This window comes from Rhodococcus sp. Z13 (genome assembly GCF_025837095.1).
Taxonomy (GTDB): Bacteria; Actinomycetota; Actinomycetes; order Mycobacteriales; family Mycobacteriaceae; genus Rhodococcus; species Rhodococcus sacchari.
Genome location: NZ_CP107551.1, coordinates 344,702 through 575,387 on the forward strand (window position 1 = coordinate 344,702; position 230,686 = coordinate 575,387).

Consider the following 230,686-nt stretch of genomic DNA (forward strand, 5'->3'; position numbering starts at 1 on the left):
GCCCGGCGAGGTCGGCGAGATCGTCTACCGCGGCCCGACCATGATGCGCGAGTACTGGAACAACCCCACCGCGACCTCCGAGGCGTTCCACGGGGGCTGGTTCCACTCGGGCGACCTGGTGCGCGTCGACGAGGAGGGCTTCGTCTACGTCGTCGACCGCAAGAAGGACATGATCATCTCCGGCGGCGAGAACATCTACTGCGCCGAGGTCGAGAACGTCCTGTTCGGTCATCCGAAGATCCTCGAGGCGGCCGTGATCGGCCGTCCCGACGCCAAGTGGGGCGAGGTCCCGGTCGCGGTCGTCGCCCTCAAACCGGGCAACGACGACCTCACGCTCGAGGAGCTCCAGCCGTTCCTCAACGAGCACCTCGCCCGCTACAAGCACCCGAAGGAGATCGTCATCGTCGACGCTCTGCCGCGCAACGCGAGCGGCAAGGTCGTCAAGGGTGAGCTCCGCGGCGGTCTGCCCGCCGTCACTCAGGGCTGATCCACCGGTCCGGCGGCGAGAGCCGAACCGGGACCGGACCGCTCGACGTCGTGCCTGGGGTTCATCGGGGGATGGCAGCACGACCGCGGTGCCGGTTCCGGTTCGGCTCTCGTTGTTCTTCGAGACGAGAACTGGTCCGTTCACATGAATTCCACCGACATTCCTGCCGAGCAGACATCCGGGAGCACGACGGCCCGGAACGAGTCCGACATCTCGGGTTCCGCGCGTGGGCGCGGCATCCTGATCGTGCTGCTCGTACTCGCGGTCGCCGCGGCGACCTTCTTCGGGTTCCGCTGGTGGCAGGCCGAACAGGACGCCTCACTGCGCGACGACGCCGTCGCCCGGGCCCGCGAGTACGCCGTCGCCCTCGGCACCTACGACTACCGCACCTTCGACGACAACATCGCCGCGGTCACCGCGAACTCCACCGAGGAGTTCGCGGCCGAATACGACGGTATCGCCGCCGATCTGCGCGGACTCGTCGAGAGCGGTGAGGGCACGTCGACGGCGCGGGCCGAGCACGCCGGGCTCGAGACCTTCGACGGCGAGACCGCGACGGTTCTGGTCTTCCTCGACCAGGACGTGAAGAACGTCGTCGCCCCGGAGGGGCGCACCGACGCGACACGCTTCGTCGTCACGTTGAAGCGCGACGGCGACCGGTGGCTGCTCGACGGAGCCGAGGCTCGGTAGGGTCCGCTGGGACACCGGCCTCGGGGGGGACATCACCGCCGAGCAGCCTCGGCTCACGCGTCCGCGAGGGACTTCGCGGCGGTCTCCTCGGTTCCCGTGGATTCCCCACGGGGGATGGTGAACGTCGCTGCCACACAGGCGATCGCGACGACGAAGCACGCGATCGTGTACCAGAGGCTACCGATCGGATCCCCGTTGCCGGTGATCCCGTCGGTCGCCGCGAACCAGTCGGGCAGCGCGAAGCCCCACAGCACCGCCATCACCGCGAGATACGCGGAGGCGTACCAGCGCACGAGATCGTTCGAATAGCCCGGTGTCCCGGATTCCCGCAGCCGCCGCCACTGCCGGGCGAGCACGTACACGGCCACGATCGACAGGATCACGAGTTCGGCGGTGTAGATCGTCGCGCGGACCGTGGTGCTGTTCATGCCGATGACGGTCGCCGGGGCGGGCAGGAGCACCACACCCACCGAGGCCAGCAGACCCACCACCACTGTGCGCCAGGCGAGTTCGAGACCGCCGAAGGTGCGGCCGGCGTCGGCGTAGCGGCCGACGAAGAACTGCGCACAGAAGGCCAGGGACATCGGCCACAGGGCGGCGAAGACCACCACGCTCGGCAGCGGAACCGAGTCGAAGAACGGCTGGTTGACCGGATTGTCGAGCGACCACTCCCACCACCGCAACTGCGGGCCGAGGTGGTCGAAGATCTCGTAGAAGGCGTGGTGGACGAATCCCACGCAGACGGCACCGACGAGCGTGCCGTACTGCCGGAACACCCCGAGCATGCGGACGATCTCGAACGCGATCGTCGCCATCACCGGATAGATCGCGACGATGTACAGCGGCAGCCGCCCCCACAGGAATTCGACGGTGAACACGTTGTGGGCGAACATCGTGTCGAGATGCTCCTCGACTCCGAAGGCGTCGGGGAAGTACAGCAGCGGCTCGATGATGAACAGGAACGCGAGCGTGCCGAGCCAGACCACGAGGTTCGTGGGATCTCCCGTACGCCGCAGCCGCACGATCGCGTAGACCAGGGTCAGGACGGCACCCAGGACGATCGTCGCCTCGAGGACGGGCAGCGTCCAGTTCTCCAGCGCGAGGGGGCTGCGCAGTTCGAACGGCCCACCCGCCTCGTCGCACGAGAACCCGAGCCGGGTGGCGAGGTCGTCGAAGGTCGGTCGGCACAGATCCTGCATCAGTCCGCCTTTCCGGCAACGGTTTCGGCGGTGTACCAGCGGGTGACGTCGTAGCCCTCGTCGTAGCGGCGGAACCACACGTCGGCCAGTGCCGGCAGCTTCTCGTGCTCCGGATTGTGCTTGGGCAGCTGGCTACGGACGATGCCGACGAGGGCGACGAGCTGCTCGGACAGCGGCAGGACGTCGAAGGCCCGCGGCATGGGACCGTGATCCTCGTAGGACAGGAAGGGCAGCAGCTGCCGCAGTTTCTGCTTGCGGCGGTACGACGCGAACATCGACATCGAGTCGATCTTCCGTTCCTCGAGGGGCACGTGCTTGTTGAAGCCCTCGCACGCGATGGCGATGACGTCGAGCACGTGCCGGAACACCGAGGGGGCCTGCCGCATGCGGTAGACGTCGCTGCCGACGACGGAGTCGAAGATGATGAGCGCCGAACTGCGGTGCTCCACCTCCTCGACGAAGTGCCAGATGAACAGTGAGGCCACGCGGTCGTCGCCGGGACGGAACAGGGCCGCCTCGTTGTCGAGCATGAGCTTGAAGACCGGGGTGAAAGTGGCCTCGAGGTCGGCGGTGTAGGCGAGCCGGTACTCGGGGGAGGTCTCGGCGGTGAGCTTGTCGAAGGCACCGATAACGTCGTCGAGGGTCTCCTGGAGGCCGGGATAGCTCTTGATCAGGCCCTTGACGTGCTGGCGGTGCGCGGTGGAGTGCTGGCCCTCCTGGTACATGAAGGCGTTGGCCTCTTCCAGGACCTCCGGGTCGGTGATCCGCGGGGTGATCTCGCGGATCATGTTCACGATCATCTTCTCGAAGCCGATCGCGAGGAACGAGACGGCGTTGGCCATGCTCGAGAAGGCGGGGTTCTCTTCGTTCCACAGGAACGGCACGTGGTAATCCGCGAATGCGAAGCGCATCTTGCGGACCTGCAGGTTCGTCATCGGAGTACTACCTCTCGTGGAGACGGGCCGGATTGCGCCTCGGGTGAGCTGTCGAGGTGTCGGTCGGCGTGACCATACACGAAAGCGTCTCTGTGTATGATAGGAGTCGCATCGGCTGTGTGCAGGCGTTTCGAAGGCTCTTCCGGTGCCCGTCCGTGCTACTTTCGGCTTCCGTTCGACCGAGCTCTCGAGGAAGCGCAAGTGGCACGCAGACGTGGGTGGGGTGGGAGTCCTCCCGCCGACGACGAAGAGGCGGCCCGCCGCATCCTGGCGGCGGCGGTCGAACTGGTCGACCGGACCGGAGCAGAGATCAGCATCGCCGACGTCGCCCAGTCCCTCGGCGTCATCCGTCAGACCGTCTACCGGTACTTCCCGAGCGCCGACGCCCTCATGCGGGCGGCTGCCGTCGCCTCGGTGGAGGGCTTCCTGGACCGGCTCGCCGCGCACGTCGCCGGTCTCACCGACGCGGCGGAGGCCATGACCGAGGGGGTCGTCTTCACCCTCGCCGAGGTACGGCGCACCCCGCATCTCGGCATCCTGTTGTCGAGCAGCTACTCGAGCCCGCACCTCGAGGCTCTCGCCTCCGAGGAGGCCCGTGCCTTCGGTATGACGATGATCCGGCGCTTCGAGGTGGACTGGGAGAGTTACGGCTACGACGACGACTCGCTCGCCGAACTCGTCGAGTTCGTGCTGCGCACGATGCAGTCGTTCTTCGTCTCCCCGGGCAATCCGCCGCGCAGCGACGACGAACTGCGCCGATATCTGCGCCGCTGGATGGGGGCGGCCATCCTCGCGCAGCGGGACGTCGCGATCACGGCCGAAAGGCCTCGACCGTAGCCGGGGGAAAAATTCCGTGACGGGGGTTGCAGTCCGAGTGTGATGTAGATAACATCGAAAGTGCGAATCGAGCTTATGAGACGTCCGCGGACGACAGAGAGAAGCTCGTGAAGCAGAGATCCGGCCCGGAGAACGCGTAAAGCGAATCACCGGGCCGAACCCCTGTTCAAGGGAGGATTGCACCCGCACCGATCGTCTCGACTGCGAGGAAATCCCGCAGGATTCACGCTCCTGGGCTGCGCCGGCGTCGACGCGACCCGCCGCTACGTCTCCGGCCCCTATCGGATGGAGACACTCGCGGGTGTGAGCCACTGGATTCCCGACGAGGAACCCGAGGTGCTCGCGCGGCTGATCCTCGAGCACGCGACCGAGCACGGCCGGGAGGCTAGACGCGCAGGCGTTCCCGGCGCAGCTGCTCGACCTCCGGCAGATCCAGCGGCGGCAGCGAGTCGACGCCCAGGGCCCGCGCCAGCAGGTGGTCGGCGAGTTCGGGATTGCGGGCCAGGACCGGACCGTGCAGGTAGGTGCCGATCACCGAACCCTGCACGGCACCCTCGAGTCCATCGCCCACACCGTTGCCGTCGCCGCGCTCGACGCGGCCGAGACCCGCGGCATCCGGCCCCAGAGTCGTTCCGCCACGGTGGTTCTCGAATCCCGTCAACGGCTGCGTGAGACCGGGGACGATCGGGCGGGTGACGATCTCGCCGATCGAGCGGGTCTGCTGCGGCGAGGTGGTGACGTCGAGCAGACCCACCCCGTCGACGCGTTCGCCCGCCGACGTCTCGTACCAGTGGCCCAGCACCTGGATGGCGGCGCAGATGGCGAGGACGGGCGCGCCGCGTCCGGCGGCCTTCTGCAGCCCCGGATAGCGCAGCAGATGCCGCGTGGCCAGTCGCTGCGCGAAGTCCTCCGCCCCACCGAGGGTGTACAGGTCGAGGGACTCGGGCACCGGATCGCTCAGGCCGATCTCGACGATCTCGGCGTCGTGACCGCGCATACGCAGCCGCTGCCGCAGCACCAGGGCATTGCCGCCGTCGCCGTAGGTGCCCATGACGTCGGGGAGCACCAGGCCGATGCGGACGGTCGAATCAGACATGCGCAGCTCCCTTGGAGATGGCGGTGTTGAGATCGCGGAAGGCGGTGTAGTTTGCGAGCACTTCCACGCGGCCCGGCGGGCACGAGGCGATCGCTTTCAGCGGATCCGCCACGAGGGTGTGCTCCACACCCGCGTAGGTCAGCCGGACCCCGAGGTCGGTACCGCGTTCACCGGACGCCACCACCTGCACGCCCTCGAAGTGCTCGAAGCGCACGTCCCACAGCCACGACAGGTCCTCGCCGTCGGGCACCTGCCCGTTGACCGCGATCACCAGGCCGTCGACCGTCGGATCGATCATCGACAGGGCCTCCTGCCAGCCGGCGGGGTTCTTCGCCAGCAGCATGTGCACGGAGTGCGGGCCCACCTGCACCGTCTTGTAACGGCCGGCGACCTCCTCGACCACCGATGCCGCCGCAGCGGCCTTCGCGGGGTCGGCGCCGAGTGCCACGGCCGCCGCCACCGCCTGCGCGGCGTTGCCGCGGTTCGCGCGGCCCGGCAGTGTGAGCTTCAGCGGCAGGACCAGGCCGTTCGGACCGTAGAGGTTCTCGTCGTCGACCCACCAGTCGGGCTTCGGCCGCGCGAAGTCGCCGCCGGTGCTGTACCAGTGGTCGCCCTCGCGGACGATGGGTTCGCCGGTGCGGGGGCAGCTCACCGAGTCGTTGGCCCAGCCCGCCCCGGCCGCGACCCACACGACGTTCGGGTTGTCGTAGGCGGCGGAGGTGACGAGGACGTCGTCGCAGTTGGCGACGATCACCGCGTCGGGATGCCGCTTCAGGCCCTCGCGCAGCTTCCGCTCGATCATGTTGATCTCGCCGACCCGGTCGAGCTGGTCGCGGGAGAGATTGAGCAGCACGATCGCGCGCGGCTCGAGGGCGTCGGCGACGTGCGGGGTGTGCAGTTCGTCGACCTCGATCGCGGCGAGCGGCGCCTGCAGGTCGGTGGCGAGTGCGGCGACGATCCCGGCGTCCATGTTGGCGCCGTCGGCCTGCGTGACGACCGAGTCGATGGTCTCGAGCGCGGCGGCGGTCATGCGGGTCGTCGTGGACTTGCCGTTCGTGCCGGTGACGAGCACGGTCCGGCGACCGTGTCCGAGCTGCTTCATCAGCGTCGGCTCGATCTTCAGGGCGATGAGCCCACCGATCATCGAGCCCTTACCGCGTCCGGCCTTCTGGGACGCCCACGCGGCGGCCTTCGCGGCGCGCAGCGCGAGCCGTCCGCGTGCGGTGATTCCTGTGCTGGTTCCCACGTCGGCGAGTGTTCCACAGGCTCGCGACGGGTGTGTCGCCGGAGGAGCGTCCTGCTCGTCACACTGCCGAGTCCGCCCTGGGCGGCGAGGGCCCCGAGGACGACGATCACACCGCCGAGCAGGTCGGACGGGGCCGGACGTTCACCGAGGGTGATCCAGGCGACGCTGAAACCCACGACGGGGACCATCAGTGAGAGCGGTGCGACGGTGCCGGCGGGATAGCGCGACAGCAGGGAGGCGTAGATGCCGGTGCCGGCGATCGTGCCGGCCAGGACGACGTAGGCGAGCCCGGCCAGCGCCAGGCCGCCGTCCACGGTGGTGACGGCGGTCCCGAGGGTGGACCAAGCGTGCGGGCCCTCGACGAGCCAGGAGATCCCGAAGAAGGGGAGGACGGGCACGACGCACATCCACAGCATCAGGCGCATGGGGTCGGTGGCATCCGCCCTGCGGGTCGCGATGTTGCCGACGGCCCAGGACAGACCGGCGAGCACGGCCAGTGCCAAGGGGAACAGGCTCGCGTCCGCGGCGCCCCGGCCCAGCGCCACGATCGTCATGCCGATCACTGCGACGACCAGACCTGCGAGGCGGACGGCGTCGAGTCGTTCCCGGAGGAACAGGGCGGCGAGCAGGACGGTGAAGGGAGCGGACGACTGCAGCACGAGCGATGCCAGGCCGGTGGGAAGCCCGGCCTCCATCGCCCAGAACAGGAAGCCGAACTGGGCGAATCCGAATCCGGCGCCGTAGAGCAGGAGCCAGCGCAGCGGCACCTGCGGTCGCGGTACGAACATCACCACGGGGACGGCGATCACCGCGAAGCGGAGCCCGGCGAAGAAGAAGGGCGGGAAGTGGTCGAGACCGAACCGGATGGCGAGGAAGTTGCATCCCCACAGCACCACGACGGTGAGCGCGAGCAGACGGTCCCGAAACGACATGCGTCAATTCTTCGCGAAGGAAACAATCAGAACAAGCGAATGTTGCTGAAGCAATTGTGTAGTTTATCTACATGGATGTGATGCGGTTGCGGATTCTCCGTGAGCTCGCCGATCGCGGAACCGTGGCCGCGACGGCAGCGGCCCTGTCCATGACGCCGTCGGCCGTGTCGCAGCAGTTGAAGGTCCTCGCGCGGGAGGCCGGAGTGCCCCTGCTCGAACCCGACGGCCGGCGCCTGCGGTTCACAGACGCCGGTCGCGCGCTCGTGGTGCGCGCCGACGAGGTGCTCGACGCCCTCGACCGGGCGGCCGACGAGATGACCTCCTACGCCCGGTCGCCGCGTGGCCGGGTGCGTGTCGCTTCCTTCCCCTCAGGGGCGGCCCTGCTGCTCCCGGCCGTGCTCGAAGCGGCGGACGCGATCGGCGTCGAGGTCGATGCGAGCGACGAGGACGTCCCGGCCTCCGCCGTGCCGGCCCTGCTCGCCGACTACGACGTGGTGCTCACCCACCGGGACGAGCGGTCGGCGCCGCTGACCGACCCCCGCGTCCGCGTCGACACGCTCATGCGCGAACCGATCGATCTCGTCCTCCCGTCCGGGCATCGGCTCGCGTCGCAGGAGAAGGTACGGATCGACGAGCTGGCGGGGGAGGACTGGATCAGCGTGCGGGGTGGCTTCCCCGTCGACGACGTGCTGCTCTCCGTCGCCGCGGTGACCGCCATCCGTCCGCGAGTCGTGCACCGGATCAACGACTTCCGTGTCATCGAGGAACTTGTGGCGGCAGGTCGCGGGGTGGCTCTGCTGCCGCGCCATTCGGTGCTGCATCCGCACCTCGTGCGGGTACCTCTGGCCGGGGTGCGCGCGGCGCGGATCTACGAGCTCGCCACCCGGCCGGGCGCCGCCCGGCGACCGGCCGTGGCCGCAGTGCTCGACAGCTTCCGTGCCGCGGCGGCACGGAAGCTGTCGAGGTGAGAACGGTATGCAGGTGACGAGCCGGAGGTCAGGGCCGGCCGGAGGCCAGGACGACCGGTGTCAGGACGGCCGGTGTCAGGACGGCCGGTGTCAGGACAGGGCCTTGGCCTTGAGGGCCTCGAACTCGGCCTGGTCGATGACACCCTCGTCGAGCAGCTTCTTCGCGTCGGCGATGTGCTCGGCCGGCGACTTCCCGGCGACCGAACGGATGTAGTCGTCCTGCGCGGCCTTGAACTGGGCGGCCTCCTTCGCGGACCGCTCGGCCATGCCGCTGCCGTGGACGATGAGATAGATCAGGCCCGTCAGCCACGGGAAGATGAACAGGAAGACGATCCAGATCGCCTTGACCCAGCCGGACTGCTCCCGGTTCCGGAACAGGTCGCCGATGATCATCCAGAGCATGATCAGGTACGCGATGAAGGCGAAGCAGACGACGATGTACCAGATGATGTCCATGAATTCCATGCGCACACTCCGGGTTCGAGCAGAATTTCTTCTGCGAGACGAGAATCGGGGGGAATTCGACGGATTTCACACAGGGTGCATTTGCCGTCGTCAAACCCCTCGAACTATATCTTCCGACAAAGCGTGACAATCGGACGAAATGCTAGCGAATGGATGAATTCCACGGGTGAAAATTCGTGAAACGACGAATGCGGTGGACCCCGACGGGGTCCACCGCATTCGTGCGAGAGGGATCAGCGGTGGGCGCGGTTCACCGCGGAGACCACTGCGCGCAGCGACGCCGTGGTGATCGACGGGGCGATACCCACACCCCACACCAGGACGGTCTTGCCGTCGGGGCGGGTGACGTCGGCCTCGACGTAGGCGGCCGCGTTGGCGTCGTCGCCGGCGGACATCGCGTGCTCGGCGTAGCCGCGGATCGACACCCGGTAGTCCAGGCTCTCCAGCGCCTCGACAAAGGCGGCCAGCGGGCCGTTGCCGGTCCCGGTGATCTCCTTCTCGACGCCCTCGACCTTCAGCACCGCGGTGATGGTGTCCTCACCGTCGTCGGTCTCGGAGGCCGTGACCTTCTGGCGGATGCGCTCGAGCGGCGTGATCGGGGCCAGGTACTCCTCGTGGAAGATGTCCCACATCTCCTTGGGGCTGACCTCGCCGCCCTCGCCGTCGGTGACCTTCTGGACGGCCTGGGAGAACTCGATCTGCAGACGACGCGGCAGGTTCAGGCCGTGGTCGTGCTTCATGATGTAGGCGATGCCGCCCTTGCCGGACTGCGAGTTCACGCGGATGACGGCCTCGTAGGTGCGGCCGACGTCCTTCGGGTCGATGGGCAGGTACGGCACGGCCCACGTGTGGTCGTCGATGTCGACACCGGCGGCGTCGGCATCGGCCTTCATCATGTCCATGCCCTTGTTGATGGCGTCCTGGTGGCTGCCGGAGAAGGCGGTGTAGACCAGGTCGCCGCCGTACGGATGACGCTCGTGGACGGGCAGCTGGTTGCAGTACTCGACCGTGCGGCGGATCTCGTCGATGTTCGAGAAGTCGATCTGCGGGTCGACACCACGGCTGAACATGTTCATGCCCAGGGTGACCAGGCAGACGTTGCCGGTGCGCTCACCGTTGCCGAACAGGCAGCCCTCGATGCGGTCGGCGCCGGCCTGGTAGCCCAGCTCGGCGGCGGCGACACCGGTGCCGCGGTCGTTGTGCGGGTGCAGCGACAGGATGATCGAGTCGCGCTTCGCCAGGTTGCGGTGCATCCACTCGATCGAGTCGGCGTAGACGTTGGGGGTGGCCATCTCGACCGTCGCCGGCAGGTTGATGATCACCGGGTTCTCGGGAGTCGCGCCCAGGGTCTCGACGACCGCGTCGCAGACCTCCTTGGCGTAGGTCAGCTCGGTTCCGGTGTACGACTCGGGGGAGTACTCCCAGCGCCAGTTGGTGTCGGGGTGCTTCTTCGCCTCCTCGAGCACCAGCTCGGCGGCGTCGGTCGCGATCTTCTTGACCGTCTCCTTGTCGGCCTTGAAGACGACGCGGCGCTGCAGGATCGAGGTGGAGTTGTAGAAGTGCACGATCACGTTCTGCGCGCCGGCGCAGGCCTCGAAGGTGCGCTTGATCAGCTCGGGACGCGACTGCGTCAGCACCTGGATGGTGACGTCGTCGGGGATCGCGTTGTCCTCGATGATCTCGCGGACGAAGTCGAAGTCCGTCTGACTCGCGGACGGGAAGCCGACCTCGATCTCCTTGTAACCCATGCGTACGAGCAGGTCGAACATGCGCCGCTTGCGGGCGGGGCTCATCGGATCGATCAGGGCCTGGTTACCGTCGCGCAGGTCCACGGCGCACCAGGCGGGGGCGCGGTCGATGACCTTGTCGGGCCAGGTGCGGTCGGGCAGCGAGATCGCCTCGACCTCCTCCGCGAACGGCCGGTACCGGTAGGTCGGCATCGAGGAGTTCTTCTGCTTGTTCCACGACGGCTGGTCGGCCGGAGCGGGCTTGCTCGGAGGGGTGATGGTGCGCGAGCCGGAGGTGAAAGCGTCGGCGGGTGACATGACGTACTCCATTGAAGAAAAGGGGACCTGTGAGTCCAGATCGAATATCGACCGGCGCGTCGAAACCCCGCGACGGGAAGCCGGTCTGGTCAGATCCCGCCGCGGCGGCCGAGGAGAAGGGCGCGCTGCATGTCCAGCAGTGTATCGCGCCGTGCCGGGGGTCGACCAAGTGGCATCTCGCACATCTCTCCGGCAACGATCGGAACGGATCGTTGCGCGAGTTCACCGGGCGTCCGTTCTGTTCGTGATCCGATCGATATCTCCTCGACCCGCGCGTGATCCGGTGGTCACCTAGCGTCGCTCGAGTAACTGCAGCAACAAAAGAAACATCTGTCACAACTGTGCGGTGGAGAGGTGCGTCCATGACGTTGCGAAGGGGTCTGGCCGGATCGTGTGCGGTGCTCCTGGGCCTGGCCGTCCTGGTCGCGACGGCTCCCACTGCCGGGGCCGAGCCCTGCGGCTCCCCCGGGGTCATCGGCTCCGGTCCGCTCGGGAGCCTGGGATCGGGTTCGGGTGGCAGCGGCTCGAGCGGCGGTCTGCCGGCCCAGGGGCCGCAGGGACCACTGCCGACCCTCGATTCGGGCCCGACCCGCACCGTGGCCTGGGTGACGGGCCCGCGCAGCATCAACGACACCTACGAGCGGTTCACCATCTCGGGCACCGACCTCGGGATCATGTGGGACAACGGTGGTGAGGGCGAGGACCGGCAGCTCCTCATGGCCTTCGGCGACACCTTCGGGAACTGTTCGGTGCCCGGTCAGCAGTGGCGGCACAACGTCCTCATGCGCAGCACGGACACCGGCCTGGAGGACGGTATCGACGTGCCCGATCCGGTGCCGGGCGACCTGAGGGCGGGTTCGCCGGTCCTGCTCGAGGACCCGGACTTCTCCCGCGAGCTGGTGGGCAGCCTCGGACTCGAGGGCGTCGAGGTCACCGTCATCCCCACCGCGGGTATCGCCGTCGACGGCGTCCAGTACCTCAATCTCATGTCGGTGCGTGCCTGGGGCGAGCACGGCGAGTGGTGGACCAACGCCTCGATGATCGCCACCTCGGGGAACAACGGTGAGACCTGGACGATCCAGCCGTCCACCGTCCGGCTGAACCTGCCCGTCGACGTACCCGGCCTGCGGCAGGTGTCGCAGGGCAACGAGAATTTTCAGCAGCACGCCTACGTCCGCCACGAGGAGTACGTCTACGACTTCGGCACTCCCCAGGGCCGCTTCGGTGCGGCCCACCTGTCCCGCGTGCCGGCCGATGCGCTGCTCGATCTCGCGGCCTACGAGTACTGGAACGGACAGGAGTGGGTGCCCGACGATCCCTCCGCCGCGGTGCCCGTGCTGCCGGCGGCGGTGGGGGAGATGTCGGTCGCCCACCTGGGCGGGAAGTTCGTCGTGCTCTACGGCAACGAGATGCTCGGCCGTATCGAGATGCGGACCGCGGAGCGGCCCGAGGGGCCGTGGAGCGAGCCGAGGGTGCTGGTGACGGCGCAGCAGATAGGCGGGCTCTACGCCCCCTACATCCATCCCTGGTCGTCCGGGAACGACCTCTACTTCACCGCATCGAGCTGGGGTGACTACAACGTCATGCTGTTGCGCACGACACTTTCCTGACGCGACCTCTTCACGAACTGCCGCGATCGGTAAGCTTGGCCTCTGGACTTGTTTCCCCAGACCCGGAGGTTGGCCAGCGTGGCACTCGTCGTCCAGAAGTACGGAGGATCCTCGGTCGCGACGGCCGAGCGGATCCGGCGCGTCGCTGAAAGGATCGTCGAGACCAAGAAGGCGGGCAACGACGTCGTCGTGGTCGTCTCGGCGATGGGGGATACGACCGACGAGCTCCTCGATCTCGCCCAGCAGGTGTGCCCCGCACCGCCGGCCCGTGAGATGGACATGCTCCTCACCTCGGGTGAGCGCATCTCGAACGCGCTGGTCGCGATGGCTATCCACTCGCTCGGCGCCGAGGCCCGGTCGTTCACCGGCTCGCAGGCCGGTGTGATCACCACCGGCAGCCACGGCAAGGCGAAGATCATCGACGTCACGCCGGGCCGCGTGCGGGCCGCCCTCGACGAGGGCAGCATCGTGCTCGTCGCGGGCTTCCAGGGCGTGAGCCAGGACAGCAAGGACATCACCACCCTCGGTCGTGGTGGTTCGGACACGACCGCCGTCGCTCTCGCAGCCGCCCTGAACGCGGACGTCTGCGAGATCTACACCGACGTCGACGGTGTGTTCACCGCGGACCCGCGCATCGTCAAGGACGCGCAGCGCCTCGAGACGGTCTCCTTCGAGGAGATGCTCGAGCTCGCCGCGTGCGGTGCGAAGGTCCTCATGCTGCGGTGCGTGGAGTACGCCCGCCGCTACAACGTGCCCGTGCACGTTCGTTCGTCGTACACCACCAAGCCCGGCACCATCGTGTCCGGATCGATGGAGGACATCCCTGTGGAAGAGGCCCTGATCACCGGCGTTGCGCACGATCGCAGCGAAGCCAAGATCACCGTCGTCGGTATCCCGGACACCCCCGGCTACGCCGCCAAGGTGTTCCGCGCCGTCGCCGACGCCGAGATCAACATCGACATGGTGCTCCAGAACATCTCGAAGGTGGAGACCGGCAAGACCGACATCACCTTCACCCTGCCGAAGAGCGAGGGCCCGCGCGCCGTCGAGCTCCTCACCAAGCAGCAGGGCGACATCGGCTTCACCCAGGTGCTGTTCGACGACCACATCGGCAAGGTCTCGCTCGTCGGCGCCGGCATGAAGAGCCACCCCGGTGTCACGGCCAAGTTCTGCGAGGCCCTCGCCGACGCCGGCATCAACATCGACCTCATCTCCACCTCGGAGATCCGCATCTCGGTGCTCGTCGACGACACCGAACTCGACGACGCCGTGCGTGCCCTCCACGCCGCCTTCGACCTCGGTGGCGAGGAAGAGGCCGTCGTCCACGCAGGAACGGGACGGTAATTTCTCATGACTACTCTCGCAGTCGTCGGTGCGACCGGTCAGGTCGGCATCGTCATGCGCACCCTCCTCGAGCAGCGCAACTTCCCCGCCGACAAGGTGCGGTTCTTCGCCTCGGCCCGCTCGGCCGGCAAGAAGCTGCCCTTCCGCGGTGAGGAGATCGTCGTCGAGGACGTCGCTGCGACCTCGGACGAGGACCTGAAGGGCATCGACATCGCGCTGTTCTCGGCCGGTGGCACCCTCTCGAAGGAGCAGGCCCCGCGCTTCGCGGCGGCCGGCGCGATCGTCGTCGACAACTCGTCGGCGTGGCGCAAGGACCCCGAGGTCCCGCTCGTCGTGAGCGAGGTGAACCCGGACGAGGTCAAGAACCCGCCCAAGGGCATCATCGCCAACCCGAACTGCACCACGATGGCCGCGATGCCGGTGCTGAAGGTGCTGCACGACGAGGCCGGTCTGCGTCGCCTCATCGTCTCCAGCTACCAGGCGGTCTCCGGCAGCGGCCTGGCCGGTGTCCAGGAGCTCGTGGGGCAGGTGCGCGCCGTCGCCGACGAGGCCGACAAGCTCGTCCACGCCGGTGACGCCGTCGACTTCCCGGCTCCGGACAAGTACGTCGCGCCGATCGCCTTCAACGTCGTCCCGCTGGCCGGATCGCTGGTCGACGACGGCACGGGCGAGACCGACGAGGACCAGAAGCTGCGCAACGAGTCGCGCAAGATCCTCGGCATCCCCGACCTGCTCGTCTCGGGCACGTGTGTGCGCGTCCCTGTCGTGACCGGGCACTCGCTGTCGATCAACGCCGAGTTCGAGCGCCCGCTGTCGGTGGAGCGCGCCAAGGAACTGCTGGCCGACGCGCCGGGCGTCAAGCTCGTCGACGTGCCGACGCCGCTCGCCGCCGCCGGCGACGACGTGTCGCTGGTGGGCCGCATCCGCCAGGATCCGGGTGTGCCGGACGGCCGCGGCCTCGCCCTGTTCGTGTCGGGCGACAACCTGCGCAAGGGTGCCGCGCTCAACACGATCCAGATCGCGGAGCTGCTGGTCTAGGAACCCTCCGCACCACCTCTTCGAGCGGGTGGATCACCTTCGGGTGGTCCACCCGCTCGCGTTTTCGCTGGTAGAGGCTTTTCCGAAAAAACTTACAATCAGTCTGGACTGTTTGTTGTTTTGCCGTTACGATTCGTAGCGTGATCCAGGACACTGCGCCGAACGGAAGTCGCACCCAGGCGCAACGCACGGCCGCCACCCGGGCCAAGCTGCTCGACGCGGCGATCGACTCCCTCGTCGAACACGGTTACGCCGGCACCAGCACGCAGGGCATCGCCAAGCGCGCCGGCGTCTCCCGCGGCGCCCAGCTGCACCACTTCCCGACGAAGGAGAGCCTCGTCGTCGCGGCCGTCGAACACCTCGTGGACAAGCGTCTGCAGGAGATCCTCGAGGTCCGTCCGGATCCCGAATACGGCTTCGACACGCTCATGGACGCGTTCTCCGGCCCTCTCTTCCACGCGGCACTGGAACTGTGGGTCGCGGCACGGACCGATCCGTCGCTGCACGAGGCCATGATCCCGCTGGAACGCAAGGTCTCCGACGCCCTCCGGACGGGCTGCCTGGAGATCATGGGCGACCGGGTCTCGCCCGACCACATCGACCTCAGCATCGAACTGGCACGGGGCTTCGCCGTCTCTGCCCTGATGCGCACCCCGGAATCCGATCGAGAGTTCCGGGAGCGCCTGCTCCCGGTCTGGAAGGCGTTGGTGATGAAATGAGTCTCGCAGTGCTTCCCGATCACGTGCACACGCTCGTCGTCGGCGCCGGCTTCGGCGGCATCGGCATGGTGGCGACGCTGCTGCGCGAGAATCCCCGTGCGGACGTCCTCGTGATCGAACGCGGGGACGACGTCGGCGGAACCTGGCGCGTGAACGACTATCCGGGCGCCGCGTGCGACGTGCCGAGTGCGCTGTACTCGTTCTCCTTCGCCCCCGAACCCGACTGGTCGCGAGCGCACGGCACCCAGGAGGAGATCTACGCCTACCTGCGCCGCGTCGCCCGCGAACAGGGCGTGACCGAGCGGACGATGTTCGGATGCGAACTGCGTGAGGCCCAGTGGGATCCGGAGCGTTCCGTGTGGTCGATCTCGACCTCGCGCGGCGACCTCACCGCCGACGTGCTCGTCTCCGCGACCGGTGCGCTGTCGACCCCCACCTACCCGAAGGTGCCTGGGCTGGAGCTGTTCCGCGGCAAGAAGTTCCACTCCGCCGAGTGGGACCACGACTACGACCTCACCGGCAAGCGCGTCGCCGTGATCGGCACCGGCGCCTCGGCCATCCAGTTCGTGCCCGCGATCGTGGACCGGGTCGAGCACCTCACCCTCTTCCAGCGCACCGCCTCGTGGGTGATGCCCAAGCACGACCACGTCATCGCCGAGCCGGTGCGCAAGCTCTACCGCCGGTTCCCCCTCGCGCAGAAGCTCATGCGCGGTGCGGTCTACGGGCAGAAGGAGATCTACGTCGTCGGCATGACGAAGCCCTTCGCCCGCAAGTACCTGCTGCCGCTGTTCGAGGTCCGGGCGCGCCAGGTGCTGCGCAAGAACGTGCGCGATCCCGAGCTGCGCAAGCGTCTCACCCCGGACTTCGCGATCACCTGCAAGCGGATCCTGCTGTCCAACGACTGGTTCCCCGCCATCACCCGGCCGAACGTGACCGTGGTGTCCTCGGGTCTGACCGCCGTCACCGAGAACGGCGTCGTCGACGACAAGGGCAACGAGTACGCGGTCGACGCGATCATCTTCGGCACCGGATTCACCCCCACGGAACCGCCTGTCGCACACCATATCCGCGGAACGGACGGGCGGACCCTGGCCGAGACGTGGGACGGCAGCCCCGCGGCCTATCTCGGCATCACCGTGCCGGGCTTCCCGAACCTGTTCCTCATGTACGGTCCCAACACCAATCTCGGCCACAGCTCGATCGTGTACATGCTCGAGTCGCAGGCCAACTACATCGCCGACGCGCTGCGCACCATGCGCCGGCGTGGCGTGCAGGCCGTGGAGGTCCGCAAGGACGCGGTGAGCCGCTACAACGCCGACCTGGATCCCGCGCTGAACGAAACCGTCTGGAACCAGGGCGGTTGCAGCAGCTGGTACATCGACCAGAAGGGCCGCAACTCCGTGATGTGGCCGACCTTCACCTGGCAGTACCGGGCGCGTACCAAGCAGTTCGACGCGGAGAACTACACGGAGCACCGAGCGACGGCAGGAGCGAACGCATGACCCACTACGACGTCCTCGTCATCGGATCGGGGTTCGGCGGCAGTGTCGCCGCCCTCCGCGCCACCGAGAAGGGCTACAGCGTCGGTGTTCTCGAAGCGGGCCGCCGGTTCGAGGACGACGATCTGCCCAAGACCAGCTGGCGGCTGCGCAAGTACCTGTGGGCCCCGCAGCTGGGCTGCTACGGCGTGCAGCGCATGCACCTGCTGCCGAACGTCCTCGTCATGGCCGGCGCCGGGGTGGGCGGTGGTTCGCTGAACTACGCCAACACCCTCTACAAGCCGCCCACCCCCTTCTTCCGCGACCCGCAGTGGGGCCACATCACCGACTGGGAGGCCGAACTCACGCCGTACTACGACCAGGCGGCGCGGATGCTCGGTGTGCGGCCCAACCCCACCGTCACCCCGGCCGACGAGGTGATGCGTCAGGTCGCCGAGGAGATGGGAGTCGGCGACACCTTCACGACCACCCCCGTCGGTGTGTTCTTCGACGAGCCCGGAAAGACCGTGTCCGACCCGTTCTTCGGCGGTGTCGGCCCGGAGCGCACCGGCTGCACCGAGTGCGGCAGCTGCATGACCGGTTGCCGGGTGGGCGCGAAGAACACCCTGGTGAAAAACTATCTGTACCTGGCGGAGAAGGCCGGTGCGCGGATCCATCCGCTGACCACCGTGACCCGCGTCGTGCCCCGCCCCGGCGGCGGCTACGAGGTGCACACCCGCAGCACCAACGGAATCCGCAAGCGGCGCAAGGTCTACACCGCGGACCAGGTGGTCGTGGCGGCCGGCACCTACGGCACCGCGCGACTGCTGCTGGCGAGCAAGGAGACCGGCGACCTGCCGAACCTGTCGCCGCGTCTCGGCACCGTGGTGCGCACCAACTCCGAGGCCGTCCTCGCCGCGACCGCGCAGGACCGCGTCGTCGACTACACACAGGGCGTGGCGATCACCTCGTCGTTCCATCCCGACGACCACACCCACATCGAACCCGTGCGATACGGCAAGGGCAGCAACCTGATCGGCCTGCTGCAGGCACTGCTCGTGGACGGCGGGACGCGGATGCCGCGACTGCTGAAGTTCTTCGGCGTCGCCGCGAAGAACCCCGGGGCCTTCCTGCGGTCGCTGTCGGTGCGGAACTGGTCGGAACGCACCGTCATCGCACTCGTCATGCAGACCGACGACAACTCCCTCGAACTGGCCACCCGCCGGACGCCGTTCGGCCGCGGTCTCACCAGCAAGCAGGGCCCCGGCACGCCGCCGCCCGAGTGGATCCCGGTGGGGCACGAGGCGGTCCGGCGGGTCGCCGACAAGATCGACGGCGACGCCGGCGGTTCGATCGCCGACCTGTTCAACATCCCGATGACCGCGCACTTCCTCGGCGGGTGCGCGATCGGCGACTCCCCGCGCACCGGCGTCGTCGACCCCTACCTGCGGGTCTACGGCCACGAGGGGCTGCACGTCGTGGACGGTTCGGCGGTGAGCGCCAATCTCGGTGTCAATCCGTCGCTGACCATCGCGGCGCAGGCCGAGCGCGCCCTGGCGCTGTGGCCGAACAAGGGGGAGAAGGACAACCGGCCGCCGCTCGGGTCGTCCTACGAACCCGTGACGCCGGTCCGGCCCGTGCGGCCGATCGTGCCGGCCGACGCTCCGGCCGCGCTGCGCCTGCCCCTCACCCCCGTCCGGAAGGAGGGCCAGCGTGCTCTGGACAGTGCCTGAGAGCGAGGACGACCGCACCGACTGGCCGGTCTCCCCGCCGCCGCCCTGGCCCGCCACGGTGCGGGCCACCCTGTGGTGGCACCGCAGCACCCCGGAGGCCGCGCAGTACGGTCCGAGCGGACCCACGCTGCCGATCACCCTGGCGATGATGGTCGACTACCTCGACTCACCGGTCGGACCCTATCGGGAGGTGCTCGCGAGTCCGGTGCTGCGCAGGGGTCCGATACCGGCCATGGCGGTGCCGTTCATCGCCGTCGACTCCGAGCCGTCGGTGCACGGCGGACGTCAGCACTGGAAGCTGCCCAAGGTGCTCGCCGACTTCGACGGCGACGTGCTCGGCGACTTCTCGGCGACCGGGGCCCGGTGGAAGGTCCACACCTCCGCGGCACCGAAGGGCCCGGAACTGCCGATCGTCGGCGGGCTGACCTTCGCGCAGCCGACCCCCTCCGGTGCGGTGGAACGGGCGTCGGCGCGGCTGAAGGGCTGGTGCCGCTACGCGCGGGTGACCGTCGACGCGGAGGGCCCGACGCTGAGCCGCTGGCTGCGGCCGGGTACCCACCACGGTCTGGTCATCACGTCGGGGCGGATGGCGACAGGCCCGTCGAAGATCGTCGGATAGGCCCTCAGCGAGAGTCGCCGCGGGACGGCGCCGGTTGCGCCCACGCGGCCAGCAGGTTCATCGCGTCCCGCGACGACGAGTCGGGCGCGGTGGTGTAGACGAACAAGGTCTGGTTCCGGTCGCCGGGCAGGGTGAGCGATTCGAAGTCGACGGTGAGCTCCCCGACGACGGGGTGGTGGAGGCGCTTGGAACCGTGGGTCCGCTGGTGGACCTGGTGTTCGGCCCACCAGCGGCGGAATTCGCTGCTTGCCAGGGACAGTTCGCCGACGAGTTGCTGGGCGAGAGGATCGTCCGGGGTCGTGCCCACCTCGAGGCGCAGGCTCTCCACCGCGGTCCGCGCCTGGTCCTCCCAGTCCACGAACAACTCCCGGGCCTCCGGGCTCAGCAGCATCCACCGCGCGTAGTTGCGTTCCCGCGGCGGCATGGCGTCGAAATCGGAGAACAGTGCGCGGGCCATCCGATTCGAGGCGAGCACGTCGGTGCGGCGTCCGAGGATCAGGGCGGGATGGGATTCGAGGGTGTCGAGCAGCTGGTACAGGCCCGGCCGAACCCGCTGCACCGCGCCGCGGCTGCTGCGGGCCGGCCGGGTCGCAGCGCCGATCAGATCGTCGAGATGCCGGCGACCGGCCTCGTCGAGACCGAGGGCGCGCGCGATCGCGTCGAGGACCTGGCGGGACGGGACGATGCGGCGCCCCTGCTCGAGGCGGGTGTAGTAGTCGGTCGACACCCCGGCCAGCAGCGCGACCTCCTCGCGCCGGAGCCCACGGACCCGGCGGATACGCCCGTCGAGGGGGAGTCCCGCCGCGTCGGGATCGCGCGCGGCGCGGGCGCGGCGCAGGAAGTCCGCGAGTTCACGGTTCCGGGAGGGTTCCACCCGTCGATTGTCCCTCCGGCGGCACGGATGTGCCTGGCCCTCGCAGTCCCAGGTTGCAGGGGCCCAGGTTGCGGGGACCCGGGACGGACAGGGCCGGATATGCGTCCCCACGGGTGGTGATCCGGCGGGACTCTGGAGTCACCGCGGCGGAACCGCTCCGCCCGGTCGCTCCGAAAGGAACCATCGTGTCCGAGAATTCCACAACCACAATCTGGTTCGTCACCGGCGCCTCCCGGGGCATCGGCCTGGAACTGGTCTCCCGGCTCCTGCGGCGCGGTGACGCCGTCGCGGCCACCACCCGGTCGGTCGACCGGCTGCTCACCGCCCTCGACGGGACCGACACCGGAAACCTCCTGCCACTCGAGGTCGACCTGACCGATCAGGAGCAGGTCACCGCGGCCGTGGCGGAGACGAGGCGCCGCTTCGGGGGCCTCGACGTCGTCGTCGACAACGCCGGTTACGGCTACCTCTCGGCGGTCGAGGAGATCGTCGACGCCGATGCCCGCGCCATGTTCGACGTGCAGGTCTTCGCGGTCCTCAACGTGCTGCGGGCGGCGCTACCGGTGTTCCGGGCGAACCGGCGCGGTCACATCGTCAACGTCTCCTCCATCCTGGGGCGCACCACCTTCGCGGGGTGGGGGCTGTACAGCGCCGGCAAGTACGCGCTCGAGGCCCTGACCGAGGCGCTCGCCGCCGAGGTCGCCGATCTCGGGATCCGGGTGAACCTGATCGAACCGGGCTACGTGCGCACCGACTTCCTGACGGAACGCTCTCTTGCCCTTCCGGATTCGACGATCGACGACTATCCGGAGGTGCGGGGGACGACGCAGGCGCATCAGGGGATGCACGGCACCCAGCTCGGGGACCCGGGGAAGGTCGCGGAGGCGATCCTCGCGGTCGTCGACTCCGGGAGCGCTCCGCTGCACCAGTTCCTCGGGTCCGACTCCGTCTCGTTCGCCGAGGCGCATCTCGAGGCTCTCCGGGCCGACGTGGAGGCCTCTCGCGTGCTGGCGGACACCGACATCGTCGAACCCGCCCCGGCGCGGGGGTGAGGGTCGCCGGCAGGTGACGAGGGGCGGTGTGACGGGGAGCGCACCGCCCCTTTTCTTGACTGGTTCCAGAAAAGGGGCATACTGGAGGCATGCAACAAGGACACGAGCATCGCTTCGAACCCAAGGAGCTCCTGCGCTCCGTGGGGCTGCGGGTGACTGCTCCCCGCGTTGCCGTACTGAGAACCGTTGCCGAACACCCGCATTCGGACGCCGACCGGATCGCCGCGCACGTACGCGATGAGCTCGGGTCGGTATCGACGCAGGCCGTCTACGACGTGCTCAAGGCCTGCGTGGGGAGTGGACTCCTCCGCCGGATCGAACCGGCGGGATCCCCCGCCCGGTACGAGACCCGCATCGGCGACAATCACCACCACCTCGTGTGCCGCAACTGCGGCGAGGTCGTCGACATCGACTGCGTGGTCGGTGCCGCCCCCTGCCTCACCCCGTCCGAGGACCACGGCTTCGTCATCGACGAAGCGGAGGTCACCTTCTGGGGCCTGTGCCCCGCCTGTCGCGAGAACTAGCCACCACTCTCACCCGTCACCCGTGCACCCGACAGGGGCACGGGCGGCCGACTCGTGTCCCGGGACCCGGAACACGCGCATTCGGAGGTCAACCATGACGAACACCCGTTACACCACCAACCACGTCGGCATCCCGGTCGCGAGCGACGACGAGTCGCTGACCGCGGGCACCCAGGGCCCCATCCTGCTGCACGACCACTACCTGGTGGAGAAGCTGGCGCACTTCAACCGCGAGCGGGTGCCCGAGCGTGTCGTGCACGCCAAGGGCGGCGGTGCGTTCGGCGAGTTCGTCGTCACCGAGGATGTCTCCGCCTACACCAAGGCCACGCTGTTCCAGCCCGGCGCGCGCACCGAGATGCTGGCCCGCTTCTCCACCGTCGCCGGTGAGCAGGGCAGCCCCGACACCTGGCGTGACCCGCGCGGATTCGCCCTGAAGTTCTACACCGAGGAGGGCAACTACGACCTCGTCGGCAACAACACCCCGATCTTCTTCATCAAGGACCCCATCAAGTTCCCCGACTTCATCCACTCGCAGAAGCGCCTGCCCGGCTCCGGCCTGCGCGACCACACCATGCAGTGGGACTTCTGGACCCTGCGTCCCGAGACCGCACACCAGGTGACCTGGCTGATGGGCGACCGCGGCATCCCCCGCACCTGGCGGCACATGGACGGCTTCGGCTCGCACACCTACCAGTGGATCAACGCCGCAGGTGAGCGCTTCTGGGTGAAGTACCACTTCAAGACCGACCAGGGCATCGAGTTCCTCACCCAGGCCGAGGCCGACCGCCTGGCCGGCTCCGCTCCCGACTTCCATCGCGCCGACCTCTACCAGGCGATCGAGTGCGGCGAGTTCCCGAGCTGGACGCTGCACGTGCAGATCATGCCGGTCGCGGAGGCGGAGACCTACCGGTTCAACCCCTTCGACCTGACCAAGGTGTGGTCGCAGAAGGACTACCCGCTGATCAAGGTGGGCACCATGACCCTGAACCGCAACCCGCGCAACTTCTTCGCGGAGATCGAGCAGGCCGCGTTCGCGCCGTCGAACGTCGTGCCGGGCATCGGGTTCTCGCCCGACAAGATGCTGCTCGGCCGCGTGTTCGCCTACGCCGACGCCCACCGCTACCGCATCGGGGTCAACCACGCCCAGCTGCCGGTCAACTCCGCGAAGGCCGCCCGGGTCGACTCCTACAGCAAGGAGGGCAACATGGCCTACTCCTTCAACGACCCGGAGACCCCCGTCTACGCGCCGAACAGCTTCGGCGGACCGCACGCCGATCCGCAGCGCGCCGGCGACGACGGACTGTGGGACTTCGGCACCGAGGCCGTGCGTGCCGGATACGTGCAGCATCCGGAGGACGACGACTTCGGTCAGGCGGGCACCCTGGTCCGCGAGGTGCTGGACGACGCGGCGCGGGAACGCCTGGTGAACAACATCGTCGGCCACATCCTCGGTGGTACCTCCGAGGCCCTGTACGAGCGGATCTTCGCGTACTGGCGCAACGTCGACGAGGAGCTCGGCAAGCGGATCGAGGCGGGCGTGCGGGCGGGAGCATGACCCGGCGCCGGGGGAGCGGCGGTCAGAGGAGACCCCACCAGTAGATCAGGGCCGCCAACGCCAGCACGATCAACGTGGTGGTGTCCATGTCGCTCTCCCTCCACCCGACTCCTACGACTCCATCTTCCTCGGAGGGGACGGATTCGGCACACGAAGCGGGGTCATCCACCGGCGAGGTGGGTGGCCCCGTCGCCGTCGCCGGAACATACCGGCTGTTCGAACATGCGTGTGACGGGTGTGTCGGTTGCGGTTGTTAGGTTGGAGTTCCGGGCCGACGGAACCGCCGACGGGCCGGGCCGCGCTCGCTCATCGAAAGGTGTTGTCCGACATGGTGATGGGTCCTACCCATGCGGTATCCGGGGCATTGGTGGGCCTCATCGTCGCCGATCTGCTGCCCCCCGACTGGGGTGCGCCGGCCTCCACCGCCGAGACCTTCGCGTTCGCGGCCGTGTGCTCGGGGGCGGCGCTGCTGCCGGACCTCGACACGGCGCAGTCGACCGTCGCCCGCTCCTTCGGGCCCGTCAGCCAGACCCTGGCCAACGGAATCGACGCGGTGTCCACCGGCTACTACTCGCTCACCAAGGGCAGCCGCGACCGCAAGCGCCGCGGCGGGCACCGCACCATGACGCACACCGCACTGTTCGCCGCGCTGCTCGGGGTGGGTGTCTCCGCGCTCGTCGCGCGCTTCGGCAGGGAAGCGATCATCGGCATCCTGTTCCTCACCCTGGGTCTCGCCCTGCGCGGCCTGTTCGGTTCGTGGGCGAAGAAACGCGGCTGGGTGGTCGTCACCCTCTGCGCGGCGGCACTCTCGATCCTGTCGTGGACCTGGTTCCCCAGCGAGGTCGCGTCGACGGGTCTGGGGGTCGCGGTGGCGCTGGGATGCGTCACCCACTGCCTGGGTGACGCCGTGACCAAGGAGGGTATCCCCTTCCTGGCCCCCTTCGTCCCGTGGCGCGGACAGCGGTGGTGGGAGATCAAGCTGCCCGACGCGCTGTCGATCCGGGCCGGTGGGCCGTTCGAGGTGGCCGTCCTCGGCCCGGCACTCACCGTCGCCGCGGTCGCGATGGGGATCTGGTCCATCGACGGCGCACCCGAACACATCCTGGGCACCCTGGAGGCGTCCGGGTTGTCGTTCTGGCAGGGATCCGTTCCGCAGCGGTAGTCCTGCGGAACGGTACGGGTACTGGCCCGAAGCAGGAACTTGTTCTATTTTTTCTTCGATCCGTGCCCGCCCTACAGAAACGGAGCGCGCCCTCGTGAGCGATCGTGCTTCAGGCCCCACCCTCAGCCGTCGTGGTCTGTTCGGAGCAGCAGCAGGCGCCGCAGTTCTCGCCGGGACCGGATGGTCCCTCGCCGGTGCCGTCCCCCTCGGCGACCCCGCGGCCACCATCCCCGCCCCGCCGGACTTCCCCGCCGACATCCCGCTCTCCCAGCAGCAGTTCGTCAACTGGGCGAAGACCATCCGTTTCGACGCGGTGTGGACCGCCACCGCCCGCAACGCCGACGACGTCGTGCGCCTCGCCAACTGGGCCCACCGCAACGGCTACCGGATCCGCCCGCGCGGCTCGATGCACAGCTGGAGCCCCCTCACCCTCGAGGCCGGCCAGGACGTCGCCCGCGTGGTGCTCATCGACACCATGTCGCACCTCAACGGCGTTGCCGTCGACGCCGCCGCCTCACCCGCACGGGTGACGGCCGGGGGAGGCGCGAGCATCGAGGCCATCCTCACCGCTCTCGAGGCCCACGGGCTCGGGTGGGCGAACTCCCCGGCGATCGGCGACATCTCCATCGCCGGCGCCCTGTCCATCGGCGCCCACGGCGCCACCTATCCCGCGGCGGGGGAGAAGGCGATCCCCGGCCAGTCGTTCGGGTCGCTGTCGAACCTCGTCCTCGCGCTCACCGCCGTCGTGTGGAATCCCGAGAAGGGCGAATACGAACTGCGCGAGTTCCGCCGCTCCGACCCCGAGATCGGACCCCTGCTCGCGCACCTCGGTCGCACCTTCGTCACCTCCGTGACCCTGCAGGCCGGCGCCAACTACCGGCTGCGCTGCCAGAGCTTCACCGACATCCCGTGGCGCGAACTGTTCGCCCCGCCCGGCGCCCCCGGCCGCACCTTCGAACGGTTCGTCGAGGAACACGGCCGCGTCGAGGCGATCTGGTTCCCCTTCACCGAGACCCCCTGGCTGAAGATCTGGTCGGTCGCACCCGAGAAGCCCGCCGAGTCCCGCGAGGTCGCCGGGCCCTACAACTACTTCTTCTCCGACAGCCTCCCCGAACCGCTCACCGACCTGCTGGCCCAGGTCGCCAGCGGTGCCCAGGCCGTCACCCCGGCGTTCGGTGCCTCCCAGTTCGGTGCCGTCGCCGCCGGTCTCGCCGCGACCGGCACCCACGACCTGTGGGGCTGGTCCAAGGACCTGCTGTTCTACCTCCGCGCCGCGACCCTGCGCGTGGTCGCCGGCGGCGGTGTCGTGGTCACCCGCCGCGACAACATCGCCCGCGTCATCCACGAGTTCACCACCTGGCTGAACGAACGCATGACCCACTACGCGTCGCTCGGGCAGTACCCGGTGAACATGCCGTTCGAGGTGCGCCTGTGCCGCGTCGACGACGCCGACGAGGTGCTCGTCGACGCCGCCGGCGTACCGAACCTGTCCGCGGTGCGGCCGCGCCCGGACCGCCCCGACTGGGACACCGCCATCTGGCTGAACGTCGTCTCCATCCCCGGCACCGCCGGGATGCCCGCCTTCTTCCGGGAGATGGAACAGTGGATGGCCGCCCACTACTCGGGCGACTACGCCACCTTCCGTTCCGAATGGTCGAAGGGCTGGGCGTTCGACGACCAGGGCGGCTACCGCGATCCGGGTTTCCTCGGGCAGACCGTGCCGGCGATGTACCGCACCGGCCTCGGCGCGAACGAAGGCTGGGACGCGGCCGTGGCGGCGTTCGAGAAGTACGACCCGCACCGGGTGTTCAGCAACGCCTTCCTCGACCGTCTGTTCCCCTGACCGAGGGGCTCGCCCGGGCCACGGGAGTATCGTCGATTCACGACGTGTGATCCCGGAAGCGCCCGGGCGAGCGCGTGCGGCGAAGGCGTACCCGTCGGGTGGGCCTCGGCGGGAGGAGTCGACATGGCTCGCACCGATGATGCCCGCAGCGGCGGACTCTTCCGCGCGAAGTCGGTGGAACAGTCTATCCGCGACACCGACGAACCGGACTCCAGACTGCGCCAGGACCTCACCGCGTGGGACCTTATCGTGTTCGGTGTCGCGGTCGTCATCGGCGCCGGCATCTTCACCCTCACCGCCCGCACCGCCGGCAACGTCGCAGGACCGTCGGTGTCGCTGGCGTTCGTCTTCGCGGCGATCGCGTGTGCCCTCGCGGCCCTCTGTTACGCGGAGTTCGCGTCGACGGTCCCGGTCGCGGGTAGCGCCTACACCTACTCGTTCGCGACCTTCGGCGAGTTCGTGGCGTGGATCATCGGCTGGGACCTGATCCTCGAATTCGCGTTGGCCTCCGCGGTGGTCGCGAAGGGCTGGTCGCTCTATCTGGGCGAAGTCATGGGTGTCCCTTCGACTTTCATGATCGGATCCGCGAAGGTCGACTGGGGCTCGGTGCTGATCGTCCTGGCCATCGGGGTGCTGCTCGCGACCGGCACGAAACTGTCGTCCCGGGTGTCGCTGGTCATCACGTCCATCAAGATCGCCGTGGTGCTGTTCGTCGTCGCGCTGGGTGCCTTCTACATCCGGACGGAGAACTATTCGCCCTACATCCCTCCCTCGCAGCCCGGGGACACCGGTGAAGGTCTGCACCAGTCGCTGTTCTCGTACCTCACCGGCGCCGGTGGCAGCACCTTCGGCTGGTACGGACTCCTCGCCGCCGCGAGCCTGGTGTTCTTCGCCTTCATCGGCTTCGACGTGGTCGCGACCACCGCCGAAGAGACCCGCAATCCGCAGAAGGCGGTGCCGATCGGCATCCTCGGCTCCCTCGCGATCGTGACGGTGCTGTATGTGGCCGTCAGCCTCGTGCTCACGGGGATGGTGAGCTACACGGAACTCGAGGGCGACGAGTCGAACCTGGCGACGGCGTTCGCCCTCAACGGGATGGGCTGGGCGAAGAACCTCATCGCGATCGGCGCCCTCGCGGGTCTGACCACCGTCGTGATGGTGCTGATGCTGGGGCAGACGCGTGTGCTGTTCGCGATGGCGCGCGACGGTCTGATCCCGCGCAGGCTCTCCCGCACGGGCCGGCGCGGGACGCCGGTGCGCACGACCGTGCTCGTGACCGTCGTCGTCGCCGTCCTGGCGGGCTTCGTCTCGCTCGGCACCCTCGAGGAGATGGTCAACATCGGCACGTTGTTCGCGTTCGTCCTCGTCTCGAGCGGGGTGATCGTGCTGCGCCGGAGCCGCCCCGACCTCGAGCGCGGTTTCCGGGTGCCGCTGGTGCCGTTCGTGCCGATCCTCTCGGTGGCCGCCTGCCTGTGGTTGATGGTGAACCTGTCCGTCGAGACGTGGCTGCGGTTCGTCGTGTGGATGCTCCTCGGGCTCGTCGTCTACTTCGCCTACAGCCGGAACCACTCGGTTCTGGCGCGGTCGCCGTGAAGAGGGTGGGTGCGCAGGAACGGAAAAACCCGCTCCGTCCTGCTTCCGCAGGTCAGAGCGGGTTTCCGCTGTCGGGGTGGCGGGATTCGAACCCACGACCTCTTCGTCCCGAACGAAGCGCGCTACCAAGCTGCGCCACACCCCGTGTTGAACCTCGGATAGCTTACAGCACGAAAACGGGGAAGGTTAAATCGCCTGGTCAGCGGCGTGAACCGGCGCTTTCCGCGGTGCTTCCGGCATCCTGCTGCGCATTGTCACGCGAGGCCGGAACGAGGGTCAGCAGGGTGGCCTCCGGGCGGCAGAAGAACCGGGCCGGAGCGAACGGCGACGTGCCGATGCCCGCGGACACGTGCAGCCGCATGTGCGAGCCCCACTTGGAGGCACCCTTCACCCGCGACCGGTCGATACCGCAGTTGGTCACCAGCGCCCCGACGAACGGCAGGCACAGCTGCCCCCCGTGCGTGTGGCCGGCCAGCACGAGGTCGTAGCCGTCCGCCGCGAAACGGTCGAGCACGCGCGGCTCGGGGGAGTGGGTCAGACCCAGACGCAGATCGGCCGACGGATCGGCGGGACCGGCGATGGTCTCGTAACGGTCGCGGTCGAGGTGTGGATCGTCGACACCGCCCACCGCGATGCGCACCCCACCGACCTCGACGGTGCGGCGCACGTGCGTCATGTCCTGCCAGCCGCGCTCGGTGAACGCCGCCCGCAGGTCGCCCCAGGGCAACGGAGGACCGTAGACGCGCTCGTGGTCGCGGTCGAAGTAGGCCAGCGGGTTCTTCAGCACCGGCGCGAAGTAGTCGTTGCTGCCGAAGACGAACAGGCCGGGACGGGCGAGCAGACCACCGAGTGCCTGGACGACGGCGGGCACCGCCTTGGGGTGCGACAGGTTGTCGCCGGTGTTGACGACGAGATCCGGCTCGAGCGCGTCCAGTTCGCGCAGCCAGTTCTGCTTGAGCTTCTGGCCGGGCGTCATGTGCAGATCGCTGATGTGGAGGACCCGAACCGTGGAGGCGCCGGGAGCCAGCACCGGAACGGTCACCTCGCGGAGTGTGAACGCGTTCCGCTCGATCAGCGTGGCGTAGCCGAGTCCGAGAACCGAGGCCCCGGCGACACCGAGGGCTGCGCGGCGAATTGCAGTCAGGTCAGGCACTTCTCCAGCGTACCGCCGTGTGTCGTCCGCGCACGGGCTTCGCGGCTCCCGCGTAGCGTCTACACGCATGACGGATACCACACCCTCGGTCAAATCCCGGCTGCGAACCGATCTGACGGCGGCGATGAAGGACAAGGACACGCTCCGCGTCGAGACGCTCCGCATGCTGCTCGCCTCCATCCAGAAGGAGGAGGTCGCAGGCAAGGAGGCCCGCGAACTCTCCGACGACGAGGTGCTGAAGGTCCTCGCGCGGGAGTCGAAGAAGCGCGGTGAGGCCGCCGAGATCTACACCGAGAACGGCCGCGGGGAACTCGCCGCGAAGGAACACGCCGAGGCCCGGATCATCGACGAGTACCTGCCCACACCACTCACCGACGCCGAACTCGTCGACGTCGTGGACTCGGCGATCGCGCAGGTCGCCGAGGAACTCGGGGCGCGGCCGGGCCCGAAGGACATGGGCCGGGTGATGAAGGTGGCGACGCAGATCGCCGCGGGCAAGGCGGACGGCAAACGGCTGTCGTCGGCGGTGCGCTCGCGCCTGTAGAACGGCGGTGCGCGCGCGCCCGTAGAACGGGCGGTGCGTTCGCGCCCGTAGAACGGGCGGTGCGTTCGCGCCCGTAGAACGGGCGATCGGGAGTGCGGTTCCCGTCGTTCCCCGGGGGTGGGGGCGACGAGAACCGCACTCCCGATGCGGTCGTGAGGGGTCAGTTGTCCCCGTCGGACGGCGTCTGCGACTCACTCTGCTCCGGTTCCTCGGCCGGGGTCGGCGACGGCGTCGGGCGGCGGGTCGTGTCGGGCACCTCCCGGTCGCGCGGACGCGCCGGGGTCGCGCTGGTCGTGGGCGCGGCGCGCACCGAACCGTCGCTGATGAAGATCGTCACCGTCGAGCCGGGCACGGCCGAACCGGTGGGGGACGTGCCGGTCACCGTGCCGGCGCGCTCCTCCCGGGCGACGGTGGCCTCGGAGACCTCGAAACCGGCGTCGCGGAGACGCTGGATCGCGCGGTCCTTCGACAGGCCGGTCACGTCGGGCACCTGGGCGTTGCCGGCGCCGCGGACGTAGCGCTCGTCGGGGGCGGGCAGCTCCACCGGACCGAACTTGGTGGCCACGGGCAGCAACGCCGAGAACCACGTCCGGGCGGGTTCGGTGCCGCCGTAGAGGTTGCCGTTGTAGCAGGGGCGCACCGGACCCGAGCAGATCTCGCCGGGCGTGGGGGAGTCGCCGTAGGTGTAGACGACACCGGCGTAGCGGTTCGTGAAGCCCAGGAACGCCGACGACATGTGCGACTCGGTGGTACCGGTCTTCGCCGCGACCGGCAGGTTCCAGCCCGTCATCCCCGCGGCGCCGGAGGCGGTACCGCCGGCCGCGGTGTCCTTGCTCATCGCCACGGCCAGGGTGTCGGCGAGACCGGGCTCGACGACCTGCTCGCAGGCCTGCTGGGTGATCGGGACGGGCTTGCCCTCCCGGTCGAAGACCCCCTCGATCGGCGACGGCGGGCACCACTTGCCGTGCGAGGCGAGGGTCGCCGCGACGTTCGACAGTTCGAGGGCGTTCACCCAGGTCGGGCCGAGCGTGTAGGAGCCGAGGTGCTGGTCCTTCTGCATGTCCGCCATCGACTGGTCACCGAAACCGGAGGTGCGCGGCTGCAGGTACGAGCGCAGGCCGAGCCGCACCGACATGTCGACGGCCGCGTCGACGCCGGTGGCCTCGATGAGCTTCACGAACGCGGTGTTGGGCGACTGGGCGAGAGCGTCGGACACCGACAGCTGTGCCGGATAGGGACCCGCGTTCTCGACGCAGTAGTAGTTGGCCGGGCAGCCGCGGGCACCGCCGTCACCGAGCCCGAGTGCGTTGTACCGGGAGGGCACGTCGAGCACCGCCGAGGTGCCGAGGCCCTTCTCCATCGCGGCCGCGACCGTGAAGATCTTGAAGATCGACCCGGCGCCGTGGCCGGCGAGCGAGTAGGGCTGCGGCTGGACGGTCTCCTTGGCCTCGGCGTCGAGGCCGAAGGTGCGGCTCGACCCCATCGCGAGGACCTTGTGCGAGTCCTGTCCTGGCTCGATGACGTTCATGACCGTGGCCACGTCGTCGACGGTGGGGCTGGTGTACTGGTCGAGCGAGGCCTTGACCGAGTCCTGCACCTCGGGGTCGAGGGTGGTGCGGATCAGGTAGCCGCCCTTGTCGATCTGCTCGCGGGACAGTCCCGAGTTCTCGAGGTACTGCAGCGCGTACTCGCAGAAGTAACCGCGGTTGCCGGCGGCGATGCAGCCGCGCGGCAGCGTGTTGGGCTCCGGCAGCACCCCGAGCGGCAGTTCCTTCGCGGCGCGGATCTCGTCGGCGCGTTCGGGGATGTTCTCGATCATGGTGTCGAGCACGGTGTTGCGGCGCTCGAGCACCCCGTCGGGATTGGTGTAGGGGTTCAGCGCCGAGCTGGACTGCACCATGCCGGCGAGCATCGCCGCCTGCGGGATGTTCAGGTCCTTGGCGTCGATGCCGAAGTAGGTCTGGGCGGCGTCCTGGATGCCGAACGAGCCGTTGCCGAAGGGGACGAGGTTCAGATAGCGGGTGAGGATCTCGTCCTTGGTGAGCTGCTCGTCGAGGGTGAGCGCCATCCGGATCTCGCGGATCTTGCGGGCTGGGGTGGTCTCGATCGCGGCGCGCCGCTCGGCGTCGGTCTTCGCGATGACGTGCAGCAGGTAGTTCTTCACGTACTGCTGGTCGATCGTGGAGGCGCCCTGCTCGACCTGCCCGCTCGTGGTGTTGGTCAGGAAGGCGCGCATGGTGCCCTGCCAGTCGACACCGCGGTGCTCGGGGAAGCGTTTGTCCTCGATGGAGACGATCGCGAGTTTCATCTCGTTGGAGATCTGGTCGCTGGGCACCTCGAAGCGGCGCTGCTCGTACAGCCACGCGATCGGGTTGCCGTCCCTGTCGACCATGGTGGTCACGGCGGGGACGACGCCTTCCACGAGTTCGGCGGAACTGTTGTCCACCGTGTCCGCGGCGCGGTTCGAGACGTACCCGAATCCGCCTGCGGCAGGGAAGAGCATCCCTGCTACGAGAACGCCGCCGAGGGCCGTGCAACCTGCGAGCTTCGCCACCGTTCTTCGGATCGACACGCCTACACAGTACGTGGAGAGGCGGCGATCGGATGTTTCCAGGGAGCGGGCGTCGTCGGGGCCTTATCGAAAAAACGCCTCCGACGTGCGGCTTTGTACGTACGTACCAGAAAAGGTTTCGTTCGTCTTGCGCGTGGGCATCAGTTTACCTAGATTGAGACATCAGTGTGATGCAGATAACACCTTGACGGGCAGGTTGCGTCGGCTGCGGGCACACGGACGGCGCGACCTCGAACACCGCGAACCGGCGTTCGGAAAGTAAAGGGGAACTGAATGCACATGACCACCCCGACGACCCGACTCGACTTCGACCAGGCCGAAGCTCGTATCGCGTGGGTCTCCAAGGCCCGCTGCCGCGAAGTCGATCCCGATGAACTGTTCGTACGCGGCGCCGCGCAGCGCAAGGCAGCGGTCATCTGCCGGCACTGCCCGGTGATGCTCGAATGCGGTGCAGACGCTCTGGACAATCGTGTCGAGTTCGGTGTGTGGGGAGGCATGACGGAACGGCAGCGTCGTGCCCTCCTCAAGCAGCACCCGGAGGTCGAGTCCTGGGCCGACTTCTTCAAGGCCCAGCGACAGCACCAGCACCAGAACGCGGTCTGATCCACCACGACGGTGTGGTCGTCAGGGGGTGACGACGGCACACCACGCAGGGGGTTGAACGGCGGCGCCGCCGCCCGGTCATCGGAACGGCGTCGCCACACCGACCGCGGAACCCGGACCCGCGAGACCGTCAGGCCTCGCGGGTCAATTGCTCGCCCACGGCCCGGAGCGCCTCGAGGTCCGAGACCTCGAACGGCAGGGACGGCACTCCCACCACGGGAACGGTCGGGTGCGCTGCGGTGAAGTTGCGCAGCAACCGCAGCTCCCGCTTGGCGGTCACCGCCCGATGGGCATGGATACGCAGCACGGCCTCGGCGGTTCTCGCGTCGAGGCCGTCCTCGTCCGCGAGCTGATCGGCGGCGGTGAGGGCGTGATCCGCGGGCAGCGACGACAGGGTCGGATGCGTCCGGTTGAGCACCAGCCCCGACAACGGCATCCGGTCCTCGCCGAGACGCTCGACGAAGAACGACGCCTCGCGCAGAGCATCGGGCTCGGGGGCCGCGACCACCACGAAGTGGGTACCGGGCTGCTGCAGCAGCCGGTAGGTGCGGTTGGCGCGTTCACGGAACCCACCGAACATCGAGTCCAGCGACTGCACGAACGCCGAGGCGTCCGACAGCATCTGGCTGCCCACAATGGTCGAGACCGCCTTCAGTGCGAGCCCCATCGCACCGGTCACGAGCCGGCCGAAGCCACGCCCGGGGGCCGTGAAGATGCGGATCATCCGGCCGTCGAGAAAGGCGCCGAGGCGCTGCGGGGCGTCGAGGAAATCCAGGGCGTTCCGGGACGGTGGGGTGTCGACGACGATCAGATCCCACTCGTCGCTCTGCGCGAGCTGACCGAGCTTCTCCATCGCCATGTACTCCTGCGTGCCGGAGAACGACGACGCCACCGTCTGGTAGAAGGGGTTCTCCAGGATCTGCTGGGCCTTCTCCGGCGTCGAGTGCTCGAGCACCATGTCGTCGAAGGTCCGGCGCATGTTGAGCATCATCGCGTGCAGCTCGCCCTTCGCCTCGGGACCGAGCTCCACCTTCTGCGGCGAGTTGTCGAGGGTCTCCACGCCGAGAGCCTGCGCGAGCCGCCGCGCCGGGTCGATCGTCAGCACCACGACGTTGCGGCCCCGCTCGGCCGCCCGCAACGCCAGCGACGCCGCGGTCGTCGTCTTGCCCACGCCACCGGAACCGCAGCACACGATCACCCGGGACGACCGGTCGTCGAGGATGCGCGCCACGTCGAGTTCGCGCCGGGTCTGCGTGCTCATCGGACTCCCTGCTCTGCGAGTGCCTCGGCGAGCTCGTACAGGCCACCGAGATCGACGCCGTCGGCGAGCGACGGCAAGGACATACGTGCCACCTTCACATCGTCGAGTTGGGCGGCGCTCACCTGCTGCGCCTGGAGAACCGAGGCGTGCTCCACGGTCTGGGTGAGCAGGCCGGCGAAGTCGTCGTCGGAGAGCTTCAGCCCCACCCGCTCGAAGGTCGCGCGGATCGGGGGACCGTCGATGCGCCCGGCCGCGGCCTCGTCGACGAGTTCGGCGGGCAGGTGCTCGGGGACGGTCTTGTTCACGATCACCGTGCCGAGCCTCAGATCGGCGGCCTGCAGTTCCTCGACCGCGTCGGCGGTCTCCTGCACCGGCAGCGCCTCGAGCAGCGTCACCAGATGCACCACGGTCTGGTCGGAGTGCAGCAGCCGCACCACACCCTCGCTCTGCGAGCGGATCGGGCCCGACTTGGCGAGATCGGCCATCGCCTTGGTGACGTCGAGGAAGCTCCCGATGCGGCCGGTGGGCGGCGAGTCGACCACCACCGCGTCGTAGACGGGCGCGCCGGACTTGTCGGTGCGCACCACCGTCTCCTTGATCTTGCCGGTGAGGATCACGTCGCGCAGACCCGGCGCGAGCGTGGTGACGAACTCGATGGCCCCGATCCGCCGCATCGCGCGCCCCGCGAAACCGAGGTTGTAGAACATGTCGAGGTATTCGAGGAAGGCCGTCTCGATGTCGATCGCGAGCGCCGACACGACGCCCCCGCCCTCGGCGGTGGCGATCTTCGTCTCGACCGGGGGCAGCGACGGCACGTCGAACAGTTGCGCGATGCCCTGCCGCCCCTCCGTCTCGACGAGCAGTACCTTGCGGCCGCCGGCGGCGAGCGCCAGGGCCAGGGCTGCGGCGACAGTGGATTTCCCGGTCCCACCCTTGCCGGAGACGAAGTGCAGTCGCGCCTGTGCGGCGCCGGCCGGCCACTCGCCGGAATGTGATGTCGGAGATGCCACGGGCACGAGCCTATAAGTCGTGGAGCCCGAGCGGTGCCGGATAGGGTTCACGACATGAGTGAAACGACAACATGGGAGTACGCGACCGTTCCGCTGCTCACACACGCCACCAAGCAGATCCTCGATCAGTGGGGCGCCGACGGGTGGGAACTCGTCACCGTTCTGCCCGGGCCGACCGGTGAGCAGCACGTCGCCTACCTGAAGCGTCCGAAGGGCTGATCGATGGCGGAGAAGACCTGGAGCGAACGTCTGAAGGAACTGGGCATCATCCTGCCGCCGGTGGCCAAGCCGGTCGCGGCCTACGTGCCCGCCGTCCGCAACGGTGACGTCGTCTACACCTCGGGGCAGCTGCCCCTGGTCGACGGCACCCTGACCCACACCGGCAAGGTCGGTGCGGAGGTCACCCCCGAGGACGCGAAGACCGCCGCCCGCACCGCGGCCCTCAACGCCCTCGCCGCCGTCGACGGCATCGTCGGGATCGACAACATCGCGAGCATCGTCAAGGTGGTCGGATTCGTCGCCTCCGCCGAGGGATTCACCGGTCAGCCGGGTGTCATCAACGGCGCCTCGGAACTGCTCGGTGAGATCTTCGGCGACGTCGGTGCGCACGCCCGCTCGGCCGTGGGTGTCGCGGAACTGCCGCTCGGCGCCCCCGTCGAGGTGGAACTGATGGTCGAGGTGCGCTGAGCACCGTCCTTCCTTCGACAACGAGAGGCGACGAGATGGCGCTGGTTCACCCCGCCTACGCACAATTGCGGCAGGTCACCGAGAACGCTGCGGTGGTCCTCGCCGAGAACCCCTCGATGATGTCGCTCGAGGGCACCAACACCTGGATCCTCCGCGCGCCGGGCAGCGACGAGTGCGTCGTGGTCGATCCGGGTCCGCTCGACGAGAAGCATCTCGAGCGGATCGCGCAGGTGCCGGTGGCAGCGACGCTCATCAGCCATCGGCACTTCGACCACACCGAAGGGGCCGAGCGCTTCTCGCAGCTGGCGGACTGTCCCGTGCACGCCGTCCTGCCGGAGCACCGGCACGGGGGCGGGGGAGAGCTGTCCGACGGCGACGTCGTGGAGGCGGCGGGGCTGCGCATCCGGGTCCTCGCGACCCCGGGGCACACGGCCGACTCGCTGTCGTTCGTGCTCGAGCAGGACCGCAGCGTGCTCACCGCCGACACCATCCTCGGCCGGGGCACCACCGTCCTCGACGACAGCGACGGCGACCTCGGCGACTACCTGCGGTCGCTGCGGGCGCTGATCGCGCTCGGCGACGGCTACACGGTGCTGCCCGGGCACGGCCCCGAGCTGCCGGATCTGGGGACGATCGCACGCCAGTACCTCGCGCACCGCGAGGAACGGCTCGAGCAGGTGCGCGGTGCGCTGCGCACCCTCGGCTCCGAGGCCACGGCCCGGGAGGTCGTCGAGCACGTCTACGCCGACGTCGACCGCTCACTGTGGGGAGCGGCCGAGAAGTCGGTCAACGTGCAGCTGGAGTACCTGCGCAGCTTCGGCTGAATCGGAACACCTGCAGCCGGAACACGCGAAGAGGCCGGGACGCGAGTGCGTCCCGGCCTCTTCGCGATGTCGGGGGGTGTCAGCGAGCGCGACGCGCCAGACGCTCCGAGTCGGAGATCAGAACGCTCTTGCCCTCGAGGCGCAGCCAGCCGCGGTGCGCGAAGTCGGCCAGGGCCTTGTTCACGGTCTCGCGGGAGGCGCCGACGAGCTGCGCGATCTCTTCCTGCGTCAGGTCGTGGGTGACGCGCAGGGCGCCGGCCTCCTGGGTGCCGAAACGCTGGGCCAGCTGCAGCAGCGCCTTGGCGACACGGCCGGGAACGTCCGTGAAGATCAGGTCGGCGAGGCTGTTGTTGGTGCGGCGCAGACGACGTGCGAGGACGCGCAGGAGCTGCTCGGCGATCTCGGGGCGCTGGTCGATCCACGCCTTGAGGGCGTCGCGGTCCATGCTCACGGCCCGCACCTCGGTGACGGTGGTGGCGGTGGAGGTACGCGGACCCGGGTCGAAGATGGACAGCTCACCGAACATGTCGGACGGGCCCATGATCGTCAGGAGGTTCTCACGGCCGTCGGGCGAACGACGTCCGAGCTTCACCTTGCCCGAAACGATGATGTACAGCCGATCGCCGGGCTCACCCTCGTTGAAGATGACATGGCCGCGCGGGAAATCGACCGGTTGCAGCTCTTTGATCAGCGCCGCAACCGCAGAGGGCTCGACTCCTTGGAAGATGCCTGCTCTGGCCAGGACCTCGTCCACGTGCGCTCCTTTTGGGAATGAAAATCTCGTCATCTACTGCCGGGTCTGCACGTCGACGGATATCCCGGGCAGGGCACCTGTCAGGCGTACGAGCGTCCAGTCTACTGTGCTCGCGGCGTGAGTGAGTGACCGATACCACGGAAACGGTCGACGGGAATCGCTCACCGGCCCCTCCAGGCTACCGGCAGGTAGTCGCTCAGCTGGCGCGACGTGCGCGCAGGTCGTCGTCGGAATCGTCGACCTCGTCGGTGTCGGCCCCGCGCCGGCGGCGACGGTGGAAACGGGCGAGGGCTCCGGGAAAGCCTTCCCGGGCGAGTGCCGCTACGTCGGCGTGGTTCGCCTTGTCGAGGAATTCCTCCACTTCCTGCTGGCGGACCGACAGTCGACTCAGGCGCGCCTCGACACGCTCCATGGACAGTGCGAACAGCATCAGCAGCACCGGGAAGAGCACGACAGCAAGAGCTTGCATAGGGGGAAGTAAACACGGGGAATGTCTCAGAAGAGACACGGGGCCGGATCGACGTCGGAAGCTTTACGTACAGTGGTTCAGGTGCGAGCGACCCCTTCCGAGAGCCTCCAGACGGCCCCGCGCCGAGCATCCGGAAAGGCTCGCGGGCCGGAGTCGCGTCTGGCCCTTGTCCGTCGCGCACGGCGGATGAACCGGCGTCTCGCCGAGGCCTTCCCCCACGTCTACTGCGAACTGGACTTCACGAATCCGCTCGAACTCGCGGTGGCCACGATCCTGTCCGCACAGTGCACGGACGTGCGGGTCAACCAGGTCACGCCCGCTTTGTTCGCGCGCTATCCGGACGCCCGCGCCTACGCCGAGGCCGACCGTGCCGAGCTCGAGGAGTACATCCGCTCGACCGGCTTCTACCGCAACAAGGCCAACTCGCTGATCGGTCTCGGCCAGGCGCTGCTCGAGCGTTTCGACGGCGAGGTGCCGGCCCGGATCGAGGACCTCGTCTCGCTGCCCGGCATCGGCCGCAAGACCGCCAACGTCATCCTCGGCAACGCCTTCGATGTGCCGGGAATCACCGTCGACACCCACTTCCAAAGGCTCGTGCGCCGCTGGGAATGGACCGACGAGACCGACCCGGTGAAGATCGAACACGCGGTGGGAGCGCTCATCGAGCGCAAGGAGTGGACCCTGCTGTCCCATCGCGTGATCTTCCACGGCCGCCGGGTGTGCCACGCACGGAAACCGGCCTGTGGGGTGTGCGTGCTCGCGAAGGACTGCCCCTCCTACGGGACGGGCCCGACCGACCCGCAGACCGCTGCCGCGCTGGTGAAGGGACCGGAGACCGAGCATCTGCTCGAGCTGGCCGGGCGGTGAACAGGTGCGACCCTCCTCAGCAGGCCGATGGAGCCTGGCAGTACTCGTCGTGATCGTGGCGCTGATCGTCGCGATCTGGCCGCGTGACCGCGCGGAGACCCCCACCACCGGATCCACCTCCGCCACGACGTCGGCGGCACCCGTCGACCGCCGGCCCCAGGACACCCCCGACGCACTGGCCCCACTGCGGGCGGAAGCCGCGTTGAATCCGTGTCCGCAGCCGGGCGTGTCGCCCCCGGATCCGCAGGCGCCGATCGCCGGACTGGTCCTCGAATGCGTCGGCGACGGCTCCACCGTGGATCTCGCCGCGGCCCTCGCCGGACGGCCTGCCGTCGTCAATCTCTGGGCGTGGTGGTGCGCCCCCTGCGCCGAGGAACTGCCGGTGCTGCAGGAGTACGCGGACCGCGCCGGCGATGCCGTCACGGTCCTGACCGTGCACACCGACCCCAACGAGAGCAACGCCCTCGGCCGGCTCGCCGACTACGGCGTGCGGCTGCCCGGCGTGCAGGACGGCTCCGGCCGCGTCCAGGCGGCGGTCGGCGCCCCGGCCGTGCTGCCGGTGACGGTGCTGCTGGAGGCCGACGGCACGGTCGCCGCCGTGCTGCCCCGCCCGTTCCGTTCCGCCGACGAGGTCGCCGAGGTCGTCCGCGAGCATCTGGGGGTGGCGGCATGATCCCCGCATGGCTGCGGCGCCTCGCCGCGTCGAACCCCGCCGACCCGCACGGCGACAACCCGATCCTCGACCGCCGCGCCCCCGACGGTGCGCGCGTGCGCCAGGCGTCGGTGCTGGTGCTGTTCGGCGGGTCCCCCGAACCCGATCCGCTGGCGCGCGGCGGACTGCCGCACGACGCCGACGTGCTGCTCACCCAGCGTGCGGCCACCCTCCGTCAGCACAGCGGGCAGGTCGCCTTCCCCGGTGGCGCCGCCGATCCGGGGGACTACGGCCCAATCCACACCGCCCTGCGCGAGGCGGAGGAGGAGACCGGCCTGGACCCCACCGGCATCCGCCCCCTCGCGGTGCTGCCCGAACTGTTCATTCCGCCCTCCGGTTTCGAGGTGACACCCGTGGTCGCCTACTGGGAGACCCCGAGTCCCGTCGGGGTCGTCGACCCGGGTGAGGCGACCCGCGTGGTGCGCGTGTCGCTGCACGAGCTGCTCGATCCGGAGAACCGCTTCCAGGTACGGCACCGGCTCGGCTATCGCGGCCCGGCCTTCCAGGTCGACGGAATGCTGGTCTGGGGTTTCACCGCGGGCGTGCTCGCGGGGCTGTTCGCGGCTTCGGGGTGGGAGATCGAATGGGATCACCACGACGTCCGTGATCTCGACGTGGTGCTGGCGGAGCTGGAGACGGGGGTGGTCGAGTCGTGACCGGATCGGGCTGGATCGATCTGATCATCGTGGTGGTCGTGCTGATCGCGGCGTCCTCGGGACTCCGGCAGGGCGCGGTGGCGTCGGCACTGGCGTTCTTCGGAGTGCTTCTCGGCGCGGTCGCCGGCATCCTCGTCGCGCCGCACGTCCTCGTGCACGTCGACGACGGCCGGCTGCGCATCCTCGCCGGGATCGCGCTGATCGTCGTGCTCGTCGTGGTCGGCGAGGTGGCCGGCATGGTCCTCGGACGTGCCGCGCGCAGCGGCATCCACAGTCCCGGCGCCCGTGCGGTGGACAGCGTCGTCGGTGCCGGGCTGCAGGCCACCGCGGTACTGGTTGCGGCGTGGCTGCTCGCCATCCCGCTGACCGCGACCACCCAGCCCGCGGTCTCCGCGGCGGTGCGCGGCTCGACGGTGCTCGGCACGGTCGACGACCTCGCCCCCGACTGGATGCGGGCGATCCCCAACGAGTTCTCGGCGCTGCTCGACACCTCGGGCCTGCCGGAGGTGATCGGCCCGTTCGGCCGCACCCCGATCGCCGAGGTCGCCGCCCCCGACGCCCGGCTCCTCGAGAGTTCGGTGCCGGCGCAGCTGCAGCCGAGCGTGCTGCGCATCAACGGTGTCGCGCCGAGCTGCCAGAAGGCCCTCGAGGGCTCCGGTTTCGTGGTGGCACCCGAACGTGTCATGACGAACGCCCACGTCGTCGCCGGCACGGCCGCGGTGACCGTCGACACCGCCGGCGGGCCGCTCGACGCGACGGTCGTACTGTTCGATCCGGAGGTGGACGTCGCGATCCTGGCGGTGCCGGGCCTGGTGTCCCAGCCGCTGACCTTCGCGCCGTCGCCCGCCGAGACGGGGGACGACGCCATCGTGCTCGGCTATCCGGGCGGTGGTCCGTACACGGCGAGCGCGGCCCGCATCCGCGAGACGCTCGATCTGCAGGGCCCGGACATCTACCGCGGTGGCACGGTCGAACGCGAGGTGTACACGGTGCGCGGCACGATCCGTCAGGGCAACTCGGGTGGCCCGCTGGTCGACCCGTACGGGCGGGTCCTCGGGATGGTCTTCGGTGCCGCGGTCGACGACTCCGACACCGGCTTCGTGCTCACCTCCGCCGAGGTGAGCCGGCAGCTGCAGATGGCGGGCGGGAACGTGCCCGTCGAGACGGGCGCCTGCATCGTCTGACCGGGCGGATCGCCGGTCAGTCGAGGCCGCGGACGAAGTCGGCGAGCAGCGCCGTCACCGTCTCGTGCTGCTCCTGGTGGGCGTAGTGCCCTGCGTCGTCGACGAACTTCAGGATGCGTCCCGGGGCGTGCCGCACGCAGCGCCGCAGCGTCGACGCGAGCACGTAGGGGTCGAGGGCGCCGTGGAGCTGCAGGATCGGCAGGTCGAGCCGGACGTCCATCGCCTTCATGAAGCGGCGACCGTCCGGCCGCCACTGGCTGCGGAACGCCCAGCGCTGGTATTCGAGGGTCAGGTGCGCGGTGCCGGGGATCCGGATGGCCGTGCGCAGACGGGAGACGACCTCGGTGAACTCGTCGGTGCGGCGCCACTGCGGACCGCACCGCAACCGCATGAGCCGCTCGATCTCCAGGCCGTCGTCGCGGACCAGTTTCCGTTCCGGGCGCCACGGCAGCTGGTACGCGAGGAAGGTGGGTAGCAGCGCCTTGCGCTGGGCCCGGTCGCGCAGCGTCGCGTCGCGCAGCGAGATGGGATGCGGGGAGTCGACGACGGCGATCGCCCGCACCAGCGTCGGGTGCAGCACCGCCGTCGCCCAGCACACGAGCCCACCGTCGGCGTGCCCGACGAGGATCGCCTCGGTGTGGCCGAGCGCCCGGATCAGCCCGGCGATGTCGTCGGAGAGGGTCCACCCGTCGTAACCGCGCGGCGGTTTGTCGGTGTCGCCGTAGCCGCGCAGGTCCACGGCGACGGCCCGGTAGCCGAGATCGGCGAAGGCCGTGAGCTGGTGACGCCACGACCACCACAGGTCGGCGAAGCCGTGCACGAACACCACGAGCGGGGTGTCGGGATCCTGCGGGCCCGCTTCGACGGCGTGGAACCGGATGCCGTTGGCGCGGATGTCTCGATGTGTCCACGGCCCGGGATATCGGACCGTGGACGGATCGGGAACGGACAAGTCGGCTCCGCGGTCAGCGACGTGAGACCGGGGCACCGGCTCCGGCAGCGTCCTGTCCGTCGTGGTGCGTCGGCAGGACGGTCGCGGTCGCCTTGAGCGAATCGATCGTCTTGTTCGGTGCGCGGAGCTTGCGCACCCGCAGATAGCCGATCAGGGCCAGCAGGCCGGTCACCACCAGCATGAGCAGGAAGACGATGAGGAAGGCGAGCCACCGCGCCACCCACACGTCGAGGAGTTCGGCGAGGAAGAAGAAGAAGAAGAACGAACTGAAGGCCAGGACGGTGAGCGCGAGAATGAAGAACAGGCTGCCCTGGATGCCCTTCTTGACCTCACCGGTCACCTCGGCCTTCGCGAGCTGCACCTCGGCCCGGAAGAGGGTCGACACCTGGGCCGCGGCGTCGCGGACGAGCTCACCGATGCTGGCGTCCCGTGGTGTCGGAGCGTCCACCTTCGACAACGGAATACCCGAGATGCTCGACGGGACTCCGTTCTCCGGACGATTCGCGTTCGTCACGCTCACTACTCGACCCCTTCGGTTGTTTCGTTCCGTTGGCGGTGGGCGCGCCCACGTCGTAACAGTAGCGTCGACCCCAGGACGGACGCGATCAAAGAGGTCACCAGTACGGCGGCCTTGGCGATCTCGGCGGGTTCGCCGCCGTGGATGTCGCCGAGCGAGAGTTCGGCGATGAGCAGGCTCACCGTGAAACCGATGCCGCCGATGACGGCGAGCGCGAGCACGTCGCCCCACATCAGACCCGTGGGGCGGGTCGCGAGACCGAGCCGGATCGCGACGAAGGTGGCACCGAAGATGCCGATCGTCTTACCGACGAGCAGGCCGAGGACGACGGACAGGCCCACCGGATCGGTGAACACCTTGCCGAGCATCTCGGCGCCGATGGGCACACCCGAGGCGAACAGGGCGAAGACCGGGACGCACAGACCCGCGGACCACGGCTGGATGCGGTGGGCCAGGCGCTCGGCGGGCGCGTAGTCCTCGCCGGGGTCGGGGTGGACGCGGGTGAGCAGGCCGAGGAGGACGCCGGCGACGGTCGCGTGGATGCCGGCCTGGTGCATGGCGTACCAGGTGAACACCGCGATCGGGATGTAGAGCAGGGGGGTGGTGATGCGGCGTTGCTGCGCGAACCAGTACACCGCGGCCGCGGCCACCGTGGCGAGCAGCCACACGACGGCGAGACCCGAGGTGAACAGGATCGCGATGAGGGCGATGCCGATGAGGTCGTCGACCACGGCCAGGCTCAGCAGGAACACCCGCGCGCTGGTGGGGATCCGCGAGCCGGTCAGGGCGAGCACGCCGAGCGCGAAGGCGATGTCGGTCGCGACGGGGATCGCCCAGCCGCGGTCCATGCCCGGGGCGCCCCAGCCGACGACGGCGGCGATGACCGCGGGCATGATCACGCCGCCGCACGCGGCGATGACGGGCAGGATCGCCTTCTTCCGTTCGGCGAGTTCACCGACGACGAGTTCGCGTTTGAGTTCGAGGCCGGCGACGAAGAAGAAGACGGCGAGCAGGGCGTCCTTGGCCCAGTCGCCGAGTGTCAGGTGCAGATGCAGGGATTCCGGTCCGACGGCGAAGTCCCGCAGCGCGACGTAGGAGTCGCCGAGAGGGGAGTTGATCCAGATCAGGGCTATCGCTGCGGCGATGAGCAGCAGTGCGCCCCCGACCGTCTCGGTGCGGAGGAAACGACCGAGCGGAGCGGTCCAGGTGGGCGTCGAGGTGTCGGACACGTGGGTCTTTCGGGTCGATGGATACGGGTACGGCCGAGCCGCCGCCGACCAGACTTCCCGGCACACCCCGGGAGGAGTCTAACGGTGTTCGGGGTGGGCACGTGAGGGTGTCCGATTTGCGGGGGGAGGAAACCGGGGTGTTCACTTTCCTATTAGTTGGGATTCTTTCTCACCATATGGTTCCTAGTCCTGGAGTTGGTTCAGTGAGTACATCCGTCGGGCTCGGCGACGACGACTCCTCCGTCGTCGCCGGAGTGCCGCGCAGTCGCATCGTCGTGGCGAGCATGGTCGGCACGTCCATCGAGTTCTACGACTTCTACATCTATGCGACGGCCGCCGTTTCCGTCTTCCCCCATCTGTTCTTCCCGAAGGGCAACGAGACCACCGCGCTGCTGGCCTCCCTTGCGACCTTCGGTATCGCCTTCGTGGCGCGGCCGGTCGGGTCGATCGTCTTCGGGCACTTCGGCGACCGCATCGGCCGCAAGGCCACGCTCGTCGGCTCCCTGCTGACGATGGGTATCGCGACCTTCCTCATCGGTCTGCTGCCCACCTACCACCAGGTCGGCCTCGTCGCGCCGGCGCTGCTCGCCCTCATGCGGTTCTGCCAGGGCCTCGGTCTCGGCGGGGAATGGTCCGGTGCGGCGCTGCTCGCCACCGAGACCGCCGAACCCGGCAAACGCGCCTGGGCGGCGATGTGGCCGCAGCTCGGCGCCCCCATCGGTTTCATCGGCGCCAACGGCTTGTTCCTGATCATGACGCTGCTGCTCGGGCACGACAATTCCGATCCGGACCTGTCCAGCGCGTTCCTGCAGTGGGGCTGGCGCATCCCGTTCCTGCTCAGCGCGATCATGGTGATCATCGGCCTGTACGTGCGTCTGAAGCTGGAGGAGACCCCGGTCTTCGCGAAGGCCGTCGCCGAGGGGAAGAAGGTCAAGACCCCGCTCGCCGAGGTGTTCAGGACCAGCTGGCGTCAGCTGATCATCGGCACGTTCGTCATGCTCGCGACGTACACGCTCTTCTACATCATGACCACCTGGGTGCTCAGCTTCGGCACCGGCAAGACCCCCGCCGAGGGCGGTCACGGCGCCGGCTTCCAGTACTCGGACTTCCTGGTGCTGCAGCTGATCGCGGTGCTGTTCTTCGCCGCGGCCGTGCCCCTCGCCGGCTGGCTCGCCGACCGCTACGGCCGCCGCTCCACGCTGCTGGTCGTCACTGCCGCGATCATGGTCTTCGGCCTGTGCTTCCAGCTCCTGCTGTCGGGTGACGGCATGGGCTCGGGTCGGATGCTGTTCTTCCTGATCGTCGGCATGCTGCTCATGGGCCTGACCTTCGGTCCGCAGAGCGCGATCCTGCCCGAGCTGTTCCCCACCAACGTCCGCTACACGGGCTCCGGCATCGCCTACAACGTGTCGAGCATCCTCGGCGCGGCCGTGGCCCCGTTCATCGCGACGTGGCTGGCCACGACCTACGGCGTCGGCTGGGTCGGCATCTACCTGCTGGTGGCGGCGTCGACGACCTTCGTGGCGCTGCTCGTGGTGAAGGAGACCCGCGACCGGGCGCTCGACGAGGTCTGATCCCCACACCCGCACGAGGCCTCCCGATCCGGACGGATCGGGAGGCCCCTGTCGTTGCTGTGGACTGTCGTTGCTGTGGACGTGCAGATCAGGTGAGCTTGTTCCCGCAGTTGGAGCAGAAGTTCTCGTTGCCGCGACGTTCGGTGCCGCAGGACGAACAGAACCGGCCTGCCTGCGGGGGCGTCGACGAGTTCTGGGCCGGCGCGCTCGGCGGGGTCTGCAGGTTCTGCAGGGTGATCGGCGGCGTGTACCCCGCCGGGAGCTGGGAGAAGGCCTTGATCTCCACATCCGGCGACTGCGCACCCGGCGTCTGCACTCCCGGCGTCTGGCCCCCGGGGGTCGGTGCACCCGGGGTGTGGACGCCGTGGACGGGCATGCCGTGCTGTGGCTGCTGTGCGCCGCCGACCGGCGGAACCGGGCCGGAACCGGGAGCACCGTGGAAACCGACGGCCGCAGGGGCCGGGGTGTTGCGGCGGTTGCGCATCATCAGGAAACCGCCGAGCGCGGCGACGACCACGACCGCGGCGCCGGTCCCGCCGAGCACCAGCGGCAGCGACGAGGAGGAGCCGGAGGACGCCGCGTCGCCGTACTGGTCGCGCAGGCGCACGGCGTCGGACTTGAGGTTCGAGATACCGGGGTAGCCGGGGGACATGGCGAGGACGGAATCGAAGCCCTCGATGGCCTCGGTGTAGCGGCCCTCGTAGTAGTCGGTGAGCGCCTCGCGGTAGCGCTCGTCGGCCGGGCCGAGCTGGGCGGTGATGCCGCGGGCGGCGAGCAGTTCCTCGAGACCGCTCGACGGGGCGATGAAGTTGAACGCCTGGCTCTCACCCGAGGGGCCGAAGCTGTTCAGGCCGATGACCCGGCCCTCGAGGTCGACGGTCGGGCCGCCGCTCATGCCGCCGGACAGGGCCGCGTCGGTCTCGTAGAACGGGACGGTGCCGGAGGTCTTCTTCGCGCTGACCTTGCCGCTCTTGTTGGTCGGTTCGAGGGTGGGATCGGTGACTCCCGCGGTGCTGCCGGGGAAGCCCACCGACAGCACGGGCGTCCCGATCGCGACGTCGTCGTCGCTCGCGAGCAGCGAGGAGGGCAGGTCGTCGCGCTGCACCTTGAGCAGGGCGACGTCGCCCTGCTGCAGCGGGCGGAACTCGATGACACTGGCGGGCAGGGTCTCCGCGACATTGCCTTCACCGAAGTACACGGAGATGTCGAGGGCCGGGTCGGATCCGCCCTTCTCGCCCTCGACGGTGAAGCTGCCGTCGACGAAGGCAGCGAGTTCGTCGGGGTCCCAGTCCATGTTGGCGGCGTAGATGTCGGCGAACGCCGTGTCGAGCAGCATGCTGCGGACGTCGTCCACGCAGTGGCCGGCCGTCGCGACCCATCCGTCGGGGTTCACGACGAAGCCGGTGCAGGTCCAGCTGGCCTGGTAGGGCGCGGTGTCGAAGAGCTCCCCGTCGGGCATGCGGAGCCAGCCGGTCGTGGTGGCCTCGATGTACACGGTGGCCGGACGGATCAGGGCGGCGGCGCGCTGCTCCGGGTTGACCGCGGGGCGGGTGGCGTTGTCCTCTGCCAGCGCGGTGCCCGGGGATGCGCTGAGCAGACCGAGTGCGAGTACCGCACCCGCAGCGAATCGGCGTGACGTACTGCGTCCTGATCCGGACATGGGTCCTCCGAACGAACAGTGAAGAAAGATGTGGACGGCGCGGCGTCACACATGACTTCGGCTTCGAATGATTCCTGCGAGGCAGCGCCGTTCGATTACCGGCCAAGAGTAGGCCCAAGAATCAGCAAGGCCAATGGGACAAATCGAATAGTGTTCCCGGTTCCAATGGGTCCGAAACGTACTTTGGGACAATTCATAAGTAACGCGACGTGAAGTAGGTATGAATACGCAGACGCGGCCCGCTCCTTCAGGAGCGGGCCGCGTCGGTGCGGAGGAAAGCGGTCCGGGCTACTTGCCGCGGATCGCGTCGAAGACCGCCGGATCGACCAGCGTCGAGGTGTCGCCGAGCTCGCGGCCCTCGGCGACGTCGCGCAGCAGACGCCGCATGATCTTGCCGGAGCGGGTCTTCGGCAGCTCCGGCACCACCGTGATCTGGCGCGGCTTGGCGATCGGGGAGATCTCCACTGCGACGTGATCGCGCAGTTCCTTGATCAGCTGCTCGCCCGTGTTCTCGACGTGCTCGCGCAGGATCACGAACGCCACGATGCCCTGACCGGTGGTCTCGTCGGAGGCGCCGACGACGGCGGCCTCGGCGATCGCCGGATGCGACACCAGCGCCGACTCGACCTCGGAGGTGGAGATGCGGTGACCGGAGACGTTCATGACGTCGTCCACGCGGCCGAGCACCCACAGCGCGCCGTCCTCGTCGTAGCGGGCACCGTCACCGGCGAAGTACCAGCCCTGCTCGGCGTAGCGCGACCAGTAGGTCTCGCGGTAACGCTCGCTGTCGCCCCAGATACCGCGCAGCATCGACGGCCACGGCTGGTCGAGCACCAGATAACCGTTGCCGCCCGCCCCGAGCGGATTGGCCTCGTCGTCGACGATCTTCGCGGAGATGCCGGGCAGCGGCGCCATCGCCGAACCGGGCTTGGTGGCCGTGATGCCGGGCAGCGGCGAGATCATGATCGCGCCGGTCTCGGTCTGCCACCAGGTGTCGACGATCGGGGCCTTGCCGGCGCCGATGACCTCGCGGTACCAGCGCCAGGCCTCCGGGTTGATCGGCTCGCCCACCGAGCCGAGCAGACGGATCGACGACAGGTCGTGTGCATCGGGGATCTCCCGGCCCCACTTCATGAACGTGCGGATCAGCGTCGGGGCGGTGTAGTAGATCGACACCCCGTACTTCTCGATGATCTCGAAGTGCCGGTGCTCGTTCGGCGAGTTCGGGGTGCCTTCGTAGACCACCTGCGTCACGCCGTTGCTCAGCGGGCCGTAGACGATGTAGGAGTGCCCGGTGACCCAGCCGATGTCGGCGGTGCACCAGTACACGTCCTGGCCAGGCTTGTGGTCGAAGACGTAGTGGTGGGTGTACGACGCCTGGGTCAGGTAACCACCCGAGGTGTGGATGATGCCCTTGGGCTTACCGGTGGTGCCCGAGGTGTACAGGATGAACAGCGGGTGCTCGGAATCGAACGGCTGCGCGGTGTGCTCCGGCGAGGCCTTCTCCACCGTCTCGTGCCACCACAGATCACGGCCCTCGGTCCAGGCGACGTCGATACCGGTGCGACGCACCACCAGCACGTGCTCGACCGACTCGGCGCCGGCGACGGCCTCGTCGGCGGCGGCCTTCAGCGGTGCGGCCTGGCCACGGCGCCACTGGCCGTCGACGGTGACCACGAGCTTGGCCTGTGCGTCGTCGATGCGTGAGCGCAGCGCGGAGGCGGAGAAGCCACCGAAGACGACCGAATGGGTCAGGCCCAGCCGCGCGCAGGCGAGCATCGTCACGATGGCCTCGGGGATCATCGGCATGTAGATCGCCACCCGGTCACCGGCGACGAGGCCGAGCTCGGTGAAGGCGTTCGCCGCGCGGGAGACCTCCGCGAGCAGGTCGTTGTAGGTCAGGGAACGGCTGTCGCCGGGCTCACCCTCGAAGTGGATGGCCACCCGGTCGCCGTTGCCGGCCTCGACGTGCCGGTCGACGCAGTTGTAGGCGACGTTGAGCTGCCCGCCGACGAACCACTTCGCGAACGGAGCGTCCGACCAATCGAGCACCTCGGTCCACGGCGTCGCCCAGTCCAGCCGCTTCGCCTGCTCGGCCCAGAACGCCAGCCGGTCGGCGTCCGCGGCAGCCTGCAGTTCGGGACCGGCATTGGCCGTGGCGGCGAACTCCGGGCTCGGCGGGTACGCCTTCGATTCGTGCTCCTGGGCTGCGCTCGTCATACTGCGGGCCTTTCCGGGTCGTTCGGTGTTTCTTGCGCTTGTGAGCGTAGTCACCTGTGACTCGGGCCGCACCGTTGCATCGGGCTGCAACCCCGTCACAGTCGCCGATCGGTTGCTTTCACGCGACGAACGGCCTGTGTGCACACCGGGGGAACCACTCGTCCGGAAGCCGGGGCCTCGACTGTACCGTCGTGCACGTGACCGACCCGCTTCAGCCCCTCGTCGACCTCCCGGGCGTACGCGACGCCGCCGACCGCGCCCGCGACGCCCTCGCGGAGGTGCACCGTCACCGCACCAACCGGCGCGGCTGGGCCAACACCGCGGCGGAGGCGTCGGTGCGCGCGGCGCGAGCGTCGGCGGCGATCGACGGCGGCTCGATGGAGTTGCCGCAGCCGGGGGAGAAGGGCGACCCGATCCTCGCCGGGGCACTGCGGGTCGCGCAGTCGCTCGACGGCGACGCACTCGCCAACTCGGTGGCGACCTGGCGCCGCGCACCTCTGCAGGCGCTGGCCCGGCTCCACGTCCTCGCGGCCGCCGACCTCGTCGACGATGCGGAACGGCTCGGCCGCCCACGCGTCGAGCCGGGTGTCGGGGAGCGTCTCGATGCCCTCGCCCAGCTCGTCACCGGGGGAACCGGCGCACCGGCCCCGGTGCTCGCCGCCGTGGTGCACGGTGAACTCGCCGTGCTGAAACCCTTCGGGGTGGCCGACGGGATCGTGGCCCGGGCCGCGGCCCGGCTGGTGTGTGTCGCGTCGGGGCTCGATCCCCGCAATCTCGGGGTCCCCGAGGTGCACTGGATGCGCCGCGTGCCGGCCTATCGCGACGGGCTGGAGGGCTTCGCGTCGGGCACGGCCGAGGGCGTCGGCGGCTGGGTGCTGTTCTGCTGCGGGTCGCTCGAGGCCGGTGCCCGGGAGGCCGGCTCCATCGCCGAGGCGTTCGCGGGCTGACCGACCGAAACCTCCTGCGGTTCAGCTCTTCTCGCGTATACGAAAGCGGGTGGCTCATCGATCGGAATCGATGTCGCCACCCGCTAGCACGGGCGGTCCGGGTTACCATGCGTGCTGAAATGGGTTGTGTTTCAACGGCCTCGGCGATCATCCGGTGTCGCCGATTCGGTCCTCGCAACGGGTGCGAGGTCTTCGTCGAGGACGGTCCGGAGTCGCAGGCCCACAAACCTCGTGCCCTTATAGTGGCATCGGCTTCGCGTGGGTACTCGGTGTCCGTGCTGGGAAGTCCGGTCGGGAGATCGAATCTTCTCTTCCGATTCGCTCTTGGCCTTCCGTCCTTCCGTAACTCCTTTGTACCCCGCTGTGGGAGTGTCGGCAAGCCCCAAAATCCGGTGTGTTGCAGATGCTCTCGCCGGCGCTCCGGGGAGGGGTCAGTGGGTCCGTCGCTGCGCGAGACGACGTGTGGCACCGAGGATCAGGACCGTCGCGCCGAGGGTGGCAGCGAGTGTCACCAGCGCGCGCAACGACGGCCGTGCGCGTCGGCCGAGCGGAACCGGCCGAGCGAAAATCAAGATCGGCCAGTCGTTTTCGACGGCCGCGCGGCGGAGGGGACGGTCGGGGTTCACGACGCGGGGATTGCCGACCTCCTGCAGCATCGGCAGGTCCGTGGCCGAATCCGAGTACGCGTAACTGCGTGAGAGGTCGTAACCGTACCGCTCGGCCATCTCGCGGATCGCCACCGCCTTCGCCTCGCCGAAGCAGTAGAACTCGACCTCGCCCGCGTACCGTCCGTCGACGATCCGCATCCGGCTGCCGGTACTGTGCTCGGCACCGAGTGTCCGGGCGATCGGCTCGACCACCTCCTGCCCCGAGGCCGACACGATGATCACGTCGTGTCCGCGGGCACGGTGGTCGGCGATGAGGTCCTGCGCCTCCGCGTACACGAGCGGGGTCACCACGTCCTGCAGGGTCTTGTCCACGATCGACCTGATCTGCTCGACGTCCCAGCCGTTGCACATCCGCGCGATGTGCTCGCGCATCCGGTCCACGCGCGCCTGGTCGGCGGCGGACAGCATGTACAGGAGTTGCGCGTACAGACTCTGCAGCACCGCCCGGCGGCTGAGCAGACCCTCCTCGAAGAACGGGCGGGTGAAGGCCAGCACGCTGGACTTCGCGACCACGGTCTTGTCGAGGTCGAAGAAGGCGGCGATGCGACCGGGACCCGGGGCACGTGCGGTCGACGGGGCCGTCGTGCTCGGGTCGGCGGGCGCATGAGTCACGTCCCCACAATAGGTGCGGGGCGTTCCCGCCGGGGCGCGAGACCGCGCGCCGCGTCGAAGTTGAGCTTGCAACCATCTGTGCTCGACGGTGTACTATCGCGAATGCCCGGATTCGGTTCGGGTTGTGTTCAGCCCGACCCCCCGGGGCTGAACGCAGACGGCCCTCGCCTCCTCCCCCCTGGCGAGGGCTGTCGTCTGTTCTGGGCACTTTCTCTTCTCCGTGCATCCTGCCTCGCTGCGCTGCCGGCGACCGTGCGCGCAGCCGAGTTGTCCACAGGGCGCCGATTCATCCACAGATCCGCCGGTCCGGGTGCTTTCCGGACCGGAATCGGCCCCGCAGGCGGCACGCTGTCCGCCATGAACGACATCCTCGGCCTGATCGACGACCCCGCGCTCGTCGCGGACCTGCGTCGCGTCGCCGCCGCGGCCGACCGCGCGCTCCACGAGGCGTCCCCGCCGGTACCACGGCGGATGTGGACCGACGCCGCGATCGTCGTCCTTGACCGGGCCGCGGCCACGGTGTGTGCCGCCGAGCATCCCCGCCGGCCCGGCGTCGTGCTGGTGTGTTCGGGACCGGCAGACCTGGACGAATGGCAGGCTGCCGCCACCGTGGGCGCCGAGCACGTCCTCGCGCTGCCGGACGACGAGGTGGAGCTGCTCGCGCTCGTCTCGGCGGCCGGTGAACCCGCCGCGGGCAGCGGCGTCGCCCTCACCGTCGTCGGCGGATGCGGCGGCGCCGGGGCCTCCACCTTCGCAGCCGCGCTCGCCTGGACCCCAGGTCACGACACCCTGCTCGTCGACGCCGATCCGTTCGGCGGTGGTCTCGACGTCCTCACCGGTCTCGAGGAACGCCCCGGCGTGCGATGGTCCGGCGTCACCGTGGACGGCGGACGCGTCTCCGCCCGGGCCCTGCGCGACGCCGCCCCGGCCTGGCGGCCCGGAGTCGGTGTGCTCTCCACCGACCGTGAGGCCGCCGACCGGCTCACTCCCGCCGCGGCCGGCGCGGTGGTGGAGGCCCTGAAGGGCGCCGGGACGACGGTCGTCTGCGATGTCGGCCGCTGCTTCGGCCCGGTGGCCGAGACCGTGCTCGCCCTGTCCGACCTCACGGTCGTCGTGACCCCCGCCCGCGTCGGAGCAGCACTGTCCGCGGCGCGGGTCGCGGGGCGTCTCCTCGAACGGGGAGATCCCGCCGGGCTGGTCGTGCGCGGCCCGGCACCCGGCGGTCTGCGTGCCGAGGACGTGGCCGACGTCGTGGGACTCGACCTGCTCGCCTCGATGCGCCCCGAGCCGGGACTCGCCGAGATGCTCGAACGCGGCGGACTGCGGCTGCGGTCGAGATCACCGCTGGCCGCAGCCGCCCGGGACGTGCTGGCCACCCTCTCCACCCGCCTCGTCCCGAGGCGGGTGGCATGAGCGACATCCTCGACGGCGACCTGCTCGGCCGGGTGCGCGACCGGCTCGCCGACGAAGCGGGTGAACTCACCCCGGCCCGGGTGGCCGCGGCGCTGCGCGCCGAGTCGGGCGGGGTTCTGGGCGACTCCGACCTGCTCGCGGCCCTGCGGCACCTGCAGACCGAGCTCAGCGGCGCCGGTCCGCTGGAGAGCCTGCTGGCCGACCCCGCCGTCACCGATGTGCTGGTCACCGCCCCCGACCGGGTGTGGGTGGACCGCGGCAGCGGCCTGCACCTGACCGACGTCGTGTTCCCCGACGAGGCCGCGGTCCGGCGTCTCGCCCAGCGCCTGGCGTTGTTCGCGGGCCGGCGCCTCGACGACGCCCAGATGTGGGTGGACGGCCGCCTGCCGGGGCACGGCGAGTTCGGGGTGCGGCTGCACGCCGTCCTCTCACCGGTCGCGCAGGGCGGCACGTGCCTGTCGCTGCGGGTGCTGCGTCCGGCCACGCAGGGACTCGAGGCGCTGCGCGATCGGGGCGCGGTGGACGAGGACGCCTACCGATTGCTGCGACGCATCGTGCGGGCGCGGCTCGCCTTCCTGATCGTCGGAGGCACCGGCGCGGGGAAGACGACTCTGCTCGCGGCGCTGCTGGGAGCGGTCGACGCGACCGAGCGCATCGTGTGCGTCGAGGACGCCGCCGAGCTGGTGCCGGCTCACCCGCACGTGGTGCGGCTCGTCGCGCGGGCCCCCAACGTGGAGGGCGTCGGGGAGGTCACCGTCCGTGATCTCGTCCGGCAGGCGCTGCGGATGCGTCCCGACCGCATCGTCATCGGGGAGGTACGGGGCGCGGAGGTCGTCGACCTGCTCACCGCGCTGAACACCGGGCACGACGGCGGGGCCGGAACCGTGCACGCCAACTCGCCCGACGAGGTCCCGGCCCGGCTCGAGGCGCTCGCCGCCCTCGGTGGGCTCGACCGCGTCGCGCTGCACAGCCAGCTCGTCGCGGCGGTGCAGGTGATCCTGCACGTCCACCGGGGCGCCGACGGGGTGCGGCGGCTGGCGCAGATCGGGGTGGTCGAACGCGACCCGGTGTCCGGAGTGATCGTCGCCCCGGCCTGGACCCACGCGCACGGTCCGGGGGACGGGATGGAGAGACTCGAGACCCTGCTGCGTCGTCGGGAGGCACCGTGACCGCGACCGTGCTCTGCCTGGCGGCAGCGCTGTGTCTCGTCCCGGACCGGCCCGCGGCCGAGCGGTTGCGACGCGACCGGCCTCGTCGGGGTGGATCTGCGCGACGGCGGCCGCCGCGACCCGCCCTCCTCGGCCTCGCCGCCGCGGCGGGCCTCGTCGCGGTGCTGTGGGTCGGTGTCGCCCCCGCGCTCGCCGCCACGATCGTGGCCGGCACGACCTGGCGACGCCTGCACGCCCGCCGCCGGGACACCGCCCTCGACGGTCACCGCCGCGCGCTGCTGTCGGGTCTGGACACCGTGATCGCCGACCTGAGGGTCGGCACCCATCCCGCCGAGGCGTGCGAGACCGCCGCCCGCGAGACGACCAGTCCCGCCGCCGACGCCTTCCGGATCGCGGCGGCCCGGGCGCGGCTCGGCGGGTCGGCGTCCGACGGACTGCGCGCTCCCACGGACGCGCACGGCCGGAGCGGGATCGCCGAGAGCCTCGACCGCATCGCGGACGTGTGGGCGGTGTCGGAGCGGCACGGTCTGGCCCTCGCCGAACTACTCACCGCCGCCCGGGCCGATCTCGCGGCCCGCATGCGGGTGCGCGCCCGCACCGAGGCCGGACTCGCCGGAGCGCGGGCCACCGCCTCCGTCCTCGCGGGACTGCCCGCGCTCGGCGTGGGGCTCGGGCAGCTCATGGGTGCCGCGCCGCTCGGCATCCTGCTCGCCGGGGGTCTCGGCGGCGCGATGCTCGTCGTGGGTACGGCCCTCGCCTGCGCGGGTCTGCTGTGGACCGACGCGATCGCCGCCCGGGTGGCGGCATGAGCGCCGTGTGGGCGGCGCTGCTCGGCGCGGGCGCGCTCACCGTCGTCCCCGTTCCGGACGCCGCGACGCGGCTCGTCTCGACGAGGGAGTCGGGGGATTCGCCGTCCGGTCCCGGCGCCGGCCCCGACCCGCACGCCCTGCCGGCCGCGTTCGACCTTTTCGCCGCGTGCCTGCGCGCGGGGATGCCGCCCGCCTCGGCGGCGCGCGTGGTCGCGGAGTCGGCGCCACCCGACCTCGCCGCGGCCCTGCGTCGCGGCGCCGACCGTCTGCAACTCGGCGCCGATCCCGCCGAGGCGTGGCAGGGCACCGGTGATTCCGGTGTTCTCGACGACTTCGCGCGGGCTGCACGGCGATCCGCGAAGTCCGGTGCCCCGCTGTCGGAGACCGTGGCCGAACTCGCGAGCCGGCACCGCCAGGAGGAGGAGGATCGGGTCGCGGCGCGGATCGACCGGGCCGGGGTGCTGGTGAGCGGTCCGCTCGGACTGTGTTTCCTGCCCGCCTTCGTCTGTCTCGGCATCGTGCCGGTGGTCGTGGGACTGGCGAGGGACGTGCTGGGGGCCGGGTTGATGTGAGCGTCGGCGCGGAGCGTCCGCGCCGTGGAATGAAGGGGGAGAACGATGTCGACACGGGAAACTGTTCTGCGCGAGGTGCGTTCGCGGACGATCGGTCTGTGGGGGCGCGAGGACGGCATGTCCACCGCGGAGTACGCGATCGGGACCATCGCGGCGGCGGCCTTCGGTGCGGTGCTCTACACCGTGGTCACCGGCGATTCGATCGTCTCGGCGCTCACGGGGATCGTCGAGCGTGCGCTCGAGACGTCGGTGTGACGGCAGGGCACAGGCTGCGGGGTCTCGCGGCCGAGGACGGGGCGGTCACCGTCGAGGCGGCCCTGGCGATCGCGAGCCTGGTGACCGTGCTGGTGCTGTGTCTCGGTGCGCTGCTGAGTATCTCGCATCAGGTGCGGTGCCAGGACGCCGCGCGGGAAGCTGCCCGCCTGGCCGCTCGCGGAGACCGGGACCGTGCGGTGGAGGTGGCGACGCGCGTCGCTCCTGCCGGTGCGCGGGTCTCGCTCACCGAGGAGGGCGACCTGCTCGTCGCCGGAATCGACGCGGACGCACCGCTGCTGCCGATGCTGACCCTCACCGCGGAGGCGGTGGCCGTGCGCGAACCCGAATCGGCGGAATGACTTCCGGCGACGACCGGGGCAGCGCCACCGTTTTCGGCTGCGCGATCGCCGCGGCACTGGTCGCGCTCACCGTGACGGCCGTGCACCTCGGGGGTGCGGTGGTCACCCGTCATCGGGTGCAGGCGGCGGCGGATCTGTCGGCGCTGGCCGTCGCTGCCGCGCTCGACCGGGGAGCGGACGCCGCGTGCGGGAGCGCGGACCCGATCGTCACCCGGATGCGGGTGCGCCTGCGCGGGTGCCGGATCGAGGGATGGGACGCCGTCGTGGAGGTCGCCGCACGGACGTCTCCGCTGTTCGGTGGGAGGGAAGCGGCCGCGGTGGCGCGGGCCGGACCGGCCGGGACGTGATCAGGCGGGCTCCGATCCTTCGATCGCGTCGAGGACCGCCCCGAGCACGGCGATCGCGCCGGCCTTGTCGAGCGGATCGTTGCCGTTGCCGCACTTGGGGGAGTACACGCAGGACGGGCATCCCGCCGCGCATTCGCAGGCGGCGACGGCGTCGCGGGTGGCGCGGAGCCACCGGGCGATCCGGTGGAAGCCGCGTTCGGCGAATCCCGCACCGCCGGGCTGCCCGTCGTAGACGAAGACGGTGGGCAGCCCGGTGTCGGGATGCAGATCGGTGGAGACACCGCCGATGTCCCAGCGATCGCAGGTCGCCACGAGCGGCAGCAGGCAGATCGCGGCGTGTTCGGCGGCGTGCAGCGCACCCGGGACGCGTTCGGCGGTGATGCCGATCCGGTCGAGCAGCTCCGGGTCGATCGTGTACATCACGGCGCGGGTCGGGAGGGTGTGCTCGGGCATGTCCAGGATGATCTGGTCGAGCACCTCGCCGGAGGGCAGCCGGCGCAGATACCCGACCACGCGGTGGCTCACCTCGACGCTCACCGACGCGACGGTGACCGCCCCGTGGTCGTGCATCTCGTCGACGGAGATGCAGCAGATGTCGGTGATCTCGCGTGCGCTGGTGGACCATTCGGGATCCTCGGCGTGCACGAGCGCGATGCCGTCCTCGAGGTGCAGTTCGTCGACGACGAAGGTCTCGCCCTGGTGCAGGTGCACGGCGCCGGGGTGTACGGTCGCGGGGGCGCGTCCCGCCTCCACGGTGCCGAGCATGCGCCCGGTGTCCGCTTCGACGATCGCCACCTGATGCCCGATGCCGCCGCGGATCTCGACGTCGCCGTGCGGTTCGACGCCGGGGGCGACGAACCAGCCGTGCGGGCGCCGGCGGATCAGGCCCTGGTCGGCGAGGTCGGTGAGGACCTCGCGGGCACCGAACTCGTCGACCTCGTCCTCGGACAGGGGGAGCTCCGATGCGGCACAGAGCAATTGCGGACCGAGGACGTAGGGGTTGCCCGGATCGGTGACGGTGGCCTCGACCGGCCGGTCGAGCAGCGCCTGCGGATGGTGCACCAGATAGGTGTCGAGCGGGTCGTCCCGCGCGACCAGCACGACCAGCGATCCCTGCCCGCGCCGCCCGGCGCGACCGCCCTGCTGCCAGAACGATGCGACGGTGCCGGGGAATCCGGCGACCACCACCGCGTCCAGCCCGGCGATGTCGACCCCGAGTTCGAGGGCGTTGGTGCTCGCGACACCGAGCAGTCGTCCCTCCGACAGCGCGGCTTCGAGTTCGCGTCGGTCCTCGGCCAGATAGCCCGCGCGGTACGCCGCGACCCGCTCGACGAGGTCGGGTGCCACTTCGGTGAGCAACCGGCGAGCTCCCATCGCGGCGAGTTCGGCGCCGTGCCGGGATCGGACGAACGCGAGGGTGCGGGCGCCTTCGACGACGAGATCGGCGAGCAGCCGCCCGGCTTCGGTGCCGGCCGCGCGCCGCACGGGTGCGCCGTGTTCGCCGGTGACGTCCTTCAGTAGCGGGGGTTCCCACATCGCGACGGTGCGCGGGCCGTGGGGTGAACCGTCCTCGGTGACCTCCCGGCACGGCGCCCCGATGAGCCGGGACGCGGCCGCTCCGGGTTCGGCGGTGGTGGCCGAGGCGAGGACGAAGACCGGATCGGCGCCGTACCGCCGGGCCACGCGGCGTACCCGCCGCAGGATCAACGCGACGTGCGATCCGAACACCCCGCGGTAGGCGTGGCATTCGTCGACGACGACGTACCGCAGCCGCCGCCACAGGTGCGCCCAGCGCGCGTGCGCGGGCAGCAGCGACAGGTGCAGCATGTCGGGATTTGTGAAGATCCACCGTGAATGCCGTCGTGCCCATTGCCGGATCTCGGGCGAGGTGTCCCCGTCGTAGGCGCACGCACACACCGTCGACAACGTGTCCGTCGCCGAGGTCAGTTCGGTGACGGCTTTCAGCTGATCGGCGCCGAGCGCTTTGGTGGGGGACAGGTACAGGGCGGTGGCGTGCGGATCCTCGGCGAGTGCACCGAGGACGGGCAGCTGGTACGCCAGGGACTTGCCGGAGGCGGTGCCGGTGGAGACGACGACGTGCTGCCCGCTCGCCGCGAGTTCGGCCGCTTCGGCCTGATGACTCCAGGGCCGGTCGACGCCGCGTTCCCGAAACGCCTGGACAAGGGGGTCGGGAGCCCACTGCGGCCAGTCGCCGTACCGGGCCTCGCGGGCGGGGATCTCGGCGACGTGCGTCAGCGGGGTCTCGCCCGAGGGGGTTCCGGCGAGCAGGTGATCGAGGAGGAGACGCCCGTAGGTGGGAGCGGTGCCGTCGCCGGTGTGGAGAGGGGGCGGGCCGGTCACGCGGAACTCCGAGACGGTCGGGCTGGATCGAGGTCCGGGGGAGCGCTCACGCCCCTCCCGTAACACGGCAGAAACAACTACCGGTCGGTAATGCTACCGACACATGAACAAGATCGAGGAATCGGCACGTTTGTGCCTATTCCTACTGTTGCACAGGCTCGGAACGTGGTTGACTGACACCCGGTCGCAGCTTCTGTGTTCGGTGCCTCGAGAAGGTTCACGCTCGCAGGATCGATGGTTGCGAGCGCGGTGCTTTGGCTCTTCCAGCGGGGGATTCGAGAAGTACAGCGGTCGGAATCGGGACCTGGCGGACCGCGTACCCGGCGGTTCGTCGAATCCGGTGTTAGAAAGAGAAGGAAAAGCATGGCACAGGGCACTGTGAAGTGGTTCAACGCGGAGAAGGGCTTCGGCTTCATCGCTCCTGAGGACGGCTCCGCCGACGTGTTCGTTCACTACTCCGAGATCCAGGGTTCCGGTTTCCGCACCCTCGAGGAGAACCAGCGAGTCGAGTTCGAGGTCGGCCAGGGCACCAAGGGCCCGCAGGCCACCGGTGTTCGCGCACTCTGATTCACCCGCTCGAACGAGCTGACGGGTGAGACCCTGCGTCTCATCCGAATCGTCCCCCATCACCTCGGGTGATGGGGGACGATGCTTTTCCGGGCATCCTGCGATCACTCCGCTGTGCTCGGTCACGAGGCCCGTCATGAGGTCGGCCACGAGGAGAGGAGGACCCGTGAGTCAACTGTCCTTCTTCGGTGCGGAGACCATGCCGCCCGCCCTGGCCGATCTGAGCGGCCTGCTCGCCGCGCACGGCCACGTGACCGTCACCGACGAGGGCGCATCGATCTCCGTCGAGGTCGAGGAGGAATGGCGCGCGGCGGCCGTCGCCCGGTTCGTGCGCGACACGGGGATCGACGCCGAGGTCGTCCGCGACGACGGGCTCTTCCTCGTCGGTACCGCCACCGACAGGCTCATCGGGACCCTCGCGGCGGAGTGGACGGGCGAGGAGGGCAAGACGGTGCCGACGGGATGGATGCCCACCGCCCGCGCGCAGCGGGTGTGGTTCCTGGCCGCGGGCCGGATGGAGGTCGAGGGCGCGCAGTACGTCCTGGGACTGGACCCGGTGGCGCCCGGTACGCACGGTCCGCTGGCGCAGGCGCTCCTGCACGCCGGGATCGCGCCCACTCTGATCGGAACGCACGGCACCGGCCGGCCGGGTCTGCGGATCTCCGGCCGCAAGCGGCTGACCAGGTTCGTCGAGAACATCGGGGCACCTCCCGACGCCGACGAGGCGCGGCGGATCTGGCCCCATGTGGAGCCCGCCGATCATCACTTGTGAAGAGTCGTCCGGTGAGGATGTGCGACCCTGTGTGTGGCCGCGTCGGGGGAACGGGTCGGTATACATGTCTTCGAACAGCGCGACATGTCGGCAATGAGGGAAGGTGCGGGCGGCACGGTGGCAGCACGGGAGAAGAGCACTGCGGGCGGTTCGTCGGGCACGCGTCGGCTCGTGATCGTCGAGTCCCCGACCAAGGCGAGGAAGATCGCCCCCTACCTGGGTCGCGACTACGTCGTCGAGGCCTCGGTCGGTCACATCCGCGACCTGCCGCGGGGCGCCGCCGACGTGCCCGCCAAGTACAAGGGCGAGTCGTGGGCCCGCCTCGGCGTCGACGTCGACCACGACTTCGAACCGCTCTACGTCGTCAGCTCCGACAAGAAGTCGAAGGTCGCCGAGCTCAAGAGCCTGCTGAAGGACGCCGACGAGCTGTACCTCGCCACCGACCCCGACCGCGAGGGCGAGGCCATCGCGTGGCACCTGCTCGAGACGCTCAAGCCCAAGGTGCCGGTCCGGCGTATGGTCTTCCACGAGATCACCGAGCCCGCGATCCGCGCCGCCGCCGAGAACACCCGTGACCTCGACAACGCGCTGGTCGACGCCCAGGAGACCCGCCGCATCCTCGACCGTCTGTACGGCTACGAGGTCAGCCCGGTGCTGTGGAAGAAGGTCATGCCGCGCCTGTCCGCGGGCCGCGTGCAGTCGGTGGCGACCCGAATCATCGTGCAGCGCGAACGCGAACGCATGGCGTTCCGCTCCGCGGAGTACTGGGACATCGCGGCCACCCTGGACGCCGGCGCCGCGGCGAGCCCGCGCTCGTTCGGTGCCCGTCTGGTCAACGTCGACGGTGCGCGCGTCGCGTCGGGCCGAGACTTCGGTCCCGACGGCAACCTGAAGACCGACGGTGTCGTGGTCCTCGACGAGGACCGGGCCCGTCGCCTCGCCGAGGCCCTCGCCGGTGTCGAGCTGACGGTCTCCTCGGCCGAGAGCAAGCCCTACACCCGCAAGCCCTACGCGCCGTTCATGACGTCGACGCTGCAGCAGGAGGCCGGCCGCAAGCTGCGTTTCTCGTCGGAGCGCACGATGCGCACCGCGCAGCGTCTGTACGAGAACGGCTACATCACCTACATGCGTACCGACTCCACGACGCTGTCGGAGTCGGCCATCGCCGCGGCCCGCGCCCAGGCCACGCAGCTGTACGGCGCCGAGTTCGTGCACCCGACGCCGCGGCAGTACACCCGCAAGGTCAAGAACGCGCAGGAGGCCCACGAGGCGATCCGCCCTGCCGGTGACGTCTTCGCCACCCCGGGTGAGCTGCACTCGCGTCTCGACGCCGACGAGTACAAGCTGTACGAGCTGATCTGGCAGCGCACCGTCGCCTCGCAGATGGCCGACGCGCGCGGCACGACCCTCACGCTGCGCATCACCGGCACCGCGGGCACCGGCGAGGAGTGCACCTTCTCGTCGTCGGGCCGCACCATCACCTTCCCCGGCTTCCTCAAGGCCTACGTCGAGAGCGTCGACGAGGAGGCCGGTGGCCAGTCGGACGACGCCGAGTCGCGGCTGCCGAACCTGTCCGAGGGCGCCGCGGTCACCGCGACGAAGCTCGACCCGGACGGTCACTCCACCAACCCGCCTGCCCGCTACACCGAGGCGAGCCTGATCAAGACGCTCGAAGAGCTCGGCATCGGCCGTCCCTCGACGTACGCGTCGATCATCAAGACGATCCTCGACCGCGGCTACGTCTACAAGCGGGGCAGTGCGCTCGTGCCGTCCTGGGTGGCGTTCGCCGTCATCGGCCTGCTCGAGGCGCACTTCGCGCAGCTCGTCGACTACGACTTCACCGCCGGGATGGAGGACGACCTCGACGAGATCGCCGCCGGGCACCGGCAGCGCACCGACTGGCTCACCCGCTTCTACTTCGGCAGCGAGGATGGCGACGAGGACACGGTCGCGCGCAAGGGTGGCCTGAAGAAGCTCGTGGGGGAGAACCTCGAGGACATCGACGCACGCGAGATCAACTCGATCCGCTTGTTCGACGACTCCGAGGGCCGCGAGATCCACGTGCGCGTCGGCCGCTTCGGCCCGTATCTCGAACGGATGGTCGCCGACCCCGACAACCCCGACGCCGAACCGACCTCGCAGCGCGCCAACCTGCCCGACGACCTGCCGCCGGACGAGCTCACCCTCGAATACGCGGAGAAGCTCTTCTCGACGCCGCAGGAAGGCCGTGTGCTCGGCGTCGACCCGGCCACCGGCTACGAGATCGTCGCGCGTGAGGGCCGCTTCGGCCCCTACGTGACCGAACTGATCCCCGATCCGGAACCCGAGCCCGAACCGGAGCCGGACGTCACGCCCATCCCCGTCGAGGAACTCGGCTCGGAGGGGGAGGGCGGTACGAAGACCGCCACCAAGAAGGCCGTCGCCAAGAAGGCGGCGAAGAAGGCACCGGCCAAGAAGGCCGGCCCGAAGCCGCGCACGGGTTCGTTGTTCAAGTCGATGGACCTGGCCACCGTCACCCTCGAGGACGCGCTGAAGCTGCTCTCGCTGCCGCGCGTCGTGGGGGTCGACCCGGAATCCGGCGAGGAGATCACCGCGCAGAACGGTCGCTACGGCCCGTACCTGAAGAAGGGCAGCGACTCGCGTTCGCTCGCCAACGAGGAGCAGATCTTCACGATCACGCTCGAGGACGCACTGAAGATCTACGCGGAGCCCAAGCGCCGCGGCCGGCAGGCAGCTGCCGCCCCGCCGCTGCGGGAACTCGGCACCGATCCGGTGAGCGGCAAGCAGATGGTGATCAAGGACGGCCGGTTCGGCCCGTACGTCACCGACGGCGAGACCAACGCCAGCCTGCGCAAGGGCGACGAGGTCGAGACGATCACCGACGAACGCGCCGCCGAACTGCTCGCCGATCGTCGTGCGCGCGGGCCGGCCAAGAAGGCTGCGAAGAAGACCGCCGCGAAGAACACGACGGCGAAGAAGACCGCGGCGAAGAAGACAACCGCCAAGAAGACCGCGGCGAAGAAGACGGCCGCGAAGAAGTCCGCGGCGAAGAAGACGGCCGCGAAGAAGTCCGCCGAATAACCGGCGGTCCGACCGCGCTGCCGGTCGCACGTGCCGTCGATCCGGCCGTGCGATCGGGAGCGGTCGGACCCGCTGGTTAGGCTGAGCGCATGCCCGGGGTATTCGATCGGCTCGTCGGTCAACGTGATGTCGAGGCCGAACTCGTCGCGGCCGCCCTCGCGGCACGTCGAGGAGACACCGGCTCGGCGATGACGCACTCCTGGCTGTTCACCGGGCCTCCCGGTTCCGGCCGATCGGTCGCGGCCCTGTGCTTCGCCGCCGCGTTGCAGTGCACCGACGAGGGCACCCCCGGTTGCGGTCGCTGCCAGGCCTGCACCACCACGATGGCTGGTACCCACGGCGACGTCCGGCGGGTCGTGCCCGAGGGCCTGACCATCAGCGTCAAGTCGATGCGCGACATCGTGCAGGTCGCGTCGCGGCGCCCGAGCACCGGCCGGTGGCAGGTCGTGGTGATCGAGGACGCCGACCGCCTCACCGAGGGAGCTGCGAACGCGCTGCTGAAGGTGGTCGAGGAACCTCCGCAGCGCACCGTCTTCCTGTTGTGCGCGCCGTCCGTCGATCCCGAGGACATCTCGGTGACGCTCCGCTCGCGGTGCCGCCACATCGGGCTGGTCACCCCCAGCGCCGACGCCATCGCCCGCGTTCTCGAGCAGACCGACGGCATCGACGCCGAGACGGCCCGCTGGGCCGCGTCCGTCAGTGCCGGTCACGTCGGCCGGGCCCGCCGGTTGGCGACCGACGCCGAGGCCCGCGACAACCGGTCGCGAGCACTGGCCCTCGCCACCGCGGTGCTGCGGCCGGCGACGACCTACTCCGCTGCCGAGGATCTGGGCCGGAGTGCGGAGGCCGAGGCCAAGGCGATCAGCGCCGAACGCGACGAACGCGAGACCGAGGAACTGAAGACCGCGCTCGGCGCCGGGGGCACCGGCAAGGGTGCCGCGGGGGCACTGCGCGGTTCGGCCGGGGTGCTCAAGGAACTCGAACGCACCCAGAAGTCACGGAAGACGCGCACCGAGCGCGACATCATGGATCGCGCCCTGATCGACCTCGCCGGTCTGTACCGGGACGCACTGGTCCACTCCTTCGGGTCGGCGGTCACCCCCAATCACCCCGACATGGCCGAACGCGCCGCCGACCTGGCTTCCCGGACCCGCCCCGAGGCGCTGCTGGACTGCATCGAAGCGATCCTCGACTGCCGCGAGGCCCTGGCCCAGAACGTCAAACCCCGGTTCGCGCTCGCCGCCCTCGCGGCCCGGTTGAGCGCAGCTTTCCGCTAGTCGACGTGCGCGTTTGCATCGGAGTGGGGGTAGTCGGCTAGACTTCGGACGCCGAAAGGCTCGCTGCCTTAGCTCAGTCGGTAGAGCATTTCACTCGTAATGAAAAGGTCGTCGGTTCGATTCCGACAGGCAGCTCCACGAAGGCCCCTCACCAGCAGGTGAGGGGCCTTCGGTGTTTCTGCTGCACCGTCGACCCGGGGCGGGATGATGGAGACATGTGGATGGAACTGTTCTCGCTGATCCTCATAGTGGGCGCGCTCGTCGTCGTCCTGCCGACGGCCATCCGGGTGTTCCGGAACCGCGACGACCACTGACGGGGTCCGCAGACACCGGAAGGGGAGCTGCGCCGGATTCATGTGGCGAAATCATTCCCGTCATCGGTCCCGGCGCCGCATGCTCTTGTCATGGGTGAGTCGTTGAAGGACCGGGTTCGAGAGAAGATTCTGCGGCAGCGGGCGGAGGACGGTGGCCGGCCGATCGGGGACGCGGAAGGCGACGATCCCCGGCTCATGGACATCCGCAGCGACCTCGCGATGCTCGAACAAGCGGAAGAGGACGATCCCGTGGTCCAGCACCTCGCCGCCAAGTACTGGGTGCCCTGACCCCGGATGCCTCCCCGAGAGGCCCGAAACATGTCCTGACCTGGCGATTTGGTTTTCTGCGTCATGTTCGCGTAACTTATTCCAGGTCAGAGCGACACGGACACCGACCCGGACCGCGAGGTACGGGACAACGAGGTTGGACGAAGGCGCCTGCGAATTTCACTGGTTCGAAACCTTCTGGTAAGGTTTTGAGCCGTGCCCGAGAGCCGCGAGGCCCTCGGATGAACAGTCACCCCGGAGTGAACGGGCCGAAAGGTTCGGGATCGATGGTGTGTGCGTGTTCTTTGAGAACTCAACAGTGTGCCGATGAATGTCAGTGCCAAATTTTTTTTGGTGCAGCCACTTCTAGCGGAGTGGTTGTTTGCTGGTCGTCTCGTTCTTCCGTCTGGGGCGATCGGTATTTGAGTTTTTACGCTAGTGATTTGGCTCTACGCTTATGGCTGATTACCCCTTCGGGGGGATCGAGAGTCTTTAACGGAGAGTTTGATCCTGGCTCAGGACGAACGCTGGCGGCGTGCTTAACACATGCAAGTCGAACGATGAAGCCCAGCTTGCTGGGTGGATTAGTGGCGAACGGGTGAGTAACACGTGGGTGATCTGCCCTGCACTCTGGGATAAGCCTGGGAAACTGGGTCTAATACCGGATACGACCTTCTGCTGCATGGCAGGGGGTGGAAAGTTTTTTCGGTGCAGGATGAGCCCGCGGCCTATCAGCTTGTTGGTGGGGTAATGGCCTACCAAGGCGACGACGGGTAGCCGGCCTGAGAGGGCGACCGGCCACACTGGGACTGAGACACGGCCCAGACTCCTACGGGAGGCAGCAGTGGGGAATATTGCACAATGGGCGAAAGCCTGATGCAGCGACGCCGCGTGAGGGATGACGGCCTTCGGGTTGTAAACCTCTTTCAGCAGGGACGAAGCGCAAGTGACGGTACCTGCAGAAGAAGCACCGGCCAACTACGTGCCAGCAGCCGCGGTAATACGTAGGGTGCGAGCGTTGTCCGGAATTACTGGGCGTAAAGAGCTCGTAGGCGGTTTGTCGCGTCGTCTGTGAAAACCCGCAGCTCAACTGCGGGCTTGCAGGCGATACGGGCAGACTTGAGTACTGCAGGGGAGACTGGAATTCCTGGTGTAGCGGTGAAATGCGCAGATATCAGGAGGAACACCGGTGGCGAAGGCGGGTCTCTGGGCAGTAACTGACGCTGAGGAGCGAAAGCGTGGGTAGCGAACAGGATTAGATACCCTGGTAGTCCACGCCGTAAACGGTGGGCGCTAGGTGTGGGTTTCCTTCCACGGGATCCGTGCCGTAGCTAACGCATTAAGCGCCCCGCCTGGGGAGTACGGCCGCAAGGCTAAAACTCAAAGGAATTGACGGGGGCCCGCACAAGCGGCGGAGCATGTGGATTAATTCGATGCAACGCGAAGAACCTTACCTGGGTTTGACATATACCGGATCGCCTCAGAGATGGGGTTTCCCTTGTGGTCGGTATACAGGTGGTGCATGGCTGTCGTCAGCTCGTGTCGTGAGATGTTGGGTTAAGTCCCGCAACGAGCGCAACCCTTGTCCTGTGTTGCCAGCACGTAATGGTGGGGACTCGCAGGAGACTGCCGGGGTCAACTCGGAGGAAGGTGGGGACGACGTCAAGTCATCATGCCCCTTATGTCCAGGGCTTCACACATGCTACAATGGTCGGTACAGAGGGCTGCGATACCGTGAGGTGGAGCGAATCCCTTAAAGCCGGTCTCAGTTCGGATCGGGGTCTGCAACTCGACCCCGTGAAGTCGGAGTCGCTAGTAATCGCAGATCAGCAACGCTGCGGTGAATACGTTCCCGGGCCTTGTACACACCGCCCGTCACGTCATGAAAGTCGGTAACACCCGAAGCCGGTGGCCTAACCCCTTGTGGGAGGGAGCCGTCGAAGGTGGGATCGGCGATTGGGACGAAGTCGTAACAAGGTAGCCGTACCGGAAGGTGCGGCTGGATCACCTCCTTTCTAAGGAGCATCTCCTGTCTCGGACCAGCACGCAGGTGGTGGGGGAGCAGGCAGAGGCCGATTGTCCCCGATCGTGGGACACGGTTGCTCATGGGTGGAACGCTGGCAATCATCACCGTGTATGCATCATCCAATAGTGGTGGTGTGCGGTGGTTATATCGGTGCACTGTTGGGTCCTGAGGGAACACGCGAGTGTTTTTTCAGCGACGATGATCCGCGAAACGAGGAGCTTCGGTTTCTTGCGGTAGGGGTTGTTGTGTGTTGTTTGAGAACTGCACAGTGGACGCGAGCATCTTTGTTGTAAGTGTTTATGAGCGTACGGTGGATGCCTTGGCACCAGGAGCCGATGAAGGACGTGGGAGGCTGCGATATGCCTCGGGGAGCTGTCAACCGAGCTGTGATCCGAGGATTTCCGAATGGGGAAACCCAGCACGAGTGATGTCGTGTTACCCGCACCTGAATATATAGGGTGTGTGGAGGGAACGTGGGGAAGTGAAACATCTCAGTACCCACAGGAAGAGAAAACAACAGTGATTCCGTGAGTAGTGGCGAGCGAAAGCGGATGAGGCTAAACCGGGCACATGTGATACCTGGCAGGGGTTGTGTGTTCGGGGTTGTGGGGTTCGATATGTCGACGCTGCCGAGTCGGTCGACAGTCAGAAATCGTTGTGTTAGTCGAAGTGGTCTGGAACGGCCTGTCGTAGAGGGTGAGAGCCCCGTAGACGAAAACATGGCGACTGTCGAATCGGATACCCGAGTAGCACCGGGCCCGTGAAATCCGGTGTGAATCTGTCGGGACCACCCGATAAGCCTGAATACTCCCTGGTGACCGATAGCGGACTAGTACCGTGAGGGAAAGGTGAAAAGTACCCCGGGAGGGGAGTGAAATAGTACCTGAAACCGTGCGCTTACAATCCGTCAGAGCTGGTGCATGATTTGGTTCATGGCTGGTGATGGCGTGCCTTTTGAAGAATGAGCCTGCGAGTTAGTGGCATGTCGCGAGGTTAACCCGTGTGGGGTAGTCGTAGCGAAAGCGAGTCCGAACAGGGCGGTTGAGTGGCATGTTCTAGACCCGAAGCGGAGTGATCTACCCATGGCCAGGGTGAAGCGATGGTAAGACGTCGTGGAGGCCCGAACCCACTTAGGTTGAAAACTGAGGGGATGAGTTGTGGGTAGGGGTGAAAGGCCAATCAAACTCCGTGATAGCTGGTTCTCCCCGAAATGCATTTAGGTGCAGCGTCACGTGTTTCTCACCGGAGGTAGAGCTACTGGATGGTCTAGGGGGCCCACAAGCTTACCGAAATCAGCCAAACTCCGAATGCCGGTGAGTGAGAGCGTGGCAGTGAGACTGCGGGGGATAAGCTTCGTAGTCGAGAGGGAAACAGCCCAGATCGCCGGCTAAGGCCCCTAAGCGTGTACTAAGTGGAAAAGGATGTGGGATCGCTGAGACAACCAGGAGGTTGGCTTAGAAGCAGCCACCCTTGAAAGAGTGCGTAATAGCTCACTGGTCAAGTGGTTCTGCGCCGACAATGTAGCGGGGCTCAAGTACACCGCCGAAGCCGCGGCATTCACACAACACCTCGGAGGGATTACGGTTTCTCCGGCAGTGGTGTGGATGGGTAGGGGAGCGTCGTGCAGCCGTGGAAGCAGCGGGGTGACCCAGTTGTGGAGGCTGCGCGAGTGAGAATGCAGGCATGAGTAGCGAAAGACGAGTGAGAAACTCGTCCGCCGGATGACCAAGGGTTCCTGGGCCAGGTTAATCCGCCCAGGGTGAGTCGGGACCTAAGGCGAGGCCGACAGGCGTAGTCGATGGACAACGGGTTGATATTCCCGTACCCGTGTATCCGCGCCCAATGGCGAGGCAGTTGTGCTAACCGTCCAAAAGTTCTCTTTGTCCCTTCGGGGGCTCTGGGGATGGCTGCACGGGACCCTGGCTGTAGTAGTCAAGCGATGGGGTGACGCAGGAAGGTAGCTGGGCCAGGTGGTGGAATACCTGGTGTAAGCCGGTAGGGCGAATGGTAGGCAAATCCGCCATTCATGGAGCCTGAGAGGTGATGCGTACCCGTTGAGGGGAATTCAGTGATCCTATGCTGCCGAGAAAAGCCTCTAGTGAGTTGGTACACGGCCCGTACCCCAAACCGACACAGGTGGTCAGGTAGAGAATACCGAGGCGATCGAGAGAACTGTGGTTAAGGAACTCGGCAAAATGCCCCCGTAACTTCGGGAGAAGGGGGACCAGCCCTGGTGATGAGTCTTGCACTCTGAGCTGGGGGTGGTCGCAGAGACCAGAGAGAAGCGACTGTTTACTAAAAACACAGGTCCGTGCGAAGTCGTAAGACGATGTATACGGACTGACGCCTGCCCGGTGCTGGAAGGTTAAGAGGACCGGTTAGCGGGGTTTACTCCGCGAAGCTGAGAATTTAAGCCCCAGTAAACGGCGGTGGTAACTATAACCATCCTAAGGTAGCGAAATTCCTTGTCGGGTAAGTTCCGACCTGCACGAATGGCGTAACGACTTCTCTGCTGTCTCGACCACAGACTCGGCGAAATTGCATTACGAGTAAAGATGCTCGTTACGCGCGGCAGGACGAAAAGACCCCGGGACCTTCACTATAGCTTGGTATTGGTGTTCGGTTCGGTTTGTGTAGGATAGGTGGGAGACTGTGAAGCGGTGACGCCAGTTGTCGTGGAGTCGTTGTTGAAATACCACTCTGATCGTATTGGACATCTAACCTCGGACCATGATCTGGTTCAGGGACAGTGCCTGGTGGGTAGTTTAACTGGGGCGGTTGCCTCCCAAAATGTAACGGAGGCGCCCAAAGGTTCCCTCAGCCTGGTTGGCAATCAGGTGTCGAGTGCAAGTGCACAAGGGAGCTTGACTGTGAGACTGACAGGTCGAGCAGGGACGAAAGTCGGGACTAGTGATCCGGCACCGGCATGTGGAAGCGGTGTCGCTCAACGGATAAAAGGTACCCCGGGGATAACAGGCTGATCTTCCCCAAGAGTCCATATCGACGGGATGGTTTGGCACCTCGATGTCGGCTCGTCGCATCCTGGGGCTGGAGTAGGTCCCAAGGGTTGGGCTGTTCGCCCATTAAAGCGGCACGCGAGCTGGGTTTAGAACGTCGTGAGACAGTTCGGTCTCTATCCGCCGCGCGCGTTAGAAACTTGAGGAAGGCTGTCCCTAGTACGAGAGGACCGGGACGGACGAACCTCTGGTGTGCCAGTTGTCCCGCCAGGGGCATGGCTGGTTGGCTACGTTCGGAAGGGATAACCGCTGAAAGCATCTAAGCGGGAAGCCTGTTCCAAGATGAGGTTTCTCACCCCCTCGAGGGGGTAAGGCCCCCGGCAGACCACCGGGTTGATAGGCCGGAACTGGAAGCGCAGTAATGTGTGGAGGTGACCGGTACTAATAGGCCGAGGACTTACCATGAAGGTGTTACGCGTCCACTGTGCGGTATCTGAAACAGCACACACATCAGATGTCGGGCCCGGCGGTGTTCGGGTGGTCGATTCTGGTGCGTGAAGTTTCATAGAGTTACGGCGGCCATAGCGACAGGGAAACGCCCGGTCCCATTCCGAACCCGGAAGCTAAGCCTGTCTGCGCCGATGGTACTGCACTCGACAGGGTGTGGGAGAGTAGGACACCGCCGAACACCCGTTACCGGAGACCCCCGACATCAGTCGGGGGTCTCCGTGTTTTCCGGGACCTTTTCGCCGCGGGAGTTCCGACGGCCCTAGGCTTTTCCGATATGGAGCGGACCTGGCCGGCCTCGGGTGCCCACGGTGATTTCGAGCTCACCATGGACGAGCTGCGTCTCGCGAAGGCCACCCAGGTCGGGCACATCCTGCGCGCCGCCGCGAGCGCCGCACGCATCGCCGAGCTCCGGGCCGGTGGTGATGAGACAGTGGGCGACGACGTGATCGAGCAGGTCCGGCGCCGCGCGAGTCCCGTGGTGGTCGATGTCCTCTCCCGGTACCCGCTCGCACCGTCCTCGAGGAGCCGGGTCGGCCGGCTGACGAGCGCGCTCGACCGCTCCCTTCGGGACCGGGCCGAAGCCGCGGTGAGCAGGGTGGCGGATCAGGGGGAGGGCAGCGGAGGAAGCTTCTTCGCGCTCAGCCACGCCTCCCACAGGGGGCGCAGCGAAGAGTCGGTGAAGCGCGCCGCAAGGTCCTTGAACTGCGTCGTCGTCACGTTGCCGTGCCGGTGCTCCGCGGTCCACGTGCGCAGCAGCGCGAAGAAGGCGTCGTCGCCGAGTTGCAGGCGCAGTGCGTGCAGTGTGAGCGCGCCGCGCTTGTAGATCCGGTCGTCGAACATGTCCTTCGGACCCGGATCCTCGAGGACGATGTCCTGTGGTTTGCGGGCGAGTCCGCGATGCGCGTCGGCGGCGTGGGCGTGCGCGGACCGGCCGCCGGAGTGCTCCGACCACAGCCATTCGGCGTAGCAGGCGAATCCCTCGTGGAGCCAGATGTCGCACCACTGGTACAGGGTGAGGCTGTTACCGAACCACTGGTGTGCGAGTTCGTGGGCAACGAGCCGTTCCTCTCGTCCGGTGCCATCGCAGAAGTTCGCGCCGAAGATCGACAGTCCCTGCGCCTCGACGGGGATCTCGAGTTCGTCGTCGGTGACGAGTGCGGTGTAGTGGGCGAAGGGATACGGCCCGAACAGGCGCGTGAAGACCTCGAGCATCTCGGTCTGCCGCGCGAAGTCCCGGTCGAACGCCTCCTGCAGCCGCGGCGGATGGATCCCGTACTGGGGAACGGGATCCGTTGCGAGAGTGCGTATCCGATAGTTACCCGTCTGCACGGTCGCGAGATAAGTCGCCATCGGTTCGGGTTGCTCGTACACCCAGGTGGTGCGGCTCGACTTCGTGGTCTTGTGCACGAGGGTGCCGTTGGCGACCGCGACGAACGGTGCGTCGGTGGTCACCGAGATGCGGTAGGTGGCCTTCGAGCCGGGATGGTCGTCGCAGGGGAACCAGGTCGGCGCCCCGTTGGGCTGGCTCGCGACCAGCGACCCCTCGTCGAGTTCCTCCCAGCCGACGTCCCCCCAGATCGTGCGCAACGGCGTCGGGGTGCCCGAGTACTGGACGGTGAACACCAGGACGGCGCCGGCGGGGAGCTTCTCGGTGGGCGTCACGGTGAGTTTGCCGTTGCGGTGGACGAACTTCGCGGGCCGGCGTCCGTTGACCGCGACCTTGGCGACCCGCATCGACGGCGCCAGATCGAGGGAGTACTTCCCGCGTACGTCCGTGGTGGTGGCGATGACCTTCGCCCGCCCGTCCAGCCGGTTGGAGACGACCTTGTAGGTCAGATCCAGTTCGTACCGCGACACGCGGTAGCCGCGGTTGCCGCTCTCCGGCAGATAGGGGTCGAGCGGGCGGTCGGCGGCGACGGGGGCGACGGGCTTGATCGGTTTCATCGCGGCGACCATTCGCTCGGCGTCGTCCACGGCGCGATGGGGTTGCCCTGCCAGCGAGTGGACGCCGGGACGACGTCGCCGCGCATCACCAGCGAGGCCGGGCCGACGGTGGCACCGTCGCCGATGCCCGAGGCCGGCAGCGCGACGCACTGCGGGCCGAGCGTCGCGCCGGTGCCGAGGGTCACGGTGTCCATGGACATGATCCGATCATGGAACAGGTGGGTCTGTACAACGCAGCCGCGTTCGACGGTCGCTCCGTCGCCGAGGGCTACCAGGTCGGCCTCGGGCAGCCAGTAGCTCTCGCACCACACACCACGGCCGATCCGTGAGCCCAGGGCCCGCAACCACAGGTTCATCACTGCGGTGCCGGTCGCGGCGCGGGCGAACCACGGGGCGGCCACGGTCTCGACGAAGGTGTCGGACACCTCGTTGCGCCACACGAACGAACTCCACAGCGGATGTTCCACCCGGGCGATCCGCCCGACCACGAGCCATTTCGCGGCGACGGTCACCGCGCACGCCACGGCCCCGGCCACCATGAGCACCAGCCCTGAGAGCAGCGCCGCGAGGGCGTATCCGACGTGGTCGGCGAGGGTGTTGAGGGCGAAGAGCACCCCGAGGCCGATGCCGAAGGTGACGATCATGGGCACGAGCCGGAACGTCTCGACGGCACCGCGCGCGACCCGCAGCCGCAGCGGCGGGGCGAAGGTGCGGCGCGCGTCCGCCTCGTTGCCCGTCCGGCGCAGCCGCACCGGGGGACTGCCCAGCCACGACGATCCGGACTTCGCCTTCTCCGGCGCGGCGGAGAGCACCGCCACCAGCCCGTGTTTCGGTACCCGACGCCCGGGCGCGGCCATCCCGGAGTTGCCGAGGAAGGCACGCTTGCCGACCTTCGCGTGCGAGATGTAGAGCCAGCCGCCGCCGAGTTCGTAGGAGGCGACCATCGTGTCGTCGGCGAGGAACGCGCCGTCGGCGACCTTCGTGAACTTGGGGACCATCAGCACGGTCGACGCCTCGACGTCCCGGCCGATGTCCGCCCCGAGCAGCCGCAACCAGATCGGGGTGAGCATCGAGGCGTAGAGGGGGAACAGGAAGGTGCGCGACGAGTCCATCAGCCTCTCGGTGCACCACACCTGCCAGCCGACACGGCTGCGCACGGGATGCCAACCCTCCGTCATGCCGACGGCGAGCAGACGCACCGCCAGGAGGGTGACGAGCGCGAAGACGAACATCGTCAGCAGCGCCGCGACGGGCAGCATCGCCAGCGACCGCACCACGGCGTCGGAGACGGTCGGGGTGTCGTGTACCCACCACACCAGCAGTGCGACCCCGGCCGCGATCGACACGACCGGCAGCCCGCCGATGAGGATCGACGACAGCGCGTAGGCCGGGACCCAGCGGGTGCCGCGCGGCGGCGGAACATCGGGCCAGGGCTGTTCCGTCCGACCGACCTTCCGGGCCGGGGAGCCCGCCCAGCGACGCCCCGATTTCACCCGGCCGAACACCGCCGATCCCGCTTCGACCTGCGCGTTCTTCCCGATCCGGGTGCCGGGTGCGAGGAACGAACGGGCCCCCACCGTGGCGCCGGCGTCGATGCGGATGCTGCCGATGTGGACGACGTCGCCGTCCACCCAGTGCCCGGACAGGTCCACCTCGGGTTCGATCGCGCAGCCGTCACCGAGTTCGAGCAGCCCGGTGACGGGCGGCAGGCTGTGGAGGTCCACACCGCGCCCGACCTTCGCTCCGAGCGCCCGCGCGTACTGGCGCATCCAGGGCGCGCTCGAGATGTTGGTGGCACCGGAGGCCTCGGACAGCCGCAGCGCCGTCCACAACCGGAGATGCACCGAACCCCCGCGGGGGTAACTGCCCGGCTCCACACCGCGCAGCAGCAACCGCGCTCCCGCCGCGGCGATGCCCATCCGGCCGACGGGGGTGAGGAACAGCAGGACGCCGAGGGCGACCCACCACCACGAGAGCGTCACGGTCCACGGCACGTCGACCAGCAGGGCGACGAGGTTGTTCAGGATCGCCAGCCAGGTGACCCACTGCAGGCCGGTGAGTGTGGTGAGCGGGATCGTCGCCGCGATCTGCGCGAGCTGCGCGTGCAGGGGGACGGGGGCGACCCGCCGCGGCTCCACCGCCTCCGTGGGGGCGAGTTCGTCGAGGTAGGTGGCGAGGGATCCCAGCCGGGGATGGTCGTACAGCTCGGCGACCGTCATCTCCGGGAACCGGGTGCGCAGCGCCGTCACCAGCTGTGCTGCCGCGAGGGAGCCGCCGCCGAGCTCGAAGAAGTCGTCGTCGGCCCCTTCGATGCGGCATCCGAGCAGGTCGGTCCACAGGCCGGCGATCCACTCGGCGGTGGGATCGAGCCCGAGCGCCTCCACCGACTCCGCGTCGGCGCCGGGCAACGGCCACGGCAGGGCGTTGCGGTCGACCTTGCCGGAGGTGCGGGTGGGCAACTCGTCGACGAGTGCGAGCCGGGGGACGAGCGCGGCCGGGAGCTGCTCCGACAGCAGGTCGTGCGCGGACGCGACGTCGAAGTCCGGATCGGCGGACGCGATGTAGCCCACGAGGATCGAATGCCCCGCCGCCGTTCTCCGTACCGCGCAGGCTCCTCCCGCCACACCGGGCAGGTTCTGCAGGGCGTTGTCGATCTCGCCGAGTTCGATCCGGCGGCCACCGATCTTGACCTGGTCGTCGGCACGTCCCTGGAACAGCAGTCCCCGGCGGTCGAGGGTCACGAGATCGCCGCTGCGGTAGGCACGTTCCCATCCGAGCGTGGGCATTGGGGCGTACTTCTCGGCGTCCTTCGCCGGGTCGAGATAGCGCGCGAGACCCACGCCGCCGATGACGAGTTCGCCGACCTGCCCCTCCGCGACCGGGTTCCCGTCGGCGTCCACGACCGCCAGATCCCAGCCGTCGAGCGGAAGACCGATGCGCACCGGACCGGTGCCGTCCATGAGTGACGCGCACGCCACCACGGTCGTCTCGGTGGGGCCGTAGGTGTTCCACACCTCGCGTCCCGGCACGGCGAGACGCGCGACGAGATCGGGTGGGCAGGCCTCGCCGCCGAAGATGAGCAACCGCACCGGTTCGAGCGCCTCCGTAGGCCACATCGCGGCGAGCGTCGGCACGGTCGAGACGACGTTGATGTCGCGGGAGACCAGCCACGGCCCCAGATCCGCACCGGACCGCACCAGCGCGCGCGGAGCCGGAACCAGGCACGCACCGTGCCGCCACGCGAGCCACATCTCCTCGCAGGAGGCGTCGAAGGCGACGGACAGTCCGGCGAGCACCCGGTCGCCGGGACCGAGGGGAGCGTCCCGGCAGAACAGGCGTGCCTCGGCGTCGACGAAGGCCGCGGCGTTGCGGTGGGTGACGGCCACGCCCTTCGGGGTGCCCGTCGACCCCGAGGTGAAGATGATCCACGCGTCGTCGTCGAGCCGCGGCCCGCGCATCTCGGGGGCGCCCGAGCGGGGCGCGGTCCCCGGTCCGATGCCGTCGTCGGTGACGATCGCGGCGACCCGGGCCTCGGAGAACACCAGTTCGGCGCGTTCCTCGGGGTCGTCGGCGTCCACCGGCACGTAGGCGGCGCCCGCGGCCAGAACGGAGAGAATCGTCACATACAGCTCGGCGCGGCCGGAGGTCATCCGCACCCCCACCCGGTCCCCGGCACCAACGCCGGCGTCGTTCAGGGCGTAGGCCCCGGCCACCACCTTCTCGACCAGTTCGGCGTAGTCGAGGACCGTGCTGCCGTCGTCGACGGCGGGGGCGCCGGGATGGGCCTCGGCGGTGCTCCGCAGCAGGTCGACGAGGGTTCTCGGAGTGGGCGCGTGCGAGCCGCGGAGGAACTCACCGGGGACGGGGAACCGGTCGGGGACGGCGGGAGGGAGGGCTGACAAGTCCGCGGATCCTTCTGCTCGGTGGATTCCAGTGGTTATCTCACGTCCGGATGTACTGCGGGTGAACATTCCGGCGCGCGGGCGATTCGGGTGGGGTTGACACGTCCGGGTCGGGCTGCCATCCTCTTCGGCAGGTCATGAGAACCAGCGTCAAGCCCCGGCTAGCTGGTCGGCAACCCTCCAACCGCGGTGGGGTGCTCCGGGTGACGACCTGGCCGTGATTCCAAGACCGGACACGGCAAGCGCGGACTCCGCCGGCGACAAGTCTCCATTGTCGTGGGCGTTCACCGGCGGGTCCCTGATACACCGAGGGATTTGTCATGACTGCTGCCACCATCACCGCCACCTGCGTCGCTCCGTTCGCCACCGTTTCGGGCTGCGACCTGCAGGTTCCGCTCGTCCAGGGCGGTTCCTGCACCTACGCGAACTTCGACTACGCCGCGAGCGCCCCAGCTCTCGCCGCCGTCACCGACCGCATCGCCGAGCTGCTGCCCTTCTACGCCAGTGTGCACCGCGGCGCCGGCTACGCCTCGCGGATCAGCACCTCCGCCTACGAGGAGTCGCGGACGTCGGTGTCGCGCTTCGTGAACGCCGCCGACGACCAGGTCGTCGTGTTCACCCGCAACACCACCGACTCGCTGAATCTGCTCGCGACCGCCGTGCCCGGCGACGTCGTCGTCCTGGACATCGAGCATCACGCGAACCTGTTGCCGTGGAAGAACTCTCGCGTCGTCGAGGCCGCCGATACCGTCACCGAGACCATCTGGCGTCTGTCCGTCGAGCTCGAGCGTGCCCCCGCTGCCCTGCTCGCGATCACCGGCGCCTCCAACGTCACCGGTGAGGTGCTGCCCATCGGCGAACTCGCCGAGCTCGCCCACGCCCACGGCGCGCGGATCCTCGTCGACGGTGCGCAGCTCGTGCCGCACCGCCGCGTCGACCTGACCGCTCTCGGCGTGGACTACCTCGCCTTCTCCGGCCACAAGCTGTACGCGCCGTTCGGTGCGGGTGTGCTCGTCGGTCGCCGCGATTGGCTCGACACCGCCGAGCCCTACCTCGCCGGTGGTGGCGCCGTGCGCGAGGTCAGCCTCGACTGCGTCGAATGGGCCTGCGCCCCTGCGCGTCACGAGGCCGGCAGCCCCAACGTGCTCGGTGTTGCGGCCATCGCCGCCGCGTGCGACGCGCTCGCCGGTTTCGACGCCGAGGCGGCCGCGCGCCACGAGGAGGCGCTGTGCACGCAGCTCGTCGACGGACTGCGCGACATCGACGGCATCGAACTGCTGCGTCTGTGGAACGACTCGACCGACAGCGTCGGCATCGTCACCTTCACCGTCGAGGGCTACGAGCCCGGCCAGGTCGCGTCGTACCTGTCCGCCGAGCACGGCATCGGCGTGCGCGACGGCCGTTTCTGCGCCCACCCGCTCCTCGCGCGGGTCGGCCGCCCCGGTGGCGCCGTGCGTGCGTCGCTGGGACTGGGCAGCTCCTCCGACGACGTCGCGCGTCTGCTCTCGGCGCTGCGGTCGCTCGTCGAGAACGGCCCGTCCTGGGTGCACGCGAAGACCGACGGCGGGTGGAGCCCCTCGCCGGAGACCCGGCCGGGCCTGGCGCAGAACGACGAGGGTGCGTCGCCCTGCGTGTAGCGGTCGACAATTCCCCACCTGCTGAGTAGGGTAATCGCCATGTACGGAGCGAGGACGAGCGCAGCGGCACGGTGGTGCCGTCGCCATGTCGACCTCTGCCGTACCGCCTCGGGTAGCTGTCCGGACTGACGTCCTTCCCCGCACGGTCTTCCCACACACCGCGGTCGCTCCCGTCGAGCGATTCCGCGGACGATGCCCGAGAGGTACCCATGTCCGACACCCGCACCCTGAACTCTTCCACCGCAAGCCTTCCGGTCGACCGCCCGCTGCGTGTGGCCGTCGAACTCGCCGGCCCCGCCGGTCCCGACTACTGGGCCGACCTCACCCTCGGCCGCGCGGGGGATCCGCCGCTGGATCTCACCTCGGCGTCCCCGAACGTCGTGCGTGTCCGCGCCTCGGATCTGCGTGAGGCGGGCAAGCTCCGCGACCGCGTCCGGGCCGAGGCCGCGGCGGAGGGCCGCGATCCCGATTCGGTGACCGTCCTCGTCGATCTCGAGGTCGTGCTGGCCTCCGACGCGCGTACCGCCCGCCGTCGCCCCGACGCAGTGCGCCGCGGGGGAGCGGGCACCCTGTCCTATGTCGGCACGCCGCACGGCCTGGCCGGGCTGATCGCCGACATCCACGCCGTGCGGGTCGCCGACGGTGTCACGCTGGTCCCGCTGGACGCCTCGTTCACCGTCGAACATCTCGTCGACGGCACGCTGCCCTGGCTCGAGTCGCGGGGGCTGATCGAGGTGTCGCCGACGGTCGTCGAGGTCCTGCGCCGGTTCGGCGAGGGTGCCCACCCCGCCGTGCGTGCGTCCTGACGGCCCTCTGCCGCAACACGTTCCACAATACGAAGGCGGGAAAGGAGTTCCGGCTCCTTCCCCGCCTTCGTCGTGTCGTCAGGCCGTGCGGCGGTCCAGTGCCTCCACGACGAACACCCGCGGATCGGGATCGTAGCGGTAACCCGAGCCGCGCACCGTGGTGATGATGTTGCCGAAACGCCCCAACTTGGAACGGATCCGGGAGACGTGGACGTCGACGCTGCGGTTGCCGCGGTCGGCGTCGAGAGGGTCGTTCCCGGAGTAGCCGGTGCCCAGTGGTCGCAGCGACGCGCGGGTCACCACCACCCGGGGCTGTCGGACCAGATAGGACAGGATCTCGAATTCCGTGTGGCTCAACTCGACTCGTGTTCCGTCGAGGACGAGACCGCGGGCCGGCAGGTCGATCACCAGCGATGCGGGTCCCGCGCTCAGGAGGGTGCGGGTCCGCGCGCCCGGCAGCATGTCGAGGGCGGTCTCGCGGAGTGCGTCGGCCAGAGCCGCGAGATCACCGGCCGATCCGGCATCGGTGTCCGAGACATGCACGATGAGAACGAGTTCGGGTGAATCGGTCGACCCACCGGTGACCGGGGGTGCGACAGGGGAGATGGTCATGACGAGAACTCCGCTGATCGGAAGGTGAGGAGAACGGCGCCGGATCGGTCGCGCACGCGCGGCGATGCCGGGAGAAGAACGGGGACGGTGTGGATCTCAGAACGCACACAGGCACGAGCGGGTGCGGCACAGGTCGACGTGCCTGCGGCTCCACACTCGTACGGTCACGTGGGCGAGTGTACCCGTACGGACAGGCGAACGGTACCGGCAGGTCTGCGATTTCAGTCCACGTCGATGTCGACGGCGGCGGTGATGCGCCGCAGTTCGGAGTAGACGGTGCGGAACAGGGTGTTCGGGCTCCCACCGGAGGCCCACAGTTCCGGATGCGCCTGCAGGGCACGGTCGATGTAGGTGGGCAGGTTCGTCGGGTGCCCCAGCGGAGCGACCCCGCCGAGCGGCTGCGCGGTCACCTCCGTGACCAGACCGGGGGAGGCGGGGACGAGGACGCCGCCGAGTCGCTCGCCGGTGGTCTCCACCGCGACGCGGTGCGCGCCGGAGACGAGCAGCAGGATGGGGTCGTCGTCGAGGAGGAAGACGAGCGACTTCACGATCGCACCCACCTCGACCCCCACCGCGGCGGCCGCCTGCTCGGCGGTGTGCACGGTGTCGGGTTGTTGCACGATCAGCCCGTGATGACCACGTGCGATGAGTGTGTCCGACACGCGGTGGGCGTTCGGATGCAGCGACCTGGTCATGGATCAAGAGTAGGAAAAACGCCGCGCGATGGGCGGGCTTCCGCGATCCCGGAACGGACGGTGCCGATGCGCTCCGGCGATCCGCAAGTTACTCTTCGGTAATGTCCGATCACTCGCCTTGGAAAGCGTTCACCGTCGAGCGCAGGGACCACGTCGCACAGGTCACGCTCATCGGCCCCGGCAAGGGCAACGCGATGGGCCCCGACTTCTGGGCGGAACTGCCCGTCCTCTTCGGGGAACTCGACGCCGACTCCGAGGTCCGTGCGATCGTGCTCGCCGGATCCGGGAAGAACTTCAGCTTCGGTCTCGACCTCGTCGCGATGGGCGGCAGCCTCAGCGCCGTCGTCGGAGGAAAGGCGCTGGCGAAGCCGCGCACCGACTTCCACAAGCTGATCAAGTCCATGCAGGCCGCCATCACCGCTGTCGCCGACTGCCGCAAGCCGGTCGTCGCCGCCGTCCAGGGCTGGTGCATCGGCGGTGGCGTCGACCTGATCACCGCCGCCGACATCCGCTACGCCAGCGCCGACGCCAAGTTCAGCGTCCGTGAGGTCAAGGTCGGCATGGTCGCCGACGTCGGCACCCTCGCGCGGCTGCCGCTCATCGTCGGCGACGGCCACGTCCGCGAACTCGCGCTCACCGGCAAGGACATCGACGCCGCCCGCGCCGAGAAGATCGGCCTGGTCAACGAGGTCTTCGCCGACGCCGACGCAGTGCTCGCCGCCGCCCACGCGACCGCCGCGGAGATCGCCGCCAACCCGCCGCTGGTGGTGCAGGGCATCAAGGACGTCCTCGACCACAGCCGGTCGGCGCGCATCGACGACAGCCTCCGCTACGTCGCGGCGTGGAACGCGGCGTTCCTGCCCTCGGAGGATCTCACCGAGGCGATCACCGCCGTCTTCGAGAAGCGCCCGCCGCAGTTCAAGGGCGAGTAGCCCCGTAATTCCCCCGTATACGACGGTTCCCCCGGACGATGTGATCGTCCGGGGGAACCGTCGCTGCAGGTGTCAGTGCCCGCCGTCGGCCTTCAGGCGCTCGATCGACGCGGTGACCTCGGCCTCGGCCTCGGCGCGGCCGACCCAGTCGGCGGCCTCGACGTGCTTGCCCGGCTCGAGATCCTTGTAGTGCACGAAGAAGTGCTTGATGGCGTCGAGCTCGAACTGCGAGACGTCGCTGATGTCCTGGACGTGGTCCCAGCGCGGATCGCCGGCCGGAACGGCCAGGATCTTGTCGTCGCCGCCGGCCTCGTCGACCATCTTGAACATGCCGACCGGGCGGGCCTCGACGATCACACCGGGGAAGACCGACTCGGGCAGCAGGACCATGCAGTCCAGCGGATCGCCGTCCTCACCGAGCGTGTTCTCGATGTAACCGTAGTCCGCCGGGTAGCCGAACGAGGTGTACAGGTAACGATCGAGCTTGACGCGTCCGGTCTCGTGATCGACCTCGTACTTGTTCCGCTGCCCCTTGGGGATCTCGATGGTGACCTCGAACTCCACGCGTTGCCTCACTTCGTCGGTTTTTACCTGCCGATACGACATCCGTATCTGCGGTGATGGTCCGCAGAGAGGATAACGGTCGCGGCGCTAGTCTGGAGGACGCAGGTACCGGGCCCCGAGTGCGTCACACCGGTGTGCGGTCGGCAGCGGGCATCACGGGTGGCCGGTCGACGAGTGTGCAGGATTGTGGCGGAGGCGTGTTGGCGGGGCAGGGCAAGAACAAGAAGCAGGGTGCGTTGGTCACCAAGCGGCGGCGGAACGTCCGGATCCTGTTCGGGATCTGGGGGGCCGGCATCCTCGCCCTCGTCGTCGGCGGGGCGTTCGCGATCCACGACGTGCGCACCTCCGAGACCGAGTCGGTGGTGCCCGCGCCCGCCCCGGTCGTCGCCACCCCGCAGGTCGCCCCCGTCCCGCCCGACGCTCCGGCACCGGACCCCGGCGCGCTCGCCGCGTCCCTCGGCGTCGCCGCGGACAACCCGGTCCTCGGCGACTTCACCGGGTCCGTCACCGACGCCGCCACCGGCACCGTGCTGTGGGAACGCGACGCCGCCCGCCCGCTGATCCCGGCGTCCACCACCAAGGTCCTCACCGCCGCGGCCGCGCTGCTCGTGCTGCCCTCGGACCACCGCGTCACCACGAAGGTCGTCACCGGTTCGAAGCCGGGCGAGATCGTCCTGGTCGCCGGCGGGGATCCCACCCTGTCCGCGCAGCCGCCGGGGGAGGAGAGCTTCTACGAGGGTGGGCCGCGCATCGCCGACCTCGCCGAGCAGATCCGCCGCGGCGGCACCGCCGTCGACACCGTGCTCGTCGACGCGAGCCTGTACCGCGGTGATCCAATGGCGCCCGGCTGGCTGCCCCAGGACGTCGGCGCGGGCTACATCGCTCCGCTCGAGGCGATCATGCTCGACGGCGGCCGCTCGCAGCCCCTCGTCGACGAGTCGCCCCGCAGCGCCACCCCGGCGCTCGACGCGGGACGTGCGCTGGCCGTCGCGCTCGGCGCCGACCCCGCCAAGGTGGCCTTCGGTTCCGCTCCCGAGGGTGCCGCTCCGATGGCCTCGGTGCAGTCCGCGCCGCTCGGCCAGCGGCTCGGGCAGATGATGCGCCGGTCCGACAACGTGCTCGCCGAGACCATCGGCCGGGAGGTCGCGCTCGCGGCGGGCAAGGAGGCGTCGTTCGCCGGTGCCGTCGAGGGCGTGCTCGGTACGCTGCAGCAAGCGGGGATCGACGTCGACGGAGTGAAGCTGAACGACACCAGCGGCCTGTCCGCCGACAACCGCATCCCGGCCCGCACGCTCGATCGTGTGCTCGCGGAAGCGGCCGGACCGAACAGGACGGAGTTGCGACCCATGCTCGACGATCTGCCCGTCGCCGGGGCGACCGGCACCCTCGCCGGCCGCTACGGGTCCACCACCCGCGCCGGTGCGGGATGGGTGCGCGCCAAGACCGGCAGCCTCGAGGGCGTCAACGGCCTGGCCGGATACGTCGTCGACGTCGACGGGCGGGTGCTGACCTTCTCACTGCTCTCCAACGGCAGCCCCGCCGGCGATGCGCGGCCCGCCCTCGACACCGTCGCGTCGGTCCTCCGAGAGTGCGGATGCCGATGACCGACAAGGAGCGGGGCCTCGGAGACGCGATCGACTGGTCGTTCGCGGCCGGGGTCGGCGTGCGCCTCACCCGCTCCGAACCGGCGATGTCGCGGTACACGCGCGACACCGTCCGGGACGAACTGTTCGCCGCCGCCGCCCGCGCGGAAGGACCCGTGCGGGAGCACACGCGGCTCGGTGACGGCTCCGAACCCCCACCGGCGCTGGTCGTCGACCGGCCCGGCTGGGTGCGGGCTGCCGCGGCGTCGATGGCCGACCTCACCGCGTCGCCCACCTCCGGCCCCGGCGGCGGACGCCCCTGGGTGGGCAAACCCGCCGGCGCGCAGGCCGGGGCGATGCTCGCCTATCTGTCCTCCGCGGTGCTCGGCCAGTACGATCCGTTCTCCCGGACGCTGCTGCTCGTCGCGCCCAACGTCGTCGCCGTCGAACGGGCCCTGCGGGTACCGACCTCCGATTTCCGGCTGTGGGTGTGCCTGCACGAGGTGACCCACCGGGTGCAGTTCGCGCAGGCCCCCTGGATGGCCGATCTGATGCGCGAGGCCGCCGCGGAGCTGGCGACCGCCGTCGACGAACCGGTCGGCGAGATGGCGGCGCGGTTGGTGTCCGCCGTCCGCGACCTCCGCGATCCCGACGGCAAGCCGATGTCGCAGCGCGGCGTGCTCGGGGTGGTGCGGGCCCTGCAGAGCGGGCCGCAACGCGAATCCTTCGACCGGATCCTCGCCCTCGGCACCCTGCTGGAGGGGCACGCCGACCACGTCATGGACGGCGTCGGACCGGCCGTGGTGCCCTCGGTCGCGCGGATCCGGCGTGCGTTCGACAGTCGGCGTCAGCGCAGCACCGGACCGATCCACCGGTTGATCCGGCTGGTCCTCGGCATGGACGCGAAGATGGCCCAGTACGTGCACGGCAAGAAGTTCGTCGACGCCGTCGTCGCCCGCGCCGGGATGGACGCCTTCAACACCGTCTGGTCCCGGCCCGAAGCCCTGCCGACCCTCGCCGAGATCGACGAACCCGACGCGTGGATCGCGCGGGTGCTGAACTGATGGTGCGCTGATGGCGGCTCCCTCCCCGCGTCCCCTGTTGCCCGAGGCCCCGGCGATCCACGAGGTGCGGCTCGCCGTGCGGGCCTGGCTGGCCGCCTACGCGGTGAGCGAGGTGACGGTCGCGCTCTCGGGCGGCGCCGACTCGGCCGCCCTGACCGCCGCCGCCGTCGCGGAGGCGGACGCCGTGCACGCCGTCGTCGTCGACCATCGCCTCCAGGAGGGGTCGGGGGACGTCGCGGCGCGGGCCGTGGAGTTCGCCCGGGCCCGCGGATGCACGAGCGCGCAGGTGGTGCCCGTCGACGTGGACGGTCCCGGAGGTATGGAGGCCGCCGCGCGCGTGGCGCGCTACCGGGCGCTGGACGAGCATCGCGCCGACCGTCCCGTGCTGCTCGGCCACACCCTCGACGACCAGGCCGAGACCGTGCTGCTCGGCCTCGGGCGCGGATCGGGACTGCGGTCCATCCGGGGCATGGCCTCCTTCGAACCACCCTGGGGCCGACCCCTGCTCGGGGTGCGGCGGGAGACCACCCGCCGCGCCTGCGCGGAACTCGGCTACCGCCCCTACGAGGACCCGCACAACGCCGACGGTCGCTTCACCCGGGTGCGGCTGCGGCACGAGGTGCTGCCGCTGCTCGAGGACGTCCTCGGCGGTGGTGTCGCCGAGGCGCTCGCCCGCACCGCCGGTCAGCTGCGGGAGGACGGGGACGCGCTCGACGAGGCCGCCGTGGAGCTGCTGGCCCGCGCCGTCGAGGACGACGGACTGGAGGTGGCCGAGCTCACGACGGCCCCCGCCGCGGTTCGCCGCCGGGCGATCCGGTCGTGGCTTCTCGATCACACCGTCACCCCCAACGAGGCGATGCTGCGGGCCGTGGACGACCTGGTCGGCGCGTGGAGAGGGCAGGGACCGGTCGCGGTCGGACGTGGTACGCGCGCCGGCACCAGGTTGGTGGTGTCGCGTCGGCGTGGCAGGCTTGGCGTGGAGTACGTCGACCGGCAGAACGGGCGGGCGACCGAGGAAGGTAGGTAGGACCCCGGTGTACGAGAACGACATAGCGTCGGTGCTGATCTCGGAAGAGCAGATCAAGCAGCGCACGGCGGAACTGGCGCAGTCGATCGCCGAGCGGTACCCGGTGGGCTCGCCCGAGGGCGATCTGCTGCTCATCGGTGTGCTCAAGGGCGCGATCTTCTTCATGACGGACTTCGCCCGCGCCATGCCGATCCCCACCCAGATGGAGTTCATGGCCGTCAGCTCGTACGGGTCGTCGACCTCGTCCTCGGGTGTCGTGCGCATCCTCAAGGACCTCGACAAGGACATCGCGGGCCGCAACGTGCTCATCGTCGAGGACATCATCGACTCGGGCCTGACCCTGTCGTGGCTCCTCAAGAACCTGTCGTCGCGCAACCCCGCCTCGCTCGAGGTCGTGACGCTGCTCCGCAAGCCGGAGGCCCAGAAGATCGACGTCGAGGTCAAGGACGTCGGTTTCGACATCCCCGACGAGTTCGTGGTCGGCTACGGCCTCGACTACGACGAGCGTTACCGCGACCTGCCCTACATCGGCACGCTCGACCCCAAGGTCTACAGCAGCTGATCCCCGAGCGAGCGGGGGCGGCGGGTTCCCGGTCGCGGGAACTCCGGGCCCGGCCCGGTCGTTGACCGTACGAAAGTCTCCTCGGCACCGGCCCGGACCGGTGGCGGGGCGGCTCCTCGTACCCACGCGGTAACCTTGCGGTGCCTGGTCGGTGGCCGGTGCGCGGTATCGCGGCCATGCCGGGTGCGAAGCGTCGCGACTGCGAGACCCCGACGAACTCGATCGAAAGGACCGGCCGGCCGGGCCGAACCTGTATGAACCGCAAGACAGTGTTCCGTAATCTGGCGATCGTCGCCGGCATCCTGCTGGTGATCTATGCCTTCAGTTACTTCGGCGACGACACGCGCGGTTTCACTCAGGTGGACACCTCCGTCGCGGTGTCCCAGCTCGAGGCGCAGAACGTCGGCCAGGCGCGTATCGACGACCGTGAGCAGCAGGTCCGCCTGTGGCTGGAGAACGGCAACGACGCCACCGAGGGTGCCACCGAGATCATCGCGAAGTACCCCGCCTCGGCGTCCGAGCAGATCTTCGACCTGGTCGCCGCGTCCGGTGCGGAGAAGTACGACACGAACGTCACCCAGGAGAACTGGCTGACGTCGATCCTCATCTTCGTGCTGCCGATGATCATCCTGCTCGGCGTCTTCTTCTTCGTGATGAGCCGCATGCAGGGCGGTGGCCGCGGCGGCATGATGGGCTTCGGCAAGTCCAAGGCCAAGCAGCTGTCGAAGGACATGCCGAAGACGACCTTCGCCGACGTCGCCGGCGCCAACGAGGCCGTCGAAGAGCTCTACGAGATCAAGGACTTCCTGCAGAATCCCGCCCGGTACCAGGCGCTCGGCGCCAAGATCCCCAAGGGCGTGCTGCTCTACGGCCCTCCCGGCACCGGTAAGACCCTGCTCGCGCGGGCCGTCGCCGGCGAGGCGGGTGTCCCGTTCTTCACCATCTCCGGTTCCGACTTCGTCGAGATGTTCGTCGGTGTCGGTGCCTCCCGCGTGCGCGACCTGTTCGAACAGGCCAAGCAGAGCGCCCCGTGCATCATCTTCGTCGACGAGATCGACGCCGTCGGCCGTCAGCGCGGTGCCGGTCTCGGCGGTGGCCACGACGAACGCGAGCAGACCCTCAACCAGTTGCTCGTCGAGATGGACGGCTTCGGCGACCGCTCCGGCATCATCGTGATGGCCGCGACGAACCGCCCCGACATCCTCGACCCGGCGCTGCTGCGTCCCGGCCGTTTCGACCGGCAGATCCCGGTCACGAATCCCGACCTCGCGGGTCGCCGCGCGATCCTCGCCGTGCATTCCAAGGGCAAGCCGATCGATCCGAACGCGGACCTCGACGCCCTGGCCAAGCGCACCGTGGGCATGTCCGGCGCCGACCTCGCGAACGTCATCAACGAGGCCGCGCTGCTCACCGCCCGAGAGAACGGCACGGTGATCACCGAGGCGATCCTCGAGGAGTCGGTCGACCGCGTCATCGGCGGTCCCCGCCGCAAGAGCCGCATCATCAGCGAGCACGAGAAGAAGATCACCGCCTACCACGAGGGTGGTCACACCCTCGCCGCGTGGGCGATGCCCGACATCGAGCCCGTCTACAAGGTCACCATTCTCGCGCGCGGCCGCACCGGCGGTCACGCCATGACGGTGCCCGAGGACGACAAGGGCCTGATGACACGGTCGGAGATGATCGCGCGCCTCGTCATGGCGATGGGTGGCCGCGCCGCGGAGGAACTCGTCTTCCGCGAGCCCACCACCGGCGCCTCGTCCGACATCGACCAGGCCACGAAGATCGCGCGGGCCATGGTCACCGAGTACGGCATGAGCGCGAAGCTCGGTGCCGTGCGCTACGGCCAGGAGCAGGGTGATCCCTTCCTCGGCCGGTCGATGGGCGTGCAGTCCGACTACTCGCACGAGGTGGCTCGCGAGATCGACGAGGAGGTCCGCAACCTCATCGAGGCCGCGCACACCGAGGCGTGGGCGATCCTCAACGAGTACCGCGACGCCCTCGACGTGCTCGCCGGCGAGCTGCTCGAACACGAGACGCTCACCCGCAAGGACCTCGAGCGGATCCTCGTCGACGTGAAGAAGCGTCCGCGGATCACGACGTTCAACGACTTCGGCGACCGGATCCCGTCCGACAAGCCGCCGATCAAGACGCCCGCCGAGCTGGCGGCCGAGCGCGGTGAGCCGTGGCCACCGGAGCAGCCCACGCTCGTCAAGCCCGCCCACCCGCACCCGCAGACGCCCGACCAGGGTGTTCCGCAGGGCGCCGGGGCCCACCCGACCGGTGCGCAGCCGCAGTACCAGCCCGCTGCTCCGGCCAACGGCTACCCGGCATCCCAGCCGCCGCAGCCGGTGCCGGCGTCCGAGCCGTTCCCGGGCTTCCGGCCCGCCGCGCCCTATCCGGGTGGACCGCGGCACGCAACGCGTCCCGACTACGGTGCTCCCGCCGGGTGGTCCGCTCCGGGCTGGCCTCCGCAGGATGCGGGTGCGGACGATGCGCGTTCCGCGCAGCCGGGACGGTACGGTTCGGAGGGGCAGCCGGGACAGTCGCAGTCCGGGGAACAACCGCGTGAGGGTCACGCGGCTCCGGAACCGCCTCCTACACAGCCGTGGGAAGGCCCGACGGGCCGGCACTGACCCCGTGTCGCCGGCGCAGGAGCCGGCAGGCGCGACAGGTGCCGCCGGCACCTCTGGAGACGAGCGATGGAGAGTGGAGGTCGAACGGGTGTCGGTGAACCACGTGAATGCCGGGACCGGTGCCGCACCGGGCCAGGACGATGTGACGACGCACGAGCTGAGTGTGGATGCCGGACGCACCTTCGACCAGGCTCGCGCCGAGGCCGCGGTCCGCGAACTGCTGATCGCCGTCGGTGAGGATCCCGACCGCGAGGGTCTGCGCGACACCCCTGCCCGGGTGGCCCGCGCCTACCGCGAGGTCTTCGCCGGGCTGTTCACCGACCCCGACGAGGTCCTCAACACCACCTTCGACGAGGGCCACCAGGAACTCGTGCTGGTGCGGGACATCCCGATGTACTCCACCTGCGAGCACCACCTGGTGTCCTTCCACGGCGTCGCCCACGTCGGCTACATCCCCGGCCCCACCGGCCGCGTCACCGGGCTGTCGAAGCTCGCGCGACTCGTCGACCTGTACGCCAAGCGGCCGCAGGTGCAGGAACGCCTGACCAGCCAGATCGCCGACGCGATGATGCGCAAGCTCGAGCCGCGCGGCGTGATCGTCGTGGTCGAGGCCGAGCACCTGTGCATGGCGATGCGCGGCATCCGCAAGCCGGGTGCGAGCACGACCACCTCGGCCGTGCGGGGCCTGTTCCAGACCAGTTCGGCGTCGCGCGCCGAGGCCCTGGACCTCATCCTCCGCCGGTGATCAGCGTCCCCGCCGATCAGTGGCCCGTCGTGATGGGCGTACTGAACGTCACCAGCGACTCCTTCTCCGACGGCGGCCGATATCTCGATCGTGACGCCGCGATCGCCCACGGTTTCGAGCTGCGTGAACTCGGCGTCGACATCGTCGACGTCGGGGGCGAGTCCACCCGGCCCGGCGCGGTCCGTGTCGACCCGGAGGTCGAGGTCGCGCGGGTGGTGCCGGTCATCGAGGAGCTGTCGAAGGCCGGGATCGCCACCAGCGTCGACACCATGCGCGCCTCCGTCGCCGCCGCCGCCATCGAGGCGGGGGTGTCGATGGTCAACGACGTCTCCGGGGGCCGCGCCGATCCGGACATGGCGTCGGTGGTCGCCGACGCGGACGTGCCGTGGATCCTCATGCACTGGCGTCCCGCCGGCGGCTTCGTGCACGCCGGTGGGTCCACGCACTACGACGACGTCGTGCGCGAGGTCCGTGAGGAACTGCTCGTGCAGGTCGACGTGGCCGTGTCGGCCGGGGTCGATCCGAGCCGGCTGATCCTCGATCCCGGACTCGGTTTCGTGAAGCAGCCCGACCACAACTGGCAGCTGCTCCACCGCCTGCCCGAGCTCACCGAACTCGGTTTCCCGGTGCTCATCGGCGCCTCGCGCAAGCGTTTCCTCGGGTCGTTGCTCGCGGCGCCCGACGGCACGATCCGTCCGCCCGACGAGCGGGAGGTCGCGACGGCGGTGATCTCCGCGCTGGCGGCGACCCACGGGGCGTGGGGTGTGCGCGTGCACGACGTGCAGTCCACCCGCGACGCCCTCGCGGTGGTGCACGCCTGGCAGCGCGGCAGTTCCGAAGGAGTACGAGCATGAGCGACCGGATCGAGCTGCGGGGCCTGACGGTCCGTGGCAACCACGGTGTCTTCGACCACGAGAAGCGCGACGGCCAGGACTTCGTCGTCGACATCGTCGCGTGGCTCGACCTCGCGCCGGCCGCCGCGAGCGACGACCTCACCGACACCCTGCACTACGGCGAACTCGCCGAGCGGGCCGCCGCGATCGTCGCCGGCCCGAGCCGCGACCTCATCGAGACGGTGGCGGGGGAGATCGCCGACGAGGTGCTCACCGATCCGCGGGTGTCGCGCGTGGAGGTCACCCTGCACAAGCCGTCGGCGCCCATCCCGCTGAACTTCGGTGACGTCGCCGTCGTGATCGACCGGTCGCGGAGCACCACATGAGCCGCGCGGTGCTGTCGATCGGATCGAACATCGGTGACCGGCTCGCCCATCTCCGCTCGGTGGTCGAGGCCCTCGGCTCCCGCACCGTCGCGGTGTCCGCGGTCTATTCGACGGCGCCCTGGGGCGGGGTCGAGCAGGAGGACTTCCTCAACGCCGTCGTCGTCGCCGAGGACCCGTCCTTCGGCCCCCGCGACTGGCTGCTCCTCGGGCAGGAACTCGAGGCGGCCGCCGAACGCGTCCGGATACAGCGGTGGGGGCCGCGCAGCCTCGACGTCGATGTGGTGAGCTGCACCGGCGCCGACGGCCACGACGTCTGCAGCACCGATCCGGAACTGACGCTGCCGCACCCGCGGGCCCACCTGCGGGCCTTCGTGCTCGTCCCGTGGCTCGACGTCGAACCCGACGCGGTGCTCACCGCCGACGGCGTCACCCGGCCGATCGCCGACTGGTGCGCCGGGCTCGACGCGGCCGAACGCGACGGGGTGCACCGCACCGACCACACGCTGACCGGGCCCACCGGGTGAGGCGGGTCTCGTGCTGAGTCAGACCCGGATCCGTGATCTCCTGGCCCTGGCCGCGCTGGCGGCCGCCGCCGCCTGGCTGCTCGTGCGCAGCATGTACGGCTCGCTGCCCCCGATCCCGGTCTACGCGGGGGCATCGCTGTATCCGGTCGCGGTGATCGAGGTGATCCTCGCGTTCCTGATCCGCTCGCGGGTCAGCAAGCACGAGATCGGGGACGGGCCGGGCCGGCTGCATCCCATCACTGCGGCCCGCGCAGTCGCCCTCGCGAAGGCGTCGGCTCTGGTGGGCGCGGCGAGCACCGGCATCTGGGTGGGATTCCTCGTGTATCTGGTGCCGCAGCGCGGGGTCGTGCAGGCCGCCACCGACGACACGTCGGGTGTGGTCGTCGGGGCCGTGGCCGGCATCGCCCTGACCGCCGCCGCCCTGTGGCTCGAATACTGTTGCAGGACACCGGAGGATCCCGACGAACCCAACGAACCGGCGGTCTGACCTGCGGAACACGGGTCCCCGCCGGGCGTGTCGTCCACGGTCCCGGATCGGGGTTCTGCCAGTACGCTGAAGTCATGGCTTCCTCGGTGCGAGTGGACAGGAATCGCCGCCCGTGGCGCAGTACCGGATCGACGATCGTGGCCGGCCTGCTCGCACTGGCGATGATCGCCTCGCTGCTCCTGGTCTTCAGTGAGAGCGTGCAGCTGCTGCGCGTGGGCGTGGTCGTCGCCCTGTGGGCCGCGACCGTGGGAGCCATCGCGATGAACAAGTACCGCCGCGAATCGGCGCTCGACAAGGCGAAGGCCGACGACCTGAAGATGGTCTACGAGCTGCAGCTCCAGCGCGAGATCGCGGCGCGCCGCGAGTACGAACTGACCGTCGAGGAGAAGGTCCGTGCCGATCTGCGGCTCGAGGCCGACGAGATGGCGGCTCTGCGTGCCGAGCTCGCCGGTCTGCGCCACACCCTCGAGGTGCTGCTCGACGGGCGGCTGCCCGACGACCTCGTCGCGCTGGAGGGGCAGGCGGAGCGGCTGCGTGAACTGGACGACGCCGAGCGCGTCACCGCACCCCGGCCGTCCGGCCCGGCCTTCGCGTCGCCGGACGACGAGCCGCTGACCGCGGAGACCGAGGCCGTCGACGCCGCCGCAGCACGGCAGACCGCCGAGGACGACGACGCCGAGACCGGGGACGTCGGGACCGAAGACGTCGCGGGTGTCGAGGACGAGCGGGAGACCGAGCCGGAACCCGAGGACACGGCGGAGCCCGGGAACGAGGTGGATCCCGAGGACACGGCGGAGTCCGGGAACGCCGCGGAGCAGGCCGACGAGGACGACGACGAACCCGCCGGCCGGCGCTCCCGCCGTCGCCGCGCCGACGGCGCCCACGAGGAGGGCCGTACTGTCGCCGAGATCCTCGCCGCCCTGTCCTCCGAACGCTGAGACCGCACGCCCGAGCGCGCCGGACCCGAGTCCCGTCCGTCACCCGGGGCCCTCTGCGTAACGCTCTCACCTGCCCGGATGTCGGTGGTGAGGCGTAGATCACTCGACCGGGCCGTGGCGGCCCGTCGAACGCGCGCGCTATTGTCGAGCGGAACGTCTGGTACCCGCCGAGCGGGACTGGAACGAACGAGAGGACTCCCGTGACCTCCTTCGGGATCACCAATGCGCCGACCCCTGCGCGACTGTCGGTGGGCATCGTGTCCGCCGGGCGGGTGGGTACCGCACTCGGTGTCGCACTCGAACGTGTCGGCCATGTCGTCGTGGCCTGCGCCGCCGTCTCCGACGCCTCGCGTCACCGCGCCGCCACGCGCCTGCCCGACTCGCGGATCCTGCCCGTCGACGAGGTCGCCGGCCGCTGCAACCTGCTGCTCCTCGCCGTTCCCGACTCCGAACTGTCCTCCCTGATCCAGGGCCTGGCCGCCACCGGTGCCGTCGCGCCCGGCACGATCGTCGCGCACGTCTCCGGTGCCCACGGCATCGGCATCCTCGCCCCGCTCACCGAGCAGGGGACCGTGCCGCTGGCCATCCACCCCGCGATGACCTTCACCGGCCACGACGAGGACATCGACCGGTTGTCCTCGACCTGCTTCGGGATCACCGCCGCCGACGAGATCGGCTACGCCATCGCGCAGTCCCTCGTGCTCGAGATCGGCGGGGAGCCGGTCCGGGTGTCGGAGCAGATGCGCCCGCTCTACCACGCGGCGCTGGCCCACGGCAGCAACCACCTGGTCACCCTCGTCGCCGACGCCGTCGAAGCGCTGCGCGCCGCACTGCGCGGGGACGAACTGCTCGGGCAGCAACTCGTGGACGACGACCCCGGTGGTGTCGCCGAACGGGTCCTGCAGCCGCTGCTGACGGCGGCGCTGGACAACGTGCTGCGCCGCGGCGCCTCGGCCCTCACCGGCCCGGTCGCGCGCGGCGACGCCGAGGCGGTCGCCACGCACCTGCGGGTGCTCGACGAGGTCGACCCGAAGATCGCTGCGGGTTACCGCGCACTGTCGCTGCGATCGGCGCAGCGCACCGGCTCGAAGCCGGAACTGATGGCAATTCTCGAAGGGGCTGAATACGGTGAGTGATGCAGGACAGCGTGGATACGTGCGTGGTGAGCTGACCGTCCACCACGATCCCGCGGGCCTGACGAAGGTCACCAAGGCCCTGCGTGGTGTCGGCCGGACGGTGGCGCTGGTGCCGACCATGGGTGCCCTGCACGCCGGGCACCTCGAGCTGGTGCGGCAGGCGAAGCTCACCGGTGCGGTCGTGGTCGTGTCGATCTTCGTCAACCCGCTGCAGTTCGGGGCGAACGAGGATCTCGACGCCTACCCGCGCACCCTCGAGGCCGACCTGGAACTGCTCCGCGAGGCGGGTGTGGAGCTCGTCTTCGCGCCGTCGGTGACGGACATGTACCCGAACGGTCCCCGCACCACGATTCACCCCGGCCCCGTCGGCTCCGAACTCGAAGGTGCTTCGCGCCCCGGGCATTTCGCGGGGATGCTCACCGTGGTGGCGAAGCTGTTCAACATCGTCGCCCCCAACACCGCCTTCTTCGGCGAGAAGGACTACCAGCAGCTCGTCCTGATCCGCCAGATGGTCGCCGACCTCAACCTCGACATCCGCATCGTCGGGGTGCCCACCGTCCGTGAACAGGACGGGCTCGCCCTGTCGTCGCGGAACCGCTATCTCGATCCCGAGCAGCGGGAGATCGCCACGACCCTGTCGGCTGCTCTCGTCGCCGGCGCCCACGCCGCTGCCGGTGGCCCCGAGGCGATCCTGACCGCCGCCCGCGAGGTGCTCGGGCAGAACCCCCAGCTGGAGGTCGATTACCTCGAGGTGCGCGGCGCCGACCTCGGCCCGGCGCCCGAACGCGGCGACGGCCGGCTGCTCGTCGCGGCCCGGCTCGGCAGCACCCGCCTCATCGACAACGTCGGGGTGGCCGTCGGCACCGGCTTCCTCGAGCGCGCGACCGGGCCTGTGGACCCGGACGCCGAAGACGACCTCCTGAACCGCTGACCAGATTTCCCCACGAGAGAGAAACCGAGGACGAGCATGTTCCGCACCATGATGAAGTCGAAGATCCACCGCGCCACGGTCACGCACGCGGACCTGCACTACGTCGGTTCGGTGACCGTCGATCAGGATCTGATGGACGCCGCGGATCTGCTCGAGGGCGAGCAGGTCTGCATCGTCGACATCGACAACGGCGCCCGGCTCGAGACCTACGTCATCGCCGGTGAGCGCGGCTCGGGCATCATCGGGATCAACGGTGCCGCAGCGCGTCTCGTGAGCCCCGGCGATCTGGTCATCCTCATCGCCTACGGCGTGATGAACGAGCAGGAGTGCAAGGACTACAACCCGCGCGTGGTGTTCGTCGACGCCGACAACCGCCCCGTCGAGCTGGGCAGCGACCCGGCCCACGCCCCCGAGGGCTCCGGTCTGATCACCCCGCGGATGCTGTCCACCCTCGACTCGTCCGCCCTGGTGTAACACGTGCTCCTCACCGTCGACGTCCGGAACACCAACATCGTCCTGGGGGTGTTCACGGGCAGTGGCTCGCACGCGAGGTTGTTGCGGGACTGGCGCGTTCGCACCGATCCCCTCATGACCGCCGACGAGATCGCGCTGCTGTTCCGCGGACTGCTCGGCGACACGGCCGATCAGGTCACCGGGGTCGCCGCGCTGTCCACCGTGCCGTCGGTGCTGCGCGAACTTCGGGTCATGCTCGACCGCTACTGGGCGTCGGTGTCGCATGTCGTCGTCGAACCCGGCGTGCGCACGGGCGTCCCACTGCTCGTCGACAACCCCAAGGAGGTCGGGGCCGACCGCATCGTCAACAGTCTCGCCGCCTACCACTTCTACGGATCCCCGTGCATCGTGGTGGATTTCGGCACCTCCACGTGTGTGGACGTGGTGTCGGGCAAGGGGGAGTTCCTCGGCGGTTCCATCGCGCCCGGCGTGGAGATCTCGATGGATGCGCTCGCGTCGCGGTCCGCGGCGCTGCGGAAGGTCGAACTGGCCCGTCCCCGTGCGGTTCTCGGCAAGAACACGGTCGAGTGCATGCAGTCGGGTGCGGTCTTCGGTTTCGCCGGCATGGTCGACGGCATCGTGCGCCGGATCTGCGCCGAGGTTCCCGGTTTCGACGGCGACGACGTCGCGGTGATCTGCACCGGCGACAGCGCGCCGCTGATCATGCCGGAGTCGCGGACGCTCGAGCACCACGAACCCGATCTCACGCTCGAGGGACTGCGTCTGGTGTACGAGCGGAACCAGGTGAGACGAGCAGCACGCGGAGTTGCGGGTTCCGCTCCGCGCCATTCTGTGTAAAGATGTCTCCCATGACCCGTTGCATGAGCACCCAGGAGTGTTGTCGAGGCTGACGTTTCCGCCTCGACCGATGACACATTCCTGGGAGTTCCCTCATGCGCGCAGCGCTTCTTTCCGCTACCTCCGTTTCCTCCGCTCCGGTTTCCGTTGCCGCTCCGGTCTTCTACCCGCTGACCGTCGAGCGCACCTATCCCACCGAGCTCACCGCCGCGGTGGTCCGCGGCGCCGTGGTCGTCGACATCCGCACCCACGCCGAACGTGCCGAGCAGGGAACGCTTCCCGGCGCCCTGGCCATCCCGGCCGAACTCGTCGCCGAGCGGCTCGATCCGGTCAGCCCCGGCCGGCTCGCCGCGGCCGTCGACCACGACGTCGAGTGGATCCTCGTCTCGGCCGACGGCACCCGCTCGCACGGCGCGGTTGCCGCCCTGCTCGCACAGGGTCTGCGCCGGGTCACGCATCTTGTCGGTGGCTACGCCGCCATCCGCGCCGCACGCCTGGTCGACGCCATCTCCGTGGCGGAGCACGTCGCCGAGGACGTGGCCCGCGTCACCGCCCACTGACGGCACCGGTGTCCGCCCTCCCGGACAGGGCGATCTGCCTCCGGGCCGTCCCCGGGTTTCGGATAGTCTGGTAACCCGTGAGTGATGCCACCGTTCAGCAGCCCGACGACACCCCCGAACAGATGCGGGTCCGCCGCGACAAGCGCGAACGGCTCCTGGCACAGGGCTCGGAACCCTATCCCGTCATCGTTCCGCGGACGCACACCCTCGCGGAGATCCGCGCCGCGTACCCCGATCTGGAACCCGACACCGCCACCGGCACCATCGTCGGCATCGCGGGCCGGGTCATGTTCTCCCGGAACACCGGCAAACTGTGCTTCGCGACGCTGCAGGAGGGTGACGGCACCCAGCTGCAGGTCATGCTGAGCCTCGCCGGTGTCGGCGAGGAGGCACTCGCGCAGTGGAAGTCCGAGGTCGACCTCGGCGACATCGTGTACGTGCACGGCGAGGTCATCAGCTCCCGCCGCGGTGAGCTCAGCGTCATGGCCGACTCGTGGAACATGGCGTCGAAGGCCCTGCGGCCGCTGCCCGTCGCTCACAAGGAGATGAACGAGGAGACGCGCGTCCGGCAGCGCTACGTCGACCTCATCGTGCGTCCCGAGGCGCGCCGCAACGCCCGTATGCGTGTCGCGGTGGTGCGGGAGCTGCGCAACGCCCTCGAGCGGCGCGGTTTCCTCGAGGTCGAGACGCCGATGCTGCAGACCCTGCATGGTGGCGCGGCCGCCCGCCCGTTCGTCACGCACTCGAACGCGCTCGACATGGATCTGTACCTGCGTATCGCGCCGGAGCTCTTCCTCAAGCGCTGCGTGGTGGGCGGTATCGAGAAGGTCTTCGAGATCAACCGCAATTTCCGCAACGAGGGCGCCGACTCCACCCACTCGCCGGAATTCTCGATGCTCGAGACCTACGAGGCGTACGGCACCTACGACGATTCGGCGCGGATGATCCGCGAGATCATCCAGGAGATCGCGATGGCGGTCTTCGGCAGCCACGTGGTGACGCTGTCCGACGGCACCGAATACGACCTCGGTGGCGAATGGAAGACCCTGGAGATGTATCCCTCCCTGTCGGAGGCGATCGGCACCGAGGTGACCCCCGACACCACCCTGGAGGAGCTCACCGCGCTCGCCGACCGGGTGGGTCTGGAAATCCCCGAGGGCAAGGGCTGGGGCCACGGCAAACTCGTCGAGGAACTGTGGGAGCACATGTGTGGCGACCAGCTGTACGAGCCCACCTTCGTGCGTGACTTCCCGGTCGAGACCTCCCCGCTGACCCGCGACCACCGTTCCGTGCGCGGCGTCACCGAGAAGTGGGATCTCTACGTCCGCGGTTTCGAGCTCGCCACCGGCTACTCGGAACTCGTCGATCCGGTGATCCAGCGCGAGCGGTTCGTCGACCAGGCGCGCCTGGCGTCGGCCGGTGACGACGAAGCGATGGTCCTCGACGAGGATTTCCTCGCCGCCATGGAACAGGGAATGCCGCCCACCACGGGTACCGGAATGGGAATCGATCGCCTTCTCATGGCGCTCACCGGTCTGGGTATCCGGGAAACAATCCTGTTCCCGATTGTCCGGCCGAACGCCCGTTAATCAGAAAATAGGGTCGCGATATTGCGATGTGTTAATCCGCGGGTAGTGTAGTTCCCGTCCCACGGGGGGAACGCATGCGAGAGGATTTGCTGCACATGGCGAAGAAAGTGACCGTGACCCTGATCGACGACGTGGATCAGGAAACCGCGGCGGACGAATCGGTGGAGTTCGGTCTCGACGGTGTGACCTACGAGATCGATCTTTCCGAGGAGAATGCCGCGAAGTTGCGCGAGCAACTCGAATTCTGGATCGAGCACGCCCGCAAGGTCGGCGGCCGGAAGCGTGGCAAGGGGGCCGGCGCATCCGCCCCGGCGTCGCGGAAGGGCTCGTCGGGCGGTTCGAACCGGGAGCAGACGGCCGCCATCCGGGAATGGGCACGGGAGAACAACCTTCCCGTTTCCGCTCGGGGCCGTATCGCGGCCGAGATCGTCGAGGCCTACAACCGGGAGCACTGACCCACTCATGCACCGTCACGGGGCGCGGTTCGCAGCACGCGGATCGTGCCCCGTGGTCGTGTGCGGGACCGCCCCCTACGGGGGTGTGACGATTTCCGTATCCACGATATGTGGCGCGTCTCATATCCGCTCCACGCCGCCGAATGCAGGGAGTAATATCCGCGCATGGCCGAGACCGTGCTCGAACCGGGCAATACCTGCTGGCGTATCACCCGAGCGGAACGGTTGACCTGTATCGTCGACGCGGCCGATTATTTTCGTCACGCGAAGTCCGCGATGCTCCAGGCCGAAAAACGTATCATCCTCATCGGCTGGGACTTCGATACCCGCATCGAGTTCGAACCGGACGGTCCCACGCTCGACGGTCCGAACAAACTCGGCGATTTCCTGAAATGGCTGATCGACCGGAAGCCCGGTCTCGATATCTACCTTCTCAAGTGGAACATCGGTGCATTCAGCGCTCTCACGCGGGGAATGCTGCCGGTGTTCGTCCTCGACCGGCTCACCGACCGGCGTTTGCACATGGAGATCGACGGCGCGCACCCGATCGGGGCGGCCCATCATCAGAAGATCATCGTCGTCGACGACAGCATCGCCTTCTGCGGCGGCATCGACATGACCGTCGACCGGTGGGACACCTCCGACCATCCGGACCGCAGCCGCTACCGGCGGGAACCGACCGGGCGGCGCTACGGCCCCTGGCACGACGTGACGACCGCCGTCGACGGCGAAGCGGCACGCGCCCTCGGCGAGCAGGCCAGGGCACGCTGGAAGGCCGCGACCGGGGAGGAACTCGAACCGGTGGGGCAGGCCCGGCCGATCTGGCCCGACGGTCTCGCACCGACCCTGCGGGACGTCGACGTGGCGATCGCCCGCACCCTGCCCGACTACGGCGACCGGGAGGGCGTGCACGAGATCGAGGCGCTCTACCTGCGGATCATCGAACGCGCGCGGCACACCCTCTACCTGGAGAGCCAGTACCTCGCGTCCCGCCCGCTCGCGGAGGCGCTCGCCCGGCGCCTGCGGGAGCCGGACGGCCCGGAGGTCGTGCTGGTGCTGCCGCGCAACGCGGAGGGCTGGCTCGAACGCAAGGCGATGGACGGAGCCCGCCGCGCGCTGCTGCACCTGCTCTGGGACGCCGACCTGCACGGCCGTTTCGGCGCCTACTATCCCGTCACCGCCGGCGGGGACCCCGTCTACGTCCACGCCAAGGTCGTCGTCATGGACGAGCACCTGCTGCGGATCGGATCGTCGAATCTCAACAACCGGTCGATGGGGTTCGACACCGAATGCGACCTGGCCATCGAATCGGCCGGGCCCGGCGACGCCGTCGGCCGTGCTGCGGTGGAACTGCGGAACATCCTCGTCGCCGAACATCTCGGGGTGGAGCCGGAGACGATCGCCGAGCACACCCGCGACGGCGGGTCGCTGCTGGCGACGATCGAGCGCTTCCGCGGACCGGGTCGTTCGCTCCGGCCGTTCGAGCCGGGTACCGTGGCCGAGGAGGACAGTGTCCTCGCGGAAAGCGATCTGGCCGATCCCGAACGTGCCACGAGGGGCCTCGGGCGGCGGATCGAGCGGTTCTTCGCTCGGTGACCGTCCCGGAGCCCGACGGCGGACGGCGTGATGTTCGCTCGTGGCGTACATCTTGCGGAAACGTATGCGAAACGTGCAGCGTTAACCCTTGTGACCGGGTTTTCCCGCCGTCTTTCACGAGGCAGAGGGAAAGCGAGTCGGTAGCGCGCCCACTAGAGTGAGAAGTGGGAGCTTGGAACCTCCGTCGGTTCCGACGAACGACTCGAGTGCCGGAGCGAAGAGCGGCGGCAGGATTCGGAACGATCGGCGTACCGGATCTGCAGCCGGAGAGTGTGAGGGAGTGCGATGTTCGAAAGGTTCACCGATCGCGCGCGGCGCGTCGTTGTCCTGGCTCAGGAAGAGGCCAGGATGCTCAACCACAACTACATCGGCACGGAGCACATCCTCCTCGGCCTCATCCACGAGGGTGAGGGTGTGGCGGCGAAGTCGCTCGAGTCGTTGGGTATCTCGCTCGAAGGTGTGCGGAGCCAGGTCGAAGAGATCATCGGCCAGGGTCAGCAGGCACCCTCGGGACACATCCCCTTCACTCCCCGTGCCAAGAAGGTCCTCGAGCTCAGCCTCCGCGAGGCACTGCAGCTCGGACACAACTACATCGGCACGGAGCACATCCTCCTCGGCCTCATCCGCGAGGGCGAAGGCGTGGCCGCTCAGGTCCTCGTCAAGCTCGGCGCCGATCTCAACCGGGTGCGTCAGCAGGTCATCCAGCTGCTGTCCGGCTACCAGGGCAAGGAACCCGCAGAATCCGGCACCAGCCGTGGCGAGACCGGCACTCCGTCCACCTCGCTGGTCCTGGACCAGTTCGGTCGCAACCTCACCCAGGCGGCACTCGAGGGCAAGCTCGACCCGGTCATCGGCCGCGCCAAGGAGATCGAGCGGGTCATGCAGGTGCTGTCCCGCCGCACCAAGAACAACCCGGTGCTCATCGGCGAGCCGGGTGTCGGCAAGACCGCCGTCGTCGAGGGCCTCGCGCAGGCCATCGTCAACGGCGAGGTCCCCGAGACCCTCAAGGACAAGCAGCTCTACACGCTCGACCTGGGCTCGCTCGTCGCCGGCAGCCGCTACCGCGGTGACTTCGAGGAACGCCTGAAGAAGGTCCTCAAGGAGATCAACAGTCGCGGCGACATCATCCTGTTCATCGACGAGCTGCACACGCTCGTCGGTGCCGGCGCCGCCGAGGGCGCGATCGACGCCGCGTCGATCCTCAAGCCGAAGCTGGCCCGCGGTGAGCTGCAGACCATCGGTGCGACCACCCTCGACGAGTACCGCAAGTACATCGAGAAGGACGCCGCGCTCGAGCGTCGTTTCCAGCCGGTGCAGGTCGGGGAGCCGACGGTGGAGCACACCATCGAGATCCTCAAGGGCCTGCGCGACCGGTACGAGGCGCACCACCGTGTCTCCATCACCGACAAGGCGCTGGTCTCGGCCGCCACCCTCGCCGACCGCTACATCAACGATCGCTTCCTGCCGGACAAGGCGATCGACCTCATCGACGAGGCCGGTGCCCGCATGCGCATCCGCCGCATGACCGCGCCGCCGGACCTGCGCGAGTTCGACGACAAGATCGCCGACGCCCGTCGCGAGAAGGAGTCCGCGATCGACGCGCAGGACTTCGAGAAGGCCGCGGCCCTGCGCGACAAGGAGAAGCAGCTCGTCGCGCAGCGCGCCGAGCGGGAGAAGCAGTGGCGCGCGGGCGACCTCGACGTCATCGCCGAGGTCGACGAGGAGCAGATCGCCGAGGTCCTCGCGAACTGGACCGGTATCCCGGTGTTCAAGCTCACCGAGGAGGAGACCACGCGTCTGCTCCGCATGGAGGAGGAGCTGCACAAGCGGATCATCGGCCAGGAGGATGCCGTCAAGGCCGTCGCCAAGGCGATCCGTCGTACGCGGGCCGGCCTGAAGGACCCGAAGCGTCCGTCCGGTTCGTTCATCTTCGCCGGCCCGTCCGGTGTGGGTAAGACGGAGCTGTCGAAGGCGCTCGCGAACTTCCTGTTCGGCGAGGACGACGCGCTCATCCAGATCGACATGGGCGAGTTCCACGACCGCTTCACCGCGTCGCGTCTGTTCGGTGCTCCTCCCGGCTACGTCGGCTACGAGGAGGGGGGCCAGCTCACCGAGAAGGTGCGCCGCAAGCCGTTCTCGGTGGTGCTGTTCGACGAGATCGAGAAGGCACACCAGGAGATCTACAACACCCTCCTGCAGGTGCTCGAGGACGGCCGTCTCACCGACGGTCAGGGCCGCACGGTCGACTTCAAGAACACCGTGCTGATCTTCACCTCGAACCTCGGTACGTCCGACATCTCGAAGGCCGTCGGCCTCGGCTTCTCCGCCGATTCCGGCTCGCAGTCGAACTACGAGCGGATGAAGGCCAAGGTCCACGACGAGCTGAAGAAGCACTTCCGGCCCGAGTTCCTCAACCGCATCGACGACATCATCGTCTTCCACCAGCTGACGCAGGATCAGATCATCCAGATGGTCGACCTGATGATCGGCCGCGTGGAGAAGCAGCTGAAGAACAAGGACATGGGCATCGAGCTCACCGACAAGGCGAAGGCGCTGCTCGCCAAGCGCGGCTTCGACCCGGTGCTCGGCGCTCGCCCGCTGCGCCGCACGATCCAGCGCGAGATCGAGGATCAGCTCTCCGAGAAGATCCTGTTCGGCGAGATCGGCCCCGGCCACATCGTCCTGGTGGACGTCGAGGGCTGGGACGGCGAGGGCTCCGGCGAGAACGCCCGCTTCACGTTCACGCCGAGCGAGAAGCCGGCCGAGGTGCCCGACACCCCGGCGGTCGCGCTGGCCAAGTCCGCCGAGGGCGAGACCGACGCGAGCTGATTCCACGGATCCACGGAGGGCGGCACCCGCACGGGTGCCGCCCTCCGGCGTTCTCGGGTCAGGTGCGGTCCCGGCGCACCCACGGTTCGGAGGCACGCCCGACCCAGTTCGCCAGCCGCTCGGTCGGGCCGGCGTCCGGCGCGGGCGGCACCGGCGGGTAGAACGGGAAGCCCTCCCGCGGTGATTCGGGTAGCGCGATCCGCATGACCTCGAGTGCCGCCTCGGCGAGCGCCGGGTCGGCCTCCGCGTCCTGCCCGGTGGCGACGGCGAGGTCCCAGCCGTGCACGAGCAGCTCGTCGAGCTGCACGAACATCGCGACCCGGCCCGGGAAGGTGCCCCAGGGTGCGGTGACGGGACGGTCGAGCAGAGCGTCGTCGTCCCACACCTGCCAGTAGTGCTCGGCCGCGGTCTCCAGCACCGCCGGCCAGTCGTCGTCCGGGGCGGTGAGGGATTCCGGGACGGTGAGCGGGTCGCGCCCGGCGCCGATGGCGGCGCTGCGCTCGAGGGTCGAGGCGAGGTGTCCGGCCAGGGCACGGACATCGAAGCCGGGACAGGGTGTCGGTGCGGTCAGCTGGTCGGCGCGGACACCACCGACGATACGGCGGGCGCGATCGAGGGCGGCGCGGACGAGGGGACGTGGGTCCTGTTGCATCGCAGTCACGGATCCCATGCTGCGCCCGGCCGTGCCGGGCTGTCGGGACTTTCCCGGACTCACCGGCCGATGCGCGGCATGTGGGTGGTGAGCGTCGACAGTGTGCTCGCCACGATCTCGGTGAGTTCGTCGGGACGGATGTCGAGGGTGCCGTCGAGCCAGCCGCGCACGAGTTCGACGGCGCCGGCCATCACCACCATCGCGCACAGTTCCGCCTGACGGTGGTCGAGGCGGGTGCCGATCGCGTCGCTCTGCGCGACGAGTTCGTCCGCCGCGGCCCGGATGAAGGCGCTCTTGCGTTCGGCCAGCGGCGGGGCGTCGGAGATGAGGAAGCGGCCCTTGCGGGGGTCGCGTTCGACGGCCCCGACGATCGCGCCGACCGCAGCCCGCGCGCGGGCGTGCAGGTCGTCGGGGGCGGCCTCGATCGCCGCGACCGCGGCGGCCAGCAGTTCGGCGCCGAGCTCGTCGTAGGTGGTGGTGACGAGGTCGTTCATGTCGGTGAAGCTCTCGTAGAAGAATCGCGGTCCGACACCGGCGCTCGCCGCGACCCTGCGGACCGTCGTGCCCGCCCAGCCCTCCTGGGCGAGGACGTCGAGCACCGCGGCTTTGAGGCGTTCCCGTCGCTCGGTCCGGCGTTCGGTGGGGGAGACGCCGCGGTAGGCGCGGGTGTTCTCGGGCTCCGACACGGTTCGAGTCTGGCACAGCGCACGATCGGGAATCTATCAATTCCGGAATCAAGTGTTTACCAATTGGGGTGACGCGTGCCATAGTCGGGAGGACGAGATCCCGAGGAGGAGATGTGTCGCTCAGTTCCCTGCCGGTGCGCACCCCGTCGACCGCCCGCCTGCACGACCGCTCGGACCGCCTCACGCCGCAACCGATCCTGGGCGAGGGCGCTCCCCGTCTGGCGATGTCGTTCCTGGCCGGCGACTCCGTACGGCCCACCCTCGCGCAGGCCCTGTCCTTCGCCAAGTTCGCGAACATGTGCGATCCGGTGGCCGACGATCTCGTCGCGGCCATGCGCCGCGGCGACCGGCGTCGCATCCGGGCGCAGTTCGAGCAGGCCCTCGAACACGGCATCGAGACCGTCGACGATCCCGCCCCCGAGGTCGCGGCGTTCATCGCCGCCCTCGACGACGTCCCGTACTGGGTGGACTACGACAAGCTCGACCTCGCCGCGCGTGCGATCGCCCGCATGCCGCTGAGCACCCTCATGGCCTTCACCACCGCCCTCGCCTTCCCCGCGAGCTACGTCTCCCCGCGCGTCAACGACGTCCTGCTGCGCGGCGGCGACCTCGAGAAACGCGCCGCCGCCCGCATCGTGGAGACGGTCGCGTGGTCGATGGACTGCACCGCGCCGGGCGGGATGGAACGGTTCGGGGCGGGCACCAGGAACACCGCCCGGGTCCGGCTCGTCCACGCCTTCATCCGCGCCGGCATCGACCAGGTCGACGACTGGAACGTCGACACCCACGGCCGCCCGGTCAACCAGCTGCACTACTGCGTCACGATGATCCCCATCGCCGGGGTCGCCCTCGCGGTGATGGCCGCCGGGCACTGGTACTCGCGCCGCGAACGGGACGCCATCGTGCACCTGTACCGCTACGTCGCCCACACCATGGGGGTCACCGCCGAACTCCAGGTGACCTCCCTCGACGAACTCCTGCGCCTGATCTGGCTCGCCACCTGGTCGGAGGTCGATCCCGACGAGTCCTCCCGGATCCTCACCGACGCCGCCCTGAAGGCCGTGCCCCGCATCTACGGCGTCGACGGTCCCGGGTTCGCGAACCGTCTCCGGAGCTGGGGGTACTACCACTTCCACGCCGACCTCGCCCGGCTCGCGCTCGGCCCGGGTTATTCCGACGCCGTGGGCATTCCGCGCCTGAGCCCGATGGCGGCCCTGTATCCGCTGTGGTTCGCCCGCAATCTCGTCCGCGACCGGCTGAGTGTCGCCGTGCCGGGCGGCGCCCGCCGCGCGGCGCGACGCGGGCACACCGAACGGATGCGCGGCATCGCGGAGGTGAAGCGACGCCTGCAGACGCGGCCCTACGAACGCGACGAGGCGGTGCAGACCATCAAGGAACGCGACCGCGAACTGCGCACCCGCTCCGCCTGATCCGGACATCGGGAACGGTCTGCCGCGAACACCCGCGGCAGACCGCCGAGTCTGCGAACGTGGTCATGACGCTGCTGCCACAACGCAGAAGGAGAGGTCATGCCTACACGTACCGCGAGGACCGCCTGGAACGGGGATCTGCAGAAGGGATCCGGACAGGTGGAGCTCACCAGCTCGGGCCGGGGCACCTTCGACGTGTCCTTCCCGAAGCGCGCCGCCGACGACGCGGGCGGCACGACGAGCCCCGAGGAACTGATCGCAGCGGCCCACTCGTCGTGCTACGCGATGCAGCTGTCGGCCCTCATCGGCGAGGCCGGTGGCACCCCGCAGAGCCTCGAGGTCACCGCCGACGTCTCACTCGGACCCGACCCGGCGGGCGGCTTCCGGCTCACCGGAATCGCGCTGAAGGTGCGCGGTGAGGTCGAAGGGCTCGACGCGGACGGCTTCACCAAGGCCGCGCAGGACGCCAAGGCGAGCTGCCCGGTGAACAAGGCCCTCACCGGCGTGGAGATCACCCTCGACGCCGCTCTCGAGAGCTGAGAAGGCACTCCCACGAGGCGGGAGAAGGGAACAGGGTCGCGCGGGAGAGGGTTGGATCGGGGTATGAGCATGCCCGACGAACTTCTTCCCACCGCACACATCGAGGTCTGGTCCGACATCGCCTGCCCCTGGTGCTACATCGGCAAGCGCCGGTTCGCGGAGGCCCTCGACGCCTTCGACGACCGCGCGCGGGTGGAGGTGACCTGGAGGTCGTACCAGCTCTCGCCCGACACCCCGGCGGGGCGGCGCGTCCCCGAGATCGAAGCGCTCGTCGCGATGAAGGGCATGCCGGCCGAGCAGGTCCGGCAGATGTTCGCGCAGGTCTCCGACACCGCCGCCGCGGTCGGCATCGACATCGACTTCGACACCGTCGTCTCCGCCAACACCTTCGACGCGCACCGCCTGTCGCACCTGGCCGGCGACCGGCGCGACGCGGTCCTCGAGGCCCTGTTCCGCGCGCACTTCGTCGACGGGGAAGTCGTCGACGACCGCGACGTCCTGGTGCGGATCGCGTCCGAGGCGGGAATGGATCCGGAGTGGACGCGCGCGGCCCTCGAAGGGGACGATCCCGCCGGCGAGGCCGCGGCCGACGCCGTTGCCGCCGATCTGCTCGCGGCGCGGGAACTCGGCGTCCAGGGAGTGCCGTTCTTCGTGGCGAACCGGGCCGTCGCGGTATCCGGTGCGCAGACACCCGAGGTGTTCCTGCGCTTCCTCCGCCGCGCGGTCGACGACGTGACGGTCAGCGTCTGAGCGCGTCCAGATAGCGCCGCGCGATCCGGCGCTGCAGCAGGTGCCCGACAGGACCGGCGAGCCGGGTGTACCAGCGGGCCGGGCGGGAGAAGGCGATCACCGTGCCGGTCACCCGGCCGTCGCCGGCGTGTTCGACGAGGAAGGTCTCCTCGCCGCACTCGGGATGTCCCGGCAGTGTGCCGTAGGTGAAGCCGCGCCGGCCCTCGTCGTCGACGACCTCGAGCACCCGGCACCCCGCCGTCGCACGCACCGGGCCGATCCCGAAACCGAGCAGCACCTCGACGCCGGGGGCGGCGGAGGGAGTGGCGTCCGGTACCGCGATCCCCGCGGCGCGGTGCATCTGCCAGGAGAACAAGCGGGTCGCGGCGACCTCGAACACACGGTCGCCGCGTCCCAGCTCTTCCCGGATGTGCAGATGCCGGTATCCGGAGGGGAGCGGTGACCCGTCCAGACAGGCCCGCAGGCTCGCACCCACCTCCGGATAGGTGGGATCGCGTCCGGGACGACCGGACGCGGGCATCTCAGGACTTCTTGACGTCGAGGACGACCTCGAACTCGAGCAGCGACGCGCCGGTCGCGACGGGCTTCTTCGCCTCGCCCGCGTGGGCGGCGCGGGCATCGCCGTCTCGCCACGCGGCGAAGGCCTCCTCGGACTCCCACTGCGTCACGACGAAGTACCGGTTCTCACCGGCCGTGGGACGGAGCAGCTGGAAACCCAGGAAGCCGGGGGAGTTGTCGACGGTGTGCGCACGATTGGCGAACCGCTTCTCCAGCTCGGGGCCTGCGCCTTCGGGAACCTCGATTGCATTGATCTTCACGACTGCCATGCGCGAGAGACTACTCCGCTAACTTGATCCATTGTGTTGCACGACGAGGGCGGAACCGGGCGGCCCATCCTGCTGTTGCACGGCCTCATGGGCAGTGCCCGCACCTGGGGTCGACACGTGGGATGGCTACGCGGACACGGCCACGTGTACACCTTCGACGCGGCCGGTCACGGACGACCCGCCCCGGCCGAACTCACCACCGAGGCATTCGTCGCCGATCTCGCCGCGCACCTCGACCCGATCACCGAACCGCTCGTGGTGATCGGGCACTCGATGGGTGCCCTGCACGCCTGGTGCTTCGCCGCCGCACACCCCGATCGGGTCGCCGCGCTGGTCCTCGAGGACATGGCCCCCGACTTCCGGGGCCGCACGGCGGCGGACTGGGCCGCGATGGTCTCCCAGTGGCCGCAGCCGTTCCCCAGCGAGGACGCGGTGCTCGACTTCTTCGGTCTCGTCGCGGGCCGCTACTTCCTCGACTCGTTCACCCGCCGCGACGACGGCTGGTACCTGCACGGCGACGTCGCGACCTTCCGCGACATCTCCGAGGAGTGGGGGACGCGGCACTTCTGGGACGAGTGGAACGCCGTCCGGGTGCCGGCCCTGCTCATCGAGGGGGAGTTCACCATCACCCCGGAGGGGCAGATGCGGCGGATGGCGACGCGCCCCGGCACCGAGTACGCCCGCGTCGAGGGCGCCGGGCACCTCGTGCACGACGACCGGCCCGACGACTACCGCGTGCTGGTCGAGAAGTTCCTGACCGGCCTGGACCGCTGACCCACCCGCCGCCGATCCACCCGTTTCAGGAGGTCGAGCCCTCCCCGGCGAGGGCGAACCGGCCGTCGTCGGTCTGCTCGACGAGCCCGTCCACCAGCAGCGAGTGCAACGCGCGGTCGCGCTGACCCGGATCCGTCGTCCACACGCTGTCGAGGACGGGACGCTCCACCGGGGTGTCGCTCTCGCGCAGCACCGCCATCAACTTGCCCCGCACCTGCCGATCGGTGCCCGCGAACTTCTGCACCCGCCGCGGCGGCCCGTCGTGGGCCGGCCGGCCGGCCTCCACCCACGCACACTCGGGCAACGGACAACGCCCACAGTCGGGGGTGCGCGCGGTGCACACGGTCGCGCCGAGCTCCATCAACGCCGCCGAGAAGGTCGCCGCCCGCGCGCGGGGGCGGGGGAGGAGTTCCTCGACGTCGGCGAGATCGCGCTTGGTCGAAGGATTTCCGGGCTCGGCCCGGCCGTGCACGGCACGGGCGACGACCCGCCGCACATTCGTGTCCACCACCGGCACCCGCTGCCCGTACGCGAAACACGCCACCGCCCGCGCGGTGTACGCGCCGATGCCAGGCAGGGAGAGCAGCACGTCGACGTCCTCGGGCACCCGGTCGTCGTGCTCGGCGGCGAGGACACCGGCGCACTCGTGCAGGCGCAGCGCGCGGCGCGGATAGCCGAGCTTCCCCCACGCCCGCAGCACCTCGGCCTGGCTGGAGGCGGCCATCGCCGACGGGACCGGCCACCGGCGCACCCATTCCTCCCAGATCGGGGCGACCCGGGCCACCGGTGTCTGCTGCAGCATGACCTCGGACATGAGGATCTGCCAGCCGGTCACCCCGTCGCGTCGCCACGGCAGGTCGCGCGCCTCGGCGGCGTACCAGCGCAACAACGACGGTGCATCAACCGGCATGTCTCGTCTCTTTCCCTCGGGTCGTGTGAATCCGTACAAACTTCCCACCGGGAGATGCCGCTCGAACACCGGCATCCGTGCAGGTGAATAATGTACGCATGCCGAACTCGAATCCCATCAATGCCTGGAAAGCTCTCACCGAGGGTAACCAGCGCTTCGTCAGCGGTACCCCGCTGCATCCGAGCCAGGGGATCGACCGTCGCGCCGAACTGGTCAACGGTCAGCACCCCACTGCGGTCCTGTTCGGCTGCGGTGACTCCCGGGTGGCCGCAGAGATCATCTTCGATCAGGGCCTCGGCGACATGTTCGTCGTCCGAACCGCGGGTCACGTCATCGACAGCTCCGTGCTCGGTTCCATCGAGTACGCCGTCGACATTCTCAACGTCCCGCTCATCGTGATCCTCGGTCACGACAGCTGCGGCGCCGTCGCCTCGACGATCAGCGCTCTCGACAAGGGCGTCGTGCCGGGCGGGCACATCCGAAGCGTCGTCGAGCGCGTGGCGCCGTCGATCCTCCTCGGCCGCGCCGAGGGTCTGGCCACCGTCGACGAGCTCGAGGGCCGCCACGTCATCGAGACGGGCAAGCTGCTCACCGACCGCTCGCGCATCATCACCGACCGCATCGCCGCCGGCCGCTGCGCCATTGTGGGCGTGACCTACAAGCTCGAGGACGGCCGTGTGACCCTGCAGAGCCACATCGGTGACATCGGCATCGGTGAGGTCGGAGAGGTCACCGAGGTCGCCTAGTAGGGCGGTGTGAGCACCACCGACAGCGACACGCCGACGGTGGTGTGGCAGAGCACGCCCCACGCCACATACCGTGGGGGGCGTGCTTGAACCGACCGGCCCGCTGCCCCCCGAGATCTACTGGCGACGACGCGTTCTCGCGCTCGGCGTCGCCGTGGTCGTGCTGGCGTTGGTCATCTGGCTCGTCGTGTCGCTGACCGGCGGCGACGAGGCCGAGCCCGAGCCCACGGCCGCGGAGGTGAGCACCTCCGCGACGACCACGACCGCCGACGCCTCGGCCGACGCGGCGTCCGCGAGCAGCACCCGCGACGGGGGCGGCGCGTCGGGTGGGTCGCAGGGCTCCGGCGGCTCGTCGTCCTCGTCCGGGGCGAGCGCGTCCGGCGGCAGCTCGAGCGCGCCCGCGACCACCACGGCTGCGGCCCCCGCCCCGGTGCTGCCGGGGCAGTGCCCCGACCAGTCGCTCGCGGTGCGGGTGACCTCCGAGGAGCCGAACTACAAGGTCGGATCCGAGCCGGAGTTCACGATCGTCATCACCAACATCGGCACAACGCAGTGCGAGCGCGATCTCGGTGCCGGTCTGCAGCAGGTGCTCGTCTACACCCTCGACGGCAACCAGCGGCTGTGGGCGAACACCGACTGCTTCCCGGAGTCGACCGCCGATGTGCGTTCGCTCGCGCCCGGCGATCAGGCCGCGTACTCGGTGAAGTGGTCGGCGACGACCTCCGAGCCGGGCTGCGAGACGCCGCGCGAGCCGGTGGGGCCGGGCGCCTACACGGTGGTCGGGCAGCTCGGTGGTGTGCGCAGCGCCCCCGAGCCCTTCAACATCGTTCCCTGAGCGGTCACGGTTCCTCGACGAACGCCCATCCGGTTCCCCGGGTGGGCGTTCAGTCGTAGTGGTTGATTGCGGCCTCGGCCAGCCGCGACAGTCCCTCACGGATGTAGCGGGCCCACAACGCCCCGATCCCCTCCACTGCTTGCAGGTCGGCGGCGGTGGCCGCGAGCAGTCCCTGCAGGGTGCCGAACGCCGCGACCAGCCGATCGATCTGCCGGGTCTGCAGGCGCGGCACCCGGTGCAGCACGCGGTAGCCGCGGGGGCTCATCGAGGTGTCGAGGGCCTCGATGGTGCCGGAGTACCCGAAGGCACGGGCCAGGGCGGTCAGGTCGAGCAGGTCGACGTCCGTCAGTCCCGCCAACCGCTCCAGCGCCTGGTCGACGTCCTGGGCCGAGGGAGGCTGCTCGCCGGCGAGATAGTCGCGAACGATGAGCTGGCGGGCGAGCTGGTTGTCGCCTACCAGTTCCTCGAGTTGCAACGCCAGCTGACGTCCGTCGGTGCCGAGCTCGAGCACGTCCTGCTCGATCTCCACCGACAGCCGGTGCATCATCTCCAGCCGCTGCGCCACCGTCAGCGCGTCGCGCAGGGTGACGATGTCCTCGATCTCGACCACGGAGAGCTGGCGGGTCACCTCGTCGAGTCGCGCCTTGTAGCGCTCGAGGGTCGCCACGGCCTGGTTGGCGCGGGACAGGATCGTTGCTGAGTCGTTGATGACGTGCCGGCGGCCGTCCACGTACACGCTGACGATGCTCATCGACTGGCTCACCGACACCACCGGGTAGCCGGTCTGGATGGCGGTGCGTTCGGCGGCGCGGTGGCGGGTGCCGGACTCGACGGTGGGGATGCTCGGATCGGGCACGAGCTGCACGTTGGCCCGCACGATCCGGCTGCCGTCGGTGGACACCACGACGGCGCCGTCCATCTTCGACAGCTCGCGCAGCCGGGTGGGGGCGAACTCGACGTCCAGTTCGAAACCGCCGTCGCACAGTGCGGCGACCTTCTCGTCGAAACCGAGCACGATCAACCCGCCCGTGCGTCCGCGGAGGATCCGCTCGAGACCGTCGCGCAACGCGGTGCCGGGCGCCAGGCGAGCGATGGTCTCGCTCAGCGTCGAGGCCGGCGCCGACTCGGTCATCTGCGAAATCCCTTCCGTGTGCCGCCTGCGGTCGTCGTCACAAATGCACGGAGTCCGGAACGACGCCGCGGACCGCGCAACTACATTACTTGCTCATGAGCAGCACCTGGACCCTGCCCGACGACCTCGTCGTTCCCGAACTGCCGGCCGACCATCCAGGTCCGGGTGCGCCGATCCCGCAGCACTGGGGCCGGTGCTTCGGCTGCGGCGACGACCAGCCGTCGGGCCTGAAGATGGACTTCGTCATCGGGGAGGGGCTCGAGGTGATCGGCCGGCTCGAGGTCGCCAACCGGTTCCAGGGCGGCCCGGGCTTCATCCACGGCGGCATCCTCATGACCGCCTTCGACGAGGCCCAGGGCATGGCGTGTAGCGCGGCGCTGCGGGCCGCCGTGGTCACCGGCCACTTCGAGACCGACTTCGCCCGCCCGATCCCGCTCGGCTCGGTCCTCGAGATCCGCGCGCGCGTCGAGGGCACGGTCCGCCGCAAGGTCTACACCAGCGCCGACGCCCGCATCGTCGACGGCCCGCTCGCCGATCCGGAGGTCGTGGTGGCTTCCTCGTCCGGCCTGTTCGTCACGGTCGGTCACGAGCACTTCGAGAAGGGCCGCAGGTTCGCCGACGGCCTGCCCGGCCCCGATCGGGACGTCTCCGCCTTCTGACGGCAGGCACCTCGGCCCAGCCTTACGGCAGGCACCTCAGCTCAGCGTCGACAGGGCCTGGGCGAGGTTCGACACCTCGAAGGTCTTCATGCCCTTGGGGGCGCCGTCGACGTCGCGCGGCACCACACCCCGGTCGAAGCCGAGGCGGTGCGCCTCCGCCAGCCGCCGGCCCGCACCCGTGACGCGCCGGACCTCCCCGGCGAGACCGACCTCACCGAGCAGCACCGTGCCCGCCGGAACGGGCCGGTCGCGGACCGCCGACGCGACGGCCAGCGCCAGCGCGAGGTCGGCGGACGGGTCGGTGATCCGCATGCCCCCCACGGTGGAGGCGTAGACGTCGCAGTTGCCGAGGCGGCCGAGGCCACAGCGCCGCTCGAGCACCGCGAGGACCATCGCGACCCGCGCCGAGTCGAGGCCGCTCACCGCGCGTCGCGGTGACGGATTGTGGGTGGGCACGACCAGCGCCTGCAGTTCGCCGAGCAGGGGCCGCTTGCCGTCCATCGTGACGGTGACCGCGGTGCCGGGGACGGCCTCGTCGCGGTGCTGCAGGAACAGCCCCGACGGGTCGCTGACGCCGACGATGCCGTCCTCCACCAGCTCGAAACAGCCCACCTCGTCGGCCGCCCCGAAACGGTTCTTCACGCCGCGGATCATGCGCAGCGTGGAGTGCTTGTCGCCCTCGAAGTGCAGCACCACGTCGACGAGATGCTCGAGCGAACGCGGACCGGCGACCGCGCCGTCCTTGGTGACGTGGCCGACGAGCAGCACCGGGATTCCGCTCGACTTGGCGAGGGAGGTCAGGGCGCTGGTCACCGCCCGCACCTGGGTGACACCGCCGGTGACGCCCTCGACGTCGGCGGCGAGCATGGTCTGTACCGAGTCGACGACGAGCAGCGTCGGCTTCACCTGCTCGACGTGCCCGAAGATCGTCGCGAGGTCGTTCTCGGCGGCGAGATAGACCCGGTCGTGCACGGCGCCGGTGCGGTCGGCGCGCAGACGCACCTGCCCGGCCGACTCCTCACCCGTGACGTAGAGGGCGCGATCGGCCTCGCCGCGCAGCGCCCACCGGTGGACGACCTCGAGCAGCAGCGTCGACTTGCCGACGCCGGGTTCACCGGCCAGCAGGACCACGGAGCCGGGGACCACACCGCCGCCGAGCACCCGGTCGAGTTCCGAGATGCCCGTCGGCTTGGCGTGGGTGGCCTTGCCGTCGATCTGCGACAGGGGAGTGGCCGGGGTGCTCGGCAGCACGGCGGCGGCCCCGGCCCGCGCCAGCGACGTGCCGGCGCGAGAGGCGACGGCCACCGGCTGGACGGGGGCCTCGTCCATGGACCCCCAGGTCCCGCACTCGGGGCACCGCCCCACCCACTTGGCGACGGTGTGCGAGCAGTCGGAACAGCGGTAGAGGGTCTTGGTCTTGGCCACGGCCGGAGAATAGAGGCTCCCACCGACAGCAGCGGGGAACGACGGTGCAGAACGAACGAGAGACCCGGCCGAGCGATGCTCGGCCGGGTCTCTCACGTTCGATGTCCGGAATCCTCCGGATCGGTGACCCTCGATCCGGGTCGGATCAGTGACCTTCGATCCGGGTCGGTGACCTTCGATCCGGGTCGGTGACCTTCGATCCGGGTCGGATCAGTGACCCTCGCCCTCGACGAGGATGGAGGCCTCGCTGCGGGGCAGTTCCGGGCCGGCGTCGACCGGGACCTGGATGGTCACGTCGCCGGCTTCCTCGAAGGTGAAGGTGACGGGGATCGTGAGGCCGGGGCGGACACCCTCGGAGAGGTTCACGAGCTCGACGTTGTTGGCAACCGACGCGGGGACCGGCGTGGGGGTCTCCTCGGTGCTGTCGGAGCTCGGCTCCTCCTCGGCGTCCTCGATGAGGGCCGTGGTGGCCTCGTCGACACCGGCGACGACGGAGGACTGCGCGGGGATCTCGAGGCGCGCACCCGTGACCGAGGCGGCGAAGTCCGTGGAGATGCCGGTCAGCCGGTCGGCGACGTAGGGATCCTCGTTGACGATCGTGAAGCCGAGCTGGGCGGTGCCGCCGGGCTCGATGCGGTACTCCTCGGAGTTCGGGTAGAGGATCCGGACGTTGCGCAGCGAGAGGTTGCCGGCATCGGTGTTCATGCCGTTGATGGCCGCGACCTGCGTGGCCGTCTGGCTGATCTGCCCCGCGCCGCACGCGGACAGCATGAGCGATGCCCCCGCGGCCAGGGCGAGAGCAGACGCGACTCGGCGAGTCGGCGCTTTGAGAGCAGTCACGGGTTCCTCCACTCGAGTAAGGCTCGCAATCCACTAGGCAGAGTAGTAGTTCGGGTGGGCGCCGTGTGCGCCGGGGCCGGATATCGGGCCGATTCGTGTCTTCGGGCCCGGAACGGAAGTCCCTCGCAGAGGTTCTGTGTCGCACGTCACACGAAGCATGGAACAAGCTGCCTGTCAAGCCCTCCACTCAGCCGTCGATGCCCCTGACCTGCACCGTTGACGCGAGGCCGAGGTGATCACGTGTTAAACTGGGAGAATCGAAAGGGGCACGGGACACATGATTTTCAAGGTCGGAGACACCGTCGTATACCCCCATCACGGTGCGGCGCTGATCGAAGCTATCGAAACGCGCACCATCAAGGGTGAGCAGAAGGAATATCTGGTTCTGAAAGTCGCGCAGGGCGACCTGACGGTCCGGGTACCTGCAGAGAACGCGGAATACGTCGGAGTTCGCGACGTCGTGGGACAGGAAGGCCTCGACAAGGTTTTCCAGGTGCTGCGTGCACCGCATACGGAAGAACCCACCAACTGGTCGCGGCGGTACAAGGCCAACCTCGAGAAGCTGGCCTCCGGTGATGTGAACAAGGTCGCGGAGGTCGTCCGTGATCTGTGGCGCCGGGAACAGGACCGCGGCCTGTCCGCCGGTGAGAAGCGGATGCTCGCCAAGGCACGTCAGATTCTCGTCGGTGAGCTCGCGCTCGCCGAGGGCACGGACGACGTCAAGGCGGAGACCATGCTCGACGAGGTTCTCGCTGCCGCGTCCTGATCAGCGGCGCACGAGACACTCGGCAAACTGCACATGAACGATCGCAACGGGCCGGTCGTCGGAATCGTTCCGGCGGCCGGCCGTGGTGTTCGCCTGGGGGAACAGCTCCCCAAGGCATTCGTGGAACTCGACGGACGCACGATGCTCGACCGCTCGGTCGAGGCGATGCTCGACTCCGGTGTGGTCGACCGCGTCGTCGTGGTCGCCCCACCCGAACTGGCCTCCACCCCTCCCGCTCGCCTCGTCGGTCCCTCCCGGGTCGGGCGCGTCGTCGTGGTCGCGGGCGGAGCCGAACGCGCCGATTCGGTGCGGGCCGGGCTCGCCGCGGCGACCGGCGCCCGCTTCGTGCTCGTCCACGACGCGGCCCGCGCGCTCACCCCGCCGGGCCTGTTCGTCCGGGTGGTCGCGGCGCTGCGGGACGGCAGCGACGCCGTGATCCCCGTCCTCCCCGTCGCCGACACCATCAAGAGCGTCGACGCCGACGGCACCGTGACGGGCACGCCCGACCGCGCGAGCCTGCGGGCCGTGCAGACCCCGCAGGGTTTCGACGTCGACCTGCTGGCCCGGGCCAATCGGGACGCGGCCGACGCCACCGACGACGCCGGTCTCGTGGAGCGGCTCGGCGAGCGGGTGTCCACGGTGGCGGGCGACCCTCTCGCTTTCAAGATCACCACCCCGTTGGACCTGGTCCTGGCGCGTGCCCTGCTCGCGGCGGTCGACCGAAGCGAGAAGGAGGAGTGAGCGACGTGCGTGTCGGTATAGGAACGGACGTGCATCCGATCGAGGCCGGCCGGCCCTGCTGGATGGCCGGTCTGCTCTTCGAGGACGCCGACGGCTGTGCCGGGCACTCCGACGGCGACGTCGCCGCGCACGCCCTCTGCGACGCCGTCCTCTCGGCCGCCGGTCTCGGCGACCTCGGCGCCGTCTTCGGCACCGACCGCCCCGAGATGGCCGGTGCCTCCGGCGTCGCGATGCTCGAGGAGGTGCGGCGGCTGCTCGCCGAGGCCGGCTGGGTCGTCGGGAACGCTGCCGTGCAGGTGATCGGCAACCGGCCCAAGATCGGCCCGCGCCGCGCGGAGGCGCAGGCGGTGCTGTCCGAGGCGCTCGGCGGACCGGTCTCGGTCTCGGCGACCACCACGGACGGTCTCGGCCTCACCGGCCGCGGCGAAGGTGTCGCGGCGGTAGCGACCGCACTGGTCCTGGCCCGGAACGACGAGCGGTAGGATCGACGGTCGTGACCTTGCGCTTATACGACACCGAATCGCGGGCTGTGCGGGATTTCGAACCGCTCGTCCCCGGCCATGCATCGGTGTACCTGTGTGGGGCCACCGTTCAGGGCGAACCCCATATCGGACACGTCCGCAGCGGCGTCGCCTTCGACGTGCTCCGGCGCTGGCTCACCGCGAACGGCCTCGATGTCGCCTTTGTGAGAAACGTCACAGACATCGACGACAAGATCCTTCGCAAGGCAGGCGAGGCCGGGCGTCCCTGGTGGGAATGGGCCGCCACCTACGAACGGGCCTTCACCAGGGCATACGACGCTCTCGGCGTGCTCCCGCCGTCCGTGGAACCCCGCGCGACCGGCCACATCACCCAGATGGTCGAACTCATCCAGCGCCTCATCGACGCCGGCCACGCCTACGCCGCCGACGGCGACGTCTACTTCGACGTGCTGAGCTTCCCCGAGTACGGCGCCCTCTCCGGTCACCGGATCGAGGACGTCCACCAGGGCGAGAGCGCCGGGCGCGGCAAGCGCGACCCCCGCGACTTCACCCTGTGGAAGGCCGAGAAGCCCGGCGAGCCGTCCTGGCCCACGCCGTGGGGCCGCGGCCGTCCCGGCTGGCACCTCGAGTGCTCGGCGATGGCCGGGTTCTATCTCGGCGGCACCTTCGACATCCACTGCGGAGGCATGGACCTCGTCTTCCCGCACCACGAGAACGAGGTGGCCCAGTCCCGAGCGGCCGGCGACGGCTTCGCCCGCTACTGGCTGCACAACGGCTGGGTGACGATGGGCGGCGAGAAGATGTCGAAGTCGCTCGGCAACGTGCTGTCCATCCCCAACGTGCTCACCCGGGTGCGCCCGCAGGAACTGCGCTACTACCTGGGCAGCGCGCACTACCGCTCGATGCTCGAGTACTCCGACGCCGCCCTGCAGGAGGCGGCCGCCGCGTACCGGGGTCTCGAGCAGTTCGTCCTCAAGACCCGCGACCGCGCGGGGGAGGTTCCGGTCGGCACCTGGACGGACGCCTTCGCCGAAGCCCTCGACGACGACCTCGGCGTGCCGAAGGCGCTCGCCGAGATCCACCGGCTCCGCAGCGAGGGCAACAAGGCCCTCGACAACGGCGACCTCGACGAGGCGGTGCAGATCGCCTCCCGGATGCGCAGCATGCTGGGCATCCTGGGTGTGGACCCGCTCGACGAGCACTGGTGCGACTCCACGGGCACCGGCTCCGCGGCGCTCGAGGCCCTCGACGTGCTGGTCGCCGCCGACCTCGAACGCCGTGCGACCGCCCGCGCCGAGAAGAACTGGGCGGTGGCCGACGAGGTGCGTGACCGTCTGGCCGCCGCGGGCATCGAAGTGACCGACACGCCCAACGGACCCGAGTGGTCCTTGAAAGCAGGACAGTGATGGCAGGCAATTCTCAGCGTCGCGGCGCAGTACGCAAGGGCGGGACGAAGAAGGGGCAGGTCGTCGGTTCCGGCGGGCAGCGACGTCGCGGTCTCGAACCGCGCGGCGCCACCCCCAAGGCCGAGGACCGTCCGTACCACCCCGCGGCCCGGCGCGCCCGCGCCGCCGCGAAGGCCGCCGACCAGCGCAGCCGCCGTCCCGCCGGCCGTAAGGCCGAGGAGGGGCCGGAGATGGTGCTCGGCCGGAACCCGGTCGTCGAGTGCCTCCGGGCCGGGGTTCCCGCCACGGCCCTCTACGTCGCGCTCGGCGCCGAGGCCGACGAGCGGCTGAAGGAAGCGGTGCAGCGTGCCGCCGAGACGGGCATCTCGATCCTCGAGGTGTCGCGCGCCGAGCTCGACCGGCTCTCCGCCAACGGCATGCACCAGGGCATCGGCCTGCAGGTGCCGCCCTACCGCTACGCGCATCCCGACGACCTGCTCGCGCGGGCCGCGGAGAACCACGAGACGCCGCTGCTGGTGGCCCTCGACAACATCTCCGATCCGCGCAACCTCGGTGCCGTGATCCGCTCCGTCGCCGCCTTCGGCGGGCACGGCGTGGTGATCCCGCAGCGCCGGTCGGCGTCGGTGACGGCGGTGGCGTGGCGCACCAGCGCGGGTGCCGCGGCACGTCTGCCCGTCGCCCGGGCCACCAATCTCACCCGCACACTCAAGGAGTGGCAGAACCGCGGTGTCCGCGTCGTCGGCCTCGACGCCGGCGGCGACACGAGCCTCGACGACTTCGACGGCACCGATCCCGTGGTCGTGGTCGTGGGTTCGGAGGGCAAGGGTCTGTCGCGACTGGTGCGCGAGACCTGCGACGCGGTGCTGTCCATCCCGATGGCCGGCGACGTCGAGTCGCTCAACGCCTCGGTCGCGGCGGGTGTGGTCCTCGCGGACATCGCCCGGCAGCGCCGTATCTGACAACAGCGCCGTATCCGACAGCGCGATACAGCTGAGGAGCACGAATCCGGCCGACTCGACCGGATTTCCGGCCACGAGGACCTAGTCTGTCCTCGTGGCCGACTCATTGCCGTTCCGCACGAAGCTGTTCGCGCTGTTCGAGGGCTTCACGAACAAGCCGATCTCCGAGGTGCCCCCGGAGGAGATCCCCGCGCGCAGGCGGGCCCGCGCGCGGTTGTTGTCCTCGCCGGTGGGCCGGTTCGTCGCCGGCCGCCCGCATCCGGAGACGCGTATCGAGGACCGGTGGGTCGAGCTCGATCCCGTGGAGGTCGACGGGCTGGAGCCGGAGTCCGCACCGGTCACCCTGCGGCTGAGAATCTACCGGCCCGGCGGGGCGAGGGGCGGTCCGCTTCCGCTCGTGGTCCTGTTCCACGGTGGCGGATGGGTTCTCGGCGATCCCGAGCAGGACGAGTGGTGGGCGAGCCACATGGCGGTGCGCACCCCGTGCGTCGTCGTATCGGTGGACTACCGGCTCGCACCCGAACATCCCTATCCCGCAGCGGTTCTGGACTGCTGGTCGTCGCTGCGCTGGATCGTCGGCCACGCCGCCGGTCTCGGCGGTGATCCGTCCCGCGTGGTGGTGGCCGGCGACAGCGCCGGTGGGAATCTCGCGGCGGTGACGGCCGAACTGGCCGTGCGCTCCGGCGGTCCCGGCCTCGCCGGCCAGGTCCTGATCTACCCCGCGGTCGAGATGGTGGAGGAGTTCCCCTCCGAACGCGAGTTCGCGGAGGCACCGGTCCTGACCTCGCGGGGCATGCGGGCGTTCGTGCGCCTGTACATGGGCGACGCCGATCCGTACGCTCCCACCGCGGCGCCGCTGCGCGGTTCGCTCGCGGGCGCGGTCGTGCCCGCACTCGTGCAGACGGCCGGACACGACCCGTTGCGCGACAACGGGATCCGCTACATCGAGGCCCTGCGGAGCAAGGGTGGGGACGTCACCGCGACCGACTATCCCGACGCCGTCCACGGCTATCTGAGCCTGCCGGGGATCTCCCCGTCGGCGCCACGGGCCCTGGACGAGGTGATCACCTTCGTCCGGCGCGTCACCGCCGGGGATCCGGCCTCACCGCACCGCGACGAACCGGACCCGGTCGCCGGGTCGTAACTGCGCGGCGATCGGCAGATCGGCCTCGACGGCCACCGCGATCACCGGATACCCGCCCGTCACCGGGTGATCCGCGAGGAACAGCACCGGATGCCCCTCCGGCGGCACTTGCAGCGACCCGGCCACCATGCCCTCGCTCGGCAGTTCGCCGTGCCGGGCGCGGTGCAGCGGCCCCGGCCCCCGGAACCGGATGCCCACCCGGTCCAGTTGCGGGGTCACCGTCCACGGCACGTGGAACAGCGCCCGCACCGACGGCTCGGTGAACCAGTCGTCCCGCGGGCCGAGCCGCACCCGGATCTCCACGGGATCGTCCATCGGCGGCGGGGGTGGGATCTGCTCCTCGTCGGGCAGGCCGTCCGCGAGCCCCCCGACGAGCAACCGGTCGCCGGTCCGCACCGGCTCCGGCCCTGTGCCCGAGAGCGTGTCGGTGGACCGGCTGCCCAGCACCTCGGGCACGTCGAACCCGCCGCGCACCGCGACGTAGGTCCGCAGCCCCTCGGCGGGAACCCCGACCTTCAGCACCTCGCCGTTCGGCACGATCACCCGCGCCCAGTCCCCGGCGACCCGGCCCCCGACGGTGACCTCGACGCGGGCACCGGTCACTGCCACCAGCGTCTCTCCGACGCTGCGCAGCGCGAGACCGCCACCGGTCACCTCGAGGGTCGCGGCCTCGGGGATGTTGCCCACCAACCGGTTGGCGGCGTCGTGCGCCCGCCGGTCCGCGGCGCCGGACCGGGTGAGCCCGGACGCACCGTGACCGGGACGGCCCCGATCCTGCACCGTCGTCAGCATTCCGCCGGAGATCACCTCGAACCACGCCACGGCTTCATTCTCACCCACCGCGCTCACCCTCGTAGCCGGACTCGGCCGACGGACGCGGGATAGGTTGGAGGAGATCGAGGATGGAGGTGATGAGCGTGGATGATGCGAACACCCGGGCAGCGACGTCCCGTCTGATCGAGAGGGCGGTGGGAGAAGACGATCTCGCCACGGTCCACGATGCGATCGCCGATCTCGACGTCGAGCACATCGTCGACGTCCTGGAGCGGCTCGACCGCACCGATCGTGCGGTGCTCTACCGGCTGCTTCCCAAGGACTGCGCGATCGACGTCTTCGAGCGGCTCGATCCGAGCATGCAGAGCGAACTCGTCCGCGGCCTGCGCGACGACCAGGTCGCCGCGATCTTCGCCGACCTCGAACCCGACGACCGCGTCGAGCTGCTCGACGAACTGCCCGCCACCGTCGCGTCCTCGCTCATGCGGGGCCTGCCGGCCGCCGACCGGGAACTGACCGCCACCGTCCTCGGCTATCCGCAGCGCGCGATCGGCCGGCGCATGAGTCCCACCTTCGTCTCGCTGCGACCGGACATGACGGTCGAGCAGGCGATGGCGGCCGTGCACCGCCGACTCGACGACGCCGAGACCGTCTACACGCTGCCCGTGGTCGACGACGGCCGCGTCCTCGTCGGCGTGGTCGGGCTGCGCGCGGTGATGAACGCCGACTCCGGCACGCTCGTCGCCGAGGTCATGACGGAGCCCTACTGGGCGCGTGCCACCGACGACGCGGAGGAGGCCGCCCGCCGGTGCGCGGAACTCCGGCTGCTGGCCATGATGATCGTCGACAACGAGAAGCGGCTCGTGGGGATCCTGACCGTCGACGACGCACTGCGCATCCTCGAGATCGCCGACAGCGAGGACCAGGCGCGCATGAGCGGTACCGAGCCGCTGCGCAGTCCCTATCTGGCCACACCCATCGGGAGCCTGGTGCGCTCGCGCGTGGTGTGGCTGCTGGTCCTGGCCCTCGGCGCGACCCTCACCGTCCAGGTCCTCGAGGTCTTCGAGTCGACGCTCGACCAGGTCGTCACGCTCGCGTTGTTCGTGCCGCTGCTCATCGGCACCGGCGGCAACACCGGAAACCAGGCCGCCACCACCGTCACTCGCGCACTGGCCCTCGACGACATCTCACCCCGCGACATCGCCGCCGTCGTCGCGCGGGAATTCCGGGTCGGTCTGTCCCTCGGTCTACTGCTCGGCGGAGTGGCCTTCGTGCTCACCGCGCTGGTCTACGAGCCGTCGATCGGGGCGGTGATCGGCCTGACCCTCGTGAGCGTGTGCACGCTCGCGGCGACGGTCGGTGGTGCGATGCCGTTGGTGGCGAGAACCATTCGCGCCGATCCGGCGGTGTTCTCCAATCCCTTCATCACGACCTTCGTCGACGCGACCGGTCTGGTGATCTACTTCCTCATCGCGAAGGCGGTGCTGGGGATCTGACGCGGGGTCAGAGGGCCACGAACCTCACCGAGTGCCCCGGCCGGAGCAGGGCCGCCGGGGACCGCTGCGGATCCCACAGCGGCACATCGGTGGTGCCGATCAGCTGCCAGCCGCCCGGCGACCGGCGCGGGTAGACCCCGGAGAACTCACCGGCGAGCCCCACCGCACCGGCCGGGACCACGGTGCGCGGAGATTCGCGGCGCGGCACGTGGAGTCGCTCGTCCCCGCCGGTGAGATACGCGAAGCCGGGGGCGAACCCGCCGAACGCGACGGTCCACGCGGTGCTCGTGTGCGCGGCCACCACCTCGTCGGTGTCGAGCCCGGTCAGGCGCCCCACCTCCTCGAGATCCGGCCCGTCGTACCGGACCCCGATCTCCACCTCGGCGCTCGGTGCGGTGTCCGGCGGCAGCGGCGGGGTGTCGGCGATCCACCGCCGGACCTTCTCTGCGGTGGTCTCCACCGGGTCGAAGACGACGAGGATCGTGCGGGCGGCGGGCACGAGATCGACGACGCCGCGCAGCCGTGCCTCGTCGAGGGCGCGCCACTGCGCGAGTACCTCGTCGAGCGACTCGAATTCGGCGAGGAGGGCACTGTCGCCGGCACGGAGGATCCTCATCGCGAGTACCTCACACGAACGATCGGATGTCGATGTTCTCGGCGTCGAGCCGGGAACGCACGGCGACGGCCATCGCGGTCGCGCCGGGGGAGTCGCCGTGGATGCACACCGACTGCGCGTTCACCGGGACGACGCTGCCGTCGATCGCGATGACCGTGCCCTCGGTGACCATGCGCAGCACTCGTTCGGCCACCTCGTCCGGATCGTGCAGCACCGCACCGGGTTCGCGCCGGGAGACGAGGGTGCCCTCGGGGGTGTAGGCCCGGTCGGCGAATGCCTCGGTGACCACGACCAGCCCGGCGCGTTCGGCCTCCTCGAGCAGCGCCGAACCGGGCAGGCCGAGGAGGGGCAGCGAGGCGTCGTAGGAACGCACCGCGTCGACGACGGCGCGGGCCTGCTCGCGGTGGTGCACCACCGCGTTGTACAGCGCGCCGTGCGGTTTGACGTAGCGCACCGACGACCCGGCGACGCGGGCGAGACCGTCGAGCGCACCGATCTGGTAGATGATCTCGGCGGTGAGCTCGTCCGCGGGGATCTCGACGAAGCGGCGCCCGAATCCGGCGAGGTCGTTGTAGCCCACCTGCGCGCCGATCCGCACCTCCCGCTTCGCCGCACCCCGGCAGGTCTCGAGCAGCGTCGAGGGGTCGCCGGCGTGGAAACCGCAGGCGACGTTGGCGCTGGTGACGATGTCGAGCATGGTCTCGTCGTCGCCCAGACGCCACTGGCCGTAACTCTCGCCCAGGTCGCTGTTGAGGTCGATGCGGGTCACGACCCGAGTCTAGGCCCGATCAGAAGACCGTTCCGACGTCGCGGGTGACGATGTCGTCCATGGCCCGTTCGACGACCGCGGCGATCGTCATCGACGGGTTGCAGGCGGCGGTGTTGCCCGGCATGAGCGCACCGTCGAGCACGTACAGGCCGCGCTGGCCGAGCACGCGGCCCTCGAGATCGCAGACGGTGCCCATGCTCGCCCCGCCGAGCGGATGCCAGGTGGACGGGACGATCGCGTTGGTGTCGGTCAGGATGCTCGCCGGTCCCGCGATCCGGCGGACGGCCGGGTCGATGTGGCCGGTCTGGATGCCGGCGTCGCCCTCGTACGGCCAGCGCAGCACGGCGTCGTCACGGGCGGCGTCGTAGACGAAGTGACCGCGGCCGTCGCTGACCCCGTAGCCCACCAGGACGGTGCTGTGCATGTCGATGCCGTGGAAGCCCGGGATGGACGCCTGGACGACGGTGAACGCGGCGTGCGGGTCGCTCCAGTTCTTGCTGCCGTAGACCACCGGGCCGCCCTGCACGGCACCGAACTGCTCGGCGAGATTCGTCCACAGGTAGATGCGGTCGGCGTTGGACCCCCAGCCCTGGCCGACACCGTCGGGCAGGTCGGTGACGAGTCCCTTCGCCGCGGCCTTCACGAGCAGGCGGGTGGTGTTCATGGTGCCGGCGGACAGCACCAGCGCGTCGGTGGTGAGGATCTTGTTCTCGAGGACGTTGCCTGCGGTGTCGGTTCGGTTCACGTACACCGTCCACCGCCCGTCCCCGCGACGCTCGATGTCGGTGACCTCGTGCTGCGTCGCGACGGTCACCAGCCCGGTGGCCTCCGCCTGCGCGATGTAGGTGACGTCGACGGAGTGCTTGCCGCCGTTGTTGACGCCCATCGCGCCCGAGCCGTCGGTGTAGGCGGGCGTCATCTCCCCACGCAGTTCGGCGAGCGCGTAGTCCCAGTCGATGGGCATCGGGACCTTGTCGATCGGGAGCCCGGCCTCGCGGGCGCGGGCGGCGAAGGTGCGCGCCACCTGGTAGTTGGGGCTGTCGACCAGCTCATCCGGAGCCACTGCGAGCTGCAGCATCCGCGCCACCCGCGGGTAGTGGACGCGGTCCATGCGGGCCCAGTCGAGCTCGTCGGGGAAGTGCGTGTTGAACACCGCCTCGTCGGGTTGCAGCGACATGCCCTGGTAGACCAGCGACCCGCCGCCGACACCCGAGGCACACAGCGCCGTCATGTTCTCGCCGACGACGGCCTCGACGAGCCCGGTGTACGGCTCGAAGACCAGCTTGCGGCCGAACACCTCGGGATTGGACCGGTGCCACAGGAACCGCTTGTCGGGATTGTCGACACGCGGGAAGGTGTCGGCGTTCGGTCCCGTGGGCCAGCGGATCCCGCGTTCGAGCATGTGCACCCGCACCCCGGCCTGCGCCAGCCGCAGCGCGGTGACGCCGCCGCCGAAGCCCGTGCCGATCACCACGACGCGGTGCTCCTCGTGGGTGAGCGGCACTTTGTTCACGCGGGCCGGGATCCCCGGCACGGCCTGCGCGACGGTGCTTCCGGCGAGCGCCAGACCGGCGGCCGCCGCAGCCCCGGTCAGGAACGAACGACGTGTGATGTGCTGCAAGCTCGACCCCCGATGTCCGCTGTGAATTCCCGGGAATCTAGGCAGCGGGCGGGACGAGCGTCAAGATCACGTTCCGTTCCCTCGCAGGAAGGGTAGGTTCACGTCGAGGCGGGCACGGCGACGCGACCGGTGCCGCGCCGGTGGCGGATCGAGCCGATCACGCGGCACACCATGTAGACGACGAAGGCGATCGCGGTGATGAAGGCGGACACCGGCACACCCGGCGCGAGGGCGAGCAGGATGCCGCCGACCGCGGCGATCTCCGCGAAGACCACCGACAGCACGGTCGCGGCGAGCGGACCGCTCACCACGCGCGCGGCCGCGGCGGCCGGGGTGATGAGCAGGGCCATGACGAGCAGCGCGCCCACGATCTGCACGCCGAGGGCGGCAGTGACACCGACGAGGACGGCGAACACGATGGACAGTCCCCGCACCGGGACGCCGCGTGCGGCGGCGACCTCCGGGTCGGTGCTCGCGAACAGCAGCGGCCGGTAGATGACGAGCAGGGTGACGATCACCAGTGCCGCGCACCCGGCGAGCAGCGCGATGCCCGTTCCGCCGGGGGCGACGATCTGGCCGGTGAGCAGCGAGAAGGCGGCGCCGGTGCGTCCGTCGTAGGCCCACAGCAGCAGCACGGCCAGGCCGAGCCCGAACGCCATGACCACACCGATGACCGAATCCCGTTCGCGCACCTTGGTTCCCAGCAGGCCGAAGAGGATCGCGGCGACCACGGCCCCGGCGACCGCGCCGATCCCGACGGACACCCCGATGATCAGGGCGGCGGCGGCACCGGTGAGCGACAGTTCGGAGGTGCCGTGCACCGAGAACGCCATCTGGCGGCTGATGATCAGCGGACCGAGGAGCCCGGCGAGCAGGCCGAGGATGGCACCGGCGGCGAGTGCCTGCTGGACGAAGTCGTACTGCAGGAGTTCGACGGTCGCGTCGATGTCGAACATCCGTCCCATGGCGTCGGTGAACTTGCCGCTCATGCGTGATCCTCGTGATGGTCGTGGTGGACACCTTCGCCGGGTCGCAGACCGCCGGCGCTGCCGAGCGCGTCGATGGCGTCGCCGGTGCCGACGACCACCAGGCGGCCGCGCATCTCGAGGACCTCGACGTCGGTGCGGTAGAGCTCGGACAGCACCTCGGAGGTCATGACCTCGGCGGGGGTGCCGATGCGGAACTGGCCGTCGACGAGATAGAGCACCCGGTCGACGAGCGGCAGGATCGGGTTGATCTCGTGGGTGACGAACAGGACGGCCGTGTCGTGGTCGCGGCGCCGCCGGTCGATCAGCTGCGAGACCAGGTGCTGGTTCGCGAGGTCGAGGCTGAGCAGCGGTTCGTCGCACAGCAGGACCCGCGGGTCGCCGACGAGCGCCTGGGCGATGCGCAGGCGCTGTTGCTCACCGCCGGAGAGGGTTCCGATGGGGGCCCCGGCGTAGGACTCGGCACCGACCTGCGCGATGGCGGCCTCCACCGCGGCGAGGCGACGGCGGCGGGTGCGCAGTCCGATGCCCCACCGGTGACCGTCGATCCCGAGACCGACGAGATCGCGGCCCCGCAGCGGCACGCCCTCGTCGAGGGACTTCTGCTGCGGCACGTAGCCGACGTGGGAGTTGCCGGTGCGCACCGGTTGCCCGGCGATCCTCGCGGTGCCGGAGGTGAGGGGGAGCTGACCGAGCAGCACCTTGAGCAGCGACGACTTGCCGGCGCCGTTGGGGCCGAGGATCGCCACGAACTCGCCGGGTTGCACGGTGAGGTCGAGCCCTTCCCAGAGCACGCGGTCGCCGAAGGCCAGTCGGGCGCCGCGCAGTTCGACGACGGGGCTGTGGTCTGGGGTGGAGGATGTCACCGGGGTCCGGTTTCTCGAGCTGGTGGTCAGGAGGCTGAATCGAGCGCGGCAGCGAGGGACTCGGCGGTCGCGGACTGCCACTGAATGTAGTCGACGCCCTCGGGCAGGGTCTCGAAGACCTCGACCACCGGGATGCCCGACGATTCTGCCGCCGAACGGATCTCACGGCTGATCCGGTCCTCGGTCTGCGGGTTGTAGATCAGCACGCGGACCTGGTCGTCGAGCAGAAGCTGCCGGGTCGTCGCGATGGCCGCGGGGGAGGGGTCGGTGCCGTTCTCGATCGCGTTGGTGAAGTCCGTGGGGGTGCGGTCGTCGAGACCGGCGCCGAGGACGAGGTAGTAGCCGATGGTCTCGGTCTGGGCGATGGGCGCACCGCCGTGGTTCTTCGAGACGCCCTCGACGACGTCGGAGACGTAGTGCAGGTTCTCGTGGAAGGCTGCGGCGTTGCTCTCGTAGACGGCGGCGCCCTCGGGGTCGAGCTCGGACAGTTGCTCGGCGATCGCGTGGGCGACGGCGTCGGCGGTGGCGAGGTCGTACCAGACGTGCTCGTTGACCCCGCTGTGGTCGTGGCCCTCGTGGCCGTGTGCGTCCGGTGCGTCCGCGGAACGGTCGTGTTCCTCGGTGGTGTCGTGCTCGTCGGACCCGGTGGTGCCGTGATCGTGACCCGCGTGCAGGTCGGAGTGCTCCCCGGATTCGTGCAGCGCGAACGCCTCGACGACGGCGGGCCGGTCGTCGCCGGCGGAGTCGAGGATGTCGTCGACGAAGTGGTCGTACCCACCGCCGTTGTAGACGACGAGCGAGGCGTCGGAGATCGCGGCGGCGTCGAGGGGGCTCGCCTCGTAGGAGTGCGGATCTGCGGAGGGCTCGGTGATCAGGGAACGGACCTCGACGCGGTCGCCGGCGACGGCCTGGGCGATCGAACCCCACACGTTGGTGGATGCGACCACGCTGAGGGTGTCGTCGCCGGTGTCCGACATGCCGGATCCGCATGCGGCGAGGGTGGTCGCGCACGCCACCGCGGCGGCAGCGAGTGCAGTGCGGGAGGACAGTCGCACAGTTCCTTCTCCTGATGGTCGGCGCGGGCTTCGGCGAGCGCGGGCCCGGAGCGACCGACCCAAACGCTATTGGTAACCGTTACCGTTCCACTTTAGCGGACGGAAAACCCCGTTCGCGCCATCCCCGAGTGGTCGTGACCATGCACACAGGACTACGGTCCCCTCATGCCCAGGTCTCGTCAGCCCCGCCGACAGGCGACTCTGGCGTCGATCGCCGCCGAGCTGAAGATCTCCCGCACCACGGTCTCCAACGCCTACAACCGCCCGGACCAACTGTCCGCCGAGCTGCGCGAACGCATCCTCGACGTCGCCAAGCGCCGCGGCTACGCCGGTCCCGACCCGATGGCACGCTCGCTCCGCACCCGCAAGGCCGGGGCGGTCGGGGTGCTCCTCACCGAGGCCCTGAGCTATTCCTTCCGCGACCCCGCGGCGATGAACTTCCTGTCCGGCCTGTCCGAGGCGTGCGAGGCCGCCGGGCAGGGGCTGCTGCTCATCCCGGCCGGACCCGGCCGCACCGACACCGAGGCCGCCCAGGTCGTGCACCGCTCCTCCGTCGACGGCTTCGTCGTCTACTCGGTGCCGCCCGGGGACCCCTATCTCGAGGCCGTCTTCGAACGGCACCTGCCCGTCGTCGCCTGCGACCAGCCGCGCGGCTTCGAGCACACCCCCGTGGTGGGCATCGACGACCGGCGGGCCATGCGCGACCTCGCGGCGCACCTCATCGAACTCGGCCACCGCGAGATCGGCATGCTCACGATGCGGCTCGGCCTCGAACGGCACGACGGTGTCGTCGACCTGTCGACCCTCGATGCCGACACCTTCCACGTCCAGCGCGAGCGGATCTTCGGCGTCCAGGACGCGATGCGCGCGGCGGGGCTCGACCCCGCATCGCTCACGGTCGTCGAGCGCTACACGCACACCGCCGAGGACGGCATCTCCGCCGCCGCGCAGATCATGCGCGTCAACCCACGCATCACCGCGCTGGTGTGCACCACCGACGTCCTCGCGCTCGGCGCCCTGGGCTGGGCGAACCAGATGGGCCTCGACGTCCCCGGCCACCTGTCGATCACCGGTTTCGACGGCATCGACGAGGCGCTGCGCGAAGGCCTCACCACCGTGAAGCAGCCGCAGAAGGACAAGGGCCGCCGGGCCGGCGAACTGCTGCTCGCCGCGCCCTCGCACTCCGGCGTCCCTGCCGTCGAGACGCTCGGCACCCAGCTGTGGTTCGGCACGACCTCCGGCCGCGTCGAGAGCGAGTGGTACGCCGAATAGCCGGCTCTCCGGGTTTTCAGCGGCGCAGTGCGTTTCGGGCGTGCTCAGCGGCGCAGGCTCGCGGGCTCCGATCCGGACAGCAGCTGGGCGCAGCGCAGCAGGCCGATGTGGCTGTAGGCCTGCGGGTGGTTCCCCAGCGACCGCTCGGCCACCGGGTCGTACTCCTCGCTCAGCAGACCCGTCGGCCCGGCCGCCGCGACCAGCTGCGCGAACAGCGCCTCCGCGTCGTTGCGCTGCCCCACCAGCAGGTACGCCGCGACCAGCCAGGCGGCGCAGAGGTGGAAACCGCCCTCGGTGCCGGGCAGGCCGTCGTCGCTGCGGTAGCGGTAGACCGTCGAGCCGCTGCGCAGCTCCCGTTCGGTGGCCTGCACGGTCAGCCGGAACCGCTCGCTCTGCGGGTCGACGAGACCGGTCAGGCCGATGAACAGCGTCGCCGCGTCGAGGTCGGTGCCGTCGTAGGCCGAGGTGTACGACTGGACGTCGTCGTTCCAGCCCTTCTCCTTCACCTCTTCGGCGATCTCCTCGCGCAGCGCGGCCCAGCTCTCGCCGGCCGGGCGGCCGAACTTCTCCGCGAGCGTGAGCGCCCGGTCGACGGTCAGCCAGCCCATGACCTTCGAGTACACGTGGTGCCGCGGCGTGTGCCGGATCTCCCAGATGCCGTGGTCGGGCTCGAACCAGCGGCGCTCCACCGCCGTGACCATCGAGCACACGAGCTCCCAGTCGCGGTCGGTGAGGGCCTGGTCGTGCGGCACCCCGCGTTCCTCGCGCCGGTGTGCGAGATCGGAGATGAGGTCGACGATCGGGCCGAACACGTCGAGCTGCACCTGCTGGTTGGCGGCGTTGCCGACGCGCACCGGGCGCGATCCCGCGTAGCCGGGCAGGTTGTCGAGCACGGCCTCGGGTGGCAGGGCGCCCCCGGCGAGGGTGTACAGCGGGTGCAGACGCTCGGGTCCGGGCACGGTCTCGAGCACCCGGTGCACCCAGTCGAGGTAGTTCTCCGCCTCCTCGAGCGAGCCGACGCGCACCAGTGCCTGCGCGGTGAGCGCGGCGTCGCGCAGCCAGCAGTAGCGGTAGTCCCAGTTGCGGACGCCGCCGATCTCCTCGGGCAGCGAGGTCGTCGCCGCGGCGAGGATCGACCCGGTGGGTTCGTGGACCAGGCCGCGCAGGGTGAGCGCCGACCGCTTGACGAGATCGGGCTTGAGCGGCGGCAGTTCGAGGGTCGACGCCCACTGGTGCCAGTACGCCTCGGCGGCGGCCCGGCGGTCGACCTCCTCGACCGGATGTTCGCCGAGATCATCTGTGCCACAACGCAGTTCAAGAATCACGTCGCCCTCGGTCGGGTCGACGACGGCGTGCGCGGTCTGGTGCACACCGTCGGTGGTGATCTCCCAGCGGACACCGGGAGAGCGCAGGACGTAGGGCTCGTTGAAGCCCATCACCCGGAGGCCTTCGTCCTCCACCTCGAGGGTGACCTGCCCCTGCCCGAACTCCGGGCGCGGCGCGAAGGTCACCGCCGCGGTGGCGCGGCCGGTGATCACGCGGGTCAGGTCGGTGCGGCCCGGTTCGACGTCGTGCGGCAGGTAGTCGATCACCGCGAGCGATGCCCAACGGGTCACCACGGTCATCGTCGAATCCACGTAGCGCTGGCTCAGCGGCAGGGCCGCGCGGGTCGGGCCGATAGTGAAGTGACCGGCGGCGTCCCCACCGAGCAGGTGCGCGAAGACCGCGGCCGAGTCGGGTTCGGGATGGCACAGCCAGGTGATGGTGCCGTCGGGGGTCACCAGTGCCTTGGAGCGGGGGCTGGCGAGCATCGTCAGGCGCTCGATCGGCGCGACGTGCGCGCCGGACAGCCAGGTGCGGCGTTCCTCGAGGAGGAAGGCCAGTGCGGCAATGACCTCCTCGGTGGTGCGCACCCGGAACTCGGCGTCGGTCTCCCCGTCGCCGATCTTCACGCCGACGTCGGGGCCCTGCAGCGAGCGGAAGGCCTTCTCGTCGGTGACGTCGTCGCCGAAGAACACCGCCGCGGTGGCGGCCTCCTGGTGTCGGATGATGTCGAGCGCCTTGCCCTTGTCGGTGGGCACCACCGACAGCTCGATCACCGACTTGCCCTCGGTGACCTGCACGCCGGGGCGCAGGGCGAGATCGTTGCGGATCACGTCGAGGGCCGCGGCGGCGTCCTCGGCGCTCGCGTTGCGCACGTGCAGGGCGGCGCTGGCCGGCTTGACCTCCACGTGCACACCGGCGACACGCGCGGCCACGGACCGCATGGCGTCGACGATCTCCGTCAGCAGTTCCTTGGCGTCGGGGTCGATCTCGTGCACGAATCCGATGTCGAACTCGGAGCCGTGGCTGCCGACGAGTTTCACCTCGATCGGCAGGCGCGACAGCGCCGCGAGATCCTTCAGTGCGCGACCGGAGATGACGGCGGCCGAGGTCGAGGGGAGTACGGCGAGTCCACGCAGCGCCCGTACCGCCTCGTCGTGTGGATAGGCCTTCTCCGGGTCGGACACGAGGGGCGAGATGGTGCCGTCGTAATCGGTTGCCACGAGCAGCCGCGGCGTCCGTGCGACAGCCACCAGAGCACGTCGAAGTTCAATCGGAAGGTCGTGGGCACTCACTCGACCACGGTAAGCCAGACCGGCAGGGGATTCCCCCGGAGTGGGCCTACCCGTTACGTGTTTCCGGTAACAGGGGCTGTCGGTTGTCGACGGCGACGGTCTTCGCGCCCCGTGAACCCTCGCCGAGCAACAGGTCGACGGTCAGTTCGAGCCGGCGCGCGACGTCGGTGGCCGACGAGCGGCGGGTGAGCCAGGCGACGAGGTTCGACAGCCACACGTCGCTGATGACGCGGGCGATGGCGAGTTCCTCCTCGGTGGGTTCACCCTCGTTCATCGCCCGGGCGAACAGCCGGTCCATGAGGGTGCCGACCTGATCGACCTCGGCGGCGGCCGAGGCGTCCGCGAACATGAAGGCGCGGGTCATGGCCTCGGTGAGCAGTGGGTCGCGCTGCATGGCCTTGGTGATGAGGCCGAGGATGAGGTGCATGCGCTCGAGAGGGCTGCGGCCCGGCGGGATCTTGCCCTTGCTCTCGATACGGGCGAATTCACGGCCGAGGGCCGAGACGAGCAGGTGGACCTTCGACGGGAAGTACCGGTAGAGGGTTCCCACCGCCACATCGGCGCGCTCCGCGACGGCACGCATCTGCACGGCTTCGTAACCGCCCTTGGATGCGAGCGCCAGGGTGGCGTCGAGAATCCGCTTCCGGCGTTCCTTCTGGGCATTGGAACTGAGATCGTCCTCGGTGAGGGCGGTCAGTGTTCCGTGTCCGTTGGAACGTGAGCGGGACGGGGTGGCCATAAATTCGTTTCCTCACGCCTTGACTCTGAACCGGTGTCATATTAGAACACGTTCTAGCAATCGTGTCATTCGGAAGGGCGGAAACCGCTGTGAGTATCGCCACGACCGAGGAGCAGCGGGCCGTTCAGGCGTCCGTGCGGGCCTGGTCACGGGCCGTCGATCCCATCTCGACAATACGACGCACGTCGGAGGCGACGTGGCGCGACGGGTGGACGGCCCTCGCGGAACTGGGACTGTTCGGAGTCGCCGTGCCGGAGAGCTCGGGTGGACTCGGCGCGACCGCCGTGGACCTCGCCGTCATGCTCGAACAGGCCGCCCACGAACTCGCGCCCGGTCCCGTGCTGACCACGGCCGTCGCGGCCCTGGCCTTCGGCCGCGCCGGGGAGCCGGTCGCCAAGACGGCCGAACGTCTCGCCGAGGGAGCCGTGCCCACCGCGCTGGCCCTCGAGAGCGCGGTGTCCGCCGCGGCGGACGGGGAGGGGTACGTCCTCCGCGGCGACGCCGGCCTCGCGCTCGCGGCCGAACCCGGCGTCGCCGTGCTCGTCCGCCTGGACGACGACGGTGACGGGGAGCGCTGGGCGCTGGTCGAGGCCGACGATCCGGGGCTGCACCTCGAACCGCTCGAGAGCGTGGACCACTCGCGTGCCCTGGCCCGCGTGCGGCTCGACGGCGCGAACGTCACCGCCGAGCGCGTCGCCGCGCTCCCGGCCGGTCTCGTCCGCGATCTCACCGCGGGGCTGGCCGCCGCCGAACTCGCCGGCATCGCCGGTTGGGCGCTGACCACCGCCGTCGACTACGCCAGGATCCGCGAACAGTTCGGCAGACCCATCGGTTCGTTCCAGGCCGTCAAGCACCTGTGCGCCGAGATGCTGTGCCGCACAGAGAAGATCCGGGCCGTCGCCTGGGACGCCGCGGTCGCCGTCGACACCCAGCCCGACGAACTGCCGATCGCCGCTGCGGTCGCCGCCGTCGTGGCCCTCGACGCGGCGGTGCAGACCGCCAAGGACGCCATCCAGGTCCTCGGCGGGATCGGCTTCACCTGGGAACACGACGCGCACTTCTATCTCCGCCGCGCGGTCGCGACCCGGCAGGGACTCGGCGGTTCCGCCGCCTGGCGGGCGCGGGCCACGGCACTGGTCCGCGGCGGGGCGCGGCGGCATCTCGGCATCGACCTGTCGGACCGGGAGGACGAACGCGCCCGCATCCGCGCCGAGATCGCGGAGATCGCCGCCCGACCCGAATCGGAACGCCGTGTCGCCCTCGCGGAATCGGGATATCTCGCCCCGCACTGGCCGGCTCCCTACGGGCGTGGCGCCGGCGCCGCCGAGCAACTGATCGTCCAGGAGGAACTCGCCGCGGCCGGGATCGAACGCCCCGATCTGGTGATCGGCTGGTGGGCGGTGCCGACCATCCTCGAGCACGGAACCACCGAGCAGATCGAACGTTTCGTGATGCCCACCCTGCGCGGCGACGTGGTGTGGTGCCAGCTGTTCTCCGAGCCCGGTGCCGGTTCGGACCTCGCTTCGCTGCGCACCACCGCAGAGAAGGTCGACGGCGGCTGGGTCCTGAACGGGCAGAAGGTGTGGACCTCCCTGGCGCAGGAGGCCGACTGGGCGATCTGCCTGGCCCGCACCGACAAGGACGCACCCAAACACAAGGGCATCACCTACTTCCTCGTCGACATGAGGTCGGCGGGCATCACGGTCTCGCCGCTGCGGGAGATCACCGGCGACGCCCTGTTCAACGAGGTCTTCCTCGACTCGGTGTTCGTGCCCGACGACTGCGTGGTGGGCCCGCTCGGCGACGGATGGAAGCTCGCGCGCACCACCCTCGCCAACGAGCGCGTCGCGATGGGCGGTAAGTCCTCGCTCGGCCCGCGCATCGAGGAACTGCTCGAACTGTCGGCACCGGGCGATCCCGTCGCCGACGACCGCATCGCCGTCCAGATCGGTGAGGCGACCGTCGGGTCGCTGCTGGACCTACGGGCCACGCTGGCGCAGCTCCAGGGTCAGGATCCGGGTGCGGCGTCGAGCGTGCGCAAGCTGATCGGCGTCCGGCAGCGCCAGGACACCGCCGAGCTCGCGATGGACCTCGCGGGGGAGGCCGGTCGCGTGGAGGGGGCCCTCACGCGCGAGTTCCTCAACACCCGGTGCCTGACGATCGCCGGTGGCACCGAGCAGATCCTGCTCACTGTCGCGGCCGAGCGGCTGCTGGGCCTGCCCCGCGACTGACGGGTCCTTCCGCCCGGCCCCGGGGAATGCTACAACTAGAACACGTTCTATTCGAAGGTGGTAACGGTGGACTTCGCACGTGACGAAACGCAGGAGGAGGTCGCCGGCGTCGCTGCCGATCTCCTGGCGCGCGGCCTCGACGACGACGCCCTGTGGACGGCCCTCGCCGACGCCGACCTGCTGTCGCTCGCGTTGCCCGAACGGCTCGGCGGCTCCGGTCTCGGCATCGCAGAGGCGACCACCGTCCTCACCGAGATCGGCCGCGGCGGCGCACGGACCCCGGCACTCCCCACCATCGGCTTCGGCATCCTGCCGATCCTCGCGCTCGCCGACGACGCACAACAGGACGAGCTGCTCGCCGGGATCTCCGAGGGATCGGTCCTCACCGCCGCACTCGCCGAACCGGGGCGGGCCTTCCCTGCATCGCCCGGGGCCGTCGCGAAACCGGTCGACGGCGGGCACGCGGTCACCGGCTCCTTCGTCGCCGTCCCGTATGCCGACACCGCCCGGGCGATCCTCGTCCCCACCGACGCCGGCGTCGTCGCGCTCACGCCCACCACCGAGGGGGTGACCCTGCGCCCGAGCCCCACCTCCACCCACGCGCCCGAGTTCTCTCTGCGCGCGGACGGTGCGGTGGGCACCCTGCTCGGCGAGGGCGGCCCCGACGCCGTCGCCACCCTCTACCGTCTCGCGCTCGCCTCCATCGCGGCCTTCGCCGACGGGCTGCTCTCGGGGGCAACCGATCTCACCGCCAGGCATCTGAGCGAGCGGCACCAGTTCGGCAAGCCGCTGGCCACCTTCCAGGCCGTGGCCCAGCAGATCGCCGATGTCTACGTCACGTCCCGCACCCTGCACGTCGCGGCCCTCTCGTCGGTCTGGCGCGTCGCCGAAGGGCTCGACGCCGCAGACGATCTCGACGTCACGGCCTACTGGATCGCCGCGGAGCTGCCCCCGGCGATGCGCGTGCTGCACCACCTGCACGGCGGTATCGGTGTGGACGAGACCTATCCGCTGCACAAGTATTCGTCCGCCACCAAGGATCTCGCCCGCCTGCTCGGCGGTGCGTCCTACCGACTCGACCTCGTGGGGGCCCGGTGTTCATCGAACTGACCGACGAACAGCGCGCGCTGCAAGCCGAACTGCGCCGCTACTTCAGCACTCTGGTCTCCCCGGAGGAGGCCGCGATCATGCGCACGGAACGGCACGGCCCCACCTACCGGGAGGTCGTCCGCCGCATGGGCAAGGACGGCTGGCTCGGCGTCGGCTGGCCCGTCGAGTTCGGTGGCCGCGGCTTCGGCGACGTCGAACAGCAGATCTTCGCCAACGAGGCCGTCCGCGCCGACGTGCCGCTGCCGAGCGTCACCCTGCAGACCGTCGGCCCCACCCTCCAGGTGTACGGCACCGAGGAGCAGAAGCGGAAGTTCCTGCCGGGCATCCTCGCCGGCGAGATCCACTTCGCGATCGGCTATTCCGAACCCGAGGCCGGCACCGACCTCGCCGCCCTGCGCACCACCGCGGTCCGCGACGGCGACCACTACATCGTCAACGGCCAGAAGATCTTCACCACCGGCGGGCACGACGCCGACTACATCTGGCTCGCCGTCCGCACCGGCACCCCCGAGTCGCGGCACCGCGGCATCTCGGTGCTCATCGTCGACACGAAGGACCCCGGCTTCTCCTGGACGCCGATCATCACCTGCGACGGTGCGCACCACGTCAACGCCACCTACTACAGTGACGTGCGGGTGCCGGTGGAGATGCTCGTCGGCGAGGAGAACAAGGGCTGGAAGCTCATCACCACCCAGCTCAACCACGAACGCGTCATGCTCGGTCCCGCCGGCCGTGTGGCCGGCATCTACGACCGGCTCGTCGAATGGGTCCGCGCCCACGACCTGCAGGACCGCCCCGAGGTCCGTCGCGCTCTCGGTGAGATCCACGCGATCGAACGGCTCAACGAACTGCTGAACTGGCAGGTCGCCTCGAGCGGCAACGATGCCGTCGACATCGCCGACGCCTCGGCCACCAAGGTCTTCGCCACCGAACGCATCCAGCGCGTCGGGCGTCTCGCCGAGGAGATCGTCGGTGCCTTCGGTGATCCCGCGGACGAGGACACCGCCGACCTGCTGAGCTGGCTGGACATGATGGCCAAGCGCAACGTCGTCATCACCTTCGGTGGTGGTGTCAACGAGGTGATGCGCGAACTCATCGCGACGGCGGGTCTGGGCATGCCCCGGGTGCCGCGGTGACGGAGGAGAACGGGATGAGCACAGCAGATACCGGTGCGGCAGAACGGATCCTGCAGGCGGCGGAGCAGGTCCGCCGCGACGGACCCTCGTCCCCGCGCCCCGGACGCGACCCGGTGAACCTGCCGATGATCCGTAACTGGCTCGAGGCCATCGGCGACGACAACCCGATCTACACCGACGAATCCGCTGCTCTCGCAGCCGGACACGGAGGCCTCGTCGCACCCCCGGCCATGGCCCAGGTGTGGACGATGCGTGGTCTCGGCGCCGAGCGGGAGAAGGACGACCCGCTGGGCCGGATGACGAAGATCCTCGACGACGCCGGATACACCTCCGTCGTCGCCACCAACTGCGACCAGATCTACCACCGCTATCTGCGGCACGGTGAACAGGTGACCATCGAGTCCACCCTCGAGGACGTCGTGGGTCCCAAGAGGACCGGGCTGGGGGAGGGCTGGTTCTTCACCACCCGCAACATCTGGAAGGTGGGCGACGAGGTCGTCGCCGAGATGCTGTTCCGTATCCTCAAGTTCGCGCCCCCCACCGCAGCGGCGGAGCAGAAGAAGCCCGAGAAAGGTTCGGTCCCGGAGGATCTCGACCCCACCCGGATGCTGCGTCCGTCGGTCTCCCACGACACCCGGTTCTTCTGGGAGGGCGTCGCCGCGCACGAACTGCGCATCCAGCGCCGCCCCGACGGCAGCCTGCAGCACCCGCCCGTCCCGGCGCTGTGGCTCGACAAGACGGAGACGACCGATTACGTCGTGTCCTCCGGTCGCGGAACGGTCTTCAGCTATGTGGTGCACCACGCCCCGAAGGTGCCGGGACGGCAGGTGCCGTTCGTGGTCGCGCTCGTCGAACTCGAGGAGGGTGTGCGCATGCTCGGTGAACTCCGCGACGTCGACCTCTCCGATGTGCGAATCGGGATGCCGGTCCGCGCAACCTATCTCGATTTCCCCGGTGACGACGAGACCGGCGGGCAGCCGTGGACCCTGTACGCCTGGCAACCCCTCGAGGAGAACGCGTGAGCACACCCACCGTCGCCGCGGGCGACACGCTGCCACCGCTGACGATCCACGCCGATCCCACCTTCGTCGTCTCGACGGCGTTGGCCACCAGGGACTTCCAGGACGTCCACCACGACCGCGACAAGGCGCAGCAACGCGGTTCGAAGGACATCTTCGTCAACATCCTCACCGACACCGGTCTCGTGCAGCGTTACGTCACCGACTGGGCCGGTCCCCGAGCGGTCGTCCGCTCGATCTCCCTGCGGCTCGGTGTGCCGTGGTACGCCTACGACACCCTCACGCTGACGGGCACCGTCTCCTCGGTCGAGGACGGTCTCGTCACCGTCGATGTCACCGGAACCAACAGCCTGGGCAAGCACATCACCGCCGTGGCGACGTTCGTGATCGGAGGTGCCGCATGAGCGGACTGTCGGGCAGGGCCGCCATCGTCGGCATCGGTGCCACCGACTTCTCGAAGGATTCCGGCCGCAGTGAACTGCGCCTGGCCGCCGAGGCGGTACGGGACGCACTCGACGACGCCGGGCTGACCCCCGCCGACGTCGACGGCCTGGTCTCCTTCACGATGGACACCAACACCGAGGTTGCGGTGGCCCGCTCCGTCGGCATCCCGGAGATGACCTTCTTCTCGCGCATCCACTACGGCGGCGGCGCGGCCTGCGCGACCGTCCAGCAGGCGGCCATGGCCGTCGCGACCGGTGTGGCCGACGTGGTGGTCGCCTACCGCGCCTTCAACGAACGCTCCGGTGCCCGCTACGGGCAGGTCAACACCGCGCTGGCCCAGCAGGTGAACTCGTCGGGCACCGACAACGCCTTCTCGTATCCGCACGGGCTGAGCACCCCGGCCTCGTTCGTCGCGATGGTCGCGCAGCGCTACATGCACCTGTCGGGGGCCACGAGCGCCGACTTCGGTGCGGTCGCCGTCGCCGACCGGGCGCACGCCGCCACCAACCCGAAGGCCTTCTTCCACGGCAGGCCGATCACCCTCGAGGACCACCAGAACTCGCGCTGGATCGCCGAACCGCTGCATCTGCTGGACTGCTGCCAGGAATCGGACGGCGGGGTCGCGCTGGTGATCACCAGTGTCGAGCGCGCGAAGGACCTGAAGCAGACCCCTGCGGTGATCAGCGCGGCGGCGCAGGGCAGTGGGCCGGATCAGTACATCATGACCAGCTACTACCGCGACGAACTCGCGGGACTGCCCGAGATGGGCATCGTCGGTCGGCAGTTGTGGCAGCAGTCCGGGATCGGCCCCGAGGACGTCGCCACGGCGGTGCTCTACGACCATTTCACCCCCTACGTCCTCATGCAGCTCGAGGAACTCGGCTTCTGCGGGCGCGGGGAGGCCAAGGACTTCGTCGCCGAGGGCATCGAACTGGGTGGGCGGCTGCCGATCAACACACACGGTGGTCAGCTCGGTGAGGCCTACATCCACGGCATGAACGGCATCGCCGAGGGCGTCCGGCAGATCCGGGGCAGTGCGGTCAACCAGGTCGACGACGTCGAGCACGTCCTCGTCACCGCAGGCACCGGCGTGCCCACCTCCGGACTGGTGTTGTCGCGCTCCTGAGTTCGGTCCGCCGAGTTCGTTCCGCGCGCACCTCCGCGGATCCGCGCCTACCATGGGCCCCACCTGGCCGGTGACGAGATCCGCGGAGGGCACCCGTGACGGATACGAGCCCACGAGTCGTACATCCCACGCGTGAGCAGCGGATCCAGAACGGCCGGCTGGCGCGGCGCATCACGCCCGTCGCGTCGCTGGCCGACCTCGCTGAGTCCGACCGCGATCCGGTTGCCCTGCTCGAGAAACAGGCCGGGACCCGAGTCCCGCAACTCGTCCCCGTCCGGTACGGACGCATGGCGACGGCGTCGTTCGCCTTCCTGCGCGGCGCGGCCCTGGTGATGGCCGACGACCTGTCCCGCACACCGAACAGCGGGCTGCACACCCAGCTCTGCGGCGACGCGCATGCGAGCAACTTCGGTTTCTTCGCCACCCCCGAGCGCCGGACGGCGTTCGACGTCAACGACTTCGACGAGACCTATCCGGGTCCGTTCGAATGGGACGTCAAACGTCTCGTCGCGAGCCTCGAAGTGGCCGGACGCGACAACGGGTTCACCGCGAAGGAGCGCCGGAAGATCACCAGGGCGTGCGCGGCGGAGTACCGCGAGACCATGCGCAGGCAGGCCGAACTGGGCAACCTCGCGGTCTGGTACTCGCACGTCCAGCCGTCTGCCGGGAATCTCGGGCAACTCGGGCCGGTCGACACGGTCATGGAGAAGCGCACCCGGAAGGTCCTCGAGAAGGCTGCGCGACGCGACCACCTGCACGCCCTCGGCAAACTGACCATCGTCGTGGACGGGCAGCGCCGGATCATCAGCGCACCTCCGCTGCTGGTGCCGGTGGAGGAGGTGTTCGCCGACCTCGACGCCGACGGGGTCTACGACGAACTGCACCGCCGCCTGCGCTCCTATCGCGCCACGCTGCAATGGGATCGCCGGATCCTGCTCGAACAGTTCGAACTCGTGCAGGCGGCCCGCAAGGTCGTCGGGGTCGGCAGCGTGGGCACACGGGCCTGGATCATGCTCCTGCGCGGCGCGGACGACGACGATCCGCTCTTCCTGCAGGCGAAGGAGGCCCAGCGGTCGGTGCTCTCGTACTACGTCGACGGCCCCACCTACGCGAACGAGGGCGAACGCGTCGTGGACGGTCAGCGGCTCATGCAGTCCGCGAGCGACATCTTCCTCGGCTGGCAGCAGGGTCCAGGCGTTGACGGGGTGGTCCGGGACTTCTACATGCGTCAACTGCACGACGGCAAGGGATCGGTGGACATCGAGGAGATGGTGCCCAAGGGCATGAAGCTCTACGGCCGGTTGTGTGCCCGGGTCCTGGCCTTCGCCCACGCCCGGGGCGGCGACCGCGTGGCCCTCGCGACCTATCTCGGCGACGACGAGGAGTTCGACGAGGCCCTCGCGGCCTTCGCACGCGCCTACGCCGACCGGACCGAGCAGGACCTGCAGGCACTGCGCACCGCGATCGAACAGGGGCGCGTGAAGGCGAAAACCGGTCTGTAGAAGGACGAATCCCGCCGAAAACGCCGACGGAACCTCGCAGCCCGCCCATAATTCGGAGGTCATCACCTTCTCGAAAGGGATCGTCATGTCCGAAGATGTGCGTACGAGGCAAACGGGCAGCAGTGCAGAACGGGGAACCGTCGAACAGGGCAGTGTCAAACAGGGAATCGCGGCCGGTACGTCGCTCGGTGCCGCCGTCATCCTCGTCACCCTCGGTGTGATCACGCTGCTGCAGGGCATTTCGGCGGTGGCGAACGACGAGGTGTTCGTCGTCGGTATCGAGTACATCTACAAGTTCGACTTCACCACCTGGGGCTGGATCCACATCGTCATCGGTGCCCTCATGGTCCTCGTGGGCGCCGCACTCATCGCGGGCGCGACCTGGGCCCGCGTGACGGCGATCGTCCTCGCCGCGCTGTCGATCGTCGCCAACTTCCTGTGGCTGCCCTACTACCCGTGGTGGTCGATCCTCATCATCGCCCTCGACGTCGTCGTCATCTGGGCGATCGCGACCTGGAACCCGCGGGGCGTCGAGTCCTGATCCCGCACCACGCTGCGTCCTCACGGCTCGTCGTCGTGGGCGGGCCGATCGCCGGGTTCCTCGTCGTTCGTCGTGCCGTCGACCGGATGCCGGGGTAGTCGCCCGGTACCGAACAGTGCGGCGATCGCGAGGAGCCCGGTGACGGCGAAGCCCGCCTGCAGGGCCTGCAGGCGGGCCTCCGCGTTGACGTCGGTGATCGTCTGCACGGTGTCTCCGTCGACACCTGCCTCCTCGAGCGCACCCGCGAGCCGGGTGTCGGACAGGAAGGGGACCCCGTCGGCGAGTTCGGTGGTCGCCTGTTGCTGCACCGCTGCCGGTATCGAGGGATCCTCCTCGATACCGGCCTGAACGGACGACGTGAGTGCCGCGATGAGGATCGAGCCGATCAGCGCGGTACCCAGCGATGCCACGAGATCGGTGGTGGTGTTCTGCAGTCCACCGACCTCGGTGCTCCGGGAGTCGGGCACGGCCGACACCGTGATCGCCCCGAGCTGGGAGGCCGGCGCCCCCAGCCCGGCGCCCATCAGCAGCATCGGTATCGCCACGACGCGCGCGTCGGTACCTGGGTCCATCCCGCGGTGAGGATCAGGATTCCGGTGATCATCGCTCCGAGCCCGATCCGGACGGTACGACGCGGGTCCGCACCGGGACGCAGCTTCGGGAACCCCACCGCGACGGCCATCGCACCGGCGGCGGCCACGAGTCCGTAGGCCGCCGAACGACGTTCCGGTGGGAAGTTCGAGGCGACGAGCGAGACGATCGCGGGCATGATCAGGGCCGCGCCGACACCCTCCGGCAGCGACCAGCCCAGGAGCAGCGTCGCCAGGTTCGGGGCGAGTCCGGTGACGAAGGACCCGACACCGTAGACGATCAGGCCGAGGCCGAACGCCCTGGGGAACCGCCCGGACGCCGGCACCGCCGGAACGAGGGACGAACAGGTCCACGCGGCCGGTCCTGCGCGGTGATCGACGCTCATGGCTCGACTGCTTCCGCTTCACGGGTGGATGGCGGCACGGCTGGGTGCGGCATCTCCGAGTACAGAACCTCCCTGCGTGCCGTGTGGGGTGCACGCGGAAAAACCGGTCGAAATCTGTCGGTGCACGCGTGCACACTGACAGGACTCGACAAGCCGGACGTCACGCCGGAACCTGGGAGGACTCATGCCCGACGCAATAGTTGCCGAAGGACTGGTCAAGACCTACGGGCAGATCAAGGCCCTCGACGGAATCGATCTCCGCGTGCCGGAGGGCACGGTCACCGCGCTGCTCGGTCCCAACGGGGCAGGCAAGACCACCACGGTGCGTGTCCTCACGACACTGCTCGTCCCCGACGCCGGCCGTGCCCGGGTCGCGGGGTGCGACGTCGTCACCCAGGCCCGCGAGCTCCGGTCACGGATCGGGGCGTCGGGCCAGTACGCCGCCGTCGACGAATATCTCACCGGCTTCGAGAATCTCGAGATGGTGGGCAGGCTCTACCATCTCGGCGCGCGGAGGAGCCGCGAACGGGCGCGGGAACTGCTCGCCCAGTTCGACCTCGAAGCGGCCGGCGACCGCCCGGTCAAGGGCTATTCGGGCGGTATGCGCCGCCGGCTCGACCTCGCCGGGGCGATCGTCGCCGAACCTCCGGTGCTGTTCCTCGACGAACCCACCACGGGCCTCGATCCGCGAGCGCGGCTGGGGTTGTGGGAGGTCATCGAGACACTGGTCGAACGCGGCACGACCCTGCTGCTGACCACGCAGTACATGGAGGAGGCCGAGCGCCTCGCCGACAACATCGCCGTCATCGACCGCGGCACCGTCATCGCCCGCGGCACCGCCGACGAACTGAAGGGTCTCGTCGGCGGCGAACGTATCGAACTGCAGGTCCCCGACCCGCACCAGCGCTCCCGCGCGCTCGAGGAGCTCTCGCTCGTGGCGTCCGGCGAGATCCAGGTCGACTCCGGCAGCGGCCGCATCACCGTGCCGGTCAGCGAGGACGTATCCGGTTCCGGTTCCGCCCGCCTGGTCGCGGCGCTGGAGACGCTGTCCCGCGCCGGTGTCCGGGTCGGCGAGGTGGCGTTGCGCAAACCCACCCTGGACGACGTGTTCCTCACGCTCACGGGCCGTGCGGCCGACGAGGACGAGGAGAGAACCGAGGAGGTCGTGTCGTGAACACTCTCGAAACGGTCGCGTCCGACGGCCTGACCATCGCCAAGCGCAACATGATCAAGATCAAGCGGGTGCCGGACCTCATCGTCTTCACCACGCTGTCGCCGATCATGTTCGTGCTGCTGTTCGCCTACGTGTTCGGCAGCGCCATCGACGTTCCCGGGATGTCCTATCGGGAATTCCTCATCGCGGGCATCTTCACCCAGACCGTGATCTTCGGTTCCACGTGGACGGGTCTGGGCATGGTGGAGGATCTGCAGAAGGGCATCATCGACCGGTTCCGATCGCTGCCCATGGCCCCGTCGGCGGTGCTCATCGGCCGAACCACCACCGACGTGCTCATCAACGTGGTGAGTCTGGTCGTCATGTCCTTGACGGGTCTGGTGGTGGGGTGGCGGATCAACTCCTCACCACTGGAGGCGCTCGCCGGCTATCTGCTCCTGCTGCTGTTCGCCTACGCGCTGTCGTGGGTGATGGCCGTGATCGGCATGTGGATCCGCACACCGGAGGTGTTCAACAACGCCAGTTTCATGGTGATCTTCCCGCTGTCGTTCATCGCGAACACGTTCGTCGACCCGTCGTCGATGCCCACCCTGCTGCGGGTGATCGCCGAGTGGAATCCCATGTCGGCGTTGACCCAGGCGGTGCGCGAGCTGTTCGGCAACACGAACCCGATGGTGCCGCCGCCGGACGTGTGGCCGTTGCAGCACCCGATCCTGGCGTCGCTGATGTGGACCGCCCTGATGCTGATCGTGTTCGTGCCGTTCGCGATCCGTCGTTACCAGAAGGCCGTCAGCCGCTGACGGATCGGCGGGTGGGGGTCAGCCGCGGGCGGCTGCCCACCCGTCGATCGCGGCGGCGAACTCGGCCGAGACCGGGAACAGCGCGACCGTGTCGACCGGGCTCGACGGCAGCGGGCCGAGTTCCTCGAGTGCGTGGTTCGCGGTGCGGAAGTGCTCGAACCGCAGGTCGGTGTGCGCGAGTGCGGCGCGCAGCGGCTCGACCTGGTCGCAGGACACCTGGGTGTCCTTGTCGGAGCAGGTGAGCAGCACCTGCGTATCCACCGCCAGGCGTTGCGCGAGTTCCGGCGGATCGAGACGGTCGGCCTCGGACAGGAACTTCGCGTTGGCCGCGTTCAGGCCGAGCTGGGCGAGAACGGGATGCAGGTCGGTGGGGACGGTGCCCGAGGTGCGCAGCGACTCCACCGCGCGGGGCAGGTCGGCGCGGACCGCGTCGGCGTCCGGTCCGAGCTGCCCGGAGTCGGCGAGCGCGGTGAACTGGACGGTGAGCAGGTCGAGATAGCGCATGGGCAGCGGCTGCAGCAGCGCGAAACCGCCACCGATGCCGCGGTCGGCGAGGGCGAGGGTGGTCAGTGCGCCCTCGCTGTGGCCGAGCACGAGGATGTCGGCTGTACCGACACCGGTGCGTACGGCGAGCAGTTCGGCAGCGGCCGCGGCGTGGTCCACCTGTTCGGTGAAGCCGTAGTCGCCGATGGTCTCGGGAGTGTACGTACCGAGACCGGTCGCGCCGGCGCCGATCTTGTCGAAGCGCAGGCTCGCGACGCCGCGGGCGGCGAGTGCGTCCGCGGTGCGCAGCAGGGTGTCGGCGGCGACGCCGGTCTGGTTGCCGTTGCGGTCGGTGGGGCCGCTGCCCGGCAGCAGAAGCGCCGCACCGGTCGCGGGAACATCGGGGGTGCGCAGGCTGCCGTGGAAGACCGTGCCGCCGGATTCGAAGGTCACGGCCTCGTCGGTGCCCGCGGGCAGGATCACCGACCCGGTGTCGGGCAGTGCTGCGGCGGTACCGGTGAGGCCCACGCCTCCGGCCAGGACGACCACCGGTACCGCTGCAGCACACATCCACCGACGCACGTTTCGCATGAGCCGGACGCTACCAAAACGGGACGTATCCCTCCCGGAGCGTGATCAGGGGAGGAAGCGGTCCATGAAACTGTTGCTGAACACCCGGTGCGGGTCGAACCGGTTGTACGTCGCGAGAGCGGAATCCCAGTTCTCCCCGGCGGGAACGCCTTCCCGGTAGGTGTCGGGCAGACCCTGGTAGAGGATCTGCTCGTCGGTGTAGGGCAGGTCGGGGCCGAACGCCCAGCCCTTCGACCACTCGGGCCGGAAGGTCGAGTCGCTGCCGTTGTACCGCTGCCGCATCCACTGTTCCATCTCGCGGTAGAACGCGAACATGCCCGGGGTGCCCGGCACACCGAGCACGTTGAGCCAGATGGCGGTGTCCCACTCCGGATGGTCGGGGCGCGGGCGGGTCGCGGCGATGGTCGGGGATCCCGCCGACGGGACCAGCACCTCGTCGGGCTGATCCAGTCCGCAGCAACGGATCTCGACCGGGCCGTTGAGCGGGAACTGTCCGAGGCTGCGGTAGTGCTCGATGCGCTCGTGGAACCAGTGCGCGAAGTCGTGGATGACATTCGCGATGTTGGCGCGGTTGGTGAGCACCGCACCACCGCCCTCGGTCAGGCGCAGCGTCGTCGCCTTGATGTAGAACTGCAGGTCCTTCGACCAGCCCCAGATGTCCGACGATCCCGTCGCCGCCAGGCCCGCGACCGTCACCCCGTAGTAGGTCTGGCCGAAAGCCGGTGCGATGGCGGTGTTCCCGGCGGTCAGCGCGCCGAGCAGGTCGGTGATCGGTTCGGGCACGTTGTCGGAGAACGGGTAGTTGTACGGTCCGTGGACCTCGCGGGCGGTCGGCGGCTTCTCCGGTGCGAGCGACCAGACCTTCATCCACGGCTTGTCCGTGAACGGGTACCAGATCGCCTCGGCGCGACCGGCCGAGCCGATGAACGACTCGAAGGTGCGGCCCGGTGCCCCGGCGGGGGAGAACAGTTCCTGCCAGGTGATGTCGGTGAAACTCTGGCAGCGCAGCCGGAAGTCGGGCCCGGCCTGCAGGGTGACGGACGTGATGAAGGTGCGTCCGAGATGCGTCAGGAGCGGGGTGATGTCCGGATCGGCTCGATCGAAGGTGCGCAGCGTGTAGGCGTTGCCGTCCCACACGACCGCGGTGAGTTCGGTGACGAGATTGCTCAGCGAACCGAAGGTGTGGCCCGGCATCCGTGCCTCGCCGTCGGCCGGCAGGGCCGCACCGTGCGCATTGACCGCCAGTGCGCCGGCGATGGACAGCACACCCGGGGCGGGGAGGTTGGCGATGCCGAGGCCGTGCTGGTGCAGGGCGGTGGTGATCGCGTCGAGGGTCGCGCCGGCCCCGGCGCTCACCGTCGCGGGGGAGCCGTTCGGGTTCACGTGCACGTGGTTCAGATGCACCATCGTGTCGGCGAGGATCACCCGGTCGACCGGGGCACCGTTGACGATCGTCAAGGGCGTCCAGCCGTGCATCGCCCCGCGCGGGCGGATGGTGTAGCCGTGCTCGTGGGCCCAGTTCACCAGCCGGACCACGTCGTCGGGAGTGCGTGGCGCACACGTCCAGATCGCGTCCAGCATGATCTCCTTCGACCAGTTCTGGTACGCCTGCTGGTAGAGGTCGATCCCCTCGGGGAAGGCCGGCGGGGTGGGCAGGGTGGAGGCCGCGGATCCGGACGGGACGGCGTGGACGGGGGTCCAGCCGCCGAGAGCGGTGAGCGCGAGTGCTCCGGCGCCGGCCGCGATGAAGCCGCGCCGCGACAGTCGCGGCGACGAATCACGAAGTGTCATCTGTACTTGTTCCTTCGCAGGGGGAAAGGAGGGGAGGGGTCGCTGCGGATCAGGCGACGGTGAGGACCACGTCGGCGAGGGCGGGAGCGAGATCGCGTTCGACCACCGCAGCGGTGATCAGTTTGCGGTCGTCCTCGTCCCACACGCGCACCCGCAGCGTCTCGCCGGGGAAGACGACACCGGCGAACCGCGCCCGGAAGCCCTTCACGCGGGAGGCGTCGGCGTCGAGGAGGGCGTCGGTGACGGCCTTGCAGACGATGCCGTAGGTGCACAGCCCGTGCAGGATCGGTGCGGGGAAGCCCGCGGCGGCTGCGAACCCGGGGTCGGAGTGCAGGGGATTCCGGTCGCCGCACAGCCGGTACAGCAGGGCCTGTTGCGGGAGGGTGGGCACGTCGAGTTCGGTGTCGGGGGCCCGGTCGGGCAGCTCCACCGACTCCGACGGACCGCGTTCACCGCCGAAACCGCCCTCGCCACGGGCGAAGATCGACGAGCGCGAGGTCCACAGCGGGGTGCCGTCGAGATCCTCGGTGACCGACTCCTGCACGATCACCGCGGCCTTGCCCTTGTCCCAGACCTCCGCGATGCGGGTGACGGTGCGGCCCTTGCCCGACGGCGGGATCGGGCCGTGCACCGTCACCTCCTGGCTGCCGTGCACCACCTTCGCGAGGTCGATCTCGATGCCGGGAAAGGACACCCGCGGTGGCTCGACCTGATGGAAGGTCGCCGCGACCGTGGCGAAGGTCGGGAGGACCTGCGGCTCCTTGTCGTGGAGATAGCGCAGTTCACCGGGGTCGGTGGGACGGGCGCCGGCACCGAGCCCGAGGTGGTAGAGCTGGACGTCGGTGCTGCTCCAGGCGAACTCCTGGGCGGGTAGTTCGGCACCGATGGCGACGGAGGGATCGACGGGCACGGGCGGTTCCTTTCTACTGCTCGAACGCGCTTCGGTCGGACTCGGGCACTCGTAGTCGGAAGGTGCTGCGGATCAGCGGGTCTCGGCGGACTCGCGCACCGCGTCGTCGTGAGCATCCCGTGTGCGCTCGAGAATGTCGAGAGCTGCGAGATAACCGAAGGTCATCGCGGGGCCGATGGTCGCGCCCGGGCCGGCGTAGGTGTGGCCCATGACCGGGGAGCTGACGTTGCCGGTCGCGTACAGCCCGTCGATCACGCTGCCGTCCTCGCGCAGCACCCGGCCGGCGACGTCGGTGACCAGACCACCCTTGGTGCCCAGATCGCCGGGGACCACCTTGAAGGCGTAGAAGGGGGCCTTGTCGACGACGCCGAGACTCGGGTTGGGCTTGTTGCGCGGATCGCCGTAGTAGTGGTCGTAGTGGGATTCGCCGCGACCGAAGTCCTCGTCCTTGCCCTTGCGAGCGAAACCGTTGAAACGCTCGATGGTCCCGACGAGGGCGTCGGCGGGCACACCCAGCTTCTCGGCGAGTTCGGGGATCGTGTTCGCCTTGACCATGACGCCGGCCTCGAGCCAGCGACGGGGGAAGGGCGTGCGCGGGGTGATGCCCGCGAACGAGTAGCGGTCGCGGTAGCGCTGGTCGAGGATGAGCCAGCACGGGATGTTCTCGGCCGGGCCCTCGCCGCGGCCGTGCTCGCCGCCGTACATCGCGTGGGTGGCCTCGACGTAGGGGGCGGACTCGTTCACGAACCGCTCGCCGCGGGAGTTGACCATCAGGCAGCCCGGAAGGCTGCGTTCGGACAGTGCGAACCACGGTCCGCCGGTGAGGGTGAACGACGGTCCCCACCAGGCGTCGTCCATGAAGTCGACTGCGGCTCCCAGTTTCTGACCGGCGAGGATGCCGTCACCGGTGTTGGCCTTCGCACCGACCGTCCATTCGGTGCCGATGGGCTGACGCTGGTACTTCGCGCGCATCTCGGCGTTGTGCTCGAACCCGCCGCTGGCCAGGATCACGCCCTTGCGGGCGCGGATGATGCGCTTCTCACCGTTGGAGACGACCTCCACGCCGCGCACGACGCCGTTCTCGACCACGAGGTCGGTGAGGGCAGTGTCCAGCAGCAGCGGTACTCCCGCGTCGCGCAGGCCGATGCGCAGGCCGGCCATGAGCGCCTGGCCGCGCACGAGCAGGTGCTTCTTGGTGAGGTTCGCCCACACGAACCGGGCGCCGACCCGCATGGCGCGCAGGGGACCGCGGGGATTGCGGACGAGCAGGTTCAGCCACTTGTAGTCGGCCTGGGTGATGACGAAGTTCTTGGGAGCCCGGGCGTAGTCGGGTTCGAGGAGCGCGAGATCGTCGCCGAGCCGGCGGCCGTCGAAGGGGACCGGTTCGACCGAGCGTCCGCCGGCGCGTCCACCCGGGGCCTCGGGGTAGTAGTCGGAGTATCCGGGCACCCACTGCAGTTCGAGGGCGCTGTTCCTCAGGACGAACGAGAGCATCTCGGGGCCGCGATCGATGTAGGCGTCGATCTTCTCGGCCGGGACGTCGTCGCCGATGATGCTGTGCAGGTAGGTGCGGGCGGCCTCGGGCGAGTCGTCGACGCCCGCCGCCTTCAGTGCCTCGTTGTTCGGTATCCACACACCGCCGCCGGAGCGGGCGCTCGAACCGCCGTAGCGCGACGCCTTCTCGATCAGGACCACGTCGGCCCCCTTGCGGGCGGCGGTGATGGCAGCGGTCATTCCGCCGGCACCGCTGCCGACGACAACGATGTCGTACTCCTGCTCAGTCATGTAGAACACGTTATAGAAATGGGGGTGCCGAGTCCATCCCTGAAACCGAACTCGACTGGATGCGAAGCAGAAAGGAGCCGGCACCGCTCTGTGAGCGGTGCCGGCTCCCGGTGGACCTGTTCTCGATTCGGCCCCGTTGCCGATCGCGCCGGCGGATCAACCCTCCTCGGGCACCGGCAGGACGCCGTCGAGCACGGCCTGCCGGATGCTCGCGCGCAGCCGGGGGCACTCCCGGCGGGGTGTGATGGACCGTCCGCGTTCCTCCGCGGTGTCCCGGAAGACCGGGCACACCTCGTCGGGGTCGTCCTGCCACTGCACGCTGGTGTGGGCCAGGCTGTTCTTGCGCACCAGGACGCACGTGCCGCACTCGCGGCACTGCACCTCGTGCTGACCCGACTCCAGATAGTTGATCTTGTCGATGGCGGTCTGGGTGGCGACGGCCTCGGCCCGGCCGGGCCACTCGGAGAAGTCCGGGGACTTCGCCCACCTGCTCTGTCGGGTCGAGGCACTCATCGTCAGACCTCCGCTTCCTGCTTGCGCTGCTCCTCCTCGCGCCTCTTGCGCGCGAGGTTCTCGGCGACCTCCTTCTCCCAGGCCTCGTTGGCCTTGGTGGTGTCGACCTCGTACTCGAACCGGGCGGTCATCTTCTCGGTCACGTCGGCCACGTCGACGTAGAACTGCTCGTACCAGCGGCGCAGCTGGTAGACCGGGCCGTCCTCGTCGCACAGCAGCGGATTCTCGATCTTGGTCTTGTTCTTCCAGATCTCGACGTCCTGCAGGAAGCCCTCGCCGACACCCTCGGTGAGCTTGGCGGCGAGCATGTCCGACTGCTCGGGCGACATGCCCTGCGGCTTCTTGACGATGATGCCGTACTGCAGCATGAACGAATCGTGCGTGATCGGGTAGTGGCAATTGATCAGCACCGATTCGGTCTGGTACCCGCCGTAGCTGTTCTTGAGCGGGTTGATCATGTAGGACGGCCCGTAGTACGCCGCGTACGACTCGAGGGTCGACTCCAGGCCGTACTGCGTGGCCATCCCCTTGTCGGGCCGACCGCGCGTGTTCAGGTACTGCTCGGCGATGTGCCCCTCGAAGACGTTCTTGAAGTAGGTCGGGAAGGCGTAGTGGATGTAGAAGAAGTGCGCCATGTCGACGACGTTGTCGATGATCTCGCGACAGTTGGAGCCTTCGATCCGGATCTGGTTCCAGGTCCAGTCCGTCCACTCGTCCGAGCCGTACTGCTCGATCTCGGGGATGGTGACCTCCGGCGGCGGGGGATTGCCCTCGGGGTCGTTCCACACGAACAGCTGACCGTGCTTCTCCATCGTGATCCACGAGCGGGTGCGGGCCAGCGGGGGAACCCGCTTGGCGTACGGGATGTCCGTGCACTTCCCGTTGCCGCCCCACCGCCAGTCGTGGAACGGGCACGCAACCGAATCGCCCTTGATCTCGCCCTGCGACAGGTCGCCGCCCATGTGACGGCAGTACGCGTCGAGCACCTTCAGGTCGCCGTGGCTGTCGGCCCACACGACGAGCTTCGTGCCGAAGGCCTCGACGGCGTGGGGCTTGCCGTCCTTGAACGTGCGACTGAGGCCGAGGCAGTGCCAGCCTCGCGCGAAACGCGTCCGGACCTGTCCGACGTCGATCTCGCGAATCTGTGCCATGTCCGCTCACTTCCTTCCGGAAAACTTCCCTAGAACACGTTATAGAATTCGAGTCCGCAGGGGAAGCCTTCGGGGACTTTGGTCCCGCCGAACGGATTGTCTACCTGCGAGAGCTCGGAGTCTCGACACGAATAAGAACATGTTCTAGTCTCGATGCAAGCGATCAATTCCTGAACAGACGGGAGCGTCCAGTGGGTGACCACGACAGCCACGAGGTACTGCAGCGGATCGATGCACTGCTGCCCACGCTGCGCGAACGCGCGCAGGAGGCCGAGAACTTGCGCCGGGTGCCCGACGACTCGATCAAGGAACTTCAGGAAGCCGGTTTCTTCAAGCTTCTGCAACCGGCGCAGTGGGGTGGATACGAGGCCGATCCCGTCACCTTCTTCACCGCCGTCCGCAACATCGCGAGCGCGTGCGGTTCGACCGGATGGGTCTCCGGCATCATCGGTGTCCACAACTGGCATCTCGCTCTGTTCGCTCAGGAAGCCCAGGAGGAGGTCTGGGGCGACGATCCCGACGTCCGCATCTCCTCGTCCTACGCGCCCATGGGCGCCGGTGAGGTCGTCGACGGCGGCTACAAGGTCAACGGCGCCTGGGCGTGGTCGTCCGGATGCGACCACGCGAGCTGGGTCGTGGTGGGCGGCCCGGTCATCAAGGACGGACGCCCCGTCGACTTCGGCAGCTTCCTGATCCCGCGGTCGGAGTACGAGATCGACGACGTCTGGCACGTCGTGGGCCTGCGCGGCACCGGCTCCAACACCGTCAAGGTGAAGGACGTCTTCGTCCCGCGGCACCGCTTCCTCAGCTTCAAGACCATGAACGACCTCGCGTCGCCCGGTCTCGAGCGCAACACCGCACCCGTCTACCGGATGCCCTGGGGCACCATCCACCCCACGACCATCTCCACGCCCATCGTCGGCATGGCCTACGGCGCCTACGCGGCGCACGTCGAGCACCAGGGCAAGCGCGTCCGCGCCGCCTACGCCGGCGAGAAGGCCAAGGACGACCCGTTCGCCAAGGTGCGTATCGCCGAGGCGTCGAGCGACATCGACGCGGCGTGGCGGCAGCTGTCCGGCAACGTCGCCGACGAGTACGCGCACCTCGTGGCCGGTGAGGAGGTGCCGATGGAACTGCGGCTGCGCGCCCGCCGCGACCAGGTCCGGGCGACCGGCCGCGCCATCGCCTCGATCGACCGGCTCTTCGAGAACTCCGGCGCCACCGCCCTCGCGGACGGCACCCCGATCCAGCGGTTCTGGCGCGACGCGCACGCCGGTCGCGTGCACGCCGCCAACGACGCCGAACGCGCCTACGTGATGTTCGGGGCCGCCGAGTTCGGTCTGCCGATCACGGACACGATGGTCTAGGAGCTGCGAGTGACTGCGATCGACGAGATCACTTACGAGTCCACCTCCCGTTTCGCGCAGGTGCGCGACGACCTGCGGCTGCACTACCACGAGGCCGGCGTCGGCAACGACACCACGATCGTGCTGCTCCACGGTGGTGGCCCCGGCGCCTCGGGCTGGTCGAACTTCTCCCGCAACATCCCCGTCCTCGCCGAGCGGTTCCACGTGATCTGCGTGGACCAGCCCGGTTACGGGAAGTCCGACAAGCCCACCGAACACCCCCAGTACTTCGTGCACAGCGCCACGGCCCTGCGCGACCTGCTCGACCATCTCGGGATCGACAAGCGCGTGCACCTGCTCGGCAACTCCCTCGGTGGGGGAGCGGCCGTCCGGTTCGCGCTCGACTTCCCCGACCGCGCAGGCCGCCTCGTGCTCATGGGACCGGGTGGGCTGAGCGTCAACCTGTTCGCCCCCGACCCCACCGAGGGCGTGAAGAATCTCGGGAAGTTCGCCTTCGCGCCCACGCGCGAGAACCTCGAGGCGTTCCTGCGGATCATGGTCTTCGACCAGTCGCTGATCACCCCCGAGCTGGTCGAGGAGCGGTTCGCGTACGCGAGTACGCCGGAGTCCCTCGCGGCGGCGAAGGCGATGGGCAAGTCCTTCTCGGGGCCCGACTTCGAACTCGGGATGCTGTGGCGCGACGCGTACAGACTGCGTCAGCGTGTACTGCTGATCTGGGGGCGCGAGGACCGCGTGAACCCACTCGACGGGGCGCTCGTCGCCCTGAAGATGATCCCGCGCGCGCAGCTGCACGTCTTCGGTGGGTGCGGACACTGGGCGCAGCTCGAGAAGTTCGACGAATTCAACCGCCTCACCATCGATTTCCTCACGGATGGAGCCGAGTAGATGAGTATCCGGTCGCTGGCATATCTCCGCATCGGCGCCACCGACGTCCCGGCCTGGCGCGAGTACGGGCTCAAGGTGCTCGGGATGGTCGAGGGCAAGGGCACGAACCCCGATGCGCTGTACCTGCGGATGGACGATTTCCCCGCGCGGATCGTGATCGAACCGCACGAGGCCGACCGCCTGCTGGTCTCGGGCTGGGAGACCGCGAACGCCGCCGACCTCCAGGACGTGCGCGACCGGCTCTCCGCCGCGGGCGTGCCGTTCAAGGAGGGCACCGCCGAGCAGCTCGCCGACCGTCGCGTCGACGAACTGATCGTCTTCCAGGATCCCTCGGGCAACACCCTCGAGGCCTTCCACGGTGCCGCGCTCGAACACCGGCGCGTCGTCAGCCCCTACGGGCACCGGTTCGTCACCGGGGAACAGGGCCTCGGGCACGTGGTGCTGTCCACCCGCGACGACGAGGAGGCACTGCGCTTCTACCGCGACGTACTGGGTTTCCGGCTGCGCGACTCGATGCGGCTGCCCCCGCAGGCGGTGGGCCGGCCCGCCGACGCGAATCCGGCCTGGCTGCGGTTCTTCGGCTGCAATCCGCGTCATCACAGTCTCGCGTTCCTGCCCATGCCCACCCCGTCGGGCATCGTGCACCTGATGATCGAGGTCGAGAACTCCGACGACGTCGGACTCACCCTCGACCGCGCTCTGCGCCGGAAGGTCAAGATGTCGGCCACTCTCGGCCGGCACGTCAACGACAAGATGCTGTCGTTCTACATGAAGACCCCCGGTGGTTTCGACGTCGAATTCGGCTGCGAGGGACTGCAGGTCGAGGACGACGACTGGATCGCGCGGGAGTCCACCGCCGTGAGCCTGTGGGGTCACGACTTCTCGGTGGGACTGCAGTAATGACCGCGCCGGAGACCGGGCAGGACGGTGCGATCGACCCGCGGGCCTTCCGCACCGTCCTCGGGCAGTTCTGCACCGGCGTCACCATCATCACCACCACCGACGACGGTGCGCCGGTCGGCTTCGCCTGCCAGTCCTTCGCGGCACTGTCCCTCGATCCGCCGCTGGTGCTGTTCTGCCCCACCAAACAGTCCCGGTCGTGGGCGGCCATCGAGCGGTCGGGCCGGTTCTGCGTCAACGTCCTCGCCGAGGAACAGCAGGAGACCTGCGCCCGATTCGGGTCGCGGGAACCGGACAAGTTCGCGGGCATCGACTGGACCCCGTCCCCGCTCGGATCACCGATCCTGACGGGTTCGCTCGCCCACATCGACTGCACTGTCGAGAACGTGCACGACGGGGGCGACCACTGGGTGGTGTTCGGCCGTGTCTCGTCGCTCAGCGAGGTGCGCGACGAGAAGGAACGGCCTCTGCTGTTCTACCGGGGCCAGTACACCGGGATCGAACCCGACAAGACCACCCCGGCCCCGTGGCGGGACGATCTCGAGGCCTTCCTCACCTCCGTCACCGAGGACACCTGGCTGTAAAAGGAATCCGATCCCGGCGTGCCGCGGCTCTCACGAGTTGCACCCTCACGAGTTGCCCGGCGCGTCGGGATCCTCCTCGTAGTACTCGGTGGTGACGACCCGCTTGACGAGTCGCGGTCGGCGGCCCGTGCCCGACTCGCTCGATGCGGTCGAATCGCCCTCTTCTGCAGGAGTTTCCGCGACAGGTTCCGGTTCCGGCGGATGGGCGGGTCCGGTCGGCCCGGGGCCGATGATGTCGGAGTCGCCCGCTCCCGGCGTGTCGGCGGCGTGCCGCGCCGTGGTGTCGGACTGTGCCGAAGAGCTCGAGGATGCCGACGGGGCCGCCGCGGTCCGCCCGGGTACGGAACGGGCGAGCGCCTCGTCGCGCTGTCCCATCGCCGGCGGGCGGTAGTCACCGGCGATGCTCTCCTGTGCGACGTCGGGTGGCAGCGTGCCACCCTGGGCGGTCGGCTCCGGCGCGACCGGTGTCTGCGTGGGGGTGACGACGCCGGTCGGGGCGTTCGTGTCCGGGGTGTTCGTTCCCCCTGCGTCGATTCCTTCTGTGCCGATTCCCCGTGCCTCAATTCCCCCTGCCTCGATTCCCCCTGCCTCGATTCCCCCTGCGTCGAGTCCCGTGGCGCCGTGGTAGTAGCGGTACAGCTCGTCCTCCTCGAGCGGGGTGAGCTCCCCGTCCTCGTCGATGTTGGGAGCCCCGGTGATGGTGTCCTTGTCGTAGGGCAGGCGCACCCCGGTGCGGTCCAGCACGGCCTCGTCGAGGGGAGCGAAATGTCGTCGTGTACCGAACAGTCCGGTGACGACGGTGACCCACGCGGGCTTACCCGTGTCGTTGTCGAGATAGACTTCGCCGACCTTGCCCAGCTTCTCGCCGTCGGGTCCGTAGGCCGTGGCGCGAGCGAGGGTGTCGATGTCGTCGTTGCTGATCATGATGTCCTCATCCCTGGGGAATCCGCTTTCCGTCGGTGCTGAGCGGATGCCCTGCGGTGAGGATCCCGAAACGCCGCCGACCCTTGCCGGGCGCGGCCCCGCGTGTTATCCATATTGTTGACAATCCGACAATGGATCGCGTCTGCGGCCGGCGATCACCCGGAAGGAAGGCCGTCATGACCCGACTGTCTCCACGCCTCCTCCAAGCCACCCCCGTCACCGTCGACCACGCCGAGGGCTGTTACGTGCACGGCACCGACGGCCGCCGTTATCTCGACTTCACCGCCGGCATCGGTGTCACGAGCACCGGCCACTGCCACCGGCACGTGGTGGAAGCGGCCCGCCGCCAGATCGGTTCGCTCATCCACGGCCAGTACACGACCGTCATGCACCGGCCCCTGCTCGAACTCACCGAGAAACTGGGCACGGTGCTCCCCGACGGGCTGGACTCGGTGTTCTTCGCCAACTCCGGCAGCGAGGCCGTCGAAGCCGCCCTGCGACTCGTGCGCCAGGCCACCGGCCGCCCCAACGTCGTGGTCTTCCACGGCGGATTCCACGGCCGCACCGTCGCGGCCGCGACCATGACCACCTCGGGAACCCGCTTCTCGGCGGGTTTCTCGCCGCTGATGGGCGGGGTGCACATCGCGCCGTTCCCCACTGCCTACCGCTACGGCTGGACCGAGGAGGAGGCCACCGACTTCGCGCTGCGCGAACTCGACTACCTGTTCGCCACCGTCACCTCTCCCGCCGAGACCGCCGCCTTCCTCGTCGAACCGGTTCTCGGCGAGGGCGGCTACGTCCCGGGCAACACCCGGTTCTTCCGGGGTCTGCGGCAGCGCGCCGACGAGCACGGCATCCTGCTGGTCTTCGACGAGATCCAGACCGGCTTCGGCCGCACCGGAAAGTTCTTCGGGCACCAGCACTTCGACGTCCGACCCGATGTGATCACGATCGCCAAGGGGCTCGCCAGCGGGTTCCCGCTGTCGGGCATCGCCGCCTCCGAGGGCCTCATGGCCCGCGCCTGGCCCGGCTCGCAGGGCGGCACCTACGGCGCGAACGCCGTCTCCTGCGCGGCGGCCGTCGCGACCCTCGAGGTGATCGAGAAGGAAGGACTCGTCGACAACGCCGCCGTCCGCGGGCGCGAACTGCTCACGGGGGCACGCCACACCGCGACCGGCGCGATCGGCGACGTCCGCGGGCTCGGCCTCATGGTGGGCCTGGAGTTCACCACCGACGGCGCCCCCGACCGCGACCGGGCCACCGCCGCACAGCAACTTGCCGCGAAGAAGGGTCTGTTTCTGCTGACCTGCGGCGCCCACATGAACGTGGTGCGGATGATCCCACCGCTGATCGTCACCGCCGAGCAGATCGACGAGGCCCTGGGCATCTGGTCCGAGGTGCTCGCCGAGATCTGACCGACCCGAAGGAGATCGCGTGGCCCGTTACATCACCATCGCCCTCGACAAGCGCGGCATCATCTGCCGGGCACGGCTTCTCGACGACGAGGCGCCGCTGACCTGCGAGGCGGTGTGGAACGCGCTGCCGCAGAGCGGCGACGCCTACCACGCCAAGTACGCCCGCAACGAGGTGTACACCCTGGTGCCGCGCATCACCGCCGCGCCGCACCGCGAGAATCCCACCGTCACACCGATTCCCGGTGACGTGTGCCTGTTCGACTTCGAACCGTGGGAGATCGGGAATCCCGCCTACGGCTACGAACCCGGCTCCGAGGCCCACGCCGCCCAGGGCGCCACCGATCTCGCCCTGTTCTACGGCCGCAACAACCTGCTCCTCAACGGCGACGTGGGCTGGGTACCCGGCAACGTCTTCGCCACGATCGAGGAGGGGCTGCCGGACCTCGCGGCCGCGTGCAACGACCTGTGGATCCAGGGTGTGGCGGGGGAGACCCTGAGCTTCGCACGGGAATAGCACTTTTCACGACAGCGCGTACTCCGCGAACCGGGCCACCGCGAGCAGCAGGTCGTCGGAGTGCCGTGGCCCTACGATCTGCAGGCCCACCGGCAGTCCCGCCGCGGTGGTACCCACCGGGATGGTGATCGCCGGCTGCTGGGTGAGGTTGAACGGATAGGTGAACGGCGTCCACTGCGGCCAGCGCGTCGCCGACGACCCCGGCGGCACGTCGTGGCCGGCCTCGAACGCCGGGATCGGCACCGTGGGGGTGAGCAGCACGTTGTGGGTCTGGTGGAAGGTGCCCATCCGGATCCCGACCGCCGCGGCGACCGCCCGGGCCTCGAGGTACTCCACCGCGCTCAGCTGATCCCCGCGCTCCCACACGTGCGCCAGCCCCGGATCGACCTTGTCGCGGGCCCCCTCGGGGAAGGTGTTCAGCATCGCGGCGGCCCCGGCCGCCCACAGCGTCTCGAACGCATCGAGCGGATCGCCGAAGCCGGGATCGGTCTCGGTCACGCGCAGACCCGCCTCGGCCAGCACTCGCACGGCCCGGTCGACGATCTCGGCCACCTCGGGATCGACCTCCACGTATCCGAGGTCCCTCGAATAGGCGACGTCCATCCCCGCCACCTCCCGGTTCAACCCGCCGCGGAAGGTCGACAACGGCGGGGCGAGTGCCGTGGGGTCGCGGGGATCGGGCAGCGCGAGGATGTCGGTGAGCAGCGCCGCGTCCTCGACGGTGCGGGTGATCGGGCCGGCGTGCGCGAGCGGGCCGAAGGGGCTCGCGGGATAGAGCGGGATGCGCCCGTGGGTCGGTTTGAAGCCGACGACCCCGCAGAACGCGGCGGGGATCCGCACGCTCCCGCCGCCGTCGGTGCCCACCGAGCACGGGCCGAGGCCGGCCGCGACCGCCGCGGCGCTGCCCCCCGACGACCCGCCGGCCGTCCTCGTGGTGTCGTGCGGGTTGGTGGTGATCCCGCACAGCGCCGAATCCGTCACGGCCTTCCAGGCGATCTCGGGGGTGGTGGTCTTGCCGAGGAAGACCATGCCGTCCTCGCGGAGCCGGGCCGCGACGGGACTGTCGACGTCCCACGGCTGGCCGGGGTTCACGGCCTGCGAGCCGCGCAGGGTGGGCCAGCCTGCGGTGAGGAAGACGTCCTTGATGGAGACGGGCACGCCGTCGAGCAGTCCCTTGGCGTAGCCGGTGCGCCAGCGTTCCTCCGACCGCCGCGCCTGCGCGAGCGCCGACTCCTCGTCCACGAGGCAGAAGGCGTTGAGAGCGCGGTCCTCCCGGCCGATCTTCGCCAGCACCGTCTCGGTGACCTCGACGGGGGAGAGCTCACCAGAGGAGTACGCGGACACGAGTTCGACCGCGGTCATGTCGGTGGGGTCCATCGTGTCCTCCTTGCCGGCCGGTGGGTCCGGCCCTCACGTGCCGGGCACGTAACCGAGTTGCTTGTCCACCACGTTGCGCAGGGGTTCCCCGGCGAGGCGGCGGTGGAAGTTGTCCACGAACAGGTCGACCAGGGTGTCGCGCCACCCGATGAAATCGCCCGAATTGTGGGGCGTGATCACCACGTTCGGCATTTCCCAGAGGGGATGGTCGTCGGAGAGCGGTTCGGTCTCGAAGACGTCGAGTGCGGCCCCGGCGATCGTGCCCGAGCGCAGCGCCTCGACCAGGTCGGCGGTGTGCACGAGCTCGCCGCGTCCGACGTTGACGAAGCGGGCGTGCGGCGGCATGGCGGCGAAGATCCGGGCGTCGAACAGGTGCCGGGTCGCCTCGGTCAGCGGTGCGGCGGCGACGACGAAGTCTGCCTCGGCCACGGCGCGCGGCAGGTCCTCGGTGGCGGTGACGGTGCCGAAGTCGGGATCGTCCTCACGGGCCCGGCGGCCGGAACCGCGCACCGTCATCCCGACCGCGGTGAGGAGCCGGGCGATCGCGCGGCCGATCGGTCCGGTGCCCACCACGAGCACGGAGCGTCCGGTGATGCGTTCGGATTCGCGGTGCTTCCAGACGCGGTTGCGCTGGAGCCGCAGCGATTCGGGGAGGTCCTTGACGAACGAGAGGATCTGGGCCAGGACGTATTCGGCGATCGCGCCGTCGAAGACGCCGCGCGAGTTGGTCACCGTCACGTCGCTGTCGCGCAGTTCGGGGAACATCAGGGCGTCGACCCCGGCCGACGCGACGTGGATCCACTCGAGCGATCCGGCGGCGTGCCAGGCGTGCGGCAGGGCGTTGCTCAGGAAGTCGAAGGCGAACAACACGTGTGCGCCGTCGAGGGCGTCGGCGAGGCCGGCGGCGTCGGTGCAGCGCACGGTGGCGTGCTCGGTCACCGGGGCCATGCGCGCAGGATCCGGTACGGCCTCGGCATGAAGCACGGTTACGACCGTCTGGGCGTCCACGTTGACACCGTATGAGCGCATCGTATTATTGTCAACAATCCTCAAGGCTGAGGGAACTCATGACGAAGCCGAGGGACCGCATGGAACTGAACATTCCCGAATTCGAAGGTCCCCTGGCGCAGCGGGGCATCGGCGTGATCGCTCCTTTCGATCTCGCACTCGAACGCGAACTGTGGCGATGGGCGCCCCTCGAGGTCAGCCTGCACCTGGCCCGTACCCCCTACGAACCGGTGCCGGTCAGCCGGGTCATGGCCGAACTCGTCTCCGACCGCCGGCATCTGATGGTCGCGACCCGCGACGTGCTGTCGGTGGAACCGGAAGTCGTTGCCTACCTGTGTACCTCGGGAAGTTTCGTCAAGGGAGTGGCTTATGAGAAGGCCCTGTGCGACGCGATCTGCGAGGCGGGCGCACCCTGCGCGGTCACCACCTCGGGAGCGCTGCTCGAAGCCCTCCGGGCGCTGGATCTGACCCGCATCTCGATGATCACCCCCTACGACCGGGAACTCACCGACCTGCTGCGGGACTTCCTGAACGAGGCCGGAACCGAAGTCGTGCGGTCGGCGCATCTCGGTCTCGGCGGCGGCATCTGGAAGGTCAACTATCGCACCATCGCCGAGCACATCATCGGGGCCGACACCCCCGACGCGCAGGCGATCTTCGTCAGCTGCACCAACCTGCCCACCTACGACCTCATCGCCCCGCTCGAACAGGAACTCGGCAAACCGGTCCTCACGGCCAACCAGCTCACCATCTGGGCGTGCCTCGGCCGGATGGAACTGCCCATGACCGGACCGGGCAAGTGGCTGAGAGGAGTGTTCTGAATGCACCGTCGCCCCCGTCCCACCGTCGGGATCGTCTATCCGGATCATGCCGCGGAGGACGATTACCCGTTCGCCGCCGATCTACTCGGTGTGGACCTGCCCGTCGCCCACATCTACGGCACCGACCTGCACGCCGTGCCCGAACTGCTCGACCTGGGCAGCCCCGCCAAGCTCGCCGGGGGAGCCGCGCAGCTCGCCGGCGAACCGCTCGACGCGCTCGTGTGGGCCTGCACCTCCGGCAGCTTCGTGTACGGACCGGACGGCGCCCGCGATCAGGTCGAGCTGCTCTCCCGCGCCGCCGGGGGGGTACCCACGACCAGCACCAGCATTGCCTTCGTCGCCGCCCTGCGCGCACTCGGGATCGAGCGGGTCGCGGTCGCGGCGAGCTATCCCCGCGACGTCGCCGACCTGTTCGTCGCCTTCCTCACCGACGCCGGCATCGAGGTCGTCTCGCTCGCCGACGCCGGAATCGACACCGCTGCGGAGGTCGGCACCCTCACCGCCGAGCAGGTCGTCGGATTCGTACGGGACAACGACCATCCCGACGCGCAGGCCGTGGTGGTGCCCGACACCGCGATGCACACCCTGCGCATCCTGCGCGAACTCGAGAAGGAGGTCGGCAAACCGGTGCTGACCGCCAACCAGGTCACCGTCCGACACGGGCTCGAACTCGCCGGATATACAGTGGGTTGCCCGGAGCTGGGCACGTTGTTCGAGGAGGAAGTCGATCATGGCGCTCGGTGATCTGGGGGAGATACGTCCTGTCACCCGCCCGTCCACGGCGGAACTCATCGCCGAGGAACTCCGGTCGGCGATCGTGCGCGGCGCACTCGCGCCCGGCGCGCAACTCGGCGAGGCCGAACTCGCCGCACGCTTCGAGGTCTCCCGCGGTCCGCTGCGCGAGGCCATGCAGCGGCTGATCTCCGAAGGCCTGCTCTACAGCATCCGCAACCGCGGCATCTTCGTCACCGAACTCACCTTCGACGACGTCGTCGACATCTACCGCAGCCGCTGGGTCATCGAGGGCGGCGCCCTCGACATGGTGCTCGACGGCCGCCGCGAACAGACCTGGAAGGCACTCGGACCCGCGATCGAGGAGATGCGTGCCGCCGCAGAACGACAGGACGCGGCCGGGGTCTCCGACGGCGACCGCCGCTTCCACGAGATCCTCGTGGCCAGTGCCGAGAGCCCCCGCCTCGTGCGGGCCGCCCGCACCCTGCTCGTCGAGACCCGCATGTGCCTCGGCGCGCTGCAGACCACCTATCCCGACCTGCACGTGCAGGTCGACGAGCACGTGGTGCTGCGGGAGGCGATCCGCTCGGCTGACCGGAACGAGGCGCGCCGTCTGCTCGACGAACACCTGCACGACACCGTCGACCGGTTGCGCGACCTGAGCACCGACGACGGCACCGTGCCCGTGCCCGCCGCGAAGTGAGGGCGGTCAGATCTCGGCGGCGTCGCCGAAGGTCATCCGCAGCTCCGGGATCGACGACGACGCCAGGGCCCGCCGCGGCAGCCCCAGGCGCCGTAGTTCGTCGGCGATCGGGTGCGTGCCCAGCCGCAGGGTCGCGCCGCCGAGGCGGGTGCGGACCCCGCTCGGGTTCATCTCCCAGGTGGTGCGCCGCGTGACACCGTCGAGGTGCGAGTAGGCCGCGAGCGAAGCCGCGATCCCCTTGCCGGGAACGGGAATCCCGGGTGCGACGGTCAGCTCGGCGATCAGCGACCCGTCCGCGGAGACCGACCCCCGCTTGGTGGTGCCGTCGTGGTCGGCGTCGAAATCGGCCAGGGTCTTGGGGAATCCCCAGATCCCGCGGCCCGCGGCGAGGGTGAAGTCACCGTCGACGGGCAGGTGGTGGATGAGCGCACCCGCCTGCCCACCGAGCAGGCTGCGCCAGTCGCCGACGATGCCGCCGCCGCGGCTGCGGTGATCGCGCACCAGGAAACACACCCCGAACTCGTTGTACGGACCGAGATCCCCGTCCACGTAGTCGACGAAGACGAGCGTGCAGATTCCCCGCCCGGGGCGGTACTGCAGGATCTCGAGACCTGTGTGGGCGACGAGATCCTGCGCCGGACCGACGGGCACCGGGAACATCCCCATGAACGCCGTGGCGGCCCGGACCCGCACGGGCATCGTCACCGGTGTGCCCAGCACCAGATGCGTGGTCGTCTCGCTCATCGCTGCCTTCCGGAAGTCGGACGTGCGTACCCGACAATGAGAACACGTTCCAGTTCCGGAGGGAAGGGATCAGGCGGGGGCGCCGATGTTCATCTCGTCCGGATGCATCCCCACCCGGGTGCCGTCGTCGAGCGTGTCGAGTTCGCTGAGATCGAGCTCGTCCAGCTCGAAGTCGAAGACGTCGATGTTCTGGGAGATGCGCTGTTCGTGCACCGACTTCGGGATCACGATCAGCCCGTTCTGCAGGTGCCAGCGGATCAGCACCTGCGCCGCCGACTTGCTGTGCCGGTCGGCGATGCGCGTGACGATCGGGTCGACGAGCAGGGTGTTCGGCTTCGAGTTCGGGCCCCAGCCCGAATTGCTGGTACCGCCGAGCGGGCTCCACGACTCGACGGCGATGCCGTGCTCGGAGGCGAACCGGCGGATCTCCTGCTGCGGCAGGTGCGGATGCAGCTCCACCTGGTCCACCGCGGGCAGCATGCCGCCCCGATCGATGAGCAGCTGCAGATGGTGCGGCTCGAAGTTGCACACCCCGATCGCCTTCGCCCGCCCCGACCCGGCGATCTTCTCGAGCGCATCCCAGGTACGCAGCAGCCGGTCGCGGTCCTGCAGCGGCCAATGGATCAGGTACAGGTCGACGTAGTCGGTGCCCAGCTTCTCCAGGCTCGTGTCGAAGGCCTTCAGGGCCGGCTCGTAACCCTGGTCGGCGTTCCACAGCTTCGTGGTGACGAAGACGTCCTCGCGCGGCACCGACGACGCGGCCAGCGCGCGGCCCACACCCTCCTCGTTGCCGTAGGCCGCGGCCGTGTCGATGTGCCGGTAGCCGGCCTCGTCGATCGCGTACCGCACCGCGCGTTCGGTCTCGTCGTTCGTCGCCTGCCAGACTCCCAGGCCCAGCTGCGGGATGGTCGTTCCGGAGTTCAGCGTGATCGTGGGAGGTGTCATCCTTCCGACGTTAGCGAGCCGCCGCGGCGGGCGCGAGGAATCCCGGACCTTCGGGCGTTCCCCGGCCCACCGGCGACGGACGCACTACCGCAGCGTCGGGTCGGTGATGCGGTCGAGGTGCCCGGCGATGCGGGCCCCGAGGTCGGCGGCGTCGGCCCACGGGTCGGCGGGCAGGACGTCCACGACGCCGTCGTAGACGGTGCCGCCGTCGGGGCACCACACCAGGACCCGCTGGGGGCCGGAGGGGACGAAGTGCACGATCCTCGTCCGCGACGGATCCATCGGCAGGCTCCGGGTGTACGCGTCCGCATCTGGGTCGACCTTGCAGTTCTCCGCACCGACCGGCAGCCCGTACACGGTCACCATGATCCGGGCGCGCCCCGGGACGACCTCCGCGGTCGGTGCGGCCCCGGCCACACCCGGTGTGGCCAGGGCGATTGCAGCGGCGGAGAGGACGGCGGCGGCACCCGCGTATCGGATTCTCATGTGTCTCCTTCCGCAGGGTTCGCCGCCGACGATATTGCTCAGACGGACACCGCGCCCAGATATTCGTGAGGTTGCCCGAACAACCGTGCCGTGCCGTGCGCCCGCTTGAAGTACAGGTGGGCGTCGTGCTCCCAGGTGATCGCGATCCCGCCGTGGAGCTGGACGGTCTCCGCGGCGACCTGCTCGAACGCCTCCGAGCAGTAGATCTTCGCAGCGTAGGCGTCCTGCGGGTCCTGCGACAGCGCCGCCGCGTAGGACATCGACCGGGCGGTCTCCACCAGCGCGTACATGTCCGCCATGCGGTGCTTGAGTGCCTGGAACGAGCCGATCACGCGACCGAACTGCTTGCGGTTCTTCGCGTACTCCACCGTCAGGTCCAGCGCCGCCTGCGCGGCGCCGACCTGCTCGGCCGACACCGCGACGAACGCGAACGTCCGCAGTCTCTCGACCAGATCGTCCGGAGCCGAGAGCCGACGGCCGGCCACCGACGACAGCGACACCTCGGCGAGCGTGCGGGTCGGATCCATCGTCGGCACGCGACGCCGGGTGACCCCTTCGGTGTCCGGATCCACCTCGAACAGGGCCACATCCTCACCGTCCCGCGCGAGGACGAGCAGACCGACGGCCACGTCGCCGCCGAGCACGTAGTGTGCCGTGCCCGTCAGTGTGTCCCCGTCCGCGGTCACGCCCGGTGTCTCCCATCCGGACTCACCGGCCCAGCCCAGCGCGACGATCTCCCCGGCGGCGATGCGGGGCAGCCACCGGGCGCACGCGGCGGTGTCGCCGGACAGCAGCAGGGCCTGCGCCGCGAGCACCGCCGACCCGAGGAAGGGCGTCGGCGCCAGGGTGCGGCCGAGTTCCTCGAGTACGACATGACTCTCGACCGGGCTCGCCCCCACGCCGTCGTACTCCTCGGGGATCGCCAGCGCCGCCACACCCACCTGCTCGACGAGCAGGGTCCACAACTCGGGGTCGTAGCCGTGCTCCGTGGTGGTCGCGGCCCGGACCGCCGACGAATCGGCGTGCTTGGCCAGCAGGGTGTGCACCGACTCGCGCAGAGCGGCGCGTTCCTCGGTCTCGAACGTCACGATGCCTCGCTCTCGAGAGCTGCGACCACCCGGGCCCGGTGCTCGTCGGGGGTGCCCCACGCGGTGACGAGTGCGCGGACCTTGGTGATCCACAGCGACAGATCGCATTCCTGGGTGTAGCCGATGGCACCGTGCACCTGCAGTGCGGTGCGCGCGGCGAGATAGGCGGCGTCGCCGCACGCGACCTTCGCCGCCGAGACGTCCCGCGACGCCGTGGGCAGCCCGTCGCGGACCGCGATGGCGGCACCGTGCAGCAGAGGCCGGGCCATCTCCAGCGCGACCGCCACCTCCGCGAGGTGGTGCTTTACCGCCTGGAACGAGCCGATCGCCCGGCCGAACTGCTTGCGCTGCTGCGCGTACTCGACGGTGGTGTCGAGCAGTGTGCGGCCCAGACCCTGGAGCTGGGCGGCGGCCGCGAGGACACCGATGTCGAAAGCCGCTGCGGTGTCCACGGATCCGAGCGTCTCGCCCGGGGTCAGTGAGGTGAGCCTGCGTGACCGGTCCACCGACTCGCGGACCTCGCCGACGGTACCCAGCGAGACGGTGCCGTCGACGGCGTGCAGCACCAGATCGGCGACGTGTGCGTCGACCGCGTACGGCACGTGGGGGAGCAGCGCCACGGTCGCGAGTGATCCCGCCGCCACCGGACCGAGCCGCTCCGGTGCGACAGTGGCGAGCAGAACCGGTGCCACCGCGACGGTTTCGACCACCGGTCCGGGAACCGCGTGCCGGCCGAGCTGCTCGATGGCGACGACGAGGTCGACGGCGTCGGCACCGAGACCGTCGTGGTCCTCCGGGACGAGCAGACCGTTGACGCCGGTCTCGGCGAGCCGCTGCCACACCTGCACACCCGGTGCGGTGTCCCCGCCGTTCCAGGCGCGGATCACGGCGGGCATGTCCGCCTTCGTCAGCAGGGCGTCGATACTGGACGCGAAGTCCTCGTGGGACTCGTCGAGTGCGAATCTCATCGATCACCCCTCGGGAGGCCGAGCAGCCGCTCGGCGATGACGTTCTTCTGGATTTCGTTGGTACCGGCGTAGATCGGGCCCGACAGCGAGAACAGGTAGCCGTCGGTCCAGCGATCGGTCAGCTCGGCATCCGGACCCTGCAGGTCCAGCGCGGTCTCGTGGGCGGCGATGTCCCATTCCGACCAGAACACCTTGTTGATCGACGACTCGGCGCCCAGCTGCCCGCCGGCGGCCAGGCGGGTGACGGTCGCCCAGGTCGACAGCTCGTATGCGCGGGCGCCGATCCACGCGTCGGCGACGCGGTTGCGCACAGCGGTGTCGCCGTACCGGTCGGACTCGCGGTAGGCGCCGAGCAGTCGGTCGGCGGTGGCCAGGAAGCGGCCGGGGGAGCGCAGCGACAGACCGCGCTCGTTGGAGGCGGTGCTCATCGCGACCCGCCAGCCCTGGTTCACCGCACCGATCACGGCCGACTCACCCGGATTCCCGGGATCGTCGGGTACGAACACGTCCTCGAGGAAGATCTCCGCGAAGCCCGGTTCGCCGTCGAGCTGCGGGATGGGCCGCACGGTGACGCCTTCGGCCCGCAGGTCGAACATGAAGTAGGTGATGCCCTTGTGCCGCTCGGCCTCCGGATCGGAGCGGAACAGACCGAAGCCCATGTCGGCGTAGGACGCGCGCGAGCTCCACGTCTTCTGGCCGTTGAGCAGCCAGCCGCCGTCGACCTTCTTCGCGGTCGAGCGCAGCGACGCGAGGTCGGATCCGGACTCGGGTTCCGACCAGGCCTGCGCCCAGATGTCGTCGGCGCGGGCCATGCGCGGCATGATGCGGGCGAGCTGCTCCGGGTGGGCGTGCTCGAACAGGGTGGGGGCGAGCAGGAAGATGCCGTTCTGGCTCACCCGGCCGGGCGCACCGGCGCGGTAGTACTCCTCCTCGAAGACGACCCACTGCTCGAGGGTCGCGTTGCGGCCGCCGAACTCCTCGGGCCACGAGACCACCGACAGGCGGGCGTCGGCGAGGGTTCGTTCCCACTGACGGTGCTCCTCGAAGCCCTCGGGGGTGTCCATCGACTTCAGCGGGGTCCTCGGCACGTTCTCGGCGAGGAAGGCACGCACCTCGTCGCGGAACGCGAGGGTGGCGTCGTCGAGCTGCAGATCCACTACTTCGCTCCTTCCACCGGACGGGCGCTCGCAGCCATCGACTTGGCATTCATGCCGCCCAGCGAGTCGGTACCCACCTCGGCGTTGTGGGCGTGCGCGAAGTGGTGCAGACCGAACACCGAATCCATGCCGTTGCGCATGCCCATCTGGTCCTCGCACTGGTTCACGGCCCGCTTGGTGAGGGCGAGACCGAAGCGCGGCATCTCCGCGATGCGCGCGGCCAGCGACAGGGTCTCCTCCTCGAGCTTCTCGCGCGGCACCACCCGGTTGACCATGCCCACCTCGTAGGCGCGCTGCGCGGTGAAACGGTCACCGGTGTAGAGGATCTCCTTCGCGAAGCGCGTACCGAGAACCCACGGGTGTGCGAAGTACTCGACACCCGGAATGCCCATGCGCACCACGGGATCGGAGAAGAAGGCGTCCTCGGAGGCCACGATCAGGTCGCACACCCAGGCCAGCATCAGGCCGCCGGCGATGCAGGCTCCCTGCACCGACGCGATGGTGGGCTTGGGGATCTCGCGCCAGCGACGGCACATCCCCAGATACACCTCCATCTCACGGGCGTACCGCTGGTCGCCGCCCGGCTTGTCGATGTGGTCCCACCACATCACGGCCTTGTTCTCGTAGTGGACGTGGTGGTCGCGGCCGGGGGTGCCCAGATCGTGGCCCGCGGAGAAGTGCTTGCCGTTGCCGGCCAGCACGATCACCTTGACCTCGTCGTCCTCCACCGCCCGCTCGAAGGCCGCGTCGAGGGCGTAGGTCATGACCGAGTTCTGGGCGTTGCGGTAATCCGGTCGGTTGAGGGTGACGATCGCGACGCCGTCGCGCACCTCGTAGGTGACGACGTCGGGTTCGAACGGGACGGTCATGACTTCTCCTCACGCAGAACGTTCTTCAGTACCTTGCCGGACGGGTTTCGGGGCAGCGCGTCGACGAACCGGACCGAGCGCGGCACCTTGAAGTTGGCGAGTTTCTCCTTCGCGAACGTGATCACCTCGTCCTCGGTGAGCGGGTGGCCCTCGAGGGGGACGACGTAGGCGCGCCCCACCTCGCCCATGCGCTCGTCGGGGACACCGATCACCGCGACCTCGTGCACCCCCGGCAACCGCAGCAGGGCGGCCTCGATCTCGGCGGGATAGACGTTGAACCCACCGCTGATGTACATGTCCTTGAGCCGGTCGGTGATGTCGAGATAGCCGCGCTCGTCGAGGGTTCCGACGTCGCCGGTGTGCAGCCAGCCGTCCTCGTCGATCGCCTTGGCGGTGGCCTCGGGATCATCGAGATAGCCGAGCATGACGTTGGGGCCGCGCAGCAGGACCTCACCCCTGTCTCCGATCCGTACCTCGAAGTCGGCGGTGGCGCGACCGGACGAGGTGGACACGGTGACGGGATCGTCGTCGGTGCGGCACATCGTCGCGACGACCGCCTCGGTCTGCCCGTAGGCGGTGAGCACCGCGTCGAAGTCCAGTTCGTTCTGCATGCGCTCGACGAGGGAGACGGGCACGGGCGCGGCACCGGTGACGGCGATGCGCAGATTGCTCAGGTCGTAGTCGCCGCGGCGCGGGTGGTCGAGGATCGACTGGTAGATCGTCGGGGCGCCCGGCAGCACGCTGACGCGTTCGGCCGCGACCATCGCCATGACCTTCTCCACGTCGAAGGTCGCGAGCGGGACCACGGTGGCACCGAACAGGAACGCGGCGACGAAACCCGCCTTGTAGCCGAAGCTGTGGAAGAACGGGTTGATGATCAGATAGTTGTCGTCGGGGGTCAGTTCCGCGCACTCGCCCCACGCCTGCGCCACCCCGATGCACTGGCGGTGCGCGCTGAGCACGCCCTTGCTCCGCCCGGTGGTGCCGGAGGTGAACAGGATGTCGGAGACGTCGTCGGGTGCGACGGCGGCGGCCCGGGCGTCCGCTTCGGCGCGATCGGCGTCGCCGGCCGAGACCAGGAAGTCCGCCCAGTCGGTGACACCCTCGACGGCCGGGTCGTTCCCGCCCGCCGGGACCCGCACGACCGTCTTCACCGGCAGTTCCGGGGCCACCTTGCGCAGCTCGGCGTAGCGGTCGGCGCCGAGGAACTCACCGACCACGACGAGGGCGTCGGGGTGGACGCGCTCGACGACGTCGGCGGCCTCGCTGCCGGTGTAGCGGGTGTTGAGGGGGACGACGACGCCGCCGGCCCAGTGCGTGCCGAGGGCGGCGATCACCCAGTGGAAGGTGTTGGGCGACCAGACGACGACGCGTGCCCCACGGTCGAGACCGCGCGCGACGAGTGCCGCGGCGAAATCGCGGACGTGGTCGCGGAGTTGTGCGAAGGTCAGCCGGGTGTCGCCGTCGGCGATCGCGAGCAGGTCCGGCCAGGTGTCGGCGGCACGTGCGAGTGCGGCCGGTGTGGTTCTCGGTCGTGTGTTCACAGAGCTCCCTACCTAGCAATTGCTTGGTAGGTTATCGTACGGATGTGCACGAGAGCGAGAGCCTGAACGACACAGAGTTCGCAGCCACCGTCCGTCAGTGGTTGGAAGACAACCTGACCGGCGAATTCGCCGAGCTCAGAGGTAAGGGCGGCCCGGGGAGCGAACACGAGTTCTTCGAGCAGCGGCTCGCGTGGGACCGCCATCTGGCCGCCTCCGGCTGGACCTGCATCGGCTGGCCCACCGAATACGGCGGCCGCGGTGCCACCATGAGTCAGCGCATCATCTTCCACGAGGAGTACGCCAAGGCGAACGCGCCCGCGCGCGTCAACCACCTCGGCGAGGAACTGCTCGGCCCCACCCTCATCGCCTTCGGGACCGAGGAGCAGAAGAAGCGTTTCCTGCCGGGGATCCGCAACGTCACCGAGCTGTGGGCACAGGGCTACTCGGAGCCGGGCGCCGGTTCCGACCTCGCCAACGTCTCCACCACCGCCCGCCTCGTCGGCGACAAGTGGGTGATCAACGGCCAGAAGGTCTGGACGTCGCTCGCCCACGTCGCGCAGTGGGCGTTCGTGGTTGCTCGCACCGAACCGGGCTCCACCCGCCACCACGGACTGAGCTTCCTGCTCGTCCCGCTCGACCAGCCCGGCGTGACGGTGCGGCCCATCCAGCAGCTCACCGGCACCTCCGAGTTCAACGAGGTCTTCTTCGACGACGCCGTCACCGACGCCGACCTCGTCGTCGGAGCCCCCGGCGACGGCTGGAAGGTCGCCATGGGCCTGCTGACCTTCGAACGCGGCGTGTCCACCCTCGGTCAGCAGATCGGGTTCGCCCGCGAACTCGACGGCGTCGTCGACCTCGCTCGCAGCAACGGCGCGTTCGACGACCCGCACATCCGCGAACGCATCGCCCGCGCCCGGATCGGCCTGCGCGTCATGCGCGCCCACGCGCTGCGCACCCTCGGCGACGCCGACCCCGGCCAGGCCTCGGTCGCGAAACTGCTGTGGGCCAACTGGCACCGCGATCTCGGGCAGCTCGCCATGGAGGTCCAGGGCGCGGCCTCGCTCGTCGGGCCCGACCACGACCACGCCGGAAATCCCTCCGACATCACCGATCCCGAACACCTCGAACTCGCCGAATGGCAGCGGCTGTTCCTGTTCACCCGCGCCGACACCATCTACGGCGGATCCAACGAGATCCAACGCAACATCATTGCCGAGCGCGTGCTCGGCCTTCCCCGGGAGGCACGTCCGTGACCACTTCGACCCGCCCCGTTTCCCCGCTCGCGACCCCGCCGATCGAGACCCCCGGCCACGGCCTGCTCCGCGACAAGAAGGTCGTGGTCACCGCGGCGGCGGGGACCGGCATCGGTTTCTCCACCGCCCGCCGCGCCCTGCTCGAGGGCGCCGACGTGCTCGTCTCCGACTACCACGAACGCCGCCTCGGCGAGTCCGCGGAGAAGCTCGCCGCGGAGTTCCCGGAACAGAAGGTCGCGTCGATCGTGTGCGACGTGTCGTCCACCGAACAGGTCGACGCCCTCGTCGCCGGCGCCGCCGAGCAGCTCGGACGCATCGACGTGCTCGTCAACAACGCCGGCCTCGGCGGGGAGACCCCCGTGGTCGACATGACCGACGAGGAATGGGACCGCGTCCTCGACATCACGCTGAACAGCACCTTCCGCGCGACCCGCGCCGCGCTGCGCTACTTCCGCTCGGTCGAGCACAACGGCGTGATCGTCAACAACGCGTCGGTGCTCGGCTGGCGCGCCCAGCACTCGCAGGCCCACTACGCGGCCGCGAAGGCCGGCGTCATGGCGCTGACCCGCTGCTCGGCCATCGAGGCCGCGGAGTACGGAGTGCGCATCAACGCCGTCGCCCCGTCCATCGCCCGGCACCCCTTCCTCGCCAAGGTCACCAGCGAGGAACTGCTCGACAATCTCGCCGCCGGTGAGGCCTACGGCCGGGCCGCGGAGGTCTGGGAGGTCGCCGCGACCATCGCGATGCTCGCCAGCGACTACACCACCTACATGACCGGAGAGATCGTGTCGATCTCCTCCCAGCGGGCGTGACGGTGCCTCACGGCGCCTTGGAAGGATGTCAGCCATGACTCCATCTCGCGACGACACCACCAGTAAGTCCGGACGCCGCGCGGAACTGCTCGACATCGCAGCCGACCTGTTCGCGTCGCGCGGCGTGCGGGCCACGACCGTGCGCGACATCGCCGATGCGGCGGGCATCCTCTCCGGCAGCCTCTACCACCACTTCGACTCGAAGGAGTCGATGGTCGACGAGATCCTGCGCGGCTTCCTCGACGACCTGTTCGACCGCTACCGCAAGATCGTCGCGTCCGGGCTGCCGTCCCGCGACACCCTCGCGGCACTCGTCACCACCTCCTACGAGGCGATCGACCGGTCGCACGCCGCGGTGGCCATCTACCAGGCCGAGACCAAGCATCTATCCGGTGAACGCTTCGCGTACATCGGCGAACTCAACACCGAGTTCCGCGACCTGTGGGTGGGGGTGATCGAACGCGGCATCGCCGACGGTTCGTTCCGCTCCGACCTCGACGTCGAACTCGTCTTCCGTTTCCTGCGCGACACCGTGTGGGTCGCGGTGCGCTGGTACCGACCCGGGGGCCCGCTCGACATCGAACAGGTTGCGCAGCAGTACCTCTCCATCGTTCTCGACGGACTGTCGAACCAGAATTCCACCTAAGGAGCAGCAATGACCGAGGCCTACATCGTCGACGCGGTGCGCACCCCGATCGGCAAGAAGAACGGCGGCCTGTCCGGCGTGCACCCCGCCGATCTCGGCGCGCACGTCATCAAGGCCGTCGTCGAGCGCACGGGCATCGACCCCGCCGACGTCGACGACGTGGTCTTCGGCTGTGTCGACGCGATCGGCGGTCAGGCCGGCAACATCGCCCGCACGTCGTGGCTCGCCGCCGGTTACCCGCAGCACGTGCCCGGCGTGACCGTCGACCGGCAGTGCGGGTCGAGCCAGCAGGCCCTGCACTTCGGTGCCCAGGCGATCCTGAGCGACACGGCCGACCTGATCATCGCCGGCGGCGTGCAGAACATGTCGCAGATCCCGATCTCCGCGGCCATGATCGTCGGACAACAGTACGGTTTCGACACCCCCTTCGGTGGCTCGAAGGGGTGGACCGAGCGCTACGGTGACGACGAGGTCTCGCAGTTCAAGGGCGCCGAGATGATCGCCGAGAAGTGGGACCTCAGCCGCGAGGAACTCGAGAAGTGGGCGCTGCAGAGCCACGAGCGCGCCAAGGCGGCCATCGCCGAGGGTCGCTTCGACAACGAGATCGTCCCGCTCGGCGACTCCACCGTCGACGAGGGCCCGCGCGAGACCAGCCTCGAGAAGATGGCGTCGCTGCAGTCGCTCGTCGAGGGAGGTCGTCTCACCGCCGCCGTCGCCAGCCAGATCTCCGACGGTGCCTCCGCGGTGCTGCTCGCCTCGGACGAGGCCGTGAAGAAGTACGGCCTGAAGCCTCGCGCGCGCATCCACCACCTCAGCGCCCGCGGCGACGACCCGATCTACATGCTCACCGCCCCGATCCCGGCCACGCAGTACGCCCTCGAGAAGGCCGGTCTGACGATCGACGACATCGACCTCATCGAGATCAACGAGGCCTTCGCGCCCGTCGTGCTCGCCTGGATCAAGGAGATCGGCGCCGACCCGTCGAAGGTCAACGTCAACGGCGGCGCGATCGCCCTCGGTCACCCGCTCGGCGCGACCGGCACCAAGCTGATGGCGACGCTGCTCAACGAGCTCGAGCGCACCGGCGGCCGCTACGGTCTGCTCACCATCTGCGAGGGTGGCGGCACCGCGAACGTGACCATCATCGAACGCGTCTGAGCCTCGGGGCATCGGAGGTCCACAACCCGGAAGCAAGGTTCACAACCCCCAAGGACGACCGCAGGGGTTGTGAACCCGTAATCGGGGTTGTGGACCTTCTGCGTCGGCCTACCCTCGGGATATGTGCCGGAACATCACGGAGCTGCGCGGACTCGAACCGGCAGCGACCGACGAGGAGATCGAGGCGGCCGCCCGCCAGTACGTCCGCAAGGTCAGCGGGATCCACAAACTCTCCGACGCCACCCGGGAACCCTTCGAACAGGCCGTCGCCGAGGTCGCCGCGACGACCGCGAGACTGCTCGCGGCGCTTCCCGACCGCCGACAGCCACCGCCGACGGTGCCGCCGCTGCGCCGGCCCGAGGTGCAGGCCAGGATCGCAGCGCGCGGATGATCGATTCCGGTTCCTCCACCGACGCGCGCGGGTAGCGTGACGCTGGTCGAGATTCGAGCACGTTCGAGGCCCGTCGCGACCACCGCGGACCCGCGGCGAGCTGGTGAGGAGCCGAGATGGCCGTTGACCCGGCGCCGCAGAACAACGAGGTCGAGTACCTCCGGACCGATCCCGGCCTGCCGCCCGTCGGCGTCGTCGACCGGACCCCCATGTCGCCGACGGCGCGCATCGTCCTCGTGGTGCTCGCCGTCCTCGGCGCGGTCGCGTGGGCGATGATCGCGCTGGTGCGCGGCGAGGAGATCAACGCGGTCTGGTTCGTCATCGCCGCCGTGTGCACCTACCTCGTGGGTTATCGCCTCTACGCGAAATTCATCGAACGCAAGATCGTGCAGCCCCGCGACGACAGGGCGACCCCCGCGGAGGAACTCGAGAACGGCAAGGACTACATGCCGACGGACCGCCGCGTCCTGTTCGGCCACCACTTCGCCGCCATCGCGGGTGCCGGCCCACTCGTCGGCCCGGTCCTCGCCGCCCAGATGGGTTATCTGCCCGGCACGATCTGGATCGTCGTCGGCGTCGTCTTCGCCGGTGCGGTCCAGGACTTCCTCGTCCTGTGGATCTCCTCGCGCCGCCGCGGCCGCAGCCTGGGTCAGATGGCCCGCGAGGAACTCGGGCCCATCGGCGGTGTCGCCGCGATCATCGCGGTGCTCGTCATCATGATCATCCTCATCGCGGTGCTGGCGCTGGTGGTCGTGAACGCGCTCGCCGAGAGCCCGTGGGGCCTGTTCTCCATCGCGATGACGATCCCCATCGCCCTGTTCATGGGTGTCTATCTCCGGTACCTGCGTCCCGGCAAGGTCGCGGAGGTCTCGCTCATCGGTGTGGTCCTGCTGGTCACCGCGATCGTCGCCGGTGGATGGGTCGCCGAGACCGATTGGGGTGCCGACTGGTTCACGCTGTCGCCGGTGACGATCTCGTGGCTGATGATCGCCTACGGTTTCGCCGCGTCGGTGCTGCCGGTATGGCTGCTGCTCGCCCCGCGCGACTATCTGTCGACCTTCATGAAGGTCGGCACCATCGCGTTGCTGGCCATCGGCATCCTCGTCGCGCGTCCCGTCCTGGAGATGCCCGACGTCACCTCCTTCGCGATCGAGGGCAACGGCCCGGCCTTCGCCGGCTCGCTGTTCCCGTTCCTGTTCATCACCATCGCGTGCGGCGCCCTCTCCGGCTTTCACGCGCTGATCTCCTCGGGCACCACCCCGAAGCTGATCGAGAAGGAGAAGCAGATCCGGCTCATCGGCTACGGAGGCATGCTCACCGAGTCGTTCGTCGCGATCATGGCGCTGGTCACCGCGTGCATCATCGACCAGCACCTGTACTTCACGCTCAACGCACCGGCCGCCCTCACCGGCGGCACCCCCGAGACCGCCGCCGCCTACGTCAACGGACTCGGTCTCGGCTCACCGGACATCACGCCGGAACAGATCGCCGCCGCCGCGGAGGGGGTGGGGGAGGAGTCGATCATCTCCCGCACCGGTGGCGCCCCGACCCTGGCGTTCGGCATGTCACAGGTGCTCAGCGACCTGTTCGGTGGCGACAGTCTCAAGTCGTTCTGGTACCACTTCGCGATCATGTTCGAGGCGCTGTTCATCCTCACCACCGTCGACGCCGGCACGCGCGTCGCCCGGTTCATGCTCTCGGACTCGCTCGGCAACCTCGGCGGACCCGCGCAGCGCTTCAAGGATCCGTCCTGGCGCCCGGGTGCCTGGTTCTGCTCGCTCGTCGTGGTCGCCGCGTGGGGCGGGATCCTGCTGATGGGAGTGACCGATCCGCTGGGCGGCATCAACACCCTGTTCCCGCTGTTCGGCATCGCCAACCAGTTGCTCGCGGCGATCGCCCTGACCGTCGTGCTCACGATCGTCGTCAAGAAGGGACTGGTGAAGTGGGCCTGGATCCCCGGCGTGCCGCTGCTGTGGGATCTGACCGTCACGATGACGGCGTCCTGGCAGAAGATCTTCTCCGGCGACCGCGCGGTCGGTTACTGGGCGCAGCACCGTGCCTTCGTCGACGCGAAGAACTCCGGCGCGACGACCTTCGGGTCGGCGAAGACCCCCGACGAGATCGACGCCGTCATCCGCAACACCTTCATCCAGGGCACGCTGTCGATCGTGTTCGCCGGTCTCGTCCTGATCGTCTTCGTGACCGGGGTGATGGTGTGCATCAGATCGATCCGCGCCGGAGGCATGCCCACCACCGAGACCCCGGCGGTGCCGTCGAAGATCTTCGCTCCGGCCGGTTTCGTGCCCACCCCGGTGGAACGGGAACTGCAGCAGCAGTGGGACGAACTGATCGCGTCGGGCAAGGTCCGCGCACCGGGCGCCGCGCACGCCCTCGTCGAGCATCGGGAGGAGGACCTGTCGTGAAGGCGGTGCTGCGCCGCGCGTGGTGGTGGGTCGGGGCGCTGATGGGCGACCACGACTACGCGCGTTACGTCGAGGTGCACCGCCGGCTGCATCCCGACCACCCGCCGCTCAGCGAACGCGACTACTGGCGGGAGCGGCACGCCGCGGCGGAGACGAATCCCGGCAGCCGGTGTTGCTGACACCGGCCGCCGGTACCGAACCGAGAAGGAGATCCGGATGCACCGCCCGCAGGCTCGAGAGCTGCCCGCAGGACCTCGGCCGCATCGACCCCGCCCTGCCACCGCTGCGAGCAGGCGTGCCGGGAACTGCTCGCCGCGGATCGCGACGGGCCGCTCGTGGTAGAAGGGGACGATCGCGTCGTACCAGCCGATGGTCACCACGGTGCCGCCGATCACCCGGATGTCGTCTCCCAGGACACCGAACTTCGGTGCGGGCGCGGCCGACGCGACCCCGCCGAAGCGACGGTGACGGCTGCTACCGCACGACCGGCAGCGTCACGAAGCTCGGTGACGCCGGGTTCAGCTCGAGATGCTGCGGCCGCAGCCCGCTCTCGTTCAGCATCGGGCCGAGCGGCAGCGACCGCGGCACGCTCGCCGCGTAGACGTCCACCCGGAGGCGGTGCCCCGGCTGCAGCACGGCCTCGGTGGGCAGGGTGCTGATGTCCAGGGACACCGGCTGCCCGGGCACGACGGGCTGCCGGGACTCGAGCGTCAGGACCGGGTAGGCCTCCGCGTAGTCGCCGTCGGCGGTGAAGGTGCTCTTCGAATCGTCGATCGCGCGCAGCGACGCGACGAGCGACCCGGTCGTCAGGACGGTGGAGCGACCGTCCGGGGCGACGTCGTTCACCGAGACCGACCAGAAGCCGTCGGTGGCGTCGAGGACGGTCTCGAGGTGGATGTTGACCGGGCCCGACAACACCGTCGGTTCCGTGACCGGCGCACCGGTGAAGGTGAGGCCCTCGGCCTCGTTGAACCGGGCGTCCTTCGTGCACCCGGCACCGAGCAGCACCGTGATCCCTGCGGTGCCCTGCGCCGACTCCCGGGAGCACACTCCGCGCAGGCCCGGAGCGACGGTGAGGCGCTGCGCGGTGTCCGGCGCAGATGTGGCGAGCGTGCCGTCGTGGACCGCGTGCCCGGCCGTGCCGCTCGGAGCCGGCGACAGGAACAGCTTCTCGTGATCGACATTGCTGCGCGGGAACTCATCGGTGGTGACCCAGCCGCCCCCCTGCTGCAGCAGGGTCACCGGACCGTACTCGTCGATGCCGTTGTCGATGTCCTTGAGCCAGCGGTCGAACCAGGCGCGTTGCAGCGCCTCGAGGTTCGGCGGGTGCCCCGGTGTGCCGAAACCGGTGCCGAGGACCGCGTGGTAACCGTCGCCCATCAGCAGCTGTTTGCGGCCGGGTGCGACCGGGATGCGGTTGTAGATCTCGGGTTCGCTGTTGGCGAAGATGTCGTGCCAGCCCCCGAGCACGAAGGAGGGCACCTCGATCGACTCGAGGTCGGCCTGCCGCTCCTGGTAGAACGGCCCGTCCTGCGCGACCTCGAGGGCGTTCGGCGACACCCCGTCGACGGTCGGCGCGGTGAGGGCCTCGAACAGTTCGGGGAGCTTCGTGGCGGGGTCGGCGAACCGGTCGCGCAACCACTGAGCGTCGAAGCGCCCCTGGATCAGCGCCTCCACGTCGGGCACCCACTTGAGGCCGTTGACGAGTGCGAGCCAGGCGGGCATGAACCCCACCCCGAGCGCACCGCCGGTACCGACGATGTCGCGCAGCAGGTCGTTGCCGGGTTCGACGGCGAAGATCGCCTCGAGCGCGGGCGGCCGGTGCCCGGCGGCCTGGATCTGGTTGATCGCCGAATAGGACACGCCGGTCGTGCCGACGCGCCCGTTCGACCACGGCTGCTTCGACGCCCAGTCGATGACCTCCAGGGTGTCCTGTTGCTCGCGCGGGCCGAGGACGTCCCACTGCCCGTGGGAGAAACCGGTGCCGCGCACGTCGACGATCACCTGCGTGTAGCCGTTCTGCACGAGCTCGCGGCTCAGTCCGAAGGCACGGCCGAGTTGTGCCGCGGGTGCGGCGAGTTCGGTGATCCCGTCGAAGGGGGCGCCGAAGTTCAGGACGGATCCGAGATCGTCCACGAGCGGGGCGAACTGCGGATCCTCCATCGCGACGGACGCCAGCGTCGACAGCAGCTTGGTGTACGGGGTGAGGCCGAGGACGACCGGCGTGGGTTCGTCGATCGGGGTGCCGTCGGCGTGGGCAGGGCGGAAGACGTTGGCGCGGAGGACCGTGCCGTCGCTGAGGGTGATGGGAACGTCCCACTCCACCGCGGTGTTCGGATAGAGATCGGGCGCGTCGACGGTGTTCTCCCACGTGACGCCGGCGGCTCCACCGGTCGGATCGGCGACGGCAGGTCCGGTGGACGTGATGGTGCAGGCGGCCATTGCCGCCACGACGAATGCGACCGTGCGTGATCTCACCGGGCCCCCATGCCTGCGGTAACAGTTGTGCGCACGTTAACGCGAGGTCGACGGATCCGTCAACGACCGAAACCGGTCGACCCCGCACATCCGTTCGCCTCCTGTCCATCCGTTGCGGAAATCGCTGTAGCGGACGACGAATCGGTGAGCGGATGTGCGGGGTCGACGGAGCGGCCGGGATCAGGCGGCCGGGCGACCCTCCTGACGCAGGGCGGCGAGGGCGTCGAGACGCTCCACGGCCTCGGCCATGATGCGGTCGATCAGCTCCTGGCAGCTCGGCAGGTCGTCGAGCATGCCCACGACCTGGCCGGAGGCCAGCACCCCGGCCTCGGTGTTGCCCTCCACGAGACCGGCTTTGAGGAGCATCGGGGTGTTGGCGGCCATGATGATCTGCAGCCAGGTGCGGTCGCTCGCCTTCTTCATCGCGAGACCGTCCTTGATCAGCGTCGACCACTTCATGCCCGTCATGGACCGGAACTTCGCCGCGTTCCGCGCCGCCGCGATCAGCCCGGGGACGTAGCCGGACTTCTCCAGGCTGTTCACCAGATCGGTGTTGAGCACCCGGTGCGGCATGCCGTCGACCTTGAGTGACACCGTGGTGTCCTGCAGTCCCCGCGAAAGATACTGCTGTTTCACGGAATCCGGGACCGCACTGTCGCTGGTGAGCAGGAAACGCGTGCCCATCGCGATGCCGGCGGCACCGTAGGACAGCGCGGCGGCCAGACCCCGCCCGTCGAAGAAACCACCGGCGGCGACGACCGGGATGTCGACGGCGTCGAGAACGCTCGGCAGCAACAGGGTCGTCGCGACGGGACCGGTGTGGCCACCGCCCTCGCCGCCCTGCACGATCACCGCGTCGGCGCCCCACGAGGCGACCTTCACCGCGTGCTTCGCGGCCCCGATCGACGGGATCACGACGATGCCGTGGTCCTTGAGCTTCGCGATCAGTTCCTTCTTCGGTGCGAGCGCGAACGACGCGACTTTCACCTTCTCGCGGATCAGCAGGTCGATGCGCTCGCCGGCGTCGGAGGCATCGGCCCGGATGTTGACGCCGAACGGCTTGTCGGTGAGCGACTTCGTCTTCACGACCGCCGCTTCGAGTTCGGGATAGGTCATCGTCGCCGACGCGAGGATGCCCAGGCCACCGGCATTCGACGTCGCGGCGGTCAGGCGGGGTCCCGACACCCAGCCCATGCCTGTCTGGACGATGGGGTGCTCGATACCGACGAGATCGGTGAGGGCGGTGCGCAGGACCGTCACAGCGCGACCTCGCGATCGCGCAGGCCCTTCGGGTCGATCACCTCGCGGATCAGTCGCAGCTCCTCCGCGGTGGGCTCCCGGGTGACACCGGCCTCGTCGAGACCGGCGACCTCGAAGGAGGTGTTCTCCGCGACGGTCTCGGGTGCGACGCCCGGATGCAGGGTCAGCGCCCGGAAGGTGTGGCCGGGGCCGCCGAAGTCGAAGACACCGAGATTGGTGACCACCCGTGCGATGTGAAGGAACCGGAACGCCGGGTTGTCGGGGTCGACCTTGTCGTAGCCGACACCCGACACGACGTCGACCCGCTCGACGAACACGCGCGGGGAGTGCTTGCCGACCCAGTAGCTGGTCGCGTGGTTGATCGTGTTGCCGGGAGCGCCGCGCACGCCGAACATCTGCCGGGTCGGTTTCTGCAGCGGGCCGAAGGCCGAGAGGTTCTGGTTGCCGTGGCGGTCGATCTGGTTGGCGCCCATCACCACGTGGCGGCGCCCGGAGGCGACGACGTCGAAGACCTTGCGGAAGGGCATCCACCCTTCGATCGCACCCTTCGCGCCGATCGCGGGGGTGTCGGCGAGGATCAGGGCCTCGCCGTCGGTGATGAGCAGGTCGGGTTCGGTGGTGAGCCGGGCCAGGCGCGCGCCGATGAGCGGCAGCGTCGCCATCGGGCTGGCCATGATCTCGCCGGCGCCGGAGAAGATCTCCGCGCAGGCGATCGCGCAGTACTCGGCGCGGGTCACGGTGTCGGTGGTGGTCATGCCTGCTCCTGTGCGAACTTCCGGACCTCGGCCTGGTAGTCGTCCTCGCTGCCGGACAGGAAGCGATCGACGAATGCCTTCCAGGACTCGGGATCCTTGGCGGACTCGACGTAGTGGCGCTGGAACTTCTCGTCCCGCCCGTAGCTGTCGCCGGCGAGGGTGAAGTGGGCGCCGTTCGGGGCTTCGACCACACCGTCGACCACCATGCGGTTGAGCAGGAGCTGCTGCAGCGGAATCTCTTTCACGAGCTGCTCGGTCTCGACGATCTTCTCGACCGAGAGGTAGCGCCGCTCGGCGGCCATGCAGTACAGGTCGTCGAAGTACGGGTCGACACCCTGGTAACCGGCGTTGCCGTGCTTGTCGCCGATGTTGAGGTGCACGAACGCCGCGTCGAGGTTCAGGGCCGGCATCGCGATGAGGGTCTCGGTGCCGGCCGGGCCGGGATAGGGGGAGGTGACGGTCTTCAGCTCGCCCTCCCAGAAGTCGACCACGGCCGAACCCAGACCGGCCCGGATGGGCAGGAAGGGCAGGCGGGCGGCGGCGGCTTCGAGACCGCACTTGACCATGCCCTCGTCCATCTCGCGGGCGACGATCTCGCCGCCCGTGCGGGCCTTGGCGAACCAGGGATCGTAGAACGGTGCCGAGTCGAGGGAGACGAAGCCGTAGTAGGCCTTCTTCACCTTGCCGGCGGAGCACAGCAGGCCGAGATCGGGACCGCCGTAGGTGACGACGGTCAGATCCTTCAGGTCCGAGCGCAGGATGGCGCGGACGAAGGCCATGGGCTTGCGGCGCGACCCCCAGCCACCGAGACCGATGGTCATCCCGCTGCGCAGCTCGCCGACTACGTCATCGAGCGACATTCTCTTGTCACGCATGGTGTTTCGAACTCCTGTGGAGGTGGATGCGTCAGCGATTGCTGCGCGGTTTACCGGTCGCGACGAACTCGTCGCGGTGCTCGTCGGCGATGCCGGCGAGGTTCAGCTCGAAGGTGAAGCCCTGCTCGAGGCGGTAGCTCGTCTTCACGTCGACCGGATCGATGCGGTTGATGGCCTCCTTGGCGCGCCGGATCACCCGGGTGTCCTTGGCCGCGATCATCTCGGCGACCTCGCGTGCCGCCGCGTCCAGCCGGTCGCGCGGGACGACCTTGTAGACGGACCCGAAGCTCTCGAGCTGCTGGGCGGTGACGTTCTGCGCCGTGTAGTAGAGGGTGCGCATCATGTGCTGCGGCACGAGCCGCGCGAGATGCGTTGCGGCGCCGAGTGCCCCGCGGTCGACCTCGGGCAGACCGAAGACCGCGTCGTCGGAGGCGACGATGACGTCGGCGTTGCCGACGAGGCCGATGCCGCCGCCGACGCAGAAGCCGTTGACGGCCACGACGACGGGGACCTCGCAGTCGTAGACGGCGGAGAATGCGGCGGCGCAGCCGTGGTTGGCGGCGATGAGGGCGTCGAACCCTTCGGTGGCCTGCATTTCCTTGATGTCCACGCCCGCGTTGAAGCCGCGGCCCTCCGCTCGCAGGATCACCACGTGAGTCTCCATGTCGTGTCCGGCCGTGGTGATCGCCTCGGCGAGGTCGAACCAGGCCTGCGAGGGCAGGGCGTTCACGGGAGGGAAGTCGACGGTGACCGTGGTGATACCGGCGCTGTCGGAGGTCGAGGTGATGCCCATGGCATGTTCCTAACGTCTGTACCGAACCAAGCGATTGCTTGGTAAGTTAGCACAGGATCGTCGCCGGACCCAGGCCCGGCGACCGCGCGGATTCGCGCAGCACCCCCGACCCCCGAGGAGAAGACATGCCAGAAGCAGTGATCGTGTCCGCAGCGCGGTCCCCGATCGGCCGCGCCCGCAAGGGATCGCTCGCCTCCATCCGCCCCGACGACCTGGCGACGAAGATGGTCGCCGCGGCCCTGGCGAAGGTCCCCGAGCTCGACCCCACCGACATCGACGACCTGATGCTCGGCTGCGGCCAGCCCGCCGGACAGTCCGGCTTCAACATCGCCCGCGTCGTCGCCGTCCAGCTCGGCTACGACTTCCTGCCCGGCGTGACCGTCAACCGCTATTGCTCGTCGTCGCTGCAGACCACCCGCATGGCCCTCCACGCGATCAAGGCCGGCGAGGGCGACGTGTTCGTCTCCGCCGGCGTCGAGTCGGTCTCGAGCTTCGTCACCGGCAACGCCGACGGCCTGCCCGACACCAAGAACCCCCTGTTCGACGCCGCGCAGGCCCGCAGCGCGAAGCTCGCCGAGGGCGGCACCGCCTGGACCGACCCGCGCAGCGAGGGCCTGCTGCCCGACGTCTACGTCGCGATGGGGCAGACCGCCGAGAACGTCGCTTCCTACACCGGGATCTCCCGCGAGGACCAGGACCACTGGGGGGTGCGCTCGCACAACCGCGCCGAGGAAGCCATCGAGAGCGGGTTCTTCGAGCGGGAGATCAGCCCGGTGACCCTGCCGGACGGCACCGTCGTGTCCACCGACGACGGCCCCCGCCCGGGCACCACCTACGAGGCCGTCAGCCGGCTGAAGCCGGTCTTCCGGCCGGACGGCACCGTCACCGCCGGCAACGCCTGCCCGCTCAACGACGGCGCCGCCGCGCTGGTGATCATGTCGGACACGAAGGCGAAGGAACTGGGCCTGACCCCGCTCGCGCGCATCGTCTCCACCGGCGTGTCGGGGCTGTCGCCGGAGATCATGGGCCTGGGCCCGATCGAGGCCACCCGCAAGGCCCTGGCGAACGCGAACCTCGGCATCGACGACATCGACCTGTTCGAGATCAACGAGGCCTTCGCGGTGCAGGTGCTCGGTTCGGCACGGGAGCTGGGCATCGACGAGGACAAGCTCAACGTCTCCGGCGGTGCGATCGCCCTCGGTCATCCCTTCGGCATGACCGGCGCCCGCATCACCGCGACCCTGATCAACAACCTGCGCACCCACGACAAGCAGTTCGGTGTCGAGACGATGTGCGTCGGTGGCGGCCAGGGCATGGCGATGGTGATCGAACGCCTGAGCTGACCCGGACGACCCGCGGGCGGATCGGAACGGTTCGCCCGCGGGGGACCCGGCAGTGGACCACCGGTGGGTCCACCGGTGACCTCGCGTGTCGCGCCGGCCCCGTGCCCGGATACTGCTCGAGTTCCACGGCCGAGACCAACGCGATCGACGTGCTGCACTCGGCGATGGTGCAGCTGTCGACCATCGCGTGCGTGCCGAATGGAAGACGCTCGCGCAGGCGCTGTTCGACCTCCGTGGAGGACGGCTCCGACGAGAGGGCGAACCGCAGGACCCCGTACCCGAGAAAGGACCTCGATCCGAATGACCGTAACGACATCACCGTCGTCCGCGCAGTGGCGCGGCCGCGAGCTGGACACCCGCACGATCGGCTACGACGAACGCGACGCGATCCTGTACGCACTCGCCGTGGGGGCCGGGGCGACGGACCTCGACCTCGTGTTCGAGGACCGTTTGCGGGTGCTGCCGACCTTCGCCCTGACCCTGGCCCAGTGGGCGCCCGACGCGCTCGGCGCGCTCGGCGCATTCGACACGAGCACCGCGCTGCACGGCTCCCAGAGTCTCGAGGTGCTGAGACCCTTGCCGCGGTCCGGCGAGATCACCATGTCCGCGCGGGTCGGGGAGGTCTGGGACAAGGGGCGGGCGGCGGTCTTCGAGGTCGTCGTCGAGAGCGACTTCTTCGTGGCGACCTGGTCGTTGTTCGCCCCGGGCTCGGGAGGATTCGGCGGCGAGCGGGGGCCCTCGACGCCGGCTGCGCCGGAGGGGGAGGCCGATGCGGTCGGCACCCTCGTCACCCGCCCCGACCAGGCCGCGCTCTACCGTCTCACCGGCGATCGGCACCACATCCACATCGATCCCGCCGCAGCCGCCCGCATCGGGCAGCCCCGCCCCATTCTGCACGGGTTGTGCACGCTGGCGGCCACGACGTTGCCGCTCGCGGAGATGCTCGGAGCCCACCCTGCCGACCTGCGGAGACTGGAGGGACGCTTCGCGGCACCCGTCTTCCCCGGCGACACGGCGCAGGTGCGGGCGTGGGGGGACATGAGGGATGCCCGGTTCGACGTCGTCACGGAGGCCGGCGCCGTCCTGTCCGGTGGCCACGCCGCATTCGTCTGATCCGCACAACTGCCCGGAGGAAAGAGTTGGACACGTTCGCCGAAGTGGTGCGTGCCCGTCACGGCGATCCGAAGGCGGGGTTGCGTTTCGACGACCGGCAGTGGACCTGGGGAGAGGTGGTGCAGGAGAGCGCGGACCGTGCCGCCGCGATCGTGGCCACCGTGCCGGCCCCCGCCGACCGGCAGCGGCACGTCGGGGTGCTGCTCGAGAACGTCCCGGACTTCGTGTTCTGGATCGGTGCGGGTGCGCTCGCGGGAACCGCCGTCGTCGGGATCAACGCCAGCCGTAGCGGCCCGGAGGTCGCCCGGGACATCCGGCACACCGATATCGATCTGGTGATCACCGAATCCCGGCTCGCCCATCTTCTCGAGGGCACGGACCACGGTCTGCCCGCCGACCGCATCCTCGACATCGACGACCCGCGGTACGAGGAGTTTCTGGCACCGTTCCGCGGTGCGGCCCTGCCGGCGACGATCCCGTCCCCGGACGACATCGCGCTGCTGCTGTTCAGCTCGGGTTCCACCGGCGCCCCGAAGGCCGTGATCGTGAGCCAGGGACGCCTGGCGCGTCTGCTCGGTCCACTCACCGAACATGTTCGGATGCGCCAGGATTCGGTCACCTATCTGTGCATGCCGCTGTTCCACGGCAACGCCGTCATGCTCAACCTCGGCACGGCCGTGCGGGTGGGAGCGACCGTCTGCCTGACCCGCACGTTCTCCGCGAGCCGTTTCTCCGAGGACATCCACCGTCACGGTGCGACCTTCGTCAACTACGTCGGCCGGGCGCTCTCGTACGTCCTCGACAGGCCGGAGGATCCGCGCGACCGCACGAGCACCCTGGAGCTGGCGTTCGGCACCGAGGCCTCCGAGACCGATGTGGCCCGGTTCTCCGAACGCTTCGGCTGCACGGTCGTGGAAGGATACGGCATGAGCGAGGGCGTCTTCCGGATCAACCGCACCCCCGACACACCGCCCGGATCGCTGGGAGTCGCCGTCGGCGGCGTCGACGTCCGCATCCTCGACGAGGAGACGGGGCAGGAATGCCCCCGGGCCCGTTTCGACGAGTCGGGCCGTCTGATCGACAGTGCCGCCGTCGGCCAGATCGTCGCGTGCGGTGCCGCGCACACTTTCGAGGGCTACTACAAGAACCCCGAGGCGATGGCCGATCGCATCAAGGGGGAGGATTTCTGGTCGGGCGATCTCGGCTACCGCGACGGGAACGGCTTCTTCTACTTCGCGGGCAGGTCCGCCGACTGGCTCCGCGTGGACAGCGAGAACTTCTCCGCCACCGCCGTCGAACGCATCCTCCTCCGCATGCCCGGCATCCTGTCCGCCCCGGTCTTCGCGGTACCCGACCCGACGACCGGGGACCAGGTCATGTGCGCCCTCGAACTCGAGGACGGGGCGGAGTTCGATCTCGCGGCGTTCGGCGCGTTCCTCACCGAGCAACCCGACATGGGTGACAAGTGGTGGCCCCGTTTCGTCCGTCTCACCGAGCGGATCCCCCTGACGGGCAGCAACAAGGTGAACAAGGCGCCCCTGCGGGCGGTCGCGTGGAACACCACCGATCCCGTCTACGTGCGTGTCGGACGGACGCCGGAGTACGTCCTGCTCGACGACGAGACCCGGGCGCGCATCGAGCAGGAGTTCGTCGCCAACGACCGGACGGCGCTGCTGCCGGCCGCGGAATCCGCCCGGGTCGGGTGACCGCCCCGGAATGTCTCGGCCAGTGATCCGGCGGAACGAGATCCGCATCGACAACCCCTTCCCGTGCGAGGAGGACGGGCCCGTCTACCAGCTGCGTCGCTGGCACGAGCAGGTCTACGTCGATGTCGTGGACGCCCCGTCGGCGACGACGGACCGCTTCGAGTTCGATTCGAGAGGGACACGATCTCGGGTGTCCTCGATGCCTTCGACGACACTCCGATCCGCGCCCCCATCGTGCCGTGACCTCTTCCGTTTCCGACCACTTCCCGAAGGAACCAGACATGACCGAGCCCCTCGACCTGGATCGCTCGCAGTACGGACCGTGGGCCGTCATCGCCGGCGGCTCCGAAGGCGTCGGTGCAGCTTTCGCCGACGAACTGAGCCGCGCGGGTTTCGATCTCGTGCTCATCGCCCGTAAGCCCGGACCCCTCGAGGAGACGGCGGACAAGGCGCGGAGCAACGGTGTGCAGGTGCGCATCCTCGCACTGGATCTGCTCGCCGACGATGCCGTGGAGCAGATCCGCAGGGCGACGGAGGACATCGAGGTCGGCCTGTTCGTCTTCAACGCCGGTGCGAACAGCTACGGCCACGAGTTCGTCACCGGCGACCTCGACGGCTTCCGCGGGGTCATCGACCTCAACGTCCACCGGCAGATCGAACTGTCACATCTGTTCGGGGGACCGATGAAGGAACGCGGCCGCGGCGGCATCATGCTGCTCGGCTCCCTCTCCGGTTACATGGGCGCCGAACAGCAGAGCATCTACGCCGCGTCGAAGGCGTTCAGCCGTGTCTTCGCAGAGAGTCTCTGGCTCGAACTCGCTCCGCACGGAGTGCACGTCGTCGAACTCGTTCTCGGGGTCACCCGCACCCCGGCGATGGTGCGCGCGGGACTGAACTTCGACATCCCCGGCATACGTGTCGCCGAACCGGAGGACGTCGCACGTGAGGGCCTCGAACACCTCGCGGACGGCCCGGTGTGGGTCGCGGGGGGAAACTACGAGACCGCGATCAGGCGCAGCGGATTCCCGCGCGACGAACTCGTGCGCGGAGCCGCGGCGGCGATGCGGGCGCTGCTGAACCGCTGATCCACCGCCCACTCCTCCACGAACTCCACATGACCACCCGGAGGGTCGCGCACCTGCCCGTGCTCGACTGCGGCGACTGCGTGTACCTGGACAAGATCGACGGACGGCTCGCCACCCGCTCGGGCAACCGACCGCACCTCGGGTGGACAGGACGTCCCGGTGATCGGGAGCGCGTGCGGTCCGTGAGGTGGGTCACTGGAAGTCTGGTCCCATGGCGACGGAATCGACCTATGAGAACACGGCGAGGGAACTGACGACCGACCGCGGGACCCTCCGCTACCACGAGGCCGGCCGGGGCGAACCGCTCCTGCTGCTCCACGGATCGGGACCGGGCGTCACCGGCTGGCGGAACTACCGCGGCGTGCTCGCCGATCTCGCCGAGCACTACCGGTGCCTCGTCCTGGAGTTCCCCGGATTCGGCGTGAGCGACCCGTGCGAAGGACACCCGATGGCGATGGCGTCGGTCGCGGTGACCGACTTCCTCGACGGCCTCGGTCTCGACCGCGTGTCGATCATCGGCAACTCGATGGGCGGCATCGTCGGGATGCAGTTCGCGATCGCGCAGCCGGACCGGGTGAAGAAGCTCGTCACCATCGGCGGCGCCGGCCGGTCGGTCTTCGCACCGGCGCCGGGCGAAGGCATCCGGCTGCTCATGGAGTTCACGGACGACCCCACGCGCGACAAGCTCGTCCGCTGGCTGCGGTCGATGGTGTACGACCCCGCGATCGTCACCGAGGAACTCATCGAGGAGCGGTGGGCACTGGCCACCGAACCGAAGACCCTCGAGATCGCCCGACGCATGTACAGCACCGCCGCCTTCGCGGCGAACGCGAAGGCGGCTGCCGCATCCGATGCCACACCCTACTGGGCGCAGCTCCACAAGATCACCGCGCCGGTGCTGCTGACCTGGGGCCGCGACGACCGCGTCAGCCCTGTCGACATGGCGATGCTCCCCATGCGCGAACTGCGCCGCGGCGAGCTCCACGTGTTCCCCAACTGCGGTCACTGGACGATGATCGAGGCCCGGGAGGCCTGGTTGTCGGCGGTGCTCGCCTTCCTCGACCGGGACGACTCGTAACCACCGGTCCCGCCCGGGCCGGACATCCCGCGGGGTTCCCGCTCAGCGGAAAACCGGTGATACGAGATCCGTTCTCCTGAAACCTCGGATGCCGTAGAACCGACGCTCACCACGTCGCGTCGGGTGTCACCTCACAGAGCTGGAGAGATCATGGGACAGGTGCTCGACTCCGTTTCGGAGTTCGCAGACGAGATCCGTGCGGACGGTGCCGAAGGCGACAAGCTCATGCGTCTGACCGACCGCAGCGCCAAGAGGCTCCGCGACGCCGGTGTCATCCGGCTCCTCCAACCGAAGGAGTTCGGGGGCCTCGAGGCGCACCCCCGCGAATTCGCGGAGACCGCCATGGCCATCGGCGCGATGGACGGTGCGACCGGCTGGGTCAGCGGCATCGTCGGGGTACATCCTTGGGAGATGGCCTTCTTCGACCCGAAGGCCCAGGAGGAGGTGTGGGGGGAGGACCCCGACACGTGGATCGCCTCCCCGTACGCACCGATGGGTGTCGCCACCCCGGTCGACGGTGGTTACATCCTCAACGGCCGCTGGTCGTTCTCCTCCGGTACCGACCACTGCAACTGGGTGATGATCGGGGCGGCCGTCGGCGACGAGAAGGGGAACCGGCTCATCCCGCCGCAGAGTCTGCATGTGCTGTTGCCGCGCTCGGACTACCGCATCGATCACGACAGCTGGAACGTGGTCGGACTGCGTGGCACCGGTTCGAAGGACCTCATCGTCGAGAACGCCTTCATCCCCGCCTATCGAACGTTGAAGGCGGAGCGGGTCATGGGCGGTGTGGCCTGGCAGGACGCCGGACGCGACGAGACGCTCTACAGGTTCCCCTTCTCGTGCATCTTCCCGCTCGGTATCACCTCGTCGCTCATCGGCATCGCAGAGGGTGCGCTGAACTGCTACATCGAGTCCCAGCGCGAGCGGGTCACAGTGTCGGGCACCGCGATCAAGCAGGACCCGTACGTGCTGCCGAGCCTCGGTGACGCCGCGGCGGAGATCGCCGCCTCGCGTGCCGCTCTGCTCGAAACCGTCGACCGCTTCTGGGATCTGACCGAGCGGGGCATCGAGGTCACCTTCGAGCAACGCGCGATCGGACGCCGGACGCAGGTCGCCGCGGCATGGCGGGCCGTGCGCGCCGTCGACGAGATCTTCTCGCGGGCCGGTGGTGGCGCGTTGCAGCTGAGCAATCCGCTGCAGCGCTTCTGGCGCGACGCGCACGCCGGTCTGAGCCACGCCATCCACGTCCCCGGTTCGATCTTCCACGCCGCGACGCTCACCCAGCTCGGTGAAGAACCGCAGGGCATGATGCGATCGATGATCTGACATCACATCGATTACCGGTCGGGCCCTGGACCGGGTGAACGGGCTGGGCTTCTCGATCTCGTCTACGCTGGGCCGGCACACCGACGACAGGACGGTCTCCTTCTGTGTTCGGGCCCCGACGGCGGGGACCTCGAATCCGACGTCGTGGTGGCCGGATTCGGTATCGCCGGTAACCGGCCATGACCCAGGTGGAGATCATCGCCGGGAGCTCCCCCGGGATCGGGCGGAGACGGGGGTGAGAGCGGCGCGGGCGGCGGCGGGATCGTCGACGTGGAGTGCGATCCGCTGCACGTGGGCCCGTCGGCGCCGATGTTCGAGGAAGGCCGGGAGCAGCACCTCGATCGGTTGCGCGAGAACGAGATCGAGGACGGTACCGTCCGGCCCCGGCAGGAACAGTGTGTCGTCGTCCACCCCGGCCTCGGTGCGGTCGAAGCGGCGCCGCGGAATGCAGCGCTGCACGTCGCGCGGGTCGATGCGGGCGATCACCTGGTGCCCGGACCGCAGGACGAACTCGTCGGCCGTCACCAGGTGCGGGTGGACGATGCGGTCGGCCAGCAGTCCCGCCAGGGGCAGGAGCGAGTAGAGCGACACGATCAGCAGCGTCCACCGCAGCCACTCCCAGGGCACCAGCAGGTGCACCGCGGTCATCTCGACGAGCGACGCGACCAGCAATGCGATCGGCACGGCCAGCGTGCCGCGGGTGTGGCCGATGGCGGTGACGCCGGGGCCCTCGCCGACGCGCCGGCGCCGCGCGAGCCACCACAACGCCCGGTAGCTTCGCAGTTCCATCCGCAGCAGCGCGGCCGGTGTGCGGCCGGCGATCTCGTCGAGTACCTGCGACCAGGACGCGTCGGAGTGCCGCAGCGCGCGCACCCGCAGCACTCCGATCGCGAGCACGAGGAGTCCGAGCGGCAGTTCCACACACAGGTAGAGGGTCACGCCCTGCTGCACGTCGATCACCCCCCGCGCTGCCAGCACGGTGTTCGTGCCCACCAGCGCCAGGGTGAGGACGAGGGCGGCCCGGTGGACGAGGTGGACGGTGCGGCCGGTCATCGGTGGGTTCCTTCCCGGCCGGTCCGCTCGGCGACGCGGCGCACGAAGGCGACGGCCACGGCCTGCTGTGCGGGGTCGGGCAGGAACTCGGCGAGTATCTCGTGGTCCGTGTCGAGCGCCGTCGCGGCCTCGAGGGACCACGGCCCGAACAGGTCGGCGACGAGCGGGCTTTCGTCGAACAGCGCGGCCATGCCCTCGGCCACCGCATCGATCTCGTCGGCCGCTTCCTCGGGATCGCGGCCGGTGAGCGCCCCGAACCGGCGGTAGACGGTGACGAGCGCGTGACGCCGGTCCGGGTCGTCGAGCAGCGTCTCCAGCCCGTCGAGGTACTCGGGTGAGGCCTCACCCGACAGCGCCAGCATCTCCCAGCTGTCGCGCTCGCGTTCGAACAGCGCGCGGGTGTGCGGGTCGTCCTCGCTGTCGACGAGCTCGTCGAAGGCCTCCACGATCGGTTGCGGCAGCGGGGAGAGCCGTTCACCGTTGCGGTGGCGTTCGAGGATGGCGGCCAGGGCGTCCCGCTTCACCCGGAGGCTGCGGATCTGCTCGTCCGCCGACTCCAGCAGCGATTCGAGGTCGGCGGTCAGATCGTCCTCCGCGTCCCGGTCGCCGGCCTCGGTGAAGTGCCCGCCGAGAACCGTGGCCACCGAGCCGAGCGGGAGCCCGGACTGGGCCAGCCAGCGGATGCGCAGCAGCCGCACCAGGTCTGCGAGACCGTAGTCGCGGTAGCCGTTGGGGGTGCGGGCGGGTTCGGGCATGAGGCCGAGCCGGTGGTAGTGCCGGACGGCGCGGACGGTGGTGCCTGCGGCCTGTGCGAGTTCGCCGATTCTCATGGTTCCAAGCTTCGACCCTGACGCTACGTCAGGGTCAAGTCGCCGGACCCCGGGGGGAGTGCAGGTACCGAACCAAGCGATTGCTTGGTAAGTTGTCGTCGTGACATCCGGTGGCACGTTCGCTGCCCGAGACACGGAGGTATCAATGGATCTGGGACTCGACGGCGCGGTCGTGCTCGTCACCGGCGGTGTACGCGGTGTGGGCGCGGGCATCAGCAGGGTCTTCCTGCGCGCCGGCGCCACCGTCGTGACGTGCGCGCGACGCGAGCCCGAACAGCCGATCGCGGTGGACGGGCGCGAAGCCGAGTTCCTGCCCTGTGACGTGCGCGACCCCGAGCAGGTCGAGGCACTGGTCGACGCGATCGCCGAACGGCACGGCCGTCTCGACGTGGTGGTCAACAACGCGGGCGGCTCACCCCACGCCCTCGCCGCCGAGGCGAGCCCGAAGTTCCACGCGAAGATCGTCGAACTCAACCTGCTCGCACCTCTGCTGGTCGCACAGGCCGCCAACGCGGTGATGCAGACGCAGGACACCGGCGGCTCGATCGTCAACATCTCGAGCGTGAGCGGCTCGAGGCCCTCGCCCGGCACCGCCGCCTACGGCGCGGCGAAGGCCGGAATCGACAGCCTCGCAAAATCCCTCGCGGTGGAGTGGGCGCCCAAGGTGCGGGTGAACTCGGTCGTGGTGGGCATGGTCGACACCGAGCAGTCCCACCTGTTCTACGGCGACGAGGAGGGGGTGGCCGCCGTCGGCGCGACCGTCCCGATGGGACGCCTCGCGACCCCCGAGGACATCGGCCACTGCGCGGCATTTCTGGCATCCCCGCTGGCGTCCTACGTCAGCGGTTCGACACTGACCGTCCACGGCGGCGGCGAACGCCCTGCCTTCCTGGCAGCGGCCCGAACGAAGGAGACGAAGTGAGTGGACTGATGGACGGGCGCGTCGTCATCGTGACCGGCGCAGGACGCGGTCTCGGTCGCGCCCATGCCCTGGCCTTCGCGGCCGAGGGCGCGAAGGTCGTCGTCAACGACATCGGCGTGGGCAGCGACGGTTCCGCGACCGGCGAGTCGCCGGGGGAGCAGGTCGTCGAGGAGATCCGCGCCGCCGGCGGTGAGGCCGTGGTCAACGGCGACGACGTCGCCGACTGGGCCGGCGCCGAGAACCTGATCAGGACCGCGCTGGACAACTTCGGCCGCCTCGACGTGCTCGTCAACAACGCCGGATTCCTGCGGGACCGCATGCTCGCCAACATGAGCGAGGAGGAATGGGACGCCGTCATCCGCGTCCACCTCAAGGGCCACTTCGCCCCGATGCGTCACGCCATCTCCCACTGGCGCGCGGAAGCCAAGGCGGGCAACCCCGTCGACGCCCGCATCATCAACACCAGCTCCGGTGCCGGGCTCATGGGCAGCATCGGCCAGGGCAACTACGCCGCGGCCAAGGCCGGCATCGCGACGCTCACCGTCCAGGCCGCAGCCGAGTTCGCCCGCTACGGCGTGACCGTCAACGCCATCGCCCCGTCGGCACGCACCCGCATGACCGTCGGCGCGGGTGGCGAGATGGCCGAGCGGATGGCACCGCCGGAGGAGGGCTTCGACGAGATGGCGCCGGAGAACGTCTCGCCCCTGGTGGTGTGGCTCGGCAGCACCGAATCGAAGGACGTCACCGGCCGGGTGTTCGAGGTCGAGGGCGGTAAGGTCTCCGTCGCCGACGGCTGGCGGCACGGCGACGTGATCGACAAGGGCGACCGGTGGGATCCGAAGGAACTCGGCCCGGTCGTCGAGAAGCTGATCGCCGGTTCCCAGCCACCCACCCCGGTCTACGGGGCATAACCGTCCGGTGCGCGTTTCCGGCGGCGGCGACCACCGGAAACGCGCACCGGGGGTGGAGTCCTAGACCGGCGTACGCACGATCAGGGTCGAGCCGGGGAAGTAGGCCGCCAGCTCGCTGCGGGCCTGCTTGAGGGTCGCGGTGCCGTAGCCCTGCTTGCGCAGTTCCGGACGGATCCAGATGCGCACGTCCACTTCGTTGCCCGTCAGCTCACCGAACGCGAACCCGACCGGCTTCGGTTCGTCCCCGGACAGATCCTCGGCCACCAGCCACATCCCGGACTCGTCGTCCATCAGCTGCGCGCCGCGCTGCCGCTCGGCCTCGACCCGCTCGTCGCTGTCGTCTCCGAGCTGTTCGGCGCACCGCTGCTTGAACAGCGCCGTGTCGGTATCGCTGTGCGAGATCGGACGCAGGCGGAAGTGCGCGCCGGTCGCGAAGGGACGCGCCGCCGTCGTCCACTGCAGGACGGCGTCGAGATCGTCGAGTTCCTCCCGGATCTTCTTGCGCTCCGCGCGGGTGAGGCGGCGGAAGGGCAGGTTCAGCACGGCTTCGGCACAGAACTCCGTGGTGTCGAGCAACGAGGCCAGTTTCGCGACGGCCTCGGCCCGGTCGTGACTCTCGACGATCACGTCGAGCACCTCGTGACGTCGCTCCAGCGCCCGCAGAAGTGCGGCTGCGATCTCCCGCCGGTCGAGGACCTTGTCGTGATCCGTGGTTGCCATCGTGCGACATCCCTTCGTCGAAGCATGGAAGTACGGGACTCAGTATTCCCGTCCCCGACGGATCATGGGACCCGAGATCATTCGCACACGACGACGGGGATGACCCGGTCGGTCCACGACTGGTAGTTGTCGAAGTCCGGATACATCGCCGTCAGCCGCGGCCAGTAGACGGCCCGTTCCTCGTCGGTCGCGACCCGCGCCCGCATCGTCCGCACCCGCGACCTGATCTGCACCGTCACCTCGGGGTTCGCCTGGAGGTTGCGGAACCACAAGGGATGCTTGGGAAGTCCACCCTGCGAGGCGACCAGGACCACCTTGTCGCCGTCCTCGAGGAACAACAGCGGCGCCGTCCGCGGCCGACCGGTCTTCCGCCCGGTCGTGGTCAGCAGGCACACCGGGATCCCCCACGGGAACGCACTGCCGACCCGCCACTTCCCGCCGATACGACCGTTCGTGGCCTTGTACGCCGCGACGTTGAACCGCGACATCCACTTGATGATCGTGACGGTGGCCTTCGAATCGAGGCCCTTCGGCGCTGCTGTGGTCCCCACGTCAGATCCGCTCGATGATCGTGCCCGTGGCCAGTGCACCACCGGCACACATCGTGATCAGGGCCGTCGACGCGTCGCGCCGTTCGAGTTCGTGCAGCGCCGTGGTGATCAGCCGCGAGCCGGTGGACCCGACGGGGTGGCCGAGCGCGATCGCGCCGCCGTTGACGTTGACCTTGTCCATATCGGGATTGTGCACCGAGGCCCACGACAGCAGCACGGAGGCGAACGCCTCGTTGACCTCGAACAGGTCAGGATCGTCGATGGTCATGCCGGCCTTCTCGAGGACCTTCGCGGTGGCCTGCACCGGGCCGTCGAGGTGGAACTCGGGCTCACCGCCGACGAGGGCCTGCGCGACGATGCGGGCGCGCGGCTTCAGCCCGAGTGCCTTCGCCCGATCGGAGTCCATGAGCAGCACCGCGGCGGCACCGTCGGAGATCTGCGACGACGTGCCGGCGGTGTGGACACCGCCCTCGAGGACGGGCTTCAGCTTCGCCAGCGACTCCGCGGAGGTCTCGCGCAGACCCTGGTCGCGGGTGACGGTCTGCTTCTCGCCGGTGAGGTTGCCCTCCTTGTCGACGACGGGGGCGACGACGGGCAGCACCTCGCGGTCGAACCGGCCCTCGTCCCAGGCCTGCTTCGCGAGCTGCTGGGAGCGCACACCGAGAGCGTCGACGTCCTCGCGGGTGATGCCGCGGCGCCGCGCGATCCGCTCGGCGGCCTCGAACTGGTTGGGCATGTCGATGTTCCACGACTCCGGGCGGCGCGGACCGGCGTTCTCACCGACGTTGGCGCCCAACGGGACCTGGGTCATGGCCTCGATGCCGCAGGCGATGCCGACGTCGATGGCGCCGGTGGCGATCAGCCCCGCGATGAGGTGGTTGGCCTGCTGCGCCGACCCGCACTGGGCGTCGATCGTGGTGGCGCCGACCTGCCAGGGCAGGCCGGCGTGCAGCCAGGCGGTGCGGGTGATGTTGTTCGACTGGGCGCCGGCCTGGGTGACGCATCCGCCGATGACCTGTTCGACGAGGGAGGGGTCGATCCCGGCGCGCTCGACGAGTCCGGACTGCGCGGCGCCGAGGATTTCCGCAGCATGCAGGCCTGCGAGCCATCCACCTCGCTTGCCGATCGGGGTCCGGACGGCTTCGACGATGACTGGTGTGCCCACTGCGGGCTCCTTTCTACGGTCGGTCTTCGCAAAATAGAACAGGTTTCTCCGAGCGGCAAGAACCCGACTTATCCCGTTGGACGTGCTGATCCCTTCACCAATGCGCGTGGCTGTGTTTGAATGGTTTTAGAACGTGTTACACATCACGCGAGCGGTACCCGCCAGGGCAGGAGAGATATCAGTGGCGCAGCCGAACATCCCCGAGGACATCGATTTCACCGACCCCGATCTGTACGCAGACCGCATGCCGTTCGAAGAGTTCGCGGAACTGCGGAAGACGGCGCCGGTGTGGTGGAACAAGAAGTCTCCCGACGTCGGTGGTTTCCACGACGACGGGTTCTGGGTTGTCTCCCGGCACGAGGAGGTCCGGGAGGTCTCCCGTCGGAGCGACGTGTTCTCCAACTGGGAGAACACGGCAATTCCGCGGTTCAACGACGACATCCCCCGCGAGGCCATCGAGCTGCAGCGGCACGTCCTGCTCAACAAGGACGCCCCCGAGCACACCAAGCTGCGCAAGCTCGTCGCGCGCGGTTTCACCCCGCGCGCCATCAACAGCCTGCGCGAGGAGCTCGACCGCCGCGCCCGTCTCATCGTGTCGGACGCCTGCCAGGCCGGTAAGGGCGACTTCGTCACGCAGATCGCCGCGGAACTGCCGCTGCAGGCGATCGCCGACCTCATCGGCGTGCCGCAGGAGGACCGCGCCAAGATCTTCGAGTGGTCCAACCAGATGACGGGCTACGACGATCCGGACAACACCGCCGATCCGGCCGCGGCCTCGATGGAGGTGCTGGGCTACGCCTACCAGATGGCCGCCGCCCGCAAGGAGAACCCGGCCGACGACATCGTCACCACGCTCATCGAGGCCGACATCGACGGCGACGAGCTGGCTCCCGAGGAGTTCGGCTTCTTCTTCATCGTGCTCGCCGTGGCCGGCAACGAGACCACCCGCAATGCCATCACCCACGGTATGGCGGCGTTCCTCGACAATCCGGACCAGTGGGAGCTGTTCAAGCGGGAGCGCCCGAAGACCGCAGCCGACGAGATCATCCGCTGGGCCACCCCGGTCACGTCGTTCCAGCGCACCGCGCTCGAGGACGTCGAGCTCGGCGGGCAGCTCATCAAGAAGGGCGACCGCGTCGTCATGCTGTACGCCTCGGCGAACAACGACGAAGAGGTGTTCGAGAACCCGCGCCAGTTCGACATCCTCCGCGACCCGAACCCGCATCTCGCCTTCGGTGGCACCGGTGCGCACTACTGCCTCGGGGCGAACCTCGCGCGCATGGAGATCGATCTGATCTTCAACGCGATCGCCGATCACATCCCGGACATCACCAAGATCGGTGACCCGCACCGCCTGCGGTCGGGTTGGCTCAACGGCATCAAGGAGTTCCAGGTCGACTACAAGACGTCGGGAGGATGCCCGGTCAAGCACTGAGCCGAGGCGACGGTCGAGTACTGAGCCGAGGCGGCGGTCGAGCACCGAGCCGAGAGCAGGTGAGGTCCCCGGACACCACGAGGTGTCCGGGGACCTCGTCGTTCCGCGTCCTGCTCCTCCGGGTCCTTCACTCCTCCGGGGGAACGTCTCCGGGATCGCGGGCCGGCACGATGATCCGGCTGATCAACCGCCGGCGTCGGCCGGGCCCCGGGCCGAGTTCCGCGTAGCGCGCGAACAGCTGCGCCATCTCCGTCACGAGGGCCAGGGCCTCCTCGTCGGTCAGGTCGAGGGCGATCTGCCGGTAGCCCACGACGTCCTCGACCATGCGGCGCCGGCCCGGGTCATCGAGGTAGGCGTCGAAGTCGGCAAGCAGCTGAGCGGTGAAGGCGAGGAAGGCGCGCCGGTGGTCGTCGGCGCTCATCTCCTCGGCCTGGTCACCGGTCACGTGTGCGCGTTCGGTGACGAGACGGTAGGTGCGTTCGACGGTGCCGCGGACGCGGCGTTCGGAGACGACCTCGAGTACGCCGGCGTCGACGAGGGTCGCGATCTGCCGGTAGAGCGTGGCGGTCGAGACGTCCTCGAGCAGGGCGCGTAACTGGGCGGTGGTCGCGGTGCGGTCGCCCAGCAGTGCCTGGACGATGCGCAGCCGCACCGGGTGCAGCAGCAGTTCTGCGGTGGTCATGCCTCTCCTCCCCACCCTCCGACCTTCTCACAGTTGACATTGTTCTCAACAATGAGAATAATCGCTGTCATGACGACGATGAACATCGACAACGGAACCCTGCGAGTGCGCTTCACTCCCTTCGAGAAGATCGCCGGACTCATCGGCAACGTCGACGTGCCGCTCACGTCGATCCGCAACATCGAGGTGTTCGAGGACGGTCTGTCCGCGGTGCGCGGCATCCGCGCCCCCGGTCTCGGACTGCCGGGCGTGCGCAACATCGGCTCCTGGCGTGGACCCGGCCGCAACGACCTCGTCTCCGTGCGGCGCGGGGAGCCGGCACTGCGCATCGAACTGGAGGGGCACAAGCGCACCGCGCTCGTGCTGCGTGTGGCCGACGCAGGGCGGTGGGCCGAGAAGCTGCGTACCGCCGCGGCCCGCTGACGGGCCGCTTCGTGCCGGCCGACGCCGGTCAGGGGGGTCAGCGCAGCCGGCGCAGATCCTCGGAGGTGTCCACATCACCCGCGTCCGCCAGGGCGGTGCAGTCCACCCGCCGCACCCGGTCGCGGTTGCGGGCGAGGAACGAACGCGCCCCCTCGTCGCCGGTGGCCTCGCCGGCCGCGGTGCGCGCGTCGGCGAGATCGAACACCACCGGATGCCCCGGACGGTCCGCGAACACCGGCAGCGTCACCGTCCCGGGCCGGTGTGCTTCCAGCACGTGGCGCACGAGTCCGGTGGTGATGCCGGGGAAATCGACGACGGTGAGGACGACCCGGTCGTGGGCCCGCGCGGCCTCGACGCCGCGGCGCAGGGAGGTCGACATGCCTTCGGCCCAGTCGGGATTGCGCACCGCGACGGTGCCTTCCGGGCACGCGGCCGCGACCTCCTCACCGAAGGCGCCGACGACCACGACGACCTCGTCGCACCCGCCACCGAGCAACGCCTCGGCCACGGTGTGCAGAAGGGGACGGCCGCGATGGGGGAGCAGTGCTTTCGCACGTCCACCCAACCGCGAGCCGTCCCCTGCTGCGAGAACGATCCCGGCGGTCGACATACCGCCGATGCTACGAGACGGGCCTACGAGGCGGGCCGCAGTGTCTTCATCGCCCGCTCCACTTCCCAGAAGGCGCGCAGCGAGACGATCTTCCCGTCCTCGTCGACGCGATAGACGAACACACCCTCGGCATCGATGAGATTGCCCGCCATCGTGGTGCGGATGGTGCCGATGTTGACGCACTCGTCACCACACACCAGCACGTCGTCGACGAGGAACTCGAGCTTGTCGGTGTTGGCGATGGTCATGTCGTAGAACTTCGAGATCGCCTCACGACCGTGGTGCCCCTTGCCCTCCGGATCGAAGCCGGAGGGTCCCACGGGATCCTCGACGCACGCGTTCTCCGCGAACAACGCCAGCCACTCGTCCTTGCGCTTGCCGCTCGCCGCCGCCTGCGACGCCCGGGCGGCCACGCGTGCCGGATGTTCCTCGCTCATGCCGCATCCCTTCCGTGAATGTACTTGTCGGCGAACCTGCGCAGCGACTCCTGCTTCGCCTCGAGCGGTGAATCGAATCCGTGGCCGTCGAAGATCCACGGGACCACGATGATGTCGGTGACCCCGGCGTCGGCGAGTTCCGCGTAACCGGAACTGCCGAACCTGTCGACGCACACCGTCTGGATCTCGAACGGCTCGTCGCTGCGGCCGTACTCGGCGCGCAACTCGCGCAGTCGGGTGATGACCTGCACGAGATCGTCGAACTCGATCATCGCCGACGTCCACCCGTCCCCGACCCGCGCCGCGCGCCGCAGCGCCACGTCGGTGTGCCCACCGACGTAGAACGGCACCGGCTCGGTGGGGGCGGGGCTCATCTGCAGCCGGTCGAAATCGTAGAACTCGCCGTGGTGTTCGACCATGCCGCCGCCGAGGATCAGCTTCAGCACCTCGATCATCTCGTCCACGCGCTTGCCGCGCTTGGCGTAGGGCACCCCGCACCACTCGAACTCCTCCGGTGCCCAGCCGATCCCGACCCCGAGACCGAATCGGTTGCCGGTGAGGTTCGCGACCGACCCCACCTGCCGGGCCAGCAGCACCGGATTGCGGGAGCCGAGTTTGAGCACCTGCGTGTAGAACCGGATCCGCGAGGTCACCGCCGCCATCGACGCCGCGGCGATGAGCGGATCGACCCAGGGGGTCTCCGGCGTCCACATGCGCGAACCGTCCGGGGTGTACGGATAGTCGACGCTCTGCTTCTCCATGTAGAACAGCGAGTCGGGCAGTGCGATCGAGGCGTACCCGCACTCCTCGGCGGTCTGCGCGATGCCGTTGAGCTGGTCGAGCGGGGTCATCGCGACCCCCACGGTGAACGAGACCATGGCGCTGCTCCTTAGTTCGTGGGCCGGTCGGAGCCCACCACCCACATCGAGAAGTACTGCGACCCACCGCCGTAGGCATGTCCGAGGGCCTTGCGTGCACCCTCCACCTGGTGTTCACCGGCCTTGCCCATCACCTGGATCGCGGCCTCGGCGAAGCGGATCATGCCCGACGCGCCGATCGGGTTGGAGGAGAGCACACCACCGGACATGTTGACCGGCAGGTGGCCGCCGATGGCCGTCTCCCCGGCCTCGGTGAGCTTCCAGCCGGAACCCTCGGGGGCGAACCCGAGGTTCTCGAGCCACATCGGTTCGAACCACGAGAACGGCACGTAGATCTCGGCGCAGTCGATCTCCGCGTAGGGATCGGTGATACCGGCCTGCTTCCACAGCGCGGCCGCGGCGACGCGACCGGCCTCCGGGTTGACCTGGTCGCGCCCGGCGTAGGTCGTCGGTTCGGTGCGCATCGCGGTGGCGTGGATCCAGGCCACGGTGCGGCCCGCCTGCTCGGCCGCTTTCGCGGTGTCCTCGTCACCGAGCACGACCGCGCACGCACCGTCGGACGACGGGCACGTCTCGTCGTACCGGATCGGGTCCCACAGCATCTGCGAGGACTGCACCTTCTCCAGGGTGATGTCCGGCTGTTTGAGATGGGCGTAGGGGTTCTTCGCGCCGTTGAGCCGGTCCTTCACCGCGACCATCGCGCCGATGTGCTCGGGCGCACCGGAGCGGCGGATGTAGGAGCGGACGTGCGGGGCGAAGTAGCCGCCGGCGCCGGCGCCGACGGGCATGGTGAACGGCACCGGGGTGGACAGCGCCCACATCGCGTTCGACTCGGACTGCTTCTCCCAGGCCACAGCCAGCACCCGCTTGTGGATACCGGCCTGCACGAGGCTCGCCGCGACGTTCGCCGTGGACCCACCCACCGAGCCGGCGGTGTGCACACGCAGCATCGGTTTGCCGGTGGCGCCGATGGCGTCGACCATCGACAGTTCGGGCATCATGACACCCTCGAACAGGTCGGGGGCCTTGCCGATGACGACGGCGTCGATGTCGTCCCAGCCGACCTGGGCGTCGAGCATGGCGCGGTCGATCGCCTCGCGGACCAGGCCGGACATCGACACGTCGTGCCGCTTGGCGACGTAATGGGTCTGTCCAGTGCCGAGGACAGCTGCCGGTTGCTTGGCCATCAGTTGCGTCCCTCCAGAACGGCTACCAGATTCTGTTGCAGCACAGGGCCGCTCGTCGCGTGGGCCAGGGCACGTCCGGCCCGGCCGTCCATGATCGCCTGCGCCGCGTACCCGATGCGTTCGAGACCGGCCGCGAACATCGGGTTGCCGGTCAGCGGTCCGCCGGACGGGTTGATCACCGTCGAGTCGCCCAGACCCAGTTCCTCGCGCAGGATCAGTTCCTGGTGGGTGAACGGGGCGTGCAGTTCGGCGACGTCGAAAGCGGTGTCGCCGCCGGTGACGGCCTGTGCGGCGGCCCGGGCGGACGGTGCCGTCGTCAGGTCGACGGCACCGAGGTTCGGCGAGTCCGCGCGGTGCTCGATGCCGGTGATCCAGGCCGGGTTCTCGCACAGTTCCCGTGCCCGGTCGCCGGAGGCCAGGACGATCGCGGCGGCACCGTCGGTGATCGGGGCGCAGTCGTGCTTGCGCAGCGGATCGGCGACGTAGGGGTTGTCGAGGAGCGCGTCGACGTCGACGTCACCCGACCGCTGCGACTTGGCGTTGTCCTTCGCGGTGGCGTAGCTGCGGGCCGCGACCTCCGCCATGTCGCGGTCGGTCCACTTGCCGGCGTCGAGACCCATGCGGGCCTGTAGACCGGCGAGTGCGAGCGAGTCCACGCCGAGCGGCGCGACGAGATAGGGATCGAGCTGCAGCGAGAGGGTGCGCCGCAGGTTACCGGCCGACGACTTGCCGAAGCCGTACACCAGGGCGGTGTCGACCTCGCCGGTGACGAGCTTGACCCACGCCTCGTAGAGGGCCCAGGCAGCGTCCATCTCGACGTGCGATTCGTTGATCGGGGGTACGGCGCCGATGGCGTCGATCGCGGAGATGAACGAGAAGGCGCGCCCTGCAAGGTAGTCGGACGAACCCGAGCACCAGAAGCCGATGTCGGACTTGGTGATGCCGAGCTTGTCGTACAGCTCCTGGAAACACGGGACGAGCATCTCGACGCCGTTGGTGGTGCCGAAGGTCTCGCGCACGTGCGGAGCATGTGCGAAGCCGACGACTGCGATGTCTGTCATGGTGTCCGCTGCTCCTAGAGGTGGTGTTTGAAGGTCTCGTAGTCGGCGTCGGGTTCGCCGGTGGGGCGGAAGTACTCGATGTTGCGGAGGGTGTGGTCCCACTCCTCCCGCGGCCGCCACTTCGCCTCGACCCTCATGCCCATCCGCACCTCGGAGGCGTCGCATTCGAGGATCAGATGGAGGAAGGGGATGTCGGCGCCGTCGAGCAGCACGTAGGCCGCGACGTAGGGCGGCTTGATCTGCTGCCCGAGGAAGGGCACGTTCACGATGCAGAAGGTGGTGACGATGCCCTTGTCGGACAACTCGACGGGTTCCTTGGTCGGCACACCGTCGGTGGGGCTCGCGCCGCGCGGCGGCACGTAGACCTTGCCGCCGGGACCGGTACGGCCGCCGATGATCTTGCCCTCCTTGAGCCCGCGCAGGTACCAGGACTCCTCGGGGGAGGCGGAGTGCTGGTAGTGCAGGTCGATCGGGGTGGTGATCATGGTGACCGGCTCGCCCGTCGCGGTGGTGACCGTGACTGTGGCCTCGCCGGGTTCGAACGCCGCGATGTCGTGGATGCTGCCGGCACGCTCGTCGGCCCAGCGGACCCGCACGCGCATCCCGGTGCTCATGTCGTCGGGCGAGGCGACGTCCACCGCGTGCAGCAGTGCGGTGTCGGCGCCGTCGAGACGGATCAGCGCCCACGCGAACGGGCGGTCGAAGGGCTGGCCGGGAAGCGGATCCGCGTTCCATGTCCAGCTGACGACCGTGCCGGTCTGCCCGACTTCGACGAAGTCGGTGAGGGGCTCGTGGGTCACCGCGTCGTATTCCGGCGGCGGCACGAGGACGCGCCCGTCGGACCCGCGGGCTCCGAGGATGCGTCCGTCGCGCAGACCGGTGACGAACGCCCCGACGGTCGGCCCGGTGGATCGTGTGTAGTCGAACTTCAGGTTCAGCGGTGCGCTCAGTGGTGGTTCGGCGACCGCGCTCTTTCCCAGGCTCACAATTTCGAGTAGAACAGGTTCTAGTGTTGCTGGCAAGGGCGGCGCGTGAACTGCACCTCGCCGTCATCGGTGCGACAGGAAAGGCGTGCAATGCAACTGGGACTTCAGCTGGGCTACTGGGGAGCCCAGCCACCACCGAACGCACCGGAACTCGTTTCCGCCGCCGAGGCCGCGGGCTTCGACGCCGTGTTCGCCGCCGAATCGTGGGGATCGGACGCGTTCACGCCGCTGGCCTGGTGGGGCTCGGCCACCGAACGGGTCCGGCTCGGTACCTCCGTCGTCCAGATCTCGGCGCGCACCCCCACCAGCTGTGCGATGCACGCGCTGACCCTGGACCACCTGTCCGGCGGCCGGCACGTCCTCGGTCTCGGTGTCTCGGGGCCACAGGTCGTCGAGGGCTGGTACGGGCAGCCGTTCGCCAAACCGCTGGCCCGCACCCGCGAATACGTCGAGATCATCCGCAAGGTCCTCGCCCGCGAGGAACCGGTGACGAGCGACGGCCCGCACTACCCGCTGCCCTACGGCGGTCCGGGTGCCACCGGACTGGGCAAGCCGCTCAAGCCGATCACCCATCCGCTGCGCTCGGACATCCCCATCTGGCTCGGCGCGGAGGGACCGAAGAACGTCGCGCTCACCGCCGAGATCGCCGACGGCTGGCTGGCGATCTACTACACCCCGCGCCTGGCGTCGATGTACGACGAGTGGCTCGACGAGGGCTTCGCGCGGCCCGGTGCGCGCCGCACCCGGGAGGACTTCGAGATTGCCGCGACCTGCCAGGTGGTGGTGACCGACGACCGCGCCGGCACCATCGCGGCGATGAAACCCGTGACGGCGCTCTATGTCGGGGGAATGGGTGCACCCGAGCTGAACTTCCACGCACAGGTCTACCGCCGGATGGGTTACGGCGAGGTGGTCGACGAGGTGACGGCCCTGTTCCGCTCCGGCCGCAAGGACGAGGCGGCCGCGGCGATCCCGGACGAGATGGTCACCGAGACGATGATCGTCGGCAACGCCGACGAGGTCCGTGAGGGCGTCAAGCGCTGGGAGGAGGCCGGCGTGACGATGCTGCTCGTCGGCTGCCGCAGCGTCGAGCAGATCCGCACGGTCGCCGACGTCGTACTGCGCTGAAGGCGCCGCGCGCGGGCGGGACTCCTCTGTCGAGGGGACCCGCCCGCGGCGTGTCTCAGGAGGTGTAGGCCGCCTTCAGTTTTCCCTTGACCAGCTTCCCTGTGGGGGTGCGGGGCAATTCGTCGACGAAGTCCACCGAGCGGGGCACCTTGAAGTGCGCGACCCGCTCGCGCACGTAGGCGATCAGGTCCTCGGCCAACCCGGGCGTTCCCTCGGTACCGGGTGACGGCTGCACCACGGCCTTGACCTCCTCACCCATCTCCGGGTGCGGCACCCCGATGACGGCGACGTCCTCCACCGCCGGGTGCAGCGCCAGGACGTTCTCGATCTCCTGCGGATAGATGTTCACGCCGCCGGAGATGATCGTGAACGACTTGCGGTCGGTGAGATACAGATAGCCCTCGTCGTCGAGATAGCCGAGGTCGCCGACCGTGGTCCAGTTGGGATGCTCGGGATGCTGTGCCGCCGAGGTCTTCTCGGGGTCGTTGTGGTACTCGAACGGCACGTTCTCGGTCTCGAAGTAGATCGTCCCCACCTGCCCGGCCGGCAGTTCCCGGCCCTCCTCGTCACAGATGTGCGCGGGGCCGATCACGCTCTTGCCCACCGATCCCGGATGGTCGAGCCATTCCTGGCTGTTGATGAAGGTGATGCCGTTGGCCTCGGTGGAGCTGTAGTACTCGTAGACCACCGGTCCGAGCCAGTCGATCATCGCCCGCTTGACCTCGGGCGGGCACGGCGCGGCGGCGTGGATGAGTACGCGCAGGCTCGACAGGTCGTGCCGGGTGCGGAGCTCCTCGTCGAGCTTGAGCATCCGCACGAACATCGTCGGCACCATCTGTCCCGCCGTGATCCCGTACTGCTCGATGTGCCGGAGAGCATCGGCGGCGTCGAATCTCTCGGCCAGCACCACGGTTCCGCCCAGGGCGTGGATCGCGCCGCCCCAACGCAGAGGCGCGGCGTGGTAGATCGGTGCGGGGGAGTAGTAGACGTCGTCGGCGCCGATGCCGAACAGGAACTGCGCGACCGCGACGAGCGCCTCGCCGGGTTCGTCGACGCGACGCTCCGGCAGCGGTGGCCGGATGCCCTTGGGGAAACCGGTGGTCCCGGACGAGTAGAGCATGATCGCACCGCAGGGCTCCTCGCAGAGGCGGGGGCCGGCCGTGGCGAGAGCGTCCTCGTAGGAGTCGAATCCGGGCACCTCGCCGCCGAAGGCCAGCCGGGCCGCGTCGACGGAGACCTTCCCGCCCACCTCCGCGGCGAGGTCGCCGAGGGAGGCCGAGACGATCAGCGCCTTCGCGCCGCTGTCGTCGACGATGTAGGCGACCTCGCCGGGGGTGAGATGGCTGTTGACCGCGGTGATGTAGAGGCCGGAGCGCAGCGCCGCCCAGAACACCTCGAACGCCTCGACCCGGTTGTCGGTGAGCAGGGCGACGACGTCGCCGGTCCGCAGTCCGCGGTCGTGCAGGGCGCGGGCGAGGGCGGCCGACCGGTCGTCGAGTTCGCGGTAGGTCAGGCTGCGGTCGCTGTCGGCCAGGACGACGGCGAGCTTGTCGGGGTCGGTCCGAGCGTGCACTCCCGGGTACATGGGGGCTCCTTACTGCCGGCGCAGATCCCACGACATTGTGCCGTGGATCACAGCCGCAATGTAGCAGCAGAAGGCCCCGACAGGACGGTGGTGTCCCATCGGGGCGTCGTCGCTCGCTGCCGGGGTCAGGCCCCGCTGAATTTCGGCTTGCGCTTCTCCGCGAATGCGCGCGGACCCTCCTTGGCGTCGGCGCTCTTGAACACCGCGGCACCGAGTTCGGCGTCGATGCGGAACGCCTCCTCCTCGTGCAGGCCCTCGGAGTCGCGGATCGTCTTGAGGATCGCCTGCACGGCCAGCGGGCCGTTGTTCGCGATGGTCTCGGCGATCTCGAGGGCCTTGTCGAGGGCGGTGCCGTCCGGGACGACGTAGCCGATGAGCCCGATCTCCTTCGCCTCGGCGGCGGTGATGTGGCGACCGGTGAGCAGGATGTCGGCGGCGATCGTGTAGGGGATCTGGCGCACCAGCCGCACGGCCGAGCCGCCCAGCGGGAACAGTCCCCACTTGGCCTCGGAAACACCGAATTTCGCGCTCTCACCGGCCACACGGATGTCGGTGCCCTGCAGGATCTCGGTACCGCCGGCGATGGCGGGGCCCTCCACGGCCGCGATGAGCGGCTTGGTCAGCCGGCGTCCCTTCAGCAGGGCCGGAAGACGCGTGAGGTCCCAGCCCCCGCCTTCGAACTTGTCGCCGGGCGCGGCCTGGTTCATCGCCTTGAGGTCGGCGCCCGCGCAGAACGCGCCGCCGGCGCCGGTGAGGATCGCGACGCGGATCTCCGGGTCCTCGTCGACGCGGTCCCACGCCTCGTTCATGATCGACATCATTTCGCCGGACAACGCATTTCGTGCTTCCGGGCGGTTCATGGTCACGATCAGGACGTGGCCGCGCTGCTCGACGAGGCAGTGCGGTTCGCGGGTCGAGATGTCCGAATCGGCTGCGCCGGGGGCTTCGGTAGCGGACACTGATGGGACTCCTCAGCGGTGTTGTGAACTGGATCATATTCGGGTCTTGTCAGAAACGGTAACACGTTCTACTTTTATCGGCGTGGCCCTAAACATCGCAGACCTCGTCGAACACGCAATCGACCTCGTTCCCGAGCGCGTCGCGCTGGCCTCGGACGGGTGTGAGATCACCTATGCGCAGTTGGAGGAGAGAGCCAACAGACTTGCTCATTACCTGCTCGAACAGGGTGTGAAGCCGGGGGACAAGGTCGGGATCTACTCGCGGAACACCATCGAGGCCGCCGAGGCGATGATCGCGATCTTCAAGATCCGGGCGATCATGATCAACGTCAACTACCGCTATGTCGAGAACGAGTTGCAGTACATTTTCGACAACTCCGACATGGTCGCGCTCATCCACGAGCGCCGGTACTCCGACAAGGTGGCCAACGTCCTGCCGAAGACCCCGCTGGTGAAGACCGTGGTGGTCGTCGAGGACGGCTCCGATCTCGACTACTCGGCCTACGGCGGCGTGGAATACGAAGCGGCCCTGGCCCAGGGTTCCCCCGAACGCGACTTCGAGGAACGCAGCGCCGACGACATCTACATCCTCTACACCGGCGGCACCACCGGTCACCCCAAGGGCGTGATGTGGCGGCACGAGGACGTCTGGCGCGTGCTCGGCGGCGGCATCAACTTCATGACCGGCGAGTGGGTCAAGGACGAGTGGCAGCTGGCGAAGGAGGGCGCTCAGAACCCCGGTCTCGTGCGGTATCCCATCCCGCCGATGATCCACGGCGGTGCCCAGTGGGCGCTGTTCCAGTCGCTGTTCAGCGGCGGCAAGGTCATCATGCACCCCGAGTTCTCGGGCCACGAGGTGTGGCGCATCATCGACGAACACAAGGTCAACGTCATCTTCATCACGGGTGACGCCATGGCCCGCCCCATGCTCGACGCGCTCGAGGAGGGAAATCCGAAGACCGGCAAGCCCTACGACCTCTCCACACTGTTCGCCATCGCGTCGAGCGCGGCGCTGTTCTCCCCGTCCATCAAGGACCGCTACATCGACCTGCTGCCGGGCAAGGTCATCACCGACTCGATCGGCTCGTCCGAGACCGGCTTCGGCGGTATCGGCATCGTCGAGAAGGGCAAGACCCTCGGCGGCGGTCCCACCGTCAAGATCGACGAGTCCACCACCGTCCTCGACGACGACGGCAACCCGATCGAACCGGGTTCCGGCAAGGTCGGCTGGGTGGCCCGCACCGGCAACATCCCGCTGGGCTACTACAAGGACGAGGCGAAGACCAAGGCGACCTTCCGTGAGTACAACGGCGTCCGCTACTCGATCCCCGGCGACTACGCGCGGGTCGAGGCCGACGGCACCGTCACCATGCTCGGCCGCGGCTCGGTCTCGATCAACAGCGGTGGCGAGAAGGTCTACCCGGAGGAGGTCGAGGGCGCCCTCAAGCAGCATCCCGCCGTCTTCGACGCCCTCGTGGTCGGTGTCCCCGACGAGCGGTTCGGCGAACGGGTCTCCGCGGTCGTCGCGCTGCGGGAAGGACAGACGGCGACCCTCGACGAGCTCATGACGACGGCACGCGAACACATCGCCGGCTACAAGGTGCCGCGGGCGGTGTGGTTCGTCGACACGATCAAGCGGTCGCCGGCCGGAAAGCCCGACTACCGGTGGGCCAAGGACCAGACGCAGCTGCGCCCGGCCGACGAGGTCTACGACAACGGCAACGGCAACCGGGCCGCGACGGGATAGGCGGACGATGCAGACAGCTCTGAGCCGGAAGTTCGGCATCGAGTACCCGATCTTCGGATTCACCCCCTCCGAGCACGTCGCCGCGGCCATCAGCCGCGCCGGCGGGCTCGGGGTCCTCGGGTGCGTCCGGTTCAACGATCCGGAGGAACTCGACGCCGTCCTGACGTGGATGGACGAGAACACCGACGGCAAGCCCTACGGTGTCGACGTCGTGATGCCCGCCAAGGTGCCCACCGAGGGCACCGCGGTGGACCTCGACAAACTGATCCCGGCGGAACACCGGGCCTTCGTCGACCGGACCCTCGAGGAACTCGGGGTGCCGCCGTTGCCGGAGGACGCCGGTCAGGCGAGCGGGGTGCTCGGCTGGCTGCACTCGGTGGCGCGGTCGCACGTCGAGGTCGCGCTGAACCACCGGCCGGCGCTGATCGCCAACGCCCTCGGCTCCCCGCCGAAGGACGTCATCGACCTCGCCCACGAGAAGGGCGTGCCGGTGGCGGCCCTCGCCGGGTCGGTCGAGCACGCGAAGCGGCACGTGGAGAACGGTGTCGACATCGTCGTCGCCCAGGGATACGAGGCCGGCGGACACACCGGGGAGATCGCATCGCTGGTGCTGTGGCCCGAGATCGTCGACGCACTCGGCGATTCCGCGGCGGTCCTCGCCGCGGGCGGGGTCGGCTCCGGCCGTCAGGTCGCCGCGGCGCTCGCCCTCGGTGCGTCGGGTGTGTGGATGGGGTCGTACTGGCTCACCACCGCCGAGTACAAGCTCGGTGCGGCCGCGCACGGTCCGTCGTCGATCCAGCGGGCGCTGCTCGCCGCGTCCTCGTCCGACACGGTGCGCTCCCGGATCTACTCCGGCAAGCCGGCGCGACTGCTCAAGACCAAGTGGACCGAGGCGTGGGCGAAGCCCGATGCGCCCGAGCCGCTGCCCATGCCGCTGCAGAACATCCTGGTGAGCGAGGCTCACCAGCGCATGTCGGCAGCCGACGACCCCGAGGTCGTGGCCATGCCGGTCGGCCAGGTGGTGGGACGGATGAACGAGATCCGGCCCGTCGCCGACATCATGGCCGACCTGATCCGAGGCTACGAGGACGCGGTCGATCGGCTGAACGAAGCCCGCTAGGGGGTGGGGGACGTGCCCCGGGACGGATCTTCCGTTCCGGGGCACTTTCGTTCCCGGCCGCGGTGCCGCACGAGGAGCTCAGTGCCGCACCAGGATCGCGAGGAGCTTCTGGATCTGTTCGACGGTGGGGGTGGGCAGGTTGTCGCGTCCGTAGAGGAAACCGATGCCCGCGTAGACGAGGGTGCCCGCCCGGATCTCGGCCTCCTCGTCGTCGAAACCGAGTTCGCGGAAGCAGTTCTGCACCACCGCCATGATGCGCTGGTCCAGTGCGCGAACCGATTCGGCGACCTGCGGGTCGCTGCGCGCCCACTCGCGGACGGCCACCTCGGCCTCCCATGCGCGGGCGTCGACGAGCATCGCACCCATGTGGGCGAGCCGCTCGTCGACGGGCATCTCCTCGAGGCTCGTCAGGCCGCGGGCCGCGTCGTTGTCCTGCGAGGTGTAGCGGGTGGCGATGGCCTTCATCAGATCGTCGATGTCGGAGAAGTGCCAGTAGAAACTGCCTTTGGTGACCCCGAGCTCGTCGCACAGCCGCGAGATCTTCACCGCCCCGCGGCCTTCGGAGACGAGCAGGCGCAGGCCCGCCTCGGTCCAGTCGTCGAGGGACAGCCGTGGTCGCCGCCCGGACCGGCGGCCGCTCTTCGCCGGTTGTTCAGCCACGGATGGTCACCTCTCCTCGATCGTGTCGGAAAACGAGACTACAGGTCGCCCGCGGGCAGCGCCGCGACGACGGCAGCCCGTGCTGCGGGGTCGTGGGGCAGACGCCAATGGTCCACGCAGCCGGTCGAATCCGAGCCCGTCGGTACGCCCGCCAGTGTGACGACGGTGGAGCCCGGCAGGGCGCCGCGCTCGGGCGGGACCACGAGGAGGTCGCAGGTCGACACGATGTCGGTGTAGCGGACGCCGGGGGTCGGCACGCCGCGGGCGTGCAGGTCGCGAAGCAGGTTCGACCCGGCGACGATCTCGCGGCAGCCGGCGCAGACCGGGTCGACGATCGGCTTCTCGAGTCCGAGGACGAGGTCGTAGGTGCCCACATCGCGGCTGATCTGCTCGGCGGCGGCGAGCCCACCGATTTCGGTGCCGTGCCACAGCGCGCCGAGAGTGGTGAGGGAGCGAACCGGCCCGGGGCCGTGCTCCTGCAGGTAACGCTGCACCACCAGCGATCCCGCGCCGTGTGCGACCACGTCGACCGTGCAGGTGGGGTCGTCGCCGCACAACGCGTCCAGAGCCTCGGCGAGATCCCGAGCGCCGGCGTCGGTGCCGCGGAGTCCGGCGAGGGGGAGGGGGAGATCGCCGGCGGCGGGTTCGCCCCAGCTGACGGTGGTGGCGCAACGGCCGGCCGCGGCGAGATCGGCGGTGAAGGCGGTCCACGTCTCGGTGGTGCTCGCGAGGTCGTGCACGAGGACGGTGTCCGGGCGTGCTCCCGCGCACGGATCGGGAAGCGGTGCGGCGGTGGCCGGACCCGACGGAACGGTCCAGGCGGCGACGGCCAGCAGGGCCACCGACAGGGGGTGTGACCAGGACTTACCGAGCATCGAGGCTCCTTCGCGAGGGCTATTGACCAAACCATACCGTATGGTACTGTGGCGCCCATCACGAGCACCGGTCCTCCCGGTTCCGGGCCGGCGCGGACGACAGGAAAGACGCTCCATGCAGAGACTCAGCCGCAGAACCCTTCTCGCCGGACTCGCCGTCGGAACCGGCGCCGTCCTGCTCGGAGGGCGCGCACTCGCGGACGGCCCGGACATCACCCGGCCGCTGCTGTTCCACTCCCCGCGGCTCGAACCCTTCGTCGACGAACTGCCGATCATCCCGCGACCGGACAGCACCTCCTACCGGATCGACGCCGTCAGTGCCCGGCACAGCTTCCACCGCGACCTGCCGGCCGGACCGACCCTCGCCTACGGCGACAGCACCTACGGCGGCCCGACGCTCGTCGCACACAAGGGGCAGGAGACCTCGGTCGAGTACCGCAACGCCATCGACACGCACCCCTTCGCCGCCGACTTCGACACCACGCTGCACGGGCTGAGCGAACGCGACCGCACCGACGTCCCCACCTCGATGCACCTGCACGGCGGGGTGACCCCACCCGAGTTCGACGGCAACCCCGAACAGATCTCGCGTCCCGGCCAGGGATACACCTACCGGTTCCCGAACCGCCAGGACGCGACGACCATGTGGTACCACGACCACGCGATGGCGGTCACCCGCCTCAACGCCTACGCGGGCCTGGCCGGGATGTACCTGCTGCGCGACGAGTACGACACCGGCGACCGGCGGAATCCGCTGGGGTTGCCCAGCGGCGAGTTCGAACTCGAGCTGGTACTGCAGGAGAAGATCGTCAACAGCGACGGTTCGCAGAGCATCCGCTCGACTCCGATCGTGCCGCAGGGCCGGTGGGAGGGCGGCGCCGTCGGCGACGTCGGTGTCGTCAACGGCAAGATCTGGCCCGAGGCGCGCGTCGCCCGCGGCCTGTACCGGGTGCGGCTGCTCAACGCGGCGTCCTTCAGCGTTTGGGATCTGCACTTCTCCAACGGGATGCCGTTCTGGGTGATCGGCATGGAGGGCGGCCTGCTCGACGCGCCCGTCCACACCACCCGCGTACGCCTGTCGCCCGGCGAACGCGTCGACCTGCTCGTCGATTTCGGCGTGCTCGAACCCGGCGACACCGTGGAACTGCGCAACAGTGAGCCCGCCGCCCCGCAGGCCGCGCAGATCGGTGCCGTGCTCATGCCGCTGTTCATGCGTTTCCGCGCCGAATACGCCCGCGGGTTCACCGGCCCGGTCCCGGACCGGCTGCGCGGCGGCCCGGGGCTTCCGCCCGTGGTGGGGCCGATCCCGACGCCGCAGAACGTGCGGAACGTGTCGCTGAGCCAGCCCTCGGAGGTGCGGATCCCGCCGTCGATCATGTCGCTGAACAACCTGATGTACCACAGCACCGACATCGAGATGCCCCGCCAGGGCACCGTCGAACAGTGGAACATCGTCAACGCCACCCCGGACCCGCACCCGATCCACCTGCACCTGGTGCACTTCCGTGTCCTCGGCCGGCAGGCGATCAACACCCTCGCCATGTGCGCCCGACAGCCGCAGCCGCCCATCGGGCTCAAGTGGACCCCGGACGCCGACCCCTTCGTCGTCGAGCCGCTGCGCGGACCCGAACCCTGGGAGACGGGTTACAAGGACACCGTCATCTGCAACCCGAACTCGGTGACCCGCGTGATCGCCTACTTCCCGACCGCGGACGAGCTCGGCTTCGACCCCGACACGACGTTCTCGCGCGAGGTCCACACCTTCGACCCGCACCGGGCGGGTCACCACGCCGTCGGCCACGGCGACCACGGCCCAGACGGCCACGGCACCGAGCACGGAAGCCACGGCGACCTGCAGGGCTACGTCTGGCACTGCCACATCCTCGACCACGAAGACCACGACATGATGCTCAAATACCGGACGGTGACATGACTTCCACGAGCGATTCCCCGATTCTCGACCACTTCCAGCGCATCCCCTACGAGCCGGCCGATGACGGCCGCGTCGAGATGCACTCCGGTCTCAGCCGCCACTACCCGACGCTGCACGGCAACCTCGTCGCCCCGGCCGGCTACTCCAAGGAGGTGGGCGTGGTCATGTGCCATCCCGCCTCGAACTTCCTGACGCACTTCCTGCTCCGCGCGTTCGCGCAGGCGGGGATCCCGGCGATGGGACTCAACACCCGCTACTCGTCCAACGAACCGGCGCTGATCATGGAGCGCGCCGCGCTCGACCTCGGGACCGGGGTGCGGTGGATGGCCGACGAACTCGGTTTCGAGAAGGTCGTACTCCTCGGCTTCAGCGGCGGCGGTTCACTGGCCTCCTTCTACCAGTCGCAGGCCCAGAACCCCACGGTCACCGCCACTCCCGCGGGGGATCCCGCGCCGTTCGCCCGGGCGGACCTGCGACCGGCCGACGCGCTCATGCTCGTCGGTGCCCACCCGGGCCGCGCCCGCGTGCTGCGGCACTGGATCGACGGTGCCGTCGTCGACGAATCCGACCCCTACGCCACCGATCCCGAGCTGGACCTCTACGCGCCCGGCCGCACCGCCCCGCTCGACCCGGAGTGGGTGCAGCGTTACCGCGACGCCCAGCTCGCCCGGATGCGTCGCATCGACGCGTGGGCCCTCGAACAGCTCGCCGAACTCGAACGCACCGGCTCGTCGGACCGCGGATTCGTCGTGCACCGCACCGTCGCCGATCCTCGCTTCGTCGACCTGAGCATCGACCCGAGCGACCGCGAACTCGGCTCCATGTACGGAGATCCCAAGGCCGCCAACACCGCAGCCGGTGGCCTGGCGCGCTTCGTCACCGTGCGCAGCTGGCTGAGCACCTGGAGTGTCGACCACACCCACGCCGACGCCCTCACCGACCTGCGCAACGTCACCACCCCCACGATCGTGATGAGCCTGCTGGGCGACCAGGCGGCCTTCGCCGAGGACTCCCGCCTGATGTACGACGCGCTCGCGGGCACCGACAAGGAACTCGTCGAGATGCACGGGCTCAACCATTATCTCGTGGACCAGCCGGATGGTCTCGCCGACGTCGTCGGCCGTCTGACCGCGTGGATCCGCCGCACCGTGTTCGACGAACGGACCGAGGAGGCACTGGCATGACCGACATCGACACGCTCGAACAGTCGACGGACGCTCCGATCGATCGCTGCCCCACGGCATTCCCGTACTGGCAGGCCATCGAGAAGCCCGGCATCAAGCGGGCCCGGCGGATCGTCCGCAGGCTCACCGGATTCGACTTCCTGCCCACCGACGAGCAGGCCCGCGCCCTGTGCAACGACCTGTTCAGCGGCGACCCCACCGCGGAACGCTTCGTCGACGAGGTCTACCACGGCGAACTCGGCCCGAAGAAGACCCGCGAACTGCTCGACAAGGCACTGACCGACGGCATCGACTCCCTCGACGAGGTGCCCGACGCCATGAAGGCGCTGTTCGAGGAGTTCGAGACCGTCCCCGACTGGGTGCAGCCCGAACTCGTGGAGGAGGGCGCCGCCATCTGGCGCCGGTGGGGCACCATGCTGTTCAGCTTCGCCGGTGCGGAGACCCTCGAGATCTACACCGAGGCCGCGGTCGCGACCCCGCTGTCCCTCGCGGGCGGTTACGCCGGCGACAACGCCCTGCGCCGCTTCCTCGAGACCTGCCGGTTCTGGATCGACGTGTCCGAGCCCGGCGCGTTGCTCACCCCCGGCAGCAAGGGCCGAGCGACGGCGCTGAAGGTGCGGGTCATGCACGTCTCGGTCCGCTCCCGCGTCGCGAAGCACCCCGAATGGGACATCGCCAAGTGGGGCCTGCCGATCAGCCAGACCTACATGCTGCTGACCCTCATCGCCGGCAGCGTCACCCCGGGTCTGGCCCTGTGGGTGCTCGGCTACCACACCACCCCGCGGGAGATCCGGGCGCTCATCCACTTCCAGAAGTACATGGGCTACCTGCTCGGCGTGCGGATGCAGTGGTACCCGGAGACCCTCGGCGACAGCGTCCGCACCCTGATGACCACCGTCGTCTCGCGCTCCTACGACTCCGGGGAGCACGGCAAGGAACTCATCGAGTCCTACCCGCAGGCCTTCGCCCCGCGCGACGGCCACCGCGGCCTGAAGCGGCTGCGCGAGTACTACAACTTCCGCATCAACTCCGTGTACTCGGCGATGTTCATGGCACCCGGAACACGGCGGAAGTACTCGCTGCCCAAGGTGATCCCGTGGATGATCATCCCGATCGCCCGGTTCCCGCTCATCACCGCGATGGAGCTGGCCCGCCGCTTCGTCCCCGGCGTCGCCGGAGTGCACGAGAAGATCATGGTGTGGCATCGGGAGAACTGGTACCGCGCCCAGATGGAAGGCCGCGAAGCACAATTCGACGCCAGCGGTGCACTGCGCCGATAGACGCCGTCAGCGCTGCGCCGACAGGCGCACACCTTGCGCTGCGCCGATAGGCGCACACCTTGCGCTGTGCCGATAGACACCGATTCACCTCATCGAGACCGGAGAAGACATGACCTTGCAGATCGTGGAGGCCTGGAACGGCCCCGGCCGGCGGGACGGCGAGATCACCGTCGTCGCCCCCAGCGACAACGGCGCCCATCCCTCCACCGACAAACACGCCTTCGAACACTGGTACTTCGACGCCCACCTCGACGACGGACGCATCGTCGTCGCGATGCTCCAGACGCGGGAGCTGGTGCACCGCAAGCCCGGTGTGGAGATTCACGTCTACAGTGCCGACGGGCAGCGCCGCGAGGCGAGCCGCACCTACACCGACGCCGACCTGTCGGTGTCCACCGAACGCTGCGACGTCCGCGTCGGGGAGAGCTTCGCGAAGCTGACGGGGGAGAAGGACGGCCTGCCCGTCTACCACGTGTCGGTGTCCGAAGGCGATCTCGCCTTCGACCTGACCTTCGAGGCCGAGGTGCCGCCGTGGATGCCCGGCCGCGGCCGCACCAGCTACAACGAGCGCGAGTTCTTCGCGTGGGTCGTCGGCGCACCGCGCGCGAAGGTCTCGGGTACGGTCACGGTGGACGGGAAGACCACCGAGGTCACCGGCCGCGGCTACCACGACCACAACTGGGGCGTCGGCGACATGAAGCGTGTCATCGACAAGTGGTACTGGGGCCGCCTCTACACCGAGGACTTCACCCTCGTCTACGCGATGGTGCACACCCAGAAGAAGTACGGTTCGCACTGGTCGCAGCCGGTGATGGTCGCGCACGGTCGCGACGTGATCCTCAGCAACGGCGAGGTGGAACTGACCGAGGGACCGACGGTGTACAACCCGGTCGCCGACCGCACCTATCCGTCCTGGGTGCGTATCCGGGTGCCGGGTTCGCTCGACGTGACCCTGACGGTCCGCGAGATCGTGCACGCCCACAACCTCCTCGAGGACGTGCCGCTGGCGTCGAGCAGGCTGCTCAAGCCGATCGTCAACAAGCTGATCGGCCATCCGGGCTACTTCCGGTTCCGCTCCGACTTCACCATGACGGTCACGGTCGACGGACTGGACCACGAGCGTTCGGGGTCGACCCTGCACGAGATGGTCGCCCTGACATGAGCACGCCCGTGGAGGTCCGTCCGGCTCTCGACTACCTGCACGGTTTCGGCAACGAGCACCACAGCGAGGCCGTGCGGGGAGCACTGCCGTGGGGTCAGAACTCACCGCAACGCGTGGCCCACGGGCTGTACGCGGAACAGCAGTCCGCGACGGCGTTCACCGAGCCCCGCGAGATCAACCGTCGCACCTGGACGTACCGCATCGTGCCGTCCGCGGCGCACGGCCCGTTCGAACGGATCGACGACGGTGGCTGGGTGTCGGCACCCGACACCACGGGGGTGCTCACCCCCAACCGGCTGCGGTGGGATCCGCAGCCCGTGCCGGCGCCGGGCACCGACTTCCTCGACGGGATGACGACCTACGCCACCAACGGGGACGTGACCGCCCGCACCGGCATCGCGATCCACTTGTACGCGGCGTCGCAGTCGATGACCGACCGGTACTTCGTCGACGCCGACGGCGAACTGCTGTTCGTGCCGCAGGACGGTGCGCTGCTGCTGTGCACCGAGCTCGGTCGGCTGGTCGTCGAACCGGGGGAGATCGCCGTGATCGGGCGGGGTCTGCGGTTCCGCGTCGACCTGCTCGACGCCACCGCCACCGGCTACCTGCTCGAGAACTACGGCGCCGCTCTGACCCTGCCCGAACTCGGGCCGATCGGCGCGAACGGCCTCGCGCACGCTCGCGACTTCCTCTATCCCACGGCATGGTTCGAGGACCGCACCGGACCGGTGCAGCTGGTGCAGAAGTTCGGTGGGCACCTGTGGGCCACCGAACTCGACCACTCACCGCTCGACGTCGTCGCCTGGCACGGCACGCACTGCGCCTACAAGTACGACCTCGCCCGGTTCAACGCGATGACCACGGCGGGCTGGGACCACCCCGACCCGTCGATCTTCACCGTGCTCACCTCACCCGGCCCGGTGCCGGGACAGGCCAACGTCGACTTCTGCGCCTTCCCGGACCGCTGGGTGGTGGGTGAGCACACCTTCCGCCCACCGCACTTCCACCGCAACGTCATGACCGAGTTCATGGGACTCGTTCGTGGACGGCATGATTCGAAGGCGGAAGGATTCGTCCCCGGCGGTGCGTCCCTGCACAACCAGTGGGGCGCCCACGGGCCCGACGTCGAGACCTTCGATCTCGCGACCACGGCGGACCTGAAGCCGGTCAAACTCGAGAACACCCTGTCGTTCATGTTCGAGACGCGACTGGCGCTCACCGTCACCGATGCGGCCCACCGCGCCGCGCACCGCCAGCCGAACTACGATTCGTCGTGGTCCGGTCTCACCCGCCGCTTCACCCCACCTTCTCCTCAGGAGTCGTGATGACCGAACTGTCCACTCCCGCACCCGTCGTCGTACCCGACCCGCAGCTGCGCATCGGCGGCCGGGCCGTGCCCGCCCGCTCGGGTGCCCACTTCTCGTCGATCAACCCGGCGACGGAGGAGGTCGTCGCCGAGGTCGCCGCCGGTGGCGCCGCCGACATCGACGCCGCCGTCCTCGCCGCCCGCGACACCTTCGAATCCGGTGCCTGGTCGCGCATGCCCGGTGCCGAGCGCGGCCGGATCCTCTCCCGCGCCGCCGATCTCATCGAGCAGCACGCCCCCGAGCTGTCGGCCCTCGAGACCGCCGAGATGGGCAAGCTCTACGCCGACACCGTCGCCGGCGACATCCCCGCCGCCGCGGCGTCGTTCCGGCACTACGCCGGCTGGGCCGACAAGATCGCCGGTGAGGCGATGATCCTGCCCGACGTGGGGCCGCAGCACCGCTTCGGCTTCACCCTGCGTCAGCCCCTCGGCGTCGTCGGCGCCATCACCCCGTGGAACAACCCGACGGTCGTCGCGGCGTGGAAGATCGCTCCGGCCCTGGCCGCGGGCTGCTCGGTGGTCGTCAAGCCCGCCGAGGACGCCTCGCTGTCGACGCTGAAGCTCGCCGACCTGCTCGCCGAGGCCGGTGTCCCGGACGGGGCGTTCAACGTCGTGCCCGGCCTCGGCCCGGAGGCCGGTGCCGCGCTCGCCGCCCACGAGGGCATCGACAAGATCACCTTCACGGGCAGCCCGGCGGTGGGCAAGACCATCACCTCGCTCGCCGGCGAGAAGTTCCGCAAGGTCACCCTCGAACTCGGCGGCAAGGCACCGCAGCTGGTGTTCCCCGACGCCGACCTCGAGGCGTCGCTGCCCTGGATCGCGATGGGCAACTTCTACCACCAGGGGCAGGTCTGTGCGGCCGGCACCCGCGTGATCGTGCACGAGTCGATCGCCGACCAGGTCGTCGAGGGCCTCGTCGAGTTCGCCCGCGGCGCCGTCATCGGCGATCCCTTCGACCCGGACACCACGCAGGGCACCATCGTCAACCGCAAGCAGCTCGACCGCATCCTCGGCTACATCGAGAAGGGCAAGAGCGAGGGCGCCGAACTGCTCACCGGCGGTTCGCGCGTCGGGGACCGCGGCTACTTCGTCGAGCCGACCGTCTTCCGCGGCCACAACGACCTGACCATCGCCCGCGAGGAGATCTTCGGTCCCGTCGCCACGGTCATCACCTTCAAGACCACCGAGGAGGCGGTGCAGCTGGCGAACGCCACCAAGTACGGCCTCAACGCCTTCATCTTCAGCCAGAACCTGTCGACAGTGCACAGCGTCATCCCGCAGCTGCGGGTGGGCACCGTGTGGGTCAACGGCTGGGGTGTGCCCGATCCGGCGCTACCCTGGGGCGGACGTGACGCGAGCGGTATCGGGCGCGAGCTCGGCCGCAGCGGTCTCGAAGCGTTCACCGAGGAGAAGACGGTTCACCTCGGTTACTGATCGAAGGAACGGGACAACGCAGTGACACAGAGCGAGTTGCAGGCGGCCGGAGCGCTCGCGGACATCCGGGTGCTCGAGCTGGGCACCCTGATCGCCGGGCCGTACGCAGCACGACTGCTCGGCGACATGGGCGCCGACGTCATCAAGATCGAGGACCCGAAGCGTCCCGACCCGCTGCGCACCTGGGGACAGGGCGAGCGGGACGGGCACCGCTTCTTCTGGACGGTGCACGCCCGCAACAAGCGGTGCATCACCCTCGACCTGCGTGCCCCCGAGGGGCAGGAGCTGTTCCGGCGGCTCGTCGCGGAATCGGACGTCATCGTCGAGAACTTCCGGCCCGGCACCCTGGAGAAGTGGGGCCTCGGCTACGACGTGCTCTCCGAGATCAACCCGGGCATCGTCCTGGCCCGTGTCTCCGGCTACGGGCAGACCGGGCCGAAGGCGAGCCAGGCGGGGTACGCGTCGGTCGCCGAGGCCGAGAGCGGCCTGCGGCATCTCAACGGGTATCCGGGGCAGGCGCCGCCGCGGCTCGCTCTGTCACTCGGCGATTCCCTCGCCGGCATGTTCGCCGTGCAGGGCATCCTCGCGGCGCTGCTCGGCCGGGAACGGTCGGGCCGCGGGCAGGTCGTCGACGTCGCCCTGACCGAGGCGTGCCTGGCGATCCAGGAGTCGGTCATCCCCGACTACGACGTCGCCGGTGTGGTGCGCGGCCCGTCCGGCACACGGCTCGAGGGCATCGCACCGTCGAATCTGTACCGCACCGCCGACGACATGTGGATCGTCATCGCCGCCAACCAGGACACCGTCTTCCGGCGCCTGTGCAAGGCGATGGACCGTCCCGAGCTCGCCGACGACCCGCGCTTCGCCGACCATCTCGCGCGCGGCGTGAACCAGGACGAGCTCGACGGTCTCATCGGCGAGTGGGCGGCGACCTGGCGGCTCGACGACCTGCTCGAGCACCTGTCGTCATCCGGTGTGGTCGCCGGTCCGGTGAACACGGTCGCCGAGGTCGTCGCCGACGAGCAGTTCCGGGCGCGCGACATGATCGTCCCGCACCACGACGAGCGCACCGACACCGACGTGCTCGGGCCCGGTGTGGTGCCGGTGCTCACCGGCACGCCGGGTTCGGTGCGGCGCGCGGGCCCGCCGGTTGCGGGGTACGACAATGAGGCGGTCTACGGCGAGATCCTCGGATTGTCCGAGACCGAGCGGAAGGATCTGCGCGAGCGCGGGATCATCTGACGATCCGGCGTTCCGCGTCGAACGGCTCCCGACCCCTGACCCCGGGTCGGGAGCCGTCGTCGTTTCCGGGTCGGGGCATAGCCATTCCTGCCGCTCGGCACTAATGTAGAACGTGTTCTAAGTCTTCTACTTCCTCCGAGGAGTGCCGAATGCACACGCCCATCTGCGACGAACTCGGCATCGAGTTCCCGATCTTCGCGTTCACCCACTGCCGCGACGTCGTCGTCGCCGTCGCCAAGGCCGGCGGCTTCGGTGTCCTCGGGGCTGTCGGATTCACACCCGAGGAGCTCGAAATCGAGCTGAACTGGATCGACGAGCACATCGGCGACCGTCCCTACGGCGTCGACATCGTCATCCCGAACAAGTACGAGGGCATGGACCAGAACCTCTCCGCCGAGGAGCTGACCAAGCTGCTGCAGTCGATGGTGCCCGAGGAGACCCTCGAATTCGGCCGCAAGCTTCTCCGCGACCACGGCGTCCCGGTGAACGAGGGTGACGATAACGCGTTGCAGCTTCTCGGCTGGACCGAGGCCACCGCCACCCCGCAGGTGGAGGTCGCGCTGCAGCACCCGAAGGTCGCGCTGATCGCCAACGCGCTCGGCACCCCGCCCGCCGACATGATCGAGCACATCCACAACGCCGGCCGCAAGGTCGCGGCGCTGTGCGGTTCGCCGAAGCAGGCCCGCAAGCACGCCGACGCCGGAGTCGACATCATCATCGCCCAGGGCGGCGAGGGCGGCGGTCACTGCGGTGAGGTCGGTTCGATCGTGCTGTGGCCGCAGGTCGTCAAGGAGGTCGCCCCCGTCCCGGTGCTCGCCGCCGGCGGTATCGGCAGCGGCCAGCAGATCGCCGCGGCCCTCGCGCTCGGTGCTCAGGGCGCGTGGACCGGTTCGCAGTGGCTCATGGTCGAGGAGGCCGAGAACACCCCCGTCCAGCAGGAGGCCTACATCAAGGCCAGCAGCCGCGACACCGTGCGCAGCCGGTCGTTCACCGGCAAGCCCTGTCGCATGCTGCGCAACGACTGGACCGAGGCGTGGGAGCAGGAGGGCAACCCCAAGCCGCTCGGAATGCCGTTGCAGTACATGGTCTCCGGCATGGCCGTCGCCGCCACCCACAAGTACCCCGACGAGTCCGTCGACGTCGCCTTCAACCCGGTCGGCCAGGTCGTCGGCCAGTTCACCAAGGTCGAGAAGACCTCGGCCGTCATCGAACGGTGGGTGCAGGAGTACCTCGAGGCGACCGGCACCCTCGAGAAGCTGAACGAGGCCGCCAGCGTCTGATCCGCACCGCGGGCGTACCGGCTAGGTCCGCGGTGTCCCGAGGTCCGGTCCCGGAGCGATCCGGACCGGACCTCGGGCCGTCTCCACGTCCACCGGCTTCCCCTTCTGCGTGATCACCACGTGGCCGCTGCGTTCGAGTTCGGCGGCCACCGACCGGGCCGTCGCCGTCAGACCGCGCCACGACTTCCCGCCCACGGCCCGCGCCGCGTCGCTCGGGCAGATCGTCGACGGCTCCCGCTCCCGCAGCAGCGCGCAGATCGCGGCCGCCAGACGCTCCCGGACGGCCTCCGCGTCGCGCGGCTCCCACCAGGGACGACCCCGCTCGCCGAGCGCGACCTTCGCGTCCTGCACCCGGTGCCGCGCGGACGCCCCTTCGCTCTTCACGAGCCGGCGGGCCCGCATCAGCTCGTTCACCAGTTGCGTACGCAGGGGCTCGGGGATCGACGGGTCGGTGGCCCGCCACCGGCGCCCGTTCACCACTACGTACCTGCCGTCCGGGGTGGGCTGCGCCGTCCCGGACGATCCGTCGACGTCCATCGGTTTCCGCCCGTCGCTCAGTTCGGCGGCGACAGAAGCTCTTCCAGATTCGTCGCCGAGTACCCGCCTTCGCGGCACAACTGTACCGTCGGGGCGCGCCGGCCCGGGTACTCGATGCACGGCATGTTCCGAGCGCCGCGCACCGCGATGGGGGAGTCGGCGGGGAGCTTGCAGTACAGATCCGCCGGTGTCTCCGGCACGTCCGTCTCGGTCGGCGATCGCCACTGCTCGGGAGGCAGGAAGCCGGTGGTACACGGCGGTGGATCGTTGAAGGTGGTCGCGAAGAAAGTGTTGGGCGCCGGGTTGTCGAGATTCGGCAGCGCCGCCGACTGCGTCGACGCCATGATCGACGGGAACAGCACCAGCATCTGCTCGAGCGACGGCCGGTAGACCGCCGCCACCTGCTCGACGGTGACCAGATTCGCCAGCAGCAGCGGCAGGGTGGGCTCGGCCTCCTCGAACATGGCCTGCACCTGCGCCGCGGCCGGTGCGGTCACGCCGAGCAGCGTGCGGATGTCGGTGTCGGAGTCGCGCAGCTGCGCCGACGTCCCGGCCAGCGAGGACGCCCACCGGGCGATCGCGCCCGCCGACTCGACCTGCGCGTCGAGCAGCGGACCGGCCTGGTCGATCAGCGCCGCGGTGCTGTCCGCGCTCGCCGCGGCCTCGGCGCTCACCGCCGTCGCCGCGTCGATCAGGGTCCGCAACGCCTCCCCGGATTCGGCGACGGCCGTGTGGCTCTCGTCGAGCAGCAAGGCGAGCCGGTCGGAGCCGACGGACTGCAGGGTGGCGTCGAGCTGATCGAGGGCGACCCCCACCGGTTCCGGCACCGACACGCGGTCCTGCGGGATCACCGATCCCGCCGCGAGATACGGGCCGTCCTCGGAATCGGGCAGGAACTCGACGTACTGTTCGCCGATCGCCGACATGCTGCGCACCTGGGCCTGCGAGGAGGCCGGCACGGGCACGTCCGAGTCGAGCGAGAGCACCGCCTCGGCGCCGGAGGTCGTCATGGTCAGCGACGTCACCCGGCCGATCTCGATGCCCCGATAGGTGACGTTGGCCTCCGGATACAGCCCTGCGGCGTCGGCGAGTTCGAGCCGCACCTCGTAGCGGCCCACCCCGAAGAGCGCGGGAACGTTGACGAAGAACAACGCCACGATCAGGATCGCGGACACCCCGACGGTGAAGAACACGATCAACCGGCGTCGCAGGACTGCGGTCGGACTCATCGGGTGGCCTCCTCGACGGGCGGGACGAGCAGGGAGACGAGATCCGGGATCGGCCTCCCGCCGCCGGTGAGGGCGTTCTCGAAGGGGGTGCCGAGCAGCAGCGCGTTCTCGAGCGTCGGCAACGTCAGATCGAGGATGACGGTGCCGTTCGCATAGTCCCCGCGCACCGCGTTGCGGTAGGTGTCGATGGGGAACGGGAAGGTCAGCAGGTAGCGCAGCGACTCGGTGAGCGAGTCGCCCGCCGCGGACAGCGACGCCAGCACCGGTTCGAGATCGCGCAGGTTCGCGACCGTGTCCTCGCTGCTCGCCTCGACCACCTCCGTCGCCACCCGGCCGAACTCGCCGAGCGCGTCCGCGGCACGCGTGAGGTCTTCGCGCTGCGTGGCCAGCACGTCGAGTGCCGGGGCGAGCTGATCGGTCGCCGCCGCGAGTTGCCTGTTGTGCTCGGCGACCTCCACGGCGAGCGCGTCGAGCGACTCCATCGCGCCGACGATCTGCTCGGTCTGCGTGTCCAGACCGGCGAGCACCGTGTCGAGGCGGGTGAGCAGGGTGCGCACCGAGTCCTGACGTCCGTCGAGGGCCCGGTTGAGTTCGCGGGTGATCTCCTGCGCCTGCGCGAGACCGCCGCCGCTGAGCACGAGCGACAGCGACGACAGGGTCTGCTCGGTGGTGGGGAACGCGCCCGCCCGCTCGAGCGGGATCACGTCGCCGTCGCCGAGCCTCCCGCGCGCGGGTTCGTCGAGCGGCGGCGACAGTTCGACGTGGGCGGAACCGAGCAGGCTGGTCTGCCCGATCTTCGCGACGGTGTTCTCCGGCAGCACGGTGTCGCCGTCGACCATCACCGTCACCACGGCGTGCCCATCGCCGAGTCGCAGGTCGGCCACTCGCCCGACGGTGACGTCGCCGACCCGCACCCGCGAGTTGCGTTCGATGGTGGTCACATCGGGCATCTCGATGGTCACGGCGAAGGCGTCGTCGCCGCGGCCGTGGGTGCCCGGCAGTTCGAGACTGTTCAGGCCGCGCCACTCGCAGCCCGCGGTGAGGGCGAGGCAGGCGAGCAGCGCCAGCAGGCGGATCGGTCGGCGGGTCACGGCGCCCCCGGGGACAGCAGTTCGGTCAGGGAGGTCGGCGACGGCGCGCCCGGCGCCGGCATCAGATCGGGCTCGGTGTAGACGAGCTGATCGGGCAGCGCCCCGACACCGCGGGTGGGATTGACGCGCACCGGCGGGTAGTCCATCGCCAGCAACGGCAGGATCGGTCCCAGATACTGCACGCACAGCTCCGAACCGGTGTGCGCGTCCACCTGTTCCGCCGCGGCCAGCGCCGAGCAGATGAACTGGGCCGGGTTGGCGAAGTTGGCCAGCGACACCGCCGAGACGACCGTGTTGTGCGCGGGCTGGTAGATGCCCTGCAGGTTCGCCAGTGCCGTCGGCGCCACGTGCAGGATCTGCGCGATGCCGTCGCGTTGCGCGGCCAGCGTCTCGGTGACGGCGGTGGTCCGGTCCAGGGTGGTGTCGAGACGTTCCCGGTTGGCGCTCACGAAGCGTTCGACGTCGACGAGCACCGAGTCGAGACCGGCGAAGGCGGCGGCCATGTCGTCGCGGTTGGCGTCGAGGATCTCGGTGACGGAGGCGAGCCGGTCGTGGAGGGTGACGATCTGGTCGCCGCTCAGCGACAGCGCCTCGACGAACACCTGCAGGTTGTTCACGGTGCCGAAGAGGTCCTGGCGGCCGTCGGAGAGCGTGCGCATCGCCGCCGAGAGCTGCTGCAGCGTCTCGCGCAGCGTCTGCCCGTGCCCCTCGGCGTTGGTGGCGGCGACGTCGAGGACCTCGCCGAGCGCGCCCTGCGGGTCGGTGTCGCTGGGGCCGAGTTCCTCGGTCAGCCGCGAGAGCTGCTCGGTGATCTCGTTCCACTCCACCGGCACCGCGGTGCGTTCCACCGGGATCGTCGCTCCCACGGGCAGTTCCGCTCCGCCGGTGTACGGGGGAGTGAGCTGCACGAAACGCGCCGACACCAGGGTGGGGGCGATGATCGCGGCCTGCGCCTCGGCGGGGATGCGCCGGCCCGACTCGATCTCGAACCGCACGAGGACACGGTCGCCGCGTGGTTCGATTCGCGTCACGCGGCCCACCTCGACACCCATGATCCGTACGTCGTCGCCGACGTACAGGCCACGGCTGGTGGTGAATTCGGCGGCGTACTCGTCGGTGGAGCGCCACGGCGCGACGGTGAACGACACCGCCGCCACCACGGCCAGCACGAGAAGCGGTACACCCCAGGAGATCAGGGGACGGGAGACCAGATGGCGCATGCGGCTCATCGGCCACCTCCCGCGACCGGATCGGGGATGATCCCGGCGTTCTCGAGCGCGGCGGTCAACGCCGGTTCGATGACCTGCATGGGCAGCAGATTCTGGATGTAGGAGTTGAAGAACGGTCCCGAGGCGACGGCCTCACCGAGCTCGGTGGCGTACGGCCCGAGCCGTTCGATGGCGAGACCGATGTCGTCGCGATTGCGTTCGAGGATCTCGAGGACGGCGTTCAGCTTGCCCAGGGTGGGTTCGAGCTGGGCCTCGTTGTCGGCGATCAGATTCGAGATCTGCACCGACAGCGCGTCGACGTTCGCGAACAGGGTGTCGAGCGCGCCCCGGCGGCGGACGAGTTCGGCGAGGATGCGGTCGGCGTCCACGATGAGGGCGTCGACGGCCTCGCTGCGCTGCGCGAGCACGGCGGTGACCTCCTCGGCGTGTTCGAGCAGCGACCGCAGCGACTCGTCCCGCGACGCGACGGTCTCGGACAGGCGCATCACTCCCTCGAGGGCGACGCCGACGTCGTCGGGGGTCTCGCGCAGCGTGTCCGACAGCACCTGCATGGACTCCCGCAGCTGCGCGGTGTCGATCGCCTCCGCGGTCTCGGTGAGATCGCCGAGGGCGTCGGTCAGCTGGTAGGGGGCGACGGTGCGGTCGACGTCGATCGTGGCGCCCTTCTCGAGCCGGCCGGGGCCGGCGGGCCGCACCCGCAGGTTGCGCGCGCCGAGGGCGGTGGCGGTGGAGATCTCGACGGTGGTGTCGGTGCCGAGCGTGACCGCCTTGTCGACGGTGAAGGTGACGGCCACCGCGTCGTGGTCGATCTCGATGCCGGTGACCCGCCCGGCCTCCTTGCCCGCGACCTGCACGGCGTCGCCGGTGTTCAGGCCCCCGGCATCGACGAAGCGGGCGCGGTAGGTGATGCCGTCGTCGAGGAAGGGCAGCGACCGGATGTTCAGGGCGCACAGCACGAGCACGACGAGCACGACCGTGCCGACCATCCCGACACGTACGGGGTTCATCTCGCGGAACTGGATCATGCCGGTGCGCACCTGCCCGTCGTCTGGCCGAACAGCGGTGAGGTGACGGTGTTCCCGGACGGATCGCTGATCTTGATGAGCATGCCGCACAGGTAGTAGTTGAAGAACCCGCCGTACGCCCCGAGCCGGGTGAGCGCCGCGTAGGCCTCGGGCAGCTCCGTCGACAGCTGCTCGACGGTGTCGCGGCGCGCGTCGAGTTGCGTTGCGACGTTCCCGGTCTCGCGGATGGTGCCGGCCAGCGGGGTGCGGGCCTGCGCGAGCAGGTCGGCAACCGACGCGCTGGCAGCATCGATGTGGGCGACGGCGTCGCCGACGAGCGTGTCGTCCTGGGCGAGCCGCGCCGTCAGCTCCTGCGCCCGCACGAGCGCGGTGTCGAAGGTGT

212 protein-coding genes, 2 tRNA genes, 3 rRNA genes, 3 pseudogenes and 1 riboswitch (2 of these 221 cut by a window edge) are annotated in these 230,686 nt (G+C 69.3%); of the genes and pseudogenes, 131 read left to right on the forward strand and 89 right to left on the reverse strand.

Annotation, left to right across the window (positions count from 1 at the left end):
* Both fadD5 and OED52_RS01575 read left to right on the forward strand, forming a co-directional pair.
* A protein-coding gene (gene fadD5, locus OED52_RS01570) for a fatty-acid--CoA ligase FadD5 (protein ID WP_264152966.1) crosses the window boundary here: on the forward strand, window positions 1-487 show its 3' portion. It extends 1,112 nt beyond the left edge of the window; 487 of the gene's 1,599 nt are visible here — the last part of the coding sequence; the start codon falls outside the window, past its left edge; the stop codon is at window positions 485-487.
* A 144-nt stretch (window positions 488-631) separates the two neighbouring features.
* Entirely contained in the window at window positions 632-1,177 is a 546-nt protein-coding gene (locus OED52_RS01575) for a hypothetical protein (RefSeq protein WP_264152967.1), read from the forward strand.
* 53 nt (window positions 1,178-1,230) lie between these two features.
* Here the strand turns inward: OED52_RS01575 and OED52_RS01580 are convergent, their stop codons facing one another.
* Together OED52_RS01580 and OED52_RS01585 are read right to left on the reverse strand one after the other, a co-directional pair.
* Window positions 1,231-2,376: a hypothetical protein gene (locus tag OED52_RS01580; RefSeq protein WP_264152968.1), complete on the reverse strand. Its 1,146-nt coding sequence runs from the start codon at window positions 2,374-2,376 to the stop codon at window positions 1,231-1,233.
* Entirely contained in the window at window positions 2,376-3,311 is a 936-nt protein-coding gene (locus OED52_RS01585; protein WP_264152969.1) for a metal-dependent hydrolase, read from the reverse strand. The genes OED52_RS01580 and OED52_RS01585 overlap by 1 nt, the downstream gene beginning before the upstream one ends.
* Window positions 3,312-3,512: 201 nt before the next feature.
* On the opposite strand from OED52_RS01585, the gene OED52_RS01590 reads away from it, so the two are divergent.
* Window positions 3,513-4,148 carry a TetR/AcrR family transcriptional regulator gene (locus tag OED52_RS01590; protein ID WP_264152970.1) on the forward strand — a complete coding sequence of 212 codons (636 nt, stop codon included), beginning with the start codon at window positions 3,513-3,515 and terminating at the stop codon, window positions 4,146-4,148.
* A gap of 385 nt (window positions 4,149-4,533) precedes the next feature.
* On the opposite strand, the gene OED52_RS01600 is transcribed toward OED52_RS01590, so the two are convergent.
* Genes OED52_RS01600 through OED52_RS01610 form a run of 3 tightly spaced genes read right to left on the reverse strand, consistent with a single transcriptional unit; the run spans window position 4,534 to window position 7,422 of the window.
* Window positions 4,534-5,244, reverse strand: coding sequence for a type 1 glutamine amidotransferase (locus OED52_RS01600; RefSeq protein WP_264152971.1), 711 nt, complete (start codon window positions 5,242-5,244; stop codon window positions 4,534-4,536).
* Entirely contained in the window at window positions 5,237-6,490 is a 1,254-nt protein-coding gene (locus OED52_RS01605; RefSeq protein WP_264152972.1) for a Mur ligase family protein, read from the reverse strand. Before OED52_RS01605 ends, OED52_RS01600 begins: the two co-directional genes overlap by 8 nt.
* Complete coding sequence (locus OED52_RS01610) at window positions 6,385-7,422, reverse strand: EamA family transporter (protein WP_264152973.1); 1,038 nt, start codon at window positions 7,420-7,422, stop codon at window positions 6,385-6,387. Before OED52_RS01610 ends, OED52_RS01605 begins: the two co-directional genes overlap by 106 nt.
* Window positions 7,423-7,493: 71 nt before the next feature.
* On the opposite strand from OED52_RS01610, the gene OED52_RS01615 reads away from it, so the two are divergent.
* A complete protein-coding gene (locus OED52_RS01615; protein WP_264152974.1) occupies window positions 7,494-8,390 on the forward strand; it encodes a LysR family transcriptional regulator in 897 nt (298 codons plus the stop codon).
* A gap of 90 nt (window positions 8,391-8,480) precedes the next feature.
* Here the strand turns inward: OED52_RS01615 and OED52_RS01620 are convergent, their stop codons facing one another.
* Window positions 8,481-8,855: an SHOCT domain-containing protein gene (locus tag OED52_RS01620; protein WP_264152975.1), complete on the reverse strand. Its 375-nt coding sequence runs from the start codon at window positions 8,853-8,855 to the stop codon at window positions 8,481-8,483.
* A gap of 233 nt (window positions 8,856-9,088) precedes the next feature.
* A complete protein-coding gene (leuA, locus tag OED52_RS01625) occupies window positions 9,089-10,900 on the reverse strand; it encodes a 2-isopropylmalate synthase (protein ID WP_264152976.1) in 1,812 nt (603 codons plus the stop codon).
* 362 nt (window positions 10,901-11,262) lie between these two features.
* Between leuA and OED52_RS01630 the strand changes: the two genes are divergently transcribed.
* The 7 genes from OED52_RS01630 (at window position 11,263) to OED52_RS01660 (ending at window position 19,441) form a co-directional block, all read left to right on the forward strand.
* Window positions 11,263-12,510: a DUF4185 domain-containing protein gene (locus OED52_RS01630; RefSeq protein WP_264152977.1), complete on the forward strand. Its 1,248-nt coding sequence runs from the start codon at window positions 11,263-11,265 to the stop codon at window positions 12,508-12,510.
* Between the two features lie 78 nt (window positions 12,511-12,588).
* Window positions 12,589-13,854, forward strand: coding sequence for an aspartate kinase (locus OED52_RS01635; RefSeq protein WP_264152978.1), 1,266 nt, complete (start codon window positions 12,589-12,591; stop codon window positions 13,852-13,854).
* Window positions 13,855-13,860: 6 nt separating this feature from the next.
* Window positions 13,861-14,892: an aspartate-semialdehyde dehydrogenase gene (locus tag OED52_RS01640; protein ID WP_264152979.1), complete on the forward strand. Its 1,032-nt coding sequence runs from the start codon at window positions 13,861-13,863 to the stop codon at window positions 14,890-14,892.
* 140 nt (window positions 14,893-15,032) lie between these two features.
* Entirely contained in the window at window positions 15,033-15,611 is a 579-nt protein-coding gene (locus tag OED52_RS01645) for a TetR/AcrR family transcriptional regulator (RefSeq protein ID WP_264152980.1), read from the forward strand.
* Window positions 15,608-17,113, forward strand: a complete 1,506-nt coding sequence (locus OED52_RS01650) for a flavin-containing monooxygenase (RefSeq protein ID WP_264152981.1) — start codon at window positions 15,608-15,610, stop codon at window positions 17,111-17,113. The genes OED52_RS01645 and OED52_RS01650 overlap by 4 nt, the downstream gene beginning before the upstream one ends.
* Complete coding sequence (locus OED52_RS01655) at window positions 17,110-18,822, forward strand: FAD-dependent oxidoreductase (RefSeq protein ID WP_264152982.1); 1,713 nt, start codon at window positions 17,110-17,112, stop codon at window positions 18,820-18,822. Before OED52_RS01650 ends, OED52_RS01655 begins: the two co-directional genes overlap by 4 nt.
* Window positions 18,815-19,441, forward strand: a complete 627-nt coding sequence (locus tag OED52_RS01660; protein WP_264154547.1) for an acetoacetate decarboxylase family protein — start codon at window positions 18,815-18,817, stop codon at window positions 19,439-19,441. The genes OED52_RS01655 and OED52_RS01660 overlap by 8 nt, the downstream gene beginning before the upstream one ends.
* A gap of 4 nt (window positions 19,442-19,445) precedes the next feature.
* Here OED52_RS01660 and OED52_RS01665 read toward each other — a convergent pair whose 3' ends face one another.
* Window positions 19,446-20,315: a helix-turn-helix transcriptional regulator gene (locus OED52_RS01665; RefSeq protein ID WP_264152983.1), complete on the reverse strand. Its 870-nt coding sequence runs from the start codon at window positions 20,313-20,315 to the stop codon at window positions 19,446-19,448.
* 185 nt (window positions 20,316-20,500) lie between these two features.
* On the opposite strand from OED52_RS01665, the gene OED52_RS01670 reads away from it, so the two are divergent.
* The 6 genes from OED52_RS01670 (at window position 20,501) to OED52_RS01695 (ending at window position 28,044) form a co-directional block, all read left to right on the forward strand.
* On the forward strand, window positions 20,501-21,367 hold the full coding sequence (locus OED52_RS01670) for an SDR family NAD(P)-dependent oxidoreductase (RefSeq protein ID WP_264152984.1): 867 nt from the start codon (window positions 20,501-20,503) through the stop codon (window positions 21,365-21,367).
* Between the two features lie 89 nt (window positions 21,368-21,456).
* Window positions 21,457-21,891, forward strand: coding sequence for a Fur family transcriptional regulator (locus OED52_RS01675; RefSeq protein ID WP_264152985.1), 435 nt, complete (start codon window positions 21,457-21,459; stop codon window positions 21,889-21,891).
* Between the two features lie 94 nt (window positions 21,892-21,985).
* A complete protein-coding gene (locus OED52_RS01680) occupies window positions 21,986-23,446 on the forward strand; it encodes a catalase (RefSeq protein ID WP_264152986.1) in 1,461 nt (486 codons plus the stop codon).
* A 328-nt stretch (window positions 23,447-23,774) separates the two neighbouring features.
* Window positions 23,775-24,608: a metal-dependent hydrolase gene (locus OED52_RS01685; protein WP_264152987.1), complete on the forward strand. Its 834-nt coding sequence runs from the start codon at window positions 23,775-23,777 to the stop codon at window positions 24,606-24,608.
* A 94-nt stretch (window positions 24,609-24,702) separates the two neighbouring features.
* On the forward strand, window positions 24,703-26,451 hold the full coding sequence (locus tag OED52_RS01690) for a cholesterol oxidase substrate-binding domain-containing protein (RefSeq protein ID WP_264152988.1): 1,749 nt from the start codon (window positions 24,703-24,705) through the stop codon (window positions 26,449-26,451).
* 123 nt (window positions 26,452-26,574) lie between these two features.
* The gene (locus OED52_RS01695; protein ID WP_264152989.1) at window positions 26,575-28,044 is read left to right on the forward strand and encodes an amino acid permease; all 1,470 of its coding nucleotides are present in this window, start codon (window positions 26,575-26,577) and stop codon (window positions 28,042-28,044) included.
* A gap of 71 nt (window positions 28,045-28,115) precedes the next feature.
* Here the strand turns inward: OED52_RS01695 and OED52_RS01700 are convergent.
* Window positions 28,116-28,189, reverse strand: a tRNA-Pro gene (locus OED52_RS01700).
* A gap of 54 nt (window positions 28,190-28,243) precedes the next feature.
* Complete coding sequence (locus OED52_RS01705) at window positions 28,244-29,197, reverse strand: metallophosphoesterase (RefSeq protein ID WP_264152990.1); 954 nt, start codon at window positions 29,195-29,197, stop codon at window positions 28,244-28,246.
* Window positions 29,198-29,264: 67 nt separating this feature from the next.
* On the opposite strand from OED52_RS01705, the gene OED52_RS01710 reads away from it, so the two are divergent.
* The gene (locus OED52_RS01710; protein ID WP_264152991.1) at window positions 29,265-29,741 is read left to right on the forward strand and encodes a GatB/YqeY domain-containing protein; all 477 of its coding nucleotides are present in this window, start codon (window positions 29,265-29,267) and stop codon (window positions 29,739-29,741) included.
* 160 nt (window positions 29,742-29,901) lie between these two features.
* On the opposite strand, the gene OED52_RS01715 is transcribed toward OED52_RS01710, so the two are convergent.
* Complete coding sequence (locus tag OED52_RS01715) at window positions 29,902-32,295, reverse strand: penicillin-binding protein (RefSeq protein ID WP_318841923.1); 2,394 nt, start codon at window positions 32,293-32,295, stop codon at window positions 29,902-29,904.
* A 291-nt stretch (window positions 32,296-32,586) separates the two neighbouring features.
* Here OED52_RS01715 and OED52_RS01720 point away from each other — a divergent pair, with 291 nt between their 5' ends.
* Complete coding sequence (locus tag OED52_RS01720; protein WP_318841900.1) at window positions 32,587-32,916, forward strand: WhiB family transcriptional regulator; 330 nt, start codon at window positions 32,587-32,589, stop codon at window positions 32,914-32,916.
* Between the two features lie 130 nt (window positions 32,917-33,046).
* Here the strand turns inward: OED52_RS01720 and OED52_RS01725 are convergent, their stop codons facing one another.
* The gene (locus OED52_RS01725) at window positions 33,047-34,177 is read right to left on the reverse strand and encodes an ArsA family ATPase (RefSeq protein ID WP_264152994.1); all 1,131 of its coding nucleotides are present in this window, start codon (window positions 34,175-34,177) and stop codon (window positions 33,047-33,049) included.
* Window positions 34,174-35,193 carry an ArsA family ATPase gene (locus OED52_RS01730; RefSeq protein WP_413247699.1) on the reverse strand — a complete coding sequence of 340 codons (1,020 nt, stop codon included), beginning with the start codon at window positions 35,191-35,193 and terminating at the stop codon, window positions 34,174-34,176. Before OED52_RS01730 ends, OED52_RS01725 begins: the two co-directional genes overlap by 4 nt.
* A 48-nt stretch (window positions 35,194-35,241) precedes the next feature.
* Between OED52_RS01730 and OED52_RS01735 the strand changes: the two genes are divergently transcribed.
* The 3 genes from OED52_RS01735 to OED52_RS01745 are packed head-to-tail and all read left to right on the forward strand — an operon-like array spanning window position 35,242 to window position 36,698.
* Entirely contained in the window at window positions 35,242-35,406 is a 165-nt protein-coding gene (locus OED52_RS01735; protein WP_006552429.1) for a DUF4177 domain-containing protein, read from the forward strand.
* Between the two features lie 3 nt (window positions 35,407-35,409).
* Window positions 35,410-35,874 carry a RidA family protein gene (locus OED52_RS01740; RefSeq protein WP_264152996.1) on the forward strand — a complete coding sequence of 155 codons (465 nt, stop codon included), beginning with the start codon at window positions 35,410-35,412 and terminating at the stop codon, window positions 35,872-35,874.
* A gap of 35 nt (window positions 35,875-35,909) precedes the next feature.
* On the forward strand, window positions 35,910-36,698 hold the full coding sequence (locus tag OED52_RS01745; RefSeq protein WP_264152997.1) for an MBL fold metallo-hydrolase: 789 nt from the start codon (window positions 35,910-35,912) through the stop codon (window positions 36,696-36,698).
* A gap of 79 nt (window positions 36,699-36,777) precedes the next feature.
* Here the strand turns inward: OED52_RS01745 and OED52_RS01750 are convergent, their stop codons facing one another.
* Window positions 36,778-37,452, reverse strand: coding sequence for a Crp/Fnr family transcriptional regulator (locus OED52_RS01750; protein WP_006552426.1), 675 nt, complete (start codon window positions 37,450-37,452; stop codon window positions 36,778-36,780).
* A gap of 196 nt (window positions 37,453-37,648) precedes the next feature.
* Window positions 37,649-37,921 carry a hypothetical protein gene (locus OED52_RS01755; protein ID WP_264152998.1) on the reverse strand — a complete coding sequence of 91 codons (273 nt, stop codon included), beginning with the start codon at window positions 37,919-37,921 and terminating at the stop codon, window positions 37,649-37,651.
* Window positions 37,922-37,942: 21 nt separating this feature from the next.
* Between OED52_RS01755 and nth the strand changes: the two genes are divergently transcribed.
* From nth to marP, 4 genes are read left to right on the forward strand one after another with little or no spacing between them, the layout of a single operon-like run.
* On the forward strand, window positions 37,943-38,788 hold the full coding sequence (gene nth, locus OED52_RS01760; RefSeq protein WP_413247700.1) for an endonuclease III: 846 nt from the start codon (window positions 37,943-37,945) through the stop codon (window positions 38,786-38,788).
* A 4-nt stretch (window positions 38,789-38,792) separates the two neighbouring features.
* The gene (locus OED52_RS01765) at window positions 38,793-39,461 is read left to right on the forward strand and encodes a TlpA family protein disulfide reductase (protein ID WP_264153000.1); all 669 of its coding nucleotides are present in this window, start codon (window positions 38,793-38,795) and stop codon (window positions 39,459-39,461) included.
* Window positions 39,458-40,156: an NUDIX hydrolase gene (locus OED52_RS01770; RefSeq protein WP_264153001.1), complete on the forward strand. Its 699-nt coding sequence runs from the start codon at window positions 39,458-39,460 to the stop codon at window positions 40,154-40,156. Before OED52_RS01765 ends, OED52_RS01770 begins: the two co-directional genes overlap by 4 nt.
* Complete coding sequence (marP, locus tag OED52_RS01775) at window positions 40,153-41,340, forward strand: acid resistance serine protease MarP (protein ID WP_264153002.1); 1,188 nt, start codon at window positions 40,153-40,155, stop codon at window positions 41,338-41,340. Before OED52_RS01770 ends, marP begins: the two co-directional genes overlap by 4 nt.
* Window positions 41,341-41,356: 16 nt before the next feature.
* Here the strand turns inward: marP and OED52_RS01780 are convergent, their stop codons facing one another.
* Genes OED52_RS01780 through nhaA form a run of 3 tightly spaced genes read right to left on the reverse strand, consistent with a single transcriptional unit; the run spans window position 41,357 to window position 44,038 of the window.
* Window positions 41,357-42,292, reverse strand: a complete 936-nt coding sequence (locus tag OED52_RS01780) for an alpha/beta fold hydrolase (RefSeq protein ID WP_264153003.1) — start codon at window positions 42,290-42,292, stop codon at window positions 41,357-41,359.
* A 13-nt stretch (window positions 42,293-42,305) separates the two neighbouring features.
* Window positions 42,306-42,812: a phage holin family protein gene (locus OED52_RS01785; RefSeq protein ID WP_264153004.1), complete on the reverse strand. Its 507-nt coding sequence runs from the start codon at window positions 42,810-42,812 to the stop codon at window positions 42,306-42,308.
* Window positions 42,812-44,038, reverse strand: a complete 1,227-nt coding sequence (gene nhaA, locus OED52_RS01790) for a Na+/H+ antiporter NhaA (protein WP_264153005.1) — start codon at window positions 44,036-44,038, stop codon at window positions 42,812-42,814. Before nhaA ends, OED52_RS01785 begins: the two co-directional genes overlap by 1 nt.
* Before the next feature lie 176 nt (window positions 44,039-44,214).
* Here nhaA and OED52_RS01795 point away from each other — a divergent pair, with 176 nt between their 5' ends.
* A complete protein-coding gene (locus tag OED52_RS01795) occupies window positions 44,215-45,612 on the forward strand; it encodes an MFS transporter (RefSeq protein WP_413247701.1) in 1,398 nt (465 codons plus the stop codon).
* Window positions 45,613-45,700: 88 nt separating this feature from the next.
* On the opposite strand, the gene OED52_RS01800 is transcribed toward OED52_RS01795, so the two are convergent.
* A complete protein-coding gene (locus OED52_RS01800) occupies window positions 45,701-47,272 on the reverse strand; it encodes a trypsin-like peptidase domain-containing protein (protein WP_264153007.1) in 1,572 nt (523 codons plus the stop codon).
* A 288-nt stretch (window positions 47,273-47,560) separates the two neighbouring features.
* Window positions 47,561-49,492, reverse strand: coding sequence for an acetate--CoA ligase (gene acs / locus OED52_RS01805; RefSeq protein WP_264153008.1), 1,932 nt, complete (start codon window positions 49,490-49,492; stop codon window positions 47,561-47,563).
* 197 nt (window positions 49,493-49,689) lie between these two features.
* Between acs and OED52_RS01810 the strand changes: the two genes are divergently transcribed.
* On the forward strand, window positions 49,690-50,439 hold the full coding sequence (locus OED52_RS01810) for a Fic family protein (RefSeq protein ID WP_264153009.1): 750 nt from the start codon (window positions 49,690-49,692) through the stop codon (window positions 50,437-50,439).
* Window positions 50,440-50,870: 431 nt separating this feature from the next.
* On the opposite strand, the gene OED52_RS01815 is transcribed toward OED52_RS01810, so the two are convergent.
* Window positions 50,871-51,719 (reverse strand): HAD family hydrolase, encoded by an 849-nt coding sequence (locus OED52_RS01815; protein WP_413247702.1) that lies wholly within the window; start codon window positions 51,717-51,719, stop codon window positions 50,871-50,873.
* Window positions 51,720-52,076: 357 nt separating this feature from the next.
* Between OED52_RS01815 and ssd the strand changes: the two genes are divergently transcribed.
* The 7 genes from ssd to OED52_RS01850 are packed head-to-tail and all read left to right on the forward strand — an operon-like array spanning window position 52,077 to window position 56,643.
* The gene (gene ssd, locus OED52_RS01820) at window positions 52,077-53,132 is read left to right on the forward strand and encodes a septum site-determining protein Ssd (RefSeq protein ID WP_264153010.1); all 1,056 of its coding nucleotides are present in this window, start codon (window positions 52,077-52,079) and stop codon (window positions 53,130-53,132) included.
* The gene (locus OED52_RS01825) at window positions 53,129-54,301 is read left to right on the forward strand and encodes a TadA family conjugal transfer-associated ATPase (protein WP_264153011.1); all 1,173 of its coding nucleotides are present in this window, start codon (window positions 53,129-53,131) and stop codon (window positions 54,299-54,301) included. The genes ssd and OED52_RS01825 overlap by 4 nt, the downstream gene beginning before the upstream one ends.
* Window positions 54,298-55,110, forward strand: a complete 813-nt coding sequence (locus OED52_RS01830) for a type II secretion system F family protein (protein WP_264153012.1) — start codon at window positions 54,298-54,300, stop codon at window positions 55,108-55,110. The genes OED52_RS01825 and OED52_RS01830 overlap by 4 nt, the downstream gene beginning before the upstream one ends.
* Window positions 55,107-55,682: a type II secretion system F family protein gene (locus tag OED52_RS01835; RefSeq protein ID WP_264153013.1), complete on the forward strand. Its 576-nt coding sequence runs from the start codon at window positions 55,107-55,109 to the stop codon at window positions 55,680-55,682. The genes OED52_RS01830 and OED52_RS01835 overlap by 4 nt, the downstream gene beginning before the upstream one ends.
* A 45-nt stretch (window positions 55,683-55,727) precedes the next feature.
* Window positions 55,728-55,937 (forward strand): DUF4244 domain-containing protein, encoded by a 210-nt coding sequence (locus tag OED52_RS01840; protein WP_264153014.1) that lies wholly within the window; start codon window positions 55,728-55,730, stop codon window positions 55,935-55,937.
* Window positions 55,934-56,296, forward strand: coding sequence for a TadE family type IV pilus minor pilin (locus OED52_RS01845; RefSeq protein WP_264153015.1), 363 nt, complete (start codon window positions 55,934-55,936; stop codon window positions 56,294-56,296). The genes OED52_RS01840 and OED52_RS01845 overlap by 4 nt, the downstream gene beginning before the upstream one ends.
* A complete protein-coding gene (locus OED52_RS01850; protein WP_264153016.1) occupies window positions 56,293-56,643 on the forward strand; it encodes an Rv3654c family TadE-like protein in 351 nt (116 codons plus the stop codon). The genes OED52_RS01845 and OED52_RS01850 overlap by 4 nt, the downstream gene beginning before the upstream one ends.
* Here the strand turns inward: OED52_RS01850 and OED52_RS01855 are convergent, their stop codons facing one another.
* Window positions 56,644-59,004: a DEAD/DEAH box helicase gene (locus OED52_RS01855; RefSeq protein WP_264153017.1), complete on the reverse strand. Its 2,361-nt coding sequence runs from the start codon at window positions 59,002-59,004 to the stop codon at window positions 56,644-56,646.
* 363 nt (window positions 59,005-59,367) lie between these two features.
* On the opposite strand from OED52_RS01855, the gene OED52_RS01860 reads away from it, so the two are divergent.
* From OED52_RS01860 to rrf, 9 genes are all read left to right on the forward strand, one after another.
* Window positions 59,368-59,571 carry a cold-shock protein gene (locus tag OED52_RS01860; RefSeq protein ID WP_003935252.1) on the forward strand — a complete coding sequence of 68 codons (204 nt, stop codon included), beginning with the start codon at window positions 59,368-59,370 and terminating at the stop codon, window positions 59,569-59,571.
* A gap of 166 nt (window positions 59,572-59,737) precedes the next feature.
* Entirely contained in the window at window positions 59,738-60,343 is a 606-nt protein-coding gene (locus tag OED52_RS01865) for a hypothetical protein (RefSeq protein WP_264153018.1), read from the forward strand.
* 93 nt (window positions 60,344-60,436) lie between these two features.
* The gene (topA, locus tag OED52_RS01870) at window positions 60,437-63,424 is read left to right on the forward strand and encodes a type I DNA topoisomerase (protein WP_413247703.1); all 2,988 of its coding nucleotides are present in this window, start codon (window positions 60,437-60,439) and stop codon (window positions 63,422-63,424) included.
* Window positions 63,425-63,513: 89 nt separating this feature from the next.
* Window positions 63,514-64,701 carry a DNA polymerase III subunit delta' gene (locus OED52_RS01875; RefSeq protein WP_264153020.1) on the forward strand — a complete coding sequence of 396 codons (1,188 nt, stop codon included), beginning with the start codon at window positions 63,514-63,516 and terminating at the stop codon, window positions 64,699-64,701.
* 62 nt (window positions 64,702-64,763) lie between these two features.
* Window positions 64,764-64,839: transfer RNA gene (locus tag OED52_RS01880), tRNA-Thr, on the forward strand.
* A gap of 266 nt (window positions 64,840-65,105) precedes the next feature.
* Window positions 65,106-65,303, forward strand: coding sequence for a hypothetical protein (locus OED52_RS01885; RefSeq protein WP_264153021.1), 198 nt, complete (start codon window positions 65,106-65,108; stop codon window positions 65,301-65,303).
* Window positions 65,304-65,774: 471 nt separating this feature from the next.
* Window positions 65,775-67,297: ribosomal RNA gene (locus OED52_RS01890) — 16S ribosomal RNA — on the forward strand.
* Between the two features lie 298 nt (window positions 67,298-67,595).
* A 23S ribosomal RNA gene (locus tag OED52_RS01895) occupies window positions 67,596-70,730 on the forward strand.
* Between the two features lie 106 nt (window positions 70,731-70,836).
* Window positions 70,837-70,953 (forward strand): 5S ribosomal RNA (gene rrf / locus OED52_RS01900).
* The 16S, 23S and 5S rRNA genes sit together here, the layout of an rRNA operon.
* Window positions 70,954-71,378: 425 nt before the next feature.
* Here rrf and OED52_RS01910 read toward each other — a convergent pair.
* Both OED52_RS01910 and OED52_RS01915 read right to left on the reverse strand, forming a co-directional pair.
* On the reverse strand, window positions 71,379-72,719 hold the full coding sequence (locus OED52_RS01910; protein WP_413247739.1) for a M1 family metallopeptidase: 1,341 nt from the start codon (window positions 72,717-72,719) through the stop codon (window positions 71,379-71,381).
* Window positions 72,716-76,690, reverse strand: a complete 3,975-nt coding sequence (locus tag OED52_RS01915; RefSeq protein WP_264153023.1) for a Pls/PosA family non-ribosomal peptide synthetase — start codon at window positions 76,688-76,690, stop codon at window positions 72,716-72,718. Before OED52_RS01915 ends, OED52_RS01910 begins: the two co-directional genes overlap by 4 nt.
* A 64-nt stretch (window positions 76,691-76,754) precedes the next feature.
* Window positions 76,755-76,872: riboswitch (SAM riboswitch) on the forward strand.
* A gap of 69 nt (window positions 76,873-76,941) precedes the next feature.
* Here OED52_RS01915 and OED52_RS01920 point away from each other — a divergent pair.
* A complete protein-coding gene (locus OED52_RS01920) occupies window positions 76,942-78,258 on the forward strand; it encodes an aminotransferase class V-fold PLP-dependent enzyme (protein WP_264153024.1) in 1,317 nt (438 codons plus the stop codon).
* A gap of 209 nt (window positions 78,259-78,467) precedes the next feature.
* Window positions 78,468-79,064, forward strand: coding sequence for a hypothetical protein (locus OED52_RS01925; RefSeq protein WP_264153025.1), 597 nt, complete (start codon window positions 78,468-78,470; stop codon window positions 79,062-79,064).
* Window positions 79,065-79,142: 78 nt separating this feature from the next.
* Here the strand turns inward: OED52_RS01925 and OED52_RS01930 are convergent, their stop codons facing one another.
* Both OED52_RS01930 and OED52_RS01935 read right to left on the reverse strand, forming a co-directional pair.
* Entirely contained in the window at window positions 79,143-79,676 is a 534-nt protein-coding gene (locus OED52_RS01930; RefSeq protein WP_264153026.1) for a winged helix-turn-helix domain-containing protein, read from the reverse strand.
* 221 nt (window positions 79,677-79,897) lie between these two features.
* On the reverse strand, window positions 79,898-80,371 hold the full coding sequence (locus OED52_RS01935; protein WP_264153027.1) for a YbaK/EbsC family protein: 474 nt from the start codon (window positions 80,369-80,371) through the stop codon (window positions 79,898-79,900).
* A gap of 101 nt (window positions 80,372-80,472) precedes the next feature.
* Here OED52_RS01935 and OED52_RS01940 point away from each other — a divergent pair, with 101 nt between their 5' ends.
* Entirely contained in the window at window positions 80,473-81,303 is an 831-nt protein-coding gene (locus OED52_RS01940; RefSeq protein WP_264153028.1) for a crotonase/enoyl-CoA hydratase family protein, read from the forward strand.
* A gap of 72 nt (window positions 81,304-81,375) precedes the next feature.
* Here the strand turns inward: OED52_RS01940 and OED52_RS01945 are convergent, their stop codons facing one another.
* A complete protein-coding gene (locus OED52_RS01945; protein WP_264154549.1) occupies window positions 81,376-81,867 on the reverse strand; it encodes an inorganic diphosphatase in 492 nt (163 codons plus the stop codon).
* Between the two features lie 200 nt (window positions 81,868-82,067).
* Here OED52_RS01945 and dacB point away from each other — a divergent pair, with 200 nt between their 5' ends.
* The 20 genes from dacB to OED52_RS02045 all read left to right on the forward strand — a co-directional run bounded on the left by dacB (window position 82,068) and on the right by OED52_RS02045 (window position 103,059).
* Window positions 82,068-83,471, forward strand: a complete 1,404-nt coding sequence (gene dacB / locus OED52_RS01950; protein ID WP_264154550.1) for a D-alanyl-D-alanine carboxypeptidase/D-alanyl-D-alanine endopeptidase — start codon at window positions 82,068-82,070, stop codon at window positions 83,469-83,471.
* Window positions 83,468-84,514 carry a zinc-dependent metalloprotease gene (locus OED52_RS01955; protein WP_413247704.1) on the forward strand — a complete coding sequence of 349 codons (1,047 nt, stop codon included), beginning with the start codon at window positions 83,468-83,470 and terminating at the stop codon, window positions 84,512-84,514. The genes dacB and OED52_RS01955 overlap by 4 nt, the downstream gene beginning before the upstream one ends.
* 10 nt (window positions 84,515-84,524) lie before the next feature.
* Window positions 84,525-85,541 (forward strand): tRNA lysidine(34) synthetase TilS, encoded by a 1,017-nt coding sequence (gene tilS, locus OED52_RS01960; protein ID WP_264153030.1) that lies wholly within the window; start codon window positions 84,525-84,527, stop codon window positions 85,539-85,541.
* A gap of 7 nt (window positions 85,542-85,548) precedes the next feature.
* Window positions 85,549-86,103, forward strand: coding sequence for a hypoxanthine phosphoribosyltransferase (hpt, locus tag OED52_RS01965; RefSeq protein WP_264153031.1), 555 nt, complete (start codon window positions 85,549-85,551; stop codon window positions 86,101-86,103).
* A 254-nt stretch (window positions 86,104-86,357) separates the two neighbouring features.
* On the forward strand, window positions 86,358-88,739 hold the full coding sequence (ftsH, locus tag OED52_RS01970) for an ATP-dependent zinc metalloprotease FtsH (protein WP_264153032.1): 2,382 nt from the start codon (window positions 86,358-86,360) through the stop codon (window positions 88,737-88,739).
* Window positions 88,740-88,812: 73 nt separating this feature from the next.
* Window positions 88,813-89,484 (forward strand): GTP cyclohydrolase I FolE, encoded by a 672-nt coding sequence (folE, locus tag OED52_RS01975; RefSeq protein ID WP_264153033.1) that lies wholly within the window; start codon window positions 88,813-88,815, stop codon window positions 89,482-89,484.
* A gap of 32 nt (window positions 89,485-89,516) precedes the next feature.
* A complete protein-coding gene (gene folP, locus OED52_RS01980) occupies window positions 89,517-90,338 on the forward strand; it encodes a dihydropteroate synthase (RefSeq protein ID WP_264154551.1) in 822 nt (273 codons plus the stop codon).
* The gene (gene folB / locus OED52_RS01985) at window positions 90,335-90,703 is read left to right on the forward strand and encodes a dihydroneopterin aldolase (protein ID WP_264153034.1); all 369 of its coding nucleotides are present in this window, start codon (window positions 90,335-90,337) and stop codon (window positions 90,701-90,703) included. Before folP ends, folB begins: the two co-directional genes overlap by 4 nt.
* Window positions 90,700-91,227, forward strand: coding sequence for a 2-amino-4-hydroxy-6-hydroxymethyldihydropteridine diphosphokinase (folK, locus tag OED52_RS01990; RefSeq protein ID WP_264153035.1), 528 nt, complete (start codon window positions 90,700-90,702; stop codon window positions 91,225-91,227). Before folB ends, folK begins: the two co-directional genes overlap by 4 nt.
* Before the next feature lie 10 nt (window positions 91,228-91,237).
* On the forward strand, window positions 91,238-91,714 hold the full coding sequence (locus OED52_RS01995) for a DUF3180 domain-containing protein (protein ID WP_264153036.1): 477 nt from the start codon (window positions 91,238-91,240) through the stop codon (window positions 91,712-91,714).
* A 74-nt stretch (window positions 91,715-91,788) separates the two neighbouring features.
* On the forward strand, window positions 91,789-92,652 hold the full coding sequence (locus tag OED52_RS02000) for a DUF6779 domain-containing protein (protein ID WP_264153037.1): 864 nt from the start codon (window positions 91,789-91,791) through the stop codon (window positions 92,650-92,652).
* A 200-nt stretch (window positions 92,653-92,852) separates the two neighbouring features.
* On the forward strand, window positions 92,853-93,788 hold the full coding sequence (locus OED52_RS02005; protein WP_264153038.1) for a Rossmann-like and DUF2520 domain-containing protein: 936 nt from the start codon (window positions 92,853-92,855) through the stop codon (window positions 93,786-93,788).
* On the forward strand, window positions 93,781-94,719 hold the full coding sequence (gene panC / locus OED52_RS02010; RefSeq protein WP_264153039.1) for a pantoate--beta-alanine ligase: 939 nt from the start codon (window positions 93,781-93,783) through the stop codon (window positions 94,717-94,719). Before OED52_RS02005 ends, panC begins: the two co-directional genes overlap by 8 nt.
* A 36-nt stretch (window positions 94,720-94,755) precedes the next feature.
* Entirely contained in the window at window positions 94,756-95,193 is a 438-nt protein-coding gene (gene panD / locus OED52_RS02015; RefSeq protein WP_264153040.1) for an aspartate 1-decarboxylase, read from the forward strand.
* Window positions 95,194-95,196: 3 nt separating this feature from the next.
* Complete coding sequence (locus OED52_RS02020) at window positions 95,197-96,030, forward strand: type III pantothenate kinase (protein WP_264153041.1); 834 nt, start codon at window positions 95,197-95,199, stop codon at window positions 96,028-96,030.
* 95 nt (window positions 96,031-96,125) lie between these two features.
* Window positions 96,126-96,590: a rhodanese-like domain-containing protein gene (locus OED52_RS02025; RefSeq protein ID WP_264153042.1), complete on the forward strand. Its 465-nt coding sequence runs from the start codon at window positions 96,126-96,128 to the stop codon at window positions 96,588-96,590.
* Window positions 96,591-96,712: 122 nt separating this feature from the next.
* Complete coding sequence (gene lysS / locus OED52_RS02030) at window positions 96,713-98,179, forward strand: lysine--tRNA ligase (RefSeq protein WP_413247740.1); 1,467 nt, start codon at window positions 96,713-96,715, stop codon at window positions 98,177-98,179.
* A 95-nt stretch (window positions 98,180-98,274) separates the two neighbouring features.
* The gene (locus tag OED52_RS02035; protein ID WP_264153044.1) at window positions 98,275-98,634 is read left to right on the forward strand and encodes a histone-like nucleoid-structuring protein Lsr2; all 360 of its coding nucleotides are present in this window, start codon (window positions 98,275-98,277) and stop codon (window positions 98,632-98,634) included.
* 165 nt (window positions 98,635-98,799) lie between these two features.
* On the forward strand, window positions 98,800-100,230 hold the full coding sequence (locus OED52_RS02040) for a phospholipase D-like domain-containing protein (RefSeq protein WP_264153045.1): 1,431 nt from the start codon (window positions 98,800-98,802) through the stop codon (window positions 100,228-100,230).
* Between the two features lie 285 nt (window positions 100,231-100,515).
* Window positions 100,516-103,059, forward strand: a complete 2,544-nt coding sequence (locus OED52_RS02045) for an ATP-dependent Clp protease ATP-binding subunit (RefSeq protein ID WP_264153046.1) — start codon at window positions 100,516-100,518, stop codon at window positions 103,057-103,059.
* Between the two features lie 58 nt (window positions 103,060-103,117).
* Here OED52_RS02045 and OED52_RS02050 read toward each other — a convergent pair whose 3' ends face one another.
* Both OED52_RS02050 and OED52_RS02055 read right to left on the reverse strand, forming a co-directional pair.
* Window positions 103,118-103,711 (reverse strand): TIGR03086 family metal-binding protein, encoded by a 594-nt coding sequence (locus OED52_RS02050; protein ID WP_413247741.1) that lies wholly within the window; start codon window positions 103,709-103,711, stop codon window positions 103,118-103,120.
* A gap of 59 nt (window positions 103,712-103,770) precedes the next feature.
* Complete coding sequence (locus OED52_RS02055) at window positions 103,771-104,397, reverse strand: TetR/AcrR family transcriptional regulator (protein WP_264153048.1); 627 nt, start codon at window positions 104,395-104,397, stop codon at window positions 103,771-103,773.
* Window positions 104,398-104,510: 113 nt separating this feature from the next.
* Between OED52_RS02055 and OED52_RS02060 the strand changes: the two genes are divergently transcribed.
* The 3 genes from OED52_RS02060 to OED52_RS02070 all read left to right on the forward strand — a co-directional run bounded on the left by OED52_RS02060 (window position 104,511) and on the right by OED52_RS02070 (window position 107,117).
* Window positions 104,511-105,827, forward strand: coding sequence for an oxygenase MpaB family protein (locus OED52_RS02060; RefSeq protein ID WP_264153049.1), 1,317 nt, complete (start codon window positions 104,511-104,513; stop codon window positions 105,825-105,827).
* Window positions 105,828-105,926: 99 nt separating this feature from the next.
* Entirely contained in the window at window positions 105,927-106,367 is a 441-nt protein-coding gene (locus OED52_RS02065; RefSeq protein WP_264153050.1) for an OsmC family protein, read from the forward strand.
* 63 nt (window positions 106,368-106,430) lie between these two features.
* Window positions 106,431-107,117, forward strand: a complete 687-nt coding sequence (locus tag OED52_RS02070) for a DsbA family oxidoreductase (protein ID WP_264153051.1) — start codon at window positions 106,431-106,433, stop codon at window positions 107,115-107,117.
* Here OED52_RS02070 and OED52_RS02075 read toward each other — a convergent pair.
* The gene (locus OED52_RS02075; protein ID WP_264153052.1) at window positions 107,107-107,637 is read right to left on the reverse strand and encodes a DUF1990 family protein; all 531 of its coding nucleotides are present in this window, start codon (window positions 107,635-107,637) and stop codon (window positions 107,107-107,109) included. The genes OED52_RS02070 and OED52_RS02075 overlap by 11 nt on opposite strands.
* Window position 107,638: 1 nt before the next feature.
* Window positions 107,639-107,944: a mycobilin-forming heme oxygenase MhuD gene (gene mhuD / locus OED52_RS02080; protein ID WP_264153053.1), complete on the reverse strand. Its 306-nt coding sequence runs from the start codon at window positions 107,942-107,944 to the stop codon at window positions 107,639-107,641.
* A gap of 33 nt (window positions 107,945-107,977) precedes the next feature.
* On the opposite strand from mhuD, the gene OED52_RS02085 reads away from it, so the two are divergent.
* Window positions 107,978-108,718 (forward strand): alpha/beta fold hydrolase, encoded by a 741-nt coding sequence (locus tag OED52_RS02085; protein WP_264153054.1) that lies wholly within the window; start codon window positions 107,978-107,980, stop codon window positions 108,716-108,718.
* A 25-nt stretch (window positions 108,719-108,743) separates the two neighbouring features.
* Here the strand turns inward: OED52_RS02085 and OED52_RS02090 are convergent, their stop codons facing one another.
* Window positions 108,744-109,628 carry an HhH-GPD family protein gene (locus OED52_RS02090; protein ID WP_264153055.1) on the reverse strand — a complete coding sequence of 295 codons (885 nt, stop codon included), beginning with the start codon at window positions 109,626-109,628 and terminating at the stop codon, window positions 108,744-108,746.
* Window positions 109,629-109,726: 98 nt separating this feature from the next.
* Here OED52_RS02090 and OED52_RS02095 point away from each other — a divergent pair, with 98 nt between their 5' ends.
* Both OED52_RS02095 and OED52_RS02100 read left to right on the forward strand, forming a co-directional pair.
* Window positions 109,727-110,374: a carbonic anhydrase gene (locus OED52_RS02095; protein WP_264153056.1), complete on the forward strand. Its 648-nt coding sequence runs from the start codon at window positions 109,727-109,729 to the stop codon at window positions 110,372-110,374.
* An 82-nt stretch (window positions 110,375-110,456) separates the two neighbouring features.
* The gene (locus OED52_RS02100; protein WP_264153057.1) at window positions 110,457-111,209 is read left to right on the forward strand and encodes a hypothetical protein; all 753 of its coding nucleotides are present in this window, start codon (window positions 110,457-110,459) and stop codon (window positions 111,207-111,209) included.
* Window positions 111,210-111,258: 49 nt separating this feature from the next.
* Here the strand turns inward: OED52_RS02100 and disA are convergent, their stop codons facing one another.
* Window positions 111,259-112,341: a DNA integrity scanning diadenylate cyclase DisA gene (disA, locus tag OED52_RS02105; RefSeq protein WP_264153058.1), complete on the reverse strand. Its 1,083-nt coding sequence runs from the start codon at window positions 112,339-112,341 to the stop codon at window positions 111,259-111,261.
* A gap of 95 nt (window positions 112,342-112,436) precedes the next feature.
* Between disA and OED52_RS02110 the strand changes: the two genes are divergently transcribed.
* Complete coding sequence (locus OED52_RS02110) at window positions 112,437-113,000, forward strand: PaaI family thioesterase (RefSeq protein WP_264153059.1); 564 nt, start codon at window positions 112,437-112,439, stop codon at window positions 112,998-113,000.
* A gap of 36 nt (window positions 113,001-113,036) precedes the next feature.
* On the opposite strand, the gene radA is transcribed toward OED52_RS02110, so the two are convergent.
* Both radA and OED52_RS02120 read right to left on the reverse strand, forming a co-directional pair.
* Complete coding sequence (radA, locus tag OED52_RS02115) at window positions 113,037-114,425, reverse strand: DNA repair protein RadA (protein ID WP_264153060.1); 1,389 nt, start codon at window positions 114,423-114,425, stop codon at window positions 113,037-113,039.
* Between the two features lie 210 nt (window positions 114,426-114,635).
* Window positions 114,636-115,265, reverse strand: a complete 630-nt coding sequence (locus OED52_RS02120; RefSeq protein WP_264153061.1) for a copper chaperone PCu(A)C — start codon at window positions 115,263-115,265, stop codon at window positions 114,636-114,638.
* 277 nt (window positions 115,266-115,542) lie between these two features.
* Here OED52_RS02120 and carD point away from each other — a divergent pair, with 277 nt between their 5' ends.
* The 6 genes from carD (at window position 115,543) to OED52_RS02150 (ending at window position 120,763) form a co-directional block, all read left to right on the forward strand.
* Window positions 115,543-116,031 (forward strand): RNA polymerase-binding transcription factor CarD, encoded by a 489-nt coding sequence (gene carD / locus OED52_RS02125; protein ID WP_006550486.1) that lies wholly within the window; start codon window positions 115,543-115,545, stop codon window positions 116,029-116,031.
* Between the two features lie 33 nt (window positions 116,032-116,064).
* Window positions 116,065-116,772, forward strand: a complete 708-nt coding sequence (ispD, locus tag OED52_RS02130) for a 2-C-methyl-D-erythritol 4-phosphate cytidylyltransferase (protein ID WP_264153062.1) — start codon at window positions 116,065-116,067, stop codon at window positions 116,770-116,772.
* 5 nt (window positions 116,773-116,777) lie between these two features.
* Window positions 116,778-117,254 (forward strand): 2-C-methyl-D-erythritol 2,4-cyclodiphosphate synthase, encoded by a 477-nt coding sequence (ispF, locus tag OED52_RS02135; RefSeq protein WP_264154552.1) that lies wholly within the window; start codon window positions 116,778-116,780, stop codon window positions 117,252-117,254.
* Window positions 117,255-117,265: 11 nt separating this feature from the next.
* Window positions 117,266-118,660 (forward strand): cysteine--tRNA ligase, encoded by a 1,395-nt coding sequence (gene cysS / locus OED52_RS02140; RefSeq protein WP_264153063.1) that lies wholly within the window; start codon window positions 117,266-117,268, stop codon window positions 118,658-118,660.
* Window positions 118,660-119,619, forward strand: a complete 960-nt coding sequence (gene rlmB, locus OED52_RS02145; RefSeq protein WP_264153064.1) for a 23S rRNA (guanosine(2251)-2'-O)-methyltransferase RlmB — start codon at window positions 118,660-118,662, stop codon at window positions 119,617-119,619. Before cysS ends, rlmB begins: the two co-directional genes overlap by 1 nt.
* Before the next feature lie 94 nt (window positions 119,620-119,713).
* Window positions 119,714-120,763, forward strand: coding sequence for an alpha/beta hydrolase (locus OED52_RS02150; protein WP_264153065.1), 1,050 nt, complete (start codon window positions 119,714-119,716; stop codon window positions 120,761-120,763).
* Here the strand turns inward: OED52_RS02150 and OED52_RS02155 are convergent.
* Entirely contained in the window at window positions 120,722-121,585 is an 864-nt protein-coding gene (locus OED52_RS02155) for a 5-oxoprolinase subunit C family protein (protein WP_264154553.1), read from the reverse strand. The two genes, OED52_RS02150 and OED52_RS02155, sit on opposite strands and share 42 nt — an antisense overlap.
* Before the next feature lie 89 nt (window positions 121,586-121,674).
* Here OED52_RS02155 and mgtE point away from each other — a divergent pair, with 89 nt between their 5' ends.
* Window positions 121,675-123,033 (forward strand): magnesium transporter, encoded by a 1,359-nt coding sequence (gene mgtE / locus OED52_RS02160; RefSeq protein ID WP_413247705.1) that lies wholly within the window; start codon window positions 121,675-121,677, stop codon window positions 123,031-123,033.
* Between the two features lie 7 nt (window positions 123,034-123,040).
* Here the strand turns inward: mgtE and pxpB are convergent, their stop codons facing one another.
* From pxpB to OED52_RS02190, 6 genes are all read right to left on the reverse strand, one after another.
* Window positions 123,041-123,649 carry a 5-oxoprolinase subunit PxpB gene (pxpB, locus tag OED52_RS02165; protein WP_264153067.1) on the reverse strand — a complete coding sequence of 203 codons (609 nt, stop codon included), beginning with the start codon at window positions 123,647-123,649 and terminating at the stop codon, window positions 123,041-123,043.
* A gap of 10 nt (window positions 123,650-123,659) precedes the next feature.
* On the reverse strand, window positions 123,660-124,418 hold the full coding sequence (locus tag OED52_RS02170) for a LamB/YcsF family protein (RefSeq protein WP_264153068.1): 759 nt from the start codon (window positions 124,416-124,418) through the stop codon (window positions 123,660-123,662).
* A gap of 19 nt (window positions 124,419-124,437) precedes the next feature.
* Window positions 124,438-126,039: a GMC oxidoreductase gene (locus OED52_RS02175; RefSeq protein WP_264153069.1), complete on the reverse strand. Its 1,602-nt coding sequence runs from the start codon at window positions 126,037-126,039 to the stop codon at window positions 124,438-124,440.
* A 98-nt stretch (window positions 126,040-126,137) separates the two neighbouring features.
* Window positions 126,138-127,028, reverse strand: a complete 891-nt coding sequence (locus OED52_RS02180; protein WP_264153070.1) for a metal ABC transporter permease — start codon at window positions 127,026-127,028, stop codon at window positions 126,138-126,140.
* Window positions 127,025-127,891 (reverse strand): metal ABC transporter ATP-binding protein, encoded by an 867-nt coding sequence (locus OED52_RS02185; RefSeq protein ID WP_264153071.1) that lies wholly within the window; start codon window positions 127,889-127,891, stop codon window positions 127,025-127,027. The genes OED52_RS02180 and OED52_RS02185 overlap by 4 nt, the downstream gene beginning before the upstream one ends.
* A 26-nt stretch (window positions 127,892-127,917) precedes the next feature.
* Window positions 127,918-128,946, reverse strand: coding sequence for a metal ABC transporter solute-binding protein, Zn/Mn family (locus tag OED52_RS02190; protein WP_264153072.1), 1,029 nt, complete (start codon window positions 128,944-128,946; stop codon window positions 127,918-127,920).
* A 165-nt stretch (window positions 128,947-129,111) separates the two neighbouring features.
* Between OED52_RS02190 and OED52_RS02195 the strand changes: the two genes are divergently transcribed.
* The gene (locus OED52_RS02195; RefSeq protein ID WP_264153073.1) at window positions 129,112-130,218 is read left to right on the forward strand and encodes a LacI family DNA-binding transcriptional regulator; all 1,107 of its coding nucleotides are present in this window, start codon (window positions 129,112-129,114) and stop codon (window positions 130,216-130,218) included.
* Between the two features lie 44 nt (window positions 130,219-130,262).
* On the opposite strand, the gene otsB is transcribed toward OED52_RS02195, so the two are convergent.
* Together otsB and kstR are read right to left on the reverse strand one after the other, a co-directional pair.
* Entirely contained in the window at window positions 130,263-132,836 is a 2,574-nt protein-coding gene (otsB, locus tag OED52_RS02200; RefSeq protein WP_264153074.1) for a trehalose-phosphatase, read from the reverse strand.
* 46 nt (window positions 132,837-132,882) lie between these two features.
* Entirely contained in the window at window positions 132,883-133,575 is a 693-nt protein-coding gene (gene kstR / locus OED52_RS02205; protein WP_264153075.1) for a cholesterol catabolism transcriptional regulator KstR, read from the reverse strand.
* Window positions 133,576-133,664: 89 nt separating this feature from the next.
* On the opposite strand from kstR, the gene OED52_RS02210 reads away from it, so the two are divergent.
* The 8 genes from OED52_RS02210 (at window position 133,665) to OED52_RS02245 (ending at window position 142,684) form a co-directional block, all read left to right on the forward strand.
* Complete coding sequence (locus OED52_RS02210; RefSeq protein WP_264153076.1) at window positions 133,665-135,806, forward strand: acyl-CoA dehydrogenase; 2,142 nt, start codon at window positions 133,665-133,667, stop codon at window positions 135,804-135,806.
* 66 nt (window positions 135,807-135,872) lie between these two features.
* On the forward strand, window positions 135,873-136,916 hold the full coding sequence (locus tag OED52_RS02215) for an acyl-CoA dehydrogenase family protein (RefSeq protein WP_264153077.1): 1,044 nt from the start codon (window positions 135,873-135,875) through the stop codon (window positions 136,914-136,916).
* Window positions 136,901-138,052, forward strand: a complete 1,152-nt coding sequence (locus OED52_RS02220) for an acyl-CoA dehydrogenase family protein (protein ID WP_264153078.1) — start codon at window positions 136,901-136,903, stop codon at window positions 138,050-138,052. The genes OED52_RS02215 and OED52_RS02220 overlap by 16 nt, the downstream gene beginning before the upstream one ends.
* Window positions 138,053-138,066: 14 nt before the next feature.
* The gene (locus tag OED52_RS02225; RefSeq protein WP_264153079.1) at window positions 138,067-139,074 is read left to right on the forward strand and encodes a bifunctional MaoC family dehydratase N-terminal/OB-fold nucleic acid binding domain-containing protein; all 1,008 of its coding nucleotides are present in this window, start codon (window positions 138,067-138,069) and stop codon (window positions 139,072-139,074) included.
* Window positions 139,071-139,475: a MaoC family dehydratase gene (locus tag OED52_RS02230; protein WP_264153080.1), complete on the forward strand. Its 405-nt coding sequence runs from the start codon at window positions 139,071-139,073 to the stop codon at window positions 139,473-139,475. The genes OED52_RS02225 and OED52_RS02230 overlap by 4 nt, the downstream gene beginning before the upstream one ends.
* Entirely contained in the window at window positions 139,472-140,641 is a 1,170-nt protein-coding gene (locus OED52_RS02235; RefSeq protein ID WP_264153081.1) for a lipid-transfer protein, read from the forward strand. The genes OED52_RS02230 and OED52_RS02235 overlap by 4 nt, the downstream gene beginning before the upstream one ends.
* A gap of 95 nt (window positions 140,642-140,736) precedes the next feature.
* A complete protein-coding gene (locus OED52_RS02240; protein WP_264153082.1) occupies window positions 140,737-142,143 on the forward strand; it encodes a DUF2252 domain-containing protein in 1,407 nt (468 codons plus the stop codon).
* An 85-nt stretch (window positions 142,144-142,228) separates the two neighbouring features.
* Window positions 142,229-142,684, forward strand: coding sequence for a DUF7144 family membrane protein (locus OED52_RS02245; RefSeq protein WP_264153083.1), 456 nt, complete (start codon window positions 142,229-142,231; stop codon window positions 142,682-142,684).
* Window positions 142,685-142,704: 20 nt separating this feature from the next.
* On the opposite strand, the pseudogene OED52_RS02250 reads toward OED52_RS02245, so the two are convergent.
* A pseudogene (locus OED52_RS02250) lies at window positions 142,705-143,576 on the reverse strand (MFS transporter); the annotation flags it as partial.
* A gap of 268 nt (window positions 143,577-143,844) precedes the next feature.
* Here OED52_RS02250 and OED52_RS02255 point away from each other — a divergent pair.
* Window positions 143,845-144,834: an ATP-binding cassette domain-containing protein gene (locus tag OED52_RS02255; RefSeq protein WP_264153084.1), complete on the forward strand. Its 990-nt coding sequence runs from the start codon at window positions 143,845-143,847 to the stop codon at window positions 144,832-144,834.
* Window positions 144,831-145,634, forward strand: a complete 804-nt coding sequence (locus OED52_RS02260; RefSeq protein WP_264153085.1) for an ABC transporter permease — start codon at window positions 144,831-144,833, stop codon at window positions 145,632-145,634. Before OED52_RS02255 ends, OED52_RS02260 begins: the two co-directional genes overlap by 4 nt.
* Window positions 145,635-145,652: 18 nt before the next feature.
* On the opposite strand, the gene OED52_RS02265 is transcribed toward OED52_RS02260, so the two are convergent.
* The 6 genes from OED52_RS02265 to OED52_RS02290 form a co-directional block, all read right to left on the reverse strand.
* On the reverse strand, window positions 145,653-146,708 hold the full coding sequence (locus tag OED52_RS02265) for an alpha/beta hydrolase family protein (protein WP_264153086.1): 1,056 nt from the start codon (window positions 146,706-146,708) through the stop codon (window positions 145,653-145,655).
* Window positions 146,709-146,753: 45 nt separating this feature from the next.
* Entirely contained in the window at window positions 146,754-148,499 is a 1,746-nt protein-coding gene (locus OED52_RS02270) for a cholesterol oxidase substrate-binding domain-containing protein (RefSeq protein ID WP_264153087.1), read from the reverse strand.
* 49 nt (window positions 148,500-148,548) lie between these two features.
* Window positions 148,549-149,409, reverse strand: a complete 861-nt coding sequence (locus OED52_RS02275) for a MaoC/PaaZ C-terminal domain-containing protein (protein WP_264153088.1) — start codon at window positions 149,407-149,409, stop codon at window positions 148,549-148,551.
* Window positions 149,410-149,481: 72 nt separating this feature from the next.
* Complete coding sequence (gene kstD / locus OED52_RS02280) at window positions 149,482-151,194, reverse strand: 3-oxosteroid 1-dehydrogenase (protein ID WP_264153089.1); 1,713 nt, start codon at window positions 151,192-151,194, stop codon at window positions 149,482-149,484.
* Between the two features lie 156 nt (window positions 151,195-151,350).
* Window positions 151,351-151,707, reverse strand: coding sequence for a hypothetical protein (locus OED52_RS02285; protein ID WP_264153090.1), 357 nt, complete (start codon window positions 151,705-151,707; stop codon window positions 151,351-151,353).
* 2 nt (window positions 151,708-151,709) lie between these two features.
* On the reverse strand, window positions 151,710-152,858 hold the full coding sequence (locus OED52_RS02290; RefSeq protein ID WP_264153091.1) for a 3-ketosteroid-9-alpha-hydroxylase subunit A: 1,149 nt from the start codon (window positions 152,856-152,858) through the stop codon (window positions 151,710-151,712).
* Window positions 152,859-153,049: 191 nt separating this feature from the next.
* Here OED52_RS02290 and hsaA point away from each other — a divergent pair, with 191 nt between their 5' ends.
* From hsaA to hsaB, 4 genes are read left to right on the forward strand one after another with little or no spacing between them, the layout of a single operon-like run.
* Window positions 153,050-154,225 (forward strand): 3-hydroxy-9,10-secoandrosta-1,3,5(10)-triene-9,17-dione monooxygenase oxygenase subunit, encoded by a 1,176-nt coding sequence (hsaA, locus tag OED52_RS02295; RefSeq protein ID WP_264153092.1) that lies wholly within the window; start codon window positions 153,050-153,052, stop codon window positions 154,223-154,225.
* Window positions 154,226-154,234: 9 nt separating this feature from the next.
* A complete protein-coding gene (hsaD, locus tag OED52_RS02300; protein WP_264153093.1) occupies window positions 154,235-155,110 on the forward strand; it encodes a 4,5:9,10-diseco-3-hydroxy-5,9,17-trioxoandrosta-1(10),2-diene-4-oate hydrolase in 876 nt (291 codons plus the stop codon).
* Entirely contained in the window at window positions 155,111-156,010 is a 900-nt protein-coding gene (gene hsaC, locus OED52_RS02305) for an iron-dependent extradiol dioxygenase HsaC (RefSeq protein ID WP_264153094.1), read from the forward strand. It begins immediately after the preceding gene.
* On the forward strand, window positions 156,010-156,594 hold the full coding sequence (gene hsaB / locus OED52_RS02310; protein WP_264153095.1) for a 3-hydroxy-9,10-secoandrosta-1,3,5(10)-triene-9,17-dione monooxygenase reductase subunit: 585 nt from the start codon (window positions 156,010-156,012) through the stop codon (window positions 156,592-156,594). The genes hsaC and hsaB overlap by 1 nt, the downstream gene beginning before the upstream one ends.
* Before the next feature lie 45 nt (window positions 156,595-156,639).
* On the opposite strand, the gene OED52_RS02315 is transcribed toward hsaB, so the two are convergent.
* Window positions 156,640-157,518, reverse strand: a complete 879-nt coding sequence (locus tag OED52_RS02315; protein WP_264153096.1) for a PRC-barrel domain-containing protein — start codon at window positions 157,516-157,518, stop codon at window positions 156,640-156,642.
* Window positions 157,519-157,694: 176 nt separating this feature from the next.
* On the opposite strand from OED52_RS02315, the gene OED52_RS02320 reads away from it, so the two are divergent.
* The gene (locus OED52_RS02320) at window positions 157,695-158,933 is read left to right on the forward strand and encodes an aspartate aminotransferase family protein (protein ID WP_264153097.1); all 1,239 of its coding nucleotides are present in this window, start codon (window positions 157,695-157,697) and stop codon (window positions 158,931-158,933) included.
* Between the two features lie 19 nt (window positions 158,934-158,952).
* Complete coding sequence (locus tag OED52_RS02325; protein WP_264153098.1) at window positions 158,953-159,447, forward strand: DUF3830 family protein; 495 nt, start codon at window positions 158,953-158,955, stop codon at window positions 159,445-159,447.
* 6 nt (window positions 159,448-159,453) lie between these two features.
* Here OED52_RS02325 and OED52_RS02330 read toward each other — a convergent pair whose 3' ends face one another.
* Together OED52_RS02330 and OED52_RS02335 are read right to left on the reverse strand one after the other, a co-directional pair.
* Window positions 159,454-160,824, reverse strand: coding sequence for an amidase (locus tag OED52_RS02330; RefSeq protein WP_264153099.1), 1,371 nt, complete (start codon window positions 160,822-160,824; stop codon window positions 159,454-159,456).
* Window positions 160,825-160,857: 33 nt separating this feature from the next.
* Window positions 160,858-161,772: a D-2-hydroxyacid dehydrogenase gene (locus OED52_RS02335; RefSeq protein ID WP_264153100.1), complete on the reverse strand. Its 915-nt coding sequence runs from the start codon at window positions 161,770-161,772 to the stop codon at window positions 160,858-160,860.
* Between the two features lie 140 nt (window positions 161,773-161,912).
* On the opposite strand from OED52_RS02335, the gene OED52_RS02340 reads away from it, so the two are divergent.
* From OED52_RS02340 to OED52_RS02350, 3 genes are read left to right on the forward strand one after another with little or no spacing between them, the layout of a single operon-like run.
* Complete coding sequence (locus OED52_RS02340) at window positions 161,913-162,653, forward strand: maleate cis-trans isomerase family protein (protein ID WP_264154554.1); 741 nt, start codon at window positions 161,913-161,915, stop codon at window positions 162,651-162,653.
* Window positions 162,654-163,397, forward strand: coding sequence for a maleate cis-trans isomerase family protein (locus OED52_RS02345; protein ID WP_264153101.1), 744 nt, complete (start codon window positions 162,654-162,656; stop codon window positions 163,395-163,397).
* Complete coding sequence (locus OED52_RS02350; RefSeq protein ID WP_264153102.1) at window positions 163,384-164,088, forward strand: GntR family transcriptional regulator; 705 nt, start codon at window positions 163,384-163,386, stop codon at window positions 164,086-164,088. The genes OED52_RS02345 and OED52_RS02350 overlap by 14 nt, the downstream gene beginning before the upstream one ends.
* Window positions 164,089-164,094: 6 nt before the next feature.
* On the opposite strand, the gene OED52_RS02355 is transcribed toward OED52_RS02350, so the two are convergent.
* The 8 genes from OED52_RS02355 to OED52_RS02390 form a co-directional block, all read right to left on the reverse strand.
* A complete protein-coding gene (locus OED52_RS02355; RefSeq protein WP_264153103.1) occupies window positions 164,095-164,832 on the reverse strand; it encodes an acetoacetate decarboxylase family protein in 738 nt (245 codons plus the stop codon).
* Window positions 164,833-164,901: 69 nt separating this feature from the next.
* A complete protein-coding gene (locus OED52_RS02360) occupies window positions 164,902-165,777 on the reverse strand; it encodes an aldo/keto reductase (protein ID WP_264153104.1) in 876 nt (291 codons plus the stop codon).
* An 84-nt stretch (window positions 165,778-165,861) separates the two neighbouring features.
* Window positions 165,862-166,263 (reverse strand): hypothetical protein, encoded by a 402-nt coding sequence (locus tag OED52_RS02365; protein ID WP_264153105.1) that lies wholly within the window; start codon window positions 166,261-166,263, stop codon window positions 165,862-165,864.
* 38 nt (window positions 166,264-166,301) lie between these two features.
* Complete coding sequence (locus OED52_RS02370; RefSeq protein WP_264153106.1) at window positions 166,302-167,351, reverse strand: acyl-CoA dehydrogenase family protein; 1,050 nt, start codon at window positions 167,349-167,351, stop codon at window positions 166,302-166,304.
* Window positions 167,348-168,319, reverse strand: a complete 972-nt coding sequence (locus OED52_RS02375) for an acyl-CoA dehydrogenase family protein (protein WP_264153107.1) — start codon at window positions 168,317-168,319, stop codon at window positions 167,348-167,350. The genes OED52_RS02370 and OED52_RS02375 overlap by 4 nt, the downstream gene beginning before the upstream one ends.
* Window positions 168,316-169,476 (reverse strand): acyl-CoA dehydrogenase family protein, encoded by a 1,161-nt coding sequence (locus tag OED52_RS02380; protein WP_264153108.1) that lies wholly within the window; start codon window positions 169,474-169,476, stop codon window positions 168,316-168,318. The genes OED52_RS02375 and OED52_RS02380 overlap by 4 nt, the downstream gene beginning before the upstream one ends.
* A complete protein-coding gene (locus OED52_RS02385) occupies window positions 169,476-170,345 on the reverse strand; it encodes an enoyl-CoA hydratase (protein WP_264153109.1) in 870 nt (289 codons plus the stop codon). Before OED52_RS02385 ends, OED52_RS02380 begins: the two co-directional genes overlap by 1 nt.
* The gene (locus tag OED52_RS02390) at window positions 170,342-171,889 is read right to left on the reverse strand and encodes a FadD3 family acyl-CoA ligase (RefSeq protein WP_264153110.1); all 1,548 of its coding nucleotides are present in this window, start codon (window positions 171,887-171,889) and stop codon (window positions 170,342-170,344) included. The genes OED52_RS02385 and OED52_RS02390 overlap by 4 nt, the downstream gene beginning before the upstream one ends.
* A 44-nt stretch (window positions 171,890-171,933) precedes the next feature.
* Here OED52_RS02390 and OED52_RS02395 point away from each other — a divergent pair, with 44 nt between their 5' ends.
* The 7 genes from OED52_RS02395 to OED52_RS02425 all read left to right on the forward strand — a co-directional run bounded on the left by OED52_RS02395 (window position 171,934) and on the right by OED52_RS02425 (window position 178,751).
* On the forward strand, window positions 171,934-173,142 hold the full coding sequence (locus tag OED52_RS02395; RefSeq protein WP_264153111.1) for an acyl-CoA dehydrogenase family protein: 1,209 nt from the start codon (window positions 171,934-171,936) through the stop codon (window positions 173,140-173,142).
* Window positions 173,139-173,954, forward strand: a complete 816-nt coding sequence (locus OED52_RS02400) for an SDR family oxidoreductase (protein WP_264153112.1) — start codon at window positions 173,139-173,141, stop codon at window positions 173,952-173,954. The genes OED52_RS02395 and OED52_RS02400 overlap by 4 nt, the downstream gene beginning before the upstream one ends.
* Window positions 173,955-173,988: 34 nt before the next feature.
* A complete protein-coding gene (locus OED52_RS02405) occupies window positions 173,989-174,600 on the forward strand; it encodes a TetR/AcrR family transcriptional regulator (RefSeq protein ID WP_264153113.1) in 612 nt (203 codons plus the stop codon).
* 9 nt (window positions 174,601-174,609) lie between these two features.
* Window positions 174,610-175,758, forward strand: coding sequence for an acetyl-CoA C-acetyltransferase (locus OED52_RS02410; RefSeq protein WP_264153114.1), 1,149 nt, complete (start codon window positions 174,610-174,612; stop codon window positions 175,756-175,758).
* A gap of 121 nt (window positions 175,759-175,879) precedes the next feature.
* Window positions 175,880-176,149, forward strand: a complete 270-nt coding sequence (locus tag OED52_RS02415) for a DUF2277 domain-containing protein (protein ID WP_264153115.1) — start codon at window positions 175,880-175,882, stop codon at window positions 176,147-176,149.
* Window positions 176,150-176,265: 116 nt separating this feature from the next.
* The gene (locus tag OED52_RS02420) at window positions 176,266-178,572 is read left to right on the forward strand and encodes a carbon starvation CstA family protein (RefSeq protein ID WP_264153116.1); all 2,307 of its coding nucleotides are present in this window, start codon (window positions 176,266-176,268) and stop codon (window positions 178,570-178,572) included.
* Window positions 178,569-178,751, forward strand: coding sequence for a YbdD/YjiX family protein (locus OED52_RS02425; protein ID WP_413247706.1), 183 nt, complete (start codon window positions 178,569-178,571; stop codon window positions 178,749-178,751). Before OED52_RS02420 ends, OED52_RS02425 begins: the two co-directional genes overlap by 4 nt.
* A 295-nt stretch (window positions 178,752-179,046) precedes the next feature.
* Here the strand turns inward: OED52_RS02425 and OED52_RS02430 are convergent, their stop codons facing one another.
* The 5 genes from OED52_RS02430 to echA20 all read right to left on the reverse strand — a co-directional run bounded on the left by OED52_RS02430 (window position 179,047) and on the right by echA20 (window position 184,733).
* Window positions 179,047-181,014 (reverse strand): CocE/NonD family hydrolase, encoded by a 1,968-nt coding sequence (locus OED52_RS02430; RefSeq protein ID WP_264154556.1) that lies wholly within the window; start codon window positions 181,012-181,014, stop codon window positions 179,047-179,049.
* A gap of 216 nt (window positions 181,015-181,230) precedes the next feature.
* The gene (locus tag OED52_RS02435) at window positions 181,231-182,310 is read right to left on the reverse strand and encodes an NAD(P)H-dependent flavin oxidoreductase (RefSeq protein WP_264153117.1); all 1,080 of its coding nucleotides are present in this window, start codon (window positions 182,308-182,310) and stop codon (window positions 181,231-181,233) included.
* Window positions 182,307-183,065, reverse strand: coding sequence for a CoA-transferase subunit beta (locus OED52_RS02440; RefSeq protein WP_264153118.1), 759 nt, complete (start codon window positions 183,063-183,065; stop codon window positions 182,307-182,309). Before OED52_RS02440 ends, OED52_RS02435 begins: the two co-directional genes overlap by 4 nt.
* Complete coding sequence (locus OED52_RS02445; RefSeq protein WP_264153119.1) at window positions 183,062-183,940, reverse strand: CoA transferase subunit A; 879 nt, start codon at window positions 183,938-183,940, stop codon at window positions 183,062-183,064. The genes OED52_RS02440 and OED52_RS02445 overlap by 4 nt, the downstream gene beginning before the upstream one ends.
* Window positions 183,941-183,971: 31 nt before the next feature.
* Window positions 183,972-184,733 carry a (7aS)-7a-methyl-1,5-dioxo-2,3,5,6,7,7a-hexahydro-1H-indene-carboxyl-CoA hydrolase gene (gene echA20 / locus OED52_RS02450; RefSeq protein ID WP_264153120.1) on the reverse strand — a complete coding sequence of 254 codons (762 nt, stop codon included), beginning with the start codon at window positions 184,731-184,733 and terminating at the stop codon, window positions 183,972-183,974.
* A gap of 125 nt (window positions 184,734-184,858) precedes the next feature.
* Here echA20 and OED52_RS02455 point away from each other — a divergent pair, with 125 nt between their 5' ends.
* The 8 genes and pseudogenes from OED52_RS02455 to OED52_RS02495 form a co-directional block, all read left to right on the forward strand.
* Window positions 184,859-186,076, forward strand: a complete 1,218-nt coding sequence (locus tag OED52_RS02455; RefSeq protein ID WP_264153121.1) for an acetyl-CoA C-acetyltransferase — start codon at window positions 184,859-184,861, stop codon at window positions 186,074-186,076.
* A 300-nt stretch (window positions 186,077-186,376) separates the two neighbouring features.
* Window positions 186,377-187,189, forward strand: a complete 813-nt coding sequence (locus OED52_RS02460; protein WP_264153122.1) for a MaoC/PaaZ C-terminal domain-containing protein — start codon at window positions 186,377-186,379, stop codon at window positions 187,187-187,189.
* A 26-nt stretch (window positions 187,190-187,215) separates the two neighbouring features.
* Complete coding sequence (locus OED52_RS02465) at window positions 187,216-188,895, forward strand: AMP-binding protein (protein WP_264153123.1); 1,680 nt, start codon at window positions 187,216-187,218, stop codon at window positions 188,893-188,895.
* Between the two features lie 25 nt (window positions 188,896-188,920).
* Window positions 188,921-189,079: pseudogene (locus OED52_RS02470) on the forward strand (3-ketosteroid-9-alpha-hydroxylase); the annotation flags it as partial.
* Window positions 189,080-189,176: 97 nt separating this feature from the next.
* On the forward strand, window positions 189,177-189,980 hold the full coding sequence (locus OED52_RS02475; protein WP_264153124.1) for an SDR family NAD(P)-dependent oxidoreductase: 804 nt from the start codon (window positions 189,177-189,179) through the stop codon (window positions 189,978-189,980).
* Window positions 189,981-190,191: 211 nt separating this feature from the next.
* The gene (locus OED52_RS02485; protein WP_264153125.1) at window positions 190,192-191,058 is read left to right on the forward strand and encodes an alpha/beta fold hydrolase; all 867 of its coding nucleotides are present in this window, start codon (window positions 190,192-190,194) and stop codon (window positions 191,056-191,058) included.
* Between the two features lie 150 nt (window positions 191,059-191,208).
* Window positions 191,209-192,387, forward strand: coding sequence for an acyl-CoA dehydrogenase family protein (locus tag OED52_RS02490; RefSeq protein ID WP_264153126.1), 1,179 nt, complete (start codon window positions 191,209-191,211; stop codon window positions 192,385-192,387).
* A gap of 16 nt (window positions 192,388-192,403) precedes the next feature.
* Window positions 192,404-192,505: pseudogene (locus OED52_RS02495) on the forward strand (2,3-dihydroxybiphenyl 1,2-dioxygenase); the annotation flags it as partial.
* Between the two features lie 77 nt (window positions 192,506-192,582).
* Here the strand turns inward: OED52_RS02495 and OED52_RS02500 are convergent.
* Window positions 192,583-193,440: a hypothetical protein gene (locus OED52_RS02500; RefSeq protein ID WP_264153127.1), complete on the reverse strand. Its 858-nt coding sequence runs from the start codon at window positions 193,438-193,440 to the stop codon at window positions 192,583-192,585.
* Window positions 193,437-194,270 carry a MerR family DNA-binding transcriptional regulator gene (locus tag OED52_RS02505; RefSeq protein WP_264153128.1) on the reverse strand — a complete coding sequence of 278 codons (834 nt, stop codon included), beginning with the start codon at window positions 194,268-194,270 and terminating at the stop codon, window positions 193,437-193,439. Before OED52_RS02505 ends, OED52_RS02500 begins: the two co-directional genes overlap by 4 nt.
* 145 nt (window positions 194,271-194,415) lie before the next feature.
* Here OED52_RS02505 and OED52_RS02510 point away from each other — a divergent pair, with 145 nt between their 5' ends.
* Together OED52_RS02510 and OED52_RS02515 are read left to right on the forward strand one after the other, a co-directional pair.
* Window positions 194,416-195,192: an SDR family oxidoreductase gene (locus OED52_RS02510; protein WP_264153129.1), complete on the forward strand. Its 777-nt coding sequence runs from the start codon at window positions 194,416-194,418 to the stop codon at window positions 195,190-195,192.
* Window positions 195,189-196,103 (forward strand): SDR family oxidoreductase, encoded by a 915-nt coding sequence (locus OED52_RS02515; RefSeq protein WP_264153130.1) that lies wholly within the window; start codon window positions 195,189-195,191, stop codon window positions 196,101-196,103. Before OED52_RS02510 ends, OED52_RS02515 begins: the two co-directional genes overlap by 4 nt.
* Before the next feature lie 60 nt (window positions 196,104-196,163).
* Here OED52_RS02515 and OED52_RS02520 read toward each other — a convergent pair whose 3' ends face one another.
* The 3 genes from OED52_RS02520 to OED52_RS02530 all read right to left on the reverse strand — a co-directional run bounded on the left by OED52_RS02520 (window position 196,164) and on the right by OED52_RS02530 (window position 198,539).
* Window positions 196,164-196,823 carry a GNAT family N-acetyltransferase gene (locus tag OED52_RS02520; RefSeq protein ID WP_264153131.1) on the reverse strand — a complete coding sequence of 220 codons (660 nt, stop codon included), beginning with the start codon at window positions 196,821-196,823 and terminating at the stop codon, window positions 196,164-196,166.
* Between the two features lie 77 nt (window positions 196,824-196,900).
* On the reverse strand, window positions 196,901-197,374 hold the full coding sequence (locus tag OED52_RS02525) for a nitroreductase family deazaflavin-dependent oxidoreductase (RefSeq protein WP_318841902.1): 474 nt from the start codon (window positions 197,372-197,374) through the stop codon (window positions 196,901-196,903).
* Window position 197,375: 1 nt separating this feature from the next.
* The gene (locus OED52_RS02530) at window positions 197,376-198,539 is read right to left on the reverse strand and encodes a steroid 3-ketoacyl-CoA thiolase (protein ID WP_264153132.1); all 1,164 of its coding nucleotides are present in this window, start codon (window positions 198,537-198,539) and stop codon (window positions 197,376-197,378) included.
* 181 nt (window positions 198,540-198,720) lie between these two features.
* Between OED52_RS02530 and OED52_RS02535 the strand changes: the two genes are divergently transcribed.
* Window positions 198,721-199,974: a cytochrome P450 gene (locus tag OED52_RS02535; protein WP_264153133.1), complete on the forward strand. Its 1,254-nt coding sequence runs from the start codon at window positions 198,721-198,723 to the stop codon at window positions 199,972-199,974.
* A 127-nt stretch (window positions 199,975-200,101) separates the two neighbouring features.
* Here OED52_RS02535 and OED52_RS02540 read toward each other — a convergent pair whose 3' ends face one another.
* Window positions 200,102-200,656, reverse strand: coding sequence for a helix-turn-helix domain-containing protein (locus tag OED52_RS02540; RefSeq protein WP_264153134.1), 555 nt, complete (start codon window positions 200,654-200,656; stop codon window positions 200,102-200,104).
* Window positions 200,657-200,725: 69 nt separating this feature from the next.
* On the opposite strand from OED52_RS02540, the gene OED52_RS02545 reads away from it, so the two are divergent.
* Entirely contained in the window at window positions 200,726-201,079 is a 354-nt protein-coding gene (locus OED52_RS02545) for a hypothetical protein (RefSeq protein WP_264153135.1), read from the forward strand.
* A 37-nt stretch (window positions 201,080-201,116) separates the two neighbouring features.
* Here OED52_RS02545 and OED52_RS02550 read toward each other — a convergent pair whose 3' ends face one another.
* From OED52_RS02550 to OED52_RS02575, 6 genes are read right to left on the reverse strand one after another with little or no spacing between them, the layout of a single operon-like run.
* On the reverse strand, window positions 201,117-201,689 hold the full coding sequence (locus tag OED52_RS02550; protein ID WP_264153136.1) for a nucleotidyltransferase family protein: 573 nt from the start codon (window positions 201,687-201,689) through the stop codon (window positions 201,117-201,119).
* Between the two features lie 23 nt (window positions 201,690-201,712).
* Entirely contained in the window at window positions 201,713-202,126 is a 414-nt protein-coding gene (locus tag OED52_RS02555) for a nuclear transport factor 2 family protein (protein WP_264153137.1), read from the reverse strand.
* Complete coding sequence (locus OED52_RS02560; protein WP_264153138.1) at window positions 202,123-203,004, reverse strand: TIGR03619 family F420-dependent LLM class oxidoreductase; 882 nt, start codon at window positions 203,002-203,004, stop codon at window positions 202,123-202,125. The genes OED52_RS02555 and OED52_RS02560 overlap by 4 nt, the downstream gene beginning before the upstream one ends.
* An 11-nt stretch (window positions 203,005-203,015) precedes the next feature.
* A complete protein-coding gene (locus OED52_RS02565; protein WP_264153139.1) occupies window positions 203,016-204,191 on the reverse strand; it encodes a thiolase domain-containing protein in 1,176 nt (391 codons plus the stop codon).
* Window positions 204,191-205,252, reverse strand: a complete 1,062-nt coding sequence (locus OED52_RS02570) for a thiolase domain-containing protein (RefSeq protein WP_264153140.1) — start codon at window positions 205,250-205,252, stop codon at window positions 204,191-204,193. Before OED52_RS02570 ends, OED52_RS02565 begins: the two co-directional genes overlap by 1 nt.
* Window positions 205,253-205,266: 14 nt before the next feature.
* Window positions 205,267-206,238, reverse strand: coding sequence for a Zn-ribbon domain-containing OB-fold protein (locus tag OED52_RS02575; RefSeq protein ID WP_264153141.1), 972 nt, complete (start codon window positions 206,236-206,238; stop codon window positions 205,267-205,269).
* 90 nt (window positions 206,239-206,328) lie between these two features.
* Between OED52_RS02575 and OED52_RS02580 the strand changes: the two genes are divergently transcribed.
* Entirely contained in the window at window positions 206,329-207,366 is a 1,038-nt protein-coding gene (locus OED52_RS02580; RefSeq protein WP_264153142.1) for an LLM class F420-dependent oxidoreductase, read from the forward strand.
* A gap of 55 nt (window positions 207,367-207,421) precedes the next feature.
* Here the strand turns inward: OED52_RS02580 and OED52_RS02585 are convergent, their stop codons facing one another.
* Together OED52_RS02585 and OED52_RS02590 are read right to left on the reverse strand one after the other, a co-directional pair.
* Window positions 207,422-208,951, reverse strand: coding sequence for an AMP-binding protein (locus OED52_RS02585; RefSeq protein WP_264153143.1), 1,530 nt, complete (start codon window positions 208,949-208,951; stop codon window positions 207,422-207,424).
* 125 nt (window positions 208,952-209,076) lie between these two features.
* Window positions 209,077-209,910, reverse strand: coding sequence for a crotonase/enoyl-CoA hydratase family protein (locus tag OED52_RS02590; RefSeq protein WP_264153144.1), 834 nt, complete (start codon window positions 209,908-209,910; stop codon window positions 209,077-209,079).
* An 82-nt stretch (window positions 209,911-209,992) separates the two neighbouring features.
* Between OED52_RS02590 and OED52_RS02595 the strand changes: the two genes are divergently transcribed.
* Complete coding sequence (locus tag OED52_RS02595) at window positions 209,993-211,657, forward strand: acyl-CoA synthetase (RefSeq protein ID WP_264153145.1); 1,665 nt, start codon at window positions 209,993-209,995, stop codon at window positions 211,655-211,657.
* Window positions 211,658-211,664: 7 nt separating this feature from the next.
* Window positions 211,665-212,777 carry an NAD(P)H-dependent flavin oxidoreductase gene (locus tag OED52_RS02600; protein WP_264153146.1) on the forward strand — a complete coding sequence of 371 codons (1,113 nt, stop codon included), beginning with the start codon at window positions 211,665-211,667 and terminating at the stop codon, window positions 212,775-212,777.
* A gap of 78 nt (window positions 212,778-212,855) precedes the next feature.
* On the opposite strand, the gene OED52_RS02605 is transcribed toward OED52_RS02600, so the two are convergent.
* Both OED52_RS02605 and OED52_RS02610 read right to left on the reverse strand, forming a co-directional pair.
* Complete coding sequence (locus OED52_RS02605; protein ID WP_264153147.1) at window positions 212,856-213,437, reverse strand: TetR/AcrR family transcriptional regulator; 582 nt, start codon at window positions 213,435-213,437, stop codon at window positions 212,856-212,858.
* A 38-nt stretch (window positions 213,438-213,475) separates the two neighbouring features.
* On the reverse strand, window positions 213,476-214,312 hold the full coding sequence (locus tag OED52_RS02610; protein ID WP_264153148.1) for an esterase/lipase family protein: 837 nt from the start codon (window positions 214,310-214,312) through the stop codon (window positions 213,476-213,478).
* A gap of 115 nt (window positions 214,313-214,427) precedes the next feature.
* Here OED52_RS02610 and OED52_RS02615 point away from each other — a divergent pair, with 115 nt between their 5' ends.
* From OED52_RS02615 to OED52_RS02650, 8 genes are all read left to right on the forward strand, one after another.
* Window positions 214,428-216,245 carry a multicopper oxidase family protein gene (locus OED52_RS02615; protein WP_264153149.1) on the forward strand — a complete coding sequence of 606 codons (1,818 nt, stop codon included), beginning with the start codon at window positions 214,428-214,430 and terminating at the stop codon, window positions 216,243-216,245.
* The gene (locus tag OED52_RS02620) at window positions 216,242-217,429 is read left to right on the forward strand and encodes an alpha/beta hydrolase (protein WP_264153150.1); all 1,188 of its coding nucleotides are present in this window, start codon (window positions 216,242-216,244) and stop codon (window positions 217,427-217,429) included. Before OED52_RS02615 ends, OED52_RS02620 begins: the two co-directional genes overlap by 4 nt.
* Entirely contained in the window at window positions 217,426-218,709 is a 1,284-nt protein-coding gene (locus OED52_RS02625) for an oxygenase MpaB family protein (protein ID WP_264153151.1), read from the forward strand. The genes OED52_RS02620 and OED52_RS02625 overlap by 4 nt, the downstream gene beginning before the upstream one ends.
* A 109-nt stretch (window positions 218,710-218,818) precedes the next feature.
* Window positions 218,819-219,871, forward strand: coding sequence for a lipocalin-like domain-containing protein (locus OED52_RS02630; protein WP_264153152.1), 1,053 nt, complete (start codon window positions 218,819-218,821; stop codon window positions 219,869-219,871).
* Window positions 219,868-221,196, forward strand: coding sequence for a homogentisate 1,2-dioxygenase (gene hmgA, locus OED52_RS02635; RefSeq protein WP_264153153.1), 1,329 nt, complete (start codon window positions 219,868-219,870; stop codon window positions 221,194-221,196). The genes OED52_RS02630 and hmgA overlap by 4 nt, the downstream gene beginning before the upstream one ends.
* The gene (locus OED52_RS02640; RefSeq protein WP_264153154.1) at window positions 221,196-222,671 is read left to right on the forward strand and encodes an aldehyde dehydrogenase family protein; all 1,476 of its coding nucleotides are present in this window, start codon (window positions 221,196-221,198) and stop codon (window positions 222,669-222,671) included. Before hmgA ends, OED52_RS02640 begins: the two co-directional genes overlap by 1 nt.
* A 36-nt stretch (window positions 222,672-222,707) precedes the next feature.
* A complete protein-coding gene (locus OED52_RS02645) occupies window positions 222,708-223,913 on the forward strand; it encodes a CaiB/BaiF CoA transferase family protein (RefSeq protein ID WP_413247742.1) in 1,206 nt (401 codons plus the stop codon).
* 149 nt (window positions 223,914-224,062) lie between these two features.
* Window positions 224,063-225,193 carry a nitronate monooxygenase gene (locus OED52_RS02650; RefSeq protein ID WP_264153156.1) on the forward strand — a complete coding sequence of 377 codons (1,131 nt, stop codon included), beginning with the start codon at window positions 224,063-224,065 and terminating at the stop codon, window positions 225,191-225,193.
* 21 nt (window positions 225,194-225,214) lie between these two features.
* Here the strand turns inward: OED52_RS02650 and OED52_RS20740 are convergent, their stop codons facing one another.
* The 6 genes in view from OED52_RS20740 to OED52_RS02685 are tightly spaced (at most 17 nt apart) and all read right to left on the reverse strand, a layout consistent with a single transcriptional unit that may run on beyond the window.
* Window positions 225,215-225,730 (reverse strand): DUF3253 domain-containing protein, encoded by a 516-nt coding sequence (locus OED52_RS20740; RefSeq protein ID WP_318841903.1) that lies wholly within the window; start codon window positions 225,728-225,730, stop codon window positions 225,215-225,217.
* A 17-nt stretch (window positions 225,731-225,747) separates the two neighbouring features.
* Entirely contained in the window at window positions 225,748-226,959 is a 1,212-nt protein-coding gene (locus tag OED52_RS02665; protein ID WP_264153157.1) for an MCE family protein, read from the reverse strand.
* Complete coding sequence (locus tag OED52_RS02670) at window positions 226,956-228,050, reverse strand: MCE family protein (protein WP_264153158.1); 1,095 nt, start codon at window positions 228,048-228,050, stop codon at window positions 226,956-226,958. The genes OED52_RS02665 and OED52_RS02670 overlap by 4 nt, the downstream gene beginning before the upstream one ends.
* Window positions 228,047-229,279: an MCE family protein gene (locus OED52_RS02675; protein ID WP_264153159.1), complete on the reverse strand. Its 1,233-nt coding sequence runs from the start codon at window positions 229,277-229,279 to the stop codon at window positions 228,047-228,049. Before OED52_RS02675 ends, OED52_RS02670 begins: the two co-directional genes overlap by 4 nt.
* Window positions 229,276-230,304 (reverse strand): MCE family protein, encoded by a 1,029-nt coding sequence (locus OED52_RS02680; protein WP_264153160.1) that lies wholly within the window; start codon window positions 230,302-230,304, stop codon window positions 229,276-229,278. Before OED52_RS02680 ends, OED52_RS02675 begins: the two co-directional genes overlap by 4 nt.
* Window positions 230,301-230,686, reverse strand: partial view of an MCE family protein gene (locus OED52_RS02685; protein WP_264153161.1) — the 3' end only. Its footprint extends 631 nt past the window's final position; the window shows 386 of its 1,017 coding nt (coding positions 632-1,017); its start codon lies off the right edge, out of view; it ends in the stop codon at window positions 230,301-230,303. Before OED52_RS02685 ends, OED52_RS02680 begins: the two co-directional genes overlap by 4 nt.

Coding starts and splice junctions, on each gene's coding strand:
- carD (WP_006550486.1), top strand. CDS start 115,543: ATGATTTTCAAGGTCGGAGACACCGTCGTATACCCCCATCACGGTGCG.
- OED52_RS01885 (WP_264153021.1), top strand. CDS start 65,106: ATGGGTGAGTCGTTGAAGGACCGGGTTCGAGAGAAGATTCTGCGGCAG.
- kstD (WP_264153089.1), bottom strand. CDS start 151,194: ATGACTGAGCAGGAGTACGACATCGTTGTCGTCGGCAGCGGTGCCGGC.
- OED52_RS01695 (WP_264152989.1), top strand. CDS start 26,575: ATGGCTCGCACCGATGATGCCCGCAGCGGCGGACTCTTCCGCGCGAAG.
- OED52_RS02430 (WP_264154556.1), bottom strand. CDS start 181,014: ATGGCCGCCTGCACCATCACGTCCACCGGACCTGCCGTCGCCGATCCG.
- OED52_RS02565 (WP_264153139.1), bottom strand. CDS start 204,191: ATGGCCAAGCAACCGGCAGCTGTCCTCGGCACTGGACAGACCCATTAC.
- OED52_RS01655 (WP_264152982.1), top strand. CDS start 17,110: ATGACCCACTACGACGTCCTCGTCATCGGATCGGGGTTCGGCGGCAGT.
- rlmB (WP_264153064.1), top strand. CDS start 118,660: ATGGCAGGCAATTCTCAGCGTCGCGGCGCAGTACGCAAGGGCGGGACG.
- OED52_RS02050 (WP_413247741.1), bottom strand. CDS start 103,711: ATGCAACAGGACCCACGTCCCCTCGTCCGCGCCGCCCTCGATCGCGCC.
- OED52_RS02455 (WP_264153121.1), top strand. CDS start 184,859: ATGCCAGAAGCAGTGATCGTGTCCGCAGCGCGGTCCCCGATCGGCCGC.
- OED52_RS01615 (WP_264152974.1), top strand. CDS start 7,494: ATGGATGTGATGCGGTTGCGGATTCTCCGTGAGCTCGCCGATCGCGGA.
- OED52_RS01585 (WP_264152969.1), bottom strand. CDS start 3,311: ATGACGAACCTGCAGGTCCGCAAGATGCGCTTCGCATTCGCGGATTAC.
- OED52_RS01580 (WP_264152968.1), bottom strand. CDS start 2,376: ATGCAGGATCTGTGCCGACCGACCTTCGACGACCTCGCCACCCGGCTC.
- panD (WP_264153040.1), top strand. CDS start 94,756: ATGTTCCGCACCATGATGAAGTCGAAGATCCACCGCGCCACGGTCACG.
- OED52_RS02075 (WP_264153052.1), bottom strand. CDS start 107,637: ATGCCCGCGTCCGGTCGTCCCGGACGCGATCCCACCTATCCGGAGGTG.
- OED52_RS20740 (WP_318841903.1), bottom strand. CDS start 225,730: ATGGACGTCGACGGATCGTCCGGGACGGCGCAGCCCACCCCGGACGGC.
- OED52_RS02460 (WP_264153122.1), top strand. CDS start 186,377: ATGACCGTAACGACATCACCGTCGTCCGCGCAGTGGCGCGGCCGCGAG.
- OED52_RS02385 (WP_264153109.1), bottom strand. CDS start 170,345: ATGACCGTCCCGTTCGAACCCGACGTCGTCACCTACGAGGTGCGCGAC.
- OED52_RS02330 (WP_264153099.1), bottom strand. CDS start 160,824: ATGGACCCCACCGACATGACCGCGGTCGAACTCGTGTCCGCGTACTCC.
- OED52_RS02070 (WP_264153051.1), top strand. CDS start 106,431: ATGAGCATGCCCGACGAACTTCTTCCCACCGCACACATCGAGGTCTGG.
- OED52_RS02490 (WP_264153126.1), top strand. CDS start 191,209: ATGGGACAGGTGCTCGACTCCGTTTCGGAGTTCGCAGACGAGATCCGT.
- OED52_RS02610 (WP_264153148.1), bottom strand. CDS start 214,312: ATGCTCGGTAAGTCCTGGTCACACCCCCTGTCGGTGGCCCTGCTGGCC.
- OED52_RS02545 (WP_264153135.1), top strand. CDS start 200,726: ATGACGACGATGAACATCGACAACGGAACCCTGCGAGTGCGCTTCACT.
- OED52_RS02580 (WP_264153142.1), top strand. CDS start 206,329: ATGCAACTGGGACTTCAGCTGGGCTACTGGGGAGCCCAGCCACCACCG.
- OED52_RS01940 (WP_264153028.1), top strand. CDS start 80,473: ATGTCCGATCACTCGCCTTGGAAAGCGTTCACCGTCGAGCGCAGGGAC.
- OED52_RS02570 (WP_264153140.1), bottom strand. CDS start 205,252: ATGACAGACATCGCAGTCGTCGGCTTCGCACATGCTCCGCACGTGCGC.
- OED52_RS02510 (WP_264153129.1), top strand. CDS start 194,416: ATGGATCTGGGACTCGACGGCGCGGTCGTGCTCGTCACCGGCGGTGTA.
- OED52_RS02445 (WP_264153119.1), bottom strand. CDS start 183,940: ATGCGTGACAAGAGAATGTCGCTCGATGACGTAGTCGGCGAGCTGCGC.
- OED52_RS02350 (WP_264153102.1), top strand. CDS start 163,384: ATGGCGCTCGGTGATCTGGGGGAGATACGTCCTGTCACCCGCCCGTCC.
- OED52_RS02265 (WP_264153086.1), bottom strand. CDS start 146,708: ATGCGAAACGTGCGTCGGTGGATGTGTGCTGCAGCGGTACCGGTGGTC.
- leuA (WP_264152976.1), bottom strand. CDS start 10,900: ATGTCACCCGCCGACGCTTTCACCTCCGGCTCGCGCACCATCACCCCT.
- OED52_RS02235 (WP_264153081.1), top strand. CDS start 139,472: ATGAGCGGACTGTCGGGCAGGGCCGCCATCGTCGGCATCGGTGCCACC.
- OED52_RS01735 (WP_006552429.1), top strand. CDS start 35,242: ATGAGTGAAACGACAACATGGGAGTACGCGACCGTTCCGCTGCTCACA.
- OED52_RS02090 (WP_264153055.1), bottom strand. CDS start 109,628: ATGCCGGTTGATGCACCGTCGTTGTTGCGCTGGTACGCCGCCGAGGCG.
- OED52_RS02600 (WP_264153146.1), top strand. CDS start 211,665: ATGCAGACAGCTCTGAGCCGGAAGTTCGGCATCGAGTACCCGATCTTC.
- OED52_RS01935 (WP_264153027.1), bottom strand. CDS start 80,371: ATGACCAGGTCGCTGCATCCGAACGCCCACCGCGTGTCGGACACACTC.
- OED52_RS02665 (WP_264153157.1), bottom strand. CDS start 226,959: ATGAGTCCGACCGCAGTCCTGCGACGCCGGTTGATCGTGTTCTTCACC.
- OED52_RS02550 (WP_264153136.1), bottom strand. CDS start 201,689: ATGTCGACCGCCGGGATCGTTCTCGCAGCAGGGGACGGCTCGCGGTTG.
- OED52_RS01600 (WP_264152971.1), bottom strand. CDS start 5,244: ATGTCTGATTCGACCGTCCGCATCGGCCTGGTGCTCCCCGACGTCATG.
- OED52_RS02485 (WP_264153125.1), top strand. CDS start 190,192: ATGGCGACGGAATCGACCTATGAGAACACGGCGAGGGAACTGACGACC.
- OED52_RS02520 (WP_264153131.1), bottom strand. CDS start 196,823: ATGGCAACCACGGATCACGACAAGGTCCTCGACCGGCGGGAGATCGCA.
- tilS (WP_264153030.1), top strand. CDS start 84,525: ATGGCGGCTCCCTCCCCGCGTCCCCTGTTGCCCGAGGCCCCGGCGATC.
- OED52_RS01795 (WP_413247701.1), top strand. CDS start 44,215: ATGGTTCCTAGTCCTGGAGTTGGTTCAGTGAGTACATCCGTCGGGCTC.
- OED52_RS01650 (WP_264152981.1), top strand. CDS start 15,608: ATGAGTCTCGCAGTGCTTCCCGATCACGTGCACACGCTCGTCGTCGGC.
- hsaC (WP_264153094.1), top strand. CDS start 155,111: ATGAGTATCCGGTCGCTGGCATATCTCCGCATCGGCGCCACCGACGTC.
- OED52_RS02035 (WP_264153044.1), top strand. CDS start 98,275: ATGGCGAAGAAAGTGACCGTGACCCTGATCGACGACGTGGATCAGGAA.
- OED52_RS02405 (WP_264153113.1), top strand. CDS start 173,989: ATGACTCCATCTCGCGACGACACCACCAGTAAGTCCGGACGCCGCGCG.
- OED52_RS02025 (WP_264153042.1), top strand. CDS start 96,126: ATGCGCGCAGCGCTTCTTTCCGCTACCTCCGTTTCCTCCGCTCCGGTT.
- OED52_RS02615 (WP_264153149.1), top strand. CDS start 214,428: ATGCAGAGACTCAGCCGCAGAACCCTTCTCGCCGGACTCGCCGTCGGA.
- OED52_RS02040 (WP_264153045.1), top strand. CDS start 98,800: ATGGCCGAGACCGTGCTCGAACCGGGCAATACCTGCTGGCGTATCACC.
- OED52_RS01755 (WP_264152998.1), bottom strand. CDS start 37,921: ATGCAAGCTCTTGCTGTCGTGCTCTTCCCGGTGCTGCTGATGCTGTTC.
- OED52_RS02255 (WP_264153084.1), top strand. CDS start 143,845: ATGCCCGACGCAATAGTTGCCGAAGGACTGGTCAAGACCTACGGGCAG.
- OED52_RS02650 (WP_264153156.1), top strand. CDS start 224,063: ATGCACACGCCCATCTGCGACGAACTCGGCATCGAGTTCCCGATCTTC.
- OED52_RS02225 (WP_264153079.1), top strand. CDS start 138,067: ATGAGCACAGCAGATACCGGTGCGGCAGAACGGATCCTGCAGGCGGCG.
- OED52_RS01720 (WP_318841900.1), top strand. CDS start 32,587: ATGCACATGACCACCCCGACGACCCGACTCGACTTCGACCAGGCCGAA.
- OED52_RS02625 (WP_264153151.1), top strand. CDS start 217,426: ATGACCGACATCGACACGCTCGAACAGTCGACGGACGCTCCGATCGAT.
- OED52_RS02420 (WP_264153116.1), top strand. CDS start 176,266: ATGGCCGTTGACCCGGCGCCGCAGAACAACGAGGTCGAGTACCTCCGG.
- OED52_RS01910 (WP_413247739.1), bottom strand. CDS start 72,719: ATGAAACCGATCAAGCCCGTCGCCCCCGTCGCCGCCGACCGCCCGCTC.
- OED52_RS01925 (WP_264153025.1), top strand. CDS start 78,468: ATGTCCGACACCCGCACCCTGAACTCTTCCACCGCAAGCCTTCCGGTC.
- OED52_RS01745 (WP_264152997.1), top strand. CDS start 35,910: ATGGCGCTGGTTCACCCCGCCTACGCACAATTGCGGCAGGTCACCGAG.
- OED52_RS02095 (WP_264153056.1), top strand. CDS start 109,727: ATGCCGAACTCGAATCCCATCAATGCCTGGAAAGCTCTCACCGAGGGT.
- OED52_RS01930 (WP_264153026.1), bottom strand. CDS start 79,676: ATGACCATCTCCCCTGTCGCACCCCCGGTCACCGGTGGGTCGACCGAT.
- OED52_RS01770 (WP_264153001.1), top strand. CDS start 39,458: ATGATCCCCGCATGGCTGCGGCGCCTCGCCGCGTCGAACCCCGCCGAC.
- OED52_RS01920 (WP_264153024.1), top strand. CDS start 76,942: ATGACTGCTGCCACCATCACCGCCACCTGCGTCGCTCCGTTCGCCACC.
- OED52_RS02320 (WP_264153097.1), top strand. CDS start 157,695: ATGACCCGACTGTCTCCACGCCTCCTCCAAGCCACCCCCGTCACCGTC.
- OED52_RS01685 (WP_264152987.1), top strand. CDS start 23,775: ATGGTGATGGGTCCTACCCATGCGGTATCCGGGGCATTGGTGGGCCTC.
- OED52_RS01620 (WP_264152975.1), bottom strand. CDS start 8,855: ATGGAATTCATGGACATCATCTGGTACATCGTCGTCTGCTTCGCCTTC.
- OED52_RS02475 (WP_264153124.1), top strand. CDS start 189,177: ATGACCGAGCCCCTCGACCTGGATCGCTCGCAGTACGGACCGTGGGCC.
- ssd (WP_264153010.1), top strand. CDS start 52,077: ATGAACGACATCCTCGGCCTGATCGACGACCCCGCGCTCGTCGCGGAC.
- OED52_RS01875 (WP_264153020.1), top strand. CDS start 63,514: ATGCCCGGGGTATTCGATCGGCTCGTCGGTCAACGTGATGTCGAGGCC.
- OED52_RS02285 (WP_264153090.1), bottom strand. CDS start 151,707: ATGAGTGCCTCGACCCGACAGAGCAGGTGGGCGAAGTCCCCGGACTTC.
- OED52_RS01800 (WP_264153007.1), bottom strand. CDS start 47,272: ATGTCCGGATCAGGACGCAGTACGTCACGCCGATTCGCTGCGGGTGCG.
- OED52_RS01610 (WP_264152973.1), bottom strand. CDS start 7,422: ATGTCGTTTCGGGACCGTCTGCTCGCGCTCACCGTCGTGGTGCTGTGG.
- OED52_RS02365 (WP_264153105.1), bottom strand. CDS start 166,263: ATGAGAATCCGATACGCGGGTGCCGCCGCCGTCCTCTCCGCCGCTGCA.
- OED52_RS02375 (WP_264153107.1), bottom strand. CDS start 168,319: ATGAGATTCGCACTCGACGAGTCCCACGAGGACTTCGCGTCCAGTATC.
- OED52_RS02245 (WP_264153083.1), top strand. CDS start 142,229: ATGTCCGAAGATGTGCGTACGAGGCAAACGGGCAGCAGTGCAGAACGG.
- OED52_RS02585 (WP_264153143.1), bottom strand. CDS start 208,951: ATGTACCCGGGAGTGCACGCTCGGACCGACCCCGACAAGCTCGCCGTC.
- pxpB (WP_264153067.1), bottom strand. CDS start 123,649: ATGAGGATCCTCCGTGCCGGCGACAGTGCCCTCCTCGCCGAATTCGAG.
- OED52_RS02270 (WP_264153087.1), bottom strand. CDS start 148,499: ATGACACTTCGTGATTCGTCGCCGCGACTGTCGCGGCGCGGCTTCATC.
- OED52_RS01725 (WP_264152994.1), bottom strand. CDS start 34,177: ATGAGCACGCAGACCCGGCGCGAACTCGACGTGGCGCGCATCCTCGAC.
- OED52_RS02680 (WP_264153160.1), bottom strand. CDS start 230,304: ATGATCCAGTTCCGCGAGATGAACCCCGTACGTGTCGGGATGGTCGGC.
- ftsH (WP_264153032.1), top strand. CDS start 86,358: ATGAACCGCAAGACAGTGTTCCGTAATCTGGCGATCGTCGCCGGCATC.
- acs (WP_264153008.1), bottom strand. CDS start 49,492: ATGACGAGCGCAGCCCAGGAGCACGAATCGAAGGCGTACCCGCCGAGC.
- OED52_RS02315 (WP_264153096.1), bottom strand. CDS start 157,518: ATGATCAGCAACGACGACATCGACACCCTCGCTCGCGCCACGGCCTAC.
- mgtE (WP_413247705.1), top strand. CDS start 121,675: ATGAGCGTGGATGATGCGAACACCCGGGCAGCGACGTCCCGTCTGATC.
- OED52_RS02560 (WP_264153138.1), bottom strand. CDS start 203,004: ATGGTCTCGTTCACCGTGGGGGTCGCGATGACCCCGCTCGACCAGCTC.
- OED52_RS02410 (WP_264153114.1), top strand. CDS start 174,610: ATGACCGAGGCCTACATCGTCGACGCGGTGCGCACCCCGATCGGCAAG.
- OED52_RS02000 (WP_264153037.1), top strand. CDS start 91,789: ATGGCTTCCTCGGTGCGAGTGGACAGGAATCGCCGCCCGTGGCGCAGT.
- OED52_RS01850 (WP_264153016.1), top strand. CDS start 56,293: ATGACTTCCGGCGACGACCGGGGCAGCGCCACCGTTTTCGGCTGCGCG.
- OED52_RS02340 (WP_264154554.1), top strand. CDS start 161,913: ATGGAACTGAACATTCCCGAATTCGAAGGTCCCCTGGCGCAGCGGGGC.
- OED52_RS02440 (WP_264153118.1), bottom strand. CDS start 183,065: ATGACCACCACCGACACCGTGACCCGCGCCGAGTACTGCGCGATCGCC.
- OED52_RS01675 (WP_264152985.1), top strand. CDS start 21,457: ATGCAACAAGGACACGAGCATCGCTTCGAACCCAAGGAGCTCCTGCGC.
- OED52_RS02620 (WP_264153150.1), top strand. CDS start 216,242: ATGACTTCCACGAGCGATTCCCCGATTCTCGACCACTTCCAGCGCATC.
- OED52_RS01710 (WP_264152991.1), top strand. CDS start 29,265: ATGACGGATACCACACCCTCGGTCAAATCCCGGCTGCGAACCGATCTG.
- OED52_RS01680 (WP_264152986.1), top strand. CDS start 21,986: ATGACGAACACCCGTTACACCACCAACCACGTCGGCATCCCGGTCGCG.
- OED52_RS02195 (WP_264153073.1), top strand. CDS start 129,112: ATGCCCAGGTCTCGTCAGCCCCGCCGACAGGCGACTCTGGCGTCGATC.
- disA (WP_264153058.1), bottom strand. CDS start 112,341: ATGACCGAGTCGGCGCCGGCCTCGACGCTGAGCGAGACCATCGCTCGC.
- nth (WP_413247700.1), top strand. CDS start 37,943: ATGTCTCAGAAGAGACACGGGGCCGGATCGACGTCGGAAGCTTTACGT.
- OED52_RS01825 (WP_264153011.1), top strand. CDS start 53,129: ATGAGCGACATCCTCGACGGCGACCTGCTCGGCCGGGTGCGCGACCGG.
- OED52_RS01915 (WP_264153023.1), bottom strand. CDS start 76,690: ATGTTCACCCGCAGTACATCCGGACGTGAGATAACCACTGGAATCCAC.
- ispD (WP_264153062.1), top strand. CDS start 116,065: ATGAACGATCGCAACGGGCCGGTCGTCGGAATCGTTCCGGCGGCCGGC.
- OED52_RS01840 (WP_264153014.1), top strand. CDS start 55,728: ATGTCGACACGGGAAACTGTTCTGCGCGAGGTGCGTTCGCGGACGATC.
- mhuD (WP_264153053.1), bottom strand. CDS start 107,944: ATGGCAGTCGTGAAGATCAATGCAATCGAGGTTCCCGAAGGCGCAGGC.
- OED52_RS02415 (WP_264153115.1), top strand. CDS start 175,880: ATGTGCCGGAACATCACGGAGCTGCGCGGACTCGAACCGGCAGCGACC.
- OED52_RS02540 (WP_264153134.1), bottom strand. CDS start 200,656: ATGACCACCGCAGAACTGCTGCTGCACCCGGTGCGGCTGCGCATCGTC.
- OED52_RS01860 (WP_003935252.1), top strand. CDS start 59,368: ATGGCACAGGGCACTGTGAAGTGGTTCAACGCGGAGAAGGGCTTCGGC.
- OED52_RS02065 (WP_264153050.1), top strand. CDS start 105,927: ATGCCTACACGTACCGCGAGGACCGCCTGGAACGGGGATCTGCAGAAG.
- OED52_RS02290 (WP_264153091.1), bottom strand. CDS start 152,858: ATGGCACAGATTCGCGAGATCGACGTCGGACAGGTCCGGACGCGTTTC.
- folK (WP_264153035.1), top strand. CDS start 90,700: ATGAGCCGCGCGGTGCTGTCGATCGGATCGAACATCGGTGACCGGCTC.
- folP (WP_264154551.1), top strand. CDS start 89,517: ATGGGCGTACTGAACGTCACCAGCGACTCCTTCTCCGACGGCGGCCGA.
- OED52_RS02045 (WP_264153046.1), top strand. CDS start 100,516: ATGTTCGAAAGGTTCACCGATCGCGCGCGGCGCGTCGTTGTCCTGGCT.
- hmgA (WP_264153153.1), top strand. CDS start 219,868: ATGAGCACGCCCGTGGAGGTCCGTCCGGCTCTCGACTACCTGCACGGT.
- OED52_RS02505 (WP_264153128.1), bottom strand. CDS start 194,270: ATGAGAATCGGCGAACTCGCACAGGCCGCAGGCACCACCGTCCGCGCC.
- echA20 (WP_264153120.1), bottom strand. CDS start 184,733: ATGGGCATCACCTCGACCTCCGACAGCGCCGGTATCACCACGGTCACC.
- topA (WP_413247703.1), top strand. CDS start 60,437: ATGAGGGAAGGTGCGGGCGGCACGGTGGCAGCACGGGAGAAGAGCACT.
- hsaB (WP_264153095.1), top strand. CDS start 156,010: ATGACCGCGCCGGAGACCGGGCAGGACGGTGCGATCGACCCGCGGGCC.
- kstR (WP_264153075.1), bottom strand. CDS start 133,575: ATGGCCACCCCGTCCCGCTCACGTTCCAACGGACACGGAACACTGACC.
- OED52_RS02630 (WP_264153152.1), top strand. CDS start 218,819: ATGACCTTGCAGATCGTGGAGGCCTGGAACGGCCCCGGCCGGCGGGAC.
- OED52_RS02110 (WP_264153059.1), top strand. CDS start 112,437: ATGAGCAGCACCTGGACCCTGCCCGACGACCTCGTCGTTCCCGAACTG.
- OED52_RS01575 (WP_264152967.1), top strand. CDS start 632: ATGAATTCCACCGACATTCCTGCCGAGCAGACATCCGGGAGCACGACG.
- folB (WP_264153034.1), top strand. CDS start 90,335: ATGAGCGACCGGATCGAGCTGCGGGGCCTGACGGTCCGTGGCAACCAC.
- OED52_RS02355 (WP_264153103.1), bottom strand. CDS start 164,832: ATGAGCGAGACGACCACGCATCTGGTGCTGGGCACACCGGTGACGATG.
- OED52_RS01640 (WP_264152979.1), top strand. CDS start 13,861: ATGACTACTCTCGCAGTCGTCGGTGCGACCGGTCAGGTCGGCATCGTC.
- OED52_RS02360 (WP_264153104.1), bottom strand. CDS start 165,777: ATGACACCTCCCACGATCACGCTGAACTCCGGAACGACCATCCCGCAG.
- OED52_RS02675 (WP_264153159.1), bottom strand. CDS start 229,279: ATGAGCCGCATGCGCCATCTGGTCTCCCGTCCCCTGATCTCCTGGGGT.
- OED52_RS02500 (WP_264153127.1), bottom strand. CDS start 193,440: ATGACCGGCCGCACCGTCCACCTCGTCCACCGGGCCGCCCTCGTCCTC.
- OED52_RS02180 (WP_264153070.1), bottom strand. CDS start 127,028: ATGAGCGGCAAGTTCACCGACGCCATGGGACGGATGTTCGACATCGAC.
- OED52_RS01955 (WP_413247704.1), top strand. CDS start 83,468: ATGACCGACAAGGAGCGGGGCCTCGGAGACGCGATCGACTGGTCGTTC.
- OED52_RS02335 (WP_264153100.1), bottom strand. CDS start 161,772: ATGGCCCCGGTGACCGAGCACGCCACCGTGCGCTGCACCGACGCCGCC.
- OED52_RS01740 (WP_264152996.1), top strand. CDS start 35,410: ATGGCGGAGAAGACCTGGAGCGAACGTCTGAAGGAACTGGGCATCATC.
- OED52_RS02345 (WP_264153101.1), top strand. CDS start 162,654: ATGCACCGTCGCCCCCGTCCCACCGTCGGGATCGTCTATCCGGATCAT.
- OED52_RS01630 (WP_264152977.1), top strand. CDS start 11,263: ATGACGTTGCGAAGGGGTCTGGCCGGATCGTGTGCGGTGCTCCTGGGC.
- OED52_RS02640 (WP_264153154.1), top strand. CDS start 221,196: ATGACCGAACTGTCCACTCCCGCACCCGTCGTCGTACCCGACCCGCAG.
- OED52_RS01835 (WP_264153013.1), top strand. CDS start 55,107: ATGAGCGCCGTGTGGGCGGCGCTGCTCGGCGCGGGCGCGCTCACCGTC.
- lysS (WP_413247740.1), top strand. CDS start 96,713: ATGCGGGTCCGCCGCGACAAGCGCGAACGGCTCCTGGCACAGGGCTCG.
- OED52_RS02555 (WP_264153137.1), bottom strand. CDS start 202,126: ATGAGCGAGGAACATCCGGCACGCGTGGCCGCCCGGGCGTCGCAGGCG.